The organism is Variovorax sp. PAMC26660, assembly GCF_014302995.1.
Taxonomy (GTDB): domain Bacteria; phylum Pseudomonadota; class Gammaproteobacteria; order Burkholderiales; family Burkholderiaceae_C; genus Variovorax.
The window spans coordinates 1,016,226-1,238,512 of record NZ_CP060295.1 but is presented as its reverse complement, the minus strand read 5'-3'; the positions used below and the strand labels follow the sequence as shown (position 1 = coordinate 1,238,512).

Sequence of the window (222,287 nt, the reverse complement as noted above, 5' to 3'; positions counted from 1 at the left end):
GGCTGGCGCAGCCACGCGCCCATGAGCGCGGCACCGGCATAGAGCAGGGCGGCCGTGGTGAAGGCGCCCAGCCCGGCACCCGCCTGCTGGACCAGAGGGGTGCTGATGCCGAACAGCGCTGCGGCCAGAAGGGCCAGCATGCCACCGCGCAGCGCGGGCAGATGGAGGAAGTTCACTGCTTGGGTCTCGCCGGGTGGGAAGGAGATCGATTCTGCACGGCCTGCGTCAGCCGCCGGATTTCACTGTGGCTGCGGCACCGGCCGCGACCACAACCACGCCAGCACCGTCGCCATGCAGCCGATGGCCAGTGCGGCGAGCCACCACTTGTGCGCCGTCAGCGACACGATCACGGCGCAGATCGCCATGGTGATGGTCGCGCTCCATTTGGCGCGGCGGCTCACCGTGCGGCCGTTCTGCCAGTTGAGCAGCAGCGGCCCGAACAGGCGGTGGTTGAGCAGCCAGCCGTGCAGGCGCGGCGAGCTGCGCGCCGCCGCCCATGCGGCCAGCAGGATGAACACCGTCGTCGGCATGCCGGGCAGCACGACGCCGATCAGGCCCAGGATCAGGCACAGCACGGCGAAGCAGTACAGCAAGGCACGCATCAGCATCGACGGCGGCTTGAGGGCAGGCCTCAACGCCGCATGCTCAGGCGGATCGGCGCGTTGCGATGGCCGATCGGGTTCAGCGGCCGTTTTCGTCACGGCCCGATCCGCTCGCGAAAAGGGCCCTTGTCAGGCATACGCCACCCAGCCGCGAAATGCCAGGCCTGCGTAGAACAGTTGTGTTCGGGTGAAGCCGGCCTCTTCGAGCATGGCTTCCTCGTTGTCGGGGCCAAGCAGCGGCAGCCTCGAGCCGATCGCAGATGCCGCATTGCGCGCACCTTCGGGATCGACGCCCGAGGAAATGGCGAACGCCACATAACGCGAGAGCCACAACGCCCGTTCTTCCGGCGCCTGCGGAAAACTCAGATGGGCCATGACGAACGGCGCACCGGGCTTCAGGCGCCGATGGATTTCTTTCAATGTGCGCCTGCGTTCGTCGATGGCAATGAAGTGCATCGTCAGCAGGCAGGTTGCAGCGTCGAACGGGCCGGCCGGCGCCGTTTCGACGTAGCCATGGTGAAGCCGGGCGCGTGCCATCAGCGGCCCGAGCGCCACTTCCGCGAGATCGAGCATCGACTTCGCCGGATCGACACCGACGAAATGCCATTGCGAGTGCCTCTGCGCAAAGGCTTTCAGCTCGACACCGCCACCTGCGCCGACGACCAGCACGCTGGCGTTTTCTGGTGCCCGCTCGGCCACCAGCAAGGCGGCCATTTTCTGCAGATCGGACCAGCCCGGAACAATCCGGCTGGTCTTGTCGGCATACGCGGACACCGCCTGGGGATCATTGAAATGGGCGTGCGGATCAACGGTTGATGGGGTCATGCGAGCAGTTTATGTCCGCTCTGCAGAGCGGTGGACTTTCGCAACTGCGCACGAGGCAGGGTCGGAGCCGTGTGCGTGGCGGATCGAGACGTCGGTAGGTATCTTGCAATCGATCTTGAGCGAGTGTTCTAACGCCCGCTTCCGGCCGACTGCCGCCGGCGCACATCGGCGGGCGTCCTCGCTCGGAGTGGCATCAGGCGGTCGTTTGGTCCCACGAGTCGGGGGAAAACGTGCCTGCTTGCTAGCCGTCCCGATTCGTGGCACAAGCTGACGTTTGACGTGTTCCTTATGAGGTAAACCAACCGTGTGTGATCTGAACGACCAGGAAGAACTCAAGAAGTACACCCGCCGCGACTTCGGTACGTGGGCCGCATCCGCCGGACTGCTGACCGCGTTGCCCAGCGTGGCCAACGCCGCAGCCGTTGCCGAGCGCGAGGTGATCATCACAACAGCAGATGGCAGCTGCGACGCGTACTTTGTCGCACCCACGTCGGGGCCGGCACCCGGGGTGTTGGTGTGGCCCGACGTGTTCGGTCTTCGCCCAGCCTTCAGGCAAATGGGTCGGCGGCTGGCCGAATCGGGCTACAGCGTGCTGGTGGTGAACCCCTTCTACAGGCAGAAGAAAGCGCCCACTGCAGCGCAGGGCGGCCAGACGCCAATAGCCGAAGTGATGCCGCTGATGCAGGCCCTGACGCCGGCCATGCATCTGAGCGACGGAAAAGCCTTCGTGGCCTGGCTCGATGCCCAACGAGAGGTGGACAAGGCGCGCAAGCTGGGGACCACCGGCTATTGCATGGGCGGCCCGATCGCGGTGCGCACTGCCACCGTGGCCCCCGGCCGCGTGGGCGCGGTCGGAACCTTCCACGGCGCCGCCATGGTGACTGCAGCGCCCGACAGCCCCCATCGCCTGGTGGCCCAGACGCAGGCGCGCTACCTGGTTGCAGTGGCCGAGAACGACGACGCCAAAGATCCGCAAGCCAAGGTCGCGCTGCGCACCGCGTTCGACAGCGCGAAGCTGTCAGCCGAGGTGGAGGTGTACCCGGCAGCCCACGGCTGGTGCCCGCCCGACACTCAGGTCTACGATGCCGCCCAGGCCGAACGCGCCTGGACGCGCCTGCTGGCGACATTCAGCACGGCACTGGCCTGATCGAAGCAATCGGCTGGCAAGCCTACCCGGGCGCCGTGGTGTCCCGGGCAGGCCCAGCCGGTCGGCAATGTTCCATGCGCCACAACCTCGACGCGGTTGCTACTTCGGCGTGAGCCGATACAAGCCGCCCTCGTGGTCGTCCTCGATCAGCCACAGCGCGCCATCCGGCGCCTGCTCGATGTCGCGGACGCGAAAGCCGACCGTCCAGTGCTCTGCCGGTGTCGCGGTCGCGCCGTGCACCTCGATCCGGTGCAGGGCACGGCTGACGAGGCCGGTCGCGAACGCTGAGCCCTTCCATTTCGGAAACATCGCGCCGCTGTAGAACATCAGGTTGCCGGGCGCGAGGACAGGCGTCCAGTAGATCGCGGGCTTGGCGAGGTCGGGGCGCGTGTCGGGGCTCGCAATGGGCACGCCGTCGTAGTTCACCGCATAGGAGACGAGCGGCCAACCGTAGTTCTTGCCCGGCTCGATCAGGTTGAGTTCGTCGCCGCCGCGCGGCCCGTGCTCGAGTTCCCAAAGGCGGCCATCCGGCGCGAATGCGAGGCCGTAGGGCGTGCGATGTCCCGAGGTCCATGTCTCGGCCGGCGTCAGGTTGGGGCCGTCAAAAACATAGGTGCGCACGACCGGCGCGGTCTTGGCGGCCTCCGTATCTCTCGGCGGATCGATCACCGGGACCGACCGCGCACCGGTCTTGCCCTCCATGGGGTTGCCGGGTGCGGGCTTGCCATCCAGGGTCAGTCGCAGGATCTTGCCGGCCGGTTGGTTCGGGTCTTGAGCGGGGGTGAAGCGCTGTCGATCGCCGGCCGTGAGGAAGAGAGAGTTCTGGTCCGGCGAAAAGGCCACGGCAGCGCCGACCTGGCCTCCCTTGCCCTTGATCGGATCGTGCCAGACGACCTTCAGGTCCTCCAGCGAGGCGGTGCCGGTGCCGATCTTGAGTGTCGCGCGGGCGAGCGCCAAGCTTGAGGTGCCCGGATCCTGCCCAGGCTCCGAGTAGGTCAGGTAGATCGCACCATTGCTCGAAAAGGACGGGGCCAGGTAGACGCCGAGCAGGCCGTTCTGGTTTTCGTGCAGCACTGGCGGCACGCCAGTGACTTCGACCTTCTGACCAGATTGGGTCGTGAGGTAAAGCTTGCCGATCTTCTCGGTGATCAGCATGCGTCCGTCCGGCAAGAAGGCGATGCGCCATGGCAGATTGAACTGCGCGACCTTCGTGAGCTTGAACGGAGGCGATGGGGTGGGTGGCAGAGTTCCGGCGTTGATTTGCGCAACCACGGGCGTTGCTCCGAGGAGCAACCAAGGGATGAGTCCGGACTTCAGGAGTTGCATGCTTCGCTCGTCGGTGGGTAGTCCGAAGAGTATCCGGCGACCGTGAAAGCAGTGCCGGGCGCCGGGCTATCGGCGCGACGAGCATCGAGCCTCGCTTTTTGGGACGTCCGCCGCTTTCGCTCTCGAATGCCGACCCTCACCAACGGCAGCTTGTGGCCGGCTGTAGCCGGTTGCACAGTCTTCGTGGGAGAAGCCCGTTTCCGTCGTTGAGGCACTTCACAGGCCAGACCTTCGACGGCAACGTCGAGCCCGCCCGTTATTCGACGAAAGTGCCAATCGAGAAGAACGGATTTACCTTGCTGAGGTTGTTCGGCGGGTCGTATGTGGTGAACTGTTTGTTCACTCCGTTCATCAGCAAGCCATACACAGGTCCGATCTTCACCATGACGCCCGTATCGCCCGCCTTGAAGATCGGCGTACTGCCCGAGATGAAGTCCTTGCTCGCCGCGACATCCACAAGACCGGGTCGAGGCTGCGTGAAGTCCAGTTCGAGGCCGGACGACACAGCCGATGTAAACGGATTCAGCAGCGCCGCGGATCCGGGCTGGAACAGCATCGCTCCGGAATTTACGCCCGCGTCGCGTGACGCGCTGGCATCCAGGCAAGCGCCGGCGGCCGGATAGATGGTCTGTCCGTTGACGACCGTCGGAAAAGAGCTTTGACCGGGTGACGTCACCACGCCGCACACGGACGCGCTGGTTGCGCCGATGTAGCCACCCGTCAACGCGGTCTGCGCTACCTTTGTGGCGGGTGCGAGCAGAGAGATGCCCGCTTGGCTGTCGAGCGTGTTGTTCAGAATATTGCCCGCGTCCATGTGGGCATCGCCGACACGGATGATCACAGGGATCAGTTGATTGCCGACCTTGCCGACGATCATGATGCCGTGAGCGTGATTGGACGTGATGGCGAGCTGGATCACGTTGACCCCGACCACCGGATAGGTCAGATTGGCGGCCACCACGCTGCTGACGAACACGTTGTCCGGAGTGCCGCCCGGATTGTTGCGCCGCGTCCATGGTGCGCCAGTCGATACACACGAATACTGCGAAGTGTCGGGTGTGCAGCTGCCATCGGCGTTGAATGTCTGGCTGGCCTGGATCGCGTTGGGCTCCCAACCGATCATGGTCGAGCCGTTCACGCTTTGCGATAGCGTGCCTTCCGGGTTCATGCGAAAGCCAAGCTCGTTGTAGGTCCCCGCCACTTGCGTGAAGTCGGTGACGGTCTGGCTGAAACCGATGAAAGGATACGAATCGAAGGTCCTCGAAGGGACAGTGGCGATGACGAGTCCGGGTGCAAGCTCCAGTCCGTTGTACTGAATCGTCGCGCCCGGAATGCCGCCAACCACCAATCCGTCGCTGACGAAGAGCGTCGGTGGCGCCTGCGGATTGATCGTCACGTTGTAGGTGCCGTCAGCAGTCTTGCCGTTCTTCAGTACAAGCGCGCATGCTGACGGCAACGCAGGTGCCGTGCCTGCAGCGTATTCGTAGTCGCCGGTGATCGTTGCACCAGCGCGCGTGTCGTTGACCTGGCCTGCAGAGATCGGCACCGATGATTCGACAAAGGTCATCTCATATTTCTTGACCAGCGGATCGAACTTCACCTTCACGTACTCGCCGCTGGCGGCTCCGCCGGTGTAGGTGGTTGCAGCATCGAGCACTCGGGGGCAGATGCTCGCGTGGACGTCCGAACACACCACACTCACGTTGTCGACGGCCGCACCATTCACTGTGCCGCTGGCATTGTTGACGGTACAACTTTGCTTTGGCTTCGCAGGGGCAGATTTCACTGTGACCAGATAGGACGCACCACTGGCCAGGGGTGTGGCAAAGCGAATGCCACCGTCTGATTCAACGGCAAGGTCGTCACCCCCATTGTTCTGCAGCACGAGGGTGCCGGTGAGGCCACTGACGGAGCCTCCGACCGTGTAGAGCGGGGCTGCGGGTTGCGCCGCTGGGGGCTGTGCCACCGTCGGAAAGGAGCCTGATGATCCGCCGCCACATGCAGCCAGGGTTGAGAACAGTATTGCAGTCGCCACACGACGAGCGAGCAACGGGATCTTTGCCGGCAAGCCATGGCCGGCGGCGAAATGAGCTGATGACATGAAAGACTCCTCCAACGGCGCGCGATCCTAGAGGGGCTCGTGGTCGGGCGCATTGGACTAAAGTCCTAGACGATGAATTTCTGGGGTGAGTGGGAGCCCTCGAGAAGTGACCGGCATCGCTCTGCTCGCCAACCTGTACGGAGGTTCGTGGGACGGTCCAGCGTCAGTCGAAATCAGCGGTCGGTCGTCGCATCGAAGTACGGACAGTAGGACGTCTGTGCGTCATCCCAGTCGTCCTCGAAGGCGTCGAGGTACTTGCCGTAGTCGGCAGCCAACGAAGCGCGTGCATGCAGACCTGCATGAACTCTCTCGGCGCCTATGCACGCATCGTTCCAAATTCGAGTTCGAAGTCTTGGCGTAGTGCTGGGTAGCCACTTCTCGATCCACTCGTGAACGTCGATCGGCGTCGGAGTTGCATTCGCCCCCAAGTCCACGGCCAGCATGCGCGCACAGGGCTCGTGTGGCCACGCCGGAAAAATGGGTGCCTCGGTCTTGTCGGAAACCGGGACCCAGCCATCGGGACCTCGAAGACCCTATACAGACTCGGCCAGCACCTCTTGCGCCACCTCATCGCCGCCACGCATGGCCGTCAGGCAGCAGCGCCGTTTCGCTTGCGCTCCTGCACAAAGCCGGCCACCAGCAGGACCGCACCGAGGCCCATCAGGAACATCGCGAGGGAATTGCCGCCAACCTCGCTGTTGTTGGCCGCGCTGATCGCCTGCGCTGCAGCGGTGGCGTCCGTGGCCGTCATGGCGGTTGCGAATGCAACGTCCTTGCACTGCACCACCAGGGAGGCATCGGCGTTGCGGGCCGCCATGTTCGCCTGGCACCGTGCCACCAGTGCCGCATCGGCCTGCGGTGGGCCGCCGGCAAACCAGAGAATTCCACCGATCAGCAGTGCGATCACGCCGGCAAGCATGAGCAGTCGGGCTTTGTTTTTCATAGGTCTCCCATGTGTTGCGAAGCATGATAGTCGGCGAGAGGGGCAAGCGGCGGCTCTTGTCCCGATCCGGTACACAGTACGCGTTGTGACTGTTCCTGGCCTTCCGCCGCATCAGGAGACGACCTTGGCGACTGTGCTGATCCCGATTCCCAGCCACGGCTTCGACCCCACCGAGACAGCAGTGCCGTGGCAGGTGCTGACGACCCTCGGCCACTCGGTGAGCTTCGCCACGCCGGATGGCCTGCGTGGCGAGGCCGATGAGCGCATGCTCGACGGTGGCGGCCTTGGCGTTCTGAAGTCGATGTTGATGGCCGATGCCAACGGTCGGCGTGCCTACGCCGACATGGCCGCAAGCCCCGGGTTCGCCCGCCCGCTGCGCCATGCGGAGCTGGGGCCTGACGATTTCGACGGATTGATGTTTCCAGGTGGCCATGCGCCTGGAATGAAGCCGTACCTCGAATCCGTGGCACTGCAGGCGCTGGTCGCGGCTGCGTTCCAGCGGCGCAAGCCGGTGGGTGCGATCTGCCACGGCGTGGTGCTCGCGGCGCGGTCGCGCGGTGCCGATGGCAGGTCGGTGTTGTTCGGAAAAAGAACCACGGCACTGACCAGGCAGATGGAACTCACCGCCTGGGCGCTCACCGCGTTGTGGCTGGGCAGCTACTACCGCACGTATCCCACCCTGGTGCAGGACGAAGTCAGCGCGGCGCTTGCCAGCCCGAGCGACTTCATCGCAGGGCCGATGTCCATCCAGCGCGATGCGCCCTCGAGGCTCGGTGCCGGCTTCACGGTGCGTGATGGTCACTACCTGTCGGCACGATGGCCGGGTGACGCACATCGGTTCGCAAACGAGTTCGCCGGGATGCTGACCACGCCAGGCGTGTGATCGCTTATCGCCAGCGGCGCTGAGCCTCGCCTAATTCCCCGCACGGACAATGCGGCATGCCGACCAGCCGCCGCATCGTCCCCCTCATCGTCGCCTCGCCCCTGTTCCTTCAGAACCTGGACACCTCGGTGATGGCCACGGCCCTGCCGACCATCGCGCACGCGCTCGACGTCAGCGTGCTGCACCTGAACCTTGCGATCACTTCGTACCTGCTGAGCCTGGCGGTGTTCCTGCCGGTGAGCGGCTGGCTGGCCGAGCGCTTCGGGCCCAAGCGGGTGTTCTGCGTGGCGGTGGCCTTTTTCTCGCTGGGCTCCACCTTGTGCGGCGCGGCGCAGACACTGCCGCAACTGGTGGCGTTCCGGGTGCTGCAGGGGCTGGGCGGCGCGATGATGCTGCCGGTCGGACGGCTCATATTGCTGCGCAGCGTGCCACCCGCGGAGATGGTGTCGGCGATGGTGTGGTTCACCGTGCCACCCGCGTTCGGCCGGCTGGCCGGGCCGCTGTTCGGCGGGGCCATCGTCACGCTGACCTCGTGGCGGTGGATCTTCCTCATCAACATTCCCTTCGGCCTGCTCGCGATTGCCGGGGCGATGCGCTTCATCAAGGACCTGCCCGAAGACAGCTCGCCCGCGCCCTTCGACATCGAAGGCTTCGTGTTGCTGGCCGTGGGCCTGACGGCGCTGCTCGGCAGCCTGGAGATGGTGGGCAAGGCGCTGCTGCCGGTGCCGGCCATCTGGGCCATGGCGGGCTTCGGTGCGTTGGCTTCGCTGGTGTATCACCTGCGCAGCCGCGGCAAGGCCAATCCGCTGATCGACCTGGGCATCTTGCGGTTCTCGACCTACCGCGCGTCGATCATCGGCGGCACGCCGCTGCGCATTGCGATCGGGGCCTCGCCGTTCCTGCTGCCGCTGATGCTGCAGCTGGGGTTCGGTCTTTCTCCGCTGGCCTCGGGCAGCCTGACGATGGCCACGGCGCTGGGCTCGCTGGCCACGCGCACCGTCATGGCCAAGGCGATTCGCACGGTCGGGTTTCGCTCGCTGCTGGTCGGTGCAACCTGCCTGACCAGCCTCTTCTACGTGAGCTGCGGCTACTTTCAGCCGACCACGCCGCATGTGCAGATCTTCATCACGCTGCTGTTCGGCGGGTTGGTGAATTCGATGGCCATGGTGTCGCTGCAGACGCTGGGCTTCTCGCAGATTCCCAAGCCCCGCATGAGCCATGCGGCCACGCTGAACAGCATGGCGCAGCAACTGTCCTTGAGCCTGGGCGTGACGCTCGGTGCCACGCTGGTCACGCTGGCGGCGTGGTGGCACGGCAGCGGTGCCAACCGGCTGACGGCCGAGGATTTTTCTCCGGCCTTCGGCGTGGTGGGCGCGATGACGCTGCTGTCGCTGCTGTCGTTCACCAAGCTCTCGAAGAACGAGGGCGCCGGGCTGCGCTGAACAGGCCCTAAACGATCCGCACCGACAGCTCGGGCAGCCCGTCGATGTGGATCTCGATCACATCGCCGCGCACCACCGGGCCGACGTTCTCCGGCGTGCCCGAATAGATGATGTCGCCGGGCATCAGCTCGAAGGCCTGCGACAGGCGGCTGATCTGCTCGGCGACCGACCAGATCATGTACTTGAGCGTCGCGCTCTGCTTGGTCTGCCCGTTCACCTTGAGCCAGATCGCACCATCGGTGAAATGGCCGACCTTCGCCACGGGATGGATCGGGCCGACCGGCGCGGCGTGGTCGAAGCTCTTGCCGATCTCCCAGGGCTTCTTCTGGTCGCCCATCTCGCGCTGCAGGTCGCGGCGCGTCATGTCCAGGCCGAGCGAGTAGCCGTACACATGGTCGAGCGCATTGGCCGCCGCGATGTCGCGTCCGCCCTTGGCCAGCGCCACGACCAGTTCCACTTCGTAGTGGTAGTTCTTCGTGAGCGAAGGGTAGGGGTGGTCGGCCACCACGCCGGGCATCACGACCTGGATGGCATCGGCCGGCTTCTGGAAGAAGAAGGGCGGCTCGCGGGTCGGGTCCGATCCCATCTCGCGTGCGTGCGCGGCGTAGTTGCGGCCGATGCAGTAGATGCGGCGCACCGGGTACACCTGCTCGCTGCCGACGATGGGGATGGTCGACGCGGCAACGTCGAAGGGCGTTGACGGCTGCGCGCGTGCGGCCCCCGCGGGCAATGCGCAACCGGCGATGGCGCCCGTGGCCATGGCGGCCGAACCGGCCAGCAGGCCGCGACGTGAACTGGACATGATCTGTTCTCCTTGGGTTTCTCGAAGGCGTTGCCGTGCTCGGCATCGTCCGTCGATTCTGAGACGGTGCACGGCTGCGGGGCCGCACGCATCTACGCAAAAACAGGACGCAACCACCACGCCGGGGCCGGCCTTACCATCGCGCGATGCGTCCGGCCCGTCCTCCCAGCTCCCGCCTCTACGGCATGCAGGAGCGTGCGAACCATCTCGACTTCGACATCCGCTTCGAGGGCGCGCGCGACGTGCTCGCGCGCCCGCACCGGCACGAGTACTTCCAGATCCAGGTGAGCATCGAGGGCGGCGCGCAGCAGCTCATCGGCGGCGCGGTGCGGCCGTTTCATGCGGGGCACCTGAGCTTCGTGCTGCCGTACCGCGTGCACGTGGTGCCGCATCCCGAAGGCGCGCGCTACGCTATCGTGAACTTCGACCAGGGCTTTCTCTGGCCGGAGCTGGCCGTCGAGCCGCTCGACCTGGAAGAAGTGCCGGTGGCCCGCGTGCCCGAGCTGGCGCCGTTCCTGTTCCAGGAGTACGTCGACTTCGGTTTCGATCAAGCGGACTTCACGCGCATCCTGGGCTGGTTCGACGAACTCTCCGCGCTGAACCGCGCACGCGGCTTTGCGGCAGCGGGTGCGATCCGCGGCATCCTGCTGCAGATGATTGCGCTCGCGTGCCAGCGGCATGAAGCGCAACTGATCGAACAGGCCGAGCGCCACAGCGGACGCAGCTCGCGGCGCGACGCCTTGCAGCGCGTGATGCGCTATGTGCGCGACCACCTGGGCGAAGAGATGTCGCTCAACGAGGCGGCTGCGGCGGCCATGCTGTCGCCCAACTACCTGGCGCACCTGCTGAAGAAGCAGACCGACCGCACCTTCACCGAACTCGTGACCGAGCGCCGACTCGACCGCGCCAAGGAGCTGCTGCTGACGTCGAACGTGCGTATCGGCGACATCGCGCGGCAATGCGGCTTCAGCGATGCGGACTATTTCAGCCGCCGGTTCAGGCAGCGGATCGGCGTGACACCGCGGCAGTTTCGCGAAGGCGTTGTGACGCCCGACGCCGGCGCCTGGGTGCGGGGTGTGCGCTTATCCGGGTGAGCGGATCGGCGTGGTGCGTGCGAAGGGCAGAGTCGGAAACGGCGATGGCGCGGGCCGCGCGGGCCGTGCGTCGTGGGCGCTGCTGGACGCGATGCCCGGTGGGTCGGCCGGGGCGATGTCGGATGCGCTGACCGAGGCGTTGCAGGCGCAGATCAGGGAGCGCATCTGGGGCTCTGCATTCAGCCTGGGGGGCCGCCGCAACTGGAGAGCAATCAACCCCACGCCCCAGGCGCCCAAGCAGGCATAGCAGGAAACGAGGGATTGCATCTCAAGGAATCTCCGTGTCAGTGGCACATGCACGCCGATGAAAGGGGCGGGAGGGCACTGTAGGTTGGCCGGGAAAGAAGGGCAATTGGCCAGTCGGCCTAGGCGCATGGGCGGAGGCGACCCGGGATTTCACCAAGGTACGCGCACCCGATCTGATGCAACAATGTTGCAATAGGTACGACAAAGGTATACCCCATCGGGCTTGCGCGATTTGCAGGCCGTGCGCCAGGGGGTGGCACAGCCATTGCTAGAAGCTGCATTGCGTGGGTTTCCGGAAACAACTGGATCGTTCGGCGTCGTTGCCCTTGAGGTGCGCGCCGCGTCTGTTCTGCCGATCCCGCGCGCTTCAAAAAATGAGAAGAGCAGGGAGAGTCTGTGAAAGAAACAACCGGCAAGGGCGTCCGGCCTTGGCAAGACATCGTCGTGGTCGACGACCTGTTGCCCCTTGAGGCGCAGCAGGACCTTCATTCCTTTCTTTCGTCGGGCAACTGGTCGCATGGCTGGCGCTCGCACGACAGCGATGCCATCCAGACCTTCTGGCACCGGCATTTCGCGGGCAGTCTCGATGCCGCCGAAGCCAGCGCTTCGCCGGATGTCGAGGCCGAGCTTGCGCGCAACGCGCCCCCGGTCCACGCGCTCTGGCAGCGGCTGAAGCAATCCCACTTCGCGGGCCATGCGCTGGAGCGCTGCTACGCCAACGGGCTGCCCTACGGCTGCGACGGCGCCACGCACACCGACTCGGTGGAACGGGGCGCCTGCACCGCCGTCTATTACCCGCACACGCACTGGGACCCGGATTGGGGCGGCGAGACCTTGATCTTCAACAAGGACAAGAGCGACATCCTGGCTGCCATCTATCCCAAGCCGAACCGGCTGCTGGTCTTTCCTGGCTTTGTGTTCCACGTGGCCCGCGGCGTCTCGCGCGCCTGTCCCGTGATGCGCATCACCCTGATGTTCAAGACACGCCTCGTCCTCTGAGCAGGCAGGCGGAACGGCAACCGCGCGCCTGCAGTGGATCGCCGTTTCATTTTTTACCGCCATCCGACGAGCGGTTTTTCGTCGGCCTCCAACTCCAACAGGGAATAAAAAATGAAGGTGCCTCCGTTTCGCAGAAATGTCTTTGGCTCGTGCCTGGTGCTGCTGTCGATCTCGTGTGCCAACGCGCAGCCGGCTAGCTACCAGGACCCGGGAAAGATCGGGGACCCCGAAAGCTGGCGCACCAGCGAGTTCAATGCGGAATGGGGGCTCGCCGCGATGAAGGCGCAGTACGCCTACGCCGCCGGGTACACGGGCAAGAACATCTCCATCGGCATTCTCGATTCGGGCTACTACGACAAGCATCCGGGGCTGCCGGCAAGCCGCTTTCTGCCGGTCACGAGCAACGGGGTTCCGGGCGTGCTGAACGCAAACAACAACACGCACGGCACGCTGGTCAGCGGCACCATCGGCGCCGCGCGCGATGGGCAGGACATGCACGGCGTGGCATTCAACGCAACCATCTACGAGGCCAACACCAACGCCACGGACGGGTTCCTGTTCGGCGTCTCCGATCCCAAGTTTCCTGCTTCCGACGCCAAGTACTTTTCGGCCGCCTACGACGCGCTGGCGGCCACGGGCGTGCGCATCATCAGCAACAGCTGGGGCTCGCAGCCCGGCAGCGAGAACTACAGCACGCTGGACAACATCGTCAATGCCTACAGGCAGCACAGCGTGGCCAACAACGGCCAGGGCACCTGGCTGAACGCGGCAATGAAGGTTTCGATGAACGGGGTCGTCAACAACTTCAGTGCCGGCAACACCGGCTATGACAACGCCAGCCTGCGTGGCTCGCTGCCGTACTTCCACCCGGAGCTGGAAGGCAACTGGATGACGACCACCGGCTACGCCCAGCAGCAAGGGCAGGTCTACAACAAGTGCGGCATTGCAAAGTACTGGTGCGTGGCCGCGCCCACGGGAACGTCGTCGACCAGCTACTCCGGCAGTGCGACCAACCCGTCGGCCATCTATGCCAACTTCAACGGCACGTCGGCTGCGGCACCGCACGCGTCGGCGGCCCTGGCGCTGATCATGGAGCGCTACCCCTACATGACGAACGAACAGGCGCTGACAGTGCTGTTCACCACGTCCCAGAACATGGAGGTGGATACGAGCAAGCCGATCATCAAGGGCGACCCCGTGGTGTTCAGCGACATCACACTGCTGAAGATCAGCAACAGCAAGGTTCCCAATGCGATCGTCGGCTGGGGCCTCGTCGATCTCCAGAAAGCAATGAACGGCCCGGCGCAGTTTCTGGGCCGCTTCGACTACAACCTGCCCGGCGGGCAGAAGGACATCTGGCGCAACGACATCTCGCAGGAGGCCATCGTCCAGAGAAAGTCGGAAGAGCAGGCCGAGGTCAATGGCTGGCAGGCGAAGAAGGCGACGTTGCCGGGCAGTCTTCCGGGCGATCAACTGGCGACGTACCTGGGCGGCCTGCGCACCGATGCCGTTCCCCTGCTGAAGAAACTGGCGGCCTCCATCGCAACGGGGAATTTCGCCGCCGACTATCAGGCCTTGCAGGGCAACGCCGTCGCGGCTTCGGTGTTCTCCCGTCTGCTGGCCGGCACGACGTACGGTTCGTATCTGGACAGCTATGCCGCGAACCCCGCGTACAACTGGCTTGCCCAGAGCATCAGCGGGCAGCTCACGACTGCACTGAATGCCGGCTCGTTCAGCATTGCCGACAGCGAGGTCGACAGTGTCAAAGGCCTGATGCAGTTCTCGTACAGCACAGCCAACGACCGCGTGGCCTACCTCACGAAGAAGCTGGCCGACCCCACCGCCTACGAAGCCGGCCTGACCAAGAGCGGCGCCGGCCAGCTCACGCTGCAGGGCAACAACACCTACACGGGCGAAACGCGCGTCAATGGCGGCGAACTGGTGATCGACAAGGCGGCCTCCATCGTCTCGGCATCGGTCGTCAACAACACGGGCCTGCTGACAGTGAACGGCACCGCGGGCGACGCCACCGTCAATGCCGGAGGCACATTGCGCGGCACGGGCTCGGTGGGCGCTGCCACCATCGCCGCCGGCGGCACCGTGGCACCGGGCAACTCCATCGGTACGCTGACGGTGCGCGGCGACTTCCTGCAGGCGGCCGGATCGTTCTATCAGGCCGAAGTGGCACCCGGCGGCGCCAGCGACCGCATCGTGGTCGGCGGCAAGGCCATCCTGCAGGGGGGCACCATCCAGATCGTGCGCACCAGCGATGCGCCCTTCGTCTTCGGCCAGCGCTACAGCCTGCTGACGGCCACCGGCGGCATCGTCGGCACCTATGCCGGCCTGTCGGGCGACACGACGCCCATCTCGTTGTTCGTCGGCCCCAAGCTCAGCTACGACGCCGCCAGCGCCTACCTGGACATCGCCCAGGTGGCACCGTTCGCCGCGGCAGCCGCCACGCGCAACCAGGCCGCCGCCGCGATGGGGGCGGACACCCTGCCCGATGCCAGCAGCCTCAAGCTGGCGGTGCTGAACCTGCAGACCGGGGCGCAGGCGCGCGCGGCCTTCGACCAGCTCGGCGGCGAGCTGCATGCCTCGGCCAAGACCGCGCTGATCGAGGACAGCCGCTTCGTGCGCGACGCGGTGCTGCGCCGCCTGCGTTCCGCGCCCGAGGCGAACGGCGACGCAGCGCAGGCGCGCAGCAAGGATGCGCAGACCCTTGCGAGCGTTCCCGGCCGCTACGGCGTGTGGGGCCAGGCCTTCGGCTCCTGGGGGCATGCGGGCGGCGATGCCAATGTCGGCAGGCTCTCGCGTTCCGCGAGCGGCTTCATGGGCGGCGTGGACGGCCGGCTGTTCGATGAAGGACGCATCGGCGTGGTGGCCGGCGTGAGCCACACCAGCTTCGACGTGCAGGACCGCCAGGCCTCGGGGTCGAGCGACAACTACCACCTGGGCGTCTATGGCGGCACCGAGCAAGGTCCGCTGGCCGTGCGCACGGGCCTTGCCCTCACATGGAACCAGCTGTCGACCCGCCGTTCGGTGTCGTTCCCGGGCTTTGCCGACAGCTTGCAGGGCAGCTCCCACGCCCGCACGGCGCAAGTGTTCGGAGAGCTGGCCTACAAGCTGAAGGCCGGCGGTGCGGATGTCGAGCCCTTCGCCAATCTCGCGCACGTGAACCTGTCGAGCGGCAAGCTGCGCGAGCGGGGCGGCCTGGCGGCGCTGTACGGCAGCGGCACTGACACCAACGTGACCTTCAGCACGCTCGGCGCAAGGACGTCGATGGACTTCGAACTCGCCGGCGTGGGTGCCACGGCGCGGGCTTCGCTGGGCTGGCGGCATGGTTTCGGCGACCTCACGCCGCAGATGACGTCCACGCTGCTGGGCAGCGCACCGTTCACGGTGACCGGCGTGCCAGTGGCGAAGAACGCGACGCTGGCCGAACTGGAACTCGACCTGCGCGTGGCGCCTCGCGCGACGCTTCGCCTGGCCTACAGCGGGCAGTTCGCGTCGAAAATGAAGGACCAGTCGGTCAGGGCCAGTCTCGACTGGAAGTTCTGAGGCGCCTGAAAACCCGGAGCGAACGGCGGCCCCCTAAAATGCGAGCAATTCTCATTTAGGCGGCCCCGGCCGCCGCGCCCCGTTCGCCATGGCCGCCGATTCCGCTCTTCATCATCCGCACATCCAAGCGCTCTATTGCGACCACCACGGCTGGCTCCAGTCGTGGCTGCGCAAGAAGCTGGGCAACGCTTTCGACGCGGCGGACCTCGCGCAGGACACCTTCCTGCGCATCCTCACCGCGCCCGAGCACACGCCCGAAAAGCAGGGCGATTGGCAACTGCGAGAGCCGCGCGCCTATCTCACGGTGGTCGCCAAGCGGCTGCTGGTCAATCTGTACCGCCGGCGTTCGCTGGAGCAGGCCTACCTGGAAGCGCTGAGCGCGTTGCCCGAGCCGCAGGCGCCGTCGCCCGAGCAGCAGGCCATCATTCTCGAAACCCTGCAGGAGATCGACGCCATGCTCGACGGGCTGGCGCTGCCGGTGCGGCAGGCTTTCCTGATGGCGCAGCTCGAAGGCCTGGACTATGCGCAGATCGCCACCAGGCTGTCGGTGAGCGAGCGCACCGTCAAGCGCTACATGGCCGAGGCCATGGCGCGCTGCATCCTGCTGGTGGCATGAGCGCACAGCGAACCGGAGCGGTGGACGAAGGCATCGCCATGCAGGCGGCGCAATGGTTCTTCCTGCTGCAGTCTGGCGAGGCCACGGCGGCGGACCATTCGCGCTGGACGCATTGGCGCCAGGCCGATCCGGTGCACGAAGCGGCCTGGCAACGCGCCGAGCTGGTGAGCCGCAAGTTCGGCATGTTGCCGGGCGCGTTGTCGATGCCGGCACTGGGCCGCAAGGTACGCACCGAGCGCCGCGCGGCCATCAAGACCCTGGCCGTTCTGCTGACTGCCGCGCCCGCAGGGTGGCTGGCATGGCGTGCTTCGCCGGCGCGCGAGTGGATGGCCGACCACCGCACCGCCACCGGCGAACGCCGCGAACTGCGGCTGCCCGACGGCACGCGCATCCAGCTCAACACCGCGACGGCCATCGACGTGGCGTACGACGCGAAGCAGCGCCTCGTGCGGTTGCGCGCGGGCGAAATCCTGATCGACACCGCGCCCGATGCGGTGGCCTCCGGCGATGCGACATACCGGCCCTTCATCGTCGAAACGGCGCAAGGGCGATTGCGCGCATTGGGCACGCGCTTCGTGGTGCGGCAGTACGAAGACCGCCGCAGCCATGTCGCGGTGCTCGATGGCGCGGTGGAAGTACGGCCCGACGATGCGCGCGGCCTCGCCGTGGTGCTGCAGGCGGGCGAGCAGGCTGGGTTCTCGGCGGCGGCGGTCGGCAGCGTCTCGGCTGCGGGGCCGGAGACGGATGACTGGTCGCGTGGCGTGCTGCGCACGAAGAACATGCGGCTGCAGGACTTCATCGCCGAACTCGCGCGCTACTGGCCGGGCGTTCTGCGCTGCGACCCGGCGGTGGCGGACCTGCGCGTGTCCGGCGTCTTCCAGTTGCGCGACACCGGCCCGGTGCTCGACAGCCTGCCGCAGGCGTTGCCGGTGGACGTGCTCTTTCGCACGCGCTACTGGGTGACGGTGGTGGCGCCGGGCGGTTGAAGCGTCGGCTGGCGCACCGGCCGGTTTGGCGCGGCAGAAATCTTTTTTTTGCCGCTACGTGTCCCCTTTCCTTTTCTCGCGTGTGAAGCCTTGAGGAACAGCAACTTCACACCTTTCGCGAGAGATCACTTCATGGCCCGTCGCCAACCGCTTCCCTTCGATTCCCATGTCTCGCGCGCGGTGCATGGCGCATTGCTCGCCATGGCCTGCGCCGCTGCAGGCTCCGCCGCCGCGCAGAACCCGCCCGCCGCCGGCGCATCGGCCACGCCGGCAGCACAGGCCGAGCCGCGCAAGGCCTACAGCATTGCGCCCGGCGCGCTCGACGAGGCGCTGTCCGGCTTCGCTGCAGCCGCGGGCGTGAGCATCACGATGCCGCCCGCACTCGTGCAGGGCAAGCGATCGGCCGGCCTGCAGGGCAGCCACGCGGTGCGCGAAGGCTTCGCGCTGCTGCTGGCCGGCTCGGGGCTGGAAGCGGCAGGCGGCGCGGGCGGCTCCTATGCACTGCGCCCGTCGACCATCGGCGCTCCGTCCGAGAGCGAAGCCGGCGGCTCCACGCTCGCGCCCGTCACCGTCATGGCACAGGCCGAGCGCAGTGCCACCACCGAAGGCACGCGCTCGTACACCGCGCGCGCCCTGACCATCGGCAAGGGCGAGCAGGCGCTCAAGGACATTCCGCAATCGGTCAGCGTGCTCACGCGCCAGCGCATGGACGACCAGGGCCTGGTCGACTTGCGCGATGCGGCCAACAGCGTCACCGGCATCGTCGGCGTCAAGGGCGTGGGGCCCGGCATGATCCTGTCGTCACGCGGCTTCCAGATCGACGCCTGGCAATACGACGGCGTGCCGGTGCCGCGCAACATGTACTCGCTGGGCAACTGGGCCAATGAAGACATGGTGATCTTCGACCGCCTCGAAGTGCTGCGCGGCGCCTCGGGCCTGCTGCAGGGCACGGGCAGCCCGGGTGGCGCGGTCAACCTCGTGCGCAAGCGTGGCCAGGCCGAGAAGACGCTCACGCTGACCGGCAAGGCCGGCTCGTGGGACCACTACGGCGCGCAGCTCGATGCCGGGGGGCCGCTCAATGCTGAAGGCACGGTGCGCGGCCGCGTGGTGATCGACGAAGACCGCAGCCATTCGTTCACCGACTCGGTGTGGAGCAACACCCGCACGCTCTACGCCGCGCTCGACCACGACCTCTCGCCCGACACCACCGTGGGCGTCGGCGTGAGCAACGTGCAGATGAAGGGCCGGCCCATGCTGCGCGGCTTTCCGCGCTACCCCGATGGCCGCGACATTGGCCTGCCGCGCTCGGTGTTCACGGGCGCGGTGTGGAACCACACCGAAGTCGATCAGACCACCCTCTATGCCGACCTGGCGCATCGCTTCAACGACAACTGGAAGCTGAAGTTTTCCGCGCTGGGCATGAACGAGAAGAACACCTCGCAGCACCAGCGCATGCATGGCGATGTGCAGGCCGATGGCAGCGGCGTCGACTTCGCCGACTGGGACACGGCCTTCAAATCCCGCAAGCTCGGTTTCGACGCCTACCTGAACGGGCGCTTCGAAGCGCTGGGCATGCAGAACGAAGTGACCATCGGCGCGAGTTCCATGAGGTTCCTGTCGAACGACAGGTATGCGCGCCGCTTCAGCGGCGGCGGCAACATCTTCGCGATCGACCACTACCGTGCGCCCCAGAACTACCAGACCATCGTCGCGGCCGGCGGGCGCGCCAGTGATCCGCATTACGACGTGCGGCAAAAGGGCATCTACGGCACCTGGCGCGCGAAGATCGCGGAGCCGCTGACGGCCATCGTCGGCGCGCGCGTGAGCTGGTACGACTACCTCTACACCGTGCGCTCCGACAAGATCCGCAGCACCGTCAGCGCTTCCGGCGAGGTCACGCCCTATGTCGGCCTCGTGTATGCGCTCAACAAGCAATGGTCGGCCTATGCGAGCTACACCGACGTGTTCGAGCCGCAGACCGAACGCACCGCGTCGGGCAACGGGCTCAAGCCGATCATCGGCAGCAACTACGAGCTGGGCGTCAAGGGCGAGCTGATGGACGGGCGCCTGAACACCTCGCTGGCCGTGTTCCGCTACGACCACAAGAACCGCGCCGTGGCCGACCGCGACGCGGGCTACGCCTGTGACGGCTGGTACTGCTCCAAGTCGTCCGGCAAGGTGCGCAGCCAGGGCATCGAGGCCGAGGTGAGCGGCGAGATCGCGCCGCGCCTGCAGCTCACGGCCGGCTACACCTTCAACACCACGAAGTTCCTGGAAGACCCCGACAACAAGGGCAAGGTGTTCAGCCAGTGGACGCCCAAGCACATGCTGCGTGTGTGGACCAGCTACCAATTGCCCGGTGCGTGGAGCAAGCTCAGCGTGGGCGGCGGCTTCAGCGTGCAGAGCCACACGCTGGGCTACGACCGCACGTACAAGGTGCCGGGCTTCGCGGTGTGGAGCGCGCGGCTGGCCTACCAGGCCACGCCCGAGCTGACGCTGGCCGTGAACGTCAACAACGTCTTCGACAAGCGCTACTACATCCCGGCCTACAACGAGACTAACGGTGAACGGTATTGAGAAACGACAACCCAAAACGGCGCGATAAATCGGGATTTGCCGGGACTGGACGGGATTGCTTGGGACGGGGCGTGTAACGGCTTTACGCGGGCGGTAAAGCGCCCCCGCAGCGCGAATCGCTCACTTTGAGCGGTCTTGCGGGGGCTCCAGCATGTCGAGCTGCTGCTCGTGCCGAGAAGACGCCAATTTGGCGCGAACGCGCGTGATGAGGCGGCGCAGGCCGCTGTCGGTCATCTCGTACTTGCGCGAGAGTTCCGGGATGTTCGCGCCGGTGAAGGCGTCGAAGATCTCCAGCTCGATCTGGGCGAGCTTCCGCTGAAAGTCGCGAGGGATGTAGATCATCTGGCCGCCCCAGTGATCGGCCACATGGTCGGCGACCGAGCTGGCGATGATCGCCGCTACGGCGGGCGGCACTTCGTTCTCTATCAATGCACGCTCCGCCGTGCCAGCCAAGTCGGCCAGCAGCTCGTTGCGAAGTTCGCTCATCCTAGAGTCGTTGCTCATCAGCGGCCTCCCAGTGCCTCTTGCATGTCAGCGTCCGTCGAGCGGCCGATGGCGGCCGAGAACGCCGTCCAGGCGGCCCAGTGGGCGTCGAACCCATCGGAGGCCAGTAGTCGGCGTAGCGCCTCCTCTACGGCCTGCTCCTGCGCCTGGTCCAGCCGACCAGCCACGCGCGCACCGTGCACCTCGACCTGCAGCTGGTCGACGGCGGCAGGCAGGAATCGCATGGCCCACTTCTTCATGGACTCGATCAGCTTGCGCATCGCCAGGCTGTCGGCGAAGTGCATGTCCTCGACGTGGGCGATGCGCTTCACGTAGCTGGCCAGCGCGGTCTCGGAGGAATCCCGAACAACCTGTAGCTCGTGCAGGAACAGCCACAGCGCCCGGACCTTGCGAGCCTCCGGGCTCGTGTCCTGGCGACGGTCGGTGACCTTGGAGCGCACTTTGAAGCCGGCCTTCTTGGCCTGTTCCAAAACCCGCATGAGCGCTGGAACGCCCATCTTCGCGGCCGAATCAGCACCTCCAGCTGTCTGCAGCATCGTGCGGTAGGTCGGCTCGTCCATCTTCCCGGCCTTCTCCAGATCGCGGCGCGCGACGTGAATCAGCTTGATGAGTCGTAGGCGTTCGGCGCTCATGTCAGGAATCCTCTCCAGGCCGCCGCAGGACCAGGACGTGTTCGCCATCGGTATCAGCTGCGACCTCGACGTAACCGCGGGGCATGAGCCACTCGACAGCTTCGATGACGTTGGGATCAGCCACGGCCAGCGAGCGCACTTCGATGCCCGCTTCATCAACCAGGCCCAGGATCGTGGCGTGCTCGTCGCCGATCACGCAGTGGTTGATCAAGAGGCTGAACATCGAGTCGTCGGCGATCTCGAAGGCGCGAGCCGTCATTTCCGGTGTTTCCATGGCTAGCCCAACACCAAGGGGCCAAGCCAGGTGTTCCACACACCGAGCAGGCAGAACGAACCGAAGACCAGCATCTGCGCGCAGAGCGCCCACATGCGGCGGCGTTTACCGTGCACCACCCAGGCGGCGCAGCTCACCAGGAGCAGAGTGAACGGCACGGCCGGGTTGGCCAGGACCGCCATGAGGAGCGAGCCCAGGATGGCCAGGATCGCCGCGGAAACATCAGATCGCATATCAACACCTTGAAATGAAAAAGCCCCGGCGCCCGAAAGCGCCGGGGTAAAGGCCGAACGGCTGGCACGCCGGACTCGACCAAGGAGAAAACTCATATCCGTCTCAGGCATCCGTCGAAGCAGTGCGCGCGATGAGGGTGGGCTCGTGCTTGGCGCAGATCGCACCGGCAGTGACCGAGAAGCCACCTCGGGTGCATCGCCAGCTGCGCGTGTCGAACGGCGGCATGCGGTCGGCGATCAACTCCTTGCCGTGCTTGCAGTTGCCGCATCGCGGGCGATTGGTGGCAGACAGAAAGCCCTGCACATTGCGGGCGGTGTCGGCGGTGCTCACGACTCAGCCTCGTCTTCTGCGCCCTTCAGCAGCGCCTTCACCAGCTTGTCCACGCTGGCCGTCGTGTCGCTGATGACGGGCACGTCCTCGGTGCCCTCGACCGACACGCCAAGCTTTTTCAGCTCGACGGCGGTGAGGTTCTTGAGGCCTTCCTTGAGTGGCTTCTCCGTCGTCTTGACCAGAAGGTCGAACTGCTGCGGGAAGTACTTGCGGGCCAGCTTCACGACCTGGTCGTCATCCGCCCAGTCGATCTTCCCGGCGCCGAGCTTGAAGCCGACCTTGACACCATGGAAAACGACGGTGCGGGGCTTCGTGAACAGCTGCGGCTGCTCCTCCAACGCGTGCTGCAGCTCGTCGCGCTTCTCGTTGAGCGTGGCCACGGCACTACGGAGCCCGCGCATGGCACGGCGCTGGGACGCCTGAAGTTCATCGTGCAACGCCTGCGCGCGCTCGACCAGGACGTCTTTGGCCTCGCGATAGGCGCGGGCGTGAAGTTCGATCACGACCATCGGGTTCGTTGGTGCGTTCATGGCATTCCTTCAGTGGATGGACGCCCCGTGGGGCGCCTGTTGCAAAAACAGTCGGTTGGACAAGGTGATCGCGACGAACGTGGCGTCGCTGACGGCACGTTCCAGGCAACCGGGGTGATGGATCGCGGTGGCGTGGAACATCGCGAGCAGCGCGTCTAGAACGACTTCCTGCGGCACGCCCGCGACCAACGGTGTCAGCTGGTCGATGAGCGCCTGGGCGGCGATGGCTTGCTCGGCGGGCGTCACAGTGCGTCTCCCTGTTTGATGGCAGCGAAGCAACAGGACGCCGCATCGAACCGGACCAGGCCGACGCGAAGGGCCGCGGACAGCACCTCCACCACGCGCTCCTCGGCCGAGGCAGTCAGCGCTGCCAAGGCTGCGGCCTGCACCGGCTCGCCGCCCTTGGGCAGCAGAGCCAGCAGGCTGACCTGCAACTGCTCGTCGCCGGTCATGGCGCACCGCCTTTTCCGCCCAGCTTGGCGCGGTAGTCGAGGACTTGCTGCGGCACAGGCGCAGCGTTGCGCGAGGCCGCCTCGACCTTCGCCAGTGCAGGGTCGACGCCGCCGAAGACCACGCCGAGGGCATCGCCGATTGCCATGGGTTCGCCATCCACGGTCACGGTATCGCGCCGCGAGTGCCGCCGATCGACCTCACGCTGCTCCTCGGCCTTTGCTGCGGCCTTCTCAGCCAGGTTGAACAGCGCGCCATACACGTAGCCGTTGTGGGCCAGCGGCAGGCGCAGCGTGCCCTTGGTGGTGGCGTCGAAGGTGGCGTTGAACGCCGCCAGCCATAGGTCGGTCGACACGGTGATGATCGAACCGTTGCGCTCGATCGAGCCGCGCTGGATGTCGGGCACCAACTCGGCCAGCGCCTTGCGCACGCGCGCCCAGTTCAACTGGTGCTTCGGCGGCTTGAACAGGCGCATGTAGCGGATCAGCGTTCCGCCCAGCGCGAAGCTGCGCTGCAGCACGTCGCTGACCAGGCCGCGGACCTCCTCGTCATCGATCACCCGGAAGATGACCGAATCGATGGACTCCTCGGCGCCGCACGTGGGGCATGTGTTGACGAAGATCGACATCACCGGCCCTCGCTCTTGCACAGCTTGTAGCCAGCGTCCATGCCGCTGGTGTGGACGCGCTGCAGCTCCAGCTCGTGGTCGCGCTGCTCGCTGTCCTTGATCGCCAACGCGACCAGGGCACAGCCGAGGAACAGGACGAGCCAGAAGCCGAAGAACAACCACTGGCCCACCGCGGTGCGTTCGGCCAGGTCGGAGCGGATCTCCGTGCGAACGCCGATCACGAGGTGACCCTCATGGCGCTGATGCGCTTCGCGTCGGGGAAGTTGTCCAACGCGGTGATGACGGCGTCGAAGCCATCGGCATAGAGGCCCGAGTGCCTGCCGCGCGAACCGTCCGGCATGGTGATGGAAATGAGGTAGCGCTTCATCGCTTCCCCTCACGCCCGCACCGCGGCGGTGATCAGCGCGCCGGTCACCTTGGGCGCACCGATCTTGACCGCTTCGTTCATGGCAGCACTGACCAGGTTGTTGATCGCAAGCGGGTGGCACAACGACACGACGCGGCTCTCGCGCTTCGAGCTGCGGCTGGCCTCGGTCACCGTGTGGCGCAGCAGGTTGCGGATCGCCTCGACCGCATCGGCAGCAATCAGGGCGTCGAAGTCCAGCTCGACGCGCTGCAGCTTGTGCCGCAGGTACGCCTCGATGTGGTTGTCCAACGGCGGCAGCTTGACCATTTCGCAGCGCTGCACCACCTCGCGCACCTCGGGGTTGTGCTCGGAGAGCTTCCACTCCAGCTCGGTCTGCCCGATCAGGATGATGGCCAGGAGCTTCTTGAAGCCGTCCTGCAGCTCGTAGAAGCGCTTCAGATGCTTGATCGTGGGCGTGGCCAGGGCGTGAGCCTCTTCGATGATCAGCACATGCTTGCGGCCGACCTGGGCACTTTGCTTGAGGATGTTGTGCATCTGCGCAGCGCGATCGCTGTACGTGGCCCGCAGCGGCGTGCCAGGCGACACGGTGCGGATCACGGCGCCGGTGATGTCGGCCGACTTCAGCGGCTTGCCCTTCTTGTCCGAGTCCTCCATGCCGATGACATAGGGCTCGATGATGGTGATGGGCTCGCGCGCCGACTGAATCCAGTCGGCCAGGTCGTGGCGCAGCGTGCTCTTGCCGCCGCCCGACTCGGCGACCACTGCCAGCATGCCGCCGTGCTTGGCGGTCTGGCGCATCGAGGCCCGCACATAGCGGATGTCTTCGGAGAGGAACACGTCGGCGTCCGACTCCATTTCATCGGTGAACGGGTCGCGCGGAATGCGGAAGTGCTGACGCGCCTCGCGATTGATGGTGTGCTTGCGGAGTAGCATGTAGGGGTCCTCTAGATTCGTTGGGGGGCCGGAGATAGCGGCATCTGCCGCGGCCCCTGGCGTCGTGTTGGCGCACGTCGCCGGGGGTGCTTCGTTGAGCGCTGCATACGCCACGTCGGTGGGTAGGCCGTGCTCGATCAGGTAGCCGACGATCCGAGCGCGCAGCTCGAACTCGCCGCCGTAGCCCTTGGGCCACTTGTTGAACTTCACCATCAGCGTCACGCTCGCCGGGCTCACGCCCAGGTGCTTCGCCAGGTCGGATTGACTGCGCTTCACGAGCGCCAGCGCGTCTTTCAGGAGTGGGAGTGCTGCCATGTCAGACGGCCCTCAGTCCACCAGCCGCACGCATCGGCTGCTCGGCCGGCGCGGTGAACTGATGCACCAGAGCGTCGATCTGGTCCTCCGGGACGCCCTCTGCATAGCGGGCCGTCATGAAGGTGTATTCGTCGCCCGTGAGGTTGCGGCCGATGCCGGCGCGCAGGCGCAGCATCGCTTCAGTGGCGTCCAGCATCGCGGTTGCGAGAGCCGCCTGGGCATGCGCGGGCGCCTCGATCTCCGTGCCGCTGCGCGGCAGGTACGTGGGCAGCTCGACGTCTTGCAGATAGCTGTGCGCGACCAGCTTCCCCTCGAAGGGAGCAGCCTTCTTGCTTCGCGCAGCCTTGACCTCGTCGGCATCCATGCCCGGGTATGCCTTCGCATCCATCGTCCTCGCGGCCAGCTCGGCCTCGGTGCGCGGTGCGGACTTGTACTCGGCGCCGATCTCGGCCGCGGCTTCGGGCTGGCCGAAGCGGTCGAAGGCCGTCTCCGGCTCGACGCGGTAGATCAGCGTCTCGCCGTCGTAGCGCGGCACCTCGATCTGCACCGCGTTATCGCCGTAGACCAAGGCTCGGACCTGCACCGTGTCGCCCACGTTGACGCCGTCCAGGCCGCGCAGGCTATAGGTGCCTGGGCGTTCAGCGGCGGGATGCTTGAAGCTGATACTGAGGTTCGGACGCACCTGACGCGGCTGCTCCTTGCTGGCCATCAGCGCGCGGCACACCTCCACTGGGGGCAGCAGGCGCAGTTGATCGGCGGTGATGAGCTGCCACAGGTCGTAGCGAGCCGTCGAGGTCGCGAGCCCGGCGCGGCGCAGACGCGTGTCCTGATGAGGGATCAGGTTTGCGTTGTAGGCATTCGCCCAGGCGCTGGCCGCCGCGTTGAGCTGCTCGATGTTGTCGACCGGCTCGAAGCGCAGGCGCGACTCGAATTGGGTCTCCACGATGTTGTTGGCGTTCTCCACGCCGCCCTTGGCGCGGGCGTTGCCCGCCTCGTGGTCGAGCGGCTCGACTTCCAGCTGCTTCAAGAGGTTCTTGATCGCGGCCGACGTGTTGGCGCTGCCCTTGTCCCAGAGCATGAAGCGGGGCACGCCGCGGAACAGGCGCCCGTCCTGCTCGCCCCAGGCGTGCATGAGGAAGTCGAACAGGTTGTGCTGGTTCTCCCCTTGGGCTTCGCAATACCAGGGCACCACCGTCGCGCTTGCCTTGTCGTAGAGGACGTAGCGGAATAGCTTGAACTGGACCTTCGCCATGCCGTCCAGCTTGTTCTTGTAGAACTCGCGGTCGCGAATGATGTACTGGCGCCCCTTCATGTAGTACATCAGACAGAGCGACGGATCGACCTGGTGCGTGTGGTTCGGATACGGCGCACTCAGCTGCTGCACCGGCGTTGCGACACGCTGCGCTGCAACGTTGAGCTTCCGGTCGCGCATGAGGCGGTTGAGGTGCCCGTTGCTCACGCCGAAGCTGATGCCGTTCTGCTCCAGCATGCCGCGGCTGGTGGTCGTAAAAAGCGTCTGCTTGCCGTTGTCGCGGATGGCCTCGCGCTGCGCTGCGCCCAAGGTGGCGAGCGCATCGGAGGAAACGCTGGTGGAACCCTTGTCGCTGCGCGCGCGGCGGCCCGATGACCACCCTGCAGCGGCCTTCAGGTGTCTATACACGGTCTGCGGCGACCAGTTGAGGAAGTTCGCCGCCTGCTGCACAAGGGGTGTCGCACCGCCGTGCTCCACCGCATCGAGCTGGCGCGCGAGGCGGCAGACGTACTGGTGAATTTCCGGGGAGAGTGCTGGCATGGCCTCGTCCACCTCAGCCACGATCACCGGTGGACATGAAGTACTGGCGGGCCGCGCTGATGTCCGCGCCGAAGCGGGTCTCCAGCTCGTTCTGCAAGGCGCCCACCAGGGACGCGGTGCGGTTGACCGCGTCATCGAGCGTGAGCAGCACCAGCTTGACGCTCTGCGGCATTTCGGCGCCGTCCTGGTCGCCCTCCAGCTCGGCCATCCACCATGTCTCCAGCGCGGTGGCGCTTTCCAGGTGCGCGGCGACCGCCTTCTCGATCAGGCTCTGGCGCTCGGTGATTTCGAGCTGGAACGGGGTTATGCGCTCGTCCAGCGGCACCACCACCGGGCGCTTGCCCCCGAGCTTCTTCTCCAGCGCGTCGGCGCGCTGCTCGGCCTTCTGGCGCTTCTCGGCGTTGAACTGGGAGTCCTTCTCGGACTGGCGCAGCGCCTCGCGCAGTTGCGTGGCGCTCATGCGGTCGATGTCGTCCAGCTCGCCGAGGCTTTCGAGCACGTCATCGTCGTGGGTGACCAGCTCCAGGAACGCGCTGGCGTTCTTCACCTTGGTGCTCAAATCGCTCAAATTGAGCGATTTGGCGGTCTTCGCGGCGGCATGGATGAACCGGCGGGCGGTGGGTCCGCTGAAGCCGAGCAGCTCCACGCGCTTGGTGAATTCGCCGTGCGGAGTCTGCTCTTTGAGCAGCGCCAGGCGCTTGCCGGTTTCGAGGATCGCCTCGACCGTGCGGCGCTGATAGAAGCGGATGCCATCCTCCAGCGCGCCAACGTCGAGCGAGCCTTCGTAGCCCAGCTCCTTGGCCATCAAGGCGGCGCGCTCGCTGGCTGCGTCCTCCAGGTGGGCCAGCTCGACGCTGGCGCTCTCCGCGCGTTCGAGAGCCGCCTCGTTGACCTGAGGCGCCTCCACCACGGTCAATGCTGTCTTTGTTCGTGCCATTGCTTTTCTTCCTTGGTTAGTCGGTGATCGTGAAATTGCGGCGCACCTCGGCCAGCTGCTTCTCGTGCTGGTCCAGGGCGGCCATCGTCTTGATGCCCACGCGGGCTGCTTCGCGGGCGATGCGAAAGCGCCCGGTGGTTTCGTCCTTCATCACCCAGCCCGCCTCGACGAGCGATTCAGCGGTGCGGGTGATGTAGCTGGGGGGGACGTGCAACGCCTCTGCCAAATCCTTGTTGGAGAGGCCGCGCAGCGGCTCGGCGGCAAGGCAGGTGACCATGCGCAACGCGCGAAGCACCTGGGCGCTGCCCTTGTTGTCATCCGCGCTCATGCCGGCGCCGACTCGCTGACGATGGGCAGCAGGATCTGCGCGGCAGCCAGGCGCATCTGCGTCGAGGGGCGCACCAGGAACAGCGTGCGCGAGGGGTCGGCGAACATCGGGTGACTCTGATAGGCGCCGGTCTCGAACAGGCGGAGGTCACCCGTGGCCGGGCCTGCGATCGCCTGTTCGATCAGCTCGCGCTCGCTGTTGACGTTGTAGATGTCGAGGTCTTGCGCACCGACATGCCACACAGCGGCCACGAGGTCTTCGACGTGGCACGCGGGGGGCTCTCCCATCGGGCAATCGAAGAAGACCACGAACTCGCAATCGTGGAGGCGTGAGCCGATGACGGCCCGGAACAATGAAGAGTTGGCGAAGGTAGACATGGCGGGTCCTGTCATTCGGAATCGAAGTCGAGTTCGGGGGCGCTGTGCTGCGTCACGTTGGCGCGGTGCCATGCGACGTTTTCCAGATGGGTAGAGAGCGCGGCGCCGGTCGTTTCGGCATCCGCGTTGCCGGCGTAGAAGTCCGTGATCAGCTTCAGCGCCTGGCTGAAGCCGGAATGCAGTTCGACCAGGTCGGTGTCCTTGAGCGCGCGGCCCGAGGGGATGTCAACCAACATGCGCCCGCTGCTGGCCGCGAGCCAGCGCGTCACGAAGTCGATGCCGCAGGCCGTCTCGAAGGGGCGGATGAGGATCGCGGGGATGCGGCCCGTCTGCAGCCACTTGTAGACCGTCCAGTGGTCGGCGATGCCCATTTCGGAGGCGATGCCCTCTACCGAACGATTGAGCTTTTCGCGAGCGTGGTCCTTGCACAGCTCCAGCGCATGGCGGAGGCTGGTGGCCCGCAGACGCTTCCAATTGCGGCGGCCAATTGGAGTCATGCTCGGACGCCTCCGATTGGCGCTTCCAAAGAAAAAGCGCTGCTGGGGCTAGTGGCCCGCGAGCCGATCACCCAAAATTGTCTTAACGACAGGAAAGGGAAACCGTATGTAAGATGAAAGCCCAACATGGTGCGGGCTCAGGCCGGCGACATGGTGGGTAGGTGGGCACGGGAAACCTTGCCCTCCTTGAGGCCGAGTTGGACGGCGATGTTGTGACTCTCACCGCGCAGACATTTGCGCCGAGGAGTCCTGTCGTCGTCCCTCAGGATTTCCGAGACCAGGGCCGAGGAGTAGTTGTACTTTCGCGCCCAGCCCGAGTAGGACCATCCATTGCGGCCGAATTCTTCGCGGACTTGCTGCCGGGTTTTCAGTGGCATTTCTGCGTTCCGTTTTGTGTGCATCAATTGGCGTTGATGCGCGTTTGTTGAAACTTGTGTGTGCTGGATTATGGGCAATAAATTGCCCATGTGCAAGGGCAATTTATGACCCAAGAGGGGCCGTTTGCCGAGGTGGGGAGGCGTATCCAAGGTCTGCGCGGGAAGCTCACGCAGGCCGAGTTCGCCTCTCGAATCGGCGTAGATCGAAAGTCAGTGACTGGATGGGAGACAGGCAAGCGGCTACCTGATGGCAGCTCGTTGCTTGTGATGCGCCGCGACATGGGCGCTGACCTGAACTACATCCTCGGCGGCGGCGAGGCAGAGTTCCGCGTTCTGTCGTCCGAAGAGCGAACGATGGTTGACTTCTACCGAGATGCCTCCCCGGCGGTGCGCAAGGCAGCGCTCGGTGCGCTCGTGTCAGCTGGGGGTGCACCACCCACGGGCTCGCCTGGTGTGGTCATTCATGGCCGCGTGGGGCAGTCGATACAGGGCGATGTCGAACAAAGCAGCTTCTCCATCGACATGGGGAAGCCAAAAAAGCCGAGGGGAAAATGAAGAACGGTGGGGGCATTGAGATTCACGGAGACGCAGGCCAGGTCGCGGCTGGAAGCATCACAAACCACAATCACTACTGGACGTCGGGCTACCCCGCAGAAGGAGTGCCCGAAATGCCCTGGTGGGAACTGCCGACCGACGAACTTGTTGAGTCCTTGAGAGAGGAGCGCGCGGTGTTCTGGCGAGCTTGGCGCCGCTACTGGTTCAACATACCTTCGATGCTGATGGCCGCGATCTTGCTCGGGATGGTGGCAAGGATTGGGGCGAGCATTCTGAGTCTGACCAGTGGGCCGGCCGGTGTTATTGAAGGCATCGAGTGGTGGTTTGTTGGTGGCTCCGTTTTGTTGTTGACGCCTATCGGGATCTGGATGACCCGAATCCGCCGCGTCGAGGGCATCGTGGCGGCACAGGCTCAAGCGAACATCGATGGCTTGCGGGCCGTTCTTGCAAGGCGCAAAGGAGCCCGACGATGAGCAGATCGAGGGTGAGGGTGCTGGCCGCCGCTGCACTGGCGCTATCGGCGGCAGCGCCGGCGTGGGCCATCAACAAATGCACTGCCGCAGACGGCAAAGTGACCTACCAGGAGGCGCAGTGCCCAGGCGTCAGCAAGGCCACCGATGAGGTCAAGACGTGGGGCGCCGGAAGTCGGCCTGGCGAGCGTTGGGAGTTCATTCGCCAGCAAGACGAAATGACTGGCACCGTCGCATGCTTTGCGGGGTCTCCGTACACCTACGTTATGGCGTCGCGAAACGCTGTTGCAGCGCGCGTGCTAGTGACGTTTGGGAAGGGTGCGCGTGCCGTGACCGTGCGAACGATCGATGTCGGCGGCGACCTCTTTCACAACGATCTCAGTGGCATGGGCATCAAAGTCGATGCCAACGAGTTCCTCCCGATCACGCGCTCGATCAATCAGCACGCGGTCGGCTTCTCGTCTGTCGCGCAGGATCAACTGATCGACCAGCTCAACGGCGCCCGATCCATCAAGCTGCGCCTAAGGTTCTGGCCTTACGACACCTTGCGCGATTCGGACGCGCTCTCGACAGACGGCATGAAGCAAAGCCTAGCAGCGGCGCAGGCCTGCGCTGCACGCCTGTGACGCCACGTACGCCAAAAGAACGGAGAGTCACGCCATGAGCCCTAGGCCTTGTTTGCCATCATCCGCGCGGTATCTTGCCGTGCTTGCGCTGGCGTTTGCCGCAATGGCGGTCTCCGCGCAGTCGGTCGCTCCTGCCGGACCTCAACAAGTCACGCTGACGCTCGATCGAGACTTGGTCACTTTCGTGAAGGTGGCTGCATGGGCTGCAGGTATCTTTCTCGCTGTCTTTGCCGCGCTCGCCGTGGGCTTCTTCGGGTTCGACGTTCGGGCTGCTCGCAAGTCGCTGCTCGAAGCCAGCGATGACATCCGCACGAGGATGGAGTCGATCCGAAAAGATCACGAGGCTCTGGGCGCGCTGAAGGAGCGCCTGGAGAAGTTGGGCGGCGAATTGGTGGGACTGATCGAGGACAAAACTCCCCCACCAAATTCAATTTCGACGACCGGTGCAAAGCGTGGCCGCAAGCCTAAAGCAGTCAACGATGGCTTCGAGACTGACATCGACCTGTCGGACATTGAGGATGCCCTAGCCGCCGACGAGCCTGCGCCTACGCCGGAGGAGAACAAGTCGACTCCTTCGCAGCCACACAAAGAATCCAGCGCGCCAACGCAGCCCGGGCCTCTCTCCGAACTGTGGGACATGGAGGAAAAGCAGCGGGAGCGCATTCGAGAGGTGCTGGCGAGTTCGGAGTTTGAGTGGTCGACCGTGGGCACGGTTTCAAAGAAAACAGGGCTTTCAGAGGAGGCGATTGAAAAACTCGCCCTAGGTGATCCGTTCGTGCAGATTGGGCACGGCCGGCAAGGCGCCATGCTCCTGCGTCTCAAGGAGTTCAATTACCCGGGCGGAACGGAGAAGATAGGGTCCGCATACGAGGCCATGAAAGTGAAATTCATTGCTTCGGGTACACAAGCGACCCAGGGATACAGAGAAGCGCTCTGGGAGCACGCGCAACAAGGAAAGGGCCCTACCGGCAAGGTGTTGGGCGGGGGATAGGCAGCCGAGCGCTCCCAGTCAGAACGGAATCCCGCGATCGGGTCGCAGGTCAACGACCTCCATGTCCACCGCGCGGTGGGCGCTGACGGTCTCCAGCACAACGTACTGCGTGCCGCGATTCTCCCGGGCCAGTAAGTCGGCTTCAGCACGAGCTGCTGCATAGCTGGTGTGTTGGAACCTCGGCGGGAAACCGGGCTCGCGCCCCGTGCGCCACACCAGCCAGTACGGGTCACTGTGCAGCATGGAGCCGCTCCCGCAGGAGGTAACCCTCCAATTCCCAAACCTTTTCGCGTGCCAGCGCAAACGCAGCGGCTTCGCCCTGCGCCCAGTCTTGCTTCGTCGGGTCGATGCTGCCGTAGTTGTGGCCCAGCACCTTCGCACCGTTGCGCAGCGTCAGCTCGCAGATCGTGATTGCGGTCTCCGGCAGTCGGTGAAAGCGCCGGTCAACGATCGCGCCATCGATGTCGGCGGGCGTGAGCCGCCGTGCGAGCGCTTGCACTTCCTTGGTCGCGGCCTGGGCGTCGATCAACGCTTCGGCCGACTTGTAGAGGCTGCTCGCCAGGATGACCGCGCTGGTCAACTTCTGCGATGCGCCGCAGGATTCGATCGCTGAAACCACCGTGCTGATCTCGCGCAGGATGGGGTGTTTGCTGATGTCCGTCATGGAACCTTCTTCGGTGTAGCCCGGGGATTCGGGCGGGCCATCGTGCCGGCCGAACGCCCCGCGAGATATTGACCCCCGTCATAAGACTGCACGCCGCTCCGTCGAGACACTGACCGCTCCCTGGTCTATGTCCTCTACTGGAGCGCAACGTGAAACTGTCCGATTCGATCCCTGTCTGGTTGCGCGCGCCGCGCAACTCCCTTTGGCTCGCCGCGGCGGTGGTGCTGCTGGCCATCATCGCCATCATCTCGCCCGTCCAACTGCCGGTTGTGCTCTACAAAGCCGCGCTCGTCGTACTGGCCGGCGTCATGGGCTACTGGCTGGACCGTGCGCTATTTCCCTACGCGCGCCCTGACGGCTTCCTGGAGCGTGACTGGCGGCTCGGCACGGACGAGCCCGAGTTCGGCGCCGACTACCGGGTGGTGAAGGGATACGAGATGGTCTATGCGCTTGCCATGCTGCGGCGTGCGCTCGTGGTCGGAGTGGCGATCGTCGGCATCGCCCTGGGCCTGTGATGTTCACCCGAGACGAAGCATTCGAGCGGGATCTCGTTCGGGTCGCCCGGTGGCGGCGCAACGCCAAGCTGGTCGTCTGGGCCGTCATGCTGGCGTTGTTCGTCACCTGGTTGGTCTGGCCCAGTTCGGCCCGCGCTCAGGTGCCGCAGGCGGCCAACGGCTACCGCGCCGAGCTGACGCGCACTGCGCGGGCGGTGTGGGGCCTGGAGGCGCCCGTGGCCACCTTCGCCGCGCAGATCCACCAGGAGTCCGGCTGGCGACCTGGCGCCGTGTCGCAGGTCGGTGCGGCCGGGCTCGCGCAGTTCATGCCCGGGACCTCACAGTGGATCGCAGGCGTGGACCCGGCGCTGAAGGCCAACCAGCCTTTCAATCCGTCGTGGGCGATGCGTGCGCTGGTCACCTACGACCTCTACCTTTTCGAGCGAACGCCGAAGACCTACGGCCAGCGCGATCGCATGTGGGTGGCGCTGCGTGGGTACAACGGCGGTCTGGGCCATTGGCAGGCCGAGGCGCGCAACGCTGCAGGCCCGGATCGGGCGGCGGTCGATGCTGCCTGCGGCAGTGCAAAGCGTCATCGCAGCCACTGCGCCGAGAACCTCGGCTACCCCCGACGCATCCTGGTCGACCTGCAGCCGCGCTATGCCTCCTGGGGAGGTGCCCTTTGAGCGCCGCTTACTGGCTGCTCGCCCTCGTACTTGCTTCGGTGGCCAGCGCGGGCGGCGGTTTGTATGTCGGGCACGCCGATGGCGTTGCGGAAACAACCGCCAAGCAGGACGCGCAGACCGTGGGCCAGCTCACCAACCTGATCAGCTCCCACCAAGGCCTCATCGACACGGCAGCGCAGGTCAGCCGCGGTATGCGCCACGCGCTCGCGAAGCGCCAGAGCGCCGATGCCAAGTCAACCCAGGAGTTCAAAGATGGCCTCACCCCGACCGCTGGCGATCGCGCTGGCTGCCTGTTTCCTGCTGACAGCATGCGCCAGCTCGCCCAGGCCCACGCCCGCGCTGCAGAAGCCGCTGCCAGCGGAATACACCTCGCGCTGCCCAGCGCCAACCCAACCGCCGACAGGCCGTGAGGTAGACCCCGTGCTCATCACGCTCAAAGACCTCTACGACCTTTACGGCATCTGCGCCGGCCGCTTGGTCGATCTGCTCGACTACCTAGACGGAGGCCAGCAGTGACGCTGCAAGCTGATTTCTGGCAGCTGGTCGGCCTGCTTGTCTCGTTCTTCACCTTCTGTGCCGGTGGCGCTGCGCTCATCCTGCGCTTGATCGGCAAGAACCTGGACGAGCGATTCGCCAACCAGGAGAAGACACGCGCTGAGGCTCAGGTGCAACTCGCCTCCCGGCTCGACGGCATCGAGCAGGTCAACCGCGACGAGACCATCCAGTGGCAGCGCGTGGAGCGCGAATTTCTGAAGTTTCAGGCCGACCTGCCGCTGCGCTACGTCATGCGGGACGACTACATCCGTGGGCAGACCGTGATCGAGGCCAAGCTCGACGGCCTGGCGGGGCGAATCGAAAACGCGCAGCTGCGCTCAATGCTGGGAGGGACTCAATGAACATCGACTCCGCCAAGGTGCGGCGCGAAGGCCTGCGCTGGCTCATCCTGCTGGCGCTCAACAACGCGCGCCCGATCGGCGCGCACGAGAGCGTCGTGCTGTCGGCCGCAAGCGCCATCTATCCAGACGCCACACCCCTGGAGCTGCGCCGCGAGATCGACTACCTGGCTGATCGCGACCTGGTCAAGATCCGCAAGGACCCGAGCGGGCCGTGGTTCGCCGACCTCACGCGCTTCGGCACCGACGTTGCCGAGTACACGATCGACTGCGAGCCTGGCATCGGCCGCCCGGCGAAGTACTGGTAAGTCATGGGCCGCAAGAGCACCATCCACCGCCTGGCGCCGGAGACCAAGTCATACATTGAGGCCATGCTCGCCACCGGCGCGCAGACCCTGGATGAACTGATCGCCGATCTGCAGGAGCGCTTCCCGGCCGAGGCCAGGGCAGGCGGCTTGCCGAGCCGCTCGGCGCTGCATCGCTACGGCTCGAAGCTGGACCGGCGGCTGGCCGCCATCAAGGCGAGCACGGAAGCCGCGCGCATGATCAGCGAACATGCCGGCGACAGCCAGGACGCGCGCAGCGAGGCGCTAACGGCCTTGGTGCAGACCGAACTGTTCGAGGCGATCCTCAACCTGCAGGAGGCTGATGATCCCGACCATGACGCTGGCGAGCGTGTCGGCATGCTCAGCGCCGCAGCGAAGAACATCGCCACGCTGACTCGCAGCAGCGTGAACCTCAAGAAGTTCCAGGCCGAGGTCGCCGAGGCCGCTCGAAAGAAGGCGTTCGCGGAGGCCGCCCAGCAGGCCGCCGAGACCGCCAAGCAGCAGGGGCTGTCCAAGACCGGCGTAGAAGCGCTGCGGGCCGCCATCCTGGGGGCGCTGTGACCCAGCTCGACGTGCAGCGCACCCAGACTGCGCAGGCCGCGGCGATCCTGATGGCCTATCAGGTCAAGTGGATCTCCGACACCTCGCCCGTCAAGATCATCGAGAAGTCGCGCCGCATCGGATTGAGCTACGCAGAGGCGGCCGACAACGTGCTCTATGCCGCCAGCACGGAGGGCGCGAACGTCTACTACATCTCCTACAACAAGGAGATGACCCAGGGGTTCATCCAGGACTGCGCCACCTGGGCGCGTGCTTTCAATGCCGCGGCAAGCCAGATCGAGGAGTCGGTGCTGGAGGTCGAGGACAAGCAGATCCTGACCTACACGATCAAGTTCGACAGCGGTCACCAGATCCAGGCCTTCACCAGCAACCCGCGGAACCTTCGCTCAAAGGGGCGACCTGGCGAGCGGCTGGTGATCGATGAAGCGGGCTTCGTGGACGACATCCAGGGGCTGCTCAAGGCCGCCATGGCCATGACGATGTGGGGCGGGCAGATCCGCATCATCAGCACGCACAACGGCGACGACAACCCGTTCAACGAGCTGGTGAACGACGTGCGCGCCGGGAAGTTCGACTACAGCCTGCACCGCGTCACATTGGACGATGCGCTGCACGACGGTCTCTACCGGAAGATCTGCGCGGTCACCGGCCAAGAGTGGTCGCCCGAGCGGGAGGCCGAGTGGCGCCGCGCCATGATCAAGCGCTACAAGCCGAACGAGGATGAGGAACTGTTCTGCATCCCCGCACAGGGCGGTGGTGCCTGGCTCACGCGCACCCAGATCGAGGCGTGCATGCGTCCTGCGCCGGTGCTGCGCTTCAACGGCACACGTGAGTTCAACAACTCCAGTCCGGAGCTGCGCGCGCGGCTCATGGCCGACTGGATCAAGGACGAATTGCTGCCGCTGCTCAAGTTCAATCCCGAGCTGCGGCATGCGCTCGGCATGGACTTCGCGCGCACCGGTGACCTCTCGGTCATCGCACCCGCCGAGATCGCGAGCAACCTGCATGTCCGCATTCCGTTCCTGGTCGAACTGAAGAACGTCCCCTACAACCAGCAGCTGCAGGTGCTGTACGCGATCGCCGATGTGTTGCCCCGCCTGTCCGGCATGGTGATCGACAGCCGCGGCAACGGCAGCTACATCGGCGAGGCCGCATTCGACAAATACGGCTCGGTGGTCGAGCGTCTGATGGCGACCGAGGCCTGGTACCGCGATCACATGCCGCCGTACAAAGCCGCCTTCGAGGACGGGACCATCACCATTCCCGAGCACGACGACCTGCTACAGGACCATCGCGCCATCAAGTTGGTGCGCGGTGTTGCCCGCCTGCCGGAAGGCAAGACATCCGGCGATCGCCACGGCGACGGCGCGATGGCCTGCGTCTACGCCCACGCGGCAACGCAGCTCGACATCACCCCGATCGAATTCACCAGCAGCGGCCCGCGCGAGAGCGTCAGCGACGCACAGGACTTCCTCTATGGCTAAACGCACCCGTCCCACCCGCAACACCATGACGGCGCCAGCGCTTGCTGCGCCCGAGTTCGATACCGAGTTCGCCAACAGGCTGCAGGATCCCTTCGAGATCGCCTACATGGGCGTGCTGCGGACCAACGACCCGCTGCTGCTCGAACGCGGACAGGGCAACGTCCAGCTCTACCGCGAGCTGAAGCGAGACGGCAAGGTCTTCGACGGTCTGCAAAAGCGCCAGCTCGCGCTCGTCGGCAAACCTTGGCAGGTCGAGCCTGTCGACGCCACCGCCCCCAATGCCACCAAGGACGCCGAGACGCTGACCTCGATCCTGAAGGAATCGGCCTTCGACCGCGTGTGTTCCGAGCTGCTCGAAGCGCTACTGGCCGGCTATGCCGTGGCCGAGATCGTCTGGACGATTCGCAACGGCATGGTGGTGCCGAAGCGGATCGTCAAGCGTGCGCAGCGCCGCTTCGTTTACGTCCAGGAAGACGAGAACGAGCCGCCGCGGCTGCGCATGCTCAAGCGCGACAACATGCTCACCGGCGTCCCGGTGCCTGACCGCAAGTTCATCGTCCACCGCGTGAACCCCGAGGACGACAACCCCTATGGCACCGGTCTGGGTCTGCAGCTCTACTGGCCGGTGTTCTTCAAGCGCAAGGGCATCGTGGCCTGGAACAAGCTGTGCGACCGCTTCGGCTCGCCCACGCTGCACGGCAAATACCCGCGCACCGCTGGCCCGAAAGAGAAAGGCACGCTCGCCGATGCTTTGCGCGCCTTCAACAGCGACGGCTTCGTGATGACGCCCGAGGGTATGGAGATCGCCCTGCTGGAATCCAAACTCAACGGCAACGTCACCACGCAGCAGGCACTGTGCGAATACATGGACGACTGGATCGGTGCCGTGCTCACCGGCCAAGAATCGCGCTCGAAGGGCGGCGGCGCGGTGGCTGCGGCCAGCAAGGAACGCGAGGACGTGCGCGAAGACCTCACACAGGCCGACAGCGACCTCCTGAGCGAGACGGTCAACGAAACGCTGCTCGCCTGGATCTGCGACTACAACGGCTTGCAGCGCTGCCAGGTCTATCGCAAGGTCAAGGACGACGATGACCGCAAGGCCGAGAGCGAAGTAGACAAGAACGTGACGGAGATGGGCTTCGAGCTGTCCGTCGACGCCGTGCGCGCGAAGTACGGCGAGGGCTGGGAGAAGAAGGCAGCTGCACCGGTGCCGCCGCCGCAAGGTCTGCCGCGGCTCGCTGGCAGCGGCACGCCTGCAGCTGCTGCGAACGACGAGGGCCAAGCCACGTCGGCCGCCAACTTCGCCGAGCCCAGCGGCTGGGCCGATCGCATTGCGCGCATCCTCGGCGATGGCGGCGACCTGGTGCTGCGCGACTGGATGGAACGCATACGCGCCATGGTCGATGGCGTCGACGGGCCGGACCAACTGCGCGATCGACTGCTCGCCGCCTACGGTGATCTGCCTGGCGCCGAGCTGGTGGAGCTGATGGCCCTGGCATTCGCCGCGGCCGAGCTGGCCGGCATGGATGCTGTCGCCACTGAAACTACGTTGCAGCCCGAGGGAGCCACCTGATGGCGGACTCTCTCTCGGTCGCGCTCAAGGCGGCGCGCCAGCGCTTCCAGGAGCAGATCGACTTCTTCCGCGCAAAGTTGGCACTGCCCACCGAACGCTGGGACGACATCTGGCAGCGGGCGCACGATCGCGCATTCATCGTGGCCGGCGCACAGAAGGCCGATCTGCTCTCCGATCTCTTCCAGGCCGTAGACAAGGCGGTGGGCGGCGACAGCATCGGGCAGTTCCGGCGCGACTTCGCCCAGGCCGTGGCGCGCTCGGGCTGGACTGGATGGACCGGCGAAGGCACGAAGGCCGGCGAAGCCTGGCGCACCCGCACGATCTACAGCGCCAACGTCAGCACGAGCTACTCGGCCGGACGACGCGCCCAGCTCCTGCAGCCAGGCCTGCTCGCGGTGCGCCGGTTCTGGTGCTACCTGCATGCCGATGGCGTCCTGCACCCACGGCCGATGCACCTGGCCTGGAACGGGTTGACGTTGCCCTACGACCATCCGTTCTGGCTGACCCACTTTGGCCCCAACGGCTGGGGTTGCCAGTGCCGCATCGTGGCCAAGCGTGCGCCTGCAGACGGCGACCCGACAGAGCCGCCGGACGGCTGGGACGAGATCGACCCCAAGACCGGCGCGCCGGTAGGCATCGACCGCGGCTGGGCGTATGCACCTGGTGCGGACTCCGACACGTCGCTGCAGCAGATGGTGCAGGACAAGCTCATCACCTATCCGCCCGCGATCGCACGCGCGCTGTCGCAGGATCTCGCCGCACCGAGGACACAGCCATGATCGAGTCGTCGGTCAACGCGCAGGGCGTGCTCTCGATCCTGGGCGGCGTGATGCAGCGCATGGACAACATGCAGCCCGCGCTCGCCGAGATCGGCGAGGACATGACCGAGAGCATGAAGCAGCACTTCGCCGATGCGAAGTCGCCGGACGGCACGCCCTGGGCGCGCAACTCCGACGTCACCGTGGCGATGTACCTCGGACTGTTCAAGAACAGCCACAAGAAGGACGGCACGTTGAGCAAGCGCGGCGCAGCGCGTGCCGCATCGAAGAAGCCCGGCACGGGCGAGACGAAGGCGTTGCAGACGACGATCAACTACCAGCTCGAAGGACAGGACACGGTCTCGATCGGCAGCCCCATGATCTACGGCGCGATGTTCAACTACGGCGGCACGCGTGAAGCCTTCCCGCACCTGTGGGGCGACATCCCCGCGCGCGAGTTCGCTGGCTTCTCGGATGCCGATCGCGCGAACATCGTGGACATCGTCGGGACCTACATCGTTGGGGCGTAACCGCGATGCCGCACCAAGCCCTCAAATGCGGCCCTCAGGCGCGTTTCGCGGGGTCGGGTGGCTTCGGATGTAGCTCGACCTCGATTGAGGCCCGCCGTAAAGCCTTCTAAACGTTTTACAGAGGAAGGCGGTATCGAGATGCCGACCGCACTTTCGATGTTCGGCGCTTGACCTGGTCGAAACGGCCACCAGACCCCCAGATAAGTTTTGACCTCGGTGCATAGATTCGCTCTCGGGTAATCCCGAGACTGCGGGGCATGCCCAAAACCGCACCCACCGTAGCACTGCCCGAAGGCGTCGAGATCTTCCGCGCCGGTCGCCACACCGACGACAGCGGAACCACGCACGAATTCAGCGAGGCCGACGTGCAGCGCATGGCCGCGGTCTATGACCCGGCAAAACGCGAAGCCCCGCTGACCGTGGGCCACCCCGAACACAACCTTCCGGCCTATGGCTGGGTGAAGGGTCTGCGCGCGGAGTCCGGTCGCCTGCTGATGGACACGCATCAGGTCGAGCCGCAGTTCGCGGAGATGGTGCGCGCCGGCCGTTTCAAGAAGCGCAGCGCGAGCTTCTATCCGCCGGGCCACCCCAACAACCCCGTGTCTGGTGCCTGGTACTTGCGCCACGTTGCCAACCTCGGCGCGCAGCCGCCCGCGATCGCCGGCCTGGCAGACATCCAGTTTTCCGAGGGCGAGGCCGCTGGGCTCGTCCAGTTTTCCGAAGCCACTCCCTCAACCAACCAACCCTCCCAGGAGCAAGACGACATGAGCAAGGAATTGCAGGACAAGCTCGACGCGGTCCAACGCGAACGCGACGAACTGAAGACCGCACGCGAAAAGGCCGAGCGCGAGCGCGACGAAGCGAAGACCCAGGTCACCAGCTTTGCCGAGCAGCAGAAGAAGGACCGCCATGCGACTTATGTGTCGTTCGCGGAAACCCAGATCAAGGCCGGCAAGCTGCTGCCGAAAGACAAGGACATGGCTGTGGCCACCCAGGCCGCCCTGGCCGACGCCGAGGCGGTGTCGTTCTCCGAAGGCGACACCACCCGCAAGGTCGCGCCGCTGCAGTGGCTGCAAAGCCTGATCGCCGACGCCAAGCCGGTGGTGAGCTTCGGCGAGTTCGCACCTGGTGGTGGCGGTGAAGGCGCGGAAGCCGGCGGCGCCAAGGGCAAGTCCGACGCCGAGATCGACAAGGCCGCCCAGGCCTACATGCGCGAGAAGAAGGTCAGCTACTCCGAGGCGGTGTCGCACGTCACCTCGTTCACGAGCTGAGCCAGCCAGCCACCCACCAGCCGCACCCGTTCATCAACACCGTTAGGAACCAATTGCCATGATGACCCTTGCCGAGATACGTCTCAAGCAGAACCCGATCCTGTCCAGCCTGCTGCTCGGCATGGGTCAGGGAACCTATGTCGCCGAGAAGCTCTTTCCGCGCCTGCCCCAGGCGCTGAACGGCATCACGCTGGCCCAGCTCGGCGACGAGCGCTTCCGTCGCTACAACCTGCGCCGTGCACCGGGCACGCCGACCAAGCGCGTCGAGATCAAGTACGAAGGCAAGACCTACACGGTCGAGCAGTACTCGGTCGAGGTGCCGATGCCACGCGAGCTGCTGCGCGAAGCCGACCAGAGCCGCAAGCTCAACGTGGGCAACTACCTCGATATCTCGAAGATCGCCATGTCGACGGCCAATGACATCCTGGGCCTCGATTACGAGCTGGAAGTCGCCGGCCTGGCCACCGACCCTGCCAGCTATGCGGCCGGCCACGTGCAGGCTCTGGCCGCCGGAACGAAGTGGACCGCAACGTCGGGCACGGCCGTCACCGACATCCTGGCGGCGTCGAACATCGTCCGCAAGAAGATCGGCAAGCGCCCGAACACGCTGAACCTGTCGGCCGACTCGGAGCTGGCCCTCACTACGAACGCCGAGGTGAAGAGCTACCTTCCCGCCACGCAGATGGGGCCTGCGACGCTCGAACAGCTCAAGGTGATCCTGAAGGTCGAGAACATCGTGGTCGGCGATGCTGTCTGGAAGGATGGCAACGACGTGGGCCAGGACGTCTGGGGCAACAACGCGATCCTGGCCTACGTGCCGAAGATCGGCGGCAACGGCACGTCCGAGGTCAGCCTGGCCGAACCCGGCTTCGGTTTCACCAACGTGCTCGAAGGCCATCCGTTCTCGGAGACCCCGTACTACGAGAGCGGCCTCAAGAGCTGGGTCTACGGCGCCACCTACGAGCGCCGCGCGAACGTCGCCTACAACACCGCCGGCTTCCTCTTCCAGAACCCGAAATAACTCCCCGCCCGCGAAGCGTCGCCCCTCGGGCGGCGGCCAGCACTGGCTGTGCCGCCGCCCGAGGTTGAGCAGGGAACCACCTATCCATCGAGAAGGAAAGAGCATGAGCAAGATCGCACTGGTCAACGTCGCGTTGATCGTCAACGGCGAGCGCCGCAACTTCAAACCCGGTGAGCAGCTGCCGGAGTTGCCCGAGCACGACGAGGAAGCGCTGATCGCTTCCAAGTCGATCAAGGACAGAACAGCCGAAAGCAACGCGGCCCGGGCCAGCGCATCCGAGCAGCGCAAGGGCGACGAGGAGTTCCAGGAGGCGCGTTTGCGTGTCCAGGCCGAGGCCGACTCCCGCAAAGCCGTCGACGTATCCGATGCGGCCGCCGGTACCGGTGCGGGCGGCAGCGCCAACACGGGCGACATCGGAGCCTTGGGCACGGCCATCCACGGCGATGGCACCGACACCGCTCTGTCGCCGGTGAGCCAGGCGCCGCGCAGCTCCGCCGGCACGGCCGCGGCGAAGACCACGCCCGCGGTCAAGAACGCCGCCAAGCCCGGCAAGCGGTAACGCCGTTTCACCCGTCGTAACGAACGCCACTCCACTTCAACCAACACCAGGAGCCCATCCTCATGGCATCGCAGAACAACACGGGCCGGCAGTTCAGCAAGCTGTCCGCCATCACCATCGTGGCCACGGCCGCAGTGTCGGCAGCGCGCTTCGCCGCCTATGACGGTGGCCATGCCACCAGCGCCGGTGGCGTCAAGGACTCGCAGGGCATCACCGAGCACGCCGCCGATGTCGGCCAGGCCTTCAGCGCCATCACGACCTACAGCGGCCTGATCGAGGCCAATGAAGCCTTCGCATTCGGCGCCTACCTGAAGCCGGCGGCCGATGGCTCCGGCAAGGCAGCGGTCGGTACGGCCGACGACCACTGCGGCCGCGCGCTGGGCGCAGCCGCGGCCGCCGGCCAGCTGGTCGAGTGCCAGGTCGTCAAGCACCAGCACCCGGCCGCCTGATCGCTGCAGCAACATCGTCATGAGCTACGCCACCGTCGCCGACATGGTCTCCCGCTTCGGAGAGACCGAGCTGATCCAGCTCACCGACCCGGACAACGTCGCCGTCAACGCGGCGCTGGTCGAGGTCAAGCTCGGCGATGCGAAGGCCGTGATTGATGGCTGGATCGGCCGCGTGTACCGCCTGCCGCTGCGCGGATGCATCGAGCCCTCGGCGACACCTGACGGGCCTTCGGTGCTCGCCATGCCGCCGCAGCTCGTGCGGCTGGCCTGCGACATCGCGCGCTTCTACCTGTTCTCCGAGGTTGCCCCGGAGAACGTCGTCTACCTGCGCCACAAGGCAGCGCTCAAGGAGCTGGAGGCGATCGCTGACGGGAGCGCCGTGCTGGCGTGCCCGCTGGGTGGTTCGGCAGGCGACCTGGTCGGCGCGGATGCCCAGGAGGGGCTGGAGGTGTACTTCAGCTACTCGCCGCGCCAGATCACCGACGACAGCACGCGGGACTTCAAATGAACGTCGCGCCGGAAAACGACTACCTGGCCGTCGAAGCGCACCTGGTCGCGCGGCTGAAAGAAAAGCTCGCGGGCATGTCGCCTGCCGTGCACGTGCTCACGGCCGCGGATCTCGCGGACGTGGCCGAGGCCAACCAGCCCGTGCCGGCTGTGCATGTCATCTACCGCAATTTCCGCGTGCTGGAGTCTCGATCCGATGGCCGCCTGGCAAAGCTCGATCACACCTGGTTGGCGGTGACCGCCACGCGCAACGTCGGAGGCAATCGCTCCGGCGCTGCAGCCAGGCGCGATGCCAGCCAGCTGATGGCCAAGGTCGGCGCTGCGTTGATGGGCTTCCGCGCTCCGCTCACCTCGTCGCCGATGCGCCTCACCCCCGGCCCTGGCCCTGGCTACAAGGCCGGCTATCAGTACCTGCCCTTGGCCTTCCTGGTCGAGACCCACTTTCACGCAACCACTACCCCCTGAGGAGTTCCCATGGCATTGATCAAAGAAATCTACAAGCCGATGTCCAACGTCGGCCAGGTCTACGCGGGGGTCTACGGCACCGCCGGCCCGCTGGCCCCGATCGGCAACGTGCTGGACGTCACGGTCACGCACGATGAAGAAGTCAAGAAGCAGCAGGACTTCACCCGCCTCGGCGGCGGCACACACGCCCAGGTGCGTCGGGTCAACTCGGCCAACGTGGCGATCAACATGGCCGACCTAAACCTGGTCAACTTCGCTCGCGCAGTGCTCGGCACCGCTGGCGAGATCGAAGGCGCCGATGTCGTGGACGAACAGCACAAGGCCTTCAAGGGTGGCCTGATCCGCCTGAAGCATCTCGATCCCTCTGCGGTCGTGTTCAAGAAGGCAGCGGCCACGATCCCGGCCGCGGGCAACTACGAAGTGCGCAAGGAAGGCATCTACATCCTGCCCGGCACCACGCTGACCGACGCCGATGACGTGCTGATCAGCTACACGGGCAAAACGACCGCCACGATCGAAGCGCTCACCGTGGCCAACCCCGAACTGGTGATCACCTTCGGCGGCTTGAACGAGGCCGACTCGGGCAAGCCCGTGGTGGTCGATCTGTACCGAGTCGGACAGGGCGTGGCCAAGACCTTGGCCCTACTCAGCGGCAACTTCATGGGCCTCGCTGTCGAGGGCGAGCTGCTCATGGACCCGACCAAGGCCGGCGAAGGCATCAGCCGTTACTACCGCGTCCAGTTCACCTGATAGCCGTTTGTCTCCCGCGGCTTCGGCCGCGTTCGCCCCACTCGTTTGGTGAAACGCTGGACTGGTGGGGCTTTTTTTCTTCAAGACCACTCGCATGGACAACATCGTCGACGTCAAGGTCCGGGCCGCAACCGAAGGCAAGGACGACGTCCAGGACCTCACCCAGACCGTCGTCAAGCTCGGCGACTCGCTCGGCGGCGAGTTCAAGGCCAAGGCCGACGCGGCCGCGGCTGCGATCGAAGCGCTCGGCGCGAAGCGGGACGCTGTCGTCGCTGTTCGCGAGCTGACGAATTCGTCCGGTGCGCTGGCCATTGAACTGGCCGAGGCCGAGCACCAGGTCGAACAACTCGCCCAGGCGCTGCCTGCGGCGGCCGCCGAGGCCAACCGCCTGGCCGCCGCCGAACAGGCCGCCCGCGAAGCTGCTCAGTCCACCCAGCGAGATCTCGATGCGCAACGCCAGGCGCTGGCCCAGCTCGGCGAGCAGTTCACCGGCGCAGCCAGGCGCTCGGGCGAATACCGCGAATCCAGCACCCAGCTCCAGAGCACCGTCCGCGAACTGCGCCGCGACCTGGAAGCGAAGCAACAGGCCGTCAAGGAGTCGGCCACCCAAGCGGCCGCTGCAGCCCAGGCGGAGACCGCACTCGCCAAGCAATTCACGGCCGCCGGCACCGCCGCCATCTCCATGCGTGCCGCCGTCCAGGAGAACACCAGCGCGCTCGCAGCCGGTCGCACCGTGCTGCAGGGCTTGGGCATCCAGACCGACCAGCTCACGGCCGCCGAGCGCAACCTCGACGCCGCCCTCGGCCAGGTCCGCGAGGAGGTCGCCCAGCTCGTGCCCGCCTACCAGCGTGCGGGCCAGCAGGCCGTCGCATCGGCCCAGGCGCAGCGCCAGGCCAGCACCTCTGCCGCTGAGGGCGTGCGCTCGATCGGCGACCAGCTGCAGCGCATCCAGCAGATCGCCACGATCGCGGTGGGCGGCGGCTTTGTGAGCGGCCTGGCCAAGGACGCGCTGGCCACGGCCGATGCCTTCAACAACCTACAGGCGCGCATCAAGCTGGTGACGGGCGAAGGGCCGGTTTTCGCCAAGTCGTTCGCCGAGGTCACCGAGGTGGCGCTGCGCACTCACAGCGCGCTGGATCAGACCGGCATGCTGTTCGGTCGAATTGCCGAGGCGGGCAAGAGCGCAGGCCAGTCGACAGAGGTGGCGATCGCGTCCTCGCTGCGCCTCACCGAGACGATCAACCAGGCGGTGCAGCTGTCCGGCGCCAGCCAGGAATCCAGCAACGCGGCGATCACGCAGCTGATCCAGGGCCTGCAGTCGGGCGTGCTGCGTGGCGACGAATTCAACTCCGTCATGGAGCAGGCGCCGCGCCTGGCCAAGGCGCTGGCAGACGGCCTGGGCGTCACCACGGGCGAGCTGCGCAAGATGGCCGAGGCCGGTGCGCTCACCGCGGAGACCGTCACGCGATCGCTGCGCAGCCAGTCGGAGGTGATCAAGTCAGAGTTCGCCAGCCTGCCGCCGACCGTGGGCCGTGCCGTCGAGAACCTGCGCACGAAGTGGGCGCTGTACCTCGGCGACCTGGACAAGACCAAGGGCATCACGGCGACCGTCGCAGGAGCGATCAACGGCCTGGCCAACAACCTCGAAGCCGTCGTCAAGGTCGCCACCGTCGCCGGCACGATCTGGGCCGGCTATGCGGTATCGCAGGGGCTTGCCTCGGCCGCGGCGAAGCAATCGGCGATCGCGGTGGCACAGCAAGCCGCGGCAAGCACTCAGGCCGCCGTGGCGACCCAGGCGCACGGCCGCGCCGCGACCCTTGCGGCGGCCGAGGTCACCCGGTATGGCGCAGCCTCGGCCGGCGCGGCCGCGGCCACCCAGGCCGGAACTGCTGCAGCTGCTGCCGGCGGCGGTGGCTTTCGCGCGCTCGCCGGTGGCGTGCTCGGCGCAGCGTCCAGGCTGACGATCTGGACCACGGTGGCATATGGCGCCTGGACAGTCCTCCAGTCCGTGGGAACCGCCCTCGGAGAAGGTGCCGCGAAGTGGATGGGCTACGGCGACGCCATCAAGAAGTCGGAGGAGCAGGCCAAGCTGCAGGAGGAAGCGCAGCGCGCCCGTTCTGCCTTGATGCTCGACCAGGCCGACAAGCTGCGGGCGATCCAAGAAGCCCAGTTCGGCCTGAGCAAAGAAGCGTCGGTGACCGCGGCCAAATTCGACCAGCTGCGCAAGGACGGTGACAGCGCCGCCGAGGCGATCGGCAAGATCGGCAAGGACTTCGACCTCCAGACGGTGAAGGGCATCGCCGATGCCGGCGCTGTGTTGGACCGGCTGGTTTCGCAGGGGAAGATCAGCGCGGGTGAGTTCCAGGCCGCCTGGGCGGAAGCGCTCAAGGGCCAGGACCTCGGTGTGTTCGAGACCAATGCGCGGGCCGCATTTTCGGGCTCGGCACGCGAGGCAGAGCGGCTCGCCGCCATGCTCGATGCCGGCGTCCGCGAAGCGATCAAGCGCACCGGCCTCGACTTCAACACCATTTCCGGTGGCATGAGCGCAGCTTCTCGCAGCGCGATCAACGACACGGACGCGATCATCCGATCGCTCGAACGTCTCAAGAAACAAGGCGTCGACGTTGGCCTGGCCCTCCGCGCTGGCATTACCAAGAGCATCGACACGGCCGACTCGCAGAAGGCGATCGATGCGGTGCGCGCGCAGATCGAGAGCGTTCGCGCCCAGCTAGGCAACAAGGTTGCGGACGGCTTCCTCGACCAAGCAAAGGTGAAGGCCGAAGAACTGAAGCTCACGCTGGAGGGCGTGGTGCCAGGCATCCAGAGCACAGCAGAGGCATTCAAGTTATTCGGGCTTCAAACCGAGGAGCAGCTGCAGCGTGTGGCGAAGTCCACCCAAGAAGCGTATGAACAACTGAAGGCCAGCGGCTTGGCAACAGCTGATGACCTGCGCGTCGCCTTCGAGAAGACGGCCGATGCTGCGACCAAGGCAAATAAGGGCATCGCCCCTTCCTGGACGAACACAGAGCGCGAGATCCTTCGCGCGCGGCAGCGCGCTGCTGGCACGGGCTCTGGCTCCTCCGGTGGTGGCTCCAACAACGATCGTCGTGGCGATGGCCCCGGCAATGGCGGCCCTGACAGGCAGCCGATGGCCGAAGACATCGGCCTCGACCCTCGCCAGGACCGCCGCGGTCAGAGAGCCGGTGTCATCGGCCCGAGCCAGGATGTGAAGTCAGACCTTGGTAACACACGTGAGGAGCGGCTCGCTGGTCAAGGCGCTACAGACAACCGCCTGATGTTCGAGCTCAAGGACAAGCTCGACGCCGGCACTCTCTCAGCGGATGACGTGGGCAGCTTGCGCGCTGTCGTGGCGGCACTCAAGCAAAACAACATCGTCAACGGCGACGTGTCGCGTCGCAACCCCGGCGCCATCTCGCTCGCAGGCGCCGCGGACGATCGCGCCTGGCAGAACCGCATGCGGCTTTTTCAGGACGCGATCGACCGCTTCACCGGTGGCAAAGAGGCTATCAACTCGCCTTCGCGCACTGTGGAAATGAAGCTCGACCTCGGAGGCCAGCGCAGCTCTTTCAACACCGACGAGGCAGGTGCGCGCAACGCCGAGCGCCTTTTCCGCAGGATCGCTGATGCCCGCAAGGACACGGGGAGGTATTGATGGCCATCACCCTTTCTCTGGCCGGCACGAAGCTGGATCTGCCCAACGACCTGATCTGGACCAACGAGCTGACCTGGTCGCCGATCTCGCAGCGCGCGGGCTACTCGATCGAGGGCGCGCTGATCGTGGATCGCTTCAAGCGCCTGAGCGGGCGGCCCATCACGCTCGTGGGCAACGAGAAGCGCTCATGGACGCGGCGCAGCGTGCTGCAGTCGCTTCAGGCCTGGGCCGCACTGGAGAACGACCCGGTGTTCTCTCTCAACCTGCGCGGCACCGTCTACCAGGTCATCTTCGACCTTGGCCAGGAAGGCACGAACGCCGTGGTCGGCGAGCCGGTGTTTCCCTTTGACGAGCTGCAACCCGAAGACCCTTACTGCAGCGTCGAGCTGCGCTTCCTGGAGTATTGAATGACGATTTTTGCCGACGACATCAAGTACGTGGCCTCCGCGGTCATGGACGATGTGCCCGAAGGCGGCGGCCCGCCCACCTCGCACATCATCCCTGACGGCCTCACCAATTCGATCTTCCAGGACGTCTCGGAGAAAGATCGGGCGTTCGGTGCTTTCGACGCCCGCAAGCTCTTCGTCCACGTCCAGACGCCGAACACCGACACCTACATGGGTGGTCACCTGATTGTGTCGAAGGGGCCGGACGACTCCAACGTGTCGATCGTTCTCGCGGCCGCGAGCAGCTTCTTCGACCGTCGCAGCGACATCAAGAACCGCGTGGAGCAATACCTCGCACCGGGCCCCGAGTTCAACGGTTTCCTGTTCGGCAACCACTACAACGGCCAGCGCTCCGTCCAGTTGTTCCAGCGGCCCACCGTGGGCGGCCCCAACGTGGGCAGCACCCTAATGCTGCGCCAGGTCAACGGCTCGCAGGTGACCGAGCAATACGTACGCCTGACCGACGTTGCACTGGCCGTGCGGACCTTCAGCTATTCGGTCAGCGCCAGCGTGGTGGACTACACGGCCCAGGTCGCTACCGCGGGCATCAGCGACCCGCTGCGCACCGATTTCACGGGGTCGCCCGCTAACCGTCTCTTCGAGCGCTCGGGCAGCGGCGCGGCGGTCTATGAAACGGTCGTCGCCGATGCGGCGAAGTACTACAGCGTGGCCGACCTGGTCGAACCCGTGACGCAGGGCGACCTCAAGTGCAAGGTCAAGAGCATCTACAAGCAGCTCGTGCCGAGCGCACAGACCGAGATCCCGGTCATCGACACCAGCGCCGCGGGCCAGTCCACGGCGCTCGTGACTTCGGCCACCGGCACCGTGACGCTGTCCACGCAACTGCCGTTCACACCCAACACCTCGATCTTTCTGGGCAACCCAGCAACGCCTGGCACGCTGTCGATTCCCGTATCGGGCGGCACCATCTCCGACGCGGCCGGCGCGCTGGTGATCGGCGGCTCCAAGATCGGCACGATCGACTATGCGCGCGGCCTGCTCACCTGGGCGAGCGACAGCCCCGGCTACGTGGGCGCCAAGAACATCGTCTACAAGCCGGCCGCCGCGCCGCTGCAACTGGCCGACTCGGCCTCCATCGCAGTCGGCCCCGAGAACCGGGCCAACAACTACACCATGACGGTGGTGCCGCCGCCGGCACCGGGCACCGCGCGCGTGAGCTACATGGCCAACGGCACCTGGTACGAGCTGCGTGACAACGGCGCCGGGCAGTTGCGCGGCGCGGACTCCAGCTATGGCGTGGGCAGCGTGGACTACAGCACCGGCACGATCCTGGTCTCGTTCAACGTGCTGCCCGATGCGGGCTCCGACGTGGTGTTCCAGTGGGGCGGCAAGTCGAATTTCACGAACCGCTCGGGCGGCACGCCGGCCGCGACGATCGCCGTGCAGCTGGCCAAGGGCGGGATCTCGCCCAACTCGCTGAGCATCAACTGGAACGACGGCCAGGCACGCAGCGTCAGCGACAACGGCCGGGGCGTGCTCACCGGCGCCATGACGGGCACGGTGGACTACAACGCTGGTATCGCCACGCTGGCCCCGGTCACGTTGCCCGATGCGGCGCAGTCGTATGCGGCCGCCTTCGACCGCGGCGAGCCGAGCACCGAGACCCTGGCCAAAGTGCCACGCAACATCACCGGCACCGTGGACATCGCGCTGGCCGCGGGCAACATCCGCCCCGGCACCTTCGACATGTCCTGGCCGGTGATCATCATTGGCCCGAACAACTTCGACGGCGCGCTCTATCCCGGGTCCACGGCCATCCAGCAGCTGGGCGTCTCCAACAAGACGGTGCGCGACAACGGCAGCGGCGCCCTGGTCGATGCTTCGGGCGTCAACTTCGGCACGATCAACTACGCGACCGGCGCCGTTCACTTCCTCCCCGACTTCGCGCAGACCATCCCGCAGCCGACCTTCCTGGCCTGGGCGGCCGGCACAGCGCCCAAGACGGGCGGCGGCTACGAGCCCACCTTCCGCGTCGGCTTCTCGGGCGTCAGCTCGATCCTGGCCAACAGCACGATGCCCGTGGACAACACGGTCAATATCAAATACCGGGTCACCGGTGCATCCACCGGCGCCACCGACACGCCCAGCGCCAGCACCCTGACGCTGGACCTGACGGCCAACTACGCCGAGCGCGTGGTGCCGGGCAGCGTGCGCTTCACACTCGGCGGCAAGACCTACGTGGACCGCTCGGGCCTGCTGTACGTCGACATCGATCCCGCCACCGGCGCCGGCACCGCGGCGGGCCGCATCGACTACGCCACGGGCATCTGCACGATCACGCTCTGGACGGCCGGCGCCTCGGCCGTCGCGCAGATCCAGTCGCTGCTGGTGCTGGTCACCAACATTGCCGGCGTCGACGCGGTGACATTCCGCACGCCGGTCGCACCGCTTCGCCCCGGCTCGCTGCAGATCCTGGCCACGCGCCTGGACGGGACCACACTGAACGTGCGGGCGTCGAATGCCGGCGTCATCACCGGCACCAACGTGTCCGGCACGGTCAACTACGAGACCGGCGTGGTGCGGCTGCGCTTCGGCGCCTGGGTGACGGCGGCCGGCAATGAGAACGCCGCCTGGTACAACCCCGAGGCGGTGCGCGACGACGGGAAGATCTTCAAGCCTGCCGCCGTGTGGCCGGACACGATCCGCTACAGCGCCGTCGCGTACACCTACCTGCCGCTCGATGCCAACCTGCTGGGCATCGACCCGGTGCGCCTGCCGCAGGATGGCCTGGTGCCGATCTTCCGCAAGGGTGATGGCATCGTCATCGGGAACAAGGGCGTTACGCCCGCTGCAACCGTCCAGGCTGGCCAGACGATCAACTGCGGCCGCGTGCGCCTGTCCCGCGTGCGCGTCGTCGGCGCAGATGGCAAGACGATCGCCAAGGGCTACACGACCCAGCTCAACGCCGGCACCGTGACGTTCACCGACGTGACGGACTACGTGCAGCCGGTCACGATCGAACACCGCATCGAAGACCTGATCGTCCTGAGCGATGTAGGCATCGACGGGACGCTGAGTTTCGTGAGCCATGCCTCGCACGACTACCCGGCCGGCGCTCCCAGCTCCTCCTACGTCAGCAGCGCGCTCATGTTCGATGACCTCAAGGCGCGCGTGTCCACGCTGTTCGCGCAGTCCACCTGGACCAACGAGTGGAGCGACTCGCTGCTCGGCAACGCGCCGGACGGTCGATACAACGACACGCTGTATCCGCTCATCGTGACCAACCTGGGTGCCGTCACCGAACGCTGGCGCATCCAGTTCATCACGACGTCGACCTACAACCTGTTCGGCGAGCACCTCGGCCTGGTCGTCGCGGGCCAGTCGATCAACGTGGACTGCTCGCCGATCAACCCGGCGACCGGTGTGCCCTACGTGGTCATCCGCGCCGCCGGCTTCGGCCAGGGCGGCTTCATTGCGCAGAACGTGGTGCGCTTCAACACAGTAGGCGCCCTGGTGCCGGCATGGCTGTTCCGCTCGGTGCAGATGGGGCCAGAGACCGTGGTCGATGACCGGTGGGAACTGCTCGTGCGCGGCGACGTCGACCGGCCGTAACCCAGACAGACCAAGACTTTTCAAGGAATAACGATGACTTCCATTGTGGATACCAGCGTCAAACATTTCGGCAGCTTCATGGGCGCCGCTGCACCCGCCCTCAACGGCACGGCCGGCACGTTGGAGGCATTGGTCTACGCCTGCCTAGTCACCGGCTTCGACACGAAGACGCTGGCCACGCTGACCGTCTCCGGCGGCGTGGCCACCGCGTCTTACTCCGGCACCCATTCCGCACGGACCGAGGCGGTTGTGCTGATTGCCGGTGTGACGGGTGCGCTCACAGCGCTCAACGGCGAACAGAAGATCGTCGCGAAGCCGAATGCAGGATCGGTGCAGTTCGCTACCGCTGCGCCCGATGGCGTTGCCGCGGGCACGATCACGATGAAGATCGCACCGCTCGGGTGGCTGCGACCCTTCAGCGGCCCGAATCTCGGCGTCTACAAGAGCGCCGACCCGGCCAGCTCGGGCATGTTCTTGCGCATGAATGACGCCGACCCCGTGATGTGCCGCGTGGTCGGCTACGAGTCCATGGCGGACGTTTCCACCGGCGTGGGCGCCTGGCCTCGGGAAAACCTCATCCCTGGTGGAGGCGTCTGGGGCAAGTCCGCCGTTGCAAACACCAATCCCATTTCGTGGGTGTTGGTCGGCGATAGCAGAGCGTTCTATCTGCACGTCTCGACCTACATGGGCAATGGCGTTGGAAGCTACGACCGCTACGCGGTTGGCTCGATGCGCGGCTTTGGCGACATGCTTGCGTTCAAGCCCGCGGGTGACCCCTACGCATGCGCGCTGGCGGCGTACTTCAACGCGACGACTCCCACGCAATGGGTGAGCTACCCGGCCATCAATGCATTCGACAACGCCAGTGGAGGGGTCTGGACCCCACGCAACCACACGGGCCTCGGGTCTCCTTTCGCGATGGCTCCCTATCCATACACGGGGCTGCCCACCACAGTTTCGGGGACAGACGCCACGATGGGCGCTTTCCCCAGCCGTGTCGATGGCAAGTTGAGGCTATCCAGGCGCTACCTACGGTCTTTGGACGAAACCCAGCCAGAACCTCGCTGCGAGGTGCCGGGCCTGCTGACCATTCCCCAAAGCTACGTCGTCGGGCAGATCAATCATTTGGAGATCGTTCCTGCCACGGGTGAACTCGCGGGCCGCAAGCTCATGGGCCTGGCGGTCGGCGGTTCCTACAGCAGCGATCCAACGCTCAACAACAACACGGCCGGCTTGGCGCTCGTCGACATCACAGGGCCGTGGCGGTGAGCGTGACGGTCAGTTTCGGGCGTCTGAGCTTCGCCATCGATGTGGCGGACTCGGCCACGCCCGCGCAAAGGTATTCCGCCTGGGCGCAAGCGTTGGGCGTCTCCGAGACGGAAACCCTTCAGTCGCTGGACACTGACGATGGGTCGTTCGCTGTCACGCTGGGCGCATCGCCCTACAACGCTGGATCGACCATTGCCATGTTCGCGAGCGAAGGCGGTTTTGCTCCTTACAAGAATGCCCCCGCCAACACGGTCAACGTTGCCTATCCATTGGCGACGGTCAATCGGATGTACGGCTTCACAACTCGTCCCGATGCGCTGGTCACATTTCACCCGGACACCGATTGCCGCTCATTGGGTGTGCTGTTCCAGCGCGCCGGTGCCGTGTCGATCTTCAAGGGGCGTATTCGCAACCTCAATACCGAGACCTACCGTCTGGATTTCGCGCTGCGTGTGAACGCGTCAGGTTGGGAGTTGGTGGTGCAGCCGCTCGACCTCGTGCAGCCGGTGAAGCTGTTCGGCAACAACTCGCTGGTCGAGGTGTACTCGCTCGATGTGGCTGTGGGCGAGAGCAAGGCCTTCACGTTCGCGCCCACCGACATCGTGCCTGCCCCTTTGCAAACCGTCACGCGGTCGCTGGTCTACGTGAACAGCGCGGGAGCGATGCCGGCCTATGGCGGAACGACAAGCAGATCTATTCGCGTCGGGCGCAAGGATCATCTGACAGGTGTGCTCGGTCAAGGCATCGGCCGCGTTCGCGGCAACACCTTCGACTACAGCGTGCCCAACAACAAGCCCTACAGCTGCCGCGTTCGCCTCATCCGGGAAACGGACGGCCTGCAGATGCGCGAGCTGTGGAGCGGCGCGGACGGCGGCTACGACTTCACCTATGTGGACGAGCTGCAGAGCTACACGGTCCTCGCGCAGTACTTGAACCACGGCAAGCGTGCCGTACTGGCCGATGGCCTGACGCTGGCCAATGGTGGCGTGGAGCTGATGCCATGACGTTCGAGGTATCGACAGCATTCCTGGACGCCCGCCTGCAGGGCATCCTGGCGTTCCTGGGCGCCGGCGCCAGGTTGCTTGTCTACGGCGGTGTGAAGCCCACGGCCGGCACGGCCACCTCGGCCACCGTCCTGGCCACGGTGGAGCTGGCCAGCCCCGCCGGCACGATCGCGGGCGGGTGGCTCACGTTCGCCGCGGCCAACCCGAGCGACATGCTGGCCAGCGCATCGGGTGTCGCAACCTGGGGCCGTCTGGTCAACGGCAGCGGCCAGTGGTGCGGCGATTTCACGATCTCCGGGCCGAGCGGCTCGGGCGACTTCAAGATCAGCGTGACAGACCAGCTCCCCGGAGAAGCCGACACGCAGCTCTGGCAAGGCGGCCGCTTTGTCCTCGGCATGACTCGGCTGAAGTAGGCGCATGGCCGCGCCGGATCTCGTCTTCCGCAAAGAGCCGCTCAAGGGGCCGCCCTGGGTGCTGGTGTTCGGCGAGCCGGACGCGAGCGAGAACCTGGCCACGCTGTATGGCGACGTCGAGCTGCCGGTCGCTGTGCTGGTCGGCAATGGCGAGATCGCCAGGCCGCCGGCGGCGCAGATGGCCGGTGACCTGGTCGACCTGGTCGGCGCCAACATCGTCCTGGACGGCCACGGCACGTACCGGGTGAACGTGCTGCGCGGGCCGGTGGCCAGCCACCGCAGCGGATGGCAAGCGGCCGCACCGGTTCCCATCGGCATCGCGGAAAGCTACCAGCAGGCCGCCAAACAGGTGCAGGGAGCCGCCGACAGCTGGCAGGCGGGGCAGCCCTTGCCCGTCGCGCTGCAGGGGCACCACGCGGCCACGGTGCGCCTGGCGCAGCCGACCATGCGCTCCAGCTACCAGAGCGCCTGGCGCATCGCCAAGCGGCCCACCACGTTCATCGAACATGCCGCCGATCGCTCGGCGCGCCGAGCGCTGGGCACCCAGCACCAGGTCGCGGTGCCGACCTCGGCCTGGCCGCTGCGTGATGGCTGGCAGGTTTCGCTGCGCGACACCCGCGCCGTGCTGGGCGTCTCGCACCAGGTCGCGCTGCTGCTGGCCATCGAGCGGCGCGAGCGCACCGGTGGTGGGCTGCATGTGGGCGCCTCGCTGCACGACAGCTACCAGGAAGCGATGAAGCCGCCGCCTGGCCAGCGCGATCCAGTCATCCCACCGGAGCCGGAGCCTTGCTACGTGCCTTCCACGAAGCTGGTTTTTACCGAGGCGTGGGCATTGCGCCAGGCCTTGGTCTTCGTCTGCGAGCGCCACACCACCGGACCTGGCAAGGAACCGCTCGTCATTCTCATGTTGAGGGCCTATATGGCAACACACTATCTCGAAGCGCGGCTTCTTCCCACCATGGAGCGCGTGCCGTTGGAAGGCGTCGTGATCGAAGCCTCACGCGGCATGCCGTTCTGGAAGCTCTCAGCGTCTGGGCCGGCACAGCTGCTCGACCAGCTGCGCGCCGTCGACGGCGTGCCGCGCCAGGTGCGCGTGATCATCGACGGACTGCCCTGGATCTTCGCAATCGAGGGGATGGGCCGTTCGCGCGAGCCGGGCCTGCGCCGTGCCCGCATCACCGGCCGCAGCGTGCCGGCGCTGCTCGGCGCATCGAAGCTGCCGCAGCAGACCTGGCTCAACGCTGCGCCCAGGACCGCGCAGCAGCTGGTGATCGAAGCCTTCGAGAACCTCGGCGTCGACGTGGACTGGCAGATCCCGGACTGGCTCGTGCCGGCCGGCGCCTGGAGCTTCACCGGCAAGCCGCTGGCGGCCGCGGTGCGTATCGCCGAGGCGGCCGGCGCCGTGCTGCAAAGCCACCCGACCGAGCCGAAGTTGAGTTTTTTGCCGGCCTATCCGCTGCTGTCGTGGGAATGGATGGGCAGCGCGGCCGTGCCGGACGTGTCGATATCGAGCCGGGCGATCACTGTGGACGACTACGACCTGCGCGAGGAGCCCGAGTGGGAGGCCGTGTATGTCTACGGCGGCCCCAATCAGGGCGTGGGGCGCAAGGTGACGCGCAGGGGCACCGCGGGCGCGGTGCTGGCACCGATGGTGGTGGACGACCTCATCACCGATGGGGCAGTCGCCATCGAACGCGGGCGCTCAGTGCTCGGCACGGGCGGCACGCAGGCAGACGTCTCCGTGGGCCTGCCGATCCTGACGGGGGGCAATCTGCCAGGCGTGCTGCGAGTGAATCAGCTCCTGCAGGTGACCGAGCCGAGCGAGGTCTGGCGCGCCATGGTGCGCGGCGTCGTGGTGCGCGCGAGCCCCGAGGAAGTGCGGCAGTCCCTCACCGTGGAAAGGCATTGGCCATGAGTCTCAACCTGTTTTTGCGGCTGCTCGAACTGCAGGCCGAAGACCCGCAACTCGTTGGCCAGGTGTCGTCGGTGTTCGCGGACGGCACCGCCATCGTCACGCTGCCCGGCGGTGGCCAGATGCGCGTGCGCAACCCGCTGGCCAGCGCGATCGGCGCGCATGTCTATCTCAAAGGCGGGGCGATCACCGCCTCGGCGCCTGCGATCGACGTGATCGAGGTGTTCGTCGGGTGACCACGCGTACAGCGTAGGAGGACGCCAGCAACGAAAAAAGAACGGGCGACCTGGTCGGGTGCTGTCACACCTCCCCAGGCCCCAACATGCAGAACGTGCCTGCAAGCCGGCAAGGCCCGCCCACCCTGTACAGAGCGGGACCGAGCCTACCAAAGATTCCAAATACGGAAACGGGCTTGCAAATGGAAGAAATCAGATGCGGCGCATGCCGTCGCAAATTGGGCATGGGACAGTTCACCTGCCTGCTCATCAAGTGCCCCCGCTGCGGGGCCATGAACACCCTGAGGGCCGCGAGCCCCACACCCGAGCGCCAAGAGCGCCTTTCAACCGAAAGAGTGCCTCATGCGATCGTCACCAATCATCCCCTGGCTGGGAGGCAAGCGCCGCCTGGCTGACCTGCTGCTCGGCCGCTTCCCGCCGCATTCGTGCTACGTGGAAGTGTTCGCTGGGGGCGCGGCCCTGTACTTCCTGCGCCACCCGGCCGAGGTCGAGGTCATCAACGACGTCAACGGCGACCTGGTCAACCTCTACCGGGTCGTGAAGCACCACCTGGAGGAGTTCGTCCGTCAGTTCAAGTACGCGCTGTCGAGTCGGCAGATCTTCAAGTGGACCCAGGACACGCCGCCCGAGGTGCTCACGGACGTCCAGCGGGCGGCGCGCTTCTTCTACCTGCAGCAGCAGGCCTTCGGCGGCCGCGTCCAGGGGCAGACATGGGGCACCGCCACCACCGCGCCCGCCATCAATCTCCTGCGGATCGAGGAGAACCTCAGCGCTGCTCATTTGCGCTTGGCCAGCGCCTACATCGAGCAGCTCGACTGGGCCACCTGCCTGGACCGCTACGACCGGCCGCACACGCTGTTCTACATGGACCCGCCGTATTGGGAGACCGAGGGCTACGGTGTGCCCTTTGAATGGGACCAGTACGAGCTGATGGCCGCCAAGCTGCGCCAACTCAAGGGCAAGGCCATCATCAGCCTGAACGACCATCCGGACATCCGGCGGTGCTTCGAGGGCTTCGGCATGGAGAGCCTGGCCATTGACTACACGGTGGGCGGTGGCGCCAACCGTGCAGAACGTCAGGAGCTGATCATCTATAGCTGGGATCGGGAGGCGGAGCCGGCTGGTCTCTTCTAGTAAGGCTTTGACCAAGGCACGGCCGGGCATCAAGGCATGACGAAGGTCGCGCTTGCGCCCGACGAACTGCCGCTATTGCACGAGGCCGCCGCGACCCAGCGCGGTCTCTTGTCAAATTCGGCTGTGTGCCCGCACCTCACGGGCTACAAGTGCCGCGAGGGGCGCGAATATAGGCCTATTTCGCCCTTTTCTTTATTGACGGCGAGCGGTAGCCGCCCAGGTCGGCCAACATGCTCATCGCCCCCGAGGCAACCGAGTCAAGGGGGTTGTCTCGACAAAATTTATCGAGATACGCCACGACTGTAGAGGTCGTCGGAAGATCGGTGACTGCAGGCTGGTTGGAGTAGAGGTTGTAGGCCGCCACGTAGCCCATCACCCACTGCCCGAAGATCGCATCCTCAACCGTGGAAGAGGTCCGTCGAACTTTGAGATAGGCGCCGCAAGTCTCCACGCCGACGCCGTTAAAAGTAGCACCATCCCTTTGCGCATGCACAGCGCTTGTCACAGTAGCTGCCAAGAGGCCAGCGATCAGCGTTCTCTTCATCATTTGGAACATTTCCTCTTGTCTAGTTCCCCGGGTGATCTCTCGGAGCCGTCTCTTCGCCACCTGCTCGTAAGCTCGGATCGGGCTTTACGGCGATGGCTTGTTCGCCCTTCAAGACGCTAATGACCGCTGCCCTGAATTCCGCTGCTTGGGCCTCGTTGAACACGTATCCCTGCGGGTGGTAGGCATTGTGCTGAAGCGCCGTTTGCGAGAAAGGGACCTTGAGCGCTGCGGCCATCGCGCTGAGAAGGTTAAGAAACAGGCGCGTTTGCTCGTTGTAAGAGGCTCTGGCCTGCTCCTCGGTAAGGGCCGAACTGGGGGATAGCTCGCGGAGGTACATATTCCAGGCATCGCTCACACCTGAGAACTTTTGAGGAGGGAAAACCAGATCGATCCTGTTCAGGGCAGCGACATGGTCGGTGGACAACCTGGCGCTGCGAGTGCTCATAAGGATATGGAAGACCCTCTCCCGAGCTTCACGCGCAGCGGCACGGGCTCGCAGGAATTCAGATGCCTGCACCGCAATGAATGGACTGAGCAACGTCGCGACGATCGTTAGGAGGTCGGTCAGCTTCAGCGTGGTATCGACAGTCATGTCTTCTCCAGGTTATTTGGACCTGATTCTGACCGGAGACGGGTTCCGCTGAAATGTGGCCTGGGGCGCCATGCGCGTCAGGCGCAATTCTGTTGCAGCCGAAGTAACTAAATCAGCGCCGATTTATCGCACCGATTCAGACGCATTTATCGCGGCGCGCTTCATAACGGCAACAACAACTACGGCGATCCGCGCAACGTGATGTTCACGGTGAAGTACACGCCGAAGCTGTGATCCGGCCGGCGGCCCTAGAATGAGAACAATTCTTATCTAGAAGCGGCGATCCGGCCGCCGTGCCGCCCGCCATGTCCGCCGCCGAAGCTGCCTTCCAGCAAGTCCACACCCTCTACAGCGACCACCACGGCTGGCTCCAGTCGTGGCTGCGCAAGAAGCTGGGCAACTCGTTCGACGCGGCCGATCTGGCGCAGGACACCTTCACGCGGCTGCTCACCGCGCGCAACCCCGAGGCCATCGCCCAGCCACGCGCCTACCTGACGAGCGTGGCGAAGAACATCCTGGTGAACTGGTATCAGCGCCAGGCACTGGAGCGCGCCTACCTCGAAGCCCTGGCCGTCCTGCCCGAGCCCGAGGCGCCATCGCCCGAGCAGCGCCTGGTGATCCTGCAGACGCTGCACGAGATCGACACGATGCTCGATGCGCTCAAGCCGCTGGCGCGGCGCGCCTTCCTGCTGTCGCAGATCGAAGGCATGAAGTACGAGGACATCGCGCGCGAGATCGGCGTGTCGCTTGCCACGGTCAAGCGCTACATGCAGCAGGGCTTTCGCGGCTGCCTGGCGTTGATGGATTGAGCGCGCGATGAAGCAGCTTGCGTTCGAGGCGCCTTCGGTGGCGCCTCCGTCCCGCGCGCTCGACGAAGCCGCCGACTGGCTGGTGCGCCTGAACGACAGCGCCGCCACCGACGACGACCGCCGCGCCTGCGAGCGCTGGCGCCAGAGCCATCCCGACAACGCCCGCGCCTGGGCGCGCGCCGAACTGCTGATGAACAAGCTCGGCGGCCTGCCGTCGGCACTGGCGATGCCTTCGCTTTCGCGGCCCGCGCAGGCCGGCCGGCGCGCGGCTGTCGCCCGGCTGGCCGCACTGCTGGCGGCCGTGCCCGCGGGCTGGGTCGCATGGCAGCTCGCCAGCGAACGCGGCTGGACGGCCGAACACCGCACCGCCACCGGCGAGCGCCGCGAACTGCGGCTGGCCGATGGCAGCCGCCTCACGCTCAACACCGCTAGCGCCGTGGACGTGCGCTTCGACGCCGCGCAGCGCCTCGTGATGCTGCACGCGGGCGAGATCCTGATTGCCACCGCACCCGACACCACCGCCGCACACCGGCCGTTCCGCGTGGCGACAGAAAGCGGCGTGATGCAGGCGCTCGGCACCCGCTTCAGCGTGCGCCGCGAAGGGGCGGCCACGCACATCGCCGTGCTCGAAGGCGCGGTGCGCATCTCGCCCGGCGGCAGCGGCGCGCCCGCGCCGCGCGTGCTGCCGGCGGGGCAGCAGGGCCGCTTCACGGCCGAGGACATCGGCAACTTCACGCCGGCCGACGAAGCCGACGTGGCGTGGACGCAAGGCATGCTGCTGGCCGACCGGATGCGCCTGGCCGACTTCGCGGCCGAGCTGTCGCGCTACCGGCCCGGCGCGCTGCATTGCGACGCGGCCATTGGCGAGCTGCGCATCTCCGGCGCGTTTCCCATTGCCGACACCGACCGCGTGCTCGGCATGCTGGTCTCGACCTATCCGGTGGACGCGGTGACGCGGCTGCGCGGCTACTGGGTCACGCTGGTGCCGAGGAATATCTCGACAGATATTTCGCCAAATATTTCGACCAAGGGGTGAGACTTTTTTTCGTTTCGGCTGGCAAGGAAGGTGAAGAACTCACCGTTGCCCAACCGAAAGGCCCGTTTCCATGTCCGCATCCCGTCCGTCCGTTCCGCAGCATCCGCATGCCGAGCGTCGCCTGAACACCGCCCTTCGCCATGCCCTGTTGATGCTGGCCCTGGGAGGCCTTGCCGGCGCCGCAGCGCCCGTGGCCTTCGCGGCCGAGGCGCTGTCGCTGGATGCCGCGGCCGCCCGGTCCTACGACATTCCCGCCGGCCCGCTCGGGCGCACGCTGGCCGCGTTCGCGGCCGGCAGCGGCATCGCGCTGTCGTTCGATCCGGCGCTGACAGAAGGCCTTGCAAGCCCGGCGCTTTCGGGCCGCTTCACGGCCCGTGACGCCATCACCCGCCTGCTCGCGGGCAGCGGCCTGCAGGTCGTGGCGCGCACCGATGGCAGCTACACGCTGGGCCGCCGTGCGGCCAATGTGCAGGGCGGCGTCGACACGCTGGCGCCGGTCACGGTGATGGCCGACGCCGACCGCAGCGGCACCACGGAGGGCACGGGCTCGTACACCACGCCGGCCACGGCCGCGGCCACGGGGCTTGCGCTGTCGCTGCGCGACACGCCGCAGTCGATCACCGTGCTCACGCGCCAGCAGATCGAAGACCAGAACCTGGTGTCGCTCGGCCAGGCCATGAAGAGCGTGACCGGCGTCTTCGCGGTCAGCTCCGACACCGACCGCACCGACCTTTACTCGCGCGGCTTCTACATCGACAACTACCAGTACGACGGCGTGCCGACGACGGTCACCACCGACTTCTTCGGCGCCTCCAACAACGCCCCCACGCTGTACGACCGTATCGAGGTCGTGCGCGGCTCGACCGGGCTGCTCAGCGGCGCGGGCAACCCTTCCGCATCGATCAACCTCGTGCGCAAGCATGCCGACAGCAAGGTGTTCACCGGCTCGGTGTCGCTGGGCCTGGGCTCATGGAACCAGCGGCGCGCCACGGTGGACCTGTCGACGCCGCTGACCGAAGACGGCCGCGTGCGCGCCCGCTTCATCGGCATGGCGGAGGCACGCGACTCCAACATGGACATGTACCACGGCCGCAAGCGGGTGTTCTATGGCGTGGTCGATGCCGACCTCACGCCCGACACCACACTGAGCGTTGGCGTCGAGTACCAGGCCAACCGCCCGACCGGTTCGACCTGGGGCGGCTTGCCGCTGGTGTTCAGCGACGGCTCGCCCACGCGCTGGGACGCCTCGAAGACCGTGGGCACGCCATGGACGCGCTGGGACGCAACCAACACCACCGTGTTCGCCAACCTCACGCACCGCTTCGACAGCGGCTGGAAGCTCAAGGCCAACCTGGCGCACCGCAAGAGCGAGCAGGACGCCAAGCTGCTCTATCTCTACGGCGACATGGACCGCTTCACCGGCACCGGCCTGGGCGGGCTGACCGGCCATTTCGAGCACGCGTTCCGCCAGAACAACGTCGACCTGCAGCTCACTGGTCCCTTCGAGCTGCTGGGCCGCAAGCACGAGCTGGTGGTGGGCATGAGCAATGCCCAGTCGCGCTATGTGCAGGCCAAGCACGCGCCGGTCGGCAAGTTGGCAGACCCCGGCAATTTCTACCTGTGGAACGGTTCGTTCCCCGAGCCCACCTGGGGTCCGCTCAAGGTGTCCGAGATCGACAAGACGCGCCAGACCGGCTACTACGGCGCCGTGCGCTTCTCGCTCGCCGACCCGCTCAAGCTGATCGTGGGCGGCCGCCAGAACAGCTGGCGCACGCGCAACTCGACGGCCACGCGGCGCCACGAGGTGTTCACGCCCTATGCCGGGCTGGTGTACGACATCAACGACACCTATTCGGCGTACGCGAGCTACACCGACATCTTCCAGCCGCAGAACTACCGAGACGCCACCGGGGCGTACCTCGACCCGGTGACCGGCAAGAGCTACGAAGTGGGCATCAAGGGCGAGCACTTCGGCGGCAAGCTCAACACCTCGTTCGCACTCTTCCGCGCCCAGCAGGACAACGTGGCGCAGCGCGACGGTGGCCGGCTGGTGCCGGACTCGACGAACGAGGCCTACCGCGGCGCCAAGGGCGTGCTCAGCAAGGGCTTCGAGATGCAGGCGTCGGGCGAGCTGGCCAGCGGATGGAACCTGAGTGCCGGCATCGCACGCACCCTCGCGCGGGAAGCCAACGGTGACCCCATCAACACCGCGATGCCCTCGACGCTGGTGAACGTGTTCACCACCTACCGGCTGCCGGGCCAGTGGCAGCAACTGACCATCGGCGGCGGCATCAACTGGCAGAACCGCACCTACCGCCGGTTCAGCGTCGGCGACGTGGCGATGCGCTACACGCAGAAGTCGCTGGCCGTGGTGAGCCTGATGGCGCGCTATGCGTTCACGCCCAAGCTGTCGCTGCAAATCAACGTCGAGAATCTTTTCAACAAGAAGTACTACAACAACATCGACGGGCAGGCGTACGTCGGCACGCCGCGCAACGTCGTGGCCACGCTGAACTACAAGTTCTGACAAGAAAAGGGCGTGCGGGGCTGTTATTTCGCGCCCGGCATGACCCTTTTTCAGTTCTCGTTGGTCATGTAGGGAAGGGGCGCATTTCTGCGCCCCGTTTTCCTTGCGCCCCATGAATTCCCGCCTTTCTTCCGTTCCCGCGAGCCTGTTGCTGCTGAGCCGCGTCGCGGCCGCCGTCTTCGGCGGCTATGCGCTGGCCACCGCTGTCGCAATCTTTCTTGCCGCCGTGTTGCCGGCCAGCCGCGCCGAGGGCGTGATCGCGGGCATGCAGCTCAGCTTCGTGGCCTACACCGCTGCGGTGATCTGGGCCTTCTCGCCGATTTCGCTGGTGCGTGCATGGGTCGGGCTGTTGCTGCCCGCCACCATGCTGGCGGGGTTGGGCTGGGGCTTGCGCGGGATGGGGGGCTGAACATGGCGACCGACAAGAAAACAAGAACCGTGGAGCAGGGCGGTTTCCGGCAGGCCCAGGCCTGGCTGCACACCTGGTGCGGGCTGTGGTTCTCGTGGCTGCTGTTCGCGGTTTTTCTCACCGGCACGCTGGCCGTGTTCGACGAGCCCATCACCCACTGGATGACGCCCGAGCACCATGCCGAAGAAGAGGCCGCCGCCGCCGCCTCGAAGGGCGCTGTGACCGCCGGCCGTGCGCAGCGCCTGGCCTGGGGCATCGCCTACATGGCCGAGCACCACCCGACCGCACAGATGTGGGAGCTGTGGCCGTCCGATGCGAACGGCGGCGGCGAACTCAAGGTGTACTGGTTCGACGCCAACGGCGGGTACGTCTCGGCCAGCCTCGATCCGTCGACCGGCCGGCCCATCGCCGAGAAGACCGGCAATGCCGTGCGCGCCACGCTCGGCGGCCATCACTTCGTCGACTTCCACTACGAGCTGCACGTCGGCACGGTCGGGCTGTGGATCGTCGGCGTTGCCGCGATGGCGATGCTGGTGGCGCTGGTGTCGGGCGTGATTACGCACAAGCGCATCTTCAAGGACTTCTTCACCTTCCGCCCGAAGAAGGGCCAGCGAAGCTGGCTCGATGCGCACAACGCGGTGGCGGTGCTGACGCTGCCCTTTCAATTCATGATCGCGTACACCGGCATCGCGATCTCGGGCATCACCTTCATGCCGGCCGGCAAGCTGATGCAGTACGGTGCGGGCGCCACCGCGCAATCGCAGTTCGCTGTGGAGCTGAGCGGCGAAGGAAAGCCGGCGCGCATCGGCAGTCCGATGGCGGTGCCCGACCCGGAGCCTTTCGCCGCGCGCGGCCAGCAGCTCATGGGGCAGCCGGTGCGCGCCGTCGTCATCGACCACCCCGGCGACGCGGGTGCGCGTATCGGCATCTACGGCTGGAACAGCGAAGACGAATCGCTGCGCCGCCTGAGCGGCACCACCGGCATGGCGCTGTTCTCGGCCGCCACCGGCGAGGTGCAACGCGTGCGCGTGCCGGGCGGGGCCGATGGCGGCGCCGCGATGCTCGCGCAGTCGGCCATGGGCGGCCTGCACATGGTCAGCTTCGGCGGCTGGGGCATGAAGTGGCTGTACTTCCTGTGCGGGCTGGCCGGCACCGCGATGATGGGCACCGGCGCCATCCTCTTCATCGTCAAGCGGCGCCACAAGCACCTGGGCGAATTCGGCAGCGCGACCGCGCGGGTCTACCGATTGGTCGAGGCGCTGAACGTCGCGGCCATCGCGGGGCTGGCCGTGGCGTGCATCGGATTCCTGTGGGCCAATCGGTTGATTCCGGTGTCCATCGACCATCGCGCCGGCTGGGAGCTGCGTGCCTTCTTCGCGCTCTGGGCGCTGGCGCTCGTGCATGCCTTCATCCGCCGCCCCGAGCGGGCCTGGCGCGAGCAACTCGGCGCGCTCGCGGCCTTGTGCCTGCTGCTGCCGGTGCTCAACTTCCTGACCACGGGCGATCACCTGCCGGCGCAACTGTTGCACGGCGACTGGGAAAGCGCGGGCGTGGAACTGGGCGCAGTGGCCTTCGGCGTTGCCGCCCTCGGCGCACTGCGACACCTGCGCAACGCGCAGCGAAAAAAGCTGCTGAAGGCGCCTGCATCAAGGCCTCTGCCTGGTGGCGCCGCAAGCACGGAGCGCACGGCATGACGGTCTGGTACGCCTCCTTGCTCAGCCTTGCGCTGGCCCATGCCGGCATGGCCGCATTGAGCTTTGCCATGGACCGGCACCATGAACAGTTGACGCATCAGCGCCGAGAGATGCCGCCGCGACGGCGCGCGCTGCTTCGCCTGGCCGGCGTCGTCCTGCTGATGGCCGCCGTGGTGCCCTGCGTGATGGCGTGGGGCGGCACTGTCGGGTCGGTGGCGTGGCTCGGTTTCCTGTCGGCGGGCGCGTTGCTGGCCGCGCTGCTGTTGCCCTACCGTCCGCGTGGCATCGCGTGCCTTGCCGCTTGTGCCGCCGCCTTCGGTGGCGTGGGGCTGGCCGTGACATTCGCGGGGTTGTCGTTCTGAACGACGACGCGGTGCTTCTCTTCTTTCACTCGAGTCTTTCATTGCCCATGTTTTCTTCTTTCCGCATCCGCTCGATTTCTCTCGCCGCCGCATTGCTCGCGACGGCCGGCGCTGCGCAGGCCGACTACCTCTGGCTCTCGCGCGATGGCGCCGCCGCCGCGGCCCGCGTGGGTGAACTCGACAAGACGCCGCAGCCCGCGGCCAGCGTCACCGCGCCGCGCGCCTTCCTGGCCGACGGCAAGGACCTGCCGCTGACGGTCGAAGCCGATCGCGTGCGCATCCCTGGCGCTGCGGCCGGCACCGACCTGCGCGCCGTGGCCAGCCGCGTCACCGGCGAGAACACGCTGACCCAGTACCAGGCCCGCTGGGGCCGCACCGAAACCAAGGCCGTCAACGACCTCGAACTGGTGCCCACCGAGCCCAACGGCAACACCTTCAAGCTGGTGTGGAAGGGCAACACGGTCGCTGCGTCGCAGGTCAACGTCGACACCGCCGAAGGCTGGCGCCGCGTGCTCAAGCCCGCGAAAGACGGCACCGTGACGCTCACGACGCCGTTCCCCGGCCTCTATGTGCTGGAAGTGACCGCCCGCGTGAACGGCGCGGTCACCGTCGATGGCAAGAAGTACGAGGAAGTGCGCCACACCGCCACGCTGAGCTTCGACGTGCCGCGCTGAGGCGCTGCGCCAAAACAAGACCGCCGGGCAGGGCGCCCGGCGTCTCGTCATTCATCGCTTCAGGCGGCCGCCCGTTCCTCGCCCGCCTTGCGCCCCATCAGCCTTGCAGCCCCGCGCTTGACCAGCAGGTAGAACAGCGGCACGAAGAAGATGCCCAACGCTGTTGCCGCGAGCACACCGCCGAACACGCCGGTGCCGATCGCGATCTGGCTGGCCGATCCCGCTCCGGTGGCCAGCGCCAGTGGAATCACGCCCGCCAGGAAGGCCAGCGAGGTCATCAGGATCGGTCGCAGCCGCAGGCGCGCGCCTTCGGCCACCGCATCGAGCAGCGGCACGCCACGGCGCAGCGCCGCTTCCGCGAACTCGATGATCAGGATGGCGTTCTTGGCCGACAGGCCGATGGTCGCGAGCAGGCCGACCTGGAAGTAGATGTCGTTGGACAAGCCGCGCAGCGCCGCCGCGATCACCGCGCCGAGCACGCCCAGCGGAATCACCAGCATCACCGAGAACGGCACCGACCAGCTTTCGTACAGCGCGGCCAGGCACAGGAACACCACGAGGATCGACAGTGCGAACAGCAGCGGCGCCTGTCCGCCCGACAGCCGCTCCTGGTAGGACAAGCCGCTCCAGGCCTGGCCCGTGCCGCTCTGCTTCTTCGCAATGGTCTCGATGGCCGCCATCGCCGTGCCCGAGCTGACGCCCTGCGCGGCCGCGCCCTGGATCTGCACCGCGGGCACGCCGTTGTAGCGCTCCAGTTGCGAGGCGCCCTGTGACCAGCGCGTGGTCGCGAAGGCCGAGAACGGTGTCATCGCACCCGTGCTGCCGCGCACGAACCATTGGCTGATGTCGTCCGGCGCCGATCGGTAGGGTGCATCGGACTGCACGTACACGCGCTTGACGCGGCCGCGGTCGATGAAGTCGTTGACGTAGCTGCCGCCCCAGGCAATGCCCAGCGTGGTGTTCACATCGTCCAGCGACAGCCGCAGGGCCGAGGCCTTGAGCTGGTCGATGTCGATCTGCAGTTGCGGCGTGCCGGCCACGCTGTTGGCGCGCACGGACTGCAGGCGCTTGTCCTTGTTGGCTTCGCGCACCAGCCGCTCGCGCGCCTGCACCAGCCGTTCGGAGCCCATGCCCGAGGTGTCCTGCAGCCAGAACTCGAAGCCGTTGGATTCGCCCAGCCCTTCGATGGGCGGCGGCACCATGCCGTAGACCTCGGCATCGCGCTGCTGCTTGGCCAGCGCGACGCCGGCGCGTTCCGAGATGGCGTGCGCGCGCTTGTCCGCGCCCGGCCGCTCGGACCAGTCTTTCAGCGAGACGAAGGCCATGCCCATGTTCTGCCCCGAGCCGCTGTAGCTCCAGCCGGTGAGCGTGAAGATGGTGTCGGTGGTGTCCTTCTCGGTCTCCAGAAAGTATTTCTCGACAGCGCGGTTCACTTCGTTCGTGCGGCCCGCGGTGGCGCCGGCCGGCAGCGTGAGCGCGACCATCACGCTGCCCTGGTCTTCCTCCGGCAGGAAGCCGCCAGGCAGGCTGACGTACAGCAGGCCCATGCCGGCCACGATGGCGACATACACGGCCGTGAAGCGCAACGGCTTGCGCAGCATGCGGCCCAGCACGCTCACATAACGGCCTTGCGCGGCGTCGAAGCGGCGGTTGAACGCGCCCAGGAAGCCGCGCGTGCGCGGCGGCACGTCGGCCTTGAGGAAGCGCGCACACAGCGCCGGAATGAGCACGATGGCCACGACGACCGACAGCGCCATCGACGCGATAATGGTCACCGAGAACTGTCGGTAGATCACGCCCACCGAGCCGCCGAAGAAGGTCATCGGCAGGAACACCGCCGACACCACCACCGCGATGCCGATCAGCGCGCCGGTGATTTCCTTCATCGACTTGATGGTGGCGGCCTTGGGGTCGAGGCCTTCCTCGTGCATGACGCGCTCGACGTTCTCCACCACCACGATGGCGTCGTCCACCAGCAGGCCGATGGCCAGCACCATGCCGAACAGCGTGAGCACGTTGATCGAATAGCCGAAGGCCGCGAGCACGCCGAAGGTGCCCAGCAGCACCACCGGCACGGTGATCGCGGGGATCACCGTGGCGCGCCAGTTCTGCAGGAACAGGAACATCACGACCACCACCAGCGCAATGGCTTCCAGCAGCGTCTTGATGACCGACTTGATCGAGATCTTGACGAAGCGCGTCGAGTCTTCCGCGTAGGCCACGCGCAGGCCGGCGGGCAGCGAGCGTTCGAGTTCGGCGATGCGCGCCTTCACCGCGTTGGCGGTGGTCAGCGCATTGGCGCCGGGCGCCAGCATGATGGCCGAGCCTGCGGCCGGGTGGCCGTTCAGCCGCGTGGTTTCCGCATACGACTCGCTGCCGATCTCCACACGCGCCACGTCGCCCAGCCGCACCACGGCGCCGTCGGCCTGGGTCTTGAGCACGATGTCGCGGAACTGTGCGGGCGTCTGCAGCCGCGAGAGCGCGGTGACGGTGGCGTTCAGGTGCTGCGTGGGCGATGAAGGCCGCGCGCCGATTTCGCCGACCGACACCTGCGTGTTCTGCGCGGTGATGGCGGCCGTCACGTCGGACGGCATCAACTGGTAGCTGGCCAGCCGGTGCGGATCGAGCCAGATGCGCATGGCGTAGGCCGCGCCGAATGCCTGCACCGAGCCCACGCCGTCGACCCGGCTGATCGGGTCGCGCAGGTTGCTGGCCATCCAGTCGGAGATGTCGGTGTCGGTGCGTTGGCCGGTCTCGTCGTAGAGCGCCACGATCAACAAAAAGTTGTTCTGCGACTTGGCGACCGTCACGCCTTGCTGCTGCACCGCCTGCGGCAGGCGGCTGGTGGCCTGGCTGACCTTGTTCTGCACCTGCACCTGCGCGGTGTCGGGGTTGATGCCCTGGCGGAAGGTGACGCTGATATCGACATAGCCCGCCGAGCTGCTCGTCGACTTGAAATACATCAGGCCGTCGATGCCCTTGAGCTGCTGCTCCAGGACCTGCGTGACGCTGCTCTCCACCGCCTGTGCCGAGGCGCCGGGGTAGTTGGCGGAGATGGTCACGGTCGGCGGCGCGATGTCCGGGTACTGCGACACCGGCAAGGTGCGAATCGCCACGCCGCCGGCCAACATGATGAGGATGGCGATGACCCAGGCGAAGACGGGCCGATGAATGAAGAAATTGGGGATCACGGGATTCTTCTTAATCGGCCGAGGAAGCGGTCGCCGCGGTCGATGCGCTCGCGGACACCGGCACCGGCTTGACCTTTTCGCCGGGGTGCGCGCGCTGCAGTCCGTCGACCACGAGGCGGTCGCCGTCGCGCAGGCCCTTGGTCACGACCCAGTGCTCGCCCTCGGCGCTGCGCACTTCGAGCGAACGCAGCTCGACCTTGTCGCCGGCACCGACCACCAGCGCGGTCGGCTCGCCCTTCTCGTTGCGGGCCACACCGCGCTGCGGCGCCAGGATGGCCTGGCGCTCCACGCCGGACTCGACCTGCGCGCGCACGTACATGCCGGGCAGCAGCAGCCCCTGCGGGTTCGGGAACTCCGCGCGCAGCGTGACCGAGCCGGTGGCCGTATCGACGCTCACTTCGGAGAACTTCAGCGTGCCTGCATGCGGGTAGGGCAGGCCGTCTTCCATGCGCAGGCTGACCTGGGTGCTGGCCGGTGCCATGTCGCCCGAGATGAAACGGCGCTTGAGCTTCGTCAGCTCCAGGCTCGACTGCACCACGTCGACATAGATCGGGTCGAGCCGCTGGATCGTGGCCAGCGCCATCGCCTGGCCCGGTGCCACGAGCGCGCCCTCGGTCACACCCGAGCGGCCGATGCGTCCCGCGATGGGGGCGGAGATGCGGGTGAAGTCGAGGTTGATGCGCGCTGCCTTCACCGCTGCCTGCGCGGCTTTCACGCCGGCTTGTGCCTGAATGAGCGCGGCCTGCGCTTCTTCGTGTTCCTGCTTGCTCACGGCGTTGGCCTTGACCAGTTCGGCAAAGCGCTCGGCCTTGCCGCGCAGGCTGGCAATGGTGGCCTGCGAGGTGGCCAGCGTGGCTTGCGCCTGCTCGTGAGCCGCCTCGAACGGGCCGGGCTCGATCTCATACAGCACCTGGCCCGCGCGGACCATGCTGCCTTCCTCGAACAGACGCTTGCGCACGATGCCGTTGACTTGCGGCCGGACCTCGGAGACACGGTAGGCGGCGGTGCGGCCGGAGAGTTCGGTGTGCACGGCCACGTCGCTGGCGTGCAGCGCCATCACGCCGACTTCGGGCGGCGCGGCATCGGTGGCGGGAGGCTGCTTGGCGCCGCATGCAGCGAGCGCGAGCAGGGAAAGGGGAAGCAAGAGCTTGAAGGTGGTCATGGCCATCTGGAGTCGCGGTGTCGCGCGCGCGGGGGATTGCCCGGATTGCGCGTCTGCACCTGAACGGTGCATTGTGCCTTTGGTGTTGCGTTGCAACATGAAGAAATCCCAAGACTGCCGCGCGGGAAAGCAGCAGTCGTCGCCAACGAAAAAAGGCCCATGCAGGCACCAGCTCGCCACCACGTCGATCCGTGGCGGAGGGCTGGCTGCATGGGCCGCGAAGGCGGTCGGTCTGTGGCTCGCTGCTGCTGCCGCCCTGTGGGCGGCAGTGGTGGCGGACCTAACTGGCGCTTTGCTGGTGGCGCAAGCCCAAGGCAAACACGGAGTTGGGCGCGTCCACGACGAAGGGCTTGCGCGTGGCGGGCTGGCCGGCCGGCGCACGCCGGGTGTCCTGCCGCGTCGCGGGCTGCACGCCCTTGGCCTTCTGCTCGTCGACCAGGCTTTGCAGCGAAATCGACTTGAGGAACTCGACCGCGCGAAGATTCACGGTGGCCCAGAGCTCGTCGATCTCGCAGCGGCCGACGTCGCCAGGGGCGCCGTTGTCGCGTCGCCGGGTGGACTCGGTATCGTGTTCCTCGATCGAGAGGACGATGTCCGCCACGGAAATATCGGCCGCCTTGCGGCTGAGCGAATAGCCGCCGCCCGGACCCCGGGTCGATTCGACCAGTTCGTTGCGGCGCAGCTTGCCGAACAGCAGTTCCAGGTACGACAGCGAGACCCGCTGGCGCAGGCTGATCGATGCCAGCGTGACCGGACCCGAGCGGCCGTGCAATGCGATGTCGATCATCGCGGTGACCGCAAAGCGGCCTTTGGTGGTGAGGCGCATGTCAGTTTTCCTTTGTGGGGATTACTCGTCCCGGCCGCCTGCGATGCCCAGCAGGGCCAGCAGCGACTGGAAGACGTTGTAGATGCTGAGGTACACACCCAGCGTGGCGGAGATGTAGTTGGTTTCCAGGCCGTCCTTCACACGCTTGAGGTCGTGCAGGATGAAGGCCGAGAAGATGCCGATGGCGGCAACCGACAGCGTCATCATCAGCGCGCTCGACTGGATGAAGAAGTTGGCGATGCCCGCCACCAGCAGCAGGATGGCGCCGATGAAGAGCCACTTGCCCATGGACGACAGGTCGCGCTTGATGACCGACGACAGCGTGGCCATGCCCAGGAAGATCGCGCCGGTGCCGGCAAACGCCGTCATCACGAGGCTGGCGCCGTTGGACAGGCCGAGCACGGTGCCGACCAGGCGCGACAGCATCAGGCCCATGAAGAAGGTGAAGGCCAGCAGCACCGGCACGCCCATGGCGGATTCCTTGGTCTTCTCGATGGCGTACATGAAGCCGAAGGCGCCGCCGAGAAAGACCATCAGGCCGATGCCGGGCGACATGGCACGCGCCAGGCCGGTCGAGACACCGATCCAGGCGCCGAGCACGGTGGGCACCATCGACAGCGCGAGCAGCCAGTAGGTGTTGCGCAGAACGCGGTTGCGCTCCTGCACCGAGGCGATCGGTGCGTCGAAGCCGGGGTGGTAAGTGGTTGGGCTGTTGTTCATTGTGATTTCCTGATTTCCTTGAAGGGATGTGGACCGATGCCGGTCTGGACGGAATGGCACGTGCAGTTGGCGAACGGCCGGAAGGGAAGGTGTCGTTGCGATGCGGGTGTGCCGGAAGGCCGGCAGGCCGTATCGAAGAGGCAGGAGCCGCGGGGGCTCCCGGTCGCGCAAGGCCGGAAGGCCTCAGGCGACGAAGGTGGCGAGCCGGGGAGGCCGCTTGGGCCGTTCGAGGAACGGCGAGATCGTGGTCGTCAGGCCGAGTTTCGGCGGCTCCTCCGACAGACGCTGCGGCAGGCGCACGTCGTTGCGGGCATCGACCAGCTCGGCGTGTTCCGAGCCTGCTTCGTCGATGTTGGCTGCATCGTCCGATGCCGAATCGGCATCGCCGATTGCCGCGTCGGCGAGCGAAACGCTGGTGACCAGGGTCTGTTCGACCTGGCTGACCTGGGAGGCGGTTTGGTTGTTGCCGTACGAATGGCCGGCACCGATCAGGTTGTGGGCAAGCACGGCAAAGCCGTAGCAGGACAACATGAGGGCAAGGACAGTAGCGGCAAACCAGCGGGACATGAAGGGGTAATTTTACCCGCCGCCGGCCGGCCCGGCCGAAACACGGCGCTTTCTCCGACCGGGCCGCACGGATGTTCGGGTGTTTTTCATCGTCCATGAGATGAGACGGTCATGGCAAATCTGGCCGACTACCGGAGTCCTGGCTGCGCTTTTAGTCTTCTGGACATGCATCGGCGACCTCTGCGAGCCGGGCATTCACCTCAACTTCCAGGAGAACCTTTCATGACCAAGCCCTATGTCCGCCTCGACAAGAACGACGTTGCCGTTTTGCTGGTGGACCACCAGACCGGCCTGCTGTCGCTGGTGCGCGATATCGACCCCGACAAATTCAAGAACAACGTGCTCGCGCTGGCCGACATTGCCAGCTACTTCAAGCTGCCGACCGTCCTGACCACCAGCTTCGAGAACGGCCCCAACGGCCCGCTCGCACCCGAACTCAAGGCCCAGTTTCCCGAAGCGCCCTACATCGCCCGTCCCGGCCAGATCAACGCCTGGGACAACGAAGCGTTCGTCAAGGCCGTGAAAGCCACCGGCAAGAAGCAACTGCTGATCGCAGGCGTGGTCACCGAAGTCTGCGTCGCCTTCCCGGCGTTGTCGGCCATTGCCGAAGGCTTCGAGGTCTTCGTCGTCACCGACGCCTCGGGTACCTTCAATGAAGTGACGCGCCATTCGGCCTGGGACCGCATGTCGCAGGCCGGCGCGCAGCTCATGACCTGGTTCGGGGTGGCCTGCGAGCTGCACCGCGACTGGCGCAACGACGTCGAAGGGCTGGGCACGCTGTTCTCCAACCACATTCCCGACTACCGCAACCTGATCACCAGCCACACGCAACTGATCCAAGCCCGGCAAGGCAAGTAAGGAGTACGCCATGAGCACACCGAACAACATCGCCAACTTCAACGGCGGCAAGCCCGTGATCGACGCCGACGACGCCGTCATGCTGCTGATCGACCACCAGAGCGGCCTGTTCCAGACCGTCAAGGACATGCCGATGACCGAGCTGCGCGCCAACGTCACCACGCTGGCCAAGGTCGCGGCGCTGGCGAAGATTCCGGTCATCACCACCGCATCGGTGCCGCAGGGGCCCAACGGTCCGCTGATCCCTGAAGTCCACAAGTACGCGCCGCATGCGCAGTACGTGGCGCGCCGCGGCGAGATCAACGCCTGGGACAACCCCGAGTTCGTCGCAGCCGTGAAGGCCACCGGCCGAGGCACGCTGATCATTGCCGGCACCATCACCAGCGTGTGCATGGCCTTCCCCAGCATCGCGGCGGCGCACGAGGGCTACCGCGTGTTCGCGGTGATCGACGCTTCGGGCACCTACTCGAAGATGGCGCAAGAGATCACGCTGGCGCGCGTGGTGCAGGCCGGCGTGGTGCCGATCGACACCGCGGCCGTCTGCTCCGAGATCCAGAAGACCTGGAACCGCGAAGACGCGCTGCAATGGGCCGAGGCGTACAGCGCCGTGTTCCCGCCGTACCAGTTGCTGATCGAGAGCTACATGAAGGCGCAGGAGGTCGTGAAGAACAGCGAGCAGCTGGATTCGCAGCGCGGCTGAGGGCCTGCTGCTATGCGGTCGGGGGCTCGGTGCCTTCCGGCTGCAGCCATTCACGCGCATGGCTGCGCAGGGCGTCGATCTGCAGCCATATCAAACCCAGCTCCGTGTGAAAGGTGCGCGCCTGTGGATCGGCTTCGCCGCTGGCGGCGACCGCGTCCGCCAATGCGGCGCGCGCTGCCGACTCCGCGGCGGTGTCGCGCGGGCCATCGACCGAGCCGCTTTCCAGCCCGGCCGCCAGCGCGTCGAGCGCTGCAATTGCGCCTTCTGCCGCAGTGCGCAGCACCGCCATCTGCGCCGAATCGGGCAGCGCCGCGCGGTGCGCGCCCAGCGCCGACAGATAGCTCAGCAGCGTGTGCGAGCGGATCAGAAAGCGCAGCGCCACGCCCGCGCGTGGCCGCACGTAGCCCGGCTCGCGGAACATGTCGGACACGGCGGTCGACAGGGCCGCATCGGCGTTGTGGTCGTTGCGTCGCGCCAGCCGGTAGTCGAGGTGATCGCGTGCGCCCGTGCGGTACTGCGCGACGATCTGCCGCAGGTAGCCCGCATGGCCACGCAAGGCCGTGGCCGCCAGCTCGTTGATGCGGCGCGCCTGCCAGTGCGGCAGCACCAGCAGCACGGCGAGCCCGGCGATCACGCTGCCGATGGCGGTGTCGACCAGCCGGGGCACCAGCAGCACGCCGCTGTCGCCGACCTGGTTGAAGCACATCAGCACCAGCAGCGTCATCGAGGCCGTCGCCAGCAGGTAGCGCGTGGTGCGCGTCGCGAAGAACAGCACGCCCGCGACCACCGCAATGACCGACTGCACCAGCGGCTGCGGAAACAGCTGCAGCAGCGCCCAGCCGGCCACCACGCCCAGCGCCGTGCCGGCGATGCGCTGGCCCATGCGCGAGATGGTGTCGCCATAGGTCTGCTGGCACACGAACAGCGTGGTCAGCAAGATCCAGTAGCCCTGCGCCGGATGGATCAGGTGCATCACGCCATAGCCCACGACCAGCGCCATCGACAGCCGCAACGCATGCCGGAACAGCGGCGAGCGCGCTGTGAGCTGACGCCGCACGCGTTCGATCGCGTCGCGCCATGAACGCGGGGAACGGTCGAACAAACCCATCTCGGTCCGGCCGGCGCGCGCCGACGGCTGGCTCGCACCCGTGAGCTGCCCGTCGAGCTGCGCGAGATTGCGCGCAAGCGCCTCGACCGAGGCCAGCAGCACCAGCCGCTCGGGCGTGGACGCACGCGTGCGTTCGTGCGCGATGGCGCTGCGCAGGTCGGCCAGCGCCTGGACGGTTTCCGTGCCCACCTCGAAGGGCTCGCGCCGCTCGATCGACACCGCGAGACGCTGGCATGCGATGCCCTGCAGGTCCAGCACGCGCTGGCAGCGGTACAGCAGGTCGCTGTGGAAGAAGGCGTCCGCCAGCGCGTTGTAGTCGTCGTGCGAGGAGCTGGCGCGCTCGTGCACGTCTTGCGCGATCAGGTACAGCCCGCGGTAGCGCGAGATGCGCCCCGTCGGCGCCCGCGCACCGATGCGGCGGAAGATGCTTTCCTTGGCGGCATTCAGCTCGGTCACCACCTGTGCATTGAGTTGCGCGAGCGACAGCCGCTTGCGCTCGATGTCGATGCCGCGCAGAGGCTCGAACAGCGAGGCCTTGAAGCGCACGAAGTTGCCCAGCACCGTGAACAGCATGACCAGCCGCGCCTGGACCGGCTGCGCCGGAAAGGCCGCGCACCAGAGCACCGAGAACACGCCATACCAGGCCGCGCCCGCCAGCAGCAACAGGGGCTCGCGTCCACGGCTGGCCACGACGGCGCCGTGCGCGGTCATGTTCTCGATGCCCAGCGTGGCGTACATGCCCAGGATCAGCGTCGCGTAGGCAATGGCCTTGTAGCGCGCCTCCACCGCACCCAGCATCGTGAGGCTGAAGGCCGCGAGCGCGAGCCCGGTGATGAACAGCAGCGGCAAACCGAACAGCGCCTCGACCGCGAACGCCGTCGCCGCGAAGCACGCCAGCGTGACGAGCTGCGCGCGAAAGCGGCCGCGCCAACTGTCGTCGGTTTCGGCGAGCGCGCTGGCAATGGCGCCAAGGAACAGCGGGATCACCGCATCGGGATGGCCGGTGTAGCCGCACACGGCCATCAGGCTGCCGAGCGTGAGCAGGATGCGCAGCGGCTGCGCGCGGGAGGCAAAAGACCGCAACTGCTGGCGCAGCGCGTCGGAAGACAGGGAAAGCATGGTGCGATCTTGCACGATGCATGCCACGGGTCGTGGCGACCCCTCAGGCGCGATGACTCACGGTTCGCGCGCTTTCCGCGCGCGTGCGGAGAGGGGGACGCTGTCCGGCAGCAATGCCAGCGCCTGTGCGCCACGGGCAGCCGTGCCCACATTGGCCACAAACGTCAGGCGCGTGTCGCGAAAGGCAAAGATCAGGTTGAACGTGCCATAGGCTTCGCGGACATCGACCTCGCGAATGTCCGAATAAGACCGTTTTTGTTGGCGCAGCACCCGGAAAGCCAGGTGCTGATCTTCGATGCGGAAAACGGGATTCAGGCTATTGCTCGCCAACGCGACCCACGGCAGGCCGCGCAAACCGGTGAAAGTTGCCGCCACGCGAACATCCCCGTCCTTGCTCGTTGCAAGGCCGGCACCAGATGGAGCGCGCGTCTTGGGCTGACGCAGCTTCTTCCAGATCCGATAGATGAACCAGAAAGAGAGTGCCTGCGCCACGAGCACCATGGCGGTCGAAAGCACGACCTTCGCATCTATCTCCAAAGTGCTCTCCTCCCTACACATTTTTGTATTGCGGGCCGCCTGCATCGAACGCGTGCCCGGGCGTCGACCTCGTCGACAAGGCGCCATTAAAACAGGGTTGCCTGAAGAAATTGCCATGCGTCTGCCTGAGGTGAACCCCTTGACATTCCAACCGTGTGAACGTGGAGACTTTTCCCTTTAACTGGAAGGAGATCTCCATGGAAGACCATATGGCGCCTGCTACCGCGGAGCGCTTGCTCCTCGCCGAAGTCATTGCGCGATCCGGCGCGTCTGCGCAATTGCTGCACGACTGCGAGTCTCTGGGCCTGCTTGGCAGCAGGGCGCACGACGATGGGAGCAGCCGCCAATACGACGCGCGCGCAGTATCGACATTGCGCTTCGTCCGCAGGGCACACGCGCTGGGTTTCGAAACCCCGCAAGCCGTGGAACTGCACGCGCTGTGGAGGGACGGGCGCCGCGCGAGCTTCGACGTGAAGCGCGTCGCGCTCGAACGGGCAGACGACCTTGCCCAGCGGATCGAGGAGCTGGAGCGCATGAAGCGCCTGCTGGAGCGCCTGGCCGCCTGCTGCGAGGGTGACCACCGCCCGGAATGTCCCATCCTGGATGAGTTGGCTGACCTCAAGGGATTCGCCGGCTGCGAAGCACGGAGCCATCGGTAGCGCGCAGCCAGATCACGGCTGCAGCGGAGCCGACAGAACGTCGAACTCGCGCTTGACGAAGTAAATCACTCAAAGGCCTTGACCTTTACACGATGTCAATCTTTAAGATTTGCCTAACAAACATTCAAAGGGTCGTTCCATGGCTTCCGTTGCCCTCCAACAAGGCGTCAATCCCTCCGGGTCGCCGGTCACTCGCCTGAGCCTGCCGGTCGAAGGTATGACGTGTGCATCGTGCGTCGGCCGTGTCGAGCGCGCGCTGAAGGCGGTCCCCGGTGTGCACACGGCCGCGGTCAATCTCGCCACCGAGCGCGCCGACATCACCTTCAGCAGCGCGGCCGATCCGCAGGCGGCTGTCCGTGCCATCGAAGGCGCCGGCTACACCGTGCGCGAAGAAACCACCGAGCTGGCGATCGAGGAGATGACCTGCGCGTCGTGCGTGGGCCGGGTCGAGAAGGCGCTCGCACAAATCCCGGGCGTGCTCGAAGCCAACGTCAACCTGGCGACCGAGCGCGCGCGCGTGCGCTTCCTTGCCGGCGTCGTCTCCACGGCCGACCTTGAAGCGGCGGTCGAACGGGCGGGCTACAAGTCCCGCCGCTTGTCCGCCGAAACGCCGAATGCGGACGACCAGGACACGGAGCGTCGCGAGAGCGAGGCGCGGGCGCTGCGGCGTTCCTTGATCATTGCGGCCACTCTCACTTTGCCGGTTTTCGTCCTCGAGATGGGCTCGCACCTGATTCCCGCCATGCACCATTGGGTGATGGGCGTCCTGGGTGAGCAGACGAACTGGTATGTGCAGTTCGTGCTGGCCACCCTCGTCCTGTTCGGACCGGGCCTGCGCTTCTTCCGCAAGGGCGTGCCGGCGTTGCTGCGCGGTGCCCCCGACATGAACTCGCTGGTCTCGGTCGGCACGGCGGCGGCCTACGGCTATTCGGTGGTCGCGACTTTCGTCCCCGAAGTGCTGCCGCAGGGCACCGCCAACGTGTACTTCGAAGCCGCCGTGGTCATCGTGACCTTGATCCTGCTCGGACGCGTGCTGGAGGCGCGCGCCAAGGGGCGCACCTCGCAGGCGATCAAGCGGCTCGTGGGACTCCAGGCCAAGACCGCACGCGTCGAGCGCAACGGCAACACCGTCGAGATTCCGCTCGACCAGGTGACCACCGGTGACGTGGTGCTCGTTCGTCCGGGCGAGAAGATCCCGGTCGACGGCGAGGTCGTCGAAGGCTCTTCCTATGTCGACGAAAGCATGATCACCGGCGAGCCGGTGCCTGTGTCGAAGGGGGTGGGCGCCGAAGTCGTCGGCGGCACGATCAACAAGACGGGCGCTTTCAGTTTCCGCGTCACCAAGGTCGGCGCGAACACGGTGCTCGCGCAGATCATTCGCCTGGTCGAGGAAGCGCAGGGCTCCAAGCTGCCGATCCAGGCGCTGGTCGACAAGGTGACCATGTGGTTCGTGCCGGCGGTGATGGCAGCGGCCGCGCTGACCTTCGGGGTCTGGCTGATCTTCGGGCCGGACCCGGCGTTGACCTTCGCGCTCGTCAATGCGGTCGCGGTGCTCATCATTGCCTGCCCGTGTGCCATGGGGCTGGCCACGCCGACCTCGATCATGGTCGGTACGGGCCGCGCGGCCGAACTCGGTGTTCTCTTTCGCAAGGGCGAAGCCCTGCAGGCGCTGCGCGATGTGACCGTCATCGCGCTCGACAAGACCGGCACGCTGACCAAGGGACGCCCCGAGCTGACCGACCTCGTGCCCGCCGAAGGCTTCGAATACAACGAGGTGCTGGCGCTCGTGGCGGCGGTCGAGACCCGTTCCGAGCACCCGATCGCCGAAGCAATCGTTGCAGCCGCGAAGCAGCGGGACATCGCGCTCGCACCCGTCGAAGGCTTCGACGCAACACCGGGTTTCGGTGTGTCGGCCAAGGTTGCGGGCCGGACCATCGCCGTCGGCGCGGACCGGTTCATGACACAGCTCGGTCTTGATGTGGCGAGCTTCCTGCCGACCGCCCAGCGTCTGGGCGCGCAAGGCAAGAGCCCGCTCTATGCCGCCATCGACGGCCGGCTGGCGGCGGTGATCGCGGTCGCCGATCCGATCAAGGAAACCACGCCCGCGGCCATCAAGGCGCTGCACGCACTCGGCCTCAAGGTCGCGATGATCACCGGCGACAACGCGGCCACGGCCGCGGCAATCGCCCGGCAGCTCGGCATCGATGAAGTGGCGGCCGAGGTCTTGCCCGACGGCAAGGTCGCGGCGCTGAAGAAGTTCCGGGTCAACGGTGCGCGGGTCGCCTTCGTGGGCGACGGCATCAACGATGCGCCGGCACTTGCTGAAGCGGACGTCGGGCTGGCCATCGGCACGGGCACCGATGTGGCGATCGAGGCGGCCGACGTGGTGCTGATGTCGGGTGACCTGCGTGGCGTGCCGAACGCCATCGCGCTCAGCCAGGCGACGATCCGCAACATCAAGCAGAACCTGTTCTGGGCCTTCGCCTACAACGCGGTGCTGATCCCGGTCGCGGCCGGCGCGCTCTATCCGGTGAACGGCATGTTGCTTTCGCCGATCTTCGCCGCGGCCGCGATGGCGCTTTCCAGTGTCTTCGTGCTCGGCAACGCGCTGCGGCTCAAGCGCTTCAGCGCACCCATGGCGGTCGAAGCCCGCGCCGAGACGGCATCGCCCATGCCACGCCTGGCGAATGACCGTTGATCCCGGGTCGAAGCACCGCCTGGCTGAACACCCACACAAGATGAAGGAGGCCGTCATGGCCAGCGCAGCTCATCCCGACGTCATCATCTACACGACGCCGACTTGCCCCGACTGCCGGATGCTGAAGACCTGGCTGGAGCGAGAGGGGATCGCGTTCGAAGAGAGCGACCTCACCGACCCCGAGATCATGGCGCAGGCCAAGGCGCGCACCGGCGTGCGTGTCGCACCGATCACCTTGGTGGGTGAGCAGGTCTTCTACGGCACGTTCCCGTCGCAAAAGCCGGGCCTGACTGTGGCACTCGGCCTGTTCAATGCCGCCCAAGAGAGCGCGCCATGACGAAGCACGTAGAGCTACGCCAGGCGGGGCGCGCCATCGCGGTGCCGCAGGGCGTCACGATCCTGGAAGCGGCACTCGCCGACGGCATCGCCTATCCGCATGGCTGCCGCTCCGGCCGCTGCGGGTCCTGCAAGTCGCGCCTTGTCAGCGGCGCGGTCGATCTTCTCGATCACAGCCGCTTCGCGTTGTCGGACGAAGAGAAGGCGCAGGGGCTGATCCTCGCCTGCCGCGCAGTCCCGACAACGGATGCGAGCGTTGCGCGGCTGGGCGGCGACGAAGAGACCCCGTCTCATCCGCGCCGCCGCCTGAACTGCCGCGTGACCGCGATAGCCAACGTCACACACGACATCAAGCATGTCCAGCTCGCCATCGAGGGTGCCGATCCGCTGGCCTTCACGGCGGGCCAGTACGTGCGGCTCACGTTCCCGGGCGCTCCCGCCCGCGACTATTCGATGGCGAGCGGGCCGGGTGAGCAACAACTCGAATTCCACATTCGCCGAGTGCCGGGTGGGGCCACGACCCGGCGCATCCACGCGCTGCTGAAGCCCGGCGATCCGGTGTGGGTCGAAGGGCCGTTCGGCGCTTCCTATCTGCGCGAGCAGCATGCCGGGCCGATCCTGTGCATCGCTGGCGGCTCGGGCCTTGCGCCGATCAAGGGGATCGTCGAGGCGGCAATCGCAGGCGGCATGAAGCAGCCGATCCATGTCTATTTCGGCGCGCGCAGCGACCGCGATCTCTACCTCGTCGAGCATTTCGAGGGGCTCGCGCAACGGCACGCCCACCTGAGCTTCACGCCCGTCCTCTCCGATGCTCCTGGGGGCGCACGCTGGCGCACCGGCTTCGTGACCGATGCCGTCGCCCAGGACCTGCAGGATCTCGACGGCTGGAAAGCCTATGTCGCCGGGCCGCCGCCGATGGTCGAGGCGGCGATGCAGATCGGTGCGGCACGCGGGCTGCGGTCCGAGGACCTGCATGCCGATGTTTTCTTCACGCCCGAAGAAACATCGGCGCGCGGCATTCGATGAATCCCCCTCTGAGGAAAAAATGATGAATATCGGTCAGGCGGCCAAGTTCTCCGGCGTCTCGGCGAAGATGATTCGCTACTACGAACAGATTGGCCTGATCCCCAAAGCCAACCGCTCCGATGCCGGCTACCGAAACTACAGCGCGACGGACGCGCACAGCCTTCGCTTCATCCGTCGCGCCCGCGACCTCGGCTTTTCTGTCGAACAGATCTCGGAGCTGCTGGTCTTGTGGCTCGACCGTGACCGGGCGAGCGCCGACGTCAAGGCGATGGCGCTCTCTCACGTCGCCGGCCTGAACGCGAAGATCGCCGAACTGCAGGCGATGGCGCAAACGCTCGGGCACCTGGCCGATCACTGCCACGGGAATGACCGCCCGGATTGCCCGATTCTTGCGGACCTGGCTGAGCGGACTGCCGCAGCGGCGGCGGAACAGCGTTCGCAGGCGCCGCACAGGGCGCCCCGGTTCGGGTTCGACACGCCCGCCTCGTCACACCATCGCGCTGCCATGGCGGCTCCTTCGTGAGCCGCGGCACATCAAGACAAAAAATTCGCTGAAAAGTCTTGACCTTGCCACGCTGTCAAAACCCACATTAGTCGAACACAGCAACCAACCAGGAAATCAAGATGCATCGTTTCTACATTCCCAACATGACCTGCGGCGGCTGCGCCAAGTCCGTCACCAAGGCGCTGCTGAGCATCGATCCGCAAGCCCGCATCGAAACCGACCCGCCCGCGCGTGAAGTCCGGGTCGACAGCGCCATGGACGAGAGCGCATTCCTCGCGGTGCTGACCGAGGCCGGGTATCCGGACAGGCAGTGACCCGCAGCGATGTCCGACTGATCGAGGCGCAAGACTCATGAGCATCAAGAACCTTCTGGCGATCGGCGCGGCGGTGATAGGCACCGCGGCACTGCCATCGATCGCGGCACAGGCGCCCCTGAAGGGCACCTTTGCCCTTCCCGGCGTGACCGAGAAGGCCACTGCCGAGCTCGTGGTCCGGGAGACCGGGCCGCTCACACGCGAGTTGCTGATCGCTTTCACCGACAAGGCGACGGGCCGGCCCATCACGCAGTTCGACGAAGAACTGACGCAGGAACTGCACGTGCTGGCGACCGACACCGATTTCTCGAGCTTCGTGCACGAGCATGCAGGCAAGCGTGGGGCGGACGGACGCTTCAGCGTCGCGATGCGCTTTCCGAAACCCGGGACTTACCATGTCTACGCCGACGCCATGTCGAAGGGGCTCGGCCAGCAGGTCGTTCGATTCGAAGTGCCCGTGGGCGTTGCAACGGGCCCGACTGCGCTGTCACAAGTACCCGTCGGTTCGGCCAAAGGCTCCGACGGCCCCTATACGGTCAACCTGGACGCCTCGGCGCTGCGGGTCGGAGCCGAAAGCATGATGGCGTTGACGATCCTGAAGGCCGGTAAACCGGCGACGGACCTCGGGCTCTATCTGGGCGTGCCGGCGCATGCGGTGTTCGTGGGCACCGACGACCTCGGCTATGTTCATGCGCATGCCGTGGCTGCGGACGCGCCGAAGGGCGGCCATGCCCCGCACGGGGCACATGGGTCTGGGTCACATGGCGATCCGAAGGCTGCCATCCCAGCCCAACTGATGCTCCACGCAACGCCCCCGCGTGCGGGTCGGTACGCGCTGTGGATCCAGTTCAAGGCCGGCGGCGAGGTGCGAACCGTGCCGTTCGTTGTCACCGTGCCGGCGGCGTCGTGACTTCCCACGATTCACGTTGACGACCTTGGCTGGTGCTCGGGTCGTACGTGATACCGCGATACCTTGGGCGGCAGGAGACGATACCTTGCGACCAGCCAGTCCAAGGTATCGCCAGGCTTGGGACAATCGGCCTGGACTGTCCAAGCCGCGCAGTTCAAACGCGAGTCTCCATGCCCTCCCGACCCAGCGATGAACGGAACCCCACATCTACTTGCGATTCTTCGAAGAGAGCTTGCCGAGGCCGACCTCACTCTTGGCGACGTGGCGGGTGTGATAGGCACGTCCGAGCGGCGCGTCCAAACCTTGATGGCGAGCGGAGCCATGAAGTTGAGGGACGTTGACAAGCTCGTCGAGCTGCTGCGCCTTGACTTCGATGAAGTCCTGAGCGAGGTGGCCCGCACCCCGGTGCTTTGAGCCAGCGAGAGATGTCTGGCAGGGAGCGACGGAAGGAAGCTGGACGCTAGTCGCGGCGAGGGTCCTTCTCAGGCGGCACGGGTAGAACGCGCAGCTCTACGTCGACGGGCATTGTTCTGAAGCCTTGTTTCGCATCTTCATACGCGGGGCAGTCGGTATTTCGCGTCCTGAGGGCGCCGTCGGCATAGCGGCACCTCATGGCTGTCTTTTCGTCTCCAGGCTCAAACAACTCGAGTGACACCAATCGACCTCGGCTGAACCTCATCTGTGCAAGCACCGTATTGAGGTGAGTCCACACGGTTCTGCAGCCACTGTATTTTTCTTCAACTTGCCTGGGGTAGATGAAGATGAACTGGCCATGGATTGAGTTGACCGCGGCCGCACGAGGCGGGGCCGGCAAATCACAGTTCTGCGCAGGAACAGAGTTTTGGGACCATGCATCGAGACTTGCCACGCTGAAGGCCACTGCACTCAACAGCCCTCGAAAAACGAAGAAAAAATGCGATGCAGTTTGGTTCGGCACTTCAGCGAACCCTCCTACTTTGCGCCGGCGGGCGGCGCTGCATAGATCGCAGTGCGTGCCCATTGCATCACCACCTCAAGATCTTCGGGCACCGCTCGATCCTCTGATTGTTCGCGGCAGTCGATGTAGGGCATGAGGGCGTGGGCATTCATCCTCACCTCCCGGCCAGTGAAAATCCTTACGCGGTGCTGATACACGTTGAGTTCAGTTTTCCATGGACCCATGGGGCGCAATGACAAGACAAAGTCCGATGACATCATCGCCGGCTTGCCGTTCATCGTGTACGAGCCGGTCTGCCAGTGCGCCAGCTCCGTCGAGCCTGTCTTCGTCGTCACTTCAGGTCTGAGCCCGTATTGGCGCTCGCCCGCGTCGAGCGGGCGCTGCATCAGACGGCGATACGCCGGCCCGGTTGCGCCGGCGTCGTCACGATGGCCTGCAACGGCGCGTTCTCTCACCGATGTTTGGTCTTCGAGCGAGAAGCGGCCGCGCTCCGGGACGAGGACCTTGCCGACCCCATTGGAGCCGCCATAAGTTTGCCTCGTTGCCGAAGCGCGCAGTCCCCGCTCTGCGTCTGCGACCGATACCGGCAACTGGGCGCTGAGATACGTCGAACCATCGGCCGGGTGATAGCGAACGGCTGGGGCCTTTCTCATGGGAAGCCCTTCGCATGGAGACTTTCCTGCGCTGGATGCAGTTGCTGCAGTTGCGCCGAAGGCTGTTGCCCCCATCGTGCAACCGGCGGCCCATGCGATGCACCAGCTATGGAGGTGTCTGTTCATTGCCACCGTCGATCACGCTTCCCGCTCGACCCACTGCGAGCGCCAGGCGGGCGCATCGAAAGGATTGGCAAAGTACTGGGTCTCGCGCGACACCTTGCCATCCCGAAACTCCATGATGCTCACGGTGTGGGTGCGCTGGCCTTCGTAGTTGATCACGTACTCCGTCACCCAGAGATTGCCCTCTCCGACGGTCCGTCGAACGACGAACCCGGATGGCTTCCCAGGGTGATGGCTGCGAAGCGCTTGCAGGTTGTGCCGGCCGTGGATGACTTCGCCCGACTGCGGGTACATGCACACGGCATCGTCGTGATAGATCTCATGCTCGACGGCCTGGTCGCCTGCAGCGGATGCAGCCCAATGTCGATCGATAGCCGTCCGGATGTTCTGCTCTTCCATCATCTGACCTCCATCAAAGCCTTTTTTGCTCATGACTCAAACGCCTGGTGAAAGACCGGTCCTGGCTTCAGCCATGGCGCAACGCCGCAACACAGCGACACTGAAATGGCACTGCCTCGGTGAAGTCATCGGACCAGAACACGTCGCAAAGCCCGTCCCACAAGAGTTCGATGCGCCCGGCGTCCAGGCGGCCGAACGCCAAAGTCGAGTCGTACACATCGTGGTGGCCGAACACGTACATCAAACCCAGCTCGGGGTGAGGGTATGCGGCGTCCGTCTTTCGTCCCCACGAGGTGCTCGAGCCTTGCAGGCTTTCTCCCGTATGCGCCAGCAGTCGCAGGCCCTGGTGATACAGCCTGGGCGTCCACATCTCGCCATCGAACGCCTTCGGCGCGGTGTCGATTTCCACGTTCCATCGCCCGTTGGAATGCTGAACGACGGCCGATGTGACGTCGAACCTCCGGTCTCTGAGACGGACGTAACCGGTCATGGATTGGTTTTGGGAGTGAACTGGAGGTGCCGTGCAGGTGTCTGAGCGTGGCCGCATTTTGCCCTTGCGGCCGGGACGTTTCTCTTGAGCCGTAGATGGCTTGCAGCAATCAAAGAGGGGGTTGTGGCCAGGCCCAGGGCATCGGCTCCGCATAATCGCGCCTTTCTCAAGGGGGACGGATGCAAATTGAAATCGCGCAATCCACGCCGACGGCGGCCAGCATTGCGATGCTTGTGGAGCGGCACTACAACTTGGGCAAGGTGGTCGAAAGTGAATTTCTTCGGCGCAGCTTCAACCAGGTCTATCGACTGAGCTTCGCCAGCGGGCAACGCGTGGTGGCCCGACTTTGCGCCGAGCGCCCAAGAGGCGGCCCCAACGTGTTGTTCGAGGCCGCCGCGCTCGAGCATCTAGCGCAACATGGATGTCCTGTGTCTCGCTGCTTGTCAGCTGCAGGCGGCGAGGTCGCGATACACGTGGCGCTGCCCGAGGGCCACAGGGAACTGATGCTTTTCGAATATCTGGATGGCGAGTTCACGGGCGATTCGATCGATGACATCGGAGCCTTCGCGCGCGGGCTGGCGGGGCTGCACATTGCAGGCCAAAGCTACGACGGGCCAGACAGCACCTACCGCCTGGACTTGGACTACCTGCTGCTGCGGCCGCTGGAGGGGCTGCTGCGTGCCGCGACCATGACTGCCGAGCTGCGCCCGCATTTCGAGGTGCTGGGGCGACGCCTTCACGACGACATTCTGGCCATGGGCAAGCTCAGCCGCGTGCTGTGCCACGGCGATGCACATGGCGGCAACAACTTCATCGTTGGCACTGCACGGGGCAAGCGGGAAGCGGTGTTCTTTGACTTCGACGAGTCGGGCCCCGGCTATCTGGCTTACGAGCTGGCGATCTATCCGTGGAACCTCCATCCCCGCACGCCCGAAGGCCAGTTGAGCGACAAAGCGAAAGGCCAATGGCGGCATTTCATATCTGCCTATCGCGAGGTGAGGCCTGTCGCCGATGTCGACCTTGTCGCCATTGCGCGCTTCATGGCGGTGCGGCAACTGTGGCTCCTGGGAGAGTACGCAGGACGGGTTCCCGTGTGGGGATCGCAAGCAATGCCGACCGACTATCTGCGTCGGCAGGTGACGATGCTGGGAAATTGGGAGACGTTGGAGCTGCCGCTGTAAGGCAACGGGCAGGTTCCGTTTCAGGCCGGCGGTAGACCGCACGCCACCAGCCGCGCCGGGCCTCAAGCCAATTTGAGCCTGCTCCGGAGCAAGCGCTCAAACACCGGTGGGCCTCACTGGGTGCCAGAACATGTGCAGCTCTTCGTGCAAGACGTCGTCGATCTTCATGGCACCCGGTTCTCGACCGAATGTCTCGAAGCCCAGTGACTCGTACAACGAGATCGCGGCAACGTTGCTGGCGTTGACGCTCAAATTCACCTGAAGCAGTTCGGGCACCGACTGTGCCAATGCGAGCGCTTGCGAGAGCAAGCTGCGGCCGATGCCCTTGCCCCGAGCCTCAGGGGCGACGTACATGCCGAAGATCATTCCCTTGTGTCGCAGCTTGCGCATGTTCTCGCGTCTGAGCGCGATGATGCCGAGCAGTGTGGCGCCATCGAACGCGCCAAAAACACCCTGATCGGGATGCTCTGCAAGGCGGGTGGCAGTCACTTCGGGTGAGAACGCCGCCTCTTCTTCATAGCTGGCGCCAAACGCCGTGGGCTCATCACGCAGAGCAGACAAGCGCAGTGCGCGAAACGAGGGCACGTCTTGAAGTGTGAGGCGACGGATATGCATGCGTGATGAGGCCAGGGTGACGGGGTCCGGCCGAATTTTGCCGCAGAGGCGAAAGGCCGCTCCCGGTCACCACCACCGGCTGCGCGGCATGAACGCTCATTCGCGCTGGATGCCTTTCTCGTTGCGGGAACCCAGCTCCGCCCGCCGCCGGCGCCGCAGCCACACCGCGCGAACCAGCCACGCCAGCAGCAGGAGGCCAACAATCATCGCCGGCAGGATGTACGGCTGCACCTGCGCCAGCAGCGGCCGGGGGCCACCGGCCCGCGCCAGCGCCACGTCTTCTTCGCTGACGCGCGTTGCGCCGTTGCCGTAGCGGCCGAGCACGTAGTTGGAGATGGCGGCGATCTGCGCGTCGGTCAACGGGTCGACATACGAGAGCTTGTCGAAGCGCGGCATCAGCACGTGCTCTGTGCCCACCTCCCGGTCTACGCCGTACAGGATCGTCGCAACGAGGTTCGCCGGGTTCGACAGCCCGGTGGCCGTGTTGTGGAACAGGGACGGGTAGGCCTGATTGCGACTGCCGGCGCCGTTGGACTGGTGGCAGCTCGCGCAGTACCCGTTGTACAACTGCTCGCCGCTCGTGAGCCGGGCCACGCTGTTGAAGGGCTGGCTGCCGCGCAGCGTGGCCTCGGTGCTCGAAGGCGCGCCCCAAGCATGCGCTGGCTTGTCGTTGCCGCCGGATGGCTGCGCATCGCGGATGGGCGGCGTGCCTTTCAGGTACACGGCAATCGCATGCAGATCGGATTCGGGCAGATGCTGCAGGCTGTTCTGCACCGCTTCCGCCATGCCGCCTGCCGCCTGCGCCTTGCCCTCGACGCGGCCGGTGCGCAGGTACTGCACCAGCTCCTGTTCGCTCCAGGCGCCGATGCCGCTGACGGGGTCGGACGTGATGTTGGGCGCGTACCAGGGGCCGACTGCGCCACCCGCGAAAGCCTGGCCGCCGCGCTCGGCCATCAGCGCGTTGCGCGGCGTGTGGCAGGCGCTGCAATGGCCCAGCGCGCCGGCAAGGTAGGCGCCACGGTTCCATTCGGCACTCTTTGTCGCGTCGGGCACGAAGCGCTTGTTGTCGAGAAACAGCAGGTTCCACACCGCCATCGACCAGCGCTGGCTGAAGGGAAAGGGCAACGTCGTCTGCTGCGCGTCGGCATCGACCGGCGCCACGCCGTGCATGAAGTAGGCATAGAGCGCGCCGGTGTCCTCGTCGCTCAGTTGCGTGTACGAGGTGTAGGGCATCGCAGGGTAGAGATGGCTGCCGTCGCGCCGGATGCCTTGTCGCAGCGCACGCGCGAACTCGGCCTCGGTGTAGTCGCCGATGCCCGCCACTTTCGATGGTGTGATGTTGGTCGCGTAGATGGTGCCCAGCGGCGACTCGATGGCATAGCCACCCGCGAAAGGCTTGCCGCCACCGGGCAGCCCGAACGCGGCGGGCGCTGTGTGGCAGGCCATGCAGTCGGCCGCGATGGCGAGCTGGCGGCCCTTGTCGATCAGCGCGGCCGGTGGCGCGTCCTGCGCGATGGCCGTGCCGGCCCCGAAGACGAGCAGCGTGGCGGCCAGTGCGCAAGAAAGGATGCGCATGCGCTTCAACCTTTTGCCAGTGCGCGGCCGATGGCGTCGGCCGCCTTCAGGCCCAGCGCGGCCATCGTCAGCGTGCTGTTGACCACGCTGGCCGAGGGAATCGGCCCGCCGCCCGGCAGCCAGAGGTTGTCGTGGTCGTGCGTGCGGCAGTCGCCGTCGACCACCGAGTCTTTCGCATCGGCCCCCATGATCGTGCCGCCCATGATGTGGTTGTTGGCGTTCAGCGCGGTGGTGATGTTGAACTCCGTCGCGCCGAACAGGCTGCCGATGTGCTCCAACTGCTTGTGCGCCGCCGCCGCGCCCTTGCGCACGTAGTCGCCCACGTCGTAGTGGATCTCGGGGCAGGCCAGGCCCAGCGGGTCGCGGCGCGTCGTGCTCAGCGTGAGCCGGTTGTTCGGGTCGGGCAACGGCTCCAGGCTGATCGACAGATCGACGCCGAAGGCCGCGCGGCGGCGGATCTCTTCGTCGAGCGCCTTGCCGACCAACCCCATCTTCAGCGCCTGCTGCGTGGCCGGCCCGACGCGCGTGATGTTGTTCAGGATCATCTTGTTCGACGAATACTCGCTGCGGAACGCGCCGTCGCGCGGCCCCACCAGGCAACTGCTCTGCGCCGGCCCGCGGCCGATCCACAGCGGCTCGCTGGCCAGGAAGGTGCAGTGAAAGCCCGAGTGGTCCATCATGTTGCGGCCCACCTGGTCGGAGCTGTTGGCAATGCCCTTGGGGTTGCGGTCGTTCGCGGCCAGCAGCAGCAGGCGCGGCGTTTCCAGGCTGTTGCAGGCAATCACGAACTGGCGGCCGGTCGCCTTGTGCGACTTCCTGTCCTTGTCGTACCAGTGGACGGCGGTGATGCGGTTGTTCGCGTCGGTGTCGATGCGATACGCCACGGCCTCGGGCAGCAGCGCCGTGCCCTTGGCCTCGGCCGTCTGCACATGGTGGATGCCGTTGTACATCGCGCCGATGGGGCAGATCGGCTGGCAGTTGTTGTTGCCGCAGCAGGTCGGCCGCCCGTTCCACGGCCGCGTACTGCGGCCCTGCGGAATCGGCACCGAGCGGTAGCCGTGCGCGTTCACCACCTCGGCAAAACGCTTGTCGCCATAGCTCCACGGGACCATGTCCATCGGGTAGGGCTTGCTTCGCTCCGAAGGCGATTGCTGCGCCGGATCGTTCGGGCCGGCCACGCCCATCTGTTCCTCGGCGCGGCAGTAGTAGGGCTCCAGGTCGTCATAGCTGATCGGCCAGTCGCGGCCCACGCCGTAGGTCGATTTCATGCGCAGGTCCACCGGCAGGTGGCGCCAGCTCGATGCGGCCCAGTGCCAGGTCGTGCCGCCGACCACGCGCAGGTAGCCCTGCTGGAAGCCCTGGCCGTCGGGCCCCGAAAGGCCGACGTAGTTGTTGGGCGGAAAGTACAGCGGCGCGGGCGCCATGGGCGACTGCGGGAACAGGCCCTGGAAGTCCGAGCCCACGCGGTTGGCAAAAGGCATGTTGCGCCAGTTCTCCACCGCTTGCGCACGCTGGATGCGCGGGCCTGCCTCCAGCATCAGCACGGCATGGCCGGCGCCGGCGAGCTGGTCGGCGATCATCGCGCCGACCACGCCGGAGCCGACGACGACCACGTCGGCCGTCGCGTTGCCATCTGAATCGAACACTGCTTTCTTCATCGGGGATGTTTCTGTTGTGGGTGCCGTTGAAGGAAAGACCGCGCCTACTGGCTGCGCATCACGGGCGGCGGCGTGGGCGAAGGCCTTGCCGCTTCTTGCGGCGTCGGCACGCCGACTTCGGGCGGCGCGGCGGTCCACCACATCGGGCCTTCATTGCAGTAGGTCGGCACGGTGAGCGCGTCGGCCACCGGGCGGTACATGAGCGCCTGCTCATAGGCGACAACGGTGGTGGTCGAGCCCGCGACAACAGTGCCGGTGTACCAGGCCGTGACCACGGCGAGCGCCGCCTCGCGCACGCCCGCGCTGGTGGCGGCCGTGAGCAGCGCGTCGGGCGCCATGCCGGGCTGCACCAGGCGCGCAAGCACCTCCGATTGCCCGGAGAACGCGGCGTTGCCTTGCTGCATGGCCTGGTGGATGCGCGCTGCCGTGGTGGGGTCGATGTCGTCGTGGCCGGTGATGGCCTTGGAGAATGCGAGGAAGCGGCCGATGGCTTCGGGGTCGGCCGCGCCGGCTGCACCAGCAGCCTGCGATGTCTGCGCGTCGCCGATGCCGGGCCATCCGAAGAAGGTGGCCTGCGCGGCCACTGCCGCCGCGGCCAGCACCACGTCGCGTCGCGTGGGGCCGGTGGGCACCGTGGCAGAACCCTCCTTCATGGGGATGTCGCGTGACATGGGTTCTTCCTTCGCCGCTGATGAAAGTGAAAATTACGCACCGCCGCAGTGTGGACCCCGCAGCGATACCCGAGTGTCCGGGTGCGGCATCGCGGCGTGCAGGACTACACGCCGTTCAACACGCGCCGCACGAAACCCTGGCCGGGCGCGATCCATTCGATGTTGCCCGTGCCGTCGTCGCCGGCCACGGGTTGTGGGGCGGTGCCGGTGAAGAGCGTGTGCTCTTCCACCAGAAGAAACCGGCGCGCCTGTTCGTCCCCGGTGCCGGGCAGTACCCGCAGTCTCGCGTCGCCCACGGTGAGTTCTTCGCCCGGCGCCGGCTGCGCCATCGACGCCTCGGGCCATGCGGCTGCAAGCGCGTCGTGTGCATGCACCGATGGTCCGGCCGATGCCTGTGTCCACAGAATCCAGCGGACCCGGCCTGGCGCCGCCGCGCGCAGCGTTTCGACATGGGCCGCATCCGCCGGCACCGGATCGATGAGCGCGCAATCGCCGCCCGCCGTGCCCACGAAGTAGCTGTGGGCCAATGCGTCCGCCGCCGCGCCCGTCACACGCACGATCTGCGCGGACAGGCGCATGACAAGGCCGGCCTCGTGCGCATAGCGGCCGTGGCCTTTGCCGTCCGGATCGACGAGGCTGATCTCGTCATACGCCGGCTCTTCCATGTTCACCGGCCGCAGCCCCGCCGGCCCGCTGGCCAGCCGCGGCATGACGCGGGGGATGTGCCGAAGGCCGCGCGCATGCGCGATGACGTCGTCCGCGCTCGCGAACTGCGCAAGCTGCTCCAGGATCCTGCGCGTCACGTTCATCAGCTTGAGGCCGCGCGCCGGGTCGACCGCCTCGGCGGGCTTCAGCCACATGTGCTCGACGGTCTCGCTGCCATCGGGCCGCACGCTCTGCCCGGCGGGCATCGGTGCAAGAAAGAAGCGGGTGTCGAAGCGGCGGGGCATGCCCGGCGGCGTGAGCCAGTGGGTGAAGTAGGTCAACCTGTCGACCGCGAGTTGCCAGCCGTGTTCCGCACACAGGGCGAGCAGCGCATCGGTGCCCTGCACGGCCGCATCGCGCATGGCCGCGAGCTGCTCGGGTGGCAGGCCATCGAGCCTCACCAGCGCGCCTGACGGATCGGTGGCGAACAGCACGCCAGCTTCTTCGAAGCATTCGCGGATCGCGGCCGCGTAGTAGTCGAGGCCGCCTTCGGGCACTGCCAGGCGCTTGCTCGCGGCGGCATCGTCCAGCCCGCTGCATTGCGTGTGCAGGCTGCGGTCGTGCGCATCGATCACGCCGCCGGGGAACACGCTCGCGCCGCTGTTCTGGTCGTTGGCCTTCTCGGCCCGGCGCAGCATCAGCACTTCGAGGCCGCGGCCCTCGTCACGCAGCACGATGAGCGTGGCCGCGGCGCGCACAGGGCGCGGCGCTGCGGGTTTCTGCGGAGTCTCCGGTGTTCTTGTAGTCATGGGAATGCATTCTCGCGCCGCTTGGCCACCGGGCCGCTGCTGCGAAGGTGACAGCCGCACCGGGTGCCTGTCGCGTGAAGGACCGTCCAAACCCGCCCGCGCGGCTTAACTTCACCGCACTTTGTTGTTGAAGGACGCCTGATGCATTTCGAATTCACACCCAAGGTGATCGCGCTGCGCGACGAGCTGTTGAAGTTCATGGACGAATATGTCTACCCGAACGAAAAGCGCCGCGAGGAAGAGCTGGCCGCCAACGCGCTTGCCGGCCGCCCCTATGCCGAGCTGCCGATGATGGCCGGCCTCAAGGCCAAGGCGCGCGAGCGCGGACTGTGGAACCTGTTCCTGCCCGAGTCGGAACACGGGCCGGGCCTGACCAACGTCGAGTACGCGCCGCTGTGCGAGATCATGGGCCGGCGCTACTGGTGCGCCGAGATATTCAACTGCTCCGCACCCGACACCGGCAACATGGAGGTGCTGGCGCGCTACGGCACCAAGGCCCAGCAAGACCGCTGGCTCACGCCGCTGCTTGCGGGAGAGATCCGCTCCTCGTTCGCGATGACCGAGCCCGAAGTGGCATCGAGCGACGCCACCAACATCCGCTGCAGCATCCGCCGCGAAGGCAACGAGTACGTCATCAACGGCCGCAAGTGGTACATCACCGGCGCCATGAACGAGCGCTGCGAAATCTTCGTGCTGATGGGCAAGACCGACCCCGACAACGCCGACCGCCACAGGCAGCAGTCGATGGTGCTGGTGCCCAAGAACACGCCCGGCGTGACCATCGTGCGCGACATGCAACTCCTCGGCATGTACGACCCGCCGTTCGGCCATCCCGAGATCGTGTTCGACAACGTGCGCGTGCCGGTCGAGAACATCCTGCTCGGCGAAGGCCGTGGCTTCGAGATCGCGCAAGGCCGCCTCGGCCCCGGCCGCATCCACCACTGCATGCGTGCCATCGGCATGGCCGAGTCGGCGCTGGAGATGATGTGCCAGCGGCTGGTGTCGCGCACCGCCTTCCACAAGCTGCTGTCGGAGCAGGGCGTGTGGCGCGAGCGCATTGCCGAGTCGCGCATGCTGATCGAACAGTCGCGCTGGATGGTGCTGAACGCGGCCTACCGCATGGACACGGTCGGCAACAAGGTCGCCGCGAAAGAGATCGCGATGATCAAGGTGCTGACGCCCAACAACTGCGTCAAGGTGATCGACTGGGCGATGCAGGCCTTCGGCGCGATGGGCCTGAGCCAGGACACGCTGCTCACGCATTTCTACGCCTACGAGCGCCACCTGCGCGTGGCCGACGGCCCCGACGAGGTGCACCGCAACGCCATCGCCAGGCAAGAACTGGCGGCGTACCAGTAAGAAGCAAGCAGCGGCGAGGGCTTCAGTCGACGCGCTTCGCGCGTTCGAGCATCGCGTGCAGCAGCACGTTGCAGCCGGCCGTCAGGTGGTCGGGCTGCGCGTCCTCGATCTCGTTGTGGCTGATGCCGTCCTTGCACGGCACGAAGATCATGCCGGCCGGTGCGAGCCGCGCCGCATAGATCGCGTCGTGGCCCGCGCCCGAGACCACGTCCATGGTCGAGTAGCCGAGCTTTTCGGTCGCGCGGCGCACGGCCTCCACGCAGTCGGGGTGGAAGGGGCAGGGCGGGATGTACGACACGCGTTCGATGGTCACGCCCAGCCCGGTCTCGCGGCCGGTGCGCTCGACGAACGCGAGGATCTCGGCGTGCATGCGGTCGAGCAATTCGTCGTTCACGTTGCGCAGGTCGACCGAGAACTTCACCTGCCCCGGAATCACGTTGCGGCTGTTCGGGTGCACCTGCACCATGCCGACCGTGCCGCGCCCGTAGGGTTGGTAGCGCAGTGCGATGGCCACCACCTCCTGCATGATCCGCGTCGCCACCTGCATCGCGTCGCGGCGCAGGTGCATCGGCGTCGGGCCCGCATGCGCTTCCATGCCGGTGACCACGCAGTCGTACCACGAAAGGCCGAGCACCGCAGGCACCACGCCGATCACTTTGCCCGCGTCTTCCAGTACCGGACCCTGCTCGATGTGGGCCTCGAAGTAGGCGCCGATGGGGTGGTCTCCCGGCGTCTGGCTGCCGACGTAGCCGATGCGCTCCAGCTCCTCGCGCACCGTCTTGCCTTCGGTGTCTTTCGCGGCATAGGCGTGTTCGAGGCTGAACGCGCCGCAGAAGACGCCCGAGCCCATCATCACCGGCACGAAGCGCGAGCCTTCTTCATTGGTCCAGAACGCGACCTCGATGGGCGCTTCGGTGCGAATGCCCTGGTCGTTCAGCGTGCGCACCACTTCCAGCGCCGACAGCACGCCGTAGTTGCCGTCGAACTTGCCGCCGGTCGGCTGGGTGTCGATGTGGCTGCCCGACACGATGGGCGGCAGCGCGGGGTTGGTGCCTTCGCGGCGCATGAAGACATTGCCGATCTTGTCGACCGTGATGCTCAGCCCTGCTTCCTTGCCCCACGACACCACGAGGTCGCGGCCTTCCTTGTCGAGGTCGGTCAGGGCCAGCCGCTTGACGCCGCCCTTGGGGGTGGCGCCGATGCGCGCCAGTTCCATCAGCGAGTTCCACAGACGCTCGCCATTGATCGTCAACGTGTGGTTGTCCACGACTGCATTCATGTTCTAGCCTCCTTGGTGTTTCAGTGGGCCGGTGCGTCGGTGCGCACGACGGCCGTGGGTGTGTGCTGGTGCTTGAAGCGCTCCAGCGCGGTGAACATCGGTGCGAAGGGCGGGCGCTTGAGGTAGCGGCCGGTGCCCGGCTCGGCGCGCAGGTCGCCGTCGCGGTAGACCCAGCGGCCCGCGCTCACGGTGTGCTTCGGCACGCCCGTCACTTCGCGGCCTTCGAAGATGTTGAAGTCGCTCTTGGAGTGCTGCGTCTTCACCGACAGGGTCTTGGTGGCCTTCGGGTCCCACACCACGATGTCGGCATCGGCCCCGGCTTGAATGACGCCCTTGCGCGGATACAGGTTGAACAACTGCGCCGCGTTGGTCGAGGTGACGCGCACGAACTCCGAAGGCGTGAGCCGGCCCGCATTGACGCCGGCATCCCACAACACGGCCATGCGTTCTTCCACACCACCGCAGCCGTTGGGGATCTTCGTGAAGTCGTCGCGGCCGGCGGCTTTCTGATCTGCGCAGAAGGTGCAGTGGTCGGTGGCCGTGGTGTGCAGGTTGCCGCCCTGCAGGCCGCGCCACAGCATGGCCTGGTTCTCGCGCGAGCGGAAGGGCGGGCTCATCACATGGGCGGCGGCGCGCGCGAAATCCGGATCGCGGTAAGCGCTCTCGTCGACCACGAGGTGGCCGGCCAGCACTTCGCCGTACACACGCTGGCCGCGCGCGCGGGCGCGGGTGATGGCTTCGAGTGCCTCGCCGCACGACACATGCACCACGTAGATCGGCACGCCCAGCACCTCGGCGATGGCAATGGCGCGATTGGCCGCCTCGGCCTCGACCATCGGCGGGCGCGACAGCGGATGGCCCTCGGGGCCGCGAATGCCCTGTGCCAGCAGTTGCTGCTGAAGCATCGCGACCAGCTCGCCATTCTCGGCATGCACCGTGGGCATGGCACCGAGTTCCAGCGAGCGCTGGAAGCTCTTCACCAGGATCTCGTCGTCGGCCATGATCGCGTTCTTGTAGGCCATGAAGTGCTTGAAGCTGTTCACGCCATGTTCGCGCACCAGCGTGCCCATGTCGGCATGCACGCTGTCGTTCCACCAGGTCACGGCCACGTGAAAGCTGTAGTCGCCGGCGGATTTTTCGGCCCAACCGCGCCACATGCGAAAGGCGTCCATCAGCGATTGCTTCGGATCGGGAATCACGAAGTCGATGATGCTGGTGGTGCCGCCGGCCAGCCCCGCCGCCGTGCCGCTGAAGAAGTCGTCGGCCGCGACCGTGCCCATGAAGGGCAACTGCATGTGGGTGTGCGGGTCGATGCCACCAGGCATCACGTAGGCGCCGCCGGCGTCGATCACCTCGGCGCCGGTCGGCACCTGCAGGTCGGTGCCGACATGGAGGATCTTGTCCCCCTGGCAGAGCACGTCGGCACGGTGCTCGGCATCGGCGTTGACCACCGTGCCACCGCGAATGAGTACGGTCATGGCGTGAGTTCCTTCATGTGTTTCAGGTGGGGTTCTTGAGGGGCGTGGACAGGCCCTGCAGTTGCGGCGCCCGTGCCTTCATCAGGCCCAGGTAAACGACCGCCGACAGCACCACGCCGACGAACCACGCATAGGTGTAGATCGTCTTGAAGAAGTCGGGCATCGACGGCACGGCCGACGGAAAGGCCGCATTGAGAAAGCCCGGGATGTTAGGCAGCACGCCGACGATGAAGGCGATGACCGCCGCCATGTTCCAGCCGTTGCTGTAGCTGTACTGGCCGTTGCCACGGTAGAGGGCATCGACATCCAGCTCCTTGCGGCGGATGAGGTAGTAGTCGGCAATCAGGATGCCGGCCACCGGCCCGAGCAGTGCCGAATAGCCGATGAGCCAGGTGAAGATGTAGCCCTGTGTGGTTTCGAGCACCTTCCACGGCATCATCACGATGGCGATGCCGGCCGTGATGTAGCCGCCCTTGCGATACGAAATTTTCTCGGGGTTGAGCGCGGAGAAGTCGTAAGCCGGACCGACCAGGTTGGCCGCGAGGTTCACGCTCACCGTGTCGATCAGCAGGATGATGAGCGCGATCAGCACCGCGGCGCCGGTCATGCGGCTGGCCAGGTCCACCGGGTCCCACAGCGCCTTGCCGTAGATCACCACCGTGGCCGAAGTGACCATCACCGCCATCATCGCGAGCAGGCCCATGGGCGCGGGCAGGCCGATCACCTGGCCCACCACCTGGTCGCGCTGCGAGCGCGAGAAACGCGTGAAGTCGGGGATGTTCAACGCCAGCGTGGCCCAGAAGCCCACCATGGCCGTGAGCGAGGGCCAGAACACCGCCCAGAACATGCCGGCCTTCTTGCCGCCCGGCTCGAACTGCGAAGGCTGGTCGAAGATCGGGCCGAGGCCGCCCGCGCGCTGCACGGCCCAGTAGAGCAGGGCGATGCACACGATGATCTTGAGCGGCGCGGTGTAGGTCTCGAGTCGGCGGATCGACTCGATGCCGTGCACCACGAAGTAAAGCTGGATGGCCCAGAAGATCAGGAAGCACACAAGCTGTGCGCCATTGATGCCGAGGATCGGCAGCTTGTCTCCGCCCATCGGCTGGCCCATGAGCACGCCGACCAGCGTGTAGATCATCTCGCCGCCGAACCAGGTCTGGATGCCGTACCAGCCGCAGGCCACGACAGCGCGCAGCAATGCGGGCAGCCGCGCCCCGCGCGTGCCGAACGAGGCGCGCGCCATCACCGCATAGGGAATGCCGTACTTCGCGCCCGCATGGCCGATGAGCAGCATCGGCACCAGCACGATGGCGTTGCCGAGAAATACGGTCAGCACCGCCTGGCTCCACGACATGCCGCCTTCGATCAGGCTGGCCGACAGCGTGTAGGCGGGGATGCACATCACCATGCCCACCCACAGCGCGGCGAAGTGGTACCAGCGCCACGTTCGCTGCGCCAGTGTGGTGGGCGCCAGGTCCTCGTTCCAGAGGTTTGCGGCGGGTGCGCCGCTCTGCGATGGGGTTGTCATGTGGGATGTCTCCTGCGTGTGGGCTGTTTTCTTGGCTGTGTTGTCATTCCCCTCCTGCCGCCGCCCGGTCTTCGCCGGGCTTTGTCACTCATTCATTCATTCAATCAGGCATGGCTGTCGGCCCGCATCGGGTTGTTGGGGTGCGTGGTCCAGTTGGCGTACTTGCCGACCACCGGGTGGCCGGTGCGCGTGTCCATCTCGCCGGCTTTCAGCGTGCGCATCGACAGCGCGCCGGGCACGGGGCAGATCGACACGCACAGGTTGCAGCCGACGCACTCTTCTTCCTTCACCTCGAAGAAACGCATGCCGTCTTTGGTCGCGCTGATGGCCTGGTGCGAGGTGTCCTCGCACACCACGTGGCAGCGGCCGCACTGGATGCACAGGTCCTGGTGGATCACCGCCTTGTCGACGTGGTTCAGGTTGAGCTGCTGCCAGTCGGTGATGCTGCCGACCGCGCGGCCGCGCATCTGCTCGATGTTGGCGTAGCCCTTCTGGTCCATGAAGTTCGAAAGGCCATCGCACAGGTCCTGCACGATCTTGAAGCCGTAGACCATCGCGGCGGTGCACACCTGCACCGAGCCGCTGCCCAGTGCGATGAACTCGGCCGCGTCGCGCCAGGTCGAGACGCCGCCGATGCCCGAGATCGGAAGGCCCGCCGTCTGCGGGTCGCGCGCGATCTCGGCCACCATGTGCAGCGCGATCGGCTTGGCGCCGGGGCCGCAGTAGCCGCCGTGCGAGCCCTTGCCATCGGTGTGCGGGAACATCGCCATCGCGTCCAGGTCCACGCCCATGATCGAGTTGATGGTGTTGATGAGGCTCACCGCATCGGCGCCGCCTTTCTTCGCAGCGCGCGCGGCGGGGCGGATGTCGGCCACGTTGGGCGTGAGCTTCACGATCACCGGCAGCTTGGAGTAGTGCTTGCACCACTCGGCCACCATCTGGATGTATTCGGGCACCTGGCCCACGGCCGCGCCCATGCCGCGCTCGCTCATGCCGTGCGGGCAGCCGAAGTTCAGCTCGATGCCGTCGCAGCCGGTGTCCTCGACCATCGGCAGGATGTTCTTCCATGCCTCTTCGGTGCACGGCACCATGATCGAGGCCACCACCGCGCGGTCGGGCCAGTTGCGCTTGACGCGCGCCATCTCGTCGAGGTTGGTGCGCAGCGGGCGGTCGGAGATCAGCTCGATGTTGTTGAAGCCGGTCACGCGGCGGTCGGCCGCATAGGACACGGCATAGCGCGGGCCGTGCACGTTGACCACGTTCGGGTCTTCGCCCACGGTTTTCCACACCACGCCGCCCCAGCCGGCCTCGAAGGCACGGACCACGTTGATCTCTTTGTCGGTCGGTGGCGCAGAGGCCAGCCAGAAGGGGTTCGGGCTGCGGATGCCCACGAAGTCGATGCTCAGGTCTGCCATGTGAATTGCTCCTGTCGCGGCAAGGCGCGCACGGATGGGATGTGAGGAAAGGAAGATCGGTGCGGTCGCGTCAGGCGGCGCGCAGATGGCGGTCGATGGACAGCGCGGCCTGCTTGCCGTCTTCCACCGCCTCGACCGTGAGGTCGCGCCCGCCGAAGCGCGCGTCGCCGCCGGCCCAGACCTTCGGGCGCGAGCTGCGGCCTTCCGCATCGGTGCTGATGCGACCGCCCTGCAACTGCAGGCCACCGTCTTCCAGCGCGGTCGCGACAAAGCTCTGGCCGATGGCGCACAGCACCATGTCGGCCTGCAGCGCGAGGCTCTCGCCCGTCTCGACCAGCTTGCCGTCGACCAGCGCGGTGCGCGCAAAGTCGATGCCGCGCAGCACGCCGCCCTTGGCGCGCAGCGCCTTCGGCGCGGCCCAATGGATGATGCGCACGCCGTTGTCCTTGGCCCAGCTCTGCTCGTCGGGCGATGCGCCCATGCCCTCGGTGCCGCGCCGGTAGACGATGCTCACGTCTTCCGCGCCGAGCTTGCGCGACTGCACGGCCGCATCCACGGCGGTCATGCCGCCGCCGATCACCACCACATGGCGGCCGATGGCCACGTCGGCCGGCGATGCGGCCTGCCGCAGTTCGGCGATGAAGTCCACCGCGTCGCGCACGCCGGTCTGCTCGCCCAGGCCCAGCGTGTTCACGCCGGCCAGGCCGAGGCCAAGGAACACCGCGTCGTAGTCGGTGGCGAGCGCATCGAGGTACAGTTCGCGGCCCAGCGCGTGGTTGTTGCGCACCTCGATGCCGCCGACCGACAGCAGCCACTCGATCTCGCGTTGCGCGAAGTCGTTCACCGTCTTGTAGCTGGCCAGGCCGTATTCGTTCAGTCCGCCGAGCTTGGGGCGGGCATCGAACAGCGTCACCTGGTGGCCCAGCACCGCGAGGCGGTGCGCGCAGGCCAGGCCGGCCGGACCGGCGCCGACGATGGCCACGCGCTTGCCGGTGTCGGCCGCGCGCACGAAGAGCGGCGCGCCGGGCGCGTCGAAGAAGGCGTCGGTCGCGTGGCGCTGCAGCAGGCCGATTTCCACCGGCTTGCTCTCGTTGCTGTTGCGCACGCAGGCCTGCTCGCACAACACCTCGGTCGGGCAGACGCGGGCGCACATGCCGCCCAGCGGGTTCTCTTCGAGGATGGTGCGCGCCGCGCCGCGCAGGTTGCCATCGGCGATGCGGCGGATGAAGGTCGGGATGTCGATGCCCGTGGGGCAGGCCGTCTGGCAGGGCGCGTCGAAGCAGTAGTAGCAACGCTCGGCCTCGATGTTGGCCTGCACCACGTTCAGCGGCGGGTGGGCGTCGCAGAAATTCTTTGCGTACTGCTCGGGGTTGAGGCGGCCCGCGCGCACATCCGATGCCAGGTGTGCGGTGGGAGCGACGGGATTCATCGTGCTGCTCATGGGCGTTCAAGCTCCAGGGTCGTGGTGGGGATCTGTGTGCGATATGAGAGATCGAGCCCTCATGAAGTTTGACCAAGTGGTCGAATGTCGCGATGATTCAGCAAACAAGGGGTGCCGCCCATACACAGTTGATGCGGCGAGCGAGAAAGTGTTTGCCGCAGCGGACCATGCTGTTTGGTGCACTGTCCAGCACAGTTCCCAAGGGCAAACCCTCTCTCGTACCGAGACACGGGTTTCGAAGGAGACACAGCGATGCAGAGTTCACGCAACGCCCCGGCGCTGCTCCCACCGGCGCAAGCCGGTGCCGGATGGATGCAGGGCCTGATGGGCGAGATGGACGACGCCGGCCCCGGCCTCGGGCTGGCGCAACGCCTCGTGGTGGGCGTCGAGCTGCGCGTCATCGACGGGCGCCTGGCACCCGGCACCAAGATGCCTTCGGTGCGCGCGCTGGCCGGCAAGCTGGGCATCAGCACCTTCACCGTCACCGAGTCGTACAGCGCGTTGCGCGCTCGCTCGGTGCTGGCCTCGCGGCCGGGCAGTGGCTACTACGTGCTGCATCGGCCGTCACGCACAACGCTTGACGACACCGGATCAATGCAGTGCGCGGTCGAGCAGACGACGGGCGAAGACAGGCCACCACCTGCCGAGTACCGGGGCGATGACCTCGTGCGCGAAGCCATGCGCCGTGTGGCCCGCGCCGCGCCCGACTGGGACAGCGGCACGCGTCCCAGCTTCGGCCTGCCACGGTTGCGCGAACTGATCGCCACGCGCCATCGCGCCGAGTTGCCCGCGATGGGACCGCAGCAGGTGATGACGGCCGCAGGCAGCCTCGGCGCGGTGATGTGCCTGCTGCAGGCATGGACCGAGCCCGGCGATGCGGTGCTGGTCGAATCGCCTGCGCCGCGCCAGTTGCGCCGGCTGATCCACACGCTGGGCCGACGCATGCTCGAAGTGCCACGGCGCGGCGGCTGCCTGGACATCGGCGCGCTCGACAGTCTTGCCGCGCTGTTGTCTGCGGCAAGCCGGCAGCGCCTGCTTTTCCTCTCGACCGCCGTTTCCAATCCGCTGGGCGTGTGCATGAGCCCGCAAGGCGCGCATCAGGCGCTGCAGGCCGCCGAGCGCCACGACCTGCGCGTGATCGAGATGGACACCTGGCGCGGGCTCTCGCCGCTGCAGGCACCGAGCCTCGCGGCGATGGACGGCCTGCAGCGCGTCGCACAAGTCGGCGGCGTATCGACCACGCTCTCGGCCAAACTGCGGCTCGCGCATGTGCTGCTGCCGCAGCGCTGGGTCGACGACGCTGCATTGCGCTGCCTGCACACCACGCTCGGACCGAGCGAGTTCGAGGAACGCGTGGCCTGCGAGGTGCTGGCCGATGCCAGCTATCCGCGCTTCCTGCAGAAGCTCCACACCGCGCTGAAGATTGCCGGCGAGCGCACCTTGTCGTTGCTCACCGGCGCGGGCCTGCAGGCGCTGTGCGTGCCCGATGGCGGCCCCTTTCTCTGCGCCGGCTGGCCGCCCGGCAGCGAGCCGCGACCGACCAGCGACGCGGTGCTGCAAGAGGCGCGCAAGCAGAGCCTGCCGCTCGCGGCCGCTGCAGATTTCACCGGCACGCCGCAACCCTTCGCGTGGTATCGCTTCAACGTGGCGCATTGCGGCGACGAGCGGCTCGTGCGCTTCCTCGCGCGGATGAAGAACCCATGAGCGCCGCGCGTGCACCGGCCGTGAAGCGGCAGACCCGCCGCCAGAACATCGAGAGCGCCATCCTCGCCGTGGCACAGGAACGCTTCGCGCTGCACGGCTACGGCGGCGTGTCGGTCGACGACATCGCAGCCGATGCGGGAATTTCCAAGCAGAGCCTGCTGTACTACTTCCCTTCAAAGAAGGCCTTGTACAGCCGCGTCTTCAACGATGTGCTCGATTCGTGGCTTTCCAATCTCAACAGCCTCGCGGATGCCGACCTCGATCCGCATGCCGCGCTGGAGCGCTACGTCACGCAGAAGCTGCAGTTCTCCTACGACTACCCTTCGGGCTCGCGCCTGTTCGCGCAGGAGATCATTTCGCAGGCGCCGCAATGCGCTGACGACATCGAGGCCAAGCTCGTACCCGCCTTCCGCGCAGAGGCCGCCGTGCTCAACCGCTGGATGGCCAATGGCGACGTGGCGCCGCTGCCTGTGCCACATCTGCTGTTCACGCTGTGGGCCATGACGCAGACCTATGCCGACTTCGCATGGCAGATGCGCATGCTGCTGGGCAAGCAGGCGCTGGAGCCGGCCGATTTCGACCTCGCCCGCGAGACCATCATCCGCATGCTCGAGGGGGCGTTGGGCCTCACACGGCCTGCCACTTCAGCCGTCGTCACGAGCCAGCAAGACCAGCGTCGGATAAATCGCACGTAGTGTGAATTTTTGTTGACGCTCGCATTGCTGCATCGCAATAATCCGCGCATCTTGTTTTTTGGAGCGCCGCGCGTGGACAGTGCCAGTAGTTGTAGCAGTGATGCAAAGCGTGCCTTGATGGCCGCTGTTGCCTGCCCGGCCTCCTGAACGCCCGCTTCCCGGGTTGAGGTCGCCGAGCCGACCGCAGCCCTTGCCGATGCCCTGACTCCCTTCGGAGGCCAGGCATCGCGCCCATCTCCTCACGCCCGATTCATTGATCCTCCGCCCGGGGTGGCCCGATCGCGTTCGCGATCTTTCGGCCTCCCTCCGGGCGGTCTGTGCGCGTGCGTCCATGCAGCGGAGCTTCGTTGCATCAACCCGCCCGAAAGGGCCCAGGAGAAGACCGTGGACCCAGACCCTAGTTGGCGCTTGCGCGCGCCTGCCCATCCTTCGCCTCTTTCATTGAACCCGCATCCGGCATTGCCCCGGAGGCCTCGACTCGCCTGAACACAGGCGTGAGGACTCCTGCGCGCCGATGCCGCAGGAGTCCCCGTCATGTTCGCTCTCGCTCACCGCCGTGAGACCTTGCGCCGCGCGCTGCATGCCGCGCTGGCGCAGCGCCGGCCCCAGGCCTTGCAGGCTCTGCTGTACAGCCACGGCGCCGCCGCATTCGCCGCCACCCTCTCGCCCTGCTCGGGTCGCGTCATTGCCGACGCGCTCTCGACCTTGCCTGCTCCGCAGCGCAACGAAGTCTTTCGCCACCTGACCCGCGCGGCCCGCAGCCGCTGCGCGCAGGTCGGCGGCCGAGCGTTCGATGTGCGCCCTGCGATGGGCTTCTTCGCGCGCCTGCTTTCTTTCTGCCTGCCGCTGCGAGGGGCGCGGCTGTGACCGCGGCCCATTCCACAACAACAGATATCTCGATCCCGAGGAGAAGACTCATGAAAAGAACATTCATCGCCACCCTTGTTTCGGTGGCCGCCAGCATCGTGCTGGCAGGCTGCGACGTGGGCAAGATGCTCGCGTCCTCCGCCGCTGCGCAGCCTGTGCCGGCCGCGCGCGCCGTGGTGCACGACGGCGCAGTCGTCGCCTTGCCCGAGAACTCTCCATTGCGCGCATCGATCCAGGTGGCCGCAGCGGAATCGCGCTCGGTGGAGCGGCCGATCAGCGCGCCCGGCAGCATCGAGGCCGCGCCCGAAAAACTCGTCAAGGTCACTTCGCCGGTGACGGGCCGCATCGTCAAGCTGCAACGCGCGCTGGGCGATCCGGTCAAGGCTGGCGACGCGCTCTTCACGCTCGACTCGGCCGACCTGAGCACCGCCTTCGGCGATGCCACCAAGGCCGATGCCGCACTGCGCCAGTCGCGCCGCGACTTCGAGCGCCAGAAGCTGCTGTTCGAGGCCGAGATCACCGCGCGCAAGGACTACGAAGCGGCCGAACTCGCCTACGGCGCCGCCACCAGCGATGCGCAAGTCGCGAAGAACCGCCTGGCGCAATTGGGCGCTTCGGCCGGTGCAGGCTCGCACCGCGAATACGTGCTGCGCTCGCCCATCAGCGGCCGCGTGATCGAGATGACCGGCGCACAGGGCGGCTACTGGAACGACATCAACGCGCCGATCATGACGGTGGCCGATCTGTCGACCGTGTTCCTCACCGCCAACGTGTCGGAGAAAGACATCGCCGCACTGCGCGTCGGCCAGAAGGCGCGCATCGATCTCAACGCCTACCCCGACCAGGCCTTCGACGGCACCGTCAAGTACATCGGCGAGGTGCTCGATGCCGACACGCGCACGGTGAAGGTCCGCGTGGCCGTCGACAACCGCCGCGGCCGCTTTCGCCCGGGCATGTTCGCCAAGGTGGTGTTTTCGGGCGAGGCGCATCCCGCAGTGGTCGTGCCTGCGTCCGCGTTGGTGCAGAGCGGCCTCTACACCAAGGTCTTCGTGGAGAAGGGCGCCTTCACCTACGAAGCGCGCAACGTGGCCGTGGGGCCGGTCATCGGCGACCGCGTCGAGATTCTTTCGGGGCTCAAGGCCGGCGAGCGCATCGCCGTGAAGGAAGGGGTGCTCCTCAATGATTGAGCGCCTCGTCACCCTGTGCTTTCGCCGGCGCGGCATCGCGTGGATCGTGTTCGCCTTCGTCGCGCTCTATGGCTGGACCTGCTGGAAGCAACTGCCCATCGAGGCCTATCCCGACATTGCCGACGTCACCTCGCAGGTCGTCACCCAGGTGCCGGGCCTTGCGGCCGAAGAAGTCGAGCAGCAGATCACCGTGCCGCTGGAGCGCGAACTGCTGAGCACGCCGGGCCTGCATGTGCTGCGCTCCAAGAGCACCTTCGGCCTGTCGCTGATCGTCGTGGTGTTCAAGGACGGCGTGGACGGCTACTGGTCGCGCCAGCGCCTGCAGGAGCGCATCGGCCGCGTGACGCTGCCCTACGGCGCTGCACCCGGCCTCGATGCCTACACCTCGCCCATCGGCGAGATCTACCGCTACACGCTGGAATCGAAGACGCGCAACCTGCGCGAGTTGTCGGAGCTGCAGTTCTGGACCGTCATCCCGCGCCTGAAGAAAGTCAGCGGCGTGATCGACGTGGCCAACTTCGGCGGGCTGACCACGCAGTTCATGCTCGCGCTCGATCCGGCGAAGCTGGTGCAGTACGGCGTGACGCTGCAGCAGATCAAGGACGCCATCAACGCCAACAACGGCAGCGCCGGCGGCAGCCTGATGAACCGCGGCGAGCAGGCCTACGTGGTGCGCGGCTCCGGGCTCATCGGCTCGCTGCAGGACATGGGCAACGTGGTGGTCACGGCCAAGTCCGGCACGCCGGTGCTGGTGAAGGACCTGGGCACGCTCAGCTACGGCAACGTCGAGCGGCGCGGCATTCTCGGCAAGGACGACAACCCCGACACCATCTCCGGCATCACGCTGCTGCTGAAGGACGCGCAGGCCTCGCAGGTCATAAAGGGCGTGCACGCGGCCGTGCAGGACCTGAACGACCACCTGCTGCCCAAGGACGTCAAGGTCGTGCTCTACCTCGACCGCGCCTCGCTCATCGATGCCACCACGCACACGGTCGGCAAGACGCTGATCGAGGGCATCGTGCTGGTCACGCTGGTGCTGCTGCTGTCGCTCGGCAGCCCGCGCGCGGCGGCCATCGTGGCGCTGACCATTCCGCTGTCGATGCTGATCGCCTTCATCTTCATGCGGCATCTGCAGGTGCCGGCCAACCTGCTGTCTCTGGGCGCGATCGACTTCGGCATCCTGGTCGACGGCGCGGTGGTGCTGGTCGAAGGCATCCTGCGGCGGCGCGAGCGGGCGCAAGACAAGCCGCTGACCCCGGCCGATGCCATCGCCGCCACGGTGCAGGTGGCGCGGCCGATCTTCTTCGGCATGCTGGTCATCATCGCGGCCTACCTGCCGCTGTTCGCCTTCCAGCGCATCGAATACAAGCTGTTCTCGCCGATGGCTTTCGCGGTGGGTTCGGCACTGGTCGGCGCGCTGCTGGTGGCGCTCACGCTCATTCCGGGGCTGGCGTACCTCGCGTTCCGCAAGCCGCGCCGCATCTTCCACAACCGGCCAATGGAATGGCTGACGGTGCGCTACGAGGCCTTCCTGTCGTGCGCCCTGGGCAAGGGGCGCTGGGTGATGGTGACATGCGCGTTGGCGCTGCTGGGCGTGCTCGGCCTGGGCAGCACCATCGGCCGCGACTTTCTTCCCTACCTGGATGAAGGCTCGCTCTGGCTGCAGGTGACGATGCCGCCGGGCATCACGCTCGAAAAGGCGACCGGCCTTGCGAACGAACTGCGCCGCGCCACGCGCGAGTTTCCGGAGGTCTCGTACATCGTGACGCAGACCGGCCGCAACGACGACGGCACCGATCCGTGGACCGTCTCGCACATCGAGGCCAGCGTCGGCCTGCATCCGTACGACACCTGGAAGTCGGGCCTGAGCAAGCAGGAGCTGATCGCCAGGCTGGCCGAGCGCTACAAGCAGTTGCCCGGCTTCTCGGTCGGCTTCATGCAACCCATGATCGACGGCGTGCAGGACAAGCTCTCGGGCGCGCACAGCGACCTGGTGGTGAAGGTCTACGGCGACAGCCTGGACGAGATGCGCCGAATCGCGGGCGACGTGATCGGTGTGCTCGAAAAGGTGCCTGGCGCCGTCGACGTGGCCATCGACCAGGAGCCACCGCTGCCCAACCTGAAGATCGACATCGACCGCGCGGCCGCTGCGCGCTACGGCATCAACGTGGCCGATGTGAGCGACCTGATCTCCACCGGCATGGGTGGCACGGCCATCGGGCAGGTCTATGTGGGCGAGAAGAACTACGGCATGACGGTGCGCTTTCCCGAAGCGACCCGCAACGACCCGGACGCCATCGCCGGCCTGATGCTCACGGCCCCCAACGGCGCGAAGGTGCCGCTCGGGCAGGTGGCGAAGATCCGTACCGTGTCGGGCGAGACCACCATCACCCGTGAGTCGTCGCGGCGGCACCTCACGGTCAAGCTCAATGCGCGCAATCGCGACCTCTCGAGCTTCCTGGCCGAAGCGCAGTCCGCCATCGAGCGCGACGTGCACTACGACCACCAGCGCTTTCAGATCGCCTGGGGCGGCCAGTTCGAGAACCTCGAACGCGCACAGGCCCGGCTCGTGGTGATCCTGCCGATGACGCTGGCGATCATGTTCCTGCTGCTGTTTGCCGAGTTCGGCAACCTGCGCCAGCCGGCGATGGTGCTGCTGGTGGTGCCGCTCGCCATGCTCGGCGGCCTGGCGGCGCTGCACCTGCGCGGCATGACGCTGAACGTGTCGAGCGCGGTCGGCTTCATCGCGCTGTTCGGTGTGGCCGTGCTCAACGGCGTGCTGATGATCTCGCAGATCAACCGGCTGCGGCGCGAAGACGGTCTGCCGCTGCGCGAGGCCGTGATCGAGGGCGCACGCAGCCGCATCCGCCCCGTGCTCGTGACCGCCACCGTGGCCGCCTTCGGCCTCACGCCCGCGATGCTGGCGATGGGGCTGGGCAGCGACGTGCAGCGGCCGCTGGCCACCGTCGTCGTGGGCGGCCTCGTCACCGCCACCTTGTTGACGCTGGTGCTGCTGCCGGCGCTCTACCACCTTGTCGAAACACGGGCCGAGGCCGCCGCCAAGCGGCGCGCCCAGGCCGAAACGGCCGCGCCGGACGCGGGCCTCCTGGAGCAAGCATGAAGAAAAAGAACATCCATTGGCACGGCTTTGGTATGGCGCTGCTGTCGCTGTGTACGGGCATTGCCTGCGCACAAGGCACGGCTTCGGCCGTGGCCACCGGTGCAACGGTGGTCGATTTCGCGAGCTATCTCGTCGCCGTCGAGAAGCACAGCCTCGATCTCGCATCGCAGCGCGAGTCGATCACCGCGGCAGAGGCCGGCGTGTCGATCGCGGGCGTCATGCCCGACCCGAAGCTCACCCTCGGCTACGGGCCGAAGGAGTTCAGCAGGACCGTCGCACTGAAGCCACCAGTCAGCCGCACGGTCGCCCTCGAATGGGAGATCGAGACCGGCGGCAAGCGCGACAAGCGCATCAAAGTTGCGAAGAGCAACGTGAAGTTGACCGAAGCGAACGTGGAAGGCTTCAAGCACCAGCTCTACAGCGATTCGGCCACCGCCTTCGCGGAAGCTTGCCGCACGCGCGAAGCACTGGTGCGGCAGGAGTCGTCGCTGCGCTCGCTGTCCGACGTCGTGCGTGCCAACGAAGTGCGCCGCAAGGCGGGCGATGCGGGCGGCCTGGAGCTGCTGCAGTCGCGCACCGAGCGCGACCAGTTCCAGGCCGGGGTGGTCAAGGGGCGTGCCGACGCGCAGGCTGCGCTGCTGAACCTGTCGGTGCCGCTGGGACAGCGCTTCGGCGAACTGTTCGCACAGCCCCGGCTGGACTGCGACTTCGCCGCGTTCACACCGGGCGACGACGTCGATGCGCTGATCCGCCAGGCGCTCGATGCGCGCGACGAAGTGCTGATCGCCCGCGCGACCCTCGACAACACACGCGCCAACGCCGAACTCGTGCAAGCCAACCGCTACGTCGGCCCCACCGTGAAGCTGACGGCCGGCCGCACGCCCATCGGCCGCAGCACCTTCGACGGCGACGGCAAGGAGACCCCCGGCTCGCCGGTCTCGCGCACGCTGGCGGTGGAAGTGTCGATGCCGCTTCCGTTCTCGCGCCTGCAAAAGGGCGAGGTGATCCAGGCCGAGTCGGCCGTCACGCAGGCGATGCTGGGCCTGCGCGCCGCCGAGCTGAAGATCGATGCCGATGTGCGCACCAGCCACGCGCAGTTTCTTGCCGCGCGCGAGAACCTGCGGCGGTATCGCGAGTCCGTGCTCGCGGATTCGGACAAGGTGCTTTCGGGCATCCGCCTGTCGTACCGCAACGGGCAGGCCTCGCTGCTGGAGTTCCTGGCGGCGCAGCGCTCGGCCGACGACGCGTTCCTCGCGTACCTGCAGGCGCGGGCCGACCTGGCCGCTGCCACCGTCCAGCTTCAACTGAGCATCGGGCAGCACCCCGTGCTCTGAGCTTCAGAGAGAAAGAAAGGAAATCCGTCATGGCCGAATTCGATTCCGGACACGGAGCCCGCTGGCTTCATCACCGCCTGACGCTGATCGTCCATGCCGAGGCGCTGGAAGCTGCGCGCGAGGCGTTGCGCTGCAGCTTCTTCGATGCGCGCCTGTACTGGCGCCGCGCGCAGGAGCAGCCGCTGGGCGTGCCGCTCGCGAAATGGGCGCTCAGCGGCGAGTTCCAGGGGCAGTTGGGCAGTGCGACCCGGCTGGTGCAGTGTCTGGCGCTGCATCTGCAGGTGTTGCCGGTGGTGCTGCTGCGTCTCGAAACCCTGGGCTCCGCGTCAACGCACAATCCGCCTGCCACATTCTGGGGGGATGATGGGGCAGTCGACGCAAGCAGTCCCCGGCCTGTGAGTCCTTTGCCTGACAGGAAAGTCCATTCCTTTGCTGGAGCGCTGAAATGAAATCCTGCGTTTTTGTTTGTCGCGTTGTGCGATTGAGGCGCTGCTTTTCAGGGCGCGCACACGCCGACGGCGTGCTCTGCTCCGCGAATGTCCCCCGCTTCGCTCCTCCTTCATTTCGCTGCGCAGAGCACACCGCCGGCGTGAGCGTGATCAGAGCCGTCGTTGATCGGCGCAAGCCAGCAGCGTGTCCAGGTGCGAATGACGCCGGGTACTCCCCGCAGCGAAATAAAGGAGGAGGGGCGCGCAGCGCCCCGGGGGACATTCGCGGAGGGGAGTACCCGGTGTCATTCGCACACGCCCTGAACAACGGAGCCCCGAACAACAGCGCCAAGAACAACAGCGCTAAAAACGCCCCGACAAATTCAATGCATCGCGAGTCACGCGATCACACCGTGGAGCAACGAGGATGAATTTTCTCCAGACTTGGTTCGTCGCCTTCCTGAACAGCCGCCGCACCTCCCGACTCTTCGGCCGGGGCGAGATGCTGGAAACCGTGGCCGGCGGCCGCAGCGCCTCGCAGCCCATCTCCGACCGCCTGGCGCGCGACCTGTTCCGCGCGGCCGACGACGACGTGCCATCGCTGCTGGTGCGGCTCGACTCCCATGAAGACGGCCTGAGCGACGCCGAAGCCCAGCGCCGGCTGGAAACCGTCGGCACCAACGAAGTGGCGCACGAAAAGCCGCTGCCCTGGTGGCTGCACCTGTGGCATTGCTACAAGAACCCGTTCAACCTGCTGCTGACGCTGCTCGCCATCGTCTCCTACGTCACCGAGGACACCAAGGCCACCGTCGTCATCGGCACCATGGTGCTGCTGTCGACGCTGATCCGCTTCGTGCAGGAAGGCCGCTCCAACCGCGCAGCCGAAAACCTCAAGGCGCTGGTCAGCAACACGGCCACGGTGATCCGGCGCGACCTGCGCACCGAGGCCGCCGAAGTCGCCGAGCGCTACTTCGAGGCCCGGCCGCTCGCGCGCCATGCGCCCAGCCGCGTCGAGCTGCCCATCAAGGACCTGGTGCCCGGCGACCATATCGTGCTGTCGGCCGGCGACATGATTCCGGCCGACTGCCGCATCCTCACGGCCAAGGACCTGTTCGTCAGCCAATCGGCCATGACCGGCGAATCGCTGCCGGTGGAAAAGTTCGTCGAGCGGCAAAGCGGCGCGCACAGCCCACTGGAGCAGGCCAATATCGTGTTCATGGGCACCAACGTGGTGTCGGGTTCGGCCATTGCGCTGGTCATTGCCACCGGCAACCGCACCTACTTCGGCACGCTGGCCACGCGCGTCACCGCCACCGACCGCACGCCCACCGCGTTCCAGGCCGGCGTCAACAGCGTGAGCTGGCTGCTGATCCGCTTCGCGCTGGTGATGGTGCCCATCGTGCTGCTGGTCAACGGCTTCACCAAGGGCGACTGGACCGAGGCCTTTCTCTTTGCGCTGTCGGTGGCCGTGGGCCTGACGCCCGAGATGCTGCCGATGATCGTGACCTCGACGCTGGCCAAGGGCGCGGTGCTGCTGTCGCGCAAGAAGGTGATCGTCAAGCGGCTGGACGCCATCCAGAACTTCGGCGCGATGGACGTGCTGTGCACCGACAAGACCGGCACGCTGACGCAGGACAAGATTTTCCTGGAGCGCCACACCGACGTGTTCGGCAACGAGTCCACCGAGGTGCTCAAGTTCGCCTACCTCAACAGCTACTACCAGACGGGCCTGAAGAACCTGCTGGACCGCGCGGTGCTGGAGCACGTGGAGCTGCAGTCCGAACTCAAGCTGGGGCAGGACTACGGCAAGGTCGACGAGATTCCCTTCGACTTCCAGCGCCGGCGCATGTCGGTGGTGGTGTCGGAGCGCGAAGACCACCACGAGCTGATCTGCAAGGGCGCGGTCGAGGAAATGCTCAGCATCTGCACACGCGTGCACGAGAACGGCCGCGACGTGCCGCTGGACGAAGAGATGCTGGAGCGCGTGCGCCAGATCACCCGCGACCTGAACCATGAAGGCCTGCGCGTGGTGGCCGTGGCCATGAAGGAAACGCCGTCGCGCGCGGCCGCGTATTCGGTGGCCGACGAGTCCGGACTCACGCTGGTCGGCTACGTAGCCTTTCTCGATCCACCGAAGGAATCGACCGCGCCCGCGCTCAAGGCCCTGGCCGAGCACGGCGTGACGGTGAAGGTGCTGACCGGCGACAACGAACTCGTGACCGGCAAGGTCTGCCAGCAGGTGGGCCTGAAGGTCGAGGGCATTCTGCTGGGGCAGCACATCGATCGCATGAGCGACAAGTCGCTGGCGCACGCGGTGGAGGTCAACAACGTCTTTGCCAAGTTGTCGCCGCTGAACAAGGAGCGGCTGGTGCGCGCCATGCGCGACAACGGCCACGTGGTCGGCTTCATGGGCGACGGCATCAACGACGCGCCAGCGCTGCGCGCGGCCGATATCGGCATTTCGGTGGACAGCGCGGTCGACATTGCGAAGGAAGCGGCCGACATCATCCTGCTCGAAAAGAGCCTGATGGTGCTGGAGGCCGGCGTGATCGAAGGGCGCAAGACCTTCAGCAACATGCTGAAGTACATCCGCATGACGGCCAGCTCCAACTTCGGCAACGTGTTCTCGGTGCTGGTGGCCAGCGCGTTCCTGCCATTCCTGCCGATGCTGCCGCTGCAGCTGCTGGTGCAGAACCTGCTGTACGACATCTCGCAGATCGCCATTCCCTTCGACAACGTCGACGAGGAACTGGTGAAGAAGCCGCTGACCTGGAATCCCGGCGACATCGGCCGCTTCATGGTCTTCTTCGGGCCGATCAGCTCGGTGTTCGACATCACGACCTTCGTGCTCATGTGGCATGTGTTCGGCGCGAACAGCGAAGGGCAGCAAGCCCTGTTCCAGTCGGGCTGGTTCGTGGTGGGGCTGCTGACGCAGACGCTGATCGTGCACATGATCCGCACGCCGAAGCTGCCCTTCATCGGAAGCCGCGCGGCCTGGCCGCTGACGGTGATGACGCTGCTCATCATGGCCGCCGGCATCTTCCTGCCGATGGGGCCGCTGGCCGGCTACTTCAAGCTGCAGGCGCTGCCGTTGGGCTACTTCCCATGGTTGGTGGCCATCCTGCTGGGCTACGCGGTGCTGACGACGCTCATGAAGCGCTACTACATCCGGCGTTTCGGCTGGCAGTGACGGGGAGAGATGCGTGCGAGCGGAAATCTTCCGGTTGCGCGTCGCAAGCCTCGCCACCCACCCAGCAGCCTTCGTGTGCCATCGCCTCCGAGGGCAGGCCGATGTGGATGGCCGAAGGCGATCCCATCGCTTCTCCCTGTCGAACCGTCACGGAAAGCTCTGCGTTGCCGACCAGTCCGAGGTGGCGCAGGCCCCAGGCCAGCGCCGCAGCGGCGATGCCCGTGGCTGCGTCTTCGGGGTAGCCGGAGGACTTTGGAAACTGCCGCGCGCTGACCGTGTCGGCCTCATTCCGCGACATGGCATAGGGATACAGGCCGGTGGAGCCGAGGCGCTCGCACAGCGATTCGACACGCGCAAAGTCCACACGCAAGGCGTGCAGTTGTGCGGTGTCTGCCAGACGCAAGAGCGTCTTGACGCGGCTGGTGGCGGCGTTGAGCACCGGCCCCGCGATCTGATCGACGTCGATGCCCAGGCATTGCGCGATCTCTTCGACGAGCGACGGTTGCGTCACCTCCTGCACCGTCGCACGCGGCTGGCTGATCTGCACCGTGCCATCGACGCGCCGGCCGGTGACGGTGCCGCTGAGCGTTTCAATGGCGACGGGCGCGCCGTCCCATTCGCCGCGCCGGTGCAGCAGCCAGAGCGCGGCGACGGTGGCGTGCCCGCACATCTCCATCTCGTGGTTCGGCACGAAGTAGCGCATGCGCAGGCGGTGTGCGGGCGTGGTCGGCTTCAGCACGAAGACGGACTCGTGGCCGCTGAGCCGTGTGTTCTCTTGCATCTGCGCGGTGGAGAGCGCATCGGCATCGAGCCAGACTGGCGCGGGGTTGCCGCCGATGGCCTTGTCGGGGCCCACGAAGACGCGGATGTCGCGGGCGCGCGAAACGGAAGTCGTCGACATCGTCATTCGGCCCTCGCGTTGACCGAGCGGGCGATGTTGCCCCACAGCTTGATGTCGCCGCGGATCTGTTCCTCGAACACCTCGGGCCGCACGCTCCACGGGGTCACGCCCTTGGCGAGCATGTCGGCGCGCAGTGCCGGGTCATATGCGACAAGGAGTGACCATGCACGCGAACACCCGCCCGACGGCACCCCGCCAATCGCTGTTTGTCGAGCGGCTCTTGCACGACGCCACCATGGTGGCGAACACCAGCGACCGCTACGCCACCGAGCCGCACGTGCACGACTGCGACATGCTGTTCGTGCCCATCGCGGGCCGCTTCAGCGTGGGCGATGCACAAGGCGAGGTGCAGCGCCTGGGGCCCGGCCACTTCGTGTGGTTCGCGGCGGGCAACGCGCACTCGACCACCACGCTGACCGGCGGTCAGACGCATGTCGCGGTCTATGTCGATCCCGCGCTGTGGGCCACGGCGCTGCAGGCGCAGGGCGTGCAGCGGCCGGCGCAGGGCATGCGCTCGGGCAGCACGGCGCTGCGCGCGCTGTCGCAGCGGATGCTCGAGTCGGCGAAAGCCGGCACGGGGGAAAACTACGCGCTGTGCGGCGCGCTCGTCATGGAGGCCGCGCGGCTCAGCGGCAACCCGCTGTCGGATGGCGATCCCTCGTCGGCCCTGCTCGTGGCCGAGCTGCTGACCGAGGCCATCGACGGCGATCTCGCGCAGCCGCTGTCGCTCGATGCCTTCGCGCAGCAGCACCGGCTGTCGCGCCGGCAGGTGGAACGCATCTTCCGCATGAAGTACGGCGTGTCGCCGCTGGCCTACCTGCAGCGCCGGCGCATGGAGCGCGCCGTGTACCTGCTGGAGAACACGCGCGACTCGGTGTTGTCCATCGCACTGCAGGTGGGGTGGGAATCGGGTTCGTATCTCTCGCGGATGCTGGAGAAGACCTGGGCGAAAACCGCGACGCAGATCCGCGCTTCGGGTCTGAACAGCTAGCGGGCGTTGCCGCTCAGGCCGGCAGCGGCGCCTCCCACGCAAACCCCACGCCATACACCGACCGTATCCAGTCGTGCGAAGGCGTCACCGCGCCGAGTTTGCGGCGCAGGTTCTTCACGTGGCTGTCGATGGCGCGCTCGGTCACGTCCACCGTGTCATCGTAGGCCAGCTCGAGCAGGCGGGCGCGCGAGAAGATGCGGCCCGGATGCCGCGACAGCACCTGCAGCAGGCCGAACTCGCGCCGCGTGAGGTTCAGCGGCTCGCCTTCGAGCGACGCGCGCCAGTGCACGTCGTCGAGCACCAGCCCGGGTGCATCGCCTGGCATGCTGCCTTGTCCCGGTGCCACCCCCGGCGCGGTGCGCCGCAGCACGGCGCGCACACGCGCGACCAGCTCGCGCGGCGAGAAGGGCTTGCACACATAGTCGTCGGCGCCCAGCTCCAGGCCGAGCAGGCGGTCGACCTCCTCGATGCGCGCGGTGAGCATGATGATCGGGTGCGCCGTGTGTTCGCGCGCGCGGCGCAGCACCTCGATGCCGTCGAGCCGCGGCAGCATGATGTCGAGCAGCGTGAGGTCGGGCGGCTCGGCGACGATGCTGTCGAGCGCGCTCTGCCCGTCGGTGAAGTGCGCGGTGTCGTAGCCCGCGTGGCGCAGGTAGTCCTGCACCACCGAGGCGATGTCGATCTCGTCCTCGACGATGACGATGCGTGTCATGGCAATGCGGCCAGTGGCAGTGTGATGGTCAGGCGCAGCCCGCCCAGGGGCGAGGCCGACGCGTCGATGGTGCCGCCGTGCGCCTCGATGGTCGCGCGGCAGATCGAGAGGCCGAGCCCGGAACCGCCGAACTCGCGGCTGCGCGAGGTCTCGCCCCTGAACAGGCGGTCGAACAGCCGGGGCAGTTCGTTCTCGGGCAGGCCCGGCGCGCTGTCGTCGAACACCAGCGTGAGGCGGTTGCCGCTCCATGCGCCCTCGACCGTGACGTCGATGCGCAGCTTGCCGCCCGCATCGGTGTAGGACAGCGTGTTTTCAAGCAGGTTCATGAACACCTGGTGCAGCCGGTGCGCGTCGCCTTCGACCACCGGCTGCGCCGAGACCGCGATGAGGTCGATGGCGCGCCGGTCCACCGCGATGTCGCGCTTGGCGAAGCGGTCGCGCGTGTGGTCCAGCGCCTCTTTCAGCAGCGACAGCGGAAACACCGTGGTGGCCAGCAGGTCGCTTTGCGGCTCGCGCATGCTGCTGCGCAGGTCGTCGACCAGTTGGCCCAGCCGGATCACCTGCCGGTGCAGCCGCAGCGCGGTGCGCTCGTCGAAGCTGCGCACGCCGTCCTGCAGCGCCTCGATCTCGGCGCGCATCGCCGCCAGCGGCGTGCGCAGCTCGTGTGCCGCATCGGCCAGCCAGGCGCGGCGCGAGGCCTCGACGGTGTCAAGGCGCTGTGCCATGTCGTTGAAGGTCTTGCCGAGCAGGGCGAGTTCGTCGGAGCCATGCACCGCGACGCGCGTGGAAAGCCGCCCGCGCGCCACTTCCTGCGCGGCCTGCGTGAGTTCGTCGATGGGTTTGAACCAGCGGCGCGCCAGCAGCCATGAAAGCACCAGCGCAAAGGCCAGGCCGCACATGCCGGTCAGCACGATCACGCCCGACTGCCGCGCGATGAAGGCGCGGTCGGCTTCGCTTTCGAGGGCCTGCATGGGTGTCAGCGCCAGGTAGCCGATGACCGAGCGGCCACGGCGGATCGGCAGGCGCGCCGCATTCTCCAGGTCGACGCTCGCGCCGACCACGCGCACGCCTTTGGCGTCGAGCACGGCCAGCCGCTGGAAGATCGAATCCGCCATTTCGCGCGGATCGGGAAAGAACCACGGCGGCGGCATGCTCGGCAGCCGGCGGGGCAGCAGGTCGAGTTGCGGCGATGAAGGGGGCGGAGGCGGCGGCCCGCTGTTGTTGTCGGGCGTTCCCTGCGACTGTGCCTGGGCTTGTGCTTCGGCCTCGCGCATCGCGCGGTATCTGTACCAGGGCGGCAGCCGCCGCTCGTCGGCGCCTCCGGAGCCATCGGCCGTGGCCGCCAGCCGCCCCATCTGCAGGCGGTGCCAAGTGTCGTCGTTGTCGCGCAGGCTCTTCCAGTCGCCGTTGGCGACGTAGTGCTTGAGCACCAGTTGTGCGAGCCAGTCCATGCGCCGGATCTCGATCTCGGCCACGTAGGAGCCAAGGCCCCGCTGCAGCGCAAGGATCGAGAGACCGGCGAAGCTGAGCAGCAAGACGACCAGCATGGCGGCCAGCGCCAGGAAGATCTTGCGGGAAAGGGTCAGGCGCGGCATGGGCTCGGGGCAGGCATGGCCGCATTCTGCGACATGCGTTTCGGGCGGGCGGGCGTCATAGGCAAGGGGTAGATCTTCGGGGCGAAATGAGGAGGAATCTGGGAGAAGTGTTCTCCCATATTTCTCCCGATTCAAAACGCACAATGCGGGCCATGAACCCGGACACGGATTTGCCCCTGCTGCTGTCGCTCGTGCTGCGCTTCTGGCTGGTGGCCCACGCGTGGGTCCTGCTCGTGCGCTGGGCCGAGGCGCGCGTCACGCGGCCGACCGTGCCGAGCCCCGGGTCGATCGAGAAGGAAACGTCATGACACACCACAAAGAATCGCGGCCGGCCGGCCCGGCGGCATCTCTTCGCCGGCTCAGGCGGGCCGTTCGGCAAAGCTGAAGCCCACGCCGTAGATCGAGCGGATCCAGTCGTGCGAAGGCATGACCTGGGCCAGCTTCTTTCGCAGGTTCTTGATGTGCCCATCGACTGCACGCTCGTTCACGTCGAGCGCCTCGGGGAACGCGGCTTCGAGCAGCTTCGAGCGCGTGAACACCCGGCCGGGGTCGCGCGACAGCGCGCGCAGCAGCAACAGTTCGCGGCGCGTGAGGTCCAGCGAATGCCCCTCCAGGCAGGCGCCGGCGCGCGGGTCGGCGAAGTTCACCGCGGCCGAGGGCTTTGCGGCGTACTGGCGCAGCGCATGGCGGCGCAGCACGGTGTTGACGCGCGCCACCACTTCCCTGGGCGAGAAGGGCTTGCACACGTAGTCGTCGGCGCCCATGTCGAAGCCGCGCAGCCGGTCGGCCTCGCGCGTGCGCGCCGTCAGCATGATGATCGGATGGTCGCTGTGCGAGCGCACCTTCTCCAGCACACGCAGGCCGTCGATGTGCGGCAGCGCCACGTCGAGCAGCGTGAGCGCGGGCGGCGAACTCAGGATGCGGTCCAGCGCTGCCGCGCCGTCCTCGATCTGCTCGACCTCGTGGCCCGCGTTGCGCAGCGGGTCCATCAACACCCGGGCGCTGCTGTCGCGCCCGTCTTCCACCAGCAGGATGCGGCTCATGGCTGTGTCTCCTTCGGTCTTCATTCAGAAAGAAGTTCCGATCTGGAACTGAAAGCGCTGCGTGCGGTCCGCCGCGATGTTGTTGGCCGTGTCGGCCTTCTGGTACATCAGCGGCACCGCGTAGGCCAGCCGCAGCGGGCCCAGAGGCGAGATCCAGCTGATGCCGATGCCGGCCGATGCGCGCAGGCGGTTCTGCGCCTTCCATTGCGCGTCGGTCATGCCCGCGGTGCGGTCGGCGAAGACGTTGCCTGCATCGAAGAAGGTGTACAGCCGCAGCGTGCGGTCGTTGCCCGCGCCGGGAAAGGGTGTGCTGAACTCCATGTTGAAGATCGCCTTGCGCGTGCCGCCGAGCGCACCGGCGGTGACTGCGTCGGTGGGCCCGAGCGAGTTCTGCTCGAAGCCGCGAATGGAGCCCAGGCCGCCCGCGTAGAAATTCTTGAAGATCGGGAACGCGGTGCCGCCCAGCGCCTTGGCATAGCCGAGCTGGCCGTTGACGGCCAGTGTGTACTGCTTGGACAGCGGAAAGTACTGCTGGTACTGGTAGTTGGTCTTCAGGTAGCGCAGCTCGCTGCCCACGCCCAGCTCGAGGTTGGCGCTTTGCAGCCGGCCGCGCGTGGGCACCAGCGCGCTGTCGCGGTCGTCGCGCGACCAGCCGACGGTGGCGGGAATGCCCACCTTGGAATCGCCCGTGCAGACCACGCTCGGCGCGGTGCCCGTGCACTGGAAGTAGTTGAGGTAGGCCTGCGGCGTGGCGGTGTAGACATAGGAGCCATTGACCAGCGTGTAGGAGCCGTTGCTGCCCGGCGTGAAGGCATAGCGCTCGACGCCGATGCCCAGGTAGATCGTGTCCAGCTCGCCCACGGGAATGCCGAAGCGCACCGAGCCGCCGTCGCTTGCCAGCTTGTAGTTGCCGTCCGCTTCGTAGTAGGGGCGGGTGGTGGTGTGGAAGACGTTCAGCGTGCGCGAGATGCCGTCTTTCGTGAAGTACGGGTCGGTGGCGGTGAGCGAGATCGTGCGGTTGTACGAGCTGGTGTTGACCTGCACGCCGAGGTAGTTGCCGCTGCCGAACACGTTCTCCTGCGTGATGCCGAAGGTCAGCGAGATCTTGTCGGTCGACGAGTAGCCGGCGCCCAGTTGCAGCGAGCCTGTGGGTTTTTCGGTCACGTTGATCGACAGGTCGACCTGGTCGGGTGTGCCGCTGACCTCGGTGGTCTCGACGTTCACGTCGGTGAAGAAGCCCAGGCGGTCGACGCGGTCGCGCGAGAGCTTGATCTTGTTGCCGTCGTACCAGGCGCCTTCGTACTGGCGAAACTCGCGGCGGATGACTTCGTCGCGCGTTTTTGAATTGCCGCCGATGTTGAGCCGCCGCACGTAAACGCGCCGCGCCGGCTCCGCCTTCAGCACCATCACCACGCGGTTGTTGGCGCGGTCGATCTCGGGCTCGGCCTTCACGCGTGCGAAGGCATAGCCGAAGGTGCCGAAGTAGTCGGTGAAGGCTTTTGTGGTGGCGGCCACTTCTTCGCCGTTGTAGGGTGCCCCGGGGCGGATGGTGACGAGGGACTTGAACTCGTCCTCGCGGCCCAGGTAGTCGCCCGAGAGCTTGACGCCGGCAATCGCAAACTTGCGGCCTTCGGTGATGTTGATGGTGAGCGTGATCGACTGCTTGTCCGGCGAGATCGCGACCTGCGTGGACTCGATGCGGAATTCGAGATACCCGCGCGTGATGTAGTAGGAGCGCAGCGTCTCCAGGTCGGCGTTGAATTTGCTGCGCGCGTACTGGTTCGACTTCGTGTACCAGGCGAGCCAGCCGCCGCTGTCCTGGTCGAACAGGTCGAGCAGCGTGCTTTCGCTGAAGTCCTTGTTGCCGACCACGTGCACTTCCTTGATGCGTGCCGTCTCGCCTTCGGTCACGGTGAAGGTGAGGTTGACGCGGTTGCGCTCGAGCGGCGTGACGGTGGTGACCACTTGCGCGCCGTAGAGGCTGCGGCTGATGTACTGCTGCTTGAGTTCCTGTTCGGCGCGGTCGGCCAGTGCCTTGTCGTAGGGCTGGCCTTCGGCCAGGCCGACTTCTCGCAATGCCTTCTGCAGCGCGGCCTTGTCGAATTCCTTGGCGCCGACGAAGTCGACGTCGGCGATGGAGGGGCGCTCTTCGACGATCACGACGATCACGTTGCCGTTGACGTCGATGCGAACATCCTTGAAAAGACCCAGCTCGAACAGCGCGCGGATGGCCGCGCTGCCGCGCTCGTCGCTGTAGGTGTCGCCGGCCTTGATGCCCAGGGTTGCGAAGATGGTGCCGGGCTCGACGCGTTGCAGGCCTTCGAGCCGGATGTCCTTGACGGTGAACGGATCGGCGGCCCAGGCCGGAAGGGTAGCGAGCGAGGCGAGCAGCGCGGCGATGGTCGCGAGGGACTTGGGTAAGTTCATCGCCGCATGGTCTCTGCCAATGTCGGAGAAATTTGGGACCTTTCTCCTCTCTCGCTGCTTTACGGGGTGTTTCTATTTATTGCAATCCGATGGCGGTTGCGCTGTTCCAGCCGGTGACGGCATGCGCGCTTCTTTCGCGGCAGTTCTGCATGTGATGCGCGAGAGACAGGTTGCCTTGAATGTCGATCAGGCGCTGCACGGTGCGGTCGATGGCGTCTGCATCGAGCAGCGGGTAGGTGCGTGCGGTGCGGCCGTTGTTGCGAACCAGCCGTGCGATGTAGGGCAGGTCTTGCTGGGTGATGACTGCGGCGGGCATCACGCCTTCAAGCTCGACGCCTTCGCAAGGCAACAAGACGAAGTACTGCAGGCGAAGGTCTTCGGGCAGCAGGCTGCGCAGTTGCGTGGTCTTGCGGCCGCCTTGCCAGGCGGGGTCTTTCACTTCGCGTGCGCTGCTGCAGCCGTTCAGCCGAAGGAACCAGCGCGGCGGGGCCTGGTCGGACTTCTTCCTGTAGACGAAGGCGTTGCGCCAGGCCTTGATCTCGAACAGATAGACGCCGGTTTCGCACACCAGCACGGCGTCGATCCTTGCGGTTCGCACCATGCAGCCTTCGGGCATCGGAATGATGAGGTTGCGAAGAATGCGCAGGTGAGAGAAGGCGGGACTGAATGCGCTGGCGAGCTGCTGCACACCCAGGGACGCGGCGATGGTGCTTTGCAATGCAATGGTCATGTTGGGCTCCTTCGAGGGGCTGAGCATTGCTTGGCTTTTGGGAGACTTTTAGTACGTCTTGGTTTTTGTTTTGTGCGTGTTCTTTGTTGAGGGCGCCCGGTATGCGGCGCGGCGCGGTCGGCCCCGCTGTGCCGGCCCTTCGGGCTTCCCTGCGGTGCTCGCGTCTCGCGGGGTCTCGCAGAACTCGCTGCGCTCAAACAGCTGCGAGCCCTGATCCGCGAAACGCTGCGCTCCTCGGCGGCCCAGAGGGGCCGACCACGCCGCACCGCATACCGGGCTTGGGGGTGGATGAGGGCTCCTTCTTTCTTTGAGGCCGTCTGCCCTCACCCCTGCCCTCTCCCAGAGGGAGAGGGAGCAAGGCAGGAAGCGGGCTCCGAAGAGGGGGAATCGACAACCCCCATCACCGCACCTCCGGAAAACAACGACAACAAAACCGCGAAAGCGAAAAAAACAACAGTAAAGGCCACCCACCAGATTCCTCCAAATTTGAACGAGACCATCCGTTCCAGCTGCTCGATGAAGAGCTGCTCAAACCGGAGAAACCTGAATGAAGAAATCCCTCACGGCACTCGCCGCGCTGGCCGTTACCGGCCTGGCCTCTGCCCAATCGTCCGTTACCTTGTTCGGTGTCGTCGATGCGGGTGTGAGCTATCAATCCGCCACCTCGCGTGACCCCGTCACCGGTGCCACCAGCAAGCAAAGCCAATGGAGCCTTGCCAACTCGGGCTACAACTCCAGCCGCATCGGCTTCCGTGGCACCGAAGACCTCGGCGGCGGACTGGCCGCGAGCTTCTGGCTCGAAGCACCGATCAGCAACGACGACGGCGCCAACGGCATCGCCAGCTTCAATCGCCGCTCCACCGTCAGCCTCTCCGGTGGCTTCGGTGAAGTGCGACTGGGCCGCGACTACACCTCGACCTTCTGGAACGACACCGTCTTCGATCCCTTCGGCACCAACGGCTCGGGCACCAACGTCATCAGCACCGTCAGTGCGAGCACCGGCATCGGCAACACCAACTACGTGCGCGCCAGCAACATGGTCGGCTACTTCCTGCCGCCCAATCTGGGTGGCTTCTACGGACAGGTGCAGTACAGCTTCAACGAGAACGTCCGCACCAGCGGCACCGATCTCACCGCCGCCACCAGCAGCAACGCCGGTCGCTACATCGGTGGCCGCTTCGGCTATGCGAACGGGCCGCTCGACGTGGCACTGGCCGTGGGCCAGAACGTCGTGGTCGACACCACCTCGCTCACGCAGAAGGTGCAGACCATCAACCTGGGCGCGTCCTACGACCTGGGGCCCGTCAAGCTGTTCGGCGAAATCTCGAACGTGCAGAACAAGTTCGCCACCGCCGCGCTGGGCAACAGTCACGACAGCTACAAGGGCTACCTGCTCGGCGCCAGCGTGCCGGTCGGTGCGGGCCTGATCCGCGCTTCGTATTCCACCGTGCACTACAACGAAGGCGTGCAGGGCATCACCGGCGAGAACCCGCGCGTCAACAAGTTTGCGATCGGCTATGTGCACAACCTCTCGAAGCGCACGGCGCTCTACGCCACCGTCGCGCGCGTGAACAACCGCAACGACGCGGCCTACACCGGCGACCTGTCCGCCGCCAGCACCACGGGCTACGGCACCACCGGCGTGGGCTACACGGGCCTGCCGCGTTCGTCGACGGGCTACGACTTCGGCATCCGCCACGCGTTCTGAGCTACAGGGCGCATTGCGCGGCCGGTGCGGCCGTGGGGCGTTTGCCCTGCGGACCGCGCCCGGCTGCGCAAGGCGTGAGGAGATCTCCAGAAAATGAAAAACAGAATCCGACACCTTGCGAGCCTGCTCGCAGCCACCAGCCTGACGGGCTGCATCATCGTGCCGCTGCCCATGCCCTACGGCCCACCGCCGGGCTTTCGCGGCGAAGGGCCGCCGGGGCCTTCTTTCGATGGCCGCCGGCCACCACCGCCGATGGCCGCGTGGGACATGTGCGAGGGACAGCCCGAGGGCGCACGCCCCGCGGTGCCCGGCCCGCGCGCGGATGCGCTCACGGGAACCTGCGAGCGCGGTCCTTCGGGCGAGCTGGCGTTCCGCCCCTCGGGGCCGGCGAACATGGACAAACGGTAATGAAGCACCGGCGCTTTCTCTGGTTGAATCGCGGCTAGGATGGCTCCGGCGGCGGCTTCATTCATGAGCGAATGGCCGGCCGACTCCATCGCCATGAGCACCAGAACGCAGCCACTCCCCGATCTCTTTCTTTCCACGGCCCGCCTCGCTGCCTTGCACGAAGGCGCCGCGCCGAAGTGACAGGGCCGACCGCCATGTGGCGTTGCCTCATCGTGGAGGACGACGCCGACAACGCCCGCTACATTGCCGACGGTTTCCGTTCGCTCGGCCACGTGGCGGTGATCAGCCGCGACGGCGCGGATGCACTGGCGCGCGCAACGGGCGAGTCGTGGGACCTGGTGATCCTCGACCGCATGTTGCCCAACGAGGTCGATGGCCTCTCGATCTTGTCGACGATGCGCGCTCTCGGCAAGAAAACGCCGGTGCTGGTGCTCAGCGCATTGAGCGCGCTCGACGAACGCGTGCGCGGGCTCAAGGCCGGTGGCGACGACTACCTGGCCAAGCCCTTCGCTTTCTCCGAACTGGCGGCGCGTGCCGAGGCACTGGTGCGGCGCTCTCGCACCGGCCCCGAGATCCGCATGCTGCAACTGGCCGACCTGACGCTCGATCTGGCGCGGCGGCATGTGGAGCGCGCCGGCCGGCCCATCGCATTGCAGCCACGCGAGTTCCGCCTGCTGGCCTATCTGATGATGCATCCGGGCCAGGTGGTCACGCGCACCATGCTGCTCGAAGCCGTGTGGGACTACCAGTTCGACCCGCAGACCAACGTGATCGACGTGCAGGTGAGTCGCCTGCGCCGCAAGCTCGATGCCGGCGGCGCGCCGACGCTGATCCACACCTTGCGCGGCGTGGGCTACCGGCTGGCGCAGGGCGACGGCGATGCGCCCGATGACGGGGAACCGTCGCAATGATCAAGACCCTGCGCCAGTTGTGGCGCTCGGTCGGCTTCCGGCTCGCGTTCTACTACGGCCTGCTCGTGGCGATCACGATGCTCGCGGCGCTGGCCATCGTCTATATGCAGACCGTCGGCGTGCTGCAGCAGCGCATGGTGCGGCAGGTATCGACCAGCCTGCAGCAACTGATGGTGCGCTACGACGCGCGTGGCGCGGACGGCGTGGCGGGGGAGATCGGTTTTGCGTTGTCCGATGGGCGCAACTCTGACAACGAGATCTACCTGCTCACCGACCGCGAGGGCCGCAAGCTCGCGGGCAACCTCGACCAGATGCCGTCGCTGGCGCCGGATGCAGGCGACGGCGTGCACCGGCGCGTGGTGCGCTCGGGCCAGAGCGCCATCGGCTACCTCGTGATGCGGCACCTGCCCGATGGCGGCCTGCTCGTGGTGGGCCATGACCTGCGCGACCAGGAGTCCATCGAATCGCTGGTCGCGAGTGCGAGCGCGGCGGCGGGCATCGTGGCGGTGCTGCTGCTGATCGGCGGCACCTTCGTCTTCAGACAGGAGCTTGAGCGCAGCGTGGGTGCGGTGCGCCGCACGGCCGCGCGCATCGCGGCGGGCGAGCTGCAGGAGCGGGTGGCGCCGTCGGGCCAGGAAGACGAGTTTGCGCTGCTGGAGAACGACATCAACGCGATGCTGGACCGCATCCAGTCGCTGATGGACGGTGTGCGCCACGTGTCCAACACCATTGCGCACAACCTGCGCACGCCGCTCACGCGCGTGCTGGTGCGGCTGCGCGCGGTCGAGCAGGAGCTGGGCGGCAACGACGTGCAGCGCCAGGCGGTGGCCACCGCGATCCGCGAGCTGGACGAACTGGCGGTGGTGTTCGAGAAGCTGTTGCAGATCGCCGAGGTCGAGGCCGGCGCGCGGCGCCAGCAGTTCGCGCCGGTGGCGCTGCATGTGATTGCCGACGACGTGGCGGAACTGTACGAAGCCGTGGCCGAGGCGCAGGGCATCACGCTGCTGCGCGAGCCGGCCGACCTGGCAGTGGCGCTGGGCGACCGCGATCTGCTCGCGGGCGCGGCGGCCAACCTGCTGGACAACGCGCTGAAGTACGCGGGCATCGGCGCGACAGTGCGCGTCGGCACGCACACGGTGGACGGCAGGGCACAGCTTTTCGTGCAAGACAACGGGCCGGGCATTCCCGCTGGCGAGTACGAGCGCATCGGCGTGCGCTTTCATCGGCTGGACCGCAGCACGCCGGGGCACGGGCTGGGCCTTGCCAGCGTGCAGGCAGTGGTCGCGTTGCATGGCGGGCGGCTGCAACTGGGCGATGCCGCGCCGGGCCTGCGCGTGTGCATCGACCTGCCGGCGACCGACTGATCGGCTGCGCTGCGGCCGCCACATTGCCAAACCGCAATGTTTTGTTCATACACACCGGACCGCTGAATTCCTAGGATCGGCTGCGCACGTCTTGTGCCAAGTTCCAGGAGACATCAACGGTGAGAATCAAGAGTCAGAGAGATTTCTGCTCAGGCGTCCTTTTCAGCGCCTTCGGCGTGGCCTTCGCATGGGGTGCCACGACCTACAACGTCGGCAGCGGCGCCCGCATGGGCCCGGGCTATTTCCCGCTGATCGTGGGCATCCTCATTGCGCTCATGGGCGTGATGATCACGCTCAAGGCATTGACGGTGGAGACCGAAGACGGCGAACCCGTCGGGCGCATCGCGTGGAAGCCGCTGGTGTTCATCATCGGCGCGAACCTGATCTTCGGTGTGCTGCTCGGCGGCCTGCCGAGCATCGGCCTGCCGTCGATGGGGCTGATCGTCGCGATCTATGCGCTGACCTTCATCGCGAGCCTGGCGGGCGACAACTTCGGCTGGAAGGGCGTGACCGTGCTCGCCAGCATCCTGGCGCTGGGCAGCTACCTGGCCTTCGTGGTCGCGCTCAAGCTGCAGTTCCAGGTGTGGCCCACCTTCATCGCCGGCTGATCCGCGCAGAACAACAAGAACACGACAAGAAAAATGGACCTGATTACCAATCTCTCGATCGGCTTCGGCGTGGCCTTCACCGCGCAGAACCTTGTATATGCCTTCGTCGGCTGTCTGCTCGGCACGCTGATCGGCGTGCTGCCAGGCATCGGCCCGGTGGCGACCATCGCGATGCTGCTGCCGGCAACCTACGCGCTGCCGCCGGTGGCCGCGCTCATCATGCTGGCGGGCATCTATTACGGCGCGCAGTACGGCGGCTCAACCACGGCCATCCTGGTCAACCTGCCGGGCGAATCTTCATCGGTGGTGACCGTGATCGACGGCTACCAGATGGCGCGCAAGGGGAGGGCCGGGCCGGCGCTCGCTGCGGCGGGCCTGGGCTCGTTCTTCGCGGGTTGCGTGGGCACGCTGATCCTGGCGGCCTTCGCACCGCCGCTGACCGAGCTGGCCTTCAAGTTCGGCCCGGCCGAATACTTCTCGCTGATGATCCTGGGCCTGATCGGCGCGGTGGTGCTGGCCTCGGGCTCGCTGCTCAAGGCCATCACGATGATTCTTCTGGGGCTCGCGCTCGGCCTCGTGGGCACCGACGTCAACTCGGGCGTGGCGCGCTACAGCTTCGACATTCCTGAACTCACCGACGGCATCGGCTTCATCGCCATCGCGATGGGCGTGTTCGGCTACGGCGAAATCATTGCGAACCTTGCGGTGCCCGAGCACGAGCGCGAGGTGTTCACGGCCAAGGTCAAGGGCCTGTGGCCCACCAAGCAGGACTTCAAGGACATGACGCCTGCGGTGCTGCGCGGCACGGCGCTGGGTTCGGCACTGGGCATCCTGCCAGGTGGCGGCGCGCTGCTGTCGGCCTTCGCGGCCTACACCATCGAGAAGAAGATCAAGCTCAAGCAAGGCGAAGTGCCCTTCGGCAAGGGCAACATCCGCGGCGTGGCAGGTCCCGAGTCGGCCAACAATGCCGGCGCACAGACCTCCTTCATCCCGCTGCTGACGCTGGGCATTCCGCCCAATGCGGTGATGGCGCTGATGGTCGGTGCCATGACCATCCACAACATCCAGCCCGGCCCGCAGGTGATGACCAGCAACCCAGAACTGTTCTGGGGCCTGATCGCCTCGATGTGGATCGGCAACCTGATGCTGATCGTGCTGAACCTGCCGATGATCGGCATCTGGATCAAGCTGCTGACCATTCCCTACAAGTGGCTGTTTCCGTCGATCGTGCTGTTCTGCGCGGTGGGTGTCTATTCGGAGAACAACAACACCTTCGATGTGTGGATGGTGGCGATCTTCGGCATCGTGGGCTATGCCTTCCTGAAGCTCAAATGCGAGCCGGCGCCGCTGCTGCTGGGCTTCATCCTCGGGCCGATGATGGAAGAGAACCTGCGGCGCGCATTGCTGCTGTCGCGTGGCGACTGGAGCGTGTTCGTCACGCGGCCGCTGTCGGCGGGCCTGCTGGCCGCTGCTGCGCTGCTGCTGATCGTCGTGCTGTTGCCTTCGGTGAAGGCCAAGCGGGAAGAGGCGTTCGTCGAAGAGTGAACGCGGTGATCTGATTCAGGGTGTGGGGGCTTGAGTAGCCTCCAGCGCCTCGAATTCATCCGCAAGAAAGTCCACCAGCTTGCGCACCGAGGGCAGCAGCCCGCGGCGCGACGGGAACACCGCGTGGACGATGCCGGCGCGCGGTGCCCACTGCGGCAGCACGTCGACCAGGCGGCCGGCCTTCAGGTCTTCATGGACCATCATGGACGGCAGCTTGGCGACGCCCACGCCCTGCAGGGCGGCAAAGCGCAGCGCGACCATGTCGTCGGTCACCAGCCGGGGCTGGTGGCGCACCTCGGCCGTGGCACCGTCGGGGCCTTCGAGGCTCCAGGTGTGCTGCGGCTGCGAAGGGCCCAGGTCGAGGCTGGGCAGCGTGCCCAGGTCCGCCGGACCTGCGGGTGCTGCCAGGCTTTCGAGCAGGCTGGGGTGGGCCACCAGCCGCTGGGCGCTCTTGCCCAGCACCTTCATCACGAGGTCGGTGTCTGCTAGCGGCGGAAAGCGCACGCGCAGCGCAAGGTCGAAGCCTTCGCGGATCACGTCGACGCGGCGGTTGGTGCTGTCCATGTGCACCTGCACGCGCGGGCACTCGGTCATGAACTTCGCGATCATCTCGCCGACCTGGTAATACACCAGCGCCGACGGGCAGGCCAAGCGCACCAGCCCCTGCGGATCGGCGTGGATGCGGTCGATGGCCTCCTGCGCGGCATCGGCCTCGACCAGCATCGCGACGCAGTGCTCGTAGTACTGCCGGCCGATGTCGGTGACGATGAAGCGGCGCGTGGAGCGCTGGATCAGCCGCACGCCCAGCCGTTCTTCGAGCAGCGCGATGCGCCGGCTCAGGCTGGACTTGGGCACGCCCAGCGCCCGGCCGGCCGGGGCGAAGCCGCCGTGGTCGACGACCTGGGCGTAGAAGTAGAGATCGTTCAGGTCGCGCATGGTTTGCCAGGCCTCCGTTGCCCTTGATCGTTCGCCAAATGGAACGATGAAGGCGAATTCTGGCATCTACTCAAACCATCGTTGCGGCCGCATCCTCTGTACATGGCTTTCCCGCATCGGGAGGGCGTTCAGAAGGAGCACCCCATGAAGAAGATCCTCGGCACCTACAGCGCACCGCGCCCCCATTGGGTGGGCGACGGTTTTCCCGTGCGCTCGCTGTTCAGCTACGACACGCTGGGCCGCCACACCAGCCCGTTCTTGCTGCTCGACTACGCCGGCCCGGCGAAGTTCGAGCCCACCGTTCAGCCGCGCGGCGTGGGCCAGCACCCGCACCGTGGCTTCGAGACCGTGACCATCGTCTACAAGGGCGAGGTGTCGCACCGCGACTCGACCGGGCAGGGCGGCACCATCGGCCCCGGCGACGTGCAGTGGATGACCGCGGGCGCGGGCATCCTGCATGAAGAGTTCCATTCCGACGCCTTCACCCGCGACGGTGGCGAGCTTGAGATGGTGCAGCTGTGGGTCAACCTGCCCGCCAGGGACAAGATGGCCGCACCCGGCTACCAGGGCATCACCGATGCGCAGATTCCATCGGTGGAACTCGACGACGGCGCGGCCCGCCTGCGCGTGATCGCGGGCGACTACCTCGGCCACAAGGGACCGGCCCACACCTTCACGCCCATCGACGTGTGGGACGTGCGCCTGAACAAGGGCGCGAGCGTGACGCTGCCGGTGCCCGAAGGCCGCGTGGCCGCCATCGTCGTGCTGCGCGGCACGGTGATGGTGAACGGCGACGAGGTGGCGCGCGATGCGCAGATGGTGCTGCTCGACCGCGCCGGCGATGCGCTGACGCTGGACGCGAACAACGACGCCGTGGTGTTGCTGCTGAGCGGCGAGCCGATCGACGAACCCATCGTCGGGCACGGCCCGTTCGTGATGAACACGCGCGACGAGATCGCGCAGGCCATGAAGGACTTCGGCAGCGGCCGCTTCGGGCAGATGCAGGCGCACTGAGCGCGCCGGGCGCTCTGGTGGGGCCGGCACAGGGCGGTGGCGGCACTGTGGAACTCCGCGTCATACTCGCGGTCCCACGGTGCCGACGCCTTTCTCCAGATGCTTCACGTGCGATCCATTGCCTCTTCGACCCTTCTCCGGGCGCTTGCCGCCGGCGCTGCCATGCTGGCCGCCGGTGCGCTGCATGCGCAGGCCCTGCCACCGGGCGTGCGTCTGGGCATGACGGCCGACGAGCTGCGCGCCGCATTGCCCGCAGCGGAACACGTGCAGCGGCCGCAGCGCCTGACCGGTGGCCTGCTTGGCAGTTGGCGCGCCGCTCCCGTCGCGATGGCGGGGCTGACGTTCGAGCCCACTTTCTTCTTTGCCGCCTCCGAGCTGCGGCGCGTCGAATACGTGGCGACCGCGCAGTCACTGCCCGACAGCGGCGCAGCGGCTTTTGCAGCGCTCGTGCAATGGGGACGGGGTGTGTTCGGCAACGAGCTGGCGTCGCGCGATCCGGGCAGCGCCTATGCCGCGTGGGTGAGCAACGACACCGACGTCTATGTGCAGCAGGTCAGCGACCCGCGCCGCGCGAGCGTGCGGCTGGTCTACAAGGCGCGGCAGTTGCGGGACGGCAGCGAACTCTGAGCGCCCGTCGACTCAGCCGGTGACGAGCATCCCGCGCTGCTCGATGAACGCCACCACCTCGGCCACGCCCGTGTGGGTCTTGAGGTTGGTCATCACATAAGGGCGCTGGCGGCGCATGCGCTGCGTATCCTGCTCCATCACGTCGAGGTTGGCGCCGACGTAGGGCGCAAGGTCGGTCTTGTTGATGATGAACAGGTCGCTCTTGGTGATGCCGGGGCCGCCCTTGCGCGGGATCTTCTCGCCGGCGGCCACATCGATCACGTAGATCGTCAGGTCCGACAGCTCGGGGCTGAAGGTGGCCGCGAGGTTGTCGCCGCCCGACTCGACGAACACGATGTCGGCGTTCGGAAAGTCTTCGAGCATGCGGTCGATGGCTTCGAGGTTGATCGAGGCGTCTTCGCGGATCGCGGTATGCGGGCAGCCGCCAGTTTCCACGCCCATGATGCGTTCGGCCGGCAGCGCGCCGGCCACTGTGAGCAGGCGCTGGTCTTCCTTGGTGTAGATGTCGTTGGTGATGGCGATCAGGTCGTACTTGTCGCGCATCGCCTTGCAGAGCATTTCGAGCAGCGTGGTCTTGCCCGAGCCGACCGGGCCGCCGATGCCCACGCGCAGTGGGGGCAGTCTCTTGGTGCGGTGGGGGATGTGGTGCAGGGCGGAGGTCATGGGCAGGTGTCCGGTTCAGCTTCGGAAGAGGCGGGAATATTGTGTTTCATGGCGGGCCGACAACACCGCCAGCAGGGGCGCGAAGGCCTGGCGTTCGTCGTCGGTGAGGCTCATGGCGCGGGTCACGGCGGCGGGGATGTCGTTCGCCAACTGCCCGAGGATGCGCTGGCCCGCGCTTTGGCCGAGCGGCACGGCCTTCACGGCGGCGGCGACCATGTTCTCGGCCCAGCCGAAGGCAAAGGCCAGGCAGCCGTCGTGCACGGTGGCGCCGGTGCGGCTGACGGCGAATGCGAAGGCCACCGGGTAGGTCGCGGGCAGGTTCGCGAAGACCTCGGCCGTGTCGGCATGGTGCAGCTTGAGCCACTCGACGAAGGAGCGCCCCATCTGTTCGGTCTGCAGGAAGAATTCGGCCGATTCGCGCGTGACCATCACCCATTCGTTGAGTTCGCGGATGCGCTGCGTGTCGTTCGCGCGCCAGGCTGCGATGGCTTGCGCCACCAGGGCGAGGTCGCCGCGCGCGAAGCTCAGGTGCAACTGGTCGGAAAGCCATTCGGCGGCTTTCGATTCCGAATCGATGCCGGCCCATTCGACGGCCGCCTCGACGCCTTCGGAGTACGAGAAGCCGCCGACCGGGAGTGCTGGGGACGCCAGCCAGATGAGCTGCAGGAGACTGTGGGCGCCGGGTGTGCCGGACGGTTTTTGCATGTCAGTTCTCTACCGCGGGGTGTGTTCGCTGTGCGTTTGTTCGGGGGCGTTTGTCCGGGGCGAGTGCGAATGACACCGGGTGCTCCCCTCCGCGAATGTCCCCCGCTTCGCTCCTCCTTTATTTCGCTGCGGGGAGCACCTGGTGTCATTCGCACTGGGGCACGCTGCTGGTGATCCTGCGATCAACGACCACTCTGTCCAACGCTCACGTCGATACGGGGCTCTTTTTCGCGAAATAAAGGAGGAGCGAAGCGGGGGACATTCGCGAAAAAGAGCCCCGTGTCGGCGTGAGCGTCGCCCTGAACAACAGCGCAAAACCCGCCCAATGCGACGAACAAAAAGACAAGGCTGCATCTCAGTGGGAATGCCCGTGGTGCCCATGGTCGTGACCGTGCGAATGCTCATGGTCGTCGAGCAGTTCCGGTGCAAGCACGAGTGGCTTCGGCCCTTTGCTACCGCTGCTGTGCGAATGGCCATGGTCGTGCGAGTTGTCATGGCTGTGACCACCGCCGTGCGACCCATACGCGCCGCCCTCGGGTTCGAAGGCTTCCTCGACCGCCACCACGATCAGATGCATCGAACGCAGCATGTCGGCCAGCACGTGGTCGGGCTCGATCTTCAAATGGTCGGGCTTGAGTTCGATCGGCACATGCCGGTTGCCCAGGTGATAGGCCGCGCGCGTCAGGTCGAAGGGCGTCCCGTGCGCAGTGCAGTGCGTGATGCGCAGCACTGACTGCGGCGCGGCGATCACGCGAATCAGCGATCCGTCTTCGGCCACCAGCACGTCACCGCCGCGCACCGCAGTGCCGCGCGGCAGGAAGATGCCGAGCTGCCGGCCCTGCGAGTCGGTGGCGTCGAAACGGCTTTTCTGGCGCACGTCCCAATCGAGTTCGATGGTGGCGGCGCGCTTGAGCAACACGGGCGCAAGGCCGCGGCCCTGGGGCATGAGTTTGTTGGCGGTGAGCATGATGAAAAAGGGGTGCCCCAACGGCGCCCGTTGACTGGATGAGTACCTTCGAGGATACGCAGCCTGTCAAGCAGGCGCATACCCCGGCTTCAAAACAGGAAATACCGCTGCGCCATCGGCAGCAGCTTCGCCGGCTCGCAGGTCAGCAGGTGGCCGTCGGCGCGCACTGCATAAGTCTGCGCATCGATCTCCATCTTCGGCGTGTAGCCGTTGTGGATCATGTGCTGTTTGCGCACATTGCGGATGTTCTTCACCGCGCTGAGGTTCTTGGCCAAACCGTAGCGTTCCTTGATGCCCGAAGCTAATCCGGCCTGCGAGACGAAGGTCAGCGAGCTTTTGGCGAGCGAGCCGCCATACGCGCCGAACATCGGGCGAAAGTGCACCGGCTGCGGCGTCGGGATCGACGCGTTCGGGTCGCCCATCGCAGCCATCGCGATGGTGCCGCCCTTGAGGATGGTGAAGGGCTTCACGCCGAAGAAGGCGGGCTTCCAGATCACGATGTCGGCCCACTTGCCGACTTCGAGCGAACCGACTTCGTGCGCGATGCCGTGCGCAATCGCCGGGTTGATCGTGTACTTGGCGATGAAGCGCCTGGCGCGGAAGTTGTCGTTGCGCTCGTTGTCTTCGGGCAGCTTGCCGCGCTGCAGCTTCATCTTGTGCGCGGTCTGCCAGGTGCGGATGATGACCTCGCCGACGCGGCCCATGGCCTGGCTGTCGGAGCTGAACATGCTGATGGCGCCCAGGTCGTGCAGCACGTCTTCGGCCGCAATGGTTTCCTTGCGGATGCGCGACTCGGCAAAGGCCAGGTCTTCGGCGATGCCGGCGTCCAGGTGGTGGCACACCATGAGCATGTCGACGTGCTCGTCGAGCGTGTTCACGGTGTAGGGCATCGTGGGGTTGGTGGAAGAGGGCAGGAAGTTCGTCTCGCCCACCACGCGCAGGATGTCGGGCGCATGGCCGCCGCCCGCGCCTTCGGTGTGGAAGGCGCAGATGGCGCGGCCGCCCACGGCTGCAATCGTGTTTTCGACAAAGCCCGATTCGTTGAGCGTGTCGCTGTGAATGGCCACCTGCGTGTCGGTGGCGTCGGCCACGTCCAGGCAGTTGCTGATGGCCGAGGGCGTGGTGCCCCAGTCTTCATGCAGCTTCAGGCCCATGACGCCGGCTTCGATCTGCTCATGCAGGGCATCCGGCAGGCTGGCGTTGCCCTTGCCGAGGAAGCCCAGGTTCATCGGGAACGCATCGGCGGCCTGCAGCATGCGCTCGATGTGCCAGGGGCCCGGTGTGGCGGTGGTCGCGAAGGTGCCGGTGGCGGGGCCAGTGCCGCCGCCGAGCATGGTGGTCACGCCGGAAGACAGCGCCTCTTCGATCTGCTGCGGGCAGATGAAGTGGATGTGGCTGTCGATGCCGCCGGCGGTGACGATGTTGCCTTCGCAACTGATGATTTCGGTGCCCGGGCCGATGACGATGTCCACGCCCGGTTGCACGTCGGGGTTGCCGGCCTTGCCGATGGCGGCGATGCGGCCGTCTTTCAGGCCGATGTCGGCCTTGACGATGCCCCAGTGGTCGAGGATCAGCGCGTTGGTCAGCACGGTGTCGACAGCGCCTTGCGCCCTCGTGCGCTGCGATTGCGCCATGCCGTCGCGGATGGTCTTGCCGCCGCCGAACTTCACTTCCTCCCCGTAGCCGCCAGCGCGCAGGGTGTAGTCGGCCTCGACCTCGATCAGCAGGTCGGTGTCGGCCAGACGGACCCGGTCGCCCACGGTGGGGCCGAAGATTTCTGCGTAGGCGCGTCGCCCGATGGTGGCCATGCTTTAGAGCTTTCCTTGAACGAGGCCGCGAAAGCCATAGACGATGCGATCACCCGAAAAATCGACCAGCTCGACCGTGCGCTGCTGGCCCGGCTCGAAGCGCACTGCGGCGCCCGAGGCAATGTTCAGCCGCATGCCGCGCGCGGCCTCGCGGTCGAAGCCGAGGGCCCCGTTGGTTTCGGCAAAGTGATAGTGCGAGCCGACCTGGATCGGCCGGTCGGCGGTGTTCTGCACCACCAGCGTGAGGGTGCGGCGTCCGGGGTTGAGCGTGTGCTCGCCGTCGTCGGTGAAGAGTTCGCCGGGTGTCATGGCGGCCTCAGATCGCCTGGGCCAGCAGCGTCGCGCCGAGGCCGACCACGGCGGCGCCGGCAATGCGCGGCAGCCAGGCGTTGGCATGGCGCAGCGCCCAGCCGATGGCGATGCCCGCGGCATGCAGCAGCACGGTCGCGCAGACCATGCCCGCCAGCGTGAGACCCGCGCCTTCTTCGCTCGCCAGTTCGTAGCCGTGCGCCACACCGTGGAACACGGCGAACACGCCGACCACTGCCATCGCCACCACGGCCGGCAGGTGAATGCGCGTGACCACCAGCAGGCCCAGCACCAGCAGCGAGGCCGCGATCATCGGCTCGACCGCCGGCAACTGCACGCCCGCCAGACCCATCAGCGCACCGACCAGCAGCATGCTGGCGAAGGCCAATGGCGCCCACAGCAGATCGGGCCAGGCGCGGCGCGCGGCCAATGCGCTCCACAGGCCGACCGCGACCATGGCCGCCAGGTGGTCCGCGCCGGTCAGCGGATGCATGAAGCCGGTGGGGAAGCCGTGGTGCAGGCCGCCGTCGACGCCGGTGTGGGCGCTGGCCGCCAAAGGCAGCAGGAAGGCGAGCAGGGCGAGGGTCTTGGAAGCAGCGGTGTGGCGCATGAGAGGTCTCTCTTGTTCTGGGTGTCAGACGATGGGCTGGTGAACGGTGACCAGCTTGGTGCCGTCGGGGAAGGTGGCTTCGACCTGGATGTCCGGGATCATCTCGGCAATGCCGTCCATCACGTCGGCGCGGGTGAGCACCGAGCGCCCCTCGCTCATCAGGGCCGCGACGCTCTTGCCGTCGCGGGCGCCTTCCATCACGGCGGCGGAAATCAGGGCGATGGCTTCGGGGTAGTTGAGCTTCAGGCCGCGCGCCTTGCGGCGTTCGGCCAGCAGCGCCGCGGTGAAGATCAGCAGCTTGTCTTTTTCGCGCGGGGTCAGTTCCATGGGATCGGCATCGGGTGGCGGAGGGAGGCGGCCATTATGGGCAAGCCTTCTTCTTTGCAACAGTCGTGCCCTGTTCGCCAAAAGTCGTACGGATGGCACGAAAGATGCACCGAAACGGTGTGAACCCCGACACCCAGACCGCCACCCCCGACGACGCGCCCCAGCGCATCGTCAAGGTCCGGCGCGACTACAACAGCTGGGTGGCCAGCGAAACGCTGGAGGACTACGCCCTGCGCTACACGCCCCAGCGCTTTCGCAAATGGTCCGAATGGCGGGTGGCCAACACGGCCTTCGGGGCGGCGTCGTTCCTCGTGCTCGAAGCGGTCGGTGCCACCTTGCTGGTGCAGTACGGCTTTGCCAACGCCTTCTGGGCGATCCTGGCGACGGGGCTCATCATCTTCCTGGCGGGGCTGCCGATCAGCGTGTACGCGGCGCGCTACGGGGTCGACATGGACCTGCTCACGCGCGGCGCCGGCTTCGGCTATATCGGCTCGACGCTCACCTCGCTGATCTACGCCTCCTTCACTTTCATCTTCTTCGCGCTCGAAGCGGCGGTGATGGCTTACGCGCTGGAACTGGCGCTGGGCATTCCACCGGTCTGGGGCTACCTGGTGTGTGCGCTGGTGGTGATTCCCCTGGTCACGCACGGGGTGTCGGCCATCAGCCGGCTGCAACTGTGGACCCAGCCGCTGTGGCTGCTGATGCTGGTGGTGCCTTTCGTCTATGTGCTGGTGCGCGATCCTGGTGCGTTCGCGGGCATTGCGCACTACAACGGGGTCAGGGCCGGCACCAAGGGATTCGATCTGCACCTGTTTGGCGCAGCCCTGACGGTCGGCATTGCGCTGATCACCCAGATGGGCGAACAGGCCGACTACCTGCGTTTCATGCCCGCGCGCACGGCCGCGACGGCGCGGCGCTGGTGGGCCGGCGTGCTGGCCGGCGGGCCGGGGTGGGTGGTGCTGGGCGTGTTCAAGATGCTCGGCGGCGCGCTGCTGGCCTACCTGGCGATCACGCACATGGTGCCCGTCGAGCGCGCGGTCGATCCGAACCAGATGTACCTGGCGGCCTACGAGTACGTGTTTCCGAACTACGGCTGGGCGGTGGCGGCGACGGCGCTGTTCGTGGTGATCTCGCAGCTGAAGATCAACGTCACCAATGCCTATGCGGGGTCGCTGGCCTGGAGCAATTTCTTCTCGCGCGTGACGCACAGCCATCCGGGGCGCGTGGTGTGGGTGGTGTTCAACGCGCTGATCGCCTTCATGCTGATGGAGATGAACGTGTTCGAGGCGCTGGGCGACGTGCTCGGACTGTTCGCCAACATCGCCATCGCCTGGATGATGGCCGTGGTGGCCGACCTGGTCATCAACAAGCCGCTGGGGCTGTCGCCGCCGGGCATCGAGTTCAAGCGCGCGCACCTGTGGGACATCAACCCGGTGGGCGTGGGCGCGATGGCGCTGGCCTCGGTGCTGTCGATCACTGCGCACTTGGGCGTGTTCGGGCCGCTGGCGCAGGCGTTCTCGGCACTGATCGCGCTGGGCACGGCGCTGGTGGCGTCGCCGCTGCTGGCCTGGGCGACCGGCGGCAAGTACTACCTGGCGCGCACCTCGGGGCCGGGCAGCGCCGCGCTGTTTGCGCCGGCCGCGGGCTCGCGCGCGGTGCGCTGGGCCCGGGTCGAGCGCAACGACGAAGAGGGCAGCTACCAGCGCCTGAAGGTGCAGCACTGCGTGATCTGCGAGCGCGAATACGAAGGACCGGACATGGCGCATTGCCCGGCCTACCAGGGCGCGATCTGTTCGCTGTGCTGCACGCTCGACGCGCGCTGCGGCGATCTGTGCAAGCCGCACGCGAGCCTGTCGGCGCAGTGGTCTGCTGTCTTGCGTTGGCTGCTGCCGCGCCGCAGCTGGCGCTACCTCGACACGGGGCTCGGGCACTTCCTGTTGCTGATGCTGGTCATCGTGCCGCTGCTGGCCGTGGTGTTCGGCGTGCTCTACCAGCAGGAGTTGCGCGCGTTGGCCGAAAGCGCGCTGACGCTCGCGTCGCAGGCAGATGCGTCCCAAGCCTGGGCGAGCGTGCAGCAGTCGTCGCTGCGCTCGGGTTTTTTGAAGGCCTACATGGCGCTGCTGGTCATCGCGGGCATCGTGGCGTGGTGGCTGGTGCTCGCGCACCAGAGCCGCAAGGTGGCGCAGGAAGAATCGAACCGGCAGACGCACCTGCTGGTGCGCGAGATCGAACTGCACCGCGAGACCGACCGCGCACTGCAGGCGGCCAAGCAGACCGCCGACGAAGCGCGCGAGATCGCGGAGCAAGCCAAGCTCGCGGCGGAGCATGCCAGGCAGGCCGCCGATCAGGCCAACCAGGCCAAGAGCCGCTACATCAGCGCCATCAGTCACGAGCTGCGCACGCCGCTCAACAGCATCCTGGGCTATGCGCAACTGATGGGCGAAGACCATTCCGTGCCGCCGCATCGCCAGCAGGCGGTGGCCGTCATCAAGCGCGGCGGCGAGCATCTGCTGTCGCTCATCGAAGGCACGCTGGCCATTGCGCACATCGAGGCTGGCAAGCTCACGCTGCATGCACGGCCGATGCGCTTTGCCGACACACTGCGCGAGCTGGCCGACATGTTCGAGCTGCAGGCGGCCGAGAAGGGCCTGCAGTTCCGCTTCGAGGCCGCGGGACCGTTGCCCGAGGTGGTGCGCGCCGACGAAAAGCGCGTGTGCCAGATCCTCATCAACCTGCTGGGCAACGCGATCAAGTTCACGGCGGCGGGGCAGGTCACGCTGCGGCTGGCCTATGCGCGCGAGTTCGCCTCGGTGGAGATCGAGGACACCGGACCCGGCATGCCGGCCGAGGACATCGAGCGCATCTTCGAGCCCTTCGCGCGCGGCAATACGGCCGGCGCGTCGGCCGCACCGGGTGCGGGGCTCGGGCTCACCATCGCCAAGATGCTGACCGACCTGATGGGCGGCGAGATGAAGGTGCGCAGCACGCCGGGCGTGGGCTCGCTCTTCTGCGTGCGCCTGTTCCTGCCGCGCGTGCATGACATCGCGGTCGCCGCCAACCGGCCCGCGCCGGTGCAGCGCGCGCGACGCGGCTATGAAGGCCCGCGCCGTCGCCTGCTGGTGGTCGACAACGAAGAGGCCGATCGCGACCTGCTTGGCCATGTGCTCGCGCCGCTGGGCTTCGAGCTGCGCAGCGCGGCCAGCGGGCATGACGCGCTCGACCTCATCGCCGCCGGCTACCGGCCCGACGCGATGTTCGTCGACCTCGCGATGCCGGGCATCGATGGCTGGGAAACCATCCGCCGCGCACGCAAGCTGGGGCTGGTCGATGCCTCGGTCGCCATCGTCTCGGCCAACGCCTTCGACAAGGGGCTCGACAACGACGTGGGCATCGTGCCCGAGGACTTCTTCGTCAAGCCGGTGCGCCACACCGAACTGCTCGACTGGCTCGAACGCCGGCTGGGCCTTCAATGGACCGAAGCTGCCGTCAAGCCTGCGCCCGCGGCCGTGGCGCCGCGGGCCATGCTGGCGCCTTCACTGCCTCGGCTGCGCGCGCTCGAAGAGGCGGTGAGCCTGGGCTACTTCCGCGGCATCATGAACCAGCTCGACGACATCGACGCCGCGCAGCCCGAGTGCGTGGCGTGGACCGAAGCCCAGCGCGTGCTGGCCCGCCAGTTCCAGTTCGAAGCCATGAGCCGCGCGCTGGCCGAAGCAGTGAGCGCCCCATGAACCCCACGACACCCCCGACCATGGAAACATCGCCGCTTGCCCGAACGCTGCGCGAGCAGGGCGCCAACAGCGACCTCGTGCTGATCGTCGACGACGTGCCCGACAACCTTGCGGTGCTGCACGACGCGCTCGACGAATCGGGCTACACCGTGCTCGTTGCCACCAGCGGCGAGCAGGCGCTGCAGCGCGCTGCGCAGGCGCGTCCCGACATCGTGCTGCTCGACGCGATGATGCCGGGCATCGACGGCTTCGAGGTCGCGCGCCGGCTCAAGGCCGATGCCGCGACGGCGCACATTCCCATCGTGTTCATGACCGGCCTGACCGAGACCGAGCACCTCGTGGCCGCGCTGGAGGCGGGCGGCGTCGACTACGTCACCAAGCCGATCAAGCCGAAGGAAGTGCTGGCGCGCATGAACGTGCATCTGCAGGGCGCACGCCGCGCGCGACAGGACGCGCAGCAGGCCGGCCAGGCACGCAACGCGCTCGACGCCTTCGGCTACGCGAGCATCACCGTGCGGCTGCCCGAGGGGCGCCTGATCTGGCAGACGGCGCTGGCGCGCGACCTGCTGCAGCGCTATTGCGAAACGCGCGCACCCGAAACGCCGCCGGCCGTGCTCGACTGGCTGCGCAGCCACACGCCCGATGCGCGGCAGCGCGGCATCGAGCCGCCGGCGTTGTCGATCGCGCAGGGCGCCAGCAGCCTCACGCTGCGGCTGCACCAGCAGACCAGCAGCGACGACGACGGCGACGAGTGGATGATCATCATGCGCGAGGTGTCCGACACCGGCGTGATCGAGGCCATGAGCCTGAGCCTGAAGCTCACGGCGCGCGAGGCCGAGGTGCTGTACTGGGTGGTCAAGGGCAAGACCAACAAGGACATCGGCGAGATCCTGGGCAGCAGCCCGGCCACGGCCAAGAAGCACCTGGAGCGGGTGTACGTGAAGCTGGGCGTCGAAACGCGCACGGCCGCGGCGGGCGTGGCCATCAAGCGCATCCGCGAGCTGCAGCCCCAGTTCGAGATCTGAGCCCGCTTCTCTCCCTTTTCAGTGCCGGCGCGGCGTCACGGCGCCGACTTTCCGCGTCCCTAGAATGGTTCGAGGGCCTTTGGGACGCACGAGATGAAGAGCAGGCACAGAACAACAACCCGACCGCCATGCCTTGGCTGGATGCTTGCCGCTTCCTGCTCGCTCGCCAGCCTGGGTGCGCAGGCGGCGGGGCATTTCGATGTCGACGATGCCGGCACGCTCGATCCGGGCCAGTGCCAGTACGAAACCTGGTGGGGCCGCACGGGCACGGAGCCGGTCACAGGCTTCCACATCGGGCCTGCCTGTCGGGTCGGCCCTGTCGAACTGGGCCTGAACTTCGACCGGCTCTCGGCGGAGGGTGTTCACACGATCACCGGCGGCCCGCAGATCAAGTGGAATTTTCTGGGGCAGCCGGCGGACGCGCCCTTCAGCGCGGCGGTGTCGATGGGCACCGTGTCCGACCTGCGGCGCGGCGGCCGCATGGGTGGCCAGTTCGTCGTGCCCCTGACCTGGCGACCGACCAGCAGCCTGCAGGTGCACGCCAACCTCGGCGCCGACTGGGCGCTGGGCACCGGCGTGCGCACGCCGCGTGGCGGTGTTGCCGTCGAATGGGCGTGGAACGACACCGTGTCGCTGATCGCGGAACGCAGCAAGGCGGCGGGCGTGTGGACCTCGCGCATCGGCGGGCGCTTCAGCATCACGCCGCTGATCAGCGTGGATGTCAGCGCGTCACATACCGGGCCACAGGGCGTGCGGGGTTTCGTGATCGGCCTGAACCACGAGTTCACCTGGAAGTGAAAGCAGAAGGCGAGGCGGCCTTCAGCGCAGGTAGCGCTGCAGCCGCTTTTCGTCCTCGACCAGTTGCAGCCGCATGAGCGAAATGAAGTCGCGTGCCGTCGCGGACAAGACCTTGCCCGCCGGCAGGGCCAGCAGGCAGGTGAAGGACACGTCGATAGAGAAGCGACGCACCACCAGTCCGCGTTCGGCGTAGTCGAGCGCCGTGATCGGATTGACCAGGCCCACGCCGAGACCGCGCAGCGACATCTCGCACACGCTGGCCGCGTAGGGCGTCTGCACCAGCACCCGCAACGCCACGCCGTAGGGGGCGAGTGCGGCCTCCAGCCGTTGATGCGACGGGTCTTCGGGGTTGAGCGAGAGGAAGGGCGCCTCTGCCAGCTGCTCCGGCTTGATCGTCTTGAAGCGCGCCAGCGCATGGCCCTCGGGCATGACGACCACGCCCGGAAAGCGCGAGAAGGTCGAATGGTCGATGCCTTCGAGCGAAAGCTCGTCGGCCATCAGGCCGAAATCGGAAATGCCCATCGCCACGCGGTCGCGCACGTCCTTCGAGCTGAGCACCTGCAGCGACACCTGCGGCCACGGGCTCGCGCCGCGGTGCGCCTTCAACCTTGCCAGCGCACGCGGCATGAAGCCCAGGCCGTAGGCCGGGAAGCAGCTCAGCTCCAGCTGGCTGACGCCGAAGTCGCGCAGGCTGCGCACGCGGTGCTCGATGGCATCCATGCCGATGAACACGCGCTCCACCTCGATCCACAGCGCGCGCGCCTCGGGCGTGGGCACCAGCCGCCCGCCGGTGCGCTGGAACAACAGCATGCCGGCCTGCGCCTCGAGACGCTTGAGCGATTGGCTGATGGCGGGCTGCGTCACGTGCAGCAATGCGGCGGCCTTGCGGGTGGAGCTGCCGCGCATGAGGGCCCGGAAGGTTTCTATTTCTGTGAACCGCATCGATAAGTTTATTTATCGGTTGAGTATCTGTAGCTGCATTATTTTATTTCCGAATGCATAAGAATTAGGCACAACTCCCAACGCATGACCTCGTGACGACATCGCAAGTCCTGGACTTCAAGTTCACCGCGCCGCCCGCGGACCCTTTGGCCCATCCTTCTGGCAGCCAAACGGCCATCGTCCGGGACCGAACGCCGAAGCCCCCGCGCAACCCGCACCTGCGGGGCTTGCAGTGCCTGCGATGCGATGCGCTCTACCCGGTCACGCTGACGCACGACGGCTGCCCCGCCTGCAAACGCGCGGGCTTTCATGTCGCGCTGCGTGCCAGCTATCTGCCCGATGGACCCGATGCGATGCCGATGCCCTACGGGCCCGGTTTCACGCTGGGGGAGGGCCACACGCCGCAGCAGGACATGCCCGCGCTGGCGCAGCGCTTCGGCGTGGCGCGCCTGAGCCTCAAGGACGAATCGTGCAACCCCACCGGCTCCCACAAGGACCGCATGACCGCCGTGGGCGTGGCGCAGGCACTGGACTTCGACGCCCATACGCTGGTGCTCGCGTCCTCGGGCAATGCGGCGGTGTCGGCTGCGCACTACGCGTGGGCTGCAGGCCTGGGCTGCGAGGTGGCCACCTATGAAGGCATGCCCGCCACCTATGCACGGCAGCTCGATGCTCTGGGCGCGCGGCGCTACGTCTTCGCAGACAACGCAGGCCGCTGGGCCTTCGTGCGCGAGCGCTCGCAATACCCCGGCTACTTCGCGCTGACCAACTACCGCCTGCCCGCGCTGGGCAGCGCACCGCTGGCGATCGAGGGCTACAAGCCCATCGCGCTCGAATGCCTGAGCGACGGCGGGTTGCCGGACCACATCGTGATCCCGACCGCGCGTGGCGACCTCGCCTGGGGCATCTACGCGGGCTTTCGCGACCTGCTGGCGGCAGGGCGCATCACGCGCCTGCCCAGGCTCTGGCTGGTGGAACCCTTCGCGCGCCTGTCACGCGTGCTGGCGGGTGGCGCGCTCAACGGCAGCTACCCCGGCCACACGGCGCAGTTCTCGACGGCAGGCGCCACCGTGACGTACCTGCAATGGCAGGCTGCTACCGCCACGGGCGGCGGTGCGGTGGTCGTGGGCGACGACGAAGCCCGTGCAGCCCGGCGGGTGCTTGCCGGTGCCGGCGTCAGTGCCGAACTGTGCGCGGCGGCTGGCCTGGCCGCGCTGCAGCAACTGCGCGAGAGCAGTGCCATCGCGGCCGATGCCCACGTGGTGCTGATGCTGACCGCCAATGCGTCGAGCGATCCGAGCTGGCCCGACAGACCCTAACCCTCCAGGAATCCTCCATGCCGACGATGCATCGCCGGGCCTTCTTGGCCACCGGCTCTACAGCCCTGCTCACTGCAACCGGAAGTGCATGGGCGGCCTACCCCGACCGGCCCATCAAGCTCATCGTGCCCTGGGCCGCGGGCGGCAGCACCGACGCGATTGCACGGGCGATGGCGCAACGCATGAGCCAGACCATCGGCAGCCCGGTGATCGTGGACAACCGGCCCGGCGCCGCCGGCATGATCGGCACCGACGCCGCTGCCAAGGCTGCGCCCGATGGCTACACCATCGCCATCGTCGAACTGCCGCACGCCATTGCGCCAGCCGTGACCGCCAAGCTGCCCTACGACCTGCTGCGCGACTTCACGCCGGTGACCATGATCGGCACCTCACCGCTGGTGTTCTTTGCGGGCATGGACGACGACAGCAAGGACTTCAAGACCTTCATCAGGACGGCCGCCGCGAAGTCGGCGCCGCCCGCCATTGCGCACAGCGGCGCTGGCACCGTGAGCCATCTCGCGGCCGAACTGCTGGCGAGCCGCACGAAGATCCGTTTCAACATGGTGCCGTACCGAGGCTCGGCGCCAGCGCTCACCGACGTCGCGGCGGGCACGGTGGCAGGTCACTTCGCCACGCTGGCCAGCGGCTCCAGCCTGCTGGGCGCCCACCGCATCCGGCCGTTGCTGGTGACGAGCACGCAGCGCGTGAACATTCCCGGCCTGCAGAACGTGCCCGCGCTCGCGGAGAACGGGCTCAAGGGGCTGGAGATCGACCAGTGGTGGGCCATGGTGGCACCGGCCACCACGCCGCTCGATGTGATCGATAAGCTGCGCCGCGAGGCCATCGCCGCGCTGGACCATCCGCAGGTGAAGGAGCGCCTGTCGGTGCTGGGCGTGCAGATGAAGGGCTCGACACCGGGCGAGCTGCGCGCCTTCCTGCGCTCCGAGGCCGAGCGCTGGCAGAAGGCCGCGCACGAGATCGGGCTTCAGCCTCAGTAGCCGCCGCCTCGCAAGAGGCGCAGCCGTCTACTTGGCGTCGCTGTAGACCGTGGCGCGCGACACGCCCATGTGCGCCGCGGCAATCTCGGCGCCGCGTCGCACTTCCAGCAGGCCCGCCTTCTTCAGCTCCTGCACCAGTTGCTTGCGGTCGGCGGGCTTGAGCGAGCGCGAGGTGGTCGCGCGCGCGGCCGCGAATTCGTCGATGCGCGCGTGGATGCGGTTCGAGTGGTTGCCGCCCGCATCGAGCTGCTCGTGCACCTCTTTGTCGTCGATCCGCGTGAACTGCGAGATCGCGCCCTGGAAGCTCTGGAACAGCGTCAGGTCGACGTTGAGGCACAGCGCGGCCACGTATTCGCCGCTTTCGTCCTTGATGCCGATGGAGGTGCTCTTGACCTTGCGCCCGTCGGGAAAGGTGTTGGCGTAGTTTGCGATCACCGCCGGGAATTCGGGGTCGCGGATGCGCGCCAGTCCGAGCTCCGTCACCGACTGGCCCACCTGGCGCCCGCTCAGGCTGTTCTCGATTGCGTAGATCGCATTCTTCGGGTTGCTCAGGTCGTGCACCACCACCTCGCAGAACGGCGCGAAGGTTTCGCCCAGGCCTTCGGCCACATGGCCGAGCATCTCCAGCAGCTGCTTGTTCGACTTCTTTTTCATGCCCGGAATGTATCCAGGTCTGGACGAAGCATCCAATTTGTACAAAAAGTACAATGACGGACATATTGTCCAAATTCATGGAGCAGTGAATGACCACGAAAGAACGCGCACGCTACGTCGACCCGCTCACTGGCCGACATCACGAACTGTCCGAGCGCCGCTGGCGCTCGGACGACGGCAACCCGATGATGGTGACGCCGCTGCCCGGCATCACGCGCGATGACATCGACCCGCGCGAGCGCTCCGTGTGGCGCTACCGCGCGGCGCTGCCGGTGGTGATCGAGCGGCCTTCGAGCCTGGGCGAGGGCTGTACGCCGCTGGTGCAGAAGCGGTGGGGTGAGCTGTCGCCTTACTTCAAGCTCGAATGGTTCAACCCGACCTGCAGCTTCAAGGACCGCGGCGCGGCCGTGATGATGTCGTTCCTGCGCCAGATCGGCGTCGACGCGGTGCTGGAAGACAGTTCGGGCAATGGCGGCGCCGCCATCGCTGCGGCAGGCGCGGCGGCCGGCATGCGGGTCAAGGTGCTTGCACCCAGCTACACGCCGGCGCCCAAGGTGGCGCAGATACGCGCGTTCGGCGCCGAGGTGCAACTGGTGCCGGGGCCGCGCGAAGAGTCGGAGTACGAGGCGGTGCGCCAGTCGGAATCGATCTTCTACGCCAGCCACAACTGGCATCCGTTCTTCCTGCAGGGCACGAAGACCCTGGCGTACGAACTGTGGGAAGACCTGGGCTTCGTTGCGCCCGACAACGTGGTGATTCCGGCGGGCGCGGGCAGCAATGTGCTGGGCTGCCACATCGGCTTCAAGGAGTTGCTGGCGGCAGGGCAGATCACGAAGCTGCCGCGGATCTTCGTGGCGCAGCCGCTGAACTGCTCGCCGATCGATGCCAGCTTCATCGCGGGCGTCGACACGCCGGTGGAGCGGGCCGTGAAGCCGACGATCGCGGAAGGCACGGCCATCAAGCGGCCCGTGCGCCTGCGGGAAATTCTTCAGGCGCTGCGCGAGACGAACGGCAGGACGGTGGCGCTGACCGAAGAGCAGATCGCGGCTGCCGTGCGCCGGCTCGCCGCCACCGGCCTGTATGCCGAGCCGACCTCCGCCACTGCGGCGGCGGCCATCGAGGTGCTGGCACAACGGGGCGACATCCGGGCGAATGAAACAACGGTGGCGCTGCTGACAGGCACCGGCCTGAAGTCCACGCAGTTCATGACCGAGCTGTTCGGCGGCACGCCCGCCTGACCGGCGCTACCAGGGCCACGCGATGCGTGTGCCCGTGCCGGTGGCGGCTGCACGCGCGTGCAGCAGGCGCGCGACGGTCAGGTCTTGCAGCGCGAGGCCGGTCATGTCGAACACGGTGATGTCGGGGGGAGCGCGCTCGAAGGGTGTCTTGCCGGTCAGCAGGTCGCCCAGCTCGATGGATGGCGTGTCGGGCGCCCATTGGGTTTCGCCGATCTGTTGCGCCTGGGTGCGGTCATCGACCACAAGGCGAACGCGCGGCAACAGGCCCTCGGGCAGCTCGCGCTTGCCCCGGGTGTCGGCGCCGACGCAATTCAGGTGCGTGCCGGGTTGCACGGCCTGCAGGTCGAACAGTGCGCCGCCGCCCGGGGTGGCGGTGATCACGATGTCGCTTTGCGCGACGGCCGCGTTGCGGTCGCTGGCGGGCGCGATGGTGCAGCGTTGCGCGAAGTGGGCCTCGAACGCGGCGTTGCGCTGGCCGCTCGTGCCGACGTAGAGAACTTCGCGCAACGACGGAAGCAGGCGCAGTGCGAAGTCGAGCTGGATGCGTGCCTGCACGCCGGTGCCGAAGATGCACAGCCGCGTGCTGTCGGGCCGCGCGAGCTGTTGAAGGCCAAGCCCGCCTGCCGCGCCGGTGCGCACCGTGGTCACAGCGTTGCCGTCGATGACGCACAGCGGTCGGCCGGTGGCCGGGTCGATCAGCAGGATCGTGGCCTGGTGCGGCTCGCCGCCGCGCTGCCGGTTGGCGGGCCAGAAGCCGGCGGCCTTGAAGCCGAGCAGCCCCTGCGCCTGCACATCACCAGACTTGATGCCGAACACGCCGCCCGTGGATAGTGGTTCGCGCACGACCGGGAAGACGCGGCCTTCGCGCTCGCTGTGCAGCACGAAAGCCTCGCGCACGGCCTGGAGCACGTCGTCGGGGGAGAGAAGGGCGTCGACCTGGTGCTTGTCGAGCAGCAGGAGTTGGGCGTCGGCGGGTGCCGTGGGAGGTGTCATCTGGAAATATTATCCATATCCAGACAAATCATCAAATTTTGTCGGCCGATGCCGCGCGCATCAGCGACCCGTGTGCACCTTGATCCGGATGGTCGCCACGTCCCAGCCCCTGTTCTTGAGTCGCGTCACCAGCATCGGCGACAACTGGCGCAGCTTGGCGGCTGCGGCGCTGCCTTTCACCAGCAGGCACCAGACATCGCCTTCGGCGGGGCCGGCCTGGATGGCGGCGCGCATGGCCGGTGGGATCAGTCCTTCAACCGCCTTCAGGCGGTCCGACGCATCGCGTGCGCGCGCCATCAGGCTTCCCAGGGTGGGCGAGCCTTCTGCAGCTTGCTGCAGTGAAATGGGCGGGGGCGTGCGGCGATACATGGGTAATCCAGGGGTTAGAAACAAGACAGCTAAAATGCCCGGTTTGCCGGCGTTCGCGCCGGAAAAAAGGACCGCCTGCCTTGAAACTTGATTTCGAAGCGAGCGCGCCCAACTGCTTTCACCATATCTTAGGGAATCCGGTCGAAGTGCCTGTCGCGTCAGGTGCCCGTCCATCTCCACCCATGGCAACCAACTTCCTGACCCAGATTTTCGGCAGTCGCAACGATCGGCTGCTCAAGCAGTATCGCAAGACGGTGGAACGCATCAATGCGCTCGAACCCGAGTTCGAGAAGCTCAGTGACGACGCGCTGCGCGCGAAGACGCAGGAGTTCAAGGACCGCGCCGCCAAGGGCGAATCGCTCGACGCCCTGTTGCCGGAAGCCTTTGCCACCGTGCGCGAAGGCTCCAAGCGCGTCATGAAGATGCGTCACTTCGACGTCCAGTTGCTCGGCGGCATGGCGCTGCACAACGGCAAGATCTCCGAAATGCGCACCGGCGAAGGCAAGACGCTGACCGCCACGCTGCCGGTGTACCTGAATGCGCTGTCCGGCAAGGGCGTGCACGTGGTCACGGTGAACGACTACCTCGCCAGCCGCGACGCCAAGTGGATGGGGCGCCTGTACAACTTCCTCGGGCTGTCGGTGGGCATCAACCTGCCGCAGATGCCGCGCGAAGAAAAGCAGGAAGCCTACGGCAGCGACATCACCTACGGCACGAACAACGAATACGGCTTCGACTACCTGCGCGACAACATGGTCTACGAGCCCGCCGACCGGGTTCAGCGCGGCCTGAACTTCGCCATCGTCGACGAAGTGGACTCGATCCTGATCGACGAAGCCCGCACGCCGCTGATCATCAGCGGCCAGGCCGAAGACCACACCGACCTCTACATCGCCATCAACAAGGTGGTGCCGCTGCTGACCAAGCAGGAAGGCGAAGCCGATCCGCGCACGGGCGAAGGCGTCACGGTTCCCGGCGACTTCACGGTCGACGAAAAGACCCACCAGGTGTTCCTGACCGAAGACGGCCACGAGAACGCCGAGCGCATCCTGGGTGAGTTCAAGCTGCTGCCCGAAGGCGCCTCGCTCTACGACCCGGCCAACATCACGCTGATGCATCACCTGAATGCAGCGCTGCGTGCCCGCCACCTGTACCACCGCGACCAGAGCTACGTGGTGCAGCAGGGCGAAGTGGTGATCGTCGATGAATTCACCGGCCGCCTGATGAGCGGCCGCCGCTGGAGCGACGGCCTGCACCAGGCCGTGGAAGCCAAGGAAGGCGTGGAAATCCAGGCCGAGAACCAGACGCTGGCCTCGATCACCTTCCAGAACTACTTCCGCCTGTACGGCAAGCTGGCTGGCATGACCGGCACGGCCGACACCGAGGCCTACGAATTCCAGGAAATCTACGGTCTCGAGACCACGATCATTCCACCCAACCGCATCAGCAAGCGCGAAGACCAGCTCGACCGCGTCTACAAGACGACGCGCGAGAAGTACGATGCCGCCATTCAAGATATTCGCGAGTGCTACGAGCGCGGCCAGCCGGTGCTGGTGGGCACTTCGTCCATCGAGAACTCCGAAATCATCGACGGCCTGCTGACGCAGGCAGGCCTGCCGCACCAGGTGCTCAACGCCAAGCAGCATGCGCGCGAAGCGGACATCGTGGCGCAGGCCGGCCGCACCAAGATGATCACCATCGCGACCAACATGGCCGGTCGCGGTACCGACATCGTGCTGGGCGGCAACATCGAGAAGATGATCGAGGCGATCGAGAACGACGAAGGCCGTGACGATGCAGCCAAAGAAGCGGACATCGCGCACATCCGCGCCGAGTGGACCAAGGACCATGAATTCGTCAAGTCGCTCGGCGGCCTGCGCATCATCGCGACCGAGCGCCACGAATCGCGCCGCATCGACAACCAGCTGCGCGGCCGTTCGGGCCGCCAGGGCGACCCGGGCTCCTCGCGCTTCTACCTGAGCCTGGACGATCCGCTGATGCGCATCTTCGCGGGCGACCGCGTGAAGGCGATCATGGATCGCCTGAAGATGCCCGACGGCGAAGCCATCGAAGCCGGCATCGTCACGCGCAGCATCGAGAGCGCGCAACGCAAGGTCGAGGCGCGCAACTTCGACATCCGCAAGCAGTTGCTCGAATACGACGACGTGTCGAACGACCAGCGCAAGGTGATCTACCAGCAGCGCAACGACATCCTCGACGCGACCGACCTCACGGCCCAGATCGCGGCGCTGCGCGAAGGCTGCTTCATGGACCTGGTGCGCCAGTACGTGCCGGCCGAGTCGGTCGAGGAGCAGTGGGACCTGAACGGCCTCGAGAAGAGCCTGTTCACCGAGTGGGGCTTGGACATGCCGCTCAAGAAGGAAGTCGAGGCCTCCGACGCCATCTCCGACGAAGACGTGCTCGATAAGGTGGTCAAGGCCGCCAACGAAACCTTCGAGGCCAAGCTGGCGCTGATCGGCCAGGAAAACTTCACGCAGTTCGAGCGCATGGTCCTGCTGCAGAGCATCGACACGCACTGGCGCGAACATCTGGCGTCGCTCGACTACCTGCGCCAGGGCATCCACCTGCGCGGCTATGCGCAAAAGCAGCCCAAGCAGGAATACAAGCGCGAAGCCTTCGAGCTGTTCGGCCAGTTGCTCGATTCGGTCAAGAACGAAGTCACGCGCCAATTGATGACGGTGCGCGTGCAGTCGGGCGAACAACTCGAAGAGGCCGCCGACGCTCTTGAAAGCCGTGGCGAGAACCTTGCCAACATCACCTACACCGCGCCCACCGAAACGGGCGAGGTCGAAGTGCGTGTCGACGAAGAAAGCCAGCGTCGCCTCGCGGCCGCCGGTGCGGGTGCGCTGAGCGCCGAGGCCCTGGCTTTTGCGCGCGTGGGCCGCAACGATCCGTGCCCCTGCGGCAGCGGAAAAAAATACAAGCAATGCCACGGCAAGCTGAGCTGACGTCCAGAACCTTTCATTGAGAGAAATTCCATGCCCGTGAACCTGTCCGCCCCCGATCCCGCCGCCTTGTTCGCGGTGCCCGGCGTCCGCATCGGCGTGGCCGAAGCGGGTGTGCGCAAGGCCAACCGCAAGGACCTGACGGTCGTGCTGATCGACGAAGGCGCGGCAGTCGGCGGCGTGTTCACGCAGAACCGTTTCTGCGCGGCGCCGGTGCAGGTGTGCCGCGACCATCTGGCTGCCAACTTCGGCATCCGCGCGATGGTCATCAACACCGGCAATGCGAATGCCGGCACGGGCGAAGACGGGCTGATGCGCACGCGCTCCACCTGCATCGCGCTCGCGCGCCACCTGGAAATTGCGCCCGAGCAGATCCTGCCGTTCTCGACCGGCGTGATCATGGAGCCGCTGCCCGTGGACCGCATCGAAGCCGGCCTGCCTGCCGCGCTGGCCGACGCCTCGGCCGATCACTGGGCCCGTGCCGCCGAAGGCATCATGACCACCGACACAATCCCGAAGGCCTTCAGCCAGCGGGCGCAGGTCGGCGGCGCGACCGTCACCATCACCGGCATCAGCAAGGGCGCCGGCATGATCCGTCCGAACATGGCGACCATGCTCGGCTTCATGGCGACCGACGCGAAGATCGATCCGTCGCTGATCCAGCCGCTGGCCAAGCTCTTGGCCGATGCCTCGTTCAACCGCGTGACCATCGACGGCGATACCTCGACCAACGATTCGTTCGTGGTCATCGCAACGCAGAAGGCGGCGCACGCCACCATCACCTCGCTCGATTCGGCCGACGGCCAGGCGCTCGTGGCAGCCATGCAGAACGTGGCCCGCCAACTGGCGCAGGCCATCGTGCGCGACGGCGAAGGCGCGACCAAGTTCATCACCATCCAGGTCGAAGGCGGCCGTGACGCTGCCGAGTGCAAGCAGGTGGCTTACGCGGTGGCGCATTCGCCGCTGGTCAAGACCGCGTTCTTCGCCAGCGACCCGAACCTGGGCCGCATCCTGGCCGCCGTCGGCTATGCGGGCATCGACGACCTTGATCAGACCGCCATCGACCTGTTCCTGGACGACGTGCATGTGGCCGTCAAGGGCGGACGCAACCCGTCGTACCGCGAGGAAGACGGCCAGCGCGTGATGAAGCAGAGCGAGATCACCGTGCGCATCGGCCTGGGCCGTGGCAAGGCCAGCGAAACGGTGTGGACCTGCGACCTGAGCCACGACTACGTCACGATCAACGCCGATTACCGGTCATGAACGAGCAGTTCCAGAAGCTGATCGAGCGCGCCGAACAGCTCATCACCCGCATCGAATCGATCCTGCCGCAGCCGCTGTCGGCGCCGACCGACTGGAATGCGTCGATTGCCTGGCGCTACCGCCGCCGCAACTCCGGTCATGGCGTGCTGGAGCCCGTGCGCCACGTGGCCACGATGGCGCTCGATTCGCTGAAGGAAATCGACGTTCAGAAGGAAAAGATCGAGCGCAACACGCGCCAGTTCGTCGAAGGCAAGCCGGCCAACAACGTGCTGCTGACCGGCGCGCGTGGCACGGGCAAGTCGTCGCTGATTCGCGCCTGCCTGCAGGCCTACGCGCCGCAGGGGCTGCGCCTGATCGAAGTCGACAAGGCCGAGCTGGTCGACCTGCCGGACATCGTCGAGGTGGTCTCGCAGCGTCCCGAGAAGTTCATCGTCTTCAGCGACGACCTGAGCTTCGACGAGGGCGAGCCGGGCTACAAGGCGCTCAAGTCGATCCTCGACGGATCGATCGCCGCATCGACACCCAATGTGCTGATTTACGCGACCAGCAACCGGCGCCACCTGCTGCCCGAGTACATGAAGGAAAACCTCACGTACACGCACACCGACGATGGTGAAGTGCATCCGGGTGAGGTGATCGAGGAAAAGATTTCACTGTCGGAGCGCTTCGGCCTCTGGGTGAGCTTCTATCCCTTCAGCCAGAACGAATACCTGACGATCGTGGGGCAGTGGCTGTCGTCGTTCGGCGTCGACGCGGCCGCCATCGCAGCGGCGCGGGCCGAGGCGCTGGTCTGGGCGCTGGAGCGCGGTTCGCGCAGCGGCCGCGTGGCGTACCAGTTCGCACGCGACTACGCAGGACGGGCCGCCGCGTGAGCGAGTCGCAAGAACCACAGGGCCGCAAGCACACCGAGGTTGCTGTTGGCGTGTTGATCCGCCTGGCCGACGACGCGCTGCTGCTGTCGACCCGGCCCGAAGGCAAGGCTTATGCGGGCTACTGGGAGTTTCCCGGCGGCAAGATCGAAGCGGGCGAGACGATCGAGCAGGCCTTGCGGCGCGAGCTGCAGGAAGAGCTTGGCATCACGATCGAGGATGCCGAGGTCTGGAAGGTCACGGAGCACGACTATCCGCATGCGCTGGTGCGTCTGCACTGGTGCAAGGTGACGGCCTGGACCGGCGAGTTCGAGATGCGTGAGGGGCAGGCGATGGCGTGGCAGCAACTGCCGCTCGACGTGGCGCCGGTGCTGCCCGGTGCCTTGCCGGTGCTGGAGTGGCTGGTGCAGGAGCGCGGCCTGCCCGCGTCCGCGGCACAGGCCGTTTCGACCCTCGCGTAGCGGCCCGCGGTAGGAAGCCGCAGGCCAGCAGAACCCAGATACATGCATCCCAAGTACCGCGCTGACATCGACGGCCTGCGTGCGGTCGCCGTGGCGTCGGTGGTGATCTTCCATGCCTTCCCGACGCTGGTCCCCGGCGGCTTCATCGGCGTCGACATCTTCTTCGTGATCTCGGGGTTCCTGATCACGACGATCATCCTGCAGAGCCATGCGGCGGGCGATTTCAGTTACCGCGATTTCTATGCGCGGCGCATCCGGCGGATCTTCCCGGCGCTGATGCTCGTGCTGGCCGCCACGCTGGCTTTCGGCTGGTATGTGTTGCTGAGCCGCGAGTTTGCCGAGCTGGGCAAGCAGGTGGTGGGTGGTGCGTCCTTCGTGGCCAATTTCGTTTTCTGGGGTGAAGCGGGCTATTTCGACACAGCCTCCGAGGCCAAGCCGCTGCTGCACCTGTGGTCGTTGGGCATCGAGGAGCAGTTCTACATTTTCTGGCCGCTGCTGCTGGGCATTGCCTGGCGCCGGCGCTGGCCGATCGTGCGAGTGCTCTGGGCGCTGGCGGCGGTTTCCTTTCTGGTCAATGTGCTGACGATCCATCCGTTTCGCACGGCGGCCTTCTATTCGCCGGTTTCGCGCTTCTGGGAGCTGATGGCGGGCGCGATCCTGGCAGGCATGCGGCTGGCGCCCGCGACGACGGCATCGAAGCCGTGGCGCAGCCATGTGCAGTCGGTGCTGGGTGTGGGGTTGATCGCGCTGGGCCTTGTGGCGATCCGCAGCGACAAGGCATTCCCGGGCTGGTGGGCATTGCTGCCCGTGTTCGGGGCGGCAAGCTGCATCGCAGCCGGGCCGGCGGGGGTGTTGAACAAGTACATCCTGTCGAACCGCGCGATGGTGTGGCTGGGGCTCATCAGCTACCCGCTTTATCTCTGGCACTGGCCGCTGCTGGCGTTCGCGCGCATCGTCGAAGGCGCAGAGCCGCCGCTGGGCGTGCGTGCAGCGATGGTGGTGGCAAGCGTCGCGTTGGCGTGGTTGACCTATCGGTATGTGGAGCGCTTCGTGCGTGAACGCTCGGGTGCGGGCACGCTGCGTGTGCTCTGGCAAAGCGGCGTCGTGGTCATCATGGCCGGCCTGGTCGTCCTGGCCGGCGCGCCTGCGCGCAACAACAGCGAGCTGCTCCAGAAGGTGGTCGATGCCGAATCGGACCGTGGCTACTACGACGGCCTACGGTTGGGCGACCTGGACGGGTTTCCGGTCCGGCGCTTCGGCGACGGCGCGCGCAAGGTGCTGCTGATCGGCGACAGCCACGTCATGCAGTACGCGCCGCGCGCCGCGGAACTGGCCAGGTCTTCGCCCGACCGGATGGCAACGGCCGACTTCGCGACCTTTTTCGCCTGCCCGCCCATTCCCGGTGTGTTCGCCCAAGGCATCCCCGATTGCGGCGAAGGGCGTGAGAAGGTTCTTCAACTGGCCCTCGATCCGAAGTTCGATGCGGTCGTGATCGGTGGATGCTGGAACTGTTACTTCACCGGCAACCTGCCGGTGACCTACGAGTTCCGAGCCGATGGCGCCGCTTATCCGCTGAACAACGGCGGCCCTGGCATCTCGCGGTCACTGGATTCGCTCGAGACTGTCTTGAAGGGCCTGGCGGGGAGCGGCAAGAAGGTCTACCTGTTGCTGGACAACCCGACAGGCCCGCAGTTCGCGCCCAAGAGCCTGATCGAGGGAAGTCGGTTGGGCAAGCCGACCGTGACCGACGTGCGAACCGGCAAGATGCCGCCTGACCAGGCCAGCCTGGACGCGCAGCTTCGGCGCATCGCGGCATCGAGTGGCGTGGAGATCATCGATGCAAGCTCCCACCTGTGCCAGAACGGCCAGTGCCTGAGGGCCATGCCGGACAATACCCCGGTCTACGCGGACGACCAGCATCTGCGAGCGGCCTACACCCGGCACTTCGCGAACTACCTCGACCCGATCTTCCTCGGCACCGACAAGGAAGCCACGCCGCGATAAGCGGTTGCCGCAGGCCTGAACAACGCACCGATGCATCCCAAGTACCGTCCCGACATCGATGGCCTGCGCGCCGTGGCCGTGGCGTCGGTCCTGGCGTATCACGCCTTTCCCGATGCATTGCCCGGTGGCTTCATCGGGGTCGACATCTTCTTCGTGATCTCGGGCTTTCTGATCACGACGATCATCATGCAGAGCCACGCGGCGGGCGATTTCAGCTACCGCGACTTCTATGCACGGCGCATCCGGCGGATCTTTCCGGCGCTGACGCTGGTACTGGCGAGCGCGCTGGCGCTGGGCTGGTATGTGCTGCTGCCCAGGGAGTTTTCCGAACTTGGCAAGCAGGCTGCGGGCGGCATGGCCTTCGTGGCCAACTTCATCTTCTGGGGCGAGTCCGGCTACTTCGACACGATTGCCGAGACCAAGCCGCTGCTGCACCTCTGGTCACTGGGCATCGAGGAACAGTTCTATATTTTCTGGCCGCTGCTGCTCGGATTTGCATGGCGCATGCGTTGGCCCATCGTGCGGATGCTCTGGCTGCTGGCGGCGGTGTCGTTCGTTGCGAACGTGCTCATGGTGCATCCGTACCGCGAAGCCGCCTTCTATTCGCCGGGCTCGCGTTTCTGGGAGCTGATGGTGGGCGGCATCCTGGCCTGCATGCGGCTGAAGCCGGTGCAGCCCTCGGCTTGGCGCAGCCATGCGCAGTCGGTGCTGGGCGTGGGGCTGATCGTGTACGGGCTGGTGTCGATCCGCGCGTACAAGGCGTTTCCGGGCTGGTGGGCGTTGCTGCCAACGCTGGGCGCGGTGAGCTGCATCGCGGCGGGGCCGAATGGGCTGTTCAACCGCTACGTGTTGTCGAACCGGGTGATGGTGTGGATCGGGCTCATCAGCTATCCGCTGTACCTGTGGCACTGGCCGCTGCTGGTGTATGCGCGCATCGTCGAACAGGGCACGCCTTCGGCGACTGTGCGCGCGGCCGCGGTGGTTGCGAGCGTGGTGCTGGCTTGGGTCACCTACCGTTTTGTCGAACGCTACACACGAGCCAAGGCGGGCGTCGGCATGCTGCGCGCGTTGCTGGGCGGCGGTGTCCTCATCGTGCTGGTCGGCCTGCTCGCCTTTGGCGGCATGTCGCCGCGCAACGGTGGCGAGATGCTCCGCATGGTGTCCGATGCCACGGTGGACGGCGGCTACTACGACGACGTGCCACGGGAGAAGCTGGGCTCGCGCTTCGTGAATCGCGTGGGCAATGGGAGCGGCAAGGTGGCGCTGATCGGCGACAGCCACATACAGCAATATGGACCGCGTGCAGCGGAACTGGCGCGCACTTCGCCCGAACGGATGGCGACGGCCTACTTCTCGACCTACGGCGCCTGTCCGCCCATTCCCGGGCTGATTGCCGAAGGCAATCCCGACTGCGCAAGACAGCGCGACAGGATGCTGGAGCTGGCGCGCGACCCGCGAATCGACACGGTCGTGGTCGGGGCCTGCTGGAACTGCTACTTCACCGGGAATTTCCCGCTGGACTTCGAGTTTCGGGACGGCGTTTCGGCCTATCCGGTGAACAACGGTGGCCCTGGCATCGGGCGCTCGCTCGATGCGCTTCAGGTGCTGCTGACGGATCTGGTGAATCGCAAGAAGAAGGTGTACCTGCTGCTGGACAACCCGAGCGGCCCGGCCTTCGAGCCGCTGCGATTGATCGAGGGCAGCCGCCTGGGCACGATGACAGCCACACGGAGCACGCCGACTGCGCCACTGCCACCTGCAGAAGCACAGCTCAACGAGCGGCTGCGGCGCATTGCCGAGGCCAGTGGTGCGGAGGCCGTCGATGTGATCGCACAGCTGTGCAAGGCGGGCCAATGCCTGCGCGCCATGCCCGATGGCAACCCGATCTACAAGGACAAGGAGCATCTGCGGCCGTATTACACGCGGCAGAACGCAAGTTATGTGGACCGGCTGTTCCTTGGGGACGGCCACGGCGGCCCATCTCCGGTCGGCAACCGCTAGGGTTGCCAGACCGGCCCCCGTCACTGGATCTTGGGGTCGCCGAACAGCTCGTCGTCGGTCGGCGCCTCGGCCGGCATCCGGAACTCTTCGTTCGCCCAGGCGCCAAGGTCGATGCCCTTGCAACGCGCGCTGCAGAAGGGCCGGTAGGGGTTGCTGGGCGCGTAGATGCTGTCGCCGCCGCACGCGGGGCAACGAACGATCCGCTCGTCGGTTTTGTTCACGTCGCTCATGCGCAGAGTGTCAGTTCGAAGGGGGCGTCGTCCGTGCTCTGGTGCAGCCGGTCGTCGGCTTCATGTCGCATCAGCCGCACCGACACCATGAGGCGGTTGCCGCTGATTTCAGGCACCAGTCCGAGCTTGGGGTCGATGCGCAGGCGCAGCAACTGGAAGCTGCGGCCCTGCGGCAGGTTCTGCTGGAACTGGCCGTGGCTGGCGATCACCTTGTAGGGCACGTCGGCGTCGCGCAGCAATTTCAGCAGCAGGTAGATTGACGAGGCCAGTGGCGACAGCGTGTTGGACCAGCGCTCGAGGTCCGCACGGCGGCTGGGCGCGGCGCGGTGTTGCCAGGCGTAATAGGCGGGCAGGTCGAACTCGCAGGTGCCGCCCGGAATGCCGGCGCGGCTGCGGATGCTCATGAGCCACTCGTTTTCTGTCAGGGCCTGGCCGGCCTTGCCCGTCACGCCGTTGAGCGCGGTGAAGTTGCGCTCGAGCTGGCCGACCACCTGGTCGAGCACGGCTTCGGCAATCGCCGGATTGCCCCGGTAGCTGTTGAAGACGTTCTTGTGCTTGTCGAGATCGCGCAAGACGTCGGCCTTGAGGTCGGCGCGCGCGGCGACATCCATGATCTCGAAGATCGTGATCAGGGCGTAGTGGTGGGAGAGCGGCGATTCCGAGGGCACCAGTTCGCCCAGCCGGCGAAACAGGTGCTCCAGCCTCAAGTAGGTCCGGATGCGCTCGTTGAAGGGGTATTCGTAGAGGATCACGGGCGGGTTCCTGTCGTCGAATCGAATGAGCTCACGGGTGACGCGAGGGCGGTTCGGGCAGTTTCTTGCGGACTTCGTTCAGCATCAACTCACCCAGTTCGAGCTGTCCGTGCATCGAGAGGTGAGTATCGTTCGGAAAAAAGAAGTCGCGAGTCAGCGCATGCCGCGTCTGGGCCCAGCCGAACAGGTCCGGGCCGAGGTTGGAGCCCCGGAGCGCAGTGACGAAGTCTTTCGAGTGGTCGTGATCGACGTAGACCGTGGTCTTGTTGGGAATCACCATCCACAGCAGCGGTGTGCGGCGGGCCGCGGTGAAGGTCTTCATGGCCTCCACATTCGCCGGGGTGAGCTCGCCGTTGCGGATGTCTTCCGACAGGAACAGGGCCTTGTCGCACAGGCGGTTGCTGAAGAACTTGCAGCCATCCTGCACCGGGCGCGCCATGGTCTCGGTGTTGAAGACGGTGTCGCCCGGTGTCTTGATGGCGCGCTGGGTGTTCCGGTAGGTGGTCAGGCCCGAGGTCAGCTGCGCGTTCCAGTTGAGGGCAAAGGCTGGCAGGTCTTCGAGCGGCGACGAGAACGGCACGAGCTTCGCTTCATAGGGTCTCGTCATGGTCGGGCACTGGGCGCTGGAGCGCAGCCGCTCGTTGAGAAGCCGCTCGACGCTTTCGACGATGACCAGTTTGCCGCGGAAACCGGCTTTGGCCAGCCAGTCGTCCATGTCGCCGCACAGGGCCTCGCCGAATTGGAGCCAGTAGGTGGTCGAGACGCGGTAGCCGGCCTTGACCAGCGCGGACTGCCACCGGTAGGTCATGGAGAAGCTGTCGCCGATCACGACGATGTCGGCCTGGTCGATGGGCGTGCCGCGCAGCAGTTCGGGGTCGACCTTGGGCGGTGGCGCGAGCCAGCCGAACTGGTGATCGGACAGGCGCCCGATGCGCGACAGGTCGCCGTAGGGAATGGGCGTTGCCAGGGTGACGGAGAGCATCGCGGAAATGACCGCGAAGCCCACGAAAAAGGTCAGCAGCCAGACTTTGGCTGGCGTCGTGATACGGGCCATCTCAGAACTGGAAATAGAGGAACGGGCTGTAGCTGCCGAGTCGCGAGATGCAGAAACCCAGCAAGACCACCGTGAAGAGCGCCATCAGGGCGGTCGAGAGCCAGGCCAGGCGAGCGCGACCAGCGAGCATTTGCACGCGCGGCACCCAGCGTTCGAGTGTGATCGTGGGCGGGAAGGCCAGGCAGATGATCAGCGCGACCAGCATGGTCTGGAAGAACTTGGGTTTGCGGAAAGGGATGGCACCCATTTCATGGAACACCGAGACCGGCGCGCCGTGCATGCCCAGCATGCCCTTGTAGATCGCGATGGCGGCCTGCATGCTTTCGGCACGGAAGACGATCCAGGCAATGATGACGCAGAGGAAGGTGAGCAGCCAGCCCAGGAAGCGTGCCAGGCGGCCGGGCGTGGCATGGCGCCTGACTTTGGAGTTCCACAGGTGGTTGATCATCAGGAACATGCCGTGCAGCGCGCCCCAGATCACGAAAGTCCATGCGGCGCCGTGCCAGAGGCCACCGAGCAGCATCGTGAGGAACAGGTTCAGGTAGCGCCGCGCCGGGCCCTTGCGATTGCCGCCCAGCGGCACGTAGAGGTAATCACGCAGGAAGGTCGACAGCGAGATGTGCCAGCGGCGCCAGAACTCGATGATGCTCGTGGACTTGTAGGGAGAGCGGAAATTCAGGGGCAACTGCACGCCCAGGCACAGGGAGAGGCCGACGGCCATGTCCGAGTAGCCCGAGAAGTCGAAATAGATCTGCAGTGTGTAGGCCAGCGCACCGAACCACGCGGTGTAGAGCGTGGGCGTCAGTCCCTGGTGCACGCCGTTGAACATCAGGTCGGCGTACTGCCCCATCGGGTCTGCGATCAACAGCTTCTTGGCGAGACCAAAGGTGAAGATTGCCAGGCCCAGCGCCAATTTGTCCGGGTTGACTCGGTAGGTCGCCGGGTTGGCGAACTGCGGCATCATTTGCGCGTGGTGCAGCACGGGGCCCGCGATCAGGTGCGGGAAGTAGGTCACGAACAGGACGTAGTGGATGAAGCTGCGTTCATGCACCTTGCCTTGCCAGCAGTCGACCAGAAAGGCGATCTGGGTGAAGGTATAGAACGAGATGCCAATCGGCAGCACGATGTGCAGCATCGGGATCGGCGAGAGCCCGGCCGCTACAAGGCCGTCGTTCACGTTCCCGACGAAGAAGTTGGCGTACTTGAAGATCGCCAGCACGCCGAGATTGACTGCCAGCGCGATCACCAGCAGGGTTTTTCGTTTTCGATCGTCACGGCCGGGCGCTGGCGACAGCCGCAACCCGAACCAGTAGTTGACGCAGATGGAGCCCAGCAGCAGGGGGAGCGCCTTGACGCTCCACCAGCCATAGAAGAAGAGCGAAGCCAGCGCAAGGAATCCGGCTGCGGCCCGCGTATTGCGCTTGCCGATCAGAAAGAACCCGATCAGGACCAGCGGGAAGTAGACAAAAATAAAGGGATACGAGTTGAACAGCATCTCGGGGAGGGCACTTCAGCGAGCGCCTTTTTGTCGTAGTCGTTATGCCGCCGCGGGGGCGGCCGGTCTCGGATTATCGCGTGGTGGCTGCAGACCACTGCTTCCAGAGACCCTGCACGGCGGTTTCTAGTTCCGCCAGTGTCAATGACTCATTGAAAATGACGGCATCTGCAGCCGCCCGACGCGCTTTGCGCGGGGCCTGCTGGGCGATCACTGCCCGGACGGCCTCAGGCGTCCATTTCGAGCGTGCAACAACACGTTTCAGCTGCATTTCTTCGGTAGCGTCGACCACCAGCACCCGGTCCACGATGGTTCGCCAGCGTCCGGATTCGACCAGCAGCGGAACGTCGAACACGATGATCGCATCGTTGCCGGCCGCGAGGGCCAGGCGCTGGGTTTCGGTGCCGATCAACGGATGCAGGATGGATTCGAGGCGCGCTTTGGCGCTCGCATCGGCGAATACGAGCTGGCGCATGCCGGCCCTGTCCAGGCCGCCATCCGGGGCGATGACGCTGCGGCCGAAGGCGGCCTCGATGGCCGGCATGGCAATGCCGCCCGGTTGAGCGATGGCGCGCGCGATGGCGTCCGTGTCGACCAGCACGGCGCCCTGGGCGACCAGCAACGTGGCCACGGTGCTCTTGCCGCTGCCGATGCCGCCCGTCAGGCCGATGCGCCGGACCATGTCTTGTGTCAATGGATCAGCGCGCCGAGGGGGAATGCGAACGGAATCCACTGACGCACGAGTTCAGGGCCGGCCACAAGGCACACGAGGCCTGCGCCAGCCAGGAAGGGGCCGAAGGCGATGGGGATGTCCTTGTGTGCCAGCTTGCCGGCAAAGCGCAGTGTCAGGCCGATCACGGCGCCCACCAGCGAAGAGACGAGGATGATTGCAATGAGGTAATCGGCCCCGAGCCATGCGCCCAGCGCGGCGAGCAATTTGAAGTCTCCATAGCCCATGCCCTCCTTGCCTGTGACCAAGCGAAAGCCATGGTACACAAGCCAGAGGCTCAGGTAGCCGAAGACCGCGCCCCAGACGGCTGAACTCAGCGACACGCCCGTCCAGCCCATGGCGGCGCCGACAAGGCCAAGCCAGAGCAATGGGTAGTTCAGAGAATCGGGCAGGAACTGGGTGTCGAAATCGATCAGGAACTGGCAGATCAGTAGTGCCCCGAAGGCGGCCCACAACGCGCCCGAAGGCGTGAGGCCGAAGCGGTAGGCACAAAGCGCGAAGAGGGCGCCTGTGACCAGTTCGACCAGTGGATAGCGCGGGCTGATCGCGGTCTTGCAGGAGGCGCAGCGGCCACGCAACACCAGGTAACTCAGCACGGGGATGTTCTGGTACCAGCGGATCTTGTGGCCGCAGGATCCGCAGTGCGACGCGGGGCGCGTGAGATCGAAGGGGGGCAGGCCCTCGATGGCCGTCGCGGCCTTGTCGGCAGCCGCTTCCAGCCCTTCGGGTGGTACGGCTTTCGGGCCGAAGACCAGTGACCAGAGCGAGGGCGCATCCTTCGACGACATGAGGTTGGCGACCGCATCTGCCAGCCAGGTCCGGTACATCATCACCGGGGTGCGGTAGATCACCACGTTCATGAAGCTGCCGATCAATAGCCCCAGCACACCGGCGAAAGCGGTGTCGAATTCCCGCGAAACCAGCATCAGACGACCTGGCCGAGCTTGAAGATGGGCAGGTACATCGACACCACGATGCCGCCGATGATCGTGCCGAGGAACACGATGATGATGGGCTCCATCAGGCTCGACAGGCCCGCCACCATGTCGTCGACCTCGGACTCGTAGAAGTCGGCCGCCTTGCCAAGCATGTGGTCGATGGAGCCGGATTCTTCGCCGATGGAAGTCATCTGAATCACCATGGACGGGAACAGGTTCGCATTGGTCATGGCCGTGGTGAGGCTGGTACCAGTCGACACTTCCTGCTGGATCTTGGAAGTGGCGTCGCCGTAGACGGTATTGCCTGAGGCGCCGCCCACCGAGTCGAGGGCTTCGACCAGCGGTACACCCGCTGCAAACATGGTTGCGAGGGTTCGGGTCCAGCGGGCGATGCAGGACTTCTCGATCAGGGTACCGAAGATGGGGATGCGCAGCAATGCTCGATCCATGACTCGCTGCACCCGCTCATTGCGCCTCCAGGCCTGGAGGAAAAAGTAGATGCCCCCGCCGAGGCCACCAAAGATCAGCCACCAGTACGACACAAAAAACTCGCTGATGCCGATCACGATCAACGTGGGCGCAGGCAGGTCTGCGCCGAATGAGGTGAACACCTCCTTGAATGCCGGGATGACAAAGATCATGATGATGGCGATCACGATGAAGGCCACCACGACCACCGAAATCGGGTACATCAGTGCCGACTTGATCTTGGATTTGATCGCCTCGGTCTTCTCCATGTAGGTAGCCAGGCGGTCGAGCAGTTCTTCGAGAATGCCGGCCGCTTCACCAGCCTCCACCAGATTGCAGTAAAGGTTATCGAAATACTTCGGAAACTTGCGAAAGGCCGCCGACAGCGATGTACCGGTTTCCACATCGCTGCGGATGTCATTCAGGAGCTTGGCCACGCTGGCATTGGCGTTGCCGCGCCCGACGATGTCAAAGGACTGCATCAAGGGCACGCCAGCCTTCATCATGGTTGCCAGCTGGCGCGTGAAGATCGCAATGTCCTTGGGCTTGATCGCCTTGCCCGATCGCATCCGGCGTTTCTTGATCTTGGAGGCGAGCACGCCCTGGCGACGCAGTGCGGCCTGCACCTGGTTTTCGCCGGCTGCCCGGAGTTCGCCACGCACCAGCTTGCCATTGCGGTCCTTGCCTTCCCATTCGAAGACAAATTCCTTGTGGGTGACTTGGGAGCGGGAGGGTGCCACTGTTGCCATTCGATCTCCGGTGTTCAGCGTTCGTTATTCGTTGGTGCACGCCACCACTTCTTCGAGCGAAGTGAGGCCCTGCATGACTTTTCGAAGACCCGACTGGCGCAGGGAACGCACGCCTTCGGTCTCGGACTGCTTTGCGATGTCGAGTGCGCTGCCATCGCGCAGGATGATTTCCTGGATGGCTTCGGTGATCGGCATCACCTGGTAGATGCCCACCCGGCCTTTGTAGCCGCCGCTGCATGCGGAGCAGCCGACGGGCCGATACGGTTTCCAGGAGCCGTCCAGGTCTTCCTCCCTGAAGCCCGCGTCGAGCAGCGCTTCGCGCGGGACATCCACGGGCGTGCGGCAGACGGTGCACAGTCTGCGCGCCAGGCGCTGCGCGGTGATCAGGATCACGCTGGACGCAATGTTGAAGGGCGCAATGCCCATGTTGCGCATCCGCGTGAGTGTGGTCGGCGCGTCGTTCGTGTGCAGTGTCGACAGCACCAGGTGACCGGTTTGCGCGGCCTTGATCGAGATGTCGGCGGTTTCCAGGTCGCGGATTTCGCCGACCATGATGATGTCCGGATCCTGCCGCAGGAAGGCGCGCAGCGCGGTGGCAAAGGTCAGCCCCGCCCGCTCGTTGACGTTGACCTGGTTGACGCCGGGCAGGTTGATTTCCGAAGGGTCTTCCGCCGTCGCGATGTTGACGCCCGGCTGGTTGAGCAGATTCAGGCAGGTGTAGAGCGACACGGTCTTGCCGGAACCGGTGGGCCCGGTCACGAGCACCATGCCGTAGGGGCGGCCGATGGCGCGAAGAAGGCGCTCTTTCTCGTCCGCGTCGTAGCCGAGGGCATCGATGCCCAGGCGTGCACTGCTCGGGTCAAGAATACGAACGACGATCTTCTCGCCGAACAGCGTGGGCAAGGTGCTCACGCGAAAGTCGATCACGCGATCGGGCCCGATCTTGAGCTTCATGCGGCCGTCTTGCGGCACGCGCTTTTCGGAGATGTCGAGCCGGGAAATGACCTTGATCCGCGAAGCCAGCTTGTCCTTGATGACTGTTGGCGGGCTGGCGATCTCACGCAGCTCGCCGTCGACGCGAAAGCGCACGCGGTAGTGGTGCTCGTAGGGCTCGAAGTGGATGTCCGAAGCCCGCATGCCGACGGCATCGAGCAGCATCTTGTGGAGGAAGCGAACGACCGGCGCGTCCTCGACCTCGGCAATGGCCTGCTCGTTCGCGTCGCCCGAGGTGTCGGCGGACACATCGTCGAATTCAAACTCGCTGCCGACGATGCTGTTGATGGTCTCCGCCGCGCTGACTGCGGCGGCTTCGATCATTCGGGAGAGCTTGTCGTACTCGGCGATGACCCAGTCCACACCCATCTGGGAAGCGAACTTGATCTTCTCCGCCGCTTGTTGATCAGACGGATCCGCCGTTGCAACGATCAGGCGGTTGTTGCGTTTGCTGAGAACGACGATGCGGTACGCATGACAAAGCTTCGGATCGAGCAGGTCCTTGGGCAGGCGCTGGTGATCAATGGCATCCAGGTCGAGCAGCGGGGCACCGAAGGCGCTTGAAAGTGTGTGAGCCAGATCGGCGGCCGACACGGCGCCAGTGCCAGTCAGCTCGGCAATGAAGCTGGTGCGGCCGCTCAGCGACTTCTGGTAGATGTCTTCTGCGATCTTGGCGGGGAGTTTGCCGGCCGAAACCAGGGCGCGCGCAAGCCCGGGGAGGGCAATCTGCGTAGGTTCTTTAACAGGAAGTTCGGCAGCGGCCATTCAGCGAATGCAAGAGATGTGAAAAAGTGCTTCACGATCATCGCTGAACACCCCTGTGCTGTAAATCGCTACACAGCAACAGGGATGGGCATTTATTTGTTCCAGCCAAAGGCTGGTCGGGGTGAGAGGATTCGAACCTCCGGCCTCTACGTCCCGAACGTAGCGCTCTACCAGGCTAAGCTACACCCCGATGGTTGCAAAAAAAGAAATCGTCCTAGATGCCAACTCTGGTGAGGTGTTCAGGCACGTCGCTCAAGCAACTGAGCCGCTAATTGTAGCAAACCGGAAGCGTGCGAATTGGACGCAAAGCCACTGAGTGCGTGAATTGCGCGCTGTGCCTCGGCGGCGGCGGCGGCCCGGGATGCATCCAGAGCACCGGTTTCGCGAACAATATCAACGACTTTCCCCAGCTGCGCGGTGTCGCCGGCCTCGATGGCTGCGCGGACCAGGGCGCTCTGGGCCGACGTGCCGCGCTGCATGGCAAAGATCAGTGGCAGCGTGGTCTTGCCTTCGCGCAGGTCGTCGCCTACGTTTTTCCCTGTTTCATGGGCATCGCCAGCGTAGTCGAGCACATCGTCGATGACCTGAAAGGCTGTGCCAAGCGCCTGGCCGTAGGTGGCGCAGGCTTCTTCGACCTCTGGCGCGGCGCCTGCCAGTACGGCGGCGAGTCGCGTGCTGGCCTCGAAAAGTTTGGCGGTCTTCGAGCGGATGACGCGCAGGTACGCGGCCTCGTCCAGCGACGCGTCGTGCATGTTCATCAGCTGGAGTACCTCGCCTTCCGCGATCACGTTGGTCGCCTCGGCAAGGATCTGCATGATGCGCATGTTGTTGGCATCCAACATCATCTGGAATGCGCGAGAGTACAGAAAGTCTCCGACCAGCACGCTGGCCGGATTGCCGAACGACTCGTTGGCGGTCGCGCGGCCGCGCCGCAGAGTCGACTCGTCGACCACGTCGTCATGCAGCAAAGTGGCCGTGTGGATGAATTCGACGACCGCAGCCAGGTTGAAGCGCTGCTCGCCCGTGTAGCCCAGTGCGCCAGACATCAGCAGCAAAAGCGCGGGCCGCAGGCGCTTGCCGCCCGCAGAGATGATGTACTTGGAAACTTGGCTGACCAGTGGCACGCCCGTGTCGAGGCGGCGGGCAATCACGCGGTCGACTTCGACCATGTCGCCGGCAATCAGGTCCAGCACGGTGGCGGTGGGGGAGGTGTCGGCGGCTGGAACTGGCAAAGCGGAGGCGCGGGGCGCTGCTGAGAAGGAGGGCGGCCCAAGGGCCGGAAGGCGCAAATTATAGGGAGCCGCCATCGGTTGCTGCGCGTGGGCAGGGCTTGAATGGCTAGGGCAGGCAAACCGCGCTATAATCTTGGGCTCTGCGGAATTCGCTGCGGAGACTCATTTCTAAGAGGTTTACATGTACGCAGTCATAAAAACCGGCGGCAAGCAGTATCGCGTTGCTTCCGGCGAAAAAATTAAAGTAGAACAGATTGCTGCGGACGTAGGCCAGGAAATCGTGATCGACCAGGTTCTGGCCGTCGGAAACGGCGCTGAAATCAAGGTTGGCACGCCCCTGGTGTCCGGCGCAACGGTGACAGTCACGGTACTGTCGCACGGCTTGCACGACAAAGTGCACATCTTCAAGATGCGCCGTCGCAAGCACTATCAGAAACGTCAAGGCCATCGCCAGCAGTTCACTGAACTGCAAATCGGCGCGATCGCCGGCTAAGGAGCACATTCCATGGCACAGAAAAAAGGCGGCGGCTCAACGCGAAACGGGCGCGATTCCAAGCCCAAGATGCTCGGCGTGAAAGCGTTCGGCGGCGAACTGATCAGCGCAGGCTCGATCATCGTGCGCCAGCGCGGCACCCAGTTCCACCCCGGCGTGAACGTCGGTGTGGGCAAGGACCACACGCTGTTTGCCCTGGTCGACGGCCACGTGTCGTTCGGTCACAAGGGTGCGCTCAACAAGCACATGGTCAACGTGACTCCCGCGGCGTAAGCCTCGCGTCACTTCGATCAGCCCGAGGCCCCGCATTGCCGGGGCTTCTTCATTTGTAAATTGGACATCCCATGAAGTTCGTCGACGAAGCCTTCATCGACATCGCCGCCGGCGATGGCGGCAACGGCTGCGTGTCGTTCCGTCATGAGAAGTACAAAGAGTTCGGCGGCCCCAACGGCGGTGACGGCGGCCGTGGTGGCCACGTCTACGCTGTGGCCGACTCGAATCTCAATACGCTGGTGGACTTTCGCTACTCGCGCCGGCACGAAGCCAAGCGCGGCGAGCACGGCATGGGTTCCGACATGTTCGGGGCCGCTGGTGCGGACATCACACTCAGGATGCCGGTCGGCACCATCGTCACCGACGCCGAAACGGGCGAGGTGCTGTATGAGCTGCTGACGGAAGGCGAAGTCATCACCATCGCGAAGGGTGGCGACGGTGGCTTCGGCAACATGCGCTTCAAGAGCGCCATCAATCGGGCGCCGCGTCAGAAAACCCCTGGCTGGCCCGGCGACAAGAAGAGCCTCAAGCTCGAGCTCAAGGTGCTGGCCGATGTGGGTCTGCTGGGCATGCCCAACGCGGGCAAGTCGACCCTGATCAGTGCGATCTCGAATGCTCGCCCCCGCATTGCGGACTATCCCTTCACCACGCTGCACCCCAATCTGGGTGTCGTGCGCGTCGGCCCCGAGCAGAGCTTTGTGGTGGCGGACCTGCCCGGGCTGATCGAAGGTGCCTCCGATGGTGCTGGCCTCGGTCACCTTTTCCTTCGCCATCTGCAGCGCACGCGATTGCTGCTGCATGTGATCGACATGGCGCCATTCGATGACGCAGTCGACCCGGTCGCGCAAGCCAAGGCCATCGTGGGCGAACTGAAGAAATACGACGCCGCGCTCTACGACAAGCCGCGCTGGCTCGTGCTCAACAAGCTCGACATGGTGCCCGCCGAAGAGCGTGCTGCGCGCGTCAAGGATTTCGTGAAGCGCTTGCGCTTCAAGGGGCCGGTGTTCGAGATCTCTGCGCTCACGCGCGAGGGCTGCGAGCATCTGGTGCAGGCTGTCTATCAGCAGGTCAAGGCGCAGCAGGTGGCCGAGCAGGAGCCGGTCGAAATCGATCCGCGCTTTGTCGAGCTGCCGCCCGATCCGTCCTGATCGCGGCGTGGCATCGATTTTGATGCTACTCAATTCATAGCTAGAAACGACCCATTCACGCCCGCTACAGCCGAAAATGACCTCGAATTCCGGATCCACTGCCTTGCGGGATGCCCGCCGTATCGTCGTCAAGGTGGGCTCCAGCCTCGTGACCAACGAGGGGCGCGGTCTGGATGAAGCCGCCATCGGCGAGTGGTGCAGGCAGCTGGCGGAGCTGGTACGCGACGGGCGCGAGGTCGTGATGGTGTCGAGCGGGGCGATCGCCGAAGGCATGAAGCGCCTTGGCTGGCGCACCCGGCCGCACGAGATTCACGAACTCCAGGCCGCTGCGGCCGTCGGACAGATGGGCCTGGCCCAGATGTATGAGACCAAGTTGCGTGAGAACCAGATGGGCAGCGCCCAGGTGCTGCTGACCCACGCCGACCTCGCCGACCGCGAACGCTACCTCAATGCGCGCTCGACCCTCGTCACGCTGCTGCGTTTGGGCGTGGTGCCAGTCATCAACGAGAACGACACGGTCGTCAACGACGAAATCAAGTTCGGTGACAACGACACGCTCGGCGCGCTCGTGGCCAACCTCGTCGAGGCTGATGCGCTTGTCATCCTGACGGATCAAAAGGGCCTGTACACCGCCGACCCGCGCAAGGACCCGCAGGCGAAGTTTGTGCACGAAGCCGCCGCTGGCGACCCGGCGCTCGAAGCGATGGCGGGTGGTGCCGGCTCCAGCATCGGTCGCGGCGGCATGATCACCAAGATCCTCGCGGCCAAGCGCGCGGCCGGATCGGGCGCATCCACCGTGATCGCCTGGGGCCGTGAATCCGATGCCCTGCTGCGCTTGACGCGTGGCGAATCCATCGGGACGTTGCTGGTCGCGCAGACTGCCAAGCACCAGGCGCGCAAGCGCTGGATGGCCGATCACCTGCAACTGCGCGGCTCGGTCAGCGTCGATGCAGGGGCTGCAGCCAAGGTGCGAGCCGAGGGCAAGAGCCTGCTGCCGATCGGCATGACCAGTGTGTCGGGCGAGTTTTCGCGCGGCGACGTGATTGCGGTGCGGGATGTCGACGGCGTCGAACTCGCGCGCGGCCTGGCCAACTACTCCAGCGTGGAGGCACGCCTGCTGTGCCGCAAGCCTTCGGTTGAATTCGAACGCCTGCTGGGCTACGCGGCGGAGCCGGAGATGGTGCACCGCGACAACATGGTGCTGATGCCAGCGGGCTGAAAATGAATGCGGGGCCCGGGCACACCCCGCTATGTCATTACTGCAGCTTGCGCGCGGGATCGCGAAGGTTGGCAACGATGTCTTTCACTGAGTCCCGCGGAGCATTGCCGCGGCACAGGCCTTGTGTCGCCAGCTGCCGCGAGTAGCTCGAATTCAGGTCCCTGAAGCTCTTCCACTCGGGTTTTTTCACTTCTTCCCAAGCGCCATTGTCGAAGCGCGCGTAGCTTTTCATCTCGGCGGTCGAGCAGCGCACGGCCTCGTAATAAGCGTTGAGCGAGCCGTTCTGATTGTGAGTGTTGCTTGCCACGACCACGTAGCGCACAACCCCATCGTGGGTGATTGTGATGGTGGCCGGATCGACTCCGAACTTCAGTGTCATGTAGGGAGGCATCGCGATCGGTTCGAGGCGCTTCACATCGAATTTTGGCGGTGGCGGGGCCTCGCTTTCCTGCCACTCGGCATCCGTGCTCGTGACCTTGGGTGGCAACGGCATGCCACCCTGGGCCCAGTCGGGGTTGTCGGTGTTGTAGCCCTTTGAACTGCACGCGGCAACGAGCGCACACAGGCCGGCGAGAATCAATGCGCGTTCAACGCGGCGCATGGTAAGAGCCGTTGGGCGGGAGAGGGGCGTCGTTCGCAAGTTTGGCATTGGGGTCCGGGTCGAAGCTTGCGCCTGGAGGCAGCTCGAAATTGGGTTCATGGCCTGGCGCGGCAGGATGGCGCTCGAACTCTCGGGCGCGCACGTTGCTGCGCAGGAAACGGTTACGGAAATCCTGCCGCGGCAGGTAGCGAGCAAGCTCGGTCAGCGCCATCTCGTAGACGCCGCGCTTGAACTCGACGACGACTTCGAGCGGCACCCAGTAGTCGTGCCAGCGCCATGCATCGAATTCGGGATGGTCGGTGGCACGCAGGTTGAGATCCCAGTCGTGGCCGACGAGTTGCAGCAAATACCAGATTTGTTTCTGGCCCTTGTAGTGGCCCCGTGCGTCACGGCGGATGAACCGATCCGGCACCTCGTAGCGCAACCAGTCGCGGGTACGGGCCACGATGCGCACATGCTCCGGATGGAGCCCCACTTCCTCATGCAGTTCCCGGAACATGGCTTGTTCGGGACTTTCGCCGCGATCAATGCCGCCTTGCGGAAACTGCCAGGAATGTGTGCGTATGCGTTTGCCCCAGAAAACCTGGTTTCTCTGGTTGAGCAGGATGATGCCGACGTTGGGCCTGAAGCCGTCCCGGTCGAGCATAATCAAACCCCAATTTTTGAACTGAGTCGATTATGCATGCCGGGTTGCCCTCGGCAAGCTGCGATGCAGGCTCTCAGGGTCTCTCCGGGGGAGCAGTCCCCCACTTCCTTTCCGAATCCATCACCGCGATCCCGATGAAAGCTTCCCGATTTTTTGTCTCCACCCTCAAGGAAGCGCCCGCTGACGCCGAGGTCGCGAGCCATCGGCTCATGATGCGCGCCGGCATGATCAAGAAGCTCGGCACGGGCATCTACACCTACATGCCGATGGGGCTGCGCGTGATCCGCAAGGTCGAAGCGATCGTGCGCGAGGAAATGAACCGCGCCGGCGCTGTCGAGCTTGCCATGCCCGTGGTGCAGCCGGCCGAGTTCTGGCAGGAGACCGGTCGCTTCGACAAGATGGGCCCCGAGCTGCTGCGCATCAAGGACCGGCATGACCGCGACTTCGTGATCCAGCCCACCAGCGAAGAGGTGGTGACCGACATCGCGCGCCAGGAAATTCGCAGCTACAAGCAGCTGCCGAAGAATTTCTACCAGATTCAGACCAAGTTCCGCGACGAGCGCCGTCCGCGCTTCGGCCTGATGCGCGGGCGCGAATTCATCATGAAGGACGCCTACAGCTTCGACCGCGACCTCGACGCGGCCAAGGCCAGCTACCAGGTCATGGCACAGGCCTACCGCAACATCTTCGATCGCTTCGGCCTGCGCTACCGCGCCGTTGCGGCTGACAGCGGCGCCATCGGCGGCGACCTGAGCGAAGAGTTCCAGGTGATTGCCGCGACGGGTGAAGACGCCATCGTCTACTGCCCGGACAGCAGCTACGCCGCCAACATGGAAAAGGCCGAGGCGTTGGCTCCGGCTGGCCCACGTCCCGCAGCCGCCAACGCGCTGGAGAAAACGCCGACCCCCGGCAAGAGCACCTGCGCCGACGTGGCCACACTGCTCGGCGTGCCGCTTTCCACCACCATCAAGTCGCTGGTGCTGGCCACCGACATCGTCGATGCGGCAGGCAACCTGAAGGGCTCGCAGGTCTGGCTGCTGCTGCTGCGCGGCGATCACGACATGAACGAGATCAAGGTCAGCAAGCTGCCCGGCCTGGACCAGGGCTTCCGCTTCGCGACCCTCGCCGAAATCGACGAGCACTTTGGCTGCAAGCCCGGCTACCTGGGCCCGCTGAACCTCAAGAAGCCCGTCAAGCTCGTGGCCGACCGCGAGGCGGCGGTGCTGGCCGACTGGATCACCGGCGCCAACGAAGTCGATTTCCACATGACCGGCGTCAACTGGGGCCGTGATCTGCCCGAGCCCGACCTCGTGGCCGACATCCGCAACGTGGTCGCTGGCGATGCTTCACCCGACGGCAAGGGCGTGCTGGCCATCGAGCGCGGCATCGAAGTCGGCCACGTCTTCGTGCTCGGCACCAAGTACAGCAAGGACATGAACGCCACCTACCTCGACGAAGGCGGCAAGCCGCAGTTCCTCGAGATGGGCTGCTACGGCATCGGCATCACGCGGCTGCCCGCTGCGGCCATCGAACAGAACCACGACGAGCGCGGCATCATCTGGCCCGACGCGCTGGCGCCGTTCACGGTGGTGGTCTGCCCCATCGGCATGGACCGCAGCCCCGAGGTCAAGGTCGCGGCCGAAGCGCTCTACGAGCAATTGCTCGCAGCCGGCGTCGACGTGCTGCTGGACGACCGTGGCGAACGCCCCGGCGCGATGTTCGCCGACTGGGAACTGATCGGCGTGCCGCACCGCGTGGTCATTTCCGACCGTGGCCTGAAGGAAGGCCAGCTCGAGTACCAGCACCGCCGCGACACCGCTGCGACCAAGGTGCCCGCCGCCGGCATCGCCGACTTCATCACGGGCAAACTGGCCGGATGAGTCTGTCGGGCCGTCCCGGCGAGCAGGCAATGACGGCCCCGCAAGGCGGCCTCACACGCCGCCAGTGCATGACTGGCGTAGCGGTTGCCAGCGTCCTGCCGCTGATCTCGCTGCCGCGTATCGCCTTCGCCGGCGCCCAGCTCGAAGAGCCGCTGATCGACTCGGTGCGCTCCGCACTCAGCTCGGCCATCCACAACAAGGCGCCGCCGGTCCCGGAGTTCTCGAACACCGAAGCCCGGCTGGCCTACCTGCGCTGGCTCGGCGAAATGAGCGAGCGGCTCAAGAAGAAGATCACCGACTGGCCCTCGCGCAAGGAATTCCTGCAGACCGCCTGGTACGAGGCCAAGCGCTCGGGGCTCGATGTGAGCCTGGTGCTGGGGCTGGTGCAGGTCGAGAGCAATTTCCGCAAGTTCGCGGTGTCGAGCGCCGGCGCGCGCGGCTACATGCAGGTCATGCCGTTCTGGACGCGCGTGATCGGCGACAGCGACCCGGCCAAGCTGTTCCACATGCAGACCAACCTGCGTTTCGGCTGCGTCATCTTGCGTCACTATCTCGACCGCGAGAACGGCGACCTGTACATGACGCTCGGCCGCTACAACGGCAGCCGGGGCAAGTCGCCGTATCCGAACGCGGTGTTCGCGAACCAGCGGATCTGGGCGTTCAACGACAAGGACCGCGAGCGCGACCGCTCGGCCGCCTGAAGGCGTTCGTTCAGACGGCCACGGCCTTGGCGGTTGCTGAGCCCTTGGTCACCATCACCTGGTCGATGCGGTAGCTGTCGACGTCCATCACCTCGAAGGTATAGCCGCCCCAGGTCACGCTGTCCGTGCGCTTGGGCACGCGGCGCAGCATCACCATCAGGAAGCCGGCCAGCGTTTCGTACTCTTCGGCGTGCGGCAACTCGTCGATGTGCAATGCGCGCTGCACATCCTGGATCGGCGTGATGCCGTCGATCAGCCACGAGTTCTCGTCGCGCTGCACGATCTGCTCCTCGTCGGGCATCGACACCAGGTCGCCCATCACCGTGCTCATCACGTCGTTGAGCGTGATCACGCCCACCACGAGGCTGTATTCGTTGACGATGATCGCGAAGTCTTCGTGCGCCTGCTGGAACTGCTCCAGCACCTCGGTGAGCGAGAGCCGGTCTGGAATCACCAGCGCCTTGTGCAGCGGCAGTCCCTGGTCGAAGGCCAGTGGTTGGCCGCTGAGCACGCGTTGGAACATGTCCTTGGCGTCCACGTAGCCGAGCACATGGTCGATGTCGCCGTCGCACACCGGGTAGGCCGAGAAAGGCTCGGCCACGATGCGCGCCCGCAGCACCGACTCGGGGTCGTCATGCAGGAACCACGCGATGCTTTCGCGTGCCGTCATCACGCTGCTGACGAGGCGCGTTTCCAGCTCGAACACATTGGCGATCACCTGCTGCTCGCGCACCGCGAGCACGCCGGCCCGCGCGCCGGCCTCGGTCATGGCCAGGATGTCGGCCGAGGTGATCTTGTCGTCGCGCGCCATCGGCATGCCGAGCACCTTGAAGAGCAGGTCGGTGCAGCGCGTGAAGAACCACACCAGCGGCTTGAAAGTGGTGATCAGCAACTGCATGGGCCCGACCAGGCGCACAGCCAACTGCTCGGGGTTGCTCATGCCGAGCCGCTTGGGGAACAGGTCGGCGAACACCAGGAACACCGCGATGACGATCACGAACGAGCACAGGAAGGCCACGCTCGCGGAGGCTTCCACACTCAGCCAGTTCTCGAAGAAGCGCGCGAAATACGGGCTGAGCGAGCCCTCGCCCACAACGCCGCCGAGGATTGCCACGGCATTGAGGCCGATCTGCACCACCGTGAAGTAGTGGCCGGGTTGTTCCTGCACCCGCAGCACTTTTTCCGCGCGCGGATCGCCTTCGTCGGCCATCTGGCGCAGGCGCAGGCGGCGCGAGGCGGCCAGGGTGATCTCGGCGAGGGAAAAGAAGGCGCTCATCGCGATCAGCAGAACGATGATGAGCAGGCTTTGGGTAAGGGTCATGGGCGGCACAGTGAAGACCGCCATGGTGCCATGACTGGCCGCAGTGCCAGGAACGCCGAGATGCCGGCGTCCCTCAACAGGGTCTGGTCAGACCCCGCCGTGCGGGTGCGTGGGGTCGACCCAGAGCACCGATTCCGGCTTCTCTACAGGCTCGATGTCGAGATTGACCGCCACCGCTTCGCCGTCGCTGCGGCACAGCACGCATTCGAGCGGCTCGGTCGCGCTGGCGTTGATTTCCTGGTGCGGCACGAACGGCGGCACGTAGATGAAGTCGCCCGGACCGGCTTCGGCCGTGAATTCGAGCTTTTCGCCCCATCGCATGCGGGCCCGGCCGCGCACGACATAGATCACCGATTCGAGGTGCCCGTGGTGATGGGCGCCGGTCTTGGCATCGGCATGGATGGTCACCGTGCCGGCCCAGAGCTTCTGGGCGCCCACGCGGGCGAAGTTGATGGCGGCCGCCCGGTTCATGCCCGGCGTTTGTGCGGTGTTGGCGTCGAGCTGGTTGGCTGCGACCACGCGCACGCCGTCGTGCTTCCAGGCCGCGTCGTCATCGTGCGAATGCGAATGGCCGTGATCTGCGTGATCGTGGCTCATTGCAGGCCTCTGTGTGCAATCAGGCAGGGTTGCCGTTGAGCACTTGCTGCAGCTCGCCCGACTCGTACATCTCCATCATGATGTCCGAGCCGCCGACGAATTCGCCCTTCACGTAGAGCTGGGGAATCGTGGGCCAGTTGCTGTATTCCTTGATGCCCTGGCGGATGCCGTCGTCTTCGAGCACGTTGACGGTCTTGAGCGTCCTGGTGTCGACGCCGACGGCCTTGAGGATCTGGATGGCGCGGCCCGAGAAGCCGCACATCGGAAAGCTTGCATTGCCCTTCATGAAGAGCACGAGTTCGTTGGTTTTGACGAGATCGTCGATGCGTTGTTGAGCGTCGGACATGGGGACTCCTGAAAAGTGGGCTGGGGGGATTATTTCACCGTGCGCCAGATTCCGCCGGAGCAGCGCTGGATGCCGGCCAGGTCTTCCCGGCTTTGGACTTCGGTGAAACCGCGTTCGGCGAGCAACTGGCGCACGGCCAGGGCCTGGTCGTGGCCGTGTTCGAGCAGCAGCCAGCCGCCTTGCGCGAGGTGATCGGGGGCGTCTTGAATGATCTGGCGGATGTCGTCGAGCCCGTCGGCACCCGCGACCAGCGCGGAAGATGGTTCGTGGCGCAGCGCAGGCAGATGCGGGTCGTTCGCGGCGATGTACGGCGGGTTGCTGGCGATGACCGTGTAGCCGTCGGCGGCGCCGTCGAGCCAGTGGGCTTGGGCAAAGCGCACCGGCAGGCCCAGGCGTCGTGCATTGGCCTGGGCGACCGCCAGCGCATCCGCACTGGCATCGACTGCGTCGACCTGCGCATCGGGGCGGGCGTGTTGCAGCGCCAGCGCGATCGCGCCGCTGCCCGTGCCGAGGTCGAGCGCACGCGCGGCGGCATGGCCTTCGAGGCACTGCAGCGCCCATTCGACCAGCGTCTCGGTGTCTGGGCGCGGTACCAGCACCCGTGCATCGACCTGCAGGCTGAGGCCGTGAAACTCCTTCTCGCCCAGCAGATAGGCGACCGGTTCGCCCGCCAGCCGGCGCGACAGCTGCGCCGCGAGCGCGGACCATGCCGCATCTGGCAGCGCATCGGTGTCGTGCGCCAGCAGCCACGCCCGGTCGTGCAGGGCGCGACCCAGCGCGTGCAGCAGCAGCAACTGCGCATCGAGCCGGTCGATGCCCAGCGCGACCGCCGCAGCCAGCGCCTGCGCCACGGTAGACGGCGTGGTGGTGGCTGTCATCACGCCGGCAGGCTCGATTCCAGCTCGGCCAGCTGCTCGGCCTCGCGCGCGGCGCGCAGCGCCTCCAGCACGTCGCCAAGGTCGCCTTCCATGATGGCCAGCAGCTTGTAGAGCGTGAGGTTGATCCGGTGGTCGGTGAGCCGGCCTTGCGGAAAGTTGTAGGTGCGGATGCGGTCCGAGCGGTCGCCGCTGCCGATCAGGCCCTTGCGCATCGCCGCGTCCTTCGCGGCGCGCTCGCTGCGGTCTTTTTCCTGGATGCGCGCCGACAGAACCTGCAGCGCCTTCGCCTTGTTGCGGTGCTGGCTGCGGTCGTCCTGGCACTCCGCCACGATGCCGGTCGGGATGTGCGTGATGCGCACGGCCGAGTCGGTCTTGTTGATGTGCTGGCCGCCCGCGCCGCTGGCGCGGTAGGTGTCGATGCGCAGGTCGGCCGGGTTGATCTGCACCGCCACCGTTTCATCAGGCTCGGCGAGCACGGCGACCGTGCAGGCGCTGGTGTGGATGCGGCCCTGTGTCTCGGTGGCCGGCACGCGCTGCACGCGGTGGCCGCCCGATTCGAAGCGCAGCTTGCCGAAGACGTCATCGCCGACGATGCGGATCACCACTTCCTTGTAGCCGCCCAGTTCGCTCGCGCTCTCGCTCACCACCTCGCAACGCAGGCCGGCGCGCTCGCAGTAGCGCGTGTACATGCGCAGCAGGTCGCCCGCGAACAGGGCCGATTCGTCGCCGCCCGTGCCCGCGCGGATTTCCATGAAGGCGTTGCGCGCGTCGTCGGGGTCCTTGGGTAGCAGCAGGCGCTGCAGCTCTTCTTCGAGCTGCAACAGCTCGGCTTCGGCGCCGGCAATTTCGTCCCGCGCCATCTCGGCCATGTCGGGGTCGTCGAGCATGTCCTTTGCCCCCGCAATGTCGGCTTCGCGCTGCTTGTAGCGCTCGTAGCGGCCGGCGATCTGCGTGATTTCGGCGTGCTCGCGCGAGATGGTGCGGTACTGCGCCATGTCGCTCATGATGTCTTCGCGCGAGAGCAGGAAGTCGAGCTCGCCCAGGCGCTGGGCGTAGCGTTCGAGTTGGTGGCGCAGGAAGGATTTCACGTCGAAAGAGGCTCGAAAAAATGGGAAGAGAGGTGCCGCAGTGCAACCAACGGCTGTGCGCGTGGAGGCCGCGGCACACAGGGCCGGGCCGCTGACCAGCGTCGCTAACGCTCTTTGCGCAGGAACAGGCGCGAGATGGTCTGCGCCGTCTGCTCGCGCGATGCGGCATCGCCCGCATGCAGCTCGGCCATGGCGCCGTGCATCATCTTCTGCGTGAGCCCGCGCGACATGGCTTCGAGCACCGCATCGATCGATTCGCCCTTGGCGAGCAGCTTGCGCGCCCGTGCCATCTCGGCGGCGCGCCATTCGTCGGCCTGCGCGTTGAGCTGCTGGATCAGCGGCACCGTGCCGCGCTGGCCCAGCCAGTGCATGAAGCTCTGCACGCCGGCATCGATGATCACTTCGGCCTGTGCCACGGCGGCTTGCCGGTTGGCCTGGCCCTGCTGCACCACCTGAGCGAGATCGTCCACGGTGTAGAGGTAGATGTCTTCCAGCGCCTTCACTTCGGGTTCGATGTCGCGCGGCACGGCCAGGTCGACCATGAACATCGGGCGGTGCTTGCGCGCCTTGAGCGCGCGCTCGACGGCGCCCAGGCCGATGATTGGCAGCGTGCTCGCGGTGCAGCTCACCACGATGTCGAATTCGGCCAGCCGTGCCGGCAGGTCGGCCAGGTGCATCGCCTCGCCACCGAAGCGCGAGGCCAGCTTCTCGCCGCGTTCGAGGGTGCGGTTGGCAATGGCGATGGACTTCGGGTCCTTGGCTGCGAAGTGCGTCGCGGCCAGGTCGATCATTTCGCCCGCACCGACGAACAGCACGCGCGTTTGATGCAGATCTTCAAAAAGCTGGCCGGCCAGCCGAACGGCCGCAGCCGCCATGCTGATCGAATGCGCGCCGATCTCGGTGGCGGTGCGCACTTCTTTCGCGACCGCGAACGAGCGCTGGAACAACTGGTTGAGCGTGCTGCCCAGTGCGCCGGCGGTTTCGGCCGCGCGCACGGCGTCTTTCATCTGGCCGAGGATCTGGGCTTCGCCGAGCACCATCGAGTCGAGCCCGCTGGCCACGCGGAAGGCGTGGCGGGCGGCTTCGTCGTCGTGCAGGGTGTAGGCGTGCGAGCGCAGCAGGGCAGGGGCCACGCCGCCGCTCTGGGCCAGCCAGCCGAAGGTGTGGTCCAGCGCGATGTGCTCGGAGGCGCAGTAGATCTCGGTGCGGTTGCAGGTGGAGATGATCGCGGCTTCGACCTGGGGGTGGCTGCCGCTGCCGAAAGAACTGCGCAAACTCTGCAGCGTGGGGGCGATCTGATCGAGCGCGAACGCGAAACGACCGCGCAGATCGAGCGGCGCGGTCGTGTGGTTCAAGCCGAGAGCCCAGACTGACATGGCCGTGATTATAAAATCAGCAGCCGCTCCAGGGTTGCCGAGGGACAAATGGCATTCCCTATGACAGCCATAACCTCTGCCGCATGACGCGACGCCTGCGCGTGGCCCACCCGATGGACCTGCTGGACCTCCTCAACCACCTCCTCAATTTCGTCGCACCCGCGGCCTTCATCGCCCTTGTGCTGGTCTTTGCCGGCCGGTATCTGGGAGGGCGACGCGCGGGCGTTCCTCGCTGGTGGATGCAGTGGGCGCTGACCTTCGCGGCCGGCGTGGCGGTGTCGGTGGCCGGTCTCGTGGTGTTCGGACGCGACGGAACCATGGCGACCTATGCAGCGCTCGTGGTGGTCTGCGGCACCGTCCAATGGCTAGCGATGCGCGGCTGGCGGCGCTGAAAGCCGGTCAGTCCAGCCGTCGGGCCATGTAGACCGACGCGCCGGGGTAGGTCGCGAGCCGGGCCTGCTGGTCCGAACCCGCAGGTTGCGCCGTCACATAACCCTGGCGCTCCCAGAAGCCCACCGAGGCCTGCGCGGACACCAGCGTCGAATGCCGCCAGCCTGCCTGCGTGGCATGGGCCCAGGCATGGCGTACTAGCGCTGGCCCCAGGCCCAGCCCTGAAGCCTCGGGATGCACCGCCAGGTCATGCAGGTACAGCGAATCGGGTTCCTGTGCGACTTCGAACTCGCCGTGCAGCGGCGTGAGCTTGCCGGCCATCGACGGGTAGCCCGCCAGATAGGCCCGCACGCGGCCCTCGTGTTCGGCGATCCAGCCCGTGTGCGGCGCGGTCGCGAGCCGCCGCGCGATCAGTGCACCGTCTTCCACGAACCCCGCGCCATAGCAGGCGAGCTGGATCGCGAGCACGGCGTCGAGGTCGTCCGCGCGCATCGCACGCACGAAGACGGCATTCGTCCCCATCAGGCCAGCAGCAGCTTGTCGTCGTCGAGCTTTTCGCCGCGCGTCTGCTCGAACATGCGCAGCAGGTCGGGCACGTCCAGGCCCGCGCGCTGCGGCCCGGCCACATCGAGGATGACCTGGCCTTCATGCAGCATCACCGTGCGCGAGCCGTAGTCCAGCGCCTGCCGCATGCTGTGCGTGACCATCATCGCGGTCAACTGGCTGCCTTCGACGATCTTGGCCGTCAGCTCCAGCACGAAGGCTGCGGTCTTCGGGTCCAGCGCCGCCGTGTGTTCGTCCAGCAGCAGGATGCGCGAAGGCTTGAGCGAGGCCATCAGCAGGCTCACCGCCTGCCGCTGCCCGCCCGAGAGCAGGCCGATGCGGTCGGCCAGCCGGTTTTCCAGCCCCAGCTTCAAGATAGACAGCTTCTCGCGGAACAGCTCGCGCAGGTTGCGGTTGAGCGAGAAGCCGAAGCCGCGCCGCTCGCCGCGCTTCCATGCCAGCGCCATGTTCTCCTCGATGGTCAGCGCCTCGCAGGTGCCGGCCATCGGGTCCTGGAACACGCGGGCCACCATGCCCGAGCGCTGCCAGGCGTTCATGCGGGTCACGTCCTTGCCGTCGATCTCGATGCTGCCGTGGTCGACGATCAGGTCGCCGCTCACCGCATTCAGAAAGGTCGACTTGCCCGCGCCGTTGGAGCCGATCACGGTGACGAACTGGCCCGTGGGAATCTCCAGGTCGAGCCCGCGCAGCACGCGGTTCTCGATCGGCGTGCCCGGATTGAAGGTCATTTCAAGGTGTTGGGCGCGCAGCATCAGTTCTTCCCCTTCGAAGCGCCATTGCCATTGTTCGAGCGGCCGAACAGCTTGCCCAGCTTGCGCTTGTAGGCAGGCACCAGCAGCGCGACGGCCACCAGCACGGCGGTGACCAGGTTCAGGTCCTGCGCCTGCAGGCCCATGAAGTCGGTATTCAGCGCCATCGCGATGAAGAAGCGGTACAGCAGCGCACCCAGCACGCAGGCCAGCGTGGTGATGACCATGCTGCGCGCGGGCAGCAGCGTCTCGCCGATGATCACCGCGGCCAGGCCGATCACGATCGTGCCCACGCCCATCGAGATGTCGGCCGTGCCCTGGCTCTGCGCAAACAGCGCACCGGCCAGCGCCACCAGCGCGTTCGACAGGGCCAGGCCCGCCATCGTGTGGAAGTCGGTCGAAATGCCCTGGGCCCGCGCCATGCGCGCGTTGCCGCCGGTGGCGCGCATCGCGAGCCCGGCTTCGGAGGCGAAGAACATGTCGACGACGATCTTGGCCGCGATCACGATCAGCAGCAGTAGCAATGGTTTGGCCCACTGCTCGGGCATGCCGCCGAAGTCGACCATGCTGAACACGGTGGGTTCGGTGATGAGCGCCACGTTGGGCTTGCCCATCACGCGCAGGTTGATGGAGTACAGCGCAATCATCACCAGGATGCTCGCGAGCAACTGCATGATCTTGAGCTTGACGTTGAGCCAGGCGGTGACCCAACCGGCAGCGGCACCGGCGATGCAGGCCACGACGGTGGCTGGCACCGGGTTCCAGCCGGCGACGATCAGCGTCGCGGCCACGGCGGCGCCCAGCGGAAAGCTGCCGTCCACCGTGAGGTCGGGGAAATTGATGATGCGAAACGACATGAAGACGCCCAGCGCGACCAGTCCGAATATCAGACCGATCTCGATGGCGCCCAGCGATGCAATGAGGGACATGTGGGGGCTTCCGGCGAGGCAGGAACAGGCCCGCCCCCGTTATTGAAACGAGGCAAGCGGGCCTGCGGAGGGCTTACTTGGTGCTCACGACCTTCGCCGTCTTCAGCAGCGCATCGGACAGCGTCACGCCCTGCAGCTTGGCCGCGCCGGGGTTCACCACCAGCTCGAAGTTGGTGCTGGTCTGCGAGGCGATGGTGCCGGGCTTCTCGCCCTTGAGGATGCGCACCACGATCTTGCCGGTCTGGCGGCCGATGTCGCTGTAGTTCAGGCCCAGGGCAGCCACGGCGCCGCGCTCGACGGTGGCGGTGTCGGCGGCCACCACCGGCAGCTTGGCCTGTTGCGCCACCTTCACGATGCCCTCGAAGGCCGAGACCACGTTGTTGTCGGTCGGCGTGTAGATCACGTCGGCCTTGCCCACCAGGCTTTGCGCGGCGGTCGGCACGTCCACGGTGCGCGCGGCGGCGGCTTCGACCACGGTCATGCCGGCGTCGGCGGCGGCCTTCTTCAGCGCGGCGACGATGGCCACCGAGTTGGCTTCACCGGGGCTGTAGATCACGCCGATGCGCTTGGCGTTCGGCACCACCTGCTTGATCAGCGCAACGTGCTTTTCGAGCGGCGACAGGTCCGACACGCCGGTCACGTTGGTGCCGGTGGCGTCCCAGTTCTTCACCAGCTTGGCGGCGACCGGGTCGGTGATGGCCGAGTACACGACCGGAATGGTCTTGGTGGCGGCCACCACGGCCTGCGCCGACGGCGTGGCGATGGCGACGATCACGTCGGGTGCATCGCCGATGTACTTGCGGGCGATCTGGGCGGCGGTGCCCACGTTGCCCTGTGCGCTCTGGTAGCTGAACTTGAGGTTCTTGCCTTCTTCGTAGCCGGCGGCCTTCAGCTCCGCCTTCACGCCATCGCGCACGGCATCCAGGGCCGGGTGTTCGACGATGGCGGTCACGGCCACCGACTTCATGTCGGCCGCGAAGGACGGCGCGGCGGCCAGCATGCCGAGGGCCAGGGCCACTGCGCTGAAGGGAGTGCGAAGCAAAGCGTTTTTCACGTGAGGGTCTCCGGATGGGGGATGGGTGTGTCTGATGAGGCCGCCGACGGGGCCGGGGCAGGGAATTCAGCGATCCGGAAATTGCGGCATGCAATTCCGGCAGCTTCGGAGTCTAGATCGTACTTTGCACAATTAAGGTGCATGAACCCCTCGGGCTTACCCCGCTTTGGGAAATATAATTTCATGTATCGGAGGATTCGAGAGATGAAGTTGCATGAGATCGAACTCGACAGGATCGACCGGAAGATTCTGGAGCACTTGCAGGTGCACGGCCGCGCATCGAACGTGGAGCTGTCGGAAGTGGCCAATCTCTCGCCTGCGCAGTGCCTGCGGCGGCATCGGCGGCTGGAGGAGCTGGGCCTGATCAGCGGCTATGCGGCGCGGCTGAATGCGCGCCATGTCGGGCTGGGCGTGATCGCCTTCATCCACGTGACCATGGCCCGTGGCCATGTCGATGAACTGCCCAAGTTCCAGGACCTGATTGCAGACCTGAAGCAGATCCTGGAGTGCTATTCGGTGACGGGCGACTTCGACTACGTGCTCAAGGTCGTCGCGCAGGATCTGGAGGCGCTTTCACAGTTCCTGATGCACACGCTGATGCACATGCCGGGCGTGTCGGCGGTGCGCTCGAGCGTGTGCCTCAACGAGATCAAGTGCACTACTGCGTTGCCGCTGGATTGAATCGGGTGCTCTTCGAGCGGGTTCATTCGGGGCGCGTGCGAATGACACCAGGTGCTCCCCTCCGCGAATGTCCCCCGCTTCGCTCCTCCTTTATTTCGCTGCGGGGAGCACCCGGCGTCATTCGCACATGGGCACGCTGCTGGTAATCGCCGATCAACAAGTGCTCTGATCGCTCGCGCCGATACGGGGCTCTTTTTCGCGAAATAAAGGAGGAGCGAAGCGGGGGACATTCGCGAAAAAGAGCACCGTGTCGGCGTGAGCGACGCCCTGAACGAACAGCAGCAACAGCGCCCCAACCAGTCTGCAGACAAGCTCAGGTCGGCATGCCAGGGATCGGCGAGTTCGACGTCGCAGGCGCCGGAGCAGCCGCGGCCGGCTCGGTGGGCGCGATCATGAACGTGGTCGGCGTCGCCATCGGCAGCGCGGCCTTCTTGAGCTCGTCGAGGATCACGAACAGCAGGTCGCTGCGCACGCCGCCCGCCAGACGGGGGCTCGCCACATAGGCGATCGCCTGGAAGATCAGCAGCCCGTTCTCGATGCCTTCGAGCGTGAGCGATGGCGCCGGCGTCTCCAGCACGCCTTCGTGCGAACGGCAGGCCTCGAGGATCAGCTCGCGCACGCGCTGCGCGTCGGTGGTCAGCGGCATCGGCAGGCGGATCAGCACGCGGCCTTCGGCATTGGCCAGCGTCATGTTGCGCACGGTCTTGGTGATGAACTCCGAGTTCGGCACGATCAGTGTCGAGCGGTCGCCCAACTGGATTTCGGTGGCGCGCACGTTGATGCGCCGCACGTCGCCCTCGGCCGTGCCCAGCACCACCCAATCGCCCACCTTCACCGGCTGCTCGGCCAGCAGGATCAGGCCCGAAATGAAGTTCTGCACGATGGCCTGCAAGCCGAAGCCGATACCCACCGACAACGCGCTCGCCACCCACGCGATGCGCTCGATGCCGATGCCCAGCGCCGACAGCGCGAACGCGATCACCAGGATGCCGCCGACGTAGCCCAGCAGCGTGGTGATCGAGCTTTGCATGCCGGGCTCGAGCTGCGTGTTGGGCAGGTAGCTGCGCTCGAGCCAGCGCTTGAAAACGCGCAGCACGACGAAGCCGACCACCGCCACGGAGATGGCGCTGAAGATCGCACCCGGCACCAGCTGGAACTCGCCCACCTTCACGCCGGAGCCGAACTTGCCGCTGCGCTGGAACACCTCGCCGGGGCCGGTGCCCAGTGGCGCGGCCAGCGCGATCAGCATGTAGAAGAACAGCGCGACCCGGCTGATCGCCGAGAGCACCGTCGCGGCCTGGTCCAGCGTCTGCGGCGCGAGGTTGAAGCTCTTCTGCAGCCGCTGGCCGAAGGTGCTGCGCGACGACACGACGGCCATGAACACGTCGTCCGCGAACTTGAACAGCACGTAGAAGGCCGCGGCCACGATGCCGCTCCATGTGATCTGCGAGGCCAGGAAGCTCGCGAGCGCCACGTAGCCCAGCGCCACCAGCACCCAGATCGTGATCATCAGCGCGCCGATCAGCGCCACCAGCAGGCCGACCCACATCGGCCGCTCCGGCAGCCCGGCTTCCGGTGCGTCGGCGCGCAACGGCTTCACCAGGTAGAGCACCGAGGCGACCAGCGCCGTGAGCATCAACGCCGTGAGCACATGCGTGGCGACCACGGCCGCGAAGCTCGCGTCGATCAGCGCATTGACCTCGGCCGGCGTCCACGCCAGCGCCGCCACCAGCGCGACCAACCAGGGCAGGGCGGCCAGGCGCGTGGCCATGGCATCGGGAATCGGCGGCAGCCGCCATGAGGGCCGGCGTGTGGCCAGCAGCCCGCGGCCCAGCCCGATCACGAAAGCCATGAACACCAGCGCCTGCGCCATCGACTGCAGCGCCTTGCGCGCCTGCGGTTCCCAGGTGGCGTATTCCTTGAGCACTTGGACGAAGCCGTGCGCGGCCACGGCGACCAGCAGCACATGGCTCGCGACGATGCCGATCACCAGCACCGAGCGGCGCAGGCGTCCGGCTGGCAGGAATCGCGCGGCCATGCGGGTGAGGGCATGCTCGGCGGCCCAGTTGCCGAGCACGGCGAGCAGCAGTGCGCCGATCAGGGCGGCGATCACCTGCAGGCGCGTTTGGGGCTGGGTGGCGGTCAGCAGGCCGTCGTTGACCGCGGAGGCCATGCCTTGCAGGCGCTCCAGGTCGTCGGGCCAGGCTTCCTTCAGGTCGCTCCAGAACTCGCCGGTCAACGGCGAGGCCGCGCGCTCAGTCAGTTGCGCCTCAAACAGCGCGCGGCGCTGGCTCACCAGATCGGTGCCGCGCTGGCGCACATCGACGGACAGCAGGCGCGCCAGGCGGATGTCGGCGTCCAGTGCGTTGCGCTCCTTGGTCAGGCGCGCGCGCTGGCGTGTGATGTCGGGGTCTTCGGTGGCGCCCGCAGCGGGCGGGTTGCCGAGTTCACCGAGCCGTGCATTCAGGTCGGCCAGCTCGCCGGTGCGTGCGGTGACGAACTTGTCGGCCTGCGTGCCGATATCGTTGATCTGCGTGAGCAGCTTGCGCGCGTCCTCGTCAGTTTCGGCGGAGGCCGGGATCTTGGTGAACTGCGCGCGCAGCTCGGCCACCGTGGGGGCCGGCGCGGCCGTGACGGCGCCGCTGCTGTTGCTGCTGTCCGGTTGCGCCAGCGCGCCGCCACACATCAGGAGGGCGGCAAGGAAGAAGGTCGCGAGGCGTAGGGTCCAACTCATGGCCGCATCATAGAAGCCGCCATGTCGTAAGCGCCGGTAAGAAATGCAGCGTCAGCCGGCGGGACTGAACAGGTCCACCCTGTCGGTGATGATGCCGTCGGTGCCCAGGTCGATCAGCCGCTGCGCGGCCCAGTCGTCGTTGACGGTGTAGCTCAATGCACGCAGGCTGGCGCCATGCACCTTGGCGACCACGGCCGCATCCCACAGCGCATGGTTGCAGACGACGGCCACGCAGCCGAGGTCCAGCGCGGTCTGGAGCCAGTCGCCGCGCAGCGTGTCGAGCAGCAGGCCGCGCGGCAGCTCGGGCTGCACGGCGAGCGCGCCCTTCAGCGATTCGACCTGGAAGGACGTGAGTAGCGGGGGAATTGCAGCGCCCAGCCACAGGCGCGCGGCTTCCCGTGCCACCACCTCGCCGGTCTCGCGTTCGGTGCCAGGCGTCGGCTTGATCTCGATGTTGAGCAGGTATGCGTTGGCCCGGCAGAAGCGCGCGACGTTCTCCAGCGTGGGCAGCGGTTCGCCCGCGAAGCTGCGCGAATGCCAGCCGCCCGCATCGAGCTGCGACAGCGCGCTCCAGGGCTGCGCGCCGCCGGTGCCGTGGCCGCTGGTGGTGCGGTCGAGCGTGGCGTCGTGCATCAGGAAGGGCACGCCGTCCGCGCTGAGCTTGGCATCGCACTCGAACATGCGGTAGCCGTGCGATGCGCCGAGCTTGAAGGCTGCGAGCGTGTTCTCAGGCGCGAGCTTGCCGGCGCCGCGATGAGCCACCCAGCGGGGGTAGGGCCAGGGTTTCAGCGCTGCCATCGCTCAGTCTGCGCGTTTGCCGGAACCGGCGTCGAACCAGTGCAGCTTCTCTTCGCGCGCCGCGATCTTCACGGTGTCGCCTGCCACCGGCGGGTGGTCGCCTTCGTCGGTGCGCATGATGATCTGCTCTTCGCCGATGCGGCCATAGACCAGGCGCTCGGCGCCCAGCAGTTCGACCTGCTCGACCTGTACCGTCCAGCCGTTTTCGTCGAGCTTCATGTGCTCGGGGCGAATGCCCAGGATCTGGCCCGGGCGCACGCCCGGCGCGTGCTTGAGCAGGTTCATGGGCGGTGAGCCGATGAAGCTCGCCACGAAGGTGGTGGCGGGGCGGTTGTAGACCTCTTCGGGCGTGGCGAACTGGTCCATCACGCCGCCGTTCATCACGATGATGCGTTGCGCCAGCGTCATCGCCTCGACCTGGTCGTGCGTGACGAACAGCGAGGTGATGCCGAGTTCGCGGTGCAGCTTCTGGATTTCGAGGCGGGTCTGCGCGCGCAGCTTGGCGTCGAGGTTCGACAGCGGTTCGTCGAACAGAAAGACCTGCGGCTGCCGCACGATCGCGCGGCCCATGGCCACGCGCTGGCGCTGGCCGCCGGAGAGTTCGCGCGGCTTGCGCTCGAGCAGATGGCCGAGTTCGAGAATTTTTGCGGCCTTGTCGACGCGCACCTTGATCTCGGGCACCGGCACCTTGGCGATCTTCAGGCCGTAGGCCATGTTGGCGAACACGCTCATGTGCGGGTAGAGCGCGTAGTTCTGGAACACCATCGCGATGTCGCGCTCGGAGGGTTCGAGTTCGTTCACCACCTTGCCGCCGATGGCGATCTGGCCGGCGGAGATTTCTTCCAGGCCGGCCACCATGCGCAGCAGCGTGGACTTGCCGCAGCCCGAGGGCCCGACGATCACGATGAATTCATGGTCGGCGATCTCGGCGCTCACGCCGTGGATGACCTGGTTGGCTTTCGGCCCGTGGCCGTAGCGCTTGATGACGTTGCGTAGGGAAAGAGCAGCCATGTTCTTCTCGATTTCGGCCTCTATTGCGAGGCACTGTTATTTCCAGAACCACCGCGGAACCGGCTTTGCCGGGCCGCTGGTGGTGCCCCCGGTAGGGGGTTGGCGAAGCGACACGAAGTGCGCGCAGCCTGGGGGCGAGCCTATTTCTCAGTGTCCACAAGGCCCTTGACGAACCACTTTTGCATCAGGATCACCACCAGCGCGGGCGGCAGCATCGCGAGGATGGCGGTGGCCATCACGACGTTCCATTCGTTCTGTCCGTCGCCGCCGGCAATCATTCGCTTGATGCCGACCACCACGGGGTACATGTCTTCGCTCGTGGTCGCCAGCAGCGGCCACAGGTACTGGTTCCAGCCGTAGATGAACTGGATCACGAACAGCGCCGCGATCGAGGTCTTGGACAGCGGCAGCAGCACGTCGAAGAAAAAACGCATGGGGCTCGCGCCGTCCATGCGCGAGGCTTCGGTGAGTTCGTCCGGCACCGTCAGGAAGAACTGGCGGAACAGGAAGGTGGCGGTGGCCGACGCGATCAGCGGCACCGTCAGGCCCGCGTACGAGTTCAGCATGTTCAGGTCCGACAGCACCTTGTAGGTGGGCAGGATGCGCACCTCCACCGGCAGCATCAGCGTCACGAAGATCGCCCAGAAGCAGATCTTCTTGAACGGGAAGCGGAAGTAGACGATGGCAAAGGCCGACAGCAGCGAGATCGAGATCTTGCCGATGGCGATCACCATCGCCGTCACGAAGCTCACCCACATCATGTGCGCCACGGGAGCGTTGGAGCCCGCGCTGGTTTCGCGCCCGAAGAGCGCGGCCTTGTAGCTGTCCCACATGTGGGGGCCGGGCAGCAGCGGCATCGGCGCCTGCACGATCTCTTGCGCGGTGTGCGTGGAGGCCACGAACGCCAGGTAGAGCGGGAAGGCGACGATGAGGACGCCCAGGATCATGATGACGTGGGCCAGGATGCCGTGGGTGCCGCGTTTCTCAACCATGGTGCACCCCGCCGGATTTGTTTTTCTGCTGTTTCATCAGTACTGGACCTTCTTCTCGACGTAGCGGAACTGGATGACGGTCAGCGCCACCACGATCACCATCAGCACGACCGACTGCGCGGCTGAGCCGCCGAGGTCCAGGTTCTTGAAGCCGTCGTGATAGACCTTGTAGACCAGGATGGTGGTGTCCTGCCCCGGGCCGCCCTGGGTGGCCGCATCGACGATCGCGAAGGTGTCGAAGAAGGCGTAGACCACGTTGATCACCAGCAGGAAGAAGGTGGTGGGCGACAGCAGCGGGAACTGCACGGTCCAGAAGCGGCGCCACGGGCGTGCGCCGTCGATGGCCGCGGCCTCGATCAGCGACTTCGGGATCGACTGCAGGCCGGCCAGGAAGAACAGGAAGTTGTAGGAAATCTGCTTCCACACCGAGGCCATCACGATCAGCGTCATGGCGTGGCCCGAGTCGAGCAGGTGGTTCCAGTTGATGCCGATCTTGCCCAGCGCATAGGCCACGACGCCCAGGGAGGGCGAGAACATGAAGACCCACAGCACGGCCGCCACGGCGGGCGCCACGGCGTAGGGCACGATCAGCATCGTCTTGTAGAAGGTGCCGCCGCGCGTGATGCGGTCGGCGAACACGGCCAGCATCAGCGACAGGCTGATGCCGATGGTTGCCACCAGCACCGAGAACACGGCGGTGGTCTTGAACGACGCGGCATAGCTCGAGTCGTTCAGCAGTTGCCTGAAGTTGTCGAGCCCGACGAACTCGACCGACGTGCCGAACGCGTCCTGCTGCTGCAGCGACTGCAGGATGGCCTGCCCCGCCGGCCAGAAGAAAAACACGAGGATCACCGCCATTTGCGGTGTCAGCAGCAGCCAGGGCAGCCAGCCCGAGCGAAAGAAAACGCGTTTTTCCATGAACCCTCTACATAAAAAATCCCGCCCGGCTCACCCTTGGTGAAGGGAGAGCGGGGGCGGGCGATATTAGCCGGACACGGAGGCCCGGAGCTTCAATCGTTAGCTTTTGTTCGCTTTTTGGAAGCGTTCCAGCTGTTCATTGCCGCGCGTCACGATGGCATCGAGGGCTTCCTTGGCCGTCTTCTTGCCGTTCCAGACCTGTTCGAGCTCTTCGTCCTCGATGGCGCGGATCTGCACGTAGTTGCCCAGGCGGATGCCGCGGCTCTTGTCGGTGACCTTGCGGATCATCTGCGTCACGGCCACGTCGGTGCCGGGGTTCTGCTTGTAGAAGCCCGATTCCTCTGTGAGCTTGTACGACGCGGTGGTCACGGGCAGGTAGCCCGTGCGCTTGTGGCTGGCGGACTGCACTTCAGGCGTCGAGATGAAGCTGAAGAACTTGGCCACACCCTTGTATTCGGCAGCCTTCTTGCCCGACATGACCCACAGGCTGGCGCCGCCGATCACAGTGTTCTGCGGTGCGCCCGGCACGTCCGGGTAGTAGGGCAGGGGTGCCAGGCCGTAGGCGAACTTGGCGTTCTTGGCGACGTTGCCGTAGAAGCCCGACGACGTGTTGATCATGGCGCACTCGCCCGAGACGAACGAGGCTTCAGGCACGTTGCCGCGGCCCTTGTAGACGAACAGGCCCTGCTTGGCCATGCTGGCCAGGTTCTCGATGTGGCGCTGGTGCAGCGGCGAGTTCACCTTCAGGCGGGCGTCCAGGCCCTGCAGGCCGTTGGCCTTGCTGGCGAATTCCACGTTGTGCCAGGCCGAGAAGCTCTCGACCTGCGTCCAGTTCTGCCAGGCCGTGGTGAACGGGCACTTGTGGCCGCTCGCCTTGAGCTTGGCGGCCGCGGCCACCACTTCGGGCCAGGTCGACGGTGCCTTGTCGGTCGGCAGGCCGGCCGCCTTGAAGGCGTCCTTGTTGAAATAGAAGATGGTCGTCGAGCTGTTGAACGGGAAGCTCAGCATCTGGCCGTTGGGGGCGGTGTAGTAACCGGCCACGGCGGGAATGTAGGCGGCCGGATCGAACTTCTCGCCCGCGTCCTTCATGACCTGGCCGACCGGAATGATCGCGCCCTTGCTGGCCATCATGGTGGCGGTGCCCACTTCGAACACCTGCAGGATGTGCGGCGCGTTGCCGGCGCGGAAGGCCGCAATGGAAGCCGTCATCGATTCGTCGTACGTGCCCTTGAAGGTCGGCACGATCTTGTATTCCTTCTGGCTCTCGTTGAACTGCTTGGCCAGGTCGTTGACCCACTCGTTGTTGACGGCGGTCATGGAATGCCACCACTGGATCTCTGTCTGGGCCTGGGCTGTATTGAACAGCGTGGCGGCCAGCGCCGATGCCAGCGCGAGCGTCTTGAATCGCATGAAGACTCCTGAAGGGAAAAATAGTAAGCGCGGATGCTAGGGCATGTGGATGACACAGCCGCGTCACATTGGCGCACGGACCCGGGGCCTATTCCAATCGGGGAAACCCCTTTGGCGTCAAGCCCGGCGCGGGCTGCAGCCCTGCATGTTGCGATGCACCATGCTAGCATCGCCCTCCCTTTTTTGGCCTAGCTTGTCGCCGTGGCCGGGGCTTCCTTGAGTACGTCATGAGCAGCAAAACCTCCCTCGACAAAAGCAGGATCAAGTTCCTTTTGCTCGAGGGCATCCACCCTTCGGCCGTGGAGGTTCTGCGCGCCGCCGGCTACACGAACATCGAGTCGCTGCCGGGCGCTTTGCCCGATGCAGAACTCAAAGCCAAGATCGCCGACGTGCACTTCGTGGGCATCCGCTCGCGGACCCAACTGACGGCCGAAGTCTTTGCGGCTGCGCACAAGCTGGTGGCGGCCGGGTGCTTCTGCATCGGCACCAACCAGGTCGATCTTGAAGCCGCCCGCGAACATGGCGTGGCGGTGTTCAACGCACCCTTCTCCAATACCCGTTCGGTGGCCGAACTCGTGCTGGCCGAAGCGATCCTGCTGCTGCGCGGCGTGCCCGAAAAAAGCGCGGTGGCGCATCGTGGCGGCTGGCTCAAGTCGGCCGACAACGCATTCGAAATCCGCGGCAAGACGCTGGGCATCGTGGGCTACGGCTCCATCGGCGCGCAGCTGTCGGTGCTGGCCGAGGCGCTGGGCATGCATGTCGCGTTCTTCGACGTGGTCACCAAGCTGCCGCTGGGCAATGCCCGCCAGGTGCGCGATCTGCACCAGTTGCTGGCGCAAAGCGACATCGTGACGCTGCACGTGCCCGAGACGCAGGCCACGCAATGGATGATCGGCGCGACGGAAATCGCTGCCATGAAGCCGGGTTCGATCCTGATCAATGCATCGCGCGGGACCGTGGTCGAAATCGAAGCGCTGGCCGAGGCGCTCAAACAGAAGAAGCTGCTGGGCGCCGCGATCGACGTGTTTCCGGTGGAGCCGCGCAGCAACAAGGACGAGTTCCTGTCGCCACTGCGTGGCCTGGACAACGTGATCCTGACCCCGCACATCGGCGGCTCGACGATGGAGGCGCAGGCCAACATCGGGCTGGAAGTGGCCGAGAAGCTGGTGAAGTACAGCGACAACGGAACATCGACGTCGTCGGTCAACTTCCCCGAGGTGGCACTGCCTGCTCACCCTGGCAAGCACCGGCTGCTGCACATTCACCGGAACGTGCCGGGCGTGCTGTCCGAGATCAACAAGATCTTTTCAGACAACCACATCAACATCGCTTCCCAGTTCCTGCAGACGAACGAGAAGGTCGGGTATGTGGTGATGGACATCGAGGCTGCTTCTTCGGACCTGGCGTTGGAGAAGCTGGCGAAGGTGAACGGGACGATTCGGAGTCGCGTGCTGTTCTGAGGCTTTGGTTCGTCCGGAGGGCTCGGCGATGGGCGCTGTGCCCTTGGGCGGCCGACGTCACCGGCCCTTCGGGCTTCCCTGCGCTGCTCACGACGGGCGGGGTCTCGCAGAACTCGCCTTCGGCTCAAACAGCTGCGAGCCCTGATCCGCCCGTCGCTGCGCTGCTCGGCGGTGCCTCAACGCCCACCCAAGGGCACAGCGCCCATCGCCGTGAGCAGAGCGGTTGTTGATTCCCCCTCTGCGGAGCCCGCTCCTTGTCTTGCTCCCTCTCCCTCTGGGAGAGGGTTGGGGTGAGGGCAGACGGCCTCAAAGAAGTACAGGGCCTTCATTCACCCCCAAGCCCGGTATGCGGTGCGGCGTGGTCGGCCCCTCTGGGCCGCCGAGGAGCGCAGCGTTTCGCGAATCAGGGCTCGCAGCTGTTTGAGCGCAGCGAGTTCTGCGAGACCCCGCGAAGCGTGAGCACCGCAGGGGAGCCCGAAGGGCCGGCACAGTGGGGCTGACTGCGCCACACCGCGTACCGGGCGCCCTCCATATCGAGCGCGCTCGATATCCAATGCCCCCGCAAGAAGCACTCTTCGCTCCCCTAGCACAAGGGCAACAAAAAACCCACAGGCAAAGCCCCCAAGCCCTGCCCTAAAATCCACCCCCCGGCTACATGGGCGCGCAGCGCCTGGCCAAGGGCCCCACCCGATGAATGCTCCGACCGCGTTGAACGCGTTGTTGTCGCAGGCCGCAGAGCCCGCACGACTGCGCGAGATCCCGTACAACTACACCAGCTTCTCTGACCGAGAGATCGTGATTCGCCTGCTGGGCGAACGCGGCTGGGACCTGCTCCAGACCCTTCGTGCCGAGCGCCGCACCGGCCGATCGGCACGCATGCTCTATGAAGTGCTGGGCGACATCTGGGTCGTGCAGCGCAACCCCTACCTCGTCGACGACCTGCTCGACAACCCGCGTCGCCGCGGCCAACTGGTCGATGCGCTCAAGCACCGGCTGACCGAGGTGCAGAAGCGCCGCACCCCCGACAGCGACCTGCCGCGTGACCAACTCGTGGGCGAGCTGACCCACCTCGTGGGCAACGCGGTGTCCACCTTCGACACCATGTTCAGCAACGTCGCCGCGCTGCGCCGCAAGGCCACCCGCGTGCTGCGCCGGCTCACGGCCAAGGACAACATCAAGTTCGACGGCCTCTCGCGCGTGTCCCACGTGACCGACGCCACCGACTGGCGTGTCGAGTACCCCTTCGTCGTGCTGTGCCCCGACACCGAGACCGAAATGGCGCTGCTGGTCAAGGGGTGCATCGAGCTGGGCCTGACCATCATTCCGCGCGGCGGCGGCACCGGCTACACCGGCGGCGCGATTCCGCTCACCTGGAACAGCGTCGTCATCAACACCGAGAAGCTGGAGGCGATGACCGAGGTCGAGCACGTCTCGCTGCCCGGCCTCGAAGCGCCCGTGCCCACCATCTGGACCGAAGCCGGCGTGGTCACGCAGCGCGTGGCCGATGCGGCCGAGCGCGCGGGCTTCGTGTTCGCGGTCGATCCGACCTCGGCCGAAGCTTCGTGCGTCGGCGGCAACGTCGCGATGAACGCCGGTGGCAAGAAGGCTGTGCTCTGGGGCACGGCGCTCGACAACCTCGCCTCGTGGCGCATGGTCACGCCGCAGGCCGAATGGCTCGAAGTCACGCGCATCGGCCACAACCTGGGCAAGATCCACGACGCCGAGCGCGCTTTGTTCGAGCTGCAGTACTACGCGGCCGACGGCAAGACCAAGCTGCGCACCGAGCAGCTCGACATCCCCGGCAAGAGCTTCCGCAAGGAAGGTCTCGGCAAGGACGTGACCGACAAGTTCCTCTCGGGCCTGCCGGGCATCCAGAAAGAGGGCTGCGACGGCCTCATCACCAGCTGCCGCTGGGTGGTGCACAAGATGCCTTCGCACACGCGCACGGTGTGCCTCGAATTCTTCGGCAATGCGAAAGACGCAGTGCCCAGCATCGTCGAGATCAAGGACTTCATGTTCGCCGAGCAGAAGCGCTCGGGCGTGCTGCTGGCCGGCCTCGAACACCTGGACGACCGGTATCTGAAAGCCGTGGGCTACGCCACCAAGTCGAAAAAGCACGGTGGCCTGCCGAAGATGGTGCTGTTCGGCGACATCGCGGGCGACGACGCCGATGCGGTGGCGCGCGTCACCTCGGAGGTGGTGCGCATCGCCAATTCGCGCAGCGGCGAAGGCTTCATCGCCATCAGCCCCGAGGCACGCAAGAAATTCTGGCTCGACCGCAAGCGCACGGCCGCCATCAGCAAGCACACCAACGCCTTCAAGATCAACGAAGACGTGGTGATCCCGCTGCCGCGCATGGCCGAGTACAGCGATGGCATCGAGCGCATCAACATCGAGCTGTCGCTGCAGAACAAGCTCGCACTGACCGACGAGTTGGAAGCCTTCCTCACGCGCGGCAACCTGCCGCTGGGCAAGACCGACGACGCACACGAGATTCCGGCGGCCGAGCTGCTCGAAGACCGCGTGGCGCAGGCCGTGTCGCTGGTGCAGGACACGCGCGCGCTGTGGGCCGGCTGGCTGCAGAACGTCGACGCGCTGTTCCCGCAACTGCAGGACCACAGCCTGCGCGCGAGCTGGAAGACGCAGTTGCGTCAGCCGCTGCAGGAAATTTTCTCGGGCGGCGAGTTCGCGCCGATCCTGGCCGAATGCACCGCGATCCACAAACGCGTGCTCAAGGGCCGCGTGTGGGTTGCGTTGCACATGCACGCGGGCGACGGCAACGTACACACCAACATCCCCGTCAACAGCGACAACTACGACATGCTGCAGACCGCGCATGCCGCGGTGGTGCGCATCATGGCGCTGGCGCGCAGCCTGGACGGCGTGATCTCGGGCGAGCATGGCATCGGCATCACCAAGCTCGAATTCCTCAGCGACGAAGAGCTGCGCCCGTTCACCGAATACAAGGCCCGGGTCGACCCCGAAGGCCGCTTCAACAAGGGCAAGCTGCTGCGCGCGCCTGCGGGCGAAGCCGTCACGCTGCACGCCGACCTGACCAATGCCTACACGCCGAGCTTCGGCCTCATGGGTCACGAGTCGCTGATCATGCAGCAGAGCGACATCGGCGCCATTGCCGACAGCGTGAAGGACTGCCTGCGCTGCGGCAAGTGCAAGCCGGTGTGCGCCACGCACGTGCCGCGCGCCAACCTGCTCTACAGCCCGCGCAACAAGATCCTCGCGACCTCGCTGCTGGTCGAGGCCTTCCTCTACGAAGAGCAGACGCGGCGCGGCATCAGCATCAAGCACTGGGAAGAGTTCGAGGACGTGGCCGACCACTGCACGGTCTGCCACAAGTGCCTCACGCCATGCCCGGTGAAGATCGACTTCGGCGACGTATCGATGAACATGCGCAACCTGCTGCGCAAGATGGGACAGAAGAGCTTCCGTCCCGGCAACGCGGCTGCGATGTTCTTCCTCAACGCGACCAACCCGCAGACCATCAAGATGGTGCGCGCGGGCATGGTGGGCGTCGGCTTCAAGGCGCAGCGCCTGGCCAACGACCTGCTGCGGCGCCTTGCGAAGAAGCAGACCGGCGCACCGCCGGCCACGCTGGGTCCGGCGCCGATCAAGGAGCAGGTGATCCACTTCATCAACAAGAAGATGCCGGGGAACCTGCCGAAGAAGACGGCGCGCGCGCTGCTCGACATCGAGGATGCGGACTACGTGCCGATCATCCGCAACCCGAAGTCGACCACGTCGGAAACCGAGGCGGTCTTCTACTTCCCGGGCTGCGGATCGGAGCGGCTGTTCTCGCAGGTCGGCCTCGCGACACAGGCGATGCTCTGGCATGCGGGCGTGCAAACGGTGCTGCCGCCGGGCTACCTGTGCTGCGGCTATCCGCAGCGCGGCAGCGGCCAGTTCGACAAGGCCGAGAAGATGATCACGGACAACCGCGTGCTCTTCCACCGTGTCGCCAACACGCTCAACTACCTCGACATCAAGACGGTGGTGGTGAGCTGCGGCACCTGCTACGACCAACTGCAGGGCTATCAGTTCGACAAGATCTTCCCGGGCTGCCGGATCATCGACATCCACGAGTACCTGCTTGAAAAGGGCATCACGCTGGCCGGTGCGGGCGGCGGTGGCTACCTGTACCACGACCCCTGCCATTCGCCGATGAAGCTGCAGGACCCGATGAAGACCGTGAAGGCGCTGGTCGGCGACAACGTGCTCAAGAACGACCGCTGCTGCGGCGAGTCGGGCACGCTGGGCGTGTCGCGGCCCGACATCTCGACGCAGATTCGCTTCCGCAAGGAAGAGGAACTGAAGAAGGGCGAGGCCGCGCTGCGCGAGAGCGGCACGGTCGGCGCGACCGACAACGTGAAGATCCTCACCAGCTGCCCGAGCTGCCTGCAAGGCCTCTCGCGCTATGGCGACGACCTGAACAACGGCCTGCTCGAAGCCGACTACATCGTGGTCGAGATGGCCAACAAGATCCTCGGCGCCGACTGGATGCCGCAATACGTGGCGGCCGCCAATCACGGCGGCATCGAACGGGTGCTGGTATGAAGGTGCAGGGCTGTCCTTTCTGCGAAGGCCCCGGTGGCCGTGTCGTGTTCGAGGGCGCGAAGCTGCGCGTCGTTCATGCGCAAGAGGTTGGCTTTCCGGCGTTCTATCGCGTGATCTGGCGCGAGCATGCGGCGGAGTTTTCCGATCTCGATGCCGCCGACCGCGTGCTGTGCATGGAGGCGGTGACGGTGGTCGAGCAGTGCCTGCGCGAGCACCTGAAGCCGGCCAAGATCAATCTCGCCGCACTCGGCAACATGGTGCCGCACCTGCACTGGCACGTGATCGCGCGCTTTGCGGACGACAGCCATTTCCCCGGCTCGGTCTGGGCGCCGGTGCAACGCGAGGTGAATGCGGCGCAGCAGGCGGATGTGACGGCGCACCTGCCGGCCATCGAGGCTGCGATGATCGAGCGACTGGTCACAAGGAGTTTCTGATGGCAGGTTTGAAACCGGGCGCACCGACGCCGCAAGCGATCACCGTGCATGGTCAGTCGCGTGTGCTCGAGGTCGGCTTCTCGGACGGCGCGACCTTCCGCATTCCCTTCGAGCTGATGCGCATCTATTCGCCGTCCGCCGAAGTGCAGGGGCATGGGCCGGGTCAGGAGATCCTGCAGACCGGCAAGCGCGAGGTCGAGTTGGCCAATCTGGAGCCGGTCGGCAACTATGCCGTGCAGCCGACCTTCAGCGATGGCCACAACACCGGCATCTACTCGTGGGACCTGCTCTATGAACTGGGTGCGAAGCAGGTCGAGCTGTGGGCCGAGTACGAGCGGCGCCTTGCATTGGCGGGTGTCGACCGCGACGCGCCGATGATCGACAAGAGCGGCCACGCCTGCAGCAGCCACTGAGGCCCGCAGCCGGCCCGTGCTATTGAAAAGATAGCCCTACAGGCAGGAAGGGCGCGCGTTGTGGCGCACCTGTGTTTGACGAAAAAAGCAACAAATGTCCGGCGTGCGTGCGGGGTCGTCAGCTTGATGTGCAGGCTTCCGGCCTAACATCGGTTGCATGAGTACCACACACTTCGGCTTCGAGAAAGTCGACGAAAGCGAGAAGGCGAAGCGCGTTCGCGGCGTCTTCGATTCGGTCGCCACGCGCTACGACATCATGAACGACCTGATGTCGGCCGGCCTGCATCGCGCCTGGAAGGCATACACCGTGATGGTTGCGAACGTGGGCGAAGGCTCGCGCGTGCTCGACATCGCGGGCGGCACCGGCGACCTCGCCATGGCCTTCGCCAAGAAGGTTGGCGCCACCGGCCAGGTGGTTCACACCGACATCAACGAAGCCATGCTGCGCACCGGCCGCGACCGCCTGCTCGACGCCGGCGTGTCGCTGCCCACGATGGTGTGCGACGCAGAAAAACTGCCCTTTCCCGACAACCACTTCGATGTCGTCACCGTGGCCTTCGGTCTGCGCAACATGACGCACAAGGACATTGCGCTCAAGGAAATGAACCGCGTGCTCAAGCCGCGCGGCAAGTTGCTCGTGCTCGAGTTCTCGAAGGTCGCGAAGCCGCTTGCCAAGGTCTACGACTGGTACTCCTTCAACGTGCTGCCGCGTCTGGGCAAGCTCGTGGCTGGTGACGATGCGAGCTATCGCTATCTCGCCGAATCGATCCGGATGCATCCCGCGCAAGAGGAGCTCAAGACCCTCATGAAAGAGGGCGGTTTCGGACATGTGGACTATCACAACATGACGGGTGGCGTGGCTGCCCTCCATGTTGGAATCAAGTGTTGATGAGGCGAATCTTTCGCTCAAGAGGAGACGACATGAAGAATTTGGGTACTTTGTTTTTGGCGGCTGCATTGGTGCTGGGCAGTGTCCAGGCTGAAGCCGCTCGCATGGGTGGTGGCAAGTCCGTCGGGCGTCAGTCGTCCAACGTGACGCAACGCCAGGCCACGCCTCCCGCATCGCCCGGTGCACCCGCGCAGCAGAACGCCACCAACGCAGCGGCCAAGCCCGCAACGCCGGCCGCAGCCGCCGCACCGAAGCGTCCGTGGGGCGCAATGCTCGGCGGCCTCGCAGCCGGCCTGGGCCTCGCGTGGCTCGCACATTCGCTCGGCCTTGGCGCCGGCTTCGGCAACATCCTGCTGATCGGCCTGCTGGTGCTGGCTGGTGTGGTGGTGTGGCGCATGATCAAGGCGCGCTCGCAAGCTTCTGGTGCCAATCGCCAGGGTGGCTTCGCGTTCCAGGGCGCAGGCGGCAGTGCCACCAACGCCAGCGCCCCCGCGCAATACAGCCCGGCCAACGTGGGCAACGATGCATCGGCCCGTCCGTGGGAGCGCAGTGCGACCGCCTTCGACGCCACGCCTGCAGTGGATGCAGACCGTCACGGCAGCAGCCTCTCCGCGGCAGGTGCTGCGGCTGGTGGCAGCATGATCGGTTCGGCGCTGGTCGGCTCGCAGGCCTGGGGCACGCCCGCCGGCTTCGACGTGGAAGGCTTCCTTGGCGCCGCCAAGCGCAACTTCGTGACGCTGCAGGACGCATGGGATCGCGCCGATGTCTCGACGCTGCGTTCGATGATGACCGACAGCATGGTCGAAGAAATTCGCACGCAACTGGCCGATCGCGCCGGCCATACCGGCGGTTCCTCGAACAAGACCGAAGTCGTGATGCTCGACGCCAAGCTGCTCGGCATCGAAGAGCTGCCCGACGCCTACATGGCCAGCGTGGAGTTCTCCGGCATGATCCGCGAAGACGCCTCGGCAGGCCCCGGCCCGTTCCGCGAAGTCTGGAACATGACCAAGCCGACCAGCGGCAACAGCGGCTGGCTCGTGGCCGGTGTGCAAGCACTGCAGTAAAGCAAAAAGCTGAAGCGCGGCCGTCACAGGGCCGCGGCAGTGACGGGATAATGGGGACCATGGCTACACCATCGTCCCCTTTTTCTTTTCTCGGCGACCTCTTCAATCGCATTGGCGAACGCCTGCAGCCTCCAGGCTGGGCGGTCCACGAGATCCAGCACCGCGCGGTGCTGTTCCTGAACCATGTGCTGCAGCAGGAGCCCGAGGCCCAGCAGCGGCTGCTGCGTCAGCAGGGGCGGGTGGTGCGTTTCCAGTGGCGCTTCGTGACGATGGAGCTGGTGGCCACGCCGGCCGGGCTGCTCGACCTGGCGCCTGAAGGCTCGGTCCCCGAACTCACCCTGACCGTGACCGACGACTCCCCCTTCGACATCGCCCGCGCCACGCTGCGCGGCGACAAGCCTTCGGTGCAGATCGTCGGCGACGTGCAACTGGCCGCCGAGGTCAACTGGCTGGTCGACCACGTGCGCTGGGATGTCGAGGACGACCTTGCCCGCGTGATCGGCGATGTGCCTGCGTACACCCTGGGCAATGGCGTGCGACGTGTCGTGGGCGCGCTGCGCCAGTTTGTCGGCGACCGCACGGCACATGCCGGCGGTTCGGCGCCTGGCTCGGCGGGCAAGGCCGAATGAGGCGCTTCTACCGCGGCCTGTTCATCGTCTGGATCGCGCTGCGCTACGGCCTCGACGAGCTCGTGCTCACGAGCTTCCAGAAGCCCTGGCTGCGCGTGGTGGCGCGCGTCGTCTCGGTCGGGCGCAACCTCGATGCGCCGCGCGGCCAGCGGCTGCGCGAGGCGCTGGAGCGCCTCGGCCCCATCTTCGTGAAGTTCGGCCAGGTGCTGTCGACCCGGCGTGACCTGCTGCCACCGGACATCGCCGACGAACTTGCCTTCCTGCAGGACCGCGTGCCGCCGTTCCCTTCGGCGGTGGCCATTGCGACCATCGAGCGTGCGTTCCGCCGTCCCGTGGGCGATGTCTTCGTGCAGTTCGACGAAACCCCGATCGCCAGTGCATCGATCGCGCAGGTGCACTTTGCCGTCATCCGCACCAAAGAGGGCGAGCTGCGCGATGTCGCGGTCAAGGTGCTGCGGCCCAACATGCGTGGCGTGATCGAGAAAGACCTGGGGTTGATGGCCATGATGGCCGCCTGGGTCGAGAAGCTCTCGCCCGACGGCAAGCGCCTGAAGCCGCGCGAGGTGGTCGGCGAGTTCGACAAGTACCTGCACGACGAGCTCGACCTGGTGCGCGAGGCGGCCAACGCGGCACAGTTGCGCCGCAACATGGCTTCGCTGGAGCTGGTGCTCATTCCCGAGATGTTCTGGGACTTCTGCCACCCCGAAGTCATCGTGATGGAGCGCATGACCGGCGTGCCGATTGCCCAGATGGACCGCCTGCGCGCGGCCGGCGTCGACATTCCCAAGCTGGCGCGCGACGGTGTCACGATCTTCTTCACGCAGGTGTTCCGCGACGGCTTCTTCCACGCGGACATGCACCCGGGCAACATCCAGGTGAGCCTGGAGCCCGAGACCTTCGGGCGCTACATCTCGCTGGACTTCGGCATCATCGGCACGCTGACCGAGTCGGACAAGGAGTACCTCGCGCAGAACTTCGTGGCCTTCTTCCGGCGCGACTACAAGCGCGTGGCCGAGCTGCACCTCGAAAGCGGCTGGGTGCCCGAAGGCACGCGCATCGACGAACTCGAAGCCGCGATCCGCACCGTCTGCGAGCCGTACTTCGACCGGCCGCTGAAGGAAATCTCTCTGGGCATGGTGCTGATGCGCCTGTTCCAGACCTCGCGCCGCTTCCATGTCGAAATCCAGCCGCAACTGGTGTTGCTGCAGAAGACGCTGCTCAACATCGAAGGCCTGGGCCGCAGCATCGACCCCGAGCTGGACCTCTGGCACACCGCCAAGCCCTTCCTCGAGAAGTGGATGGTCGACCAGATCGGCCCCAAGAAGCTGTTCCAGCAACTGAAGGCCGAGGCGCCGCGCTACGCGAAATTGCTGCCGCAATTGCCGCGCCTGCTGCACGATTTCCTTGAGAATCGGCCCGCCGACAACCGCCGCGAGCTGCTTGAACTGCTGGCCGAGCAGAAGCGCACCAACCGGTTGCTGCAGACCATCGTCTACGGTGGCATAGGTTTTGTATTGGGGTTGCTCGCCATGCAGTTGCTGGTGCGCGTGCGCCTGTTCTAGGCGCTGGTCAGTCCCTCGCGCTCAATTTTTTCCGGAGGCTACGTCCCATGAAATCAATGTCGCTGCGTCCCGGCCGGGTTCTCGGTGCGCTTGCTGTTGCTGCTGCCTTGCTGGGCACGACTGCCGTGCGCGCCGAGGAAGAAAAAGTCCTCAACATCTACAACTGGGGCGACTACATCGCCGCGGACACGGTCGCGAACTTCGAAAAGGAAACGGGCATCAAGGTCCGCTACGACCTCTTCGACAGCAATGAGGCGCTGCACGCCAAGCTGGTCGCGGGCATGAGTGGCTACGACATCGTCGTGCCCGGCTCGCACTTCGCCAAGATGCAAATTCAGGCCGGCCTGCTGCAGAAGCTGGACAAATCGAAGATCCCCAATCTCGCCAACCTCGACCCGGCGATCCAGGCCCAGCTGGCGAAGATGGACCCGGGCAACGACTACATCGTCGACTGGCTCTGGGGCTACACCACGGTGGGCATCAACGCCGACAAGGTCAAGAAGGCGCTGGGCACCACGCCCATGCCCGACAACGCCTGGGACCTGGTGTTCAAGCCGGAGTACGCCTCCAAGCTCAAGGGCTGCGGCATTTCGTTCCTCGACACGGCCTCCGAGATCCTGCCGATCGCGCTGAAGTACCTCGGCAAGGACCCGCGCAGCAAGAACCCGGACGACTACAAGGCCGCGGGCGAGATGCTCAAAGCCGTGCGGCCCAACGTGACGCGCTTTGCCGGCTCGGGCTCCGACTACATCGACCAGATGGCCAAGGGCCAGCTCTGCGCGGTGATCGGCTGGTCGGGCGACATCATGATCGCCAAGGACAAGTCGACCAAGGCCAAGACGCCGCAGAACCTCGAAGTGCTGCTGCCCAAGACGGGTGGCCTGCTGTTCTTCGACACCATGGCCATCCCGAAGGACGCCAAGCATCCCGAGAATGCCTACAAGTGGATCAACTACATCCTGCGGCCCGAGGTGCATGCCTCGCTCACCAACAAGGTGTTCTATGCCAACCCCAACAAGGCGGCGATGAAGTTCGTCAATCCGGCGCTGGCCAAGGACAAGTCGGTGTTCCCGCCCGAAGCGGCTCTCGAGACCATGATCTCGCCGGACACGCCCGACCAGGCCACGCTGCGGCTGGTCACGCGCACCTTCACCAATTTCAAGGCCAACCGCTGACCGCGCTGACAGAGTCGTTATGAGTGTTCCCAACGAGGAAGGCGCTTTCCTGCGCATCGAGGCCGTCACGAAGGACTTTGGCGACTTTCGCGCGGTGAACGAGGTCAGCCTCGACGTAGCCCGCGGCGAGATCTTCGCGTTGCTGGGCTCGTCGGGCTGCGGCAAGAGCACCTTGCTGCGCATGCTGGCGGGCTTCGAGCTGCCCTCGTCGGGACGCGTGGTGCTCGACGGCAACGACCTCGCGGGCCTGCCGCCGTACAAGCGGCCGGTGAACATGATGTTCCAGTCGTATGCGCTGTTTCCCCACCTGACGGTCTGGGACAACATCGCCTTCGGCCTGCGCCGCGACGGGCTGCCGAAAGCCGAGATCGCCGCGCGCGTCGACGAGATGCTGCGCCTGGTGCAGCTCACCACCTTTGCCAAGCGCAAGCCGCACCAGCTCTCGGGCGGGCAGCAGCAGCGTGTGGCGCTGGCGCGCAGCCTGGCCAAGCGCCCCAAGCTGCTGCTGCTCGACGAGCCGCTCGGCGCACTCGACAAGAAGCTGCGCGAGGCCACGCAGATCGAGCTGGTCAACATCATCCGGCAGGTCGGTGTGACCTGCGTGATGGTCACGCACGACCAGGAAGAGGCGATGACCATGGCCTCGCGCATCGCCGTGATGAGCGAAGGCCGCTTCCTTCAGGTCGGTGCACCGGCCGATGTGTACGAGACGCCCGCCACGCGCTTCGTGGCCGACTTCATCGGCAACGTCAACCTCATGGACGGCAGCGTGGTGGCCGACGAGGCGGACCATGTCGACATCCAGTGCGCCGATGTGCTGCACCGCATCGGGCACGGCATCACCGGCTACGAGGGGCAGACCGTCACGGTGGCGGTGCGCCCCGAGAAGATCCACCTGAGCCCCGATGAGCCGGCAGAGCCGCACAACAAGGTGCGCGGCATCGTCGAGGCCTCGGCCTATTTCGGCCTGTACACCGTCTATCACCTGCGGCTGGCGAGCGGGGCGTTGCTGAAGGTCAATGTCGAGAACGAAACCCGGCATCGCGAGGGCCTGCCCGCGCAGGGCGATGCCGTCTGGGCCCGGTGGTTGCCGAGCTCCCAGGTCGTGCTGACGCAGTAGGGAAGAGGACCGCCATGGCTTCTTCCACCGACAGCAAGAGAAAGAGCTGGCTGCGTCCCTTCCAGGGGCGGCATCTGGTGATCGGCGCGCCCTATCTGTGGCTGCTGGTCTTTTTCCTGCTGCCTTTCCTGATCGTCCTGCGCATCAGTTTCTCGGAGATGGACGGCGCGAAGATTTCCGACCTGGTCGGTTGGGCCGACCAGCAACTGACGCTGACGCTCAAGCTGCAGAACTACATCACGCTGTTCCAGGACGACCTGTATTTCGCGACCTACGGGCACTCGCTGATGTACGCGGCAATCACCACGCTGATCTGCCTGTTCGTCGGCTATCCCTTCGCCTACTTCATGGCCCGCGCCAGGGCCGGCCTGCAACCGCTGCTGCTGATGGGCGTGATGCTGCCGTTCTGGACCAGCTTCCTGCTGCGCGTCTATGCCTGGAAGGGCCTGCTGGATGCCCAGACCGGCTGGGTCGGGCAGTTGCTGACCTTCGTGCATGCCGACCGGCTGCTGCTGCCGCTGGGCCTCATCTCCTCGGCCGGGCAGTTCATGTACAGCCCGTTCTCGCTGGTGCTGGGCATGGTCTACACCTACCTGCCGTTCATGGTGCTGCCGCTGTACGCCACGCTCTCCAAGATGGACCTGCGGCTGCTCGAGGCCGCGCAAGACCTGGGCGCGACGCCCTGGCAGGCGTTCTGGCGCATCACCGTGCCGCTCTCGCGCAGCGGCATCATCGCGGGCGCCATGCTGGTGTTCATTCCCTGCGTCGGCGAATACGTCATTCCCGAGCTGCTGGGCGGCCCGCAGACGCTGATGATCGGCCGCGTGCTGTGGGACGAGTTCTTCTCCAACAACGACTGGCCGATGGCGTCAAGCGTGGCCGTGGTGATGGTGCTGCTCATCATCGTGCCGCTGGCGCTGCTCAACAGCAGCCAGGCGAAGGCCAAGGCCCGGTCCAAGGGGGAGGGCACATGATCGCCACCCCCGCCGGTCGCTGGACCAGCCGCATCTGGCTGCTGCTGGGCTTTGCGTTCCTCTACCTGCCGATCGTGGCGCTGATCGTCTTCAGCTTCACCGATTCCCCGGTGCCCAACGTCTGGGCCGGCTTCAGCCTGCGCTGGTACCACAAGCTGGTCGGCGACGATGAGATTCGCGAGGGCCTGTTCGTGTCGCTGCGCATCGCGGCGGCCAGTGCAACCGGCGCGGTGCTGCTGGGCACGCTGGCGGCTTTCGCGCTGGAGCGTTTTCCGCGCTTCCGCGGGCGCACCGCATTCGCGGGCATGGTCAGCGCGCCGCTGGTGATGCCCGAGGTCATCGTCGGCCTGTCGCTGCTGCTGATGCTGGTGTCGGTCCAGCGCCTGTTCGGTTTCCCGGAGCGCGGGCTCACGACGATCTGGCTCGGGCACCTGCTGGTGGGCATGGCCTATGCCACGGTGGTGATCGGCGCCCGCCTGCGCGACCTCAACCCGCAGTACGAAGAGGCAGCGCAAGACCTGGGCGCGCGCCCGCTGCAGGTCTTCTTCCTGGTGACGCTGCCGATGATCGCGGAGTCGCTGCTGGCGGCCTGGCTGCTGAGTTTCACGCTCTCGCTCGACGACGTGGTGATGTCGGCCTTCCTGTCGGGGCCCGGCTCGACCACCCTGCCGCTCGTCATCTTTTCGCGCGCCCGGCTGGGGCTCGACCCGACCGTCAATGCCCTGGCCACAGTGGTGATCGTGCTGGCGGCGATCTTCGTGGTGGCCTCCAGCTACCTGATCGCCGCACGGGAGCGGCGCCGGTACAGGGAGGGGCAGGCCGCTCTGGCCGGAGGGTAGCGCCTATAATCATGGGCTTTGCGAGCGGCAGCTGCGCCGCTTTTTTGACCCCTCAATCTCCATGCCCATCTACGCCTACAAGTGCAGCGCCTGCGGCTTTGCCAAAGACACGCTGCAAAAGATGTCCGACGCGCCCCTGACGGTGTGTCCGGCGTGCGGCGCGAGTTCGTTTGAAAAACAGGTCACGGCCGCCGGCTTCCAGCTCAAGGGCTCGGGCTGGTACGTGACCGATTTCCGTGAGGGTGGCGGCAAGAAGGCCGAGCCCGCCACAGCGCCTGCGGCGAGCGACGGCGCCAAACCTGCCGAGTCTTCTTCTTCCACCGCTGCCGCGCCGAGCCCCGCTCCGGCGCCCGCGGCATCGGCCCCCGCGCCGGCTGCTGCCGCCAAGAGCGGCGACTGATCGACCCCCATGCTCGCCCTGCGCAAATGGTTGCTGTCCGGCTTGCTGGTCATCGTGCCGCTGGTCATCACGCTCGGCGTGCTGAACTGGATCATCGGCACGCTCGACCAGACGCTGTGGCTGCTGCCCGAGCAGTGGCAGGTCTGGCTCAGCGATCACAAGGTGCGCGGCCTGGGCGTTCTGCTCACGCTGACCATCCTGCTGGTGGTGGGCGCCACCGCCAGCAACTTTGTCGGCAAGCGCCTGCTCGGCTGGGGCGATGCCGTCGTGCGGCGCATTCCGGTCGTGCGCTCGATCTACTCCAGCGTCAAGCAGGTGTCGGACACGCTGTTCTCCGAGAACGGCAATGCCTTTCGCACTGCGGTTCTGATCGAATGGCCGCGCACCAGCGTGTGGACCATCGCCTTCGTGACCGGTGCGCCCGGCAATGAAGTCGCAGAACACCTCGGCGACGAGGAATACCTCAGCGTCTACGTACCCACCACGCCCAATCCCACGGGCGGCTACTTCGTGATGCTCAAGCGCAGCGACTGCATCGAACTGAAGATGAGCGTGGACGAAGCGCTCAAGTACATCGTCTCGATGGGGGTGGTCGTTCCAGGCGGCCCCACCACGGTGGCGGTCAAGCCTTCCAACTCATAAAACGAACGCGCCCGAACGGCGCCGGAATTGATCCCTATGGCCATGCGTACTCACTATTGCGGTCTTGTGACCGAAGCCCTGATGGGCCAGACCGTCACCCTTTGCGGCTGGGTCAACCGTCGCCGTGACCACGGCGGCGTGATCTTCATCGACGTGCGTGACCGCGAAGGTTATGTGCAGGTGGTGTGCGATCCCGATCGCGCCTCCACTTTCGCCGTGGCCGAAAACCTGCGCAACGAGTTCTGCGTGCAGATCACGGGCCTGGTGCGCGCGCGCCCCGAAGGCACGACCAACGACAGCCTCAAGAGCGGCAAGATCGAAGTGCTGTGCCACGAGCTGAAGGTGCTCAACCCCTCGGTCACGCCCCCGTTCCTGCTGGACGACGACAACCTGTCGGAAACCACCCGCCTCACGCACCGCGTGCTCGACCTGCGCCGTCCGGCCATGCAACGCAACATGATGCTGCGCTACAAGGTGACGATGGAGACGCGCAAGTTCCTCGATGCCAACGGCTTCATCGACATCGAGACGCCGATGCTCGGCAAGTCCACGCCCGAAGGCGCGCGCGACTACCTCGTGCCCAGCCGCGTGCACGACGGCAGCTTCTTCGCGCTGCCGCAGTCGCCCCAGCTCTTCAAGCAGTTGCTGATGGTGGCCGGCTACGACCGCTACTACCAGATCGTGAAGTGCTTCCGCGACGAAGACCTGCGCGCCGACCGCCAGCCCGAGTTCACGCAGATCGACATCGAGACCTCGTTCATGGCGGAAGAAGAAATCCGCGAAATGTTCGAAGGCATGATCCGCCAGGTCTTCCGCTCGGCTGCCAACATCGATCTGCCGGTGTTCCCGACGATGACCTACGGCGACGCCATGTTCAAGTACGGCTCCGACAAGCCCGACCTGCGTGTGAAGCTCGAATTCACCGAACTCACCGAGCTGATGAAGCGCGTCGAGTTCAAGGTGTTCTCGAACGCCGCCACCATGGACGGTGGCCGTGTCGTGGCACTGCGCGTGCCCGGCGGCGGTGCCGAGGGCGGCATGTCGCGCGGTGAAATCGACGCCTATCAAGAGTTCGTCAAGATCTACGGCGCCAAGGGCCTGGCCTACATCAAGGTCAACGACGCAGCCGCCGGCCGCGAAGGCCTGCAAAGCCCGATCGTCAAGAACCTGGACGACAACACGCTGGCCGAGATCATCGCCCGCACGGGTGCCCGCAACGGCGACATCCTGTTCTTCGGCGCCGACAAGGAAAAGGTCGTCAACGACGCCATCGGCGCGCTGCGCGTGAAGATCGGCCACAGCCCCTTCGGCAAGAAGAGCGGCCTGTTCGACGACCGCTGGGCACCGCTGTGGGTGGTCGACTTCCCGATGTTCGAGTTCGACGAGGATGGCCAACGCTGGTCGGCCGTGCACCACCCGTTCACCGCACCGAAGGACGGCCATGAAGACCTCATGGACACCGCGCCCGAGAAGTGCATCGCCAAGGCCTACGACATGGTGCTCAACGGCATCGAAATGGGCGGCGGATCGGTGCGTATCCACCGCGAGGAAGTGCAGAGCAAGGTGTTCCGCGCGCTGAAGATCAGCGCCGAAGACGCACAGCTCAAGTTCGGCTTCCTGCTCGACGCGCTGCAATACGGCGCGCCGCCGCACGGTGGCATCGCCATCGGCCTGGACCGCCTCGTGATGCTCATGACCGGCGCCGAGTCGATCCGCGACGTGATCGCCTTCCCCAAGACCCAGCGCGCGCAAGACCTGCTGACGCAGGCACCGAGTCCGGTCGACGAGAAGCAGCTGCGCGAACTGCACATCAAGCTGCGCAACACCCCCCAAGCCGCAGCCTGATGCCGGCATGACGACTGGCACCCGGCCCTGGAAGATCCCGGAGTCGGTGCTTGTCGTGATCCACACGCCGGCGCTCGACGTGCTGCTGATCCGGCGCGCCGACGCGGCCGAGTTCTGGCAGTCGGTCACCGGCAGCAAGGACACCGTCGACGAGCTGCTTGCGCTCACGGCGGCGCGCGAGGTGGCTGAAGAAACCGGCATCCAGTGCGGCCAGCGCAGCGCGCTCGCGTCGCAACTGGTCGACTGGCAACTGCGCAACATCTACGAAATCTACCCACGCTGGCGCGCTCGCTACGAGCCAGGCGTCACGCACAACACCGAGCACCTGTTCGGCCTGTGCGTGCCTGAGCGCCTGACGCCCACGCTCGATCCGCGCGAGCACACCGACTGGCAATGGCTGTCGTATCGCGAGGCGGCCGACGCCTGCTTTTCCCCGTCGAACGCCGAAGCCATTCTGTTGCTGCCAGAATTTGCGCAATGAACCAGCCGGCAGCACAGAACCTTCGGGTCGCGACCTACAACATCCACAAGGGTGTGCAGGGGATCGGGCCCGCCCGGCGACTTGAAATCCACAACCTCGGCCACGCCATCGAGCAGCTCGATGCCGACATCGTCTGCCTGCAGGAAGTGCGCAAGATGAACCGCCAGGCTGCCGCCCGTTTCGCGCGCTGGCCCGAGCTGCCCCAGGCCGATTTCCTGGCGCCCGAGGGCTACACCGCCGTCTACGAGACCAATGCCGTCACGCGCCACGGGGAGCACGGCAATGCGCTGCTCACGCGCTGGCCGGTGATCCGTACCAGCCACCAGGACATTTCCGACCACCGCTTCGAGCAGCGCGGGCTGCTGCACGCGGTGATCGAGGTCGAGGGCCAGCCGGTGCATGCCATCGTGGTGCACCTGGGGCTCATCAAGGGCAGCCGCGTGCGGCAGATCGCGCGCCTTCGCGAGTTCATCGACCGCGAAGTGCCCGCCGACGAGGCGGTGGTGGTGGCGGGCGATTTCAACGACTGGGGCGCGCGCATGCGCTACGCCATGAACGCGATGGGCCTGCGCGACACCAGCGACCTGCGCGGCCCGCGCACGCTCACCTATCCCTCGCGCCTGCCGGTGGCACAGCTCGACTTCATCTATGGACGCAAGCTGGAGCCGCTGGCCTGCGCGGTGCCGCGCGGCCCGATCTGGGCCCGCATGTCCGACCACCTGCCGCTGGTGGCCGATTTCTCGTTGGTCTGAGCTCGCCCCCAGGCTTCGCGCACTGCGTGTCGCTTCTCCAACCCCCTACCGGGGGGCAACACCTGCGGCCCGGCGGAGCCGGTTTCGCGGTGTTCCCTTGAGCGGACGGGCAAAAAAGATCACTGATACGATGCGCGGATGCTGAGGAAAACCGACGTCGAACCGCTCCCCGATCGAAAAGACGATGACGAGGGCACGCCCGTCTCCGTGAAGATCCGCGAGCGCCTGAACGCAGCGCGCAAGCGCTTCAATGCCAATGACAACATCGCCGAGTTCATCGAACCCGGCGAGCTGGAGGCGCTGCTCGACGAGGTCGAGGTCAAGATGAAGGGGGTGCTCGACAGCCTCGTCATCGACGTCGAGAACGACCACAACACCGGCAACACCGCCCGCCGCGTGGCCAAGATGTACCTGAACGAGGTGTTCCGCGGCCGCTATGTGCCGCCGCCTGCGCTCACCGAGTTCCCCAACGCCGAGCACCTGAACGAGCTGATGATCGTCGGCCCGATCACCGTGCGCAGCGCCTGCTCGCACCACTTCTGCCCGATCATCGGCAAGCTCTGGGTCGGCGTGATGCCCAACGAGCACACCAACGTGATCGGCCTGTCGAAGTACGCACGCCTGGCCGAATGGGTGATGGGCCGTCCGCAGATCCAGGAAGAGGCGATCGTGCAACTGGCCGACCTGATCCAGGAAAAGACCCGGCCCGACGGCCTGGCGCTGGTGATGGAAGCCGAACATTTCTGCATGGCCTGGCGCGGCGTGAAGGAAATGGACAGCAAGATGATCAACTCCGTGATGCGCGGCGTGTTCCTCAAAGACCCGAGCCTGCGTCGCGAATTCCTGTCCCTCTTGCCAAGAAAGAGCTAAAGCCATGCTGGTCCGACTCCTCTACGCCAGCCGTGCCGTCGACACCAGCCCGGCAGCCATCGACGCGATCCTCACGCAATCGCGCACGCACAACCCGGCCTGCGGCATCACCGGCATCCTCTGCTACGGTGCCGGCACTTTCCTGCAGGCCATCGAGGGTGGGCGCGACGCCATCAGCGATCTCTACGGCCACATCCAGCGCGATGCGCGCCACAAAGACGTGGTGCTGCTGCACTACGAAGAAATCTCCGAGCGCCGTTTCGGCGGCTGGACGATGGGGCAGGTCAACCTGTCGAAGCTCAATGCCTCGACGCTGCTCAAGTATTCCGAGAAGCCCGAACTCGACCCCTACAAGGTCTCGGGCAAGGTCTCGCTGGCGCTGCTCGAAGAGCTGATGGCCACCGCCGCCATCGTCGGCCGCCACTAGTCCTCTTTCTGCCGGGGTGCCGCTCTCTGCCTTTGCGCTGATCCTGCTCGCCGGGGTCATTCACGCCAGCTGGAACATCGCCGCCAAGAAGGCGAACGGTGACGCGCGCTTCGCGCTCCAGAGCAGCGTGTTCATGGCCGTGGTGTGGGCGCCCGTGGGCGTCACGCTGGGCTGGAGCGTCGTGCCGACATGGGGCGCGAGGGAGTGGGGCTTCATCGTGCTGAGCGGCGTGCTGCATGTCTTCTATTACGTGATCCTGCTGCGCGGCTATCGCAAGTCCGACCTCACCGTGGTCTATCCGCTGGCGCGTGGGTCGGGGCCGTTGCTGTCGTCGCTGGTCGCGATTTTGTTTCTCGGCGAGAAGATCAGCCTGATCGGCATTGCCGGCATCTTCGGCGTGGTGCTCGGCGTGTTCCTCGTGGCGGGCGGTCCGCGCCTGTTTCACAAGAAGCATGACCCGGCGCAGCGAGAGCGGGTGCAAAAGGGCATCCGCTACGGCGTGCTGACCGGTGCCTTCATTGCCGCCTACACGGTGACCGACAGCTACGCGGTGAAGTTCCTGGCGATGTCGCCGATCCTGCTCGACTACATGGGCAACTTCGTGCGCCTCGTGCTGCTGCTGCCCGCCGCATTGCAGGACCGTGTCACCACCGCGCGCATGTGGCGTGAGCAGTGGAAGTACGCGCTGCTGGTGGCGGCGATCAGCCCGGTTTCCTATGTGCTCGTGCTCTATGCGGTACAGCAGGCGCCCATCTCGCACGTGGCGCCGGCGCGCGAGGTGTCGATGTTGTTCGCCGCGCTGATCGGCGGCCATCTGCTGCGCGAGGGCGACCGGCTGCTGCGGCTGATGGGCGCGCTGCTCATCGCCGCCGGCGTGGTGGCGCTCGCGCTGGGCTGAGGCCATGCTCTTCGGGTGCGACTTTTCGAGCGCGCCCACGGCGCGCAAGCCCATCGTGGTGGCCATGGGCGAGCTGGCCGATGCCGACCGCGTCGTGCTGACCCGGCTTCAGCGCTTTGCAACGCTCGACGCCTGGGGCGAATGGCTGCAGGCCACGCCCGCATGGACCGGTGGCTTCGACTTTCCGTTCAGCCTGCCGCGCGAGCTGGTCGAGCACCTGCACTGGCCAACGACATGGGACACGCTGATGGCCCACTACGCCGGCCTGAGCCGCGCCGAGATACGCGACACCTTCGCAGCGTTTTGCGCCGTGCGCCCCGTCGGCGGCAAGTTCGCGCACCGCGCAACCGATGTGCCCGCCGGCTCCAGCCCGTCGATGAAGTGGGTCAATCCCCCGGTGGCCTACATGCTCCATGCCGGCGTGCCGCGCCTGCTGGCGGCCGGCGCGCGCATCCCCGGCCTGCATGAGGGCAGCCACCGCAACCGTGTGGCCCTGGAGGCCTATCCCGGCCTGCTGGCACGCGAGCTGATCGGGCGGCGCAGCTACAAGAGCGACGACCTGCGAAAGCAGACGCCGGAGCGCTTGGCGGCGCGCACCGACCTGCTGGTGGCCCTCGAAGCCGGTACCACCCGGCTCGGCCTGCGGCTCGGCGTCACCGCAGGCCAGCGTGCCGAGTTGCTGGCCGATGCCCGGGGCGATGACATCGACGCGGTGCTGTGCCTTCTGCAGGCCGCCTGGGGTCTCCAGCGCGCCGAAAGCCCCGGACTCGGCCATGGTCTACCGGCCAGTTTCGATGCGCTTGAAGGATGGATCGTCACGGCTTGAGCCTTCTTGTCCTACACCGCTTCGGGCTTCCGGCGGAATTCCTGGCGACCGCGTGGCACCTAGATTGAAAGCAGTGGGTCAACCGGCCCACGTGTTTTCACCACCCTACGCAGGAAGGAATCGAGATGAACAAGGACCAAGTGGCAGGCCGCGTCGAAGAGGCCAAGGGCAAGCTGAAGGAAGTCGCCGGCAAGGTTGTCGGTAACGAGAAGCTCGAGGGCGAAGGCGTTGCCGACCAGGCCGCCGGCAAGGTGCAAAAGACCTACGGCGACGTCAAGGAAAAGGCCAAGGACGCGATCAAGACGGGTGCCGACAAGCTCTGACCTGACCGTTGACCGAACAGGGTTGCGCGCCCGGTGCGCGCAACTTCCTTTCCATTTCCCGTATTTCCCGTTTTCCGATGAGCGACAGGAGGATTTCAATGAACAAATCAAACCCATACACCGCCATGCCGCATTCGCGCGCGTGGCTCGCCGTGCTCGTGGCCGGCGCCGCACTGACGCTGGCCGCCTGCGACAAATCGGACAACCGCACCGCCGGTGAAAAGCTCGACAGCGCGGTCGCCAAGACCGAACAGGCCGCCGACACCGCCGCCGCCAAGACCGAGCAGGCCCTCAAGGAAGCCAAGGCCAAGGCCGATGCCTCCGGCACCACCGCCGATGTGAAGGAAGGCATGGCCAATGTGAAGGAAGCCGTCAAGGACGCCGGCGCAACTGTGAGCGCGACCGTTGACGACGCCGCCATCACCGCCTCTGTCTCGGCGGGCCTGGCGAAGGACCCGGACCTGAGCGCGATCAAGATCAATGTCGACACCAAGGGCGGCGCCGTGAGCCTGAAGGGCCCCGCACCCTCGGCCGCTGCCAAGGCCCGCGCCGAAGAGATCGCCAAGGGCGTGCAGGGCGTGACCTCGGTGGACAACCAGCTCGACGTGAAGAGCTGATCGTCCCGGTCCCCGTCACAGACAGCAAAAAGCCCGGTCATGGCCGGGCTTTTTCTTGGGCGGGCCGCTCGGGCCCGGGTGCATCGATCAGTGGCCGAGCCAGTCCTTCAGTTCGTCGGCATGCTCTTCCTCGTCGGAAAGAATGTCCTCGAGCATGCGGCGCGTGGTCGGGTCTTTGTCGCCGATCAGCGCAATCATCTGGCGGTACGACTCCACTGCGATGCGTTCGGCAATGAGGTTGGCGCGCACCATTGCCTGCAGGTCGGTCGATTCGTCGTAGGCGGCGTGGCTTCGCTCGAGCAGGTGGCCGGGCGCGAAATCGGGTTCGCCGCCCAGTTGCACGATGCGTTCGGCAATGCGGTCGGCATGGCCCGATTCTTCGTTGGCGTGCACCAGGAATTCGTCGGCGATGGCGGGCGACTCGACACCGTTGGCGGTGAAGTAATGGCGCTTGTAGCGCAGCACGCACACCAGCTCGGTGGCCAGCGCGTCGTTGAGCAGCTTGACGACGTCGTCGCGCCAGGGGCCGTAGCTGGGCGTCACGGCGCCATCGTCAAGGCTCTGGCGTGCCGCGTCGAGCCCACGCTGGTCGAGCACCAGGTGCTTGTGATCGGCAGCCTTGGAAGAAGAGGAAACAACGGCTTTCATGGAGGGTCCTTTCGTGGGGGGCTTGTGGTCTTCTGCATCAACGTGTTGACGATGTCAGCCACGTCGGATGTTTTCAGCACCGCAGCCAGCACTGCCGTGACGGACAGCAGGCGCCACGGCTTGACGAGCACCAGCACCGCGCCGGTGGCCGCCGCGGCCGCCATCAGCTTGGCCGGCTCCTTGCGCGCGTAATGTTCGAGCAGGGGGCGCGCCAGTTGGCCCACCGCATGGGCCGGGTGGCGGCGCCACCAGCGCTGCACCACGCTGCGCGCCATCGAGCCCCAGACGTTGCCGCCGCGGCCCTGCGCAGGCGCTGCGTAGGCCGCGCCTGCCGGGTTGTCGTGGTGTGCATATTCCAGATCGTCGTCGGGTTCGCGCGCCGGGTGGCGCGCTTCTTCCTCGCCGCCGTTCAGTTGCCGCACCAGCGCACGGCGCGAAATGGCCAGGCGCTGCTGTGGGGTCAGGGGGAGGGGGGAACGGTCAGCGCTGGCCATGGTGGGCTCCGGCGTTGTGCAGGGCTTGCAGGTCGGCGTCGAGCTGCGTGCGCAGGTCGTCGAAGCCGTAGCCCGGGTTGGGATGCATCGCGTACCAGGCACAGAAGGCCGCGATCAGCACGGCGACGCCCGGCACGATGACCAGCACCCAATGAAAGCTGCCATGCAGCACACCGAGCAGCACGGCCACGCCGATCAGCCCGAGGGCCAGCATGGCGCTTGCCGCCGCCAGCACGCCCGCGACCAGGCGGGCGACGAGGCCGCGCCCCGCCTGTGCGGTTTCCTGCCGGACGAGGGCGGCGTAGTTGGCGACGTGTTCAGCGATGAGTTCCGGATGCCCGAGCACCGTGGAGAAGATCGGATGAAGCATGGTGCGGGGGATCGGTGGAACGAAAAATCAGCGGATCAGTAGTCGTCCCGGCTGCGGCGGCTGGCCAGCACGATGAGCGCGGTGATGGCGGCGCCGGCGGCAGCGGCGAGCAGCACCGAGCGCACGGGCTGGTCCGAGATGTAGCGGCCGGTGACGTCGGCAGCCTTCTCGATGCGGCGCTGCGCACGGGCGCTGGTGGTCGATGCGGCGTCCAGGCCGCGCTGCACGGCTTGCTGCACGCGGGCGGCCAGTTGCTCGACGGCCGGCTCGGCATCGCGGCGCAGGTCGCGGACCTTTTCGCCCGCCGCATTCACCGCGTTCTGTGCATAGGCGCGGGTCGATTCGACCGCGTCGTTGGCGGTCTGGCGCGCGTCGTCGGCGAGCTGCGAGGGGGTCTTGGTCGTGTTCATGTGTAAGTCCTTTTCGGAAAGATGAAATGCGGGAGCCTGTGGATCGTAACTACGCTACTTGCGTCGTAGCAAGCCGGCCAGGAAGCTGGCGATGGCAAGCACGGCGAAGATCACGAAAAGGATCTTGGCAATGCCGACTGCGCTGGCGGCAATGCCACCGAAGCCAAACAGTGCGGCGATCAGCGCGATGACCAGAAACACCACTGCGTAATGCAACATGCGGAACTCCTTCGAGGCTGCCCTCGTTGTTTTGATGAACAGCGCATCCGGAACCTCGCAAGGAAGAGCCGGATGGCTTGGAGCAACCTTAATTGGGGCCCTGCGCGGGACCTGTCAGCGGTCGGGGATGAGGTGCGTAGGAGATGGCCGAGTCACTCCGCACAGGGCCGTGAAGGAGTGCCGATTCAGCTCGGTTTGACGACCGGCAGCATGGCGCTCAGGCGCGTGCCCCGGCCGGGTGTCGAGGACACCGTGAGCTTGCCGCGGGCCGCTTCCACCCGGTGGCGCATGCCCGCAAGGCCGTGCGTCGACGGCCGCACGCGCTGGGCGTCGAAGCCCTTGCCGTTATCCGCGACTTCCACGATCACATGGTTCTCGTAGTTCTTCATCACGATGGTGGCTTCGCTGGCCTCCGCGTACTTGCCGATGTTGGTCAGGCTTTCCTGGACCATGCGGTAGATCGTGAGCTGGCGCGATTCGTCCATCGTCACGGGCTCCAGCACCATCTCGATCTGCAGGCCCGAGCGCTCGGCGAACTCGCGTCCCAGGATTTCCAGCGACGCGACCAGCCCGAGGTTCGAGAGCGAGGACGGCCGCAGGTCTTCGATGATGCGGCGCTTGAGCGCGATGCCGCTGTTGAGCAGTTCGGTCAGATGCTGCAGCCGCTGGATGGCGTCGGGCGCATCCACCAGCCGCGATTTGAGGCGTGCCACGTCGAGCTTGGCGGCGGTGAGCAGCGAGCCCAGCTCGTCGTGCAGTTCACGCGCCAGGTAGCCGCGCTCGGTTTCGCGAACGTCCTGCAAGTGGGTCGCCAGCTCGGCCAGCGAGGCGGTGCGCTCGCGCACCTCGTCCTCCAGGGCGTTGCGTTCGCGTTGCAAGGCTTCCTGCTGGCGCTCGCCGATGGAGCGCAGGGCATGGGTCTGGCGCAGGTAAAGGAAGAAGGCGATCAGCGCGGCCAGCGCCACGATGGCGGTGCCGATGCGAGCAAGCTGCAGCGACTTGAGCACCTGGACCTGGCTCTCGTGCAGGGTCTTGTTGCTGATCTTGACCAGCTCGCCCGCAGTGGCGCGGATGGCATCCATCTCTTCGCGGCCGACGTCGGTCGTGATGACGAACTTCCAGGCGTCTTCCTTGCCGTCCTGGCGCAGCCGCACGCTCATGTCCATCTCGGCGATCTTGCGCAACACGTGCTTGGACAGCTCGGTCAGCTGGGTGAGTTCGGCCGGCCGCTCGGCGTACAGTCGGCGCAGGCTCGCGAGGTGGCTGTCGACCTCCTTGACCGCCGAGTCGTAGGGTTGCCGGTAGCTGGTTTCGCCGGTCAGCAGATAGCCTCGCTGGCCGGTTTCGGCATCGAGCATGTTCTGCAGGATCTGGTTGAGCGTGCCGCGAACCTGCTGGGCCTCGTCGATGTCGGCCAGGGCGCGACTCGACTGCCGGTAGCCGGCCTCGTTGATGCCGACGAGGGCCAGCGCAGCCAGTGCCGCGAGCAGGAGGCTCACGGCCATTTTTTGAGGGACTAGCCAGTGCATGAAACTTTCAAAGCTGCTTACTACGCAAGTTCGTGAATAATTGACAACAATCAGGGGCCCGGCATGTGGCGGACCGCATGCGCGCAACACAACGACGAAAGTAACAGATGATCAAAATTGGAATTGTGGACGACCACGCCATCGTGCGATCGGGCCTCCGGCAGTTCTTCTCCGAGCACGTGGACCTGCGCGTGGCGGGTGAGGCAGCCAGCGGGCGCGAAGCCATCGAGCTGGTGCGCACCACGGAGCTGGACGTGCTGGTCATGGATCTTTCGATGCCGGGGCAGAGCGGAATCGATGCGCTGGCCATGATCCGGGCCAAGGCGCCGGATGTGGGCATCCTCATCCTGAGTGGCTATCCGGAAGAGCACTACGCGATGAACCTGATCCGTCAGGGCGCGAGCGGCTACCTGAACAAGGAGTGCGATCCGATCGAGATCGTCAACGCCATCCGCACCATCTCGCTGGGCCGCCGCTACATCACGCCCGCCGTGGCCGAACTGCTGGCCCGCCAGCTCGACCGCAAGGACGACGCGGCACCGCACGAGCAACTGTCGGAACGCGAATTCCAGGTGTTCCTGAAGCTGGCCAAGGGCGAGACCGCGGGAGACATCGCCAAGACGCTGTCGCTGTCGGTGAAGACGGTGAGCACCTACCGCACGCGCCTGATGGAGAAGATGAACCTCTCGTCCAACAGCGACCTGACGTACTACGCGCTGAAGAACAAGCTGATCGACTGACAGGCGCATGGGGGTGGGGGAGAGGCCGGGGCCGGTTTCTTCTTCAGCCCGCCTCGGGCGCACGGCGCAATGCCTTGGCCTGCGCGAGGCAGAAGTCGACCAACGCGTCGATTTCGTTCGACTTGTCGAACACCGCGTCGACACCGAATTCGGCACAACGCCGCCGGATGTCGGGTGTTGCATAGTTGCTGAGCACCACCACCTTCTGGGTCGGCTTGCGTGCCTGGCAGGCCTGCAGCACACCCAGACCGCTGCCCTGCTTGAGAAAAAGATCGACGATCGCCAGGTCCCATTCGGGGCCGTGGCCGAGCAGCC

The 222,287-nt window shown here is 66.1% G+C and carries 222 protein-coding genes, 1 tRNA gene and 3 pseudogenes (2 of these 226 cut by a window edge); 122 read left to right on the top strand and 104 right to left on the bottom strand.

Annotated features, from left to right (window positions below; genetic code table 11):
- From H7F35_RS05910 to H7F35_RS05900, 3 genes are all read right to left on the bottom strand, one after another.
- A protein-coding gene (locus H7F35_RS05910) for a DMT family transporter (RefSeq protein WP_187114165.1) crosses the window boundary here: on the bottom strand, positions 1 to 140 show its 5' portion. The gene continues 874 nt to the left of window position 1, outside the view; only the first 140 of its 1,014 coding nucleotides appear in the window; it begins with the start codon at positions 138 to 140; its stop codon lies off the left edge, out of view.
- A gap of 99 nt (positions 141 to 239) precedes the next feature.
- Positions 240 to 608, bottom strand: a complete 369-nt coding sequence (locus H7F35_RS05905) for a YbaN family protein (RefSeq protein ID WP_187114164.1) — start codon at positions 606 to 608, stop codon at positions 240 to 242.
- A 123-nt stretch (positions 609 to 731) separates the two neighbouring features.
- Positions 732 to 1,427 (bottom strand): class I SAM-dependent methyltransferase, encoded by a 696-nt coding sequence (locus tag H7F35_RS05900; RefSeq protein WP_187112013.1) that lies wholly within the window; start codon positions 1,425 to 1,427, stop codon positions 732 to 734.
- A 304-nt stretch (positions 1,428 to 1,731) separates the two neighbouring features.
- Between H7F35_RS05900 and H7F35_RS05895 the strand changes: the two genes are divergently transcribed.
- Positions 1,732 to 2,574: a dienelactone hydrolase family protein gene (locus H7F35_RS05895; protein ID WP_187112012.1), complete on the top strand. Its 843-nt coding sequence runs from the start codon at positions 1,732 to 1,734 to the stop codon at positions 2,572 to 2,574.
- A gap of 99 nt (positions 2,575 to 2,673) precedes the next feature.
- Here the strand turns inward: H7F35_RS05895 and H7F35_RS05890 are convergent, their stop codons facing one another.
- From H7F35_RS05890 to H7F35_RS05875, 4 genes and pseudogenes are all read right to left on the bottom strand, one after another.
- Positions 2,674 to 3,900, bottom strand: coding sequence for a PQQ-dependent sugar dehydrogenase (locus H7F35_RS05890; RefSeq protein ID WP_187112011.1), 1,227 nt, complete (start codon positions 3,898 to 3,900; stop codon positions 2,674 to 2,676).
- A 256-nt stretch (positions 3,901 to 4,156) separates the two neighbouring features.
- Positions 4,157 to 6,001 carry a DUF2957 domain-containing protein gene (locus tag H7F35_RS05885; protein ID WP_187112010.1) on the bottom strand — a complete coding sequence of 615 codons (1,845 nt, stop codon included), beginning with the start codon at positions 5,999 to 6,001 and terminating at the stop codon, positions 4,157 to 4,159.
- A gap of 422 nt (positions 6,002 to 6,423) precedes the next feature.
- Positions 6,424 to 6,480: pseudogene (locus H7F35_RS35100) on the bottom strand (hypothetical protein); the annotation flags it as partial.
- 110 nt (positions 6,481 to 6,590) lie between these two features.
- Positions 6,591 to 6,944 carry a hypothetical protein gene (locus H7F35_RS05875; protein WP_187112009.1) on the bottom strand — a complete coding sequence of 118 codons (354 nt, stop codon included), beginning with the start codon at positions 6,942 to 6,944 and terminating at the stop codon, positions 6,591 to 6,593.
- A gap of 133 nt (positions 6,945 to 7,077) precedes the next feature.
- Here H7F35_RS05875 and H7F35_RS05870 point away from each other — a divergent pair, with 133 nt between their 5' ends.
- The gene (locus H7F35_RS05870; protein ID WP_261803753.1) at positions 7,078 to 7,827 is read left to right on the top strand and encodes a type 1 glutamine amidotransferase domain-containing protein; all 750 of its coding nucleotides are present in this window, start codon (positions 7,078 to 7,080) and stop codon (positions 7,825 to 7,827) included.
- A gap of 56 nt (positions 7,828 to 7,883) precedes the next feature.
- Positions 7,884 to 9,269 (top strand): MFS transporter, encoded by a 1,386-nt coding sequence (locus H7F35_RS05865; protein ID WP_187112007.1) that lies wholly within the window; start codon positions 7,884 to 7,886, stop codon positions 9,267 to 9,269.
- Positions 9,270 to 9,276: 7 nt separating this feature from the next.
- On the opposite strand, the gene H7F35_RS05860 is transcribed toward H7F35_RS05865, so the two are convergent.
- Complete coding sequence (locus tag H7F35_RS05860; protein WP_187112006.1) at positions 9,277 to 10,071, bottom strand: fumarylacetoacetate hydrolase family protein; 795 nt, start codon at positions 10,069 to 10,071, stop codon at positions 9,277 to 9,279.
- A gap of 146 nt (positions 10,072 to 10,217) precedes the next feature.
- On the opposite strand from H7F35_RS05860, the gene H7F35_RS05855 reads away from it, so the two are divergent.
- Positions 10,218 to 11,165, top strand: a complete 948-nt coding sequence (locus H7F35_RS05855) for a helix-turn-helix transcriptional regulator (protein ID WP_261803537.1) — start codon at positions 10,218 to 10,220, stop codon at positions 11,163 to 11,165.
- Here H7F35_RS05855 and H7F35_RS05850 read toward each other — a convergent pair.
- On the bottom strand, positions 11,154 to 11,330 hold the full coding sequence (locus H7F35_RS05850; RefSeq protein ID WP_187112005.1) for a hypothetical protein: 177 nt from the start codon (positions 11,328 to 11,330) through the stop codon (positions 11,154 to 11,156). The two genes, H7F35_RS05855 and H7F35_RS05850, sit on opposite strands and share 12 nt — an antisense overlap.
- A gap of 477 nt (positions 11,331 to 11,807) precedes the next feature.
- Here H7F35_RS05850 and H7F35_RS05845 point away from each other — a divergent pair, with 477 nt between their 5' ends.
- The 5 genes from H7F35_RS05845 to H7F35_RS05825 all read left to right on the top strand — a co-directional run bounded on the left by H7F35_RS05845 (position 11,808) and on the right by H7F35_RS05825 (position 20,147).
- Positions 11,808 to 12,410: a 2OG-Fe(II) oxygenase gene (locus H7F35_RS05845; RefSeq protein WP_187112004.1), complete on the top strand. Its 603-nt coding sequence runs from the start codon at positions 11,808 to 11,810 to the stop codon at positions 12,408 to 12,410.
- Positions 12,411 to 12,521: 111 nt separating this feature from the next.
- Entirely contained in the window at positions 12,522 to 15,968 is a 3,447-nt protein-coding gene (locus tag H7F35_RS05840; RefSeq protein ID WP_187112003.1) for an autotransporter domain-containing protein, read from the top strand.
- A gap of 88 nt (positions 15,969 to 16,056) precedes the next feature.
- Positions 16,057 to 16,584 (top strand): sigma-70 family RNA polymerase sigma factor, encoded by a 528-nt coding sequence (locus H7F35_RS05835; protein WP_187112002.1) that lies wholly within the window; start codon positions 16,057 to 16,059, stop codon positions 16,582 to 16,584.
- Entirely contained in the window at positions 16,581 to 17,570 is a 990-nt protein-coding gene (locus H7F35_RS05830) for a FecR domain-containing protein (RefSeq protein WP_187112001.1), read from the top strand. The genes H7F35_RS05835 and H7F35_RS05830 overlap by 4 nt, the downstream gene beginning before the upstream one ends.
- A 132-nt stretch (positions 17,571 to 17,702) precedes the next feature.
- On the top strand, positions 17,703 to 20,147 hold the full coding sequence (locus H7F35_RS05825) for a TonB-dependent siderophore receptor (RefSeq protein WP_187112000.1): 2,445 nt from the start codon (positions 17,703 to 17,705) through the stop codon (positions 20,145 to 20,147).
- Positions 20,148 to 20,267: 120 nt separating this feature from the next.
- On the opposite strand, the gene H7F35_RS05820 is transcribed toward H7F35_RS05825, so the two are convergent.
- The 18 genes from H7F35_RS05820 to H7F35_RS05735 form a co-directional block, all read right to left on the bottom strand.
- Complete coding sequence (locus H7F35_RS05820; protein ID WP_187111999.1) at positions 20,268 to 20,651, bottom strand: Mor transcription activator family protein; 384 nt, start codon at positions 20,649 to 20,651, stop codon at positions 20,268 to 20,270.
- Positions 20,651 to 21,283, bottom strand: coding sequence for a regulatory protein GemA (locus H7F35_RS05815; RefSeq protein WP_187111998.1), 633 nt, complete (start codon positions 21,281 to 21,283; stop codon positions 20,651 to 20,653). Before H7F35_RS05815 ends, H7F35_RS05820 begins: the two co-directional genes overlap by 1 nt.
- 1 nt (position 21,284) lies before the next feature.
- Positions 21,285 to 21,542, bottom strand: coding sequence for a hypothetical protein (locus H7F35_RS05810; protein ID WP_187111997.1), 258 nt, complete (start codon positions 21,540 to 21,542; stop codon positions 21,285 to 21,287).
- A 17-nt stretch (positions 21,543 to 21,559) separates the two neighbouring features.
- The gene (locus H7F35_RS05805; RefSeq protein ID WP_187111996.1) at positions 21,560 to 21,886 is read right to left on the bottom strand and encodes a hypothetical protein; all 327 of its coding nucleotides are present in this window, start codon (positions 21,884 to 21,886) and stop codon (positions 21,560 to 21,562) included.
- A 7-nt stretch (positions 21,887 to 21,893) separates the two neighbouring features.
- Positions 21,894 to 22,121 carry a hypothetical protein gene (locus H7F35_RS05800; protein ID WP_187111995.1) on the bottom strand — a complete coding sequence of 76 codons (228 nt, stop codon included), beginning with the start codon at positions 22,119 to 22,121 and terminating at the stop codon, positions 21,894 to 21,896.
- Positions 22,118 to 22,651, bottom strand: coding sequence for a host-nuclease inhibitor Gam family protein (locus H7F35_RS05795; protein WP_187111994.1), 534 nt, complete (start codon positions 22,649 to 22,651; stop codon positions 22,118 to 22,120). The genes H7F35_RS05800 and H7F35_RS05795 overlap by 4 nt, the downstream gene beginning before the upstream one ends.
- A gap of 9 nt (positions 22,652 to 22,660) precedes the next feature.
- Positions 22,661 to 22,897 (bottom strand): hypothetical protein, encoded by a 237-nt coding sequence (locus H7F35_RS05790; protein WP_187111993.1) that lies wholly within the window; start codon positions 22,895 to 22,897, stop codon positions 22,661 to 22,663.
- Complete coding sequence (locus H7F35_RS05785; RefSeq protein ID WP_187111992.1) at positions 22,894 to 23,103, bottom strand: hypothetical protein; 210 nt, start codon at positions 23,101 to 23,103, stop codon at positions 22,894 to 22,896. Before H7F35_RS05785 ends, H7F35_RS05790 begins: the two co-directional genes overlap by 4 nt.
- Entirely contained in the window at positions 23,100 to 23,729 is a 630-nt protein-coding gene (locus tag H7F35_RS05780) for a hypothetical protein (RefSeq protein ID WP_187111991.1), read from the bottom strand. The genes H7F35_RS05785 and H7F35_RS05780 overlap by 4 nt, the downstream gene beginning before the upstream one ends.
- Entirely contained in the window at positions 23,729 to 23,950 is a 222-nt protein-coding gene (locus H7F35_RS05775) for a hypothetical protein (protein ID WP_187111990.1), read from the bottom strand. Before H7F35_RS05775 ends, H7F35_RS05780 begins: the two co-directional genes overlap by 1 nt.
- On the bottom strand, positions 23,947 to 24,096 hold the full coding sequence (locus tag H7F35_RS05770; protein WP_187111989.1) for a hypothetical protein: 150 nt from the start codon (positions 24,094 to 24,096) through the stop codon (positions 23,947 to 23,949). Before H7F35_RS05770 ends, H7F35_RS05775 begins: the two co-directional genes overlap by 4 nt.
- 9 nt (positions 24,097 to 24,105) lie before the next feature.
- Positions 24,106 to 25,344 carry an ExeA family protein gene (locus H7F35_RS05765; RefSeq protein ID WP_187111988.1) on the bottom strand — a complete coding sequence of 413 codons (1,239 nt, stop codon included), beginning with the start codon at positions 25,342 to 25,344 and terminating at the stop codon, positions 24,106 to 24,108.
- Position 25,345: 1 nt separating this feature from the next.
- Positions 25,346 to 27,136: a DDE-type integrase/transposase/recombinase gene (locus H7F35_RS05760; RefSeq protein WP_187111987.1), complete on the bottom strand. Its 1,791-nt coding sequence runs from the start codon at positions 27,134 to 27,136 to the stop codon at positions 25,346 to 25,348.
- Positions 27,137 to 27,149: 13 nt separating this feature from the next.
- A complete protein-coding gene (locus H7F35_RS05755; protein ID WP_187111986.1) occupies positions 27,150 to 28,073 on the bottom strand; it encodes a hypothetical protein in 924 nt (307 codons plus the stop codon).
- Between the two features lie 16 nt (positions 28,074 to 28,089).
- A complete protein-coding gene (locus H7F35_RS05750) occupies positions 28,090 to 28,401 on the bottom strand; it encodes a helix-turn-helix domain-containing protein (protein ID WP_187111985.1) in 312 nt (103 codons plus the stop codon).
- Entirely contained in the window at positions 28,398 to 28,778 is a 381-nt protein-coding gene (locus tag H7F35_RS05745) for a hypothetical protein (RefSeq protein ID WP_187111984.1), read from the bottom strand. Before H7F35_RS05745 ends, H7F35_RS05750 begins: the two co-directional genes overlap by 4 nt.
- Positions 28,779 to 28,789: 11 nt before the next feature.
- Positions 28,790 to 29,275: a hypothetical protein gene (locus H7F35_RS05740; protein ID WP_315970472.1), complete on the bottom strand. Its 486-nt coding sequence runs from the start codon at positions 29,273 to 29,275 to the stop codon at positions 28,790 to 28,792.
- A 137-nt stretch (positions 29,276 to 29,412) separates the two neighbouring features.
- Entirely contained in the window at positions 29,413 to 29,652 is a 240-nt protein-coding gene (locus H7F35_RS05735) for a DNA-binding protein (RefSeq protein ID WP_187111983.1), read from the bottom strand.
- 105 nt (positions 29,653 to 29,757) lie between these two features.
- Between H7F35_RS05735 and H7F35_RS35095 the strand changes: the two are divergent.
- The 5 genes and pseudogenes from H7F35_RS35095 to H7F35_RS05715 form a co-directional block, all read left to right on the top strand.
- Positions 29,758 to 29,871: pseudogene (locus H7F35_RS35095) on the top strand (hypothetical protein); the annotation flags it as partial.
- Between the two features lie 60 nt (positions 29,872 to 29,931).
- Positions 29,932 to 30,207 carry a hypothetical protein gene (locus H7F35_RS34685; protein WP_261803536.1) on the top strand — a complete coding sequence of 92 codons (276 nt, stop codon included), beginning with the start codon at positions 29,932 to 29,934 and terminating at the stop codon, positions 30,205 to 30,207.
- Positions 30,208 to 30,320: 113 nt separating this feature from the next.
- On the top strand, positions 30,321 to 30,680 hold the full coding sequence (locus H7F35_RS05725; protein ID WP_187111981.1) for a hypothetical protein: 360 nt from the start codon (positions 30,321 to 30,323) through the stop codon (positions 30,678 to 30,680).
- Positions 30,677 to 31,303: a hypothetical protein gene (locus H7F35_RS05720; protein WP_187111980.1), complete on the top strand. Its 627-nt coding sequence runs from the start codon at positions 30,677 to 30,679 to the stop codon at positions 31,301 to 31,303. The genes H7F35_RS05725 and H7F35_RS05720 overlap by 4 nt, the downstream gene beginning before the upstream one ends.
- Before the next feature lie 34 nt (positions 31,304 to 31,337).
- A complete protein-coding gene (locus tag H7F35_RS05715) occupies positions 31,338 to 32,294 on the top strand; it encodes a hypothetical protein (protein WP_187111979.1) in 957 nt (318 codons plus the stop codon).
- A gap of 18 nt (positions 32,295 to 32,312) precedes the next feature.
- Here the strand turns inward: H7F35_RS05715 and H7F35_RS05710 are convergent, their stop codons facing one another.
- On the bottom strand, positions 32,313 to 32,537 hold the full coding sequence (locus tag H7F35_RS05710) for a hypothetical protein (RefSeq protein WP_187111978.1): 225 nt from the start codon (positions 32,535 to 32,537) through the stop codon (positions 32,313 to 32,315).
- Positions 32,524 to 32,958, bottom strand: a complete 435-nt coding sequence (locus tag H7F35_RS05705; RefSeq protein ID WP_187111977.1) for a Gp49 family protein — start codon at positions 32,956 to 32,958, stop codon at positions 32,524 to 32,526. Before H7F35_RS05705 ends, H7F35_RS05710 begins: the two co-directional genes overlap by 14 nt.
- Positions 32,959 to 33,125: 167 nt before the next feature.
- Between H7F35_RS05705 and H7F35_RS05700 the strand changes: the two genes are divergently transcribed.
- The 27 genes from H7F35_RS05700 to H7F35_RS05570 all read left to right on the top strand — a co-directional run bounded on the left by H7F35_RS05700 (position 33,126) and on the right by H7F35_RS05570 (position 58,945).
- Positions 33,126 to 33,473, top strand: a complete 348-nt coding sequence (locus tag H7F35_RS05700; protein ID WP_187114161.1) for a putative holin — start codon at positions 33,126 to 33,128, stop codon at positions 33,471 to 33,473.
- An 86-nt stretch (positions 33,474 to 33,559) separates the two neighbouring features.
- The gene (locus H7F35_RS05695) at positions 33,560 to 34,138 is read left to right on the top strand and encodes a transglycosylase SLT domain-containing protein (protein WP_261803752.1); all 579 of its coding nucleotides are present in this window, start codon (positions 33,560 to 33,562) and stop codon (positions 34,136 to 34,138) included.
- On the top strand, positions 34,135 to 34,548 hold the full coding sequence (locus tag H7F35_RS05690) for a hypothetical protein (protein ID WP_187111976.1): 414 nt from the start codon (positions 34,135 to 34,137) through the stop codon (positions 34,546 to 34,548). Before H7F35_RS05695 ends, H7F35_RS05690 begins: the two co-directional genes overlap by 4 nt.
- A 102-nt stretch (positions 34,549 to 34,650) precedes the next feature.
- A complete protein-coding gene (locus tag H7F35_RS05685) occupies positions 34,651 to 35,034 on the top strand; it encodes a hypothetical protein (RefSeq protein WP_187111975.1) in 384 nt (127 codons plus the stop codon).
- The gene (locus H7F35_RS05680; protein ID WP_187111974.1) at positions 35,031 to 35,339 is read left to right on the top strand and encodes a hypothetical protein; all 309 of its coding nucleotides are present in this window, start codon (positions 35,031 to 35,033) and stop codon (positions 35,337 to 35,339) included. Before H7F35_RS05685 ends, H7F35_RS05680 begins: the two co-directional genes overlap by 4 nt.
- Positions 35,340 to 35,342: 3 nt before the next feature.
- On the top strand, positions 35,343 to 35,918 hold the full coding sequence (locus H7F35_RS05675) for a phage protein Gp27 family protein (protein WP_187111973.1): 576 nt from the start codon (positions 35,343 to 35,345) through the stop codon (positions 35,916 to 35,918).
- The gene (locus H7F35_RS05670) at positions 35,915 to 37,402 is read left to right on the top strand and encodes a terminase large subunit domain-containing protein (protein ID WP_261803535.1); all 1,488 of its coding nucleotides are present in this window, start codon (positions 35,915 to 35,917) and stop codon (positions 37,400 to 37,402) included. Before H7F35_RS05675 ends, H7F35_RS05670 begins: the two co-directional genes overlap by 4 nt.
- The gene (locus H7F35_RS05665) at positions 37,395 to 38,975 is read left to right on the top strand and encodes a DUF935 domain-containing protein (RefSeq protein ID WP_187111972.1); all 1,581 of its coding nucleotides are present in this window, start codon (positions 37,395 to 37,397) and stop codon (positions 38,973 to 38,975) included. Before H7F35_RS05670 ends, H7F35_RS05665 begins: the two co-directional genes overlap by 8 nt.
- Positions 38,975 to 39,754: a phage minor head protein gene (locus tag H7F35_RS05660; RefSeq protein ID WP_187111971.1), complete on the top strand. Its 780-nt coding sequence runs from the start codon at positions 38,975 to 38,977 to the stop codon at positions 39,752 to 39,754. The genes H7F35_RS05665 and H7F35_RS05660 overlap by 1 nt, the downstream gene beginning before the upstream one ends.
- Positions 39,751 to 40,263, top strand: a complete 513-nt coding sequence (locus H7F35_RS05655; protein ID WP_187111970.1) for a phage virion morphogenesis protein — start codon at positions 39,751 to 39,753, stop codon at positions 40,261 to 40,263. Before H7F35_RS05660 ends, H7F35_RS05655 begins: the two co-directional genes overlap by 4 nt.
- Before the next feature lie 257 nt (positions 40,264 to 40,520).
- The gene (locus tag H7F35_RS05650) at positions 40,521 to 41,534 is read left to right on the top strand and encodes a hypothetical protein (RefSeq protein ID WP_187111969.1); all 1,014 of its coding nucleotides are present in this window, start codon (positions 40,521 to 40,523) and stop codon (positions 41,532 to 41,534) included.
- Positions 41,535 to 41,592: 58 nt separating this feature from the next.
- Positions 41,593 to 42,555 carry a hypothetical protein gene (locus H7F35_RS05645; protein WP_187111968.1) on the top strand — a complete coding sequence of 321 codons (963 nt, stop codon included), beginning with the start codon at positions 41,593 to 41,595 and terminating at the stop codon, positions 42,553 to 42,555.
- A 103-nt stretch (positions 42,556 to 42,658) separates the two neighbouring features.
- Positions 42,659 to 43,114, top strand: a complete 456-nt coding sequence (locus H7F35_RS05640; protein WP_187111967.1) for a hypothetical protein — start codon at positions 42,659 to 42,661, stop codon at positions 43,112 to 43,114.
- A gap of 62 nt (positions 43,115 to 43,176) precedes the next feature.
- Positions 43,177 to 43,563, top strand: coding sequence for a DUF2190 domain-containing protein (locus H7F35_RS05635; RefSeq protein ID WP_187111966.1), 387 nt, complete (start codon positions 43,177 to 43,179; stop codon positions 43,561 to 43,563).
- Between the two features lie 19 nt (positions 43,564 to 43,582).
- Positions 43,583 to 44,071 carry a gp436 family protein gene (locus H7F35_RS05630; protein ID WP_187111965.1) on the top strand — a complete coding sequence of 163 codons (489 nt, stop codon included), beginning with the start codon at positions 43,583 to 43,585 and terminating at the stop codon, positions 44,069 to 44,071.
- A complete protein-coding gene (locus H7F35_RS05625) occupies positions 44,068 to 44,535 on the top strand; it encodes a hypothetical protein (protein ID WP_187111964.1) in 468 nt (155 codons plus the stop codon). Before H7F35_RS05630 ends, H7F35_RS05625 begins: the two co-directional genes overlap by 4 nt.
- A 9-nt stretch (positions 44,536 to 44,544) precedes the next feature.
- Positions 44,545 to 45,285 (top strand): hypothetical protein, encoded by a 741-nt coding sequence (locus tag H7F35_RS05620; protein ID WP_187111963.1) that lies wholly within the window; start codon positions 44,545 to 44,547, stop codon positions 45,283 to 45,285.
- A gap of 94 nt (positions 45,286 to 45,379) precedes the next feature.
- Positions 45,380 to 48,958 (top strand): tape measure protein, encoded by a 3,579-nt coding sequence (locus tag H7F35_RS05615; RefSeq protein ID WP_187111962.1) that lies wholly within the window; start codon positions 45,380 to 45,382, stop codon positions 48,956 to 48,958.
- Positions 48,958 to 49,365, top strand: a complete 408-nt coding sequence (locus H7F35_RS05610; protein WP_187111961.1) for a hypothetical protein — start codon at positions 48,958 to 48,960, stop codon at positions 49,363 to 49,365. Before H7F35_RS05615 ends, H7F35_RS05610 begins: the two co-directional genes overlap by 1 nt.
- Positions 49,366 to 52,977: a hypothetical protein gene (locus H7F35_RS05605; RefSeq protein ID WP_187111960.1), complete on the top strand. Its 3,612-nt coding sequence runs from the start codon at positions 49,366 to 49,368 to the stop codon at positions 52,975 to 52,977.
- Positions 52,978 to 53,010: 33 nt separating this feature from the next.
- Positions 53,011 to 54,246, top strand: coding sequence for a hypothetical protein (locus H7F35_RS05600; protein ID WP_187111959.1), 1,236 nt, complete (start codon positions 53,011 to 53,013; stop codon positions 54,244 to 54,246).
- A gap of 2 nt (positions 54,247 to 54,248) precedes the next feature.
- Entirely contained in the window at positions 54,249 to 55,250 is a 1,002-nt protein-coding gene (locus tag H7F35_RS05595) for a hypothetical protein (protein WP_187111958.1), read from the top strand.
- Entirely contained in the window at positions 55,247 to 55,663 is a 417-nt protein-coding gene (locus tag H7F35_RS05590) for a hypothetical protein (protein ID WP_187111957.1), read from the top strand. The genes H7F35_RS05595 and H7F35_RS05590 overlap by 4 nt, the downstream gene beginning before the upstream one ends.
- A 4-nt stretch (positions 55,664 to 55,667) precedes the next feature.
- Complete coding sequence (locus H7F35_RS05585; RefSeq protein ID WP_187111956.1) at positions 55,668 to 57,578, top strand: hypothetical protein; 1,911 nt, start codon at positions 55,668 to 55,670, stop codon at positions 57,576 to 57,578.
- Positions 57,575 to 57,811 carry a hypothetical protein gene (locus H7F35_RS05580; protein ID WP_187111955.1) on the top strand — a complete coding sequence of 79 codons (237 nt, stop codon included), beginning with the start codon at positions 57,575 to 57,577 and terminating at the stop codon, positions 57,809 to 57,811. The genes H7F35_RS05585 and H7F35_RS05580 overlap by 4 nt, the downstream gene beginning before the upstream one ends.
- An 86-nt stretch (positions 57,812 to 57,897) precedes the next feature.
- Positions 57,898 to 58,206 carry a Com family DNA-binding transcriptional regulator gene (locus tag H7F35_RS35025; RefSeq protein WP_315970471.1) on the top strand — a complete coding sequence of 103 codons (309 nt, stop codon included), beginning with the start codon at positions 57,898 to 57,900 and terminating at the stop codon, positions 58,204 to 58,206.
- Positions 58,154 to 58,945 carry a DNA adenine methylase gene (locus H7F35_RS05570; RefSeq protein WP_187111954.1) on the top strand — a complete coding sequence of 264 codons (792 nt, stop codon included), beginning with the start codon at positions 58,154 to 58,156 and terminating at the stop codon, positions 58,943 to 58,945. The genes H7F35_RS35025 and H7F35_RS05570 overlap by 53 nt, the downstream gene beginning before the upstream one ends.
- Positions 58,946 to 59,120: 175 nt before the next feature.
- Here H7F35_RS05570 and H7F35_RS05565 read toward each other — a convergent pair whose 3' ends face one another.
- A complete protein-coding gene (locus H7F35_RS05565; protein ID WP_187111953.1) occupies positions 59,121 to 59,492 on the bottom strand; it encodes a hypothetical protein in 372 nt (123 codons plus the stop codon).
- A gap of 19 nt (positions 59,493 to 59,511) precedes the next feature.
- On the bottom strand, positions 59,512 to 60,084 hold the full coding sequence (locus tag H7F35_RS05560; protein WP_187111952.1) for a DUF6680 family protein: 573 nt from the start codon (positions 60,082 to 60,084) through the stop codon (positions 59,512 to 59,514).
- Between the two features lie 305 nt (positions 60,085 to 60,389).
- Between H7F35_RS05560 and H7F35_RS05555 the strand changes: the two genes are divergently transcribed.
- The 7 genes from H7F35_RS05555 to H7F35_RS05525 all read left to right on the top strand — a co-directional run bounded on the left by H7F35_RS05555 (position 60,390) and on the right by H7F35_RS05525 (position 67,595).
- Positions 60,390 to 60,893, top strand: coding sequence for a sigma-70 family RNA polymerase sigma factor (locus H7F35_RS05555; RefSeq protein ID WP_187111951.1), 504 nt, complete (start codon positions 60,390 to 60,392; stop codon positions 60,891 to 60,893).
- A 7-nt stretch (positions 60,894 to 60,900) separates the two neighbouring features.
- Positions 60,901 to 61,929: a FecR domain-containing protein gene (locus tag H7F35_RS05550; RefSeq protein WP_187111950.1), complete on the top strand. Its 1,029-nt coding sequence runs from the start codon at positions 60,901 to 60,903 to the stop codon at positions 61,927 to 61,929.
- A 70-nt stretch (positions 61,930 to 61,999) separates the two neighbouring features.
- Positions 62,000 to 64,456 (top strand): ferric-rhodotorulic acid/ferric-coprogen receptor FhuE, encoded by a 2,457-nt coding sequence (fhuE, locus tag H7F35_RS05545; RefSeq protein ID WP_187111949.1) that lies wholly within the window; start codon positions 62,000 to 62,002, stop codon positions 64,454 to 64,456.
- Between the two features lie 112 nt (positions 64,457 to 64,568).
- Positions 64,569 to 64,865, top strand: a complete 297-nt coding sequence (locus H7F35_RS05540; RefSeq protein ID WP_187111948.1) for a hypothetical protein — start codon at positions 64,569 to 64,571, stop codon at positions 64,863 to 64,865.
- Positions 64,866 to 64,867: 2 nt separating this feature from the next.
- Entirely contained in the window at positions 64,868 to 66,559 is a 1,692-nt protein-coding gene (locus tag H7F35_RS05535) for a PepSY-associated TM helix domain-containing protein (RefSeq protein ID WP_187111947.1), read from the top strand.
- On the top strand, positions 66,556 to 66,921 hold the full coding sequence (locus H7F35_RS05530; protein ID WP_187111946.1) for a DUF3325 domain-containing protein: 366 nt from the start codon (positions 66,556 to 66,558) through the stop codon (positions 66,919 to 66,921). The genes H7F35_RS05535 and H7F35_RS05530 overlap by 4 nt, the downstream gene beginning before the upstream one ends.
- 47 nt (positions 66,922 to 66,968) lie before the next feature.
- A complete protein-coding gene (locus H7F35_RS05525; RefSeq protein WP_187111945.1) occupies positions 66,969 to 67,595 on the top strand; it encodes a hypothetical protein in 627 nt (208 codons plus the stop codon).
- Between the two features lie 59 nt (positions 67,596 to 67,654).
- Here the strand turns inward: H7F35_RS05525 and H7F35_RS05520 are convergent, their stop codons facing one another.
- The 5 genes from H7F35_RS05520 to H7F35_RS05500 all read right to left on the bottom strand — a co-directional run bounded on the left by H7F35_RS05520 (position 67,655) and on the right by H7F35_RS05500 (position 74,061).
- Positions 67,655 to 70,783, bottom strand: a complete 3,129-nt coding sequence (locus H7F35_RS05520) for an efflux RND transporter permease subunit (protein WP_187114157.1) — start codon at positions 70,781 to 70,783, stop codon at positions 67,655 to 67,657.
- A gap of 13 nt (positions 70,784 to 70,796) precedes the next feature.
- On the bottom strand, positions 70,797 to 71,948 hold the full coding sequence (locus H7F35_RS05515) for an efflux RND transporter periplasmic adaptor subunit (RefSeq protein WP_187111944.1): 1,152 nt from the start codon (positions 71,946 to 71,948) through the stop codon (positions 70,797 to 70,799).
- A 280-nt stretch (positions 71,949 to 72,228) separates the two neighbouring features.
- Positions 72,229 to 72,774, bottom strand: coding sequence for an Rrf2 family transcriptional regulator (locus H7F35_RS05510; RefSeq protein WP_187111943.1), 546 nt, complete (start codon positions 72,772 to 72,774; stop codon positions 72,229 to 72,231).
- A gap of 21 nt (positions 72,775 to 72,795) precedes the next feature.
- The gene (locus tag H7F35_RS05505) at positions 72,796 to 73,494 is read right to left on the bottom strand and encodes a Bax inhibitor-1/YccA family protein (RefSeq protein WP_187111942.1); all 699 of its coding nucleotides are present in this window, start codon (positions 73,492 to 73,494) and stop codon (positions 72,796 to 72,798) included.
- A 183-nt stretch (positions 73,495 to 73,677) separates the two neighbouring features.
- On the bottom strand, positions 73,678 to 74,061 hold the full coding sequence (locus H7F35_RS05500; protein ID WP_261803534.1) for a hypothetical protein: 384 nt from the start codon (positions 74,059 to 74,061) through the stop codon (positions 73,678 to 73,680).
- Between the two features lie 222 nt (positions 74,062 to 74,283).
- On the opposite strand from H7F35_RS05500, the gene ycaC reads away from it, so the two are divergent.
- Entirely contained in the window at positions 74,284 to 74,919 is a 636-nt protein-coding gene (gene ycaC, locus H7F35_RS05495; RefSeq protein ID WP_187111941.1) for an isochorismate family cysteine hydrolase YcaC, read from the top strand.
- 10 nt (positions 74,920 to 74,929) lie between these two features.
- On the top strand, positions 74,930 to 75,619 hold the full coding sequence (locus H7F35_RS05490; protein ID WP_187111940.1) for an isochorismatase family protein: 690 nt from the start codon (positions 74,930 to 74,932) through the stop codon (positions 75,617 to 75,619).
- A gap of 10 nt (positions 75,620 to 75,629) precedes the next feature.
- Here H7F35_RS05490 and yccS read toward each other — a convergent pair whose 3' ends face one another.
- Both yccS and H7F35_RS05480 read right to left on the bottom strand, forming a co-directional pair.
- Positions 75,630 to 77,846 carry a YccS family putative transporter gene (gene yccS / locus H7F35_RS05485; protein ID WP_187111939.1) on the bottom strand — a complete coding sequence of 739 codons (2,217 nt, stop codon included), beginning with the start codon at positions 77,844 to 77,846 and terminating at the stop codon, positions 75,630 to 75,632.
- A gap of 57 nt (positions 77,847 to 77,903) precedes the next feature.
- Positions 77,904 to 78,500, bottom strand: coding sequence for a hypothetical protein (locus H7F35_RS05480; protein ID WP_187111938.1), 597 nt, complete (start codon positions 78,498 to 78,500; stop codon positions 77,904 to 77,906).
- 80 nt (positions 78,501 to 78,580) lie between these two features.
- Here H7F35_RS05480 and H7F35_RS05475 point away from each other — a divergent pair, with 80 nt between their 5' ends.
- The 8 genes and pseudogenes from H7F35_RS05475 to H7F35_RS05440 all read left to right on the top strand — a co-directional run bounded on the left by H7F35_RS05475 (position 78,581) and on the right by H7F35_RS05440 (position 85,245).
- Positions 78,581 to 79,042, top strand: coding sequence for a MerR family DNA-binding protein (locus tag H7F35_RS05475; RefSeq protein WP_187111937.1), 462 nt, complete (start codon positions 78,581 to 78,583; stop codon positions 79,040 to 79,042).
- A gap of 139 nt (positions 79,043 to 79,181) precedes the next feature.
- Positions 79,182 to 81,740 (top strand): heavy metal translocating P-type ATPase, encoded by a 2,559-nt coding sequence (locus tag H7F35_RS05470; protein ID WP_187111936.1) that lies wholly within the window; start codon positions 79,182 to 79,184, stop codon positions 81,738 to 81,740.
- Between the two features lie 55 nt (positions 81,741 to 81,795).
- A complete protein-coding gene (locus H7F35_RS05465; RefSeq protein ID WP_187111935.1) occupies positions 81,796 to 82,077 on the top strand; it encodes a glutaredoxin family protein in 282 nt (93 codons plus the stop codon).
- Entirely contained in the window at positions 82,074 to 83,102 is a 1,029-nt protein-coding gene (locus H7F35_RS05460) for a 2Fe-2S iron-sulfur cluster-binding protein (protein ID WP_187111934.1), read from the top strand. Before H7F35_RS05465 ends, H7F35_RS05460 begins: the two co-directional genes overlap by 4 nt.
- 22 nt (positions 83,103 to 83,124) lie before the next feature.
- Positions 83,125 to 83,502 (top strand): annotated as a pseudogene (gene cueR, locus H7F35_RS05455) (Cu(I)-responsive transcriptional regulator); the annotation flags it as partial.
- A gap of 224 nt (positions 83,503 to 83,726) precedes the next feature.
- Positions 83,727 to 83,921, top strand: coding sequence for a heavy-metal-associated domain-containing protein (locus tag H7F35_RS05450; protein WP_187111933.1), 195 nt, complete (start codon positions 83,727 to 83,729; stop codon positions 83,919 to 83,921).
- A 37-nt stretch (positions 83,922 to 83,958) separates the two neighbouring features.
- On the top strand, positions 83,959 to 84,831 hold the full coding sequence (locus H7F35_RS05445; RefSeq protein WP_187111932.1) for a hypothetical protein: 873 nt from the start codon (positions 83,959 to 83,961) through the stop codon (positions 84,829 to 84,831).
- Between the two features lie 189 nt (positions 84,832 to 85,020).
- Positions 85,021 to 85,245 (top strand): hypothetical protein, encoded by a 225-nt coding sequence (locus tag H7F35_RS05440; RefSeq protein ID WP_187111931.1) that lies wholly within the window; start codon positions 85,021 to 85,023, stop codon positions 85,243 to 85,245.
- Between the two features lie 537 nt (positions 85,246 to 85,782).
- Here H7F35_RS05440 and H7F35_RS05435 read toward each other — a convergent pair.
- From H7F35_RS05435 to H7F35_RS05425, 3 genes are all read right to left on the bottom strand, one after another.
- Positions 85,783 to 86,421, bottom strand: coding sequence for a hypothetical protein (locus H7F35_RS05435; RefSeq protein WP_187111930.1), 639 nt, complete (start codon positions 86,419 to 86,421; stop codon positions 85,783 to 85,785).
- A 138-nt stretch (positions 86,422 to 86,559) separates the two neighbouring features.
- The gene (locus tag H7F35_RS05430; protein WP_187114154.1) at positions 86,560 to 86,943 is read right to left on the bottom strand and encodes a nuclear transport factor 2 family protein; all 384 of its coding nucleotides are present in this window, start codon (positions 86,941 to 86,943) and stop codon (positions 86,560 to 86,562) included.
- A gap of 67 nt (positions 86,944 to 87,010) precedes the next feature.
- Positions 87,011 to 87,433: a hypothetical protein gene (locus tag H7F35_RS05425; RefSeq protein WP_187111929.1), complete on the bottom strand. Its 423-nt coding sequence runs from the start codon at positions 87,431 to 87,433 to the stop codon at positions 87,011 to 87,013.
- A 179-nt stretch (positions 87,434 to 87,612) separates the two neighbouring features.
- On the opposite strand from H7F35_RS05425, the gene H7F35_RS05420 reads away from it, so the two are divergent.
- Entirely contained in the window at positions 87,613 to 88,614 is a 1,002-nt protein-coding gene (locus tag H7F35_RS05420) for a phosphotransferase enzyme family protein (RefSeq protein WP_187111928.1), read from the top strand.
- 96 nt (positions 88,615 to 88,710) lie between these two features.
- Here H7F35_RS05420 and H7F35_RS05415 read toward each other — a convergent pair whose 3' ends face one another.
- The 5 genes from H7F35_RS05415 to H7F35_RS05395 all read right to left on the bottom strand — a co-directional run bounded on the left by H7F35_RS05415 (position 88,711) and on the right by H7F35_RS05395 (position 94,587).
- Positions 88,711 to 89,229 carry a GNAT family N-acetyltransferase gene (locus tag H7F35_RS05415; RefSeq protein WP_187111927.1) on the bottom strand — a complete coding sequence of 173 codons (519 nt, stop codon included), beginning with the start codon at positions 89,227 to 89,229 and terminating at the stop codon, positions 88,711 to 88,713.
- 96 nt (positions 89,230 to 89,325) lie between these two features.
- The gene (locus tag H7F35_RS05410) at positions 89,326 to 90,804 is read right to left on the bottom strand and encodes a c-type cytochrome (protein WP_187111926.1); all 1,479 of its coding nucleotides are present in this window, start codon (positions 90,802 to 90,804) and stop codon (positions 89,326 to 89,328) included.
- A gap of 5 nt (positions 90,805 to 90,809) precedes the next feature.
- A complete protein-coding gene (locus H7F35_RS05405) occupies positions 90,810 to 92,462 on the bottom strand; it encodes a GMC family oxidoreductase (RefSeq protein ID WP_187111925.1) in 1,653 nt (550 codons plus the stop codon).
- Positions 92,463 to 92,506: 44 nt separating this feature from the next.
- Positions 92,507 to 93,133 carry a sugar dehydrogenase complex small subunit gene (locus tag H7F35_RS05400; protein WP_187111924.1) on the bottom strand — a complete coding sequence of 209 codons (627 nt, stop codon included), beginning with the start codon at positions 93,131 to 93,133 and terminating at the stop codon, positions 92,507 to 92,509.
- Between the two features lie 104 nt (positions 93,134 to 93,237).
- Complete coding sequence (locus H7F35_RS05395) at positions 93,238 to 94,587, bottom strand: NUDIX domain-containing protein (RefSeq protein WP_187111923.1); 1,350 nt, start codon at positions 94,585 to 94,587, stop codon at positions 93,238 to 93,240.
- 141 nt (positions 94,588 to 94,728) lie between these two features.
- Here H7F35_RS05395 and H7F35_RS05390 point away from each other — a divergent pair, with 141 nt between their 5' ends.
- Positions 94,729 to 95,946, top strand: coding sequence for an acyl-CoA dehydrogenase family protein (locus H7F35_RS05390; RefSeq protein ID WP_187111922.1), 1,218 nt, complete (start codon positions 94,729 to 94,731; stop codon positions 95,944 to 95,946).
- A gap of 22 nt (positions 95,947 to 95,968) precedes the next feature.
- On the opposite strand, the gene H7F35_RS05385 is transcribed toward H7F35_RS05390, so the two are convergent.
- The 5 genes from H7F35_RS05385 to H7F35_RS05365 form a co-directional block, all read right to left on the bottom strand.
- Positions 95,969 to 97,225, bottom strand: coding sequence for a Zn-dependent hydrolase (locus H7F35_RS05385; protein WP_187111921.1), 1,257 nt, complete (start codon positions 97,223 to 97,225; stop codon positions 95,969 to 95,971).
- Between the two features lie 20 nt (positions 97,226 to 97,245).
- Positions 97,246 to 98,703, bottom strand: coding sequence for a dihydropyrimidinase (hydA, locus tag H7F35_RS05380; protein ID WP_187111920.1), 1,458 nt, complete (start codon positions 98,701 to 98,703; stop codon positions 97,246 to 97,248).
- 22 nt (positions 98,704 to 98,725) lie between these two features.
- Complete coding sequence (locus H7F35_RS05375) at positions 98,726 to 100,231, bottom strand: NCS1 family nucleobase:cation symporter-1 (protein WP_187111919.1); 1,506 nt, start codon at positions 100,229 to 100,231, stop codon at positions 98,726 to 98,728.
- Between the two features lie 104 nt (positions 100,232 to 100,335).
- On the bottom strand, positions 100,336 to 101,646 hold the full coding sequence (preA, locus tag H7F35_RS05370) for an NAD-dependent dihydropyrimidine dehydrogenase subunit PreA (RefSeq protein ID WP_187111918.1): 1,311 nt from the start codon (positions 101,644 to 101,646) through the stop codon (positions 100,336 to 100,338).
- Positions 101,647 to 101,716: 70 nt separating this feature from the next.
- Positions 101,717 to 103,075, bottom strand: a complete 1,359-nt coding sequence (locus H7F35_RS05365) for an NAD(P)-dependent oxidoreductase (protein ID WP_187111917.1) — start codon at positions 103,073 to 103,075, stop codon at positions 101,717 to 101,719.
- A 264-nt stretch (positions 103,076 to 103,339) separates the two neighbouring features.
- On the opposite strand from H7F35_RS05365, the gene H7F35_RS05360 reads away from it, so the two are divergent.
- From H7F35_RS05360 to mgtA, 8 genes are all read left to right on the top strand, one after another.
- A complete protein-coding gene (locus tag H7F35_RS05360) occupies positions 103,340 to 104,791 on the top strand; it encodes a PLP-dependent aminotransferase family protein (protein ID WP_187111916.1) in 1,452 nt (483 codons plus the stop codon).
- Positions 104,788 to 105,486, top strand: coding sequence for a TetR family transcriptional regulator C-terminal domain-containing protein (locus H7F35_RS05355; protein WP_187111915.1), 699 nt, complete (start codon positions 104,788 to 104,790; stop codon positions 105,484 to 105,486). Before H7F35_RS05360 ends, H7F35_RS05355 begins: the two co-directional genes overlap by 4 nt.
- Before the next feature lie 534 nt (positions 105,487 to 106,020).
- Positions 106,021 to 106,353 carry a hypothetical protein gene (locus tag H7F35_RS05350; protein WP_187111914.1) on the top strand — a complete coding sequence of 111 codons (333 nt, stop codon included), beginning with the start codon at positions 106,021 to 106,023 and terminating at the stop codon, positions 106,351 to 106,353.
- A 50-nt stretch (positions 106,354 to 106,403) separates the two neighbouring features.
- Entirely contained in the window at positions 106,404 to 107,540 is a 1,137-nt protein-coding gene (locus tag H7F35_RS05345) for an efflux RND transporter periplasmic adaptor subunit (RefSeq protein WP_187111913.1), read from the top strand.
- A complete protein-coding gene (locus H7F35_RS05340; RefSeq protein WP_187111912.1) occupies positions 107,533 to 110,661 on the top strand; it encodes an efflux RND transporter permease subunit in 3,129 nt (1,042 codons plus the stop codon). Before H7F35_RS05345 ends, H7F35_RS05340 begins: the two co-directional genes overlap by 8 nt.
- A complete protein-coding gene (locus H7F35_RS05335; protein ID WP_261803533.1) occupies positions 110,658 to 111,995 on the top strand; it encodes a TolC family protein in 1,338 nt (445 codons plus the stop codon). The genes H7F35_RS05340 and H7F35_RS05335 overlap by 4 nt, the downstream gene beginning before the upstream one ends.
- A gap of 29 nt (positions 111,996 to 112,024) precedes the next feature.
- Entirely contained in the window at positions 112,025 to 112,444 is a 420-nt protein-coding gene (locus H7F35_RS05330; RefSeq protein ID WP_187111911.1) for a hypothetical protein, read from the top strand.
- A gap of 406 nt (positions 112,445 to 112,850) precedes the next feature.
- Positions 112,851 to 115,613 carry a magnesium-translocating P-type ATPase gene (gene mgtA, locus H7F35_RS05325; protein WP_187111910.1) on the top strand — a complete coding sequence of 921 codons (2,763 nt, stop codon included), beginning with the start codon at positions 112,851 to 112,853 and terminating at the stop codon, positions 115,611 to 115,613.
- On the opposite strand, the gene H7F35_RS05320 is transcribed toward mgtA, so the two are convergent.
- Complete coding sequence (locus tag H7F35_RS05320; protein WP_187111909.1) at positions 115,573 to 116,514, bottom strand: PhzF family phenazine biosynthesis protein; 942 nt, start codon at positions 116,512 to 116,514, stop codon at positions 115,573 to 115,575. The genes mgtA and H7F35_RS05320 overlap by 41 nt on opposite strands.
- Positions 116,515 to 116,677: 163 nt before the next feature.
- Here H7F35_RS05320 and H7F35_RS05315 point away from each other — a divergent pair, with 163 nt between their 5' ends.
- Complete coding sequence (locus H7F35_RS05315; RefSeq protein ID WP_187111908.1) at positions 116,678 to 117,505, top strand: AraC family transcriptional regulator; 828 nt, start codon at positions 116,678 to 116,680, stop codon at positions 117,503 to 117,505.
- 13 nt (positions 117,506 to 117,518) lie between these two features.
- Here H7F35_RS05315 and H7F35_RS05310 read toward each other — a convergent pair whose 3' ends face one another.
- Positions 117,519 to 118,217, bottom strand: a complete 699-nt coding sequence (locus H7F35_RS05310; RefSeq protein WP_187111907.1) for a response regulator — start codon at positions 118,215 to 118,217, stop codon at positions 117,519 to 117,521.
- Positions 118,214 to 119,812: an ATP-binding protein gene (locus H7F35_RS05305; RefSeq protein WP_187111906.1), complete on the bottom strand. Its 1,599-nt coding sequence runs from the start codon at positions 119,810 to 119,812 to the stop codon at positions 118,214 to 118,216. The genes H7F35_RS05310 and H7F35_RS05305 overlap by 4 nt, the downstream gene beginning before the upstream one ends.
- Before the next feature lie 152 nt (positions 119,813 to 119,964).
- On the opposite strand from H7F35_RS05305, the gene H7F35_RS05300 reads away from it, so the two are divergent.
- Positions 119,965 to 120,120 (top strand): hypothetical protein, encoded by a 156-nt coding sequence (locus tag H7F35_RS05300; protein WP_261803532.1) that lies wholly within the window; start codon positions 119,965 to 119,967, stop codon positions 120,118 to 120,120.
- 51 nt (positions 120,121 to 120,171) lie between these two features.
- Here H7F35_RS05300 and H7F35_RS05295 read toward each other — a convergent pair whose 3' ends face one another.
- The 3 genes from H7F35_RS05295 to H7F35_RS05285 all read right to left on the bottom strand — a co-directional run bounded on the left by H7F35_RS05295 (position 120,172) and on the right by H7F35_RS05285 (position 124,012).
- Positions 120,172 to 120,855, bottom strand: coding sequence for a response regulator (locus H7F35_RS05295; protein ID WP_187111905.1), 684 nt, complete (start codon positions 120,853 to 120,855; stop codon positions 120,172 to 120,174).
- Between the two features lie 24 nt (positions 120,856 to 120,879).
- On the bottom strand, positions 120,880 to 123,282 hold the full coding sequence (gene bamA, locus H7F35_RS05290) for an outer membrane protein assembly factor BamA (RefSeq protein WP_187111904.1): 2,403 nt from the start codon (positions 123,280 to 123,282) through the stop codon (positions 120,880 to 120,882).
- A 76-nt stretch (positions 123,283 to 123,358) separates the two neighbouring features.
- Positions 123,359 to 124,012 carry a nuclease-related domain-containing protein gene (locus tag H7F35_RS05285; protein ID WP_187111903.1) on the bottom strand — a complete coding sequence of 218 codons (654 nt, stop codon included), beginning with the start codon at positions 124,010 to 124,012 and terminating at the stop codon, positions 123,359 to 123,361.
- A 547-nt stretch (positions 124,013 to 124,559) separates the two neighbouring features.
- Between H7F35_RS05285 and H7F35_RS05280 the strand changes: the two genes are divergently transcribed.
- The 6 genes from H7F35_RS05280 (at position 124,560) to H7F35_RS05255 (ending at position 130,556) form a co-directional block, all read left to right on the top strand.
- Complete coding sequence (locus H7F35_RS05280) at positions 124,560 to 125,720, top strand: porin (RefSeq protein ID WP_187111902.1); 1,161 nt, start codon at positions 124,560 to 124,562, stop codon at positions 125,718 to 125,720.
- A gap of 93 nt (positions 125,721 to 125,813) precedes the next feature.
- On the top strand, positions 125,814 to 126,128 hold the full coding sequence (locus H7F35_RS05275; RefSeq protein WP_187111901.1) for a hypothetical protein: 315 nt from the start codon (positions 125,814 to 125,816) through the stop codon (positions 126,126 to 126,128).
- 194 nt (positions 126,129 to 126,322) lie between these two features.
- Positions 126,323 to 127,039 (top strand): response regulator transcription factor, encoded by a 717-nt coding sequence (locus H7F35_RS05270; RefSeq protein ID WP_187111900.1) that lies wholly within the window; start codon positions 126,323 to 126,325, stop codon positions 127,037 to 127,039.
- Positions 127,036 to 128,403: a sensor histidine kinase gene (locus H7F35_RS05265; protein ID WP_187111899.1), complete on the top strand. Its 1,368-nt coding sequence runs from the start codon at positions 127,036 to 127,038 to the stop codon at positions 128,401 to 128,403. The genes H7F35_RS05270 and H7F35_RS05265 overlap by 4 nt, the downstream gene beginning before the upstream one ends.
- Positions 128,404 to 128,522: 119 nt before the next feature.
- The gene (locus tag H7F35_RS05260) at positions 128,523 to 129,011 is read left to right on the top strand and encodes a tripartite tricarboxylate transporter TctB family protein (RefSeq protein ID WP_187111898.1); all 489 of its coding nucleotides are present in this window, start codon (positions 128,523 to 128,525) and stop codon (positions 129,009 to 129,011) included.
- Between the two features lie 33 nt (positions 129,012 to 129,044).
- A complete protein-coding gene (locus H7F35_RS05255; RefSeq protein ID WP_093237971.1) occupies positions 129,045 to 130,556 on the top strand; it encodes a tripartite tricarboxylate transporter permease in 1,512 nt (503 codons plus the stop codon).
- Positions 130,557 to 130,571: 15 nt separating this feature from the next.
- Here the strand turns inward: H7F35_RS05255 and H7F35_RS05250 are convergent, their stop codons facing one another.
- Complete coding sequence (locus H7F35_RS05250; protein WP_187111897.1) at positions 130,572 to 131,492, bottom strand: LysR family transcriptional regulator; 921 nt, start codon at positions 131,490 to 131,492, stop codon at positions 130,572 to 130,574.
- A gap of 144 nt (positions 131,493 to 131,636) precedes the next feature.
- Between H7F35_RS05250 and H7F35_RS05245 the strand changes: the two genes are divergently transcribed.
- Together H7F35_RS05245 and H7F35_RS05240 are read left to right on the top strand one after the other, a co-directional pair.
- The gene (locus tag H7F35_RS05245) at positions 131,637 to 132,506 is read left to right on the top strand and encodes a pirin family protein (RefSeq protein ID WP_187111896.1); all 870 of its coding nucleotides are present in this window, start codon (positions 131,637 to 131,639) and stop codon (positions 132,504 to 132,506) included.
- A 99-nt stretch (positions 132,507 to 132,605) separates the two neighbouring features.
- Positions 132,606 to 133,133, top strand: a complete 528-nt coding sequence (locus H7F35_RS05240) for a hypothetical protein (protein ID WP_187111895.1) — start codon at positions 132,606 to 132,608, stop codon at positions 133,131 to 133,133.
- Positions 133,134 to 133,145: 12 nt separating this feature from the next.
- On the opposite strand, the gene ureG is transcribed toward H7F35_RS05240, so the two are convergent.
- The 7 genes from ureG to H7F35_RS05205 all read right to left on the bottom strand — a co-directional run bounded on the left by ureG (position 133,146) and on the right by H7F35_RS05205 (position 138,522).
- A complete protein-coding gene (gene ureG / locus H7F35_RS05235; RefSeq protein ID WP_187111894.1) occupies positions 133,146 to 133,796 on the bottom strand; it encodes an urease accessory protein UreG in 651 nt (216 codons plus the stop codon).
- 15 nt (positions 133,797 to 133,811) lie between these two features.
- The gene (locus H7F35_RS05230) at positions 133,812 to 134,501 is read right to left on the bottom strand and encodes an urease accessory protein UreF (RefSeq protein ID WP_187111893.1); all 690 of its coding nucleotides are present in this window, start codon (positions 134,499 to 134,501) and stop codon (positions 133,812 to 133,814) included.
- Positions 134,502 to 134,856: 355 nt separating this feature from the next.
- Positions 134,857 to 135,468 (bottom strand): urease accessory protein UreE, encoded by a 612-nt coding sequence (gene ureE, locus H7F35_RS05225; RefSeq protein ID WP_187111892.1) that lies wholly within the window; start codon positions 135,466 to 135,468, stop codon positions 134,857 to 134,859.
- Between the two features lie 89 nt (positions 135,469 to 135,557).
- The gene (gene ureC / locus H7F35_RS05220) at positions 135,558 to 137,276 is read right to left on the bottom strand and encodes an urease subunit alpha (protein WP_187111891.1); all 1,719 of its coding nucleotides are present in this window, start codon (positions 137,274 to 137,276) and stop codon (positions 135,558 to 135,560) included.
- A gap of 3 nt (positions 137,277 to 137,279) precedes the next feature.
- A complete protein-coding gene (locus tag H7F35_RS05215; RefSeq protein ID WP_055802788.1) occupies positions 137,280 to 137,585 on the bottom strand; it encodes an urease subunit beta in 306 nt (101 codons plus the stop codon).
- Positions 137,586 to 137,592: 7 nt separating this feature from the next.
- Positions 137,593 to 138,195 (bottom strand): HupE/UreJ family protein, encoded by a 603-nt coding sequence (locus H7F35_RS05210; protein ID WP_187111890.1) that lies wholly within the window; start codon positions 138,193 to 138,195, stop codon positions 137,593 to 137,595.
- Positions 138,196 to 138,219: 24 nt separating this feature from the next.
- Positions 138,220 to 138,522: an urease subunit gamma gene (locus H7F35_RS05205; RefSeq protein WP_187111889.1), complete on the bottom strand. Its 303-nt coding sequence runs from the start codon at positions 138,520 to 138,522 to the stop codon at positions 138,220 to 138,222.
- Between the two features lie 104 nt (positions 138,523 to 138,626).
- Between H7F35_RS05205 and H7F35_RS05200 the strand changes: the two genes are divergently transcribed.
- The 3 genes from H7F35_RS05200 (at position 138,627) to H7F35_RS05190 (ending at position 144,073) form a co-directional block, all read left to right on the top strand.
- Entirely contained in the window at positions 138,627 to 142,250 is a 3,624-nt protein-coding gene (locus tag H7F35_RS05200; RefSeq protein WP_187111888.1) for an ATP-binding protein, read from the top strand.
- Positions 142,251 to 142,270: 20 nt separating this feature from the next.
- A complete protein-coding gene (locus tag H7F35_RS05195; protein WP_187114151.1) occupies positions 142,271 to 143,275 on the top strand; it encodes a response regulator transcription factor in 1,005 nt (334 codons plus the stop codon).
- 141 nt (positions 143,276 to 143,416) lie between these two features.
- Complete coding sequence (locus H7F35_RS05190) at positions 143,417 to 144,073, top strand: hypothetical protein (RefSeq protein WP_187111887.1); 657 nt, start codon at positions 143,417 to 143,419, stop codon at positions 144,071 to 144,073.
- A gap of 21 nt (positions 144,074 to 144,094) precedes the next feature.
- Here H7F35_RS05190 and H7F35_RS05185 read toward each other — a convergent pair whose 3' ends face one another.
- Positions 144,095 to 145,015, bottom strand: coding sequence for a LysR substrate-binding domain-containing protein (locus tag H7F35_RS05185; RefSeq protein ID WP_187111886.1), 921 nt, complete (start codon positions 145,013 to 145,015; stop codon positions 144,095 to 144,097).
- A gap of 92 nt (positions 145,016 to 145,107) precedes the next feature.
- Here H7F35_RS05185 and H7F35_RS05180 point away from each other — a divergent pair, with 92 nt between their 5' ends.
- Positions 145,108 to 146,334 carry a pyridoxal-phosphate dependent enzyme gene (locus H7F35_RS05180; RefSeq protein ID WP_187111885.1) on the top strand — a complete coding sequence of 409 codons (1,227 nt, stop codon included), beginning with the start codon at positions 145,108 to 145,110 and terminating at the stop codon, positions 146,332 to 146,334.
- 17 nt (positions 146,335 to 146,351) lie between these two features.
- Positions 146,352 to 147,332, top strand: coding sequence for a Bug family tripartite tricarboxylate transporter substrate binding protein (locus H7F35_RS05175; protein WP_187111884.1), 981 nt, complete (start codon positions 146,352 to 146,354; stop codon positions 147,330 to 147,332).
- A gap of 27 nt (positions 147,333 to 147,359) precedes the next feature.
- Here H7F35_RS05175 and H7F35_RS05170 read toward each other — a convergent pair whose 3' ends face one another.
- The gene (locus tag H7F35_RS05170) at positions 147,360 to 147,986 is read right to left on the bottom strand and encodes a transcriptional regulator (protein ID WP_187111883.1); all 627 of its coding nucleotides are present in this window, start codon (positions 147,984 to 147,986) and stop codon (positions 147,360 to 147,362) included.
- A gap of 89 nt (positions 147,987 to 148,075) precedes the next feature.
- Between H7F35_RS05170 and H7F35_RS05165 the strand changes: the two genes are divergently transcribed.
- Positions 148,076 to 149,224: a pyridoxal-phosphate dependent enzyme gene (locus H7F35_RS05165; RefSeq protein WP_187111882.1), complete on the top strand. Its 1,149-nt coding sequence runs from the start codon at positions 148,076 to 148,078 to the stop codon at positions 149,222 to 149,224.
- A 6-nt stretch (positions 149,225 to 149,230) separates the two neighbouring features.
- Here H7F35_RS05165 and H7F35_RS05160 read toward each other — a convergent pair whose 3' ends face one another.
- Both H7F35_RS05160 and H7F35_RS05155 read right to left on the bottom strand, forming a co-directional pair.
- Complete coding sequence (locus H7F35_RS05160; RefSeq protein ID WP_187111881.1) at positions 149,231 to 150,217, bottom strand: ornithine cyclodeaminase family protein; 987 nt, start codon at positions 150,215 to 150,217, stop codon at positions 149,231 to 149,233.
- A 60-nt stretch (positions 150,218 to 150,277) separates the two neighbouring features.
- Positions 150,278 to 150,586 (bottom strand): hypothetical protein, encoded by a 309-nt coding sequence (locus H7F35_RS05155; RefSeq protein WP_187111880.1) that lies wholly within the window; start codon positions 150,584 to 150,586, stop codon positions 150,278 to 150,280.
- A gap of 182 nt (positions 150,587 to 150,768) precedes the next feature.
- Here H7F35_RS05155 and secA point away from each other — a divergent pair, with 182 nt between their 5' ends.
- The 6 genes from secA to H7F35_RS05125 are packed head-to-tail and all read left to right on the top strand — an operon-like array spanning position 150,769 to position 160,150.
- Positions 150,769 to 153,555 carry a preprotein translocase subunit SecA gene (secA, locus tag H7F35_RS05150; protein WP_187111879.1) on the top strand — a complete coding sequence of 929 codons (2,787 nt, stop codon included), beginning with the start codon at positions 150,769 to 150,771 and terminating at the stop codon, positions 153,553 to 153,555.
- A 30-nt stretch (positions 153,556 to 153,585) separates the two neighbouring features.
- Entirely contained in the window at positions 153,586 to 154,815 is a 1,230-nt protein-coding gene (argJ, locus tag H7F35_RS05145; RefSeq protein WP_187111878.1) for a bifunctional glutamate N-acetyltransferase/amino-acid acetyltransferase ArgJ, read from the top strand.
- A complete protein-coding gene (locus H7F35_RS05140) occupies positions 154,812 to 155,687 on the top strand; it encodes an ATP-binding protein (RefSeq protein WP_187111877.1) in 876 nt (291 codons plus the stop codon). Before argJ ends, H7F35_RS05140 begins: the two co-directional genes overlap by 4 nt.
- A complete protein-coding gene (locus H7F35_RS05135; protein WP_187111876.1) occupies positions 155,684 to 156,145 on the top strand; it encodes a (deoxy)nucleoside triphosphate pyrophosphohydrolase in 462 nt (153 codons plus the stop codon). Before H7F35_RS05140 ends, H7F35_RS05135 begins: the two co-directional genes overlap by 4 nt.
- A gap of 42 nt (positions 156,146 to 156,187) precedes the next feature.
- Entirely contained in the window at positions 156,188 to 158,149 is a 1,962-nt protein-coding gene (locus H7F35_RS05130; protein ID WP_187111875.1) for an acyltransferase family protein, read from the top strand.
- 30 nt (positions 158,150 to 158,179) lie between these two features.
- Positions 158,180 to 160,150 (top strand): acyltransferase family protein, encoded by a 1,971-nt coding sequence (locus H7F35_RS05125; protein ID WP_187111874.1) that lies wholly within the window; start codon positions 158,180 to 158,182, stop codon positions 160,148 to 160,150.
- A gap of 20 nt (positions 160,151 to 160,170) precedes the next feature.
- Here H7F35_RS05125 and H7F35_RS05120 read toward each other — a convergent pair whose 3' ends face one another.
- The 10 genes from H7F35_RS05120 to H7F35_RS05075 form a co-directional block, all read right to left on the bottom strand.
- Positions 160,171 to 160,380 (bottom strand): DNA gyrase inhibitor YacG, encoded by a 210-nt coding sequence (locus H7F35_RS05120; protein WP_187111873.1) that lies wholly within the window; start codon positions 160,378 to 160,380, stop codon positions 160,171 to 160,173.
- Positions 160,377 to 161,132 carry a cell division protein ZapD gene (zapD, locus tag H7F35_RS05115; RefSeq protein WP_187111872.1) on the bottom strand — a complete coding sequence of 252 codons (756 nt, stop codon included), beginning with the start codon at positions 161,130 to 161,132 and terminating at the stop codon, positions 160,377 to 160,379. Before zapD ends, H7F35_RS05120 begins: the two co-directional genes overlap by 4 nt.
- A 31-nt stretch (positions 161,133 to 161,163) precedes the next feature.
- Positions 161,164 to 162,186, bottom strand: a complete 1,023-nt coding sequence (locus H7F35_RS05110; RefSeq protein ID WP_261803530.1) for a hypothetical protein — start codon at positions 162,184 to 162,186, stop codon at positions 161,164 to 161,166.
- Between the two features lies 1 nt (position 162,187).
- Positions 162,188 to 163,681 carry an MBOAT family O-acyltransferase gene (locus H7F35_RS05105; RefSeq protein WP_187111871.1) on the bottom strand — a complete coding sequence of 498 codons (1,494 nt, stop codon included), beginning with the start codon at positions 163,679 to 163,681 and terminating at the stop codon, positions 162,188 to 162,190.
- A 73-nt stretch (positions 163,682 to 163,754) separates the two neighbouring features.
- Positions 163,755 to 164,363 (bottom strand): dephospho-CoA kinase, encoded by a 609-nt coding sequence (coaE, locus tag H7F35_RS05100; protein WP_187111870.1) that lies wholly within the window; start codon positions 164,361 to 164,363, stop codon positions 163,755 to 163,757.
- 8 nt (positions 164,364 to 164,371) lie between these two features.
- Positions 164,372 to 165,337: a prepilin peptidase gene (locus H7F35_RS05095; RefSeq protein WP_187111869.1), complete on the bottom strand. Its 966-nt coding sequence runs from the start codon at positions 165,335 to 165,337 to the stop codon at positions 164,372 to 164,374.
- Positions 165,337 to 166,566 (bottom strand): type II secretion system F family protein, encoded by a 1,230-nt coding sequence (locus tag H7F35_RS05090; protein WP_187111868.1) that lies wholly within the window; start codon positions 166,564 to 166,566, stop codon positions 165,337 to 165,339. The genes H7F35_RS05095 and H7F35_RS05090 overlap by 1 nt, the downstream gene beginning before the upstream one ends.
- A 24-nt stretch (positions 166,567 to 166,590) precedes the next feature.
- Positions 166,591 to 168,324 (bottom strand): type IV-A pilus assembly ATPase PilB, encoded by a 1,734-nt coding sequence (pilB, locus tag H7F35_RS05085; protein WP_187111867.1) that lies wholly within the window; start codon positions 168,322 to 168,324, stop codon positions 166,591 to 166,593.
- 113 nt (positions 168,325 to 168,437) lie between these two features.
- A tRNA-Pro gene (locus H7F35_RS05080) sits at positions 168,438 to 168,514 on the bottom strand.
- 49 nt (positions 168,515 to 168,563) lie between these two features.
- Positions 168,564 to 169,556: a polyprenyl synthetase family protein gene (locus H7F35_RS05075; RefSeq protein WP_187114149.1), complete on the bottom strand. Its 993-nt coding sequence runs from the start codon at positions 169,554 to 169,556 to the stop codon at positions 168,564 to 168,566.
- 181 nt (positions 169,557 to 169,737) lie between these two features.
- Here H7F35_RS05075 and rplU point away from each other — a divergent pair, with 181 nt between their 5' ends.
- From rplU to proB, 4 genes are all read left to right on the top strand, one after another.
- Complete coding sequence (gene rplU, locus H7F35_RS05070) at positions 169,738 to 170,049, top strand: 50S ribosomal protein L21 (protein WP_187111866.1); 312 nt, start codon at positions 169,738 to 169,740, stop codon at positions 170,047 to 170,049.
- A gap of 12 nt (positions 170,050 to 170,061) precedes the next feature.
- A complete protein-coding gene (gene rpmA, locus H7F35_RS05065) occupies positions 170,062 to 170,322 on the top strand; it encodes a 50S ribosomal protein L27 (RefSeq protein WP_013543198.1) in 261 nt (86 codons plus the stop codon).
- 71 nt (positions 170,323 to 170,393) lie between these two features.
- A complete protein-coding gene (gene cgtA, locus H7F35_RS05060) occupies positions 170,394 to 171,470 on the top strand; it encodes an Obg family GTPase CgtA (protein ID WP_187111865.1) in 1,077 nt (358 codons plus the stop codon).
- A gap of 76 nt (positions 171,471 to 171,546) precedes the next feature.
- Entirely contained in the window at positions 171,547 to 172,689 is a 1,143-nt protein-coding gene (gene proB / locus H7F35_RS05055; protein ID WP_187111864.1) for a glutamate 5-kinase, read from the top strand.
- A 37-nt stretch (positions 172,690 to 172,726) separates the two neighbouring features.
- On the opposite strand, the gene H7F35_RS05050 is transcribed toward proB, so the two are convergent.
- Both H7F35_RS05050 and H7F35_RS05045 read right to left on the bottom strand, forming a co-directional pair.
- The gene (locus H7F35_RS05050; protein ID WP_261803529.1) at positions 172,727 to 173,290 is read right to left on the bottom strand and encodes a CNP1-like family protein; all 564 of its coding nucleotides are present in this window, start codon (positions 173,288 to 173,290) and stop codon (positions 172,727 to 172,729) included.
- Entirely contained in the window at positions 173,277 to 173,936 is a 660-nt protein-coding gene (locus H7F35_RS05045) for an RNA pyrophosphohydrolase (protein ID WP_187114147.1), read from the bottom strand. The genes H7F35_RS05050 and H7F35_RS05045 overlap by 14 nt, the downstream gene beginning before the upstream one ends.
- A 134-nt stretch (positions 173,937 to 174,070) precedes the next feature.
- Here H7F35_RS05045 and H7F35_RS05040 point away from each other — a divergent pair, with 134 nt between their 5' ends.
- Entirely contained in the window at positions 174,071 to 175,816 is a 1,746-nt protein-coding gene (locus H7F35_RS05040) for a proline--tRNA ligase (protein WP_187111863.1), read from the top strand.
- Complete coding sequence (locus H7F35_RS05035) at positions 175,813 to 176,517, top strand: lytic transglycosylase domain-containing protein (RefSeq protein ID WP_187111862.1); 705 nt, start codon at positions 175,813 to 175,815, stop codon at positions 176,515 to 176,517. Before H7F35_RS05040 ends, H7F35_RS05035 begins: the two co-directional genes overlap by 4 nt.
- Before the next feature lie 10 nt (positions 176,518 to 176,527).
- Here the strand turns inward: H7F35_RS05035 and H7F35_RS05030 are convergent, their stop codons facing one another.
- The 6 genes from H7F35_RS05030 to hemA form a co-directional block, all read right to left on the bottom strand.
- Positions 176,528 to 177,838, bottom strand: a complete 1,311-nt coding sequence (locus tag H7F35_RS05030) for a hemolysin family protein (RefSeq protein ID WP_187111861.1) — start codon at positions 177,836 to 177,838, stop codon at positions 176,528 to 176,530.
- Positions 177,839 to 177,925: 87 nt separating this feature from the next.
- Positions 177,926 to 178,435 carry a cupin domain-containing protein gene (locus H7F35_RS05025; protein ID WP_187111860.1) on the bottom strand — a complete coding sequence of 170 codons (510 nt, stop codon included), beginning with the start codon at positions 178,433 to 178,435 and terminating at the stop codon, positions 177,926 to 177,928.
- 19 nt (positions 178,436 to 178,454) lie between these two features.
- A complete protein-coding gene (grxD, locus tag H7F35_RS05020) occupies positions 178,455 to 178,781 on the bottom strand; it encodes a Grx4 family monothiol glutaredoxin (RefSeq protein WP_187111859.1) in 327 nt (108 codons plus the stop codon).
- A gap of 29 nt (positions 178,782 to 178,810) precedes the next feature.
- Entirely contained in the window at positions 178,811 to 179,659 is an 849-nt protein-coding gene (gene prmC / locus H7F35_RS05015) for a peptide chain release factor N(5)-glutamine methyltransferase (RefSeq protein ID WP_187111858.1), read from the bottom strand.
- Complete coding sequence (prfA, locus tag H7F35_RS05010) at positions 179,659 to 180,747, bottom strand: peptide chain release factor 1 (protein WP_187111857.1); 1,089 nt, start codon at positions 180,745 to 180,747, stop codon at positions 179,659 to 179,661. Before prfA ends, prmC begins: the two co-directional genes overlap by 1 nt.
- A gap of 104 nt (positions 180,748 to 180,851) precedes the next feature.
- Positions 180,852 to 182,123 (bottom strand): glutamyl-tRNA reductase, encoded by a 1,272-nt coding sequence (gene hemA / locus H7F35_RS05005; protein WP_187111856.1) that lies wholly within the window; start codon positions 182,121 to 182,123, stop codon positions 180,852 to 180,854.
- Positions 182,124 to 182,236: 113 nt separating this feature from the next.
- Here hemA and H7F35_RS05000 point away from each other — a divergent pair, with 113 nt between their 5' ends.
- Positions 182,237 to 182,515, top strand: coding sequence for a hypothetical protein (locus tag H7F35_RS05000; RefSeq protein WP_187114146.1), 279 nt, complete (start codon positions 182,237 to 182,239; stop codon positions 182,513 to 182,515).
- Positions 182,516 to 182,522: 7 nt separating this feature from the next.
- On the opposite strand, the gene H7F35_RS04995 is transcribed toward H7F35_RS05000, so the two are convergent.
- From H7F35_RS04995 to H7F35_RS04980, 4 genes are all read right to left on the bottom strand, one after another.
- Complete coding sequence (locus H7F35_RS04995) at positions 182,523 to 183,035, bottom strand: GNAT family N-acetyltransferase (RefSeq protein ID WP_187111855.1); 513 nt, start codon at positions 183,033 to 183,035, stop codon at positions 182,523 to 182,525.
- Entirely contained in the window at positions 183,035 to 183,829 is a 795-nt protein-coding gene (locus H7F35_RS04990; RefSeq protein ID WP_187111854.1) for an ABC transporter ATP-binding protein, read from the bottom strand. Before H7F35_RS04990 ends, H7F35_RS04995 begins: the two co-directional genes overlap by 1 nt.
- Positions 183,829 to 184,755, bottom strand: a complete 927-nt coding sequence (locus tag H7F35_RS04985) for an ABC transporter permease (RefSeq protein ID WP_187111853.1) — start codon at positions 184,753 to 184,755, stop codon at positions 183,829 to 183,831. The genes H7F35_RS04990 and H7F35_RS04985 overlap by 1 nt, the downstream gene beginning before the upstream one ends.
- 73 nt (positions 184,756 to 184,828) lie before the next feature.
- The gene (locus H7F35_RS04980; RefSeq protein WP_261803748.1) at positions 184,829 to 185,755 is read right to left on the bottom strand and encodes an ABC transporter substrate-binding protein; all 927 of its coding nucleotides are present in this window, start codon (positions 185,753 to 185,755) and stop codon (positions 184,829 to 184,831) included.
- A gap of 264 nt (positions 185,756 to 186,019) precedes the next feature.
- On the opposite strand from H7F35_RS04980, the gene H7F35_RS04975 reads away from it, so the two are divergent.
- Positions 186,020 to 186,490: an Lrp/AsnC family transcriptional regulator gene (locus H7F35_RS04975; RefSeq protein ID WP_187114145.1), complete on the top strand. Its 471-nt coding sequence runs from the start codon at positions 186,020 to 186,022 to the stop codon at positions 186,488 to 186,490.
- A 313-nt stretch (positions 186,491 to 186,803) separates the two neighbouring features.
- Here H7F35_RS04975 and H7F35_RS04970 read toward each other — a convergent pair whose 3' ends face one another.
- The 6 genes from H7F35_RS04970 to ugpB form a co-directional block, all read right to left on the bottom strand.
- Positions 186,804 to 189,224: a DUF3772 domain-containing protein gene (locus tag H7F35_RS04970; RefSeq protein ID WP_187111851.1), complete on the bottom strand. Its 2,421-nt coding sequence runs from the start codon at positions 189,222 to 189,224 to the stop codon at positions 186,804 to 186,806.
- Positions 189,225 to 189,275: 51 nt separating this feature from the next.
- Entirely contained in the window at positions 189,276 to 190,022 is a 747-nt protein-coding gene (gene ugpQ, locus H7F35_RS04965; RefSeq protein WP_187111850.1) for a glycerophosphodiester phosphodiesterase, read from the bottom strand.
- Between the two features lie 3 nt (positions 190,023 to 190,025).
- On the bottom strand, positions 190,026 to 191,033 hold the full coding sequence (gene ugpC / locus H7F35_RS04960) for a sn-glycerol-3-phosphate ABC transporter ATP-binding protein UgpC (RefSeq protein WP_187111849.1): 1,008 nt from the start codon (positions 191,031 to 191,033) through the stop codon (positions 190,026 to 190,028).
- Between the two features lie 140 nt (positions 191,034 to 191,173).
- Positions 191,174 to 192,025 (bottom strand): sn-glycerol-3-phosphate ABC transporter permease UgpE, encoded by an 852-nt coding sequence (gene ugpE / locus H7F35_RS04955; RefSeq protein WP_187111848.1) that lies wholly within the window; start codon positions 192,023 to 192,025, stop codon positions 191,174 to 191,176.
- Between the two features lie 36 nt (positions 192,026 to 192,061).
- Positions 192,062 to 192,943, bottom strand: coding sequence for a sn-glycerol-3-phosphate ABC transporter permease UgpA (ugpA, locus tag H7F35_RS04950; protein WP_187111847.1), 882 nt, complete (start codon positions 192,941 to 192,943; stop codon positions 192,062 to 192,064).
- Between the two features lie 99 nt (positions 192,944 to 193,042).
- Entirely contained in the window at positions 193,043 to 194,353 is a 1,311-nt protein-coding gene (gene ugpB, locus H7F35_RS04945) for a sn-glycerol-3-phosphate ABC transporter substrate-binding protein UgpB (protein WP_187111846.1), read from the bottom strand.
- 227 nt (positions 194,354 to 194,580) lie between these two features.
- Between ugpB and serA the strand changes: the two genes are divergently transcribed.
- The 23 genes from serA (at position 194,581) to H7F35_RS04830 (ending at position 217,562) form a co-directional block, all read left to right on the top strand.
- The gene (gene serA, locus H7F35_RS04940) at positions 194,581 to 195,813 is read left to right on the top strand and encodes a phosphoglycerate dehydrogenase (RefSeq protein ID WP_187111845.1); all 1,233 of its coding nucleotides are present in this window, start codon (positions 194,581 to 194,583) and stop codon (positions 195,811 to 195,813) included.
- A gap of 690 nt (positions 195,814 to 196,503) precedes the next feature.
- The gene (locus H7F35_RS04935; RefSeq protein WP_187111844.1) at positions 196,504 to 200,382 is read left to right on the top strand and encodes a DUF3683 domain-containing protein; all 3,879 of its coding nucleotides are present in this window, start codon (positions 196,504 to 196,506) and stop codon (positions 200,380 to 200,382) included.
- Positions 200,379 to 200,816, top strand: coding sequence for an HIT family protein (locus H7F35_RS04930; RefSeq protein WP_187111843.1), 438 nt, complete (start codon positions 200,379 to 200,381; stop codon positions 200,814 to 200,816). Before H7F35_RS04935 ends, H7F35_RS04930 begins: the two co-directional genes overlap by 4 nt.
- Complete coding sequence (locus tag H7F35_RS04925; RefSeq protein WP_187111842.1) at positions 200,816 to 201,229, top strand: gamma-butyrobetaine hydroxylase-like domain-containing protein; 414 nt, start codon at positions 200,816 to 200,818, stop codon at positions 201,227 to 201,229. The genes H7F35_RS04930 and H7F35_RS04925 overlap by 1 nt, the downstream gene beginning before the upstream one ends.
- A 157-nt stretch (positions 201,230 to 201,386) precedes the next feature.
- Positions 201,387 to 202,118 carry a bifunctional demethylmenaquinone methyltransferase/2-methoxy-6-polyprenyl-1,4-benzoquinol methylase UbiE gene (gene ubiE, locus H7F35_RS04920; RefSeq protein ID WP_187111841.1) on the top strand — a complete coding sequence of 244 codons (732 nt, stop codon included), beginning with the start codon at positions 201,387 to 201,389 and terminating at the stop codon, positions 202,116 to 202,118.
- A gap of 32 nt (positions 202,119 to 202,150) precedes the next feature.
- A complete protein-coding gene (locus H7F35_RS04915; protein WP_187111840.1) occupies positions 202,151 to 203,182 on the top strand; it encodes a Tim44 domain-containing protein in 1,032 nt (343 codons plus the stop codon).
- A gap of 59 nt (positions 203,183 to 203,241) precedes the next feature.
- On the top strand, positions 203,242 to 203,811 hold the full coding sequence (locus H7F35_RS04910) for an SCP2 domain-containing protein (protein ID WP_187111839.1): 570 nt from the start codon (positions 203,242 to 203,244) through the stop codon (positions 203,809 to 203,811).
- Positions 203,808 to 205,373, top strand: a complete 1,566-nt coding sequence (gene ubiB / locus H7F35_RS04905; RefSeq protein ID WP_187111838.1) for a ubiquinone biosynthesis regulatory protein kinase UbiB — start codon at positions 203,808 to 203,810, stop codon at positions 205,371 to 205,373. The genes H7F35_RS04910 and ubiB overlap by 4 nt, the downstream gene beginning before the upstream one ends.
- A gap of 47 nt (positions 205,374 to 205,420) precedes the next feature.
- On the top strand, positions 205,421 to 206,548 hold the full coding sequence (locus H7F35_RS04900; protein WP_187111837.1) for a polyamine ABC transporter substrate-binding protein: 1,128 nt from the start codon (positions 205,421 to 205,423) through the stop codon (positions 206,546 to 206,548).
- Between the two features lie 19 nt (positions 206,549 to 206,567).
- Positions 206,568 to 207,668: an ABC transporter ATP-binding protein gene (locus H7F35_RS04895; RefSeq protein WP_187111836.1), complete on the top strand. Its 1,101-nt coding sequence runs from the start codon at positions 206,568 to 206,570 to the stop codon at positions 207,666 to 207,668.
- Positions 207,669 to 207,682: 14 nt separating this feature from the next.
- A complete protein-coding gene (locus tag H7F35_RS04890) occupies positions 207,683 to 208,642 on the top strand; it encodes an ABC transporter permease (protein WP_187111835.1) in 960 nt (319 codons plus the stop codon).
- Positions 208,639 to 209,481 (top strand): ABC transporter permease, encoded by an 843-nt coding sequence (locus H7F35_RS04885; protein WP_187111834.1) that lies wholly within the window; start codon positions 208,639 to 208,641, stop codon positions 209,479 to 209,481. Before H7F35_RS04890 ends, H7F35_RS04885 begins: the two co-directional genes overlap by 4 nt.
- A gap of 61 nt (positions 209,482 to 209,542) precedes the next feature.
- Positions 209,543 to 209,881 carry an FmdB family zinc ribbon protein gene (locus H7F35_RS04880; RefSeq protein ID WP_187111833.1) on the top strand — a complete coding sequence of 113 codons (339 nt, stop codon included), beginning with the start codon at positions 209,543 to 209,545 and terminating at the stop codon, positions 209,879 to 209,881.
- Between the two features lie 9 nt (positions 209,882 to 209,890).
- A complete protein-coding gene (locus H7F35_RS04875) occupies positions 209,891 to 210,523 on the top strand; it encodes a DUF502 domain-containing protein (protein WP_187111832.1) in 633 nt (210 codons plus the stop codon).
- Positions 210,524 to 210,559: 36 nt separating this feature from the next.
- On the top strand, positions 210,560 to 212,368 hold the full coding sequence (gene aspS, locus H7F35_RS04870; protein WP_187111831.1) for an aspartate--tRNA ligase: 1,809 nt from the start codon (positions 210,560 to 210,562) through the stop codon (positions 212,366 to 212,368).
- A 7-nt stretch (positions 212,369 to 212,375) separates the two neighbouring features.
- Complete coding sequence (nudB, locus tag H7F35_RS04865; RefSeq protein ID WP_187111830.1) at positions 212,376 to 212,849, top strand: dihydroneopterin triphosphate diphosphatase; 474 nt, start codon at positions 212,376 to 212,378, stop codon at positions 212,847 to 212,849.
- Entirely contained in the window at positions 212,846 to 213,601 is a 756-nt protein-coding gene (locus H7F35_RS04860; protein ID WP_187111829.1) for an endonuclease/exonuclease/phosphatase family protein, read from the top strand. The genes nudB and H7F35_RS04860 overlap by 4 nt, the downstream gene beginning before the upstream one ends.
- A gap of 138 nt (positions 213,602 to 213,739) precedes the next feature.
- Positions 213,740 to 214,471 carry a GTP cyclohydrolase I gene (gene folE, locus H7F35_RS04855; protein ID WP_187111828.1) on the top strand — a complete coding sequence of 244 codons (732 nt, stop codon included), beginning with the start codon at positions 213,740 to 213,742 and terminating at the stop codon, positions 214,469 to 214,471.
- Between the two features lie 4 nt (positions 214,472 to 214,475).
- Entirely contained in the window at positions 214,476 to 214,898 is a 423-nt protein-coding gene (locus H7F35_RS04850) for a BLUF domain-containing protein (RefSeq protein WP_187111827.1), read from the top strand.
- 16 nt (positions 214,899 to 214,914) lie between these two features.
- Complete coding sequence (locus H7F35_RS04845) at positions 214,915 to 215,796, top strand: EamA family transporter (RefSeq protein WP_187111826.1); 882 nt, start codon at positions 214,915 to 214,917, stop codon at positions 215,794 to 215,796.
- Between the two features lie 4 nt (positions 215,797 to 215,800).
- Complete coding sequence (locus H7F35_RS04840) at positions 215,801 to 216,622, top strand: DUF429 domain-containing protein (protein ID WP_187111825.1); 822 nt, start codon at positions 215,801 to 215,803, stop codon at positions 216,620 to 216,622.
- Positions 216,623 to 216,747: 125 nt separating this feature from the next.
- A complete protein-coding gene (locus H7F35_RS04835; protein ID WP_187111824.1) occupies positions 216,748 to 216,945 on the top strand; it encodes a CsbD family protein in 198 nt (65 codons plus the stop codon).
- 98 nt (positions 216,946 to 217,043) lie between these two features.
- On the top strand, positions 217,044 to 217,562 hold the full coding sequence (locus tag H7F35_RS04830; protein ID WP_187111823.1) for a BON domain-containing protein: 519 nt from the start codon (positions 217,044 to 217,046) through the stop codon (positions 217,560 to 217,562).
- Positions 217,563 to 217,649: 87 nt separating this feature from the next.
- Here H7F35_RS04830 and H7F35_RS04825 read toward each other — a convergent pair whose 3' ends face one another.
- From H7F35_RS04825 to H7F35_RS04800, 6 genes are all read right to left on the bottom strand, one after another.
- Positions 217,650 to 218,210, bottom strand: coding sequence for a bacterioferritin (locus tag H7F35_RS04825; protein ID WP_187111822.1), 561 nt, complete (start codon positions 218,208 to 218,210; stop codon positions 217,650 to 217,652).
- Entirely contained in the window at positions 218,207 to 218,704 is a 498-nt protein-coding gene (locus H7F35_RS04820; RefSeq protein WP_187111821.1) for a hypothetical protein, read from the bottom strand. Before H7F35_RS04820 ends, H7F35_RS04825 begins: the two co-directional genes overlap by 4 nt.
- Positions 218,691 to 219,074: a phage holin family protein gene (locus tag H7F35_RS04815; RefSeq protein WP_187111820.1), complete on the bottom strand. Its 384-nt coding sequence runs from the start codon at positions 219,072 to 219,074 to the stop codon at positions 218,691 to 218,693. Before H7F35_RS04815 ends, H7F35_RS04820 begins: the two co-directional genes overlap by 14 nt.
- A 35-nt stretch (positions 219,075 to 219,109) precedes the next feature.
- Positions 219,110 to 219,484, bottom strand: coding sequence for a hypothetical protein (locus H7F35_RS04810; protein ID WP_187111819.1), 375 nt, complete (start codon positions 219,482 to 219,484; stop codon positions 219,110 to 219,112).
- Positions 219,485 to 219,538: 54 nt separating this feature from the next.
- Complete coding sequence (locus H7F35_RS04805) at positions 219,539 to 219,703, bottom strand: DUF1328 domain-containing protein (protein ID WP_013543146.1); 165 nt, start codon at positions 219,701 to 219,703, stop codon at positions 219,539 to 219,541.
- 185 nt (positions 219,704 to 219,888) lie between these two features.
- Entirely contained in the window at positions 219,889 to 221,208 is a 1,320-nt protein-coding gene (locus tag H7F35_RS04800) for a CHASE3 domain-containing protein (RefSeq protein WP_187111818.1), read from the bottom strand.
- A 131-nt stretch (positions 221,209 to 221,339) separates the two neighbouring features.
- On the opposite strand from H7F35_RS04800, the gene H7F35_RS04795 reads away from it, so the two are divergent.
- Positions 221,340 to 221,972 carry a response regulator transcription factor gene (locus H7F35_RS04795; protein WP_007837167.1) on the top strand — a complete coding sequence of 211 codons (633 nt, stop codon included), beginning with the start codon at positions 221,340 to 221,342 and terminating at the stop codon, positions 221,970 to 221,972.
- Between the two features lie 43 nt (positions 221,973 to 222,015).
- On the opposite strand, the gene H7F35_RS04790 is transcribed toward H7F35_RS04795, so the two are convergent.
- Positions 222,016 to 222,287, bottom strand: the 3' portion of a protein-coding gene (locus H7F35_RS04790; RefSeq protein ID WP_187111817.1) for a response regulator. It continues 133 nt past the right edge of the window; only the last 272 of its 405 coding nucleotides appear in the window; the start codon falls outside the window, past its right edge — the gene reads right to left on this strand; its stop codon occupies positions 222,016 to 222,018.

Bases quoted from the DNA above. Each gene is read 5' to 3' on its own strand.
- H7F35_RS05905 (WP_187114164.1), bottom strand. From the start codon at position 608: ATGCTGATGCGTGCCTTGCTGTACTGCTTCGCCGTGCTGTGCCTGATC.
- H7F35_RS05900 (WP_187112013.1), bottom strand. From the start codon at position 1,427: ATGACCCCATCAACCGTTGATCCGCACGCCCATTTCAATGATCCCCAG.
- H7F35_RS05890 (WP_187112011.1), bottom strand. From the start codon at position 3,900: ATGCAACTCCTGAAGTCCGGACTCATCCCTTGGTTGCTCCTCGGAGCA.
- H7F35_RS05885 (WP_187112010.1), bottom strand. From the start codon at position 6,001: ATGTCATCAGCTCATTTCGCCGCCGGCCATGGCTTGCCGGCAAAGATC.
- H7F35_RS05875 (WP_187112009.1), bottom strand. From the start codon at position 6,944: ATGAAAAACAAAGCCCGACTGCTCATGCTTGCCGGCGTGATCGCACTG.
- H7F35_RS05865 (WP_187112007.1), top strand. From the start codon at position 7,884: ATGCCGACCAGCCGCCGCATCGTCCCCCTCATCGTCGCCTCGCCCCTG.
- H7F35_RS05860 (WP_187112006.1), bottom strand. From the start codon at position 10,071: ATGTCCAGTTCACGTCGCGGCCTGCTGGCCGGTTCGGCCGCCATGGCC.
- H7F35_RS05855 (WP_261803537.1), top strand. From the start codon at position 10,218: ATGCGTCCGGCCCGTCCTCCCAGCTCCCGCCTCTACGGCATGCAGGAG.
- H7F35_RS05850 (WP_187112005.1), bottom strand. From the start codon at position 11,330: ATGCGCTCCCTGATCTGCGCCTGCAACGCCTCGGTCAGCGCATCCGAC.
- H7F35_RS05840 (WP_187112003.1), top strand. From the start codon at position 12,522: ATGAAGGTGCCTCCGTTTCGCAGAAATGTCTTTGGCTCGTGCCTGGTG.
- H7F35_RS05835 (WP_187112002.1), top strand. From the start codon at position 16,057: ATGGCCGCCGATTCCGCTCTTCATCATCCGCACATCCAAGCGCTCTAT.
- H7F35_RS05830 (WP_187112001.1), top strand. From the start codon at position 16,581: ATGAGCGCACAGCGAACCGGAGCGGTGGACGAAGGCATCGCCATGCAG.
- H7F35_RS05825 (WP_187112000.1), top strand. From the start codon at position 17,703: ATGGCCCGTCGCCAACCGCTTCCCTTCGATTCCCATGTCTCGCGCGCG.
- H7F35_RS05820 (WP_187111999.1), bottom strand. From the start codon at position 20,651: ATGAGCAACGACTCTAGGATGAGCGAACTTCGCAACGAGCTGCTGGCC.
- H7F35_RS05815 (WP_187111998.1), bottom strand. From the start codon at position 21,283: ATGAGCGCCGAACGCCTACGACTCATCAAGCTGATTCACGTCGCGCGC.
- H7F35_RS05810 (WP_187111997.1), bottom strand. From the start codon at position 21,542: ATGACGGCTCGCGCCTTCGAGATCGCCGACGACTCGATGTTCAGCCTC.
- H7F35_RS05805 (WP_187111996.1), bottom strand. From the start codon at position 21,886: ATGAGTTTTCTCCTTGGTCGAGTCCGGCGTGCCAGCCGTTCGGCCTTT.
- H7F35_RS05795 (WP_187111994.1), bottom strand. From the start codon at position 22,651: ATGAACGCACCAACGAACCCGATGGTCGTGATCGAACTTCACGCCCGC.
- H7F35_RS05785 (WP_187111992.1), bottom strand. From the start codon at position 23,103: ATGACCGGCGACGAGCAGTTGCAGGTCAGCCTGCTGGCTCTGCTGCCC.
- H7F35_RS05780 (WP_187111991.1), bottom strand. From the start codon at position 23,729: ATGTCGATCTTCGTCAACACATGCCCCACGTGCGGCGCCGAGGAGTCC.
- H7F35_RS05770 (WP_187111989.1), bottom strand. From the start codon at position 24,096: ATGAAGCGCTACCTCATTTCCATCACCATGCCGGACGGTTCGCGCGGC.
- H7F35_RS05765 (WP_187111988.1), bottom strand. From the start codon at position 25,344: ATGGCAGCACTCCCACTCCTGAAAGACGCGCTGGCGCTCGTGAAGCGC.
- H7F35_RS05760 (WP_187111987.1), bottom strand. From the start codon at position 27,136: ATGCCAGCACTCTCCCCGGAAATTCACCAGTACGTCTGCCGCCTCGCG.
- H7F35_RS05755 (WP_187111986.1), bottom strand. From the start codon at position 28,073: ATGGCACGAACAAAGACAGCATTGACCGTGGTGGAGGCGCCTCAGGTC.
- H7F35_RS05750 (WP_187111985.1), bottom strand. From the start codon at position 28,401: ATGAGCGCGGATGACAACAAGGGCAGCGCCCAGGTGCTTCGCGCGTTG.
- H7F35_RS05745 (WP_187111984.1), bottom strand. From the start codon at position 28,778: ATGTCTACCTTCGCCAACTCTTCATTGTTCCGGGCCGTCATCGGCTCA.
- H7F35_RS05740 (WP_315970472.1), bottom strand. From the start codon at position 29,275: ATGACTCCAATTGGCCGCCGCAATTGGAAGCGTCTGCGGGCCACCAGC.
- H7F35_RS05735 (WP_187111983.1), bottom strand. From the start codon at position 29,652: ATGCCACTGAAAACCCGGCAGCAAGTCCGCGAAGAATTCGGCCGCAAT.
- H7F35_RS34685 (WP_261803536.1), top strand. From the start codon at position 29,932: ATGGGCGCTGACCTGAACTACATCCTCGGCGGCGGCGAGGCAGAGTTC.
- H7F35_RS05725 (WP_187111981.1), top strand. From the start codon at position 30,321: ATGCCCTGGTGGGAACTGCCGACCGACGAACTTGTTGAGTCCTTGAGA.
- H7F35_RS05720 (WP_187111980.1), top strand. From the start codon at position 30,677: ATGAGCAGATCGAGGGTGAGGGTGCTGGCCGCCGCTGCACTGGCGCTA.
- H7F35_RS05715 (WP_187111979.1), top strand. From the start codon at position 31,338: ATGAGCCCTAGGCCTTGTTTGCCATCATCCGCGCGGTATCTTGCCGTG.
- H7F35_RS05710 (WP_187111978.1), bottom strand. From the start codon at position 32,537: ATGCTGCACAGTGACCCGTACTGGCTGGTGTGGCGCACGGGGCGCGAG.
- H7F35_RS05705 (WP_187111977.1), bottom strand. From the start codon at position 32,958: ATGACGGACATCAGCAAACACCCCATCCTGCGCGAGATCAGCACGGTG.
- H7F35_RS05695 (WP_261803752.1), top strand. From the start codon at position 33,560: ATGCTGGCGTTGTTCGTCACCTGGTTGGTCTGGCCCAGTTCGGCCCGC.
- H7F35_RS05680 (WP_187111974.1), top strand. From the start codon at position 35,031: ATGAACATCGACTCCGCCAAGGTGCGGCGCGAAGGCCTGCGCTGGCTC.
- H7F35_RS05675 (WP_187111973.1), top strand. From the start codon at position 35,343: ATGGGCCGCAAGAGCACCATCCACCGCCTGGCGCCGGAGACCAAGTCA.
- H7F35_RS05665 (WP_187111972.1), top strand. From the start codon at position 37,395: ATGGCTAAACGCACCCGTCCCACCCGCAACACCATGACGGCGCCAGCG.
- H7F35_RS05660 (WP_187111971.1), top strand. From the start codon at position 38,975: ATGGCGGACTCTCTCTCGGTCGCGCTCAAGGCGGCGCGCCAGCGCTTC.
- H7F35_RS05655 (WP_187111970.1), top strand. From the start codon at position 39,751: ATGATCGAGTCGTCGGTCAACGCGCAGGGCGTGCTCTCGATCCTGGGC.
- H7F35_RS05650 (WP_187111969.1), top strand. From the start codon at position 40,521: ATGCCCAAAACCGCACCCACCGTAGCACTGCCCGAAGGCGTCGAGATC.
- H7F35_RS05645 (WP_187111968.1), top strand. From the start codon at position 41,593: ATGATGACCCTTGCCGAGATACGTCTCAAGCAGAACCCGATCCTGTCC.
- H7F35_RS05640 (WP_187111967.1), top strand. From the start codon at position 42,659: ATGAGCAAGATCGCACTGGTCAACGTCGCGTTGATCGTCAACGGCGAG.
- H7F35_RS05635 (WP_187111966.1), top strand. From the start codon at position 43,177: ATGGCATCGCAGAACAACACGGGCCGGCAGTTCAGCAAGCTGTCCGCC.
- H7F35_RS05630 (WP_187111965.1), top strand. From the start codon at position 43,583: ATGAGCTACGCCACCGTCGCCGACATGGTCTCCCGCTTCGGAGAGACC.
- H7F35_RS05625 (WP_187111964.1), top strand. From the start codon at position 44,068: ATGAACGTCGCGCCGGAAAACGACTACCTGGCCGTCGAAGCGCACCTG.
- H7F35_RS05620 (WP_187111963.1), top strand. From the start codon at position 44,545: ATGGCATTGATCAAAGAAATCTACAAGCCGATGTCCAACGTCGGCCAG.
- H7F35_RS05615 (WP_187111962.1), top strand. From the start codon at position 45,380: ATGGACAACATCGTCGACGTCAAGGTCCGGGCCGCAACCGAAGGCAAG.
- H7F35_RS05610 (WP_187111961.1), top strand. From the start codon at position 48,958: ATGGCCATCACCCTTTCTCTGGCCGGCACGAAGCTGGATCTGCCCAAC.
- H7F35_RS05605 (WP_187111960.1), top strand. From the start codon at position 49,366: ATGACGATTTTTGCCGACGACATCAAGTACGTGGCCTCCGCGGTCATG.
- H7F35_RS05600 (WP_187111959.1), top strand. From the start codon at position 53,011: ATGACTTCCATTGTGGATACCAGCGTCAAACATTTCGGCAGCTTCATG.
- H7F35_RS05590 (WP_187111957.1), top strand. From the start codon at position 55,247: ATGACGTTCGAGGTATCGACAGCATTCCTGGACGCCCGCCTGCAGGGC.
- H7F35_RS05585 (WP_187111956.1), top strand. From the start codon at position 55,668: ATGGCCGCGCCGGATCTCGTCTTCCGCAAAGAGCCGCTCAAGGGGCCG.
- H7F35_RS05580 (WP_187111955.1), top strand. From the start codon at position 57,575: ATGAGTCTCAACCTGTTTTTGCGGCTGCTCGAACTGCAGGCCGAAGAC.
- H7F35_RS35025 (WP_315970471.1), top strand. From the start codon at position 57,898: ATGCAGAACGTGCCTGCAAGCCGGCAAGGCCCGCCCACCCTGTACAGA.
- H7F35_RS05570 (WP_187111954.1), top strand. From the start codon at position 58,154: ATGCGATCGTCACCAATCATCCCCTGGCTGGGAGGCAAGCGCCGCCTG.
- H7F35_RS05565 (WP_187111953.1), bottom strand. From the start codon at position 59,492: ATGATGAAGAGAACGCTGATCGCTGGCCTCTTGGCAGCTACTGTGACA.
- H7F35_RS05560 (WP_187111952.1), bottom strand. From the start codon at position 60,084: ATGACTGTCGATACCACGCTGAAGCTGACCGACCTCCTAACGATCGTC.
- H7F35_RS05555 (WP_187111951.1), top strand. From the start codon at position 60,390: ATGTCCGCCGCCGAAGCTGCCTTCCAGCAAGTCCACACCCTCTACAGC.
- H7F35_RS05550 (WP_187111950.1), top strand. From the start codon at position 60,901: ATGAAGCAGCTTGCGTTCGAGGCGCCTTCGGTGGCGCCTCCGTCCCGC.
- fhuE (WP_187111949.1), top strand. From the start codon at position 62,000: ATGTCCGCATCCCGTCCGTCCGTTCCGCAGCATCCGCATGCCGAGCGT.
- H7F35_RS05540 (WP_187111948.1), top strand. From the start codon at position 64,569: ATGAATTCCCGCCTTTCTTCCGTTCCCGCGAGCCTGTTGCTGCTGAGC.
- H7F35_RS05535 (WP_187111947.1), top strand. From the start codon at position 64,868: ATGGCGACCGACAAGAAAACAAGAACCGTGGAGCAGGGCGGTTTCCGG.
- H7F35_RS05530 (WP_187111946.1), top strand. From the start codon at position 66,556: ATGACGGTCTGGTACGCCTCCTTGCTCAGCCTTGCGCTGGCCCATGCC.
- H7F35_RS05525 (WP_187111945.1), top strand. From the start codon at position 66,969: ATGTTTTCTTCTTTCCGCATCCGCTCGATTTCTCTCGCCGCCGCATTG.
- H7F35_RS05515 (WP_187111944.1), bottom strand. From the start codon at position 71,948: ATGACCACCTTCAAGCTCTTGCTTCCCCTTTCCCTGCTCGCGCTCGCT.
- H7F35_RS05510 (WP_187111943.1), bottom strand. From the start codon at position 72,774: ATGCGCCTCACCACCAAAGGCCGCTTTGCGGTCACCGCGATGATCGAC.
- H7F35_RS05505 (WP_187111942.1), bottom strand. From the start codon at position 73,494: ATGAACAACAGCCCAACCACTTACCACCCCGGCTTCGACGCACCGATC.
- H7F35_RS05500 (WP_261803534.1), bottom strand. From the start codon at position 74,061: ATGTCCCGCTGGTTTGCCGCTACTGTCCTTGCCCTCATGTTGTCCTGC.
- ycaC (WP_187111941.1), top strand. From the start codon at position 74,284: ATGACCAAGCCCTATGTCCGCCTCGACAAGAACGACGTTGCCGTTTTG.
- H7F35_RS05490 (WP_187111940.1), top strand. From the start codon at position 74,930: ATGAGCACACCGAACAACATCGCCAACTTCAACGGCGGCAAGCCCGTG.
- yccS (WP_187111939.1), bottom strand. From the start codon at position 77,846: ATGCTTTCCCTGTCTTCCGACGCGCTGCGCCAGCAGTTGCGGTCTTTT.
- H7F35_RS05480 (WP_187111938.1), bottom strand. From the start codon at position 78,500: ATGGCAATTTCTTCAGGCAACCCTGTTTTAATGGCGCCTTGTCGACGA.
- H7F35_RS05475 (WP_187111937.1), top strand. From the start codon at position 78,581: ATGGAAGACCATATGGCGCCTGCTACCGCGGAGCGCTTGCTCCTCGCC.
- H7F35_RS05470 (WP_187111936.1), top strand. From the start codon at position 79,182: ATGGCTTCCGTTGCCCTCCAACAAGGCGTCAATCCCTCCGGGTCGCCG.
- H7F35_RS05465 (WP_187111935.1), top strand. From the start codon at position 81,796: ATGGCCAGCGCAGCTCATCCCGACGTCATCATCTACACGACGCCGACT.
- H7F35_RS05460 (WP_187111934.1), top strand. From the start codon at position 82,074: ATGACGAAGCACGTAGAGCTACGCCAGGCGGGGCGCGCCATCGCGGTG.
- H7F35_RS05450 (WP_187111933.1), top strand. From the start codon at position 83,727: ATGCATCGTTTCTACATTCCCAACATGACCTGCGGCGGCTGCGCCAAG.
- H7F35_RS05445 (WP_187111932.1), top strand. From the start codon at position 83,959: ATGAGCATCAAGAACCTTCTGGCGATCGGCGCGGCGGTGATAGGCACC.
- H7F35_RS05440 (WP_187111931.1), top strand. From the start codon at position 85,021: ATGAACGGAACCCCACATCTACTTGCGATTCTTCGAAGAGAGCTTGCC.
- H7F35_RS05435 (WP_187111930.1), bottom strand. From the start codon at position 86,421: ATGAGAAAGGCCCCAGCCGTTCGCTATCACCCGGCCGATGGTTCGACG.
- H7F35_RS05430 (WP_187114154.1), bottom strand. From the start codon at position 86,943: ATGGAAGAGCAGAACATCCGGACGGCTATCGATCGACATTGGGCTGCA.
- H7F35_RS05425 (WP_187111929.1), bottom strand. From the start codon at position 87,433: ATGACCGGTTACGTCCGTCTCAGAGACCGGAGGTTCGACGTCACATCG.
- H7F35_RS05420 (WP_187111928.1), top strand. From the start codon at position 87,613: ATGCAAATTGAAATCGCGCAATCCACGCCGACGGCGGCCAGCATTGCG.
- H7F35_RS05415 (WP_187111927.1), bottom strand. From the start codon at position 89,229: ATGCATATCCGTCGCCTCACACTTCAAGACGTGCCCTCGTTTCGCGCA.
- H7F35_RS05410 (WP_187111926.1), bottom strand. From the start codon at position 90,804: ATGCGCATCCTTTCTTGCGCACTGGCCGCCACGCTGCTCGTCTTCGGG.
- H7F35_RS05405 (WP_187111925.1), bottom strand. From the start codon at position 92,462: ATGAAGAAAGCAGTGTTCGATTCAGATGGCAACGCGACGGCCGACGTG.
- H7F35_RS05400 (WP_187111924.1), bottom strand. From the start codon at position 93,133: ATGTCACGCGACATCCCCATGAAGGAGGGTTCTGCCACGGTGCCCACC.
- H7F35_RS05395 (WP_187111923.1), bottom strand. From the start codon at position 94,587: ATGACTACAAGAACACCGGAGACTCCGCAGAAACCCGCAGCGCCGCGC.
- H7F35_RS05390 (WP_187111922.1), top strand. From the start codon at position 94,729: ATGCATTTCGAATTCACACCCAAGGTGATCGCGCTGCGCGACGAGCTG.
- H7F35_RS05385 (WP_187111921.1), bottom strand. From the start codon at position 97,225: ATGAATGCAGTCGTGGACAACCACACGTTGACGATCAATGGCGAGCGT.
- hydA (WP_187111920.1), bottom strand. From the start codon at position 98,703: ATGACCGTACTCATTCGCGGTGGCACGGTGGTCAACGCCGATGCCGAG.
- H7F35_RS05375 (WP_187111919.1), bottom strand. From the start codon at position 100,231: ATGACAACCCCATCGCAGAGCGGCGCACCCGCCGCAAACCTCTGGAAC.
- preA (WP_187111918.1), bottom strand. From the start codon at position 101,646: ATGGCAGACCTGAGCATCGACTTCGTGGGCATCCGCAGCCCGAACCCC.
- H7F35_RS05365 (WP_187111917.1), bottom strand. From the start codon at position 103,075: ATGAATCCCGTCGCTCCCACCGCACACCTGGCATCGGATGTGCGCGCG.
- H7F35_RS05360 (WP_187111916.1), top strand. From the start codon at position 103,340: ATGCAGAGTTCACGCAACGCCCCGGCGCTGCTCCCACCGGCGCAAGCC.
- H7F35_RS05355 (WP_187111915.1), top strand. From the start codon at position 104,788: ATGAGCGCCGCGCGTGCACCGGCCGTGAAGCGGCAGACCCGCCGCCAG.
- H7F35_RS05350 (WP_187111914.1), top strand. From the start codon at position 106,021: ATGTTCGCTCTCGCTCACCGCCGTGAGACCTTGCGCCGCGCGCTGCAT.
- H7F35_RS05345 (WP_187111913.1), top strand. From the start codon at position 106,404: ATGAAAAGAACATTCATCGCCACCCTTGTTTCGGTGGCCGCCAGCATC.
- H7F35_RS05340 (WP_187111912.1), top strand. From the start codon at position 107,533: ATGATTGAGCGCCTCGTCACCCTGTGCTTTCGCCGGCGCGGCATCGCG.
- H7F35_RS05335 (WP_261803533.1), top strand. From the start codon at position 110,658: ATGAAGAAAAAGAACATCCATTGGCACGGCTTTGGTATGGCGCTGCTG.
- H7F35_RS05330 (WP_187111911.1), top strand. From the start codon at position 112,025: ATGGCCGAATTCGATTCCGGACACGGAGCCCGCTGGCTTCATCACCGC.
- mgtA (WP_187111910.1), top strand. From the start codon at position 112,851: ATGAATTTTCTCCAGACTTGGTTCGTCGCCTTCCTGAACAGCCGCCGC.
- H7F35_RS05320 (WP_187111909.1), bottom strand. From the start codon at position 116,514: ATGTCGACGACTTCCGTTTCGCGCGCCCGCGACATCCGCGTCTTCGTG.
- H7F35_RS05315 (WP_187111908.1), top strand. From the start codon at position 116,678: ATGCACGCGAACACCCGCCCGACGGCACCCCGCCAATCGCTGTTTGTC.
- H7F35_RS05310 (WP_187111907.1), bottom strand. From the start codon at position 118,217: ATGACACGCATCGTCATCGTCGAGGACGAGATCGACATCGCCTCGGTG.
- H7F35_RS05305 (WP_187111906.1), bottom strand. From the start codon at position 119,812: ATGCCGCGCCTGACCCTTTCCCGCAAGATCTTCCTGGCGCTGGCCGCC.
- H7F35_RS05300 (WP_261803532.1), top strand. From the start codon at position 119,965: ATGAACCCGGACACGGATTTGCCCCTGCTGCTGTCGCTCGTGCTGCGC.
- H7F35_RS05295 (WP_187111905.1), bottom strand. From the start codon at position 120,855: ATGAGCCGCATCCTGCTGGTGGAAGACGGGCGCGACAGCAGCGCCCGG.
- bamA (WP_187111904.1), bottom strand. From the start codon at position 123,282: ATGAACTTACCCAAGTCCCTCGCGACCATCGCCGCGCTGCTCGCCTCG.
- H7F35_RS05285 (WP_187111903.1), bottom strand. From the start codon at position 124,012: ATGACCATTGCATTGCAAAGCACCATCGCCGCGTCCCTGGGTGTGCAG.
- H7F35_RS05280 (WP_187111902.1), top strand. From the start codon at position 124,560: ATGAAGAAATCCCTCACGGCACTCGCCGCGCTGGCCGTTACCGGCCTG.
- H7F35_RS05275 (WP_187111901.1), top strand. From the start codon at position 125,814: ATGAAAAACAGAATCCGACACCTTGCGAGCCTGCTCGCAGCCACCAGC.
- H7F35_RS05270 (WP_187111900.1), top strand. From the start codon at position 126,323: ATGTGGCGTTGCCTCATCGTGGAGGACGACGCCGACAACGCCCGCTAC.
- H7F35_RS05265 (WP_187111899.1), top strand. From the start codon at position 127,036: ATGATCAAGACCCTGCGCCAGTTGTGGCGCTCGGTCGGCTTCCGGCTC.
- H7F35_RS05255 (WP_093237971.1), top strand. From the start codon at position 129,045: ATGGACCTGATTACCAATCTCTCGATCGGCTTCGGCGTGGCCTTCACC.
- H7F35_RS05250 (WP_187111897.1), bottom strand. From the start codon at position 131,492: ATGCGCGACCTGAACGATCTCTACTTCTACGCCCAGGTCGTCGACCAC.
- H7F35_RS05245 (WP_187111896.1), top strand. From the start codon at position 131,637: ATGAAGAAGATCCTCGGCACCTACAGCGCACCGCGCCCCCATTGGGTG.
- H7F35_RS05240 (WP_187111895.1), top strand. From the start codon at position 132,606: ATGCTTCACGTGCGATCCATTGCCTCTTCGACCCTTCTCCGGGCGCTT.
- ureG (WP_187111894.1), bottom strand. From the start codon at position 133,796: ATGACCTCCGCCCTGCACCACATCCCCCACCGCACCAAGAGACTGCCC.
- H7F35_RS05230 (WP_187111893.1), bottom strand. From the start codon at position 134,501: ATGCAAAAACCGTCCGGCACACCCGGCGCCCACAGTCTCCTGCAGCTC.
- ureE (WP_187111892.1), bottom strand. From the start codon at position 135,468: ATGCTCACCGCCAACAAACTCATGCCCCAGGGCCGCGGCCTTGCGCCC.
- ureC (WP_187111891.1), bottom strand. From the start codon at position 137,276: ATGGCCACCATCGGGCGACGCGCCTACGCAGAAATCTTCGGCCCCACC.
- H7F35_RS05215 (WP_055802788.1), bottom strand. From the start codon at position 137,585: ATGACACCCGGCGAACTCTTCACCGACGACGGCGAGCACACGCTCAAC.
- H7F35_RS05210 (WP_187111890.1), bottom strand. From the start codon at position 138,195: ATGCGCCACACCGCTGCTTCCAAGACCCTCGCCCTGCTCGCCTTCCTG.
- H7F35_RS05205 (WP_187111889.1), bottom strand. From the start codon at position 138,522: ATGGAACTGACCCCGCGCGAAAAAGACAAGCTGCTGATCTTCACCGCG.
- H7F35_RS05200 (WP_187111888.1), top strand. From the start codon at position 138,627: ATGCACCGAAACGGTGTGAACCCCGACACCCAGACCGCCACCCCCGAC.
- H7F35_RS05195 (WP_187114151.1), top strand. From the start codon at position 142,271: ATGGAAACATCGCCGCTTGCCCGAACGCTGCGCGAGCAGGGCGCCAAC.
- H7F35_RS05190 (WP_187111887.1), top strand. From the start codon at position 143,417: ATGCTTGCCGCTTCCTGCTCGCTCGCCAGCCTGGGTGCGCAGGCGGCG.
- H7F35_RS05185 (WP_187111886.1), bottom strand. From the start codon at position 145,015: ATGCGGTTCACAGAAATAGAAACCTTCCGGGCCCTCATGCGCGGCAGC.
- H7F35_RS05175 (WP_187111884.1), top strand. From the start codon at position 146,352: ATGCCGACGATGCATCGCCGGGCCTTCTTGGCCACCGGCTCTACAGCC.
- H7F35_RS05170 (WP_187111883.1), bottom strand. From the start codon at position 147,986: ATGAAAAAGAAGTCGAACAAGCAGCTGCTGGAGATGCTCGGCCATGTG.
- H7F35_RS05165 (WP_187111882.1), top strand. From the start codon at position 148,076: ATGACCACGAAAGAACGCGCACGCTACGTCGACCCGCTCACTGGCCGA.
- H7F35_RS05160 (WP_187111881.1), bottom strand. From the start codon at position 150,217: ATGACACCTCCCACGGCACCCGCCGACGCCCAACTCCTGCTGCTCGAC.
- H7F35_RS05155 (WP_187111880.1), bottom strand. From the start codon at position 150,586: ATGTATCGCCGCACGCCCCCGCCCATTTCACTGCAGCAAGCTGCAGAA.
- secA (WP_187111879.1), top strand. From the start codon at position 150,769: ATGGCAACCAACTTCCTGACCCAGATTTTCGGCAGTCGCAACGATCGG.
- argJ (WP_187111878.1), top strand. From the start codon at position 153,586: ATGCCCGTGAACCTGTCCGCCCCCGATCCCGCCGCCTTGTTCGCGGTG.
- H7F35_RS05140 (WP_187111877.1), top strand. From the start codon at position 154,812: ATGAACGAGCAGTTCCAGAAGCTGATCGAGCGCGCCGAACAGCTCATC.
- H7F35_RS05130 (WP_187111875.1), top strand. From the start codon at position 156,188: ATGCATCCCAAGTACCGCGCTGACATCGACGGCCTGCGTGCGGTCGCC.
- H7F35_RS05125 (WP_187111874.1), top strand. From the start codon at position 158,180: ATGCATCCCAAGTACCGTCCCGACATCGATGGCCTGCGCGCCGTGGCC.
- H7F35_RS05120 (WP_187111873.1), bottom strand. From the start codon at position 160,380: ATGAGCGACGTGAACAAAACCGACGAGCGGATCGTTCGTTGCCCCGCG.
- H7F35_RS05110 (WP_261803530.1), bottom strand. From the start codon at position 162,186: ATGGCCCGTATCACGACGCCAGCCAAAGTCTGGCTGCTGACCTTTTTC.
- H7F35_RS05105 (WP_187111871.1), bottom strand. From the start codon at position 163,681: ATGCTGTTCAACTCGTATCCCTTTATTTTTGTCTACTTCCCGCTGGTC.
- coaE (WP_187111870.1), bottom strand. From the start codon at position 164,363: ATGGTCCGGCGCATCGGCCTGACGGGCGGCATCGGCAGCGGCAAGAGC.
- H7F35_RS05095 (WP_187111869.1), bottom strand. From the start codon at position 165,337: ATGCTGGTTTCGCGGGAATTCGACACCGCTTTCGCCGGTGTGCTGGGG.
- H7F35_RS05090 (WP_187111868.1), bottom strand. From the start codon at position 166,566: ATGGCAACAGTGGCACCCTCCCGCTCCCAAGTCACCCACAAGGAATTT.
- pilB (WP_187111867.1), bottom strand. From the start codon at position 168,324: ATGGCCGCTGCCGAACTTCCTGTTAAAGAACCTACGCAGATTGCCCTC.
- rplU (WP_187111866.1), top strand. From the start codon at position 169,738: ATGTACGCAGTCATAAAAACCGGCGGCAAGCAGTATCGCGTTGCTTCC.
- rpmA (WP_013543198.1), top strand. From the start codon at position 170,062: ATGGCACAGAAAAAAGGCGGCGGCTCAACGCGAAACGGGCGCGATTCC.
- cgtA (WP_187111865.1), top strand. From the start codon at position 170,394: ATGAAGTTCGTCGACGAAGCCTTCATCGACATCGCCGCCGGCGATGGC.
- proB (WP_187111864.1), top strand. From the start codon at position 171,547: ATGACCTCGAATTCCGGATCCACTGCCTTGCGGGATGCCCGCCGTATC.
- H7F35_RS05050 (WP_261803529.1), bottom strand. From the start codon at position 173,290: ATGCGCCGCGTTGAACGCGCATTGATTCTCGCCGGCCTGTGTGCGCTC.
- H7F35_RS05045 (WP_187114147.1), bottom strand. From the start codon at position 173,936: ATGCTCGACCGGGACGGCTTCAGGCCCAACGTCGGCATCATCCTGCTC.
- H7F35_RS05040 (WP_187111863.1), top strand. From the start codon at position 174,071: ATGAAAGCTTCCCGATTTTTTGTCTCCACCCTCAAGGAAGCGCCCGCT.
- H7F35_RS05035 (WP_187111862.1), top strand. From the start codon at position 175,813: ATGAGTCTGTCGGGCCGTCCCGGCGAGCAGGCAATGACGGCCCCGCAA.
- H7F35_RS05030 (WP_187111861.1), bottom strand. From the start codon at position 177,838: ATGACCCTTACCCAAAGCCTGCTCATCATCGTTCTGCTGATCGCGATG.
- H7F35_RS05025 (WP_187111860.1), bottom strand. From the start codon at position 178,435: ATGAGCCACGATCACGCAGATCACGGCCATTCGCATTCGCACGATGAC.
- grxD (WP_187111859.1), bottom strand. From the start codon at position 178,781: ATGTCCGACGCTCAACAACGCATCGACGATCTCGTCAAAACCAACGAA.
- prmC (WP_187111858.1), bottom strand. From the start codon at position 179,659: ATGACAGCCACCACCACGCCGTCTACCGTGGCGCAGGCGCTGGCTGCG.
- hemA (WP_187111856.1), bottom strand. From the start codon at position 182,123: ATGTCAGTCTGGGCTCTCGGCTTGAACCACACGACCGCGCCGCTCGAT.
- H7F35_RS05000 (WP_187114146.1), top strand. From the start codon at position 182,237: ATGGACCTGCTGGACCTCCTCAACCACCTCCTCAATTTCGTCGCACCC.
- H7F35_RS04995 (WP_187111855.1), bottom strand. From the start codon at position 183,035: ATGGGGACGAATGCCGTCTTCGTGCGTGCGATGCGCGCGGACGACCTC.
- H7F35_RS04990 (WP_187111854.1), bottom strand. From the start codon at position 183,829: ATGCTGCGCGCCCAACACCTTGAAATGACCTTCAATCCGGGCACGCCG.
- H7F35_RS04985 (WP_187111853.1), bottom strand. From the start codon at position 184,755: ATGTCCCTCATTGCATCGCTGGGCGCCATCGAGATCGGTCTGATATTC.
- H7F35_RS04980 (WP_261803748.1), bottom strand. From the start codon at position 185,755: ATGCTGGCCGCCGCGCCGTCCTTCGCGGCCGACATGAAGTCGGTGGCC.
- H7F35_RS04970 (WP_187111851.1), bottom strand. From the start codon at position 189,224: ATGAGTTGGACCCTACGCCTCGCGACCTTCTTCCTTGCCGCCCTCCTG.
- ugpQ (WP_187111850.1), bottom strand. From the start codon at position 190,022: ATGGCAGCGCTGAAACCCTGGCCCTACCCCCGCTGGGTGGCTCATCGC.
- ugpC (WP_187111849.1), bottom strand. From the start codon at position 191,033: ATGGCTGCTCTTTCCCTACGCAACGTCATCAAGCGCTACGGCCACGGG.
- ugpE (WP_187111848.1), bottom strand. From the start codon at position 192,025: ATGGTTGAGAAACGCGGCACCCACGGCATCCTGGCCCACGTCATCATG.
- ugpA (WP_187111847.1), bottom strand. From the start codon at position 192,943: ATGGAAAAACGCGTTTTCTTTCGCTCGGGCTGGCTGCCCTGGCTGCTG.
- ugpB (WP_187111846.1), bottom strand. From the start codon at position 194,353: ATGCGATTCAAGACGCTCGCGCTGGCATCGGCGCTGGCCGCCACGCTG.
- serA (WP_187111845.1), top strand. From the start codon at position 194,581: ATGAGCAGCAAAACCTCCCTCGACAAAAGCAGGATCAAGTTCCTTTTG.
- H7F35_RS04935 (WP_187111844.1), top strand. From the start codon at position 196,504: ATGAATGCTCCGACCGCGTTGAACGCGTTGTTGTCGCAGGCCGCAGAG.
- H7F35_RS04930 (WP_187111843.1), top strand. From the start codon at position 200,379: ATGAAGGTGCAGGGCTGTCCTTTCTGCGAAGGCCCCGGTGGCCGTGTC.
- H7F35_RS04925 (WP_187111842.1), top strand. From the start codon at position 200,816: ATGGCAGGTTTGAAACCGGGCGCACCGACGCCGCAAGCGATCACCGTG.
- ubiE (WP_187111841.1), top strand. From the start codon at position 201,387: ATGAGTACCACACACTTCGGCTTCGAGAAAGTCGACGAAAGCGAGAAG.
- H7F35_RS04915 (WP_187111840.1), top strand. From the start codon at position 202,151: ATGAAGAATTTGGGTACTTTGTTTTTGGCGGCTGCATTGGTGCTGGGC.
- H7F35_RS04910 (WP_187111839.1), top strand. From the start codon at position 203,242: ATGGCTACACCATCGTCCCCTTTTTCTTTTCTCGGCGACCTCTTCAAT.
- ubiB (WP_187111838.1), top strand. From the start codon at position 203,808: ATGAGGCGCTTCTACCGCGGCCTGTTCATCGTCTGGATCGCGCTGCGC.
- H7F35_RS04900 (WP_187111837.1), top strand. From the start codon at position 205,421: ATGAAATCAATGTCGCTGCGTCCCGGCCGGGTTCTCGGTGCGCTTGCT.
- H7F35_RS04895 (WP_187111836.1), top strand. From the start codon at position 206,568: ATGAGTGTTCCCAACGAGGAAGGCGCTTTCCTGCGCATCGAGGCCGTC.
- H7F35_RS04890 (WP_187111835.1), top strand. From the start codon at position 207,683: ATGGCTTCTTCCACCGACAGCAAGAGAAAGAGCTGGCTGCGTCCCTTC.
- H7F35_RS04885 (WP_187111834.1), top strand. From the start codon at position 208,639: ATGATCGCCACCCCCGCCGGTCGCTGGACCAGCCGCATCTGGCTGCTG.
- H7F35_RS04880 (WP_187111833.1), top strand. From the start codon at position 209,543: ATGCCCATCTACGCCTACAAGTGCAGCGCCTGCGGCTTTGCCAAAGAC.
- H7F35_RS04875 (WP_187111832.1), top strand. From the start codon at position 209,891: ATGCTCGCCCTGCGCAAATGGTTGCTGTCCGGCTTGCTGGTCATCGTG.
- aspS (WP_187111831.1), top strand. From the start codon at position 210,560: ATGGCCATGCGTACTCACTATTGCGGTCTTGTGACCGAAGCCCTGATG.
- nudB (WP_187111830.1), top strand. From the start codon at position 212,376: ATGACGACTGGCACCCGGCCCTGGAAGATCCCGGAGTCGGTGCTTGTC.
- H7F35_RS04860 (WP_187111829.1), top strand. From the start codon at position 212,846: ATGAACCAGCCGGCAGCACAGAACCTTCGGGTCGCGACCTACAACATC.
- folE (WP_187111828.1), top strand. From the start codon at position 213,740: ATGCTGAGGAAAACCGACGTCGAACCGCTCCCCGATCGAAAAGACGAT.
- H7F35_RS04850 (WP_187111827.1), top strand. From the start codon at position 214,476: ATGCTGGTCCGACTCCTCTACGCCAGCCGTGCCGTCGACACCAGCCCG.
- H7F35_RS04840 (WP_187111825.1), top strand. From the start codon at position 215,801: ATGCTCTTCGGGTGCGACTTTTCGAGCGCGCCCACGGCGCGCAAGCCC.
- H7F35_RS04835 (WP_187111824.1), top strand. From the start codon at position 216,748: ATGAACAAGGACCAAGTGGCAGGCCGCGTCGAAGAGGCCAAGGGCAAG.
- H7F35_RS04830 (WP_187111823.1), top strand. From the start codon at position 217,044: ATGAACAAATCAAACCCATACACCGCCATGCCGCATTCGCGCGCGTGG.
- H7F35_RS04825 (WP_187111822.1), bottom strand. From the start codon at position 218,210: ATGAAAGCCGTTGTTTCCTCTTCTTCCAAGGCTGCCGATCACAAGCAC.
- H7F35_RS04820 (WP_187111821.1), bottom strand. From the start codon at position 218,704: ATGGCCAGCGCTGACCGTTCCCCCCTCCCCCTGACCCCACAGCAGCGC.
- H7F35_RS04815 (WP_187111820.1), bottom strand. From the start codon at position 219,074: ATGCTTCATCCGATCTTCTCCACGGTGCTCGGGCATCCGGAACTCATC.
- H7F35_RS04810 (WP_187111819.1), bottom strand. From the start codon at position 219,484: ATGAACACGACCAAGACCCCCTCGCAGCTCGCCGACGACGCGCGCCAG.
- H7F35_RS04805 (WP_013543146.1), bottom strand. From the start codon at position 219,703: ATGTTGCATTACGCAGTGGTGTTTCTGGTCATCGCGCTGATCGCCGCA.
- H7F35_RS04800 (WP_187111818.1), bottom strand. From the start codon at position 221,208: ATGGCCGTGAGCCTCCTGCTCGCGGCACTGGCTGCGCTGGCCCTCGTC.
- H7F35_RS04795 (WP_007837167.1), top strand. From the start codon at position 221,340: ATGATCAAAATTGGAATTGTGGACGACCACGCCATCGTGCGATCGGGC.